Origin of the sequence: Microbacterium sp. KSW4-4, assembly GCF_023091185.1 — a bacterium.
Lineage (GTDB): Bacteria > Actinomycetota > Actinomycetes > Actinomycetales > Microbacteriaceae > Microbacterium > Microbacterium paraoxydans.
This window is the reverse complement of record NZ_JAHWXJ010000001.1, coordinates 785,634-1,012,236: the sequence shown is the minus strand read 5'-3', so window position 1 is coordinate 1,012,236 and position 226,603 is coordinate 785,634. Positions and strand designations below refer to the sequence as shown.

The following is a 226,603-nucleotide window of genomic DNA, read 5'->3' as shown; positions in this document are numbered from 1 at the left end:
GTGTCCTCAGCCTATCGGGTCATCCGGTACCATGGAGTCGTACCTCGGCGAGGGACGCTTCTGCGCGTGCGCGGACGTCCGTGATCGACGCGGCGAAGCAAGCCCGGTGGCTTTCCTCACGCGTCCGCGTTCGAGTCCACAATTCCAAGACCACCGCGCGGCGCCTTCGCTGCGTGCCCGAAGGAGAACCTCATGTCTGAAGACACCACGGTCCACGCCGAGCTGCGCAGCAGCTTCGGCAAGGGCTTCGCCCGTCGTCTGCGCGCCGCCGGCAAGATCCCCGCGGTCATCTACGGCCACGGCACCGAGCCTGTGCACGTCGCGCTGCCGGGTCACCAGGTCTCCCTGATCATCCGTCGCGCCAACGCGCTGCTCGACCTCGACATCGAGGGCACCTCGCAGCTCGCGCTCGTCAAGGACGTGCAGAAGGACCCGGTGCACCAGATCATCGAGCACATCGACCTCCTGGTCGTGAAGAAGGGCGAGAAGGTCGCCATCGACGTCCCCGTCGTCGTGACCGGCGAGCCGGCTCCCGGCACCATCGTCAACCTCGACGCCACGACCATCCAGGTCGAGGCCGAGGCCACGCACATCCCCGAGAACATCGAGGTCTCGGTCGAGGGTCTCGAGGAGGGCGCGCACATCACCGCCGCCGACGTGACCCTCCCGAAGGGCTCGACGCTCCTCACCGACGCCGAGGTCCTCGTGGTCGCCATCTCCGTCCCGGCCGCTCCGGTCGAGGACGAGGAGACCGAGGGCGAGTCCGCCGAGGGCGCCGCCGAGGCGTCCGAGGAGGCCGCCGCGGAGTGATCTCCGCCTGCTTCATCACGGAGGGGACGCGATCGGATCGCGTCCCCTCCGTCGTATCCTGACCGGGGTGACGGCTCCGGCGAGAGAGGACGAGGAATGGCAGCGACCTGGCTCGTGGTCGGTCTCGGCAACCCCGGACCCCGCTATGAGGCGACCCGCCACAACATCGGCCAGATGGTCGTCGACGAGCTCGCGGCCCGGCGCGGCGAGAGCTTCCGGGAGCACAAGGGCGGCGCGCGCGTCGTGGAGACCTGGCTCCGCCCCGGCGCCGACAAGCTCGTGCTCGCGAAGCCGAACACGTTCATGAACGTCTCGGGTACGCCCGTCGCGGCGCTCGCCCGCTTCTACTCCGTCCCCCTCGATCACGTGGTCGTCGTGCACGATGAGCTCGACATCCCGTTCGACACGGTCAAGCTCAAGACCGGGGGAGGCCACGGCGGGCACAACGGCGTCCGCGACATCGCGCGAGCGCTCACGAGCCCGGACTTCCCCCGGGTGCGCGTGGGCATCGGCCGGCCGGTGGGGCGTCAGGACCCCGCCGACTGGGTGCTCTCCCCGTTCGGCAAGGACGAGCGCGCGAACCTGCCCCTCCTCGTGGGCGACGCAGCCGACGCCGTCGAGCTCCTCGTCGACGAGGGGCTGCTCGCCGCGCAGCAGAAGCACCACGCCCCTCGCTGAGGACGCGGCGCGCCGCGTGTCAGGTGGTGAAGGTGGCGTACCCCGCCGCCCCGCCGACGGCGAAAGCGGTGAAGACGGCGACGAAGAAGATGATCGCGCCGAGGACGGCGACGATGAGCGCGGCGATGCCCGCTCCGCGCCCCTGCTTGCGGCGGATCGCGATGATCCCCAGCACGATCGCGGCGATGCCGAGCACCGTCCCGGCCCAGAAGGACAGCTCCGTCCACAGCACCTGGTCGCGCGCGGGGGACAGGAATCCGAGATTGCCCGTGGAGCCGCTGAAGCCCTGCGGGATGCGGCGGCCGACCTCGAACGCGCTGACGCCGCCGATGATCGGCATGACGACGGCCGCGAGGATCGAGAGGCCGAGAGCGAGCAGGCCGAGGAATCCCGAGGGCTTCGGCGCGGCGTCCGGCGCGGTGTACGTGCCGGACGGTGCCGCGTAGCCGCCCACGGGCACCTGATACGCCCCGGGAGGCGCGGCAGGGGGTGCCGGCTGGCCGTATCCGCCGGCGGGCGGGTACGTTGCCGGAGGAGCAGGCGGCGCCGACGGATACGCGGGCGGCGGGACCGCACCGGATGCCGGCTCCTGCGGGACCGAGGTCGCCGGGGGCAGGGGTGGCACGGCGCCGGGCGGAGGGGGCAGCTGCGGATCGGTCACGATGTCATCCTAGGGTCGGCTGCGGCTCACACCCGGCGCAGCAGTCCGACGCGGTCGTACACGTCGGACAGCGTGCGATCGGCGACGGCGTCGGCACGGGCGGCGTTCTCGGCGAGGATCCGGTCGAGCTCCGCCGGGTCGTCGAGGAGCTCGAGGGCACGGTCGCGCACCGGGGCGAACTCCTCCACGACGACCTCGGCGAGGCCCTTCTTGAAGTCGCCGTAGCCGCGGCCCGCGTACTCGTCCTCGATCGCCGGGATCTGACGGCCGGTCAGGGCGGCGTAGATGGTCAGCAGGTTCGAGACGCCGGGCTTGGCCTCCCGATCGAACCGCACGGTGCCCTCGTTGTCGGTCACCGCGCGCATGATCTTCTTCGCCGACTTCGCCGGGTCGTCGAGCATCCACAGCACACCGGCATCGCTCTCGGCCGACTTCGACATCTTCGCCGTCGGGTTCTGCAGGTCGTAGATCCTCGCCGTCTCCTTCTGGATGACCGGGACCGGCACCGTGAAGGTCTCGCCGAACCGCGAGTTGAAGCGCTCCGCGAGGTCGCGGGTGAGCTCTACGTGCTGCTTCTGGTCGTCGCCGACCGGCACGACGTCGGTCTGGTAGAGCAGGATGTCGGCGGCCATGAGCACCGGATAGGTGAAGAGGCCGACGCTGGTCGCATCGGCGCCGTAGCGGGCCGACTTGTCCTTGAACTGGGTCATGCGTCCGGCCTCGCCGAAGCCGGTGATCGTGCTGAGGATCCAGGCGAGCTCGGCATGCGCGCGGACGTGCGACTGCACGTACAGCGTCGACTGCGACGGCTCGATGCCCGCGGCGATGTACTGCGCGGCGGTACGGCGGGTCTTCTCGCGCAGCTCGGCCGGGTTCTGGGCGACCGTGAGGGCGTGCAGGTCGACGACGGAGAAGAACGCGTCGTACGAGGTCTGGAGCTCCCGCCACTGCAGGAGCGCGCCGATGTAGTTGCCGATCTGGAGGGAGTCGGCGGAGGGCTGCATTCCGGAGTAGAGACGAGGCTTGTTCACCCGTCAATCCTATGCGTCTGCGCGGCGAAGCCCGGCGTCGCCGCATCCCCTACGCTGACGTCATGACGGACGGCATGCCCCTGAGACGCGGACAGGTGTTCCTCGATGCCCTGGGCGCGGAAGCGGAGCGTCTCCATCCGGAGATCCTCGCGCAGTACCGCGCTCCGGGGCCGGCGGGGCACGCGGAGGGGATGTTCGCGGTCGCGGGGAGCCGGTTCGGCCGCTGGGCGGCTCTCGCGCGTCCGATCGTCGGACCGGGGCTGTTGGTGCCGACATCGGGACGAGACGTCCGGTTCGTCCTCCGCACGACGACCGGACGCGCGGAGACGGGCCGCGCGACACTGGACTCCACCCGCGAGTTCCTCTTCCCCGGGCGGACCGAACGGATCGTGGACCGGCTGACGGTGAGCGTGCGGCCGGGACTGGTCCGGAATCTCCTCGGCGCCCGCGGCCGCGTGGAGCTCATCGAGGAGTGCAGCGTGACGGCGGAGGGCTTCCTGCGGATGCGCACCGTCCGGGTCGCCCTGCGGTTGTTCGGTCGGCGGTTCGCTCTGCCCGGTCCGCTCGGCGTGCGCGTGGACCTCGTCGACGGCTGGGACGCCGAGCACCGCCGTCGCACCATCGACATGCGCGCCGTGAACCCCGTGCTCGGCACCGTTCTGGAGTATCGCGGATGGTATCGCGAGTCGCCGCCGTCGCCCTCCGAGCGGCCGGAACCGCGTCAGTAGGTGTAGTCGACGACGACCGGCGCGTGGTCGCTCCAGCGCTGGTCATACGCGGCCGCACGGGCCACGTGATACGCCTGGACGCGCTCGGCGAGAGCGGGCGTGGCCAGGTGGTAGTCGATGCGCCATCCCGAGTCGTTGTCGAAGGCCTTCCCGCGCATGGACCACCAGGTGTACGGCCCGTCCACCTCGCCATGGAAGCGGCGGCCGACGTCCACCCAGCCCAGACCGGTGCCGACCGAGCCGTCGACGCCGGTGACCGAGGCCCCGGCCTCACCGAGGAAGCGATCGAAGTAGGCGCGTTCGCGCGGCAGGAAGCCGGCCTTGGTGCGGTTGCCGCGCCAGTTCTTGATGTCGAGCTCGCGGTGCCCCACATTGAGGTCTCCGGTGACGAGCGCGAGGGCGCCGTCGGTGTTCAGACTCGCCAGTCGAGCCTCGAACGCATCGAGGAACTTCCACTTCTCGTCCTGCTTCGGGGTGTCGGCCTCGCCGGAGTGCACGTAGGCGCTGACGACGGTGAGCGGACGGTCGCCGATCAGGAAGTCGGCCTCGATCCAGCGGCCCTTGGAGTCGAAGTCCTCCGGGCCGAAGTCCACCCGGGAGGCGAGCGCGGGGAGGCGGCTGGCGATCGCGACGCCCGCTCGCCCCTTGGCCGTGGCCTCATCGTGAACGAAGGTCCAGCCGGGGAGGGCAGCCTCGATGTGCTCGTCCTGCCCGCGCACCTCCTGAAGGGTGAGGATGTCGATGTCCGCGGCGTCCAGCCACGTGCTCATCCCGTTGCGGGCGGCCGCCCGGATCCCGTTGACATTGACCGAGGCGATACGCAGGTGAGGCATTCCTCCAGCCTAACGAGCACCGCCGACATCGCGGTTCTGACGGTGGTCGAGCTCGGAGAGCAGGCGCTGCGCGAGAGGGGAGGTCGGGGGTGCGGGCGGGGGAGCGGAGGCCTCCAGTCGCGCGACCTCGTCCTCCGCCGCGCGGACGGCGTGCCCGGCGGCCCAGCTCCGGTACCACGGGGCCTCGTCGCGCGCGGCCCGGGCGTCGCGCAAGCGGATCCGTGCCGCGGAGAGCAGCGTGGCGTGTTCGGCCACCCGCCGCTCGGCCTCCGTCGGCAGCAAGAGCGGGAGGTCGCGGTCCTGGGCGGCGACGGCGATCCACGAGGCGGCGACGAGCATGACCACCCCGTTCACCCGGAACCACAGCAGCAGTCCGACGAAGATCGCGAAGGTCGCCAGCAGCGGGTTCGACGGCGTGTAGCTCAACAGGAACCCGACCCCGAACTGCAGCACCGTCATGGCCGCGCCGCCGAGGAGGGCGCCGGGCCAGATGGTGCCCCAGTGCAGCGAGGTGCCGGTGAGGAAGCGCACCATCGCCGCCAGCGCTCCCGTCAGCAGGACGAACGACACCAGGACGGTGCCGATCCGGATGCTGATGTTGAGGCCGTCGGAGCCGGCATCCCAGCCCAGCAGCGACAGCACCCAGCTGAGGACCGCGGCGCTGGCCGAGCTCAGTGCGGAGCCGACGATGAGAGCGACTCCGAAGATGAGAGCGGCGAGCAGGTCGCGCGCCTTGAGGAGGAGGTAGCTGCGCCGGTCGGGCTCGAGGCCGAAGATGTCCCGCACGGCCCGCCGGGAGAAGGTCACCCACCCGATCGCGGTCCAGATCACCGTGCCGAGGGCGATGAGACCGGTGATGCCGAGGAACCCGCTGGTGTTCGAGGCGATCTCCTGCACCTGCGCGGGGGTGAAGACGCCGCCCTCGTCGAGGATGAGGTTCGGGATGTAGTTGTTGATGATGTCGATGAGCCCGTTCACCGCCTCCTCGCTGCCGCCGAGCCAGAGACCCGCGATGGCGAACGCGAGGTAGATCGCGGCGAAGATGGCGAACAGCGCCTGGTAGCTCACCCCGGCGGCGAGCAGGAAGCCGTTGTGCTGCAGGAAGTGCCGCCACACCCGCACCGGGAAGAGGCCGAGGGTACGCCGGGTCAGCGCGGTCGCGCGCTCGACCGCGGCATCGAGGCGACCGTCGGTCGCCGAACCGGGCTCGGACACGCCCCCACCCTACCCAAGCGCGGGCCCCGCCTTCGCGCGCCCTGCCTGCCTCCGCGAGAACAGGCGCAGACACGAGAACAGGCGGCCCCGTCCGGGACCGCCTGTTCTCGCGTGAATGCCTGTGTCGGCGTCAGGGACGGCCGCGGAGGACCGCCTGCTTGACCTCGGCGATGGCCTTGGTGACCTCGATGCCACGGGGGCAGGCCTCGGAGCAGTTGAAGGTCGTGCGGCAGCGCCAGACGCCCTCCTTGTCGTTGAGGATGTCGAGACGCACCGCGGCGTTGTCGTCGCGCGAGTCGAAGATGAAGCGGTGCGCGTTGACGATCGCGGCCGGGCCGAAGTACTGCCCGTCGGTCCAGAACACGGGGCACGACGAGGTGCACGCGGCGCAGAGGATGCACTTGGTGGTGTCGTCGAAGATCTCGCGGTCGGCGATGGACTGCGTGCGCTCCTTGCCCTTCTCCGGCACGGAGTTCGCGACGAGGAACGGCTGCACCTCGCGGTACGACGCGAAGAACGGCTCCATGTCGACGACGAGGTCCTTCTCCAGCGGCAGGCCCTTGATGGCCTCGACGTAGATCGGCTTCGAGATGTCGAGGTCCTTGATCAGCGTCTTGCAGGCCAGGCGGTTGCGGCCGTTGATGCGCATGGCGTCGGAGCCGCAGATGCCGTGCGCGCAGGAGCGGCGGAAGGTCAGCGAGCCGTCGACCTCCCACTTGATCTTGTGCAGGGCGTCGAGGACGCGGTCGGTGGAGTAGAGCTCCACGTCGTAGTCGACCCAGTGCGGCTCGGCGTCGACCTCGGGGTCGAACCGACGGATGTTGAAGGTGACGATGAAGGACTGGATCCCGGTGTCTTCGGTCGTCTCGGCCGGCGCTTCGGCGATGGCGTTCGACATGCTCAGTACTTCCTCTCCATCGGCGGGTAGTTCAACTCGCCCTTGTCGTTCTTGGTGAAGACGACCGGCTTCCAGTCGAGCTTGATGTGGTCGCTCGGGTCGGAGGAGTGCGGGTCGCCCGTGAGGTACGCCATGGTGTGCTTCATGTAGTTCTCGTCGTCGCGCTTCGGGAAGTCGTCGCGCATGTGGCCGCCGCGGCTCTCCTCGCGGTTCTGCGCGGCGTAGACGACGACCTCGGCGATGTCGAGCAGGAAGCCCAGTTCGACGGCCTCGAGCAGGTCGGTGTTGAACCGGTGGCCCTTGTCGTCGACGTGCACGTTCTTGTAGCGCTCGCGGAGCTCCGCGATCACGCCGAGGACGTGCTGCAGCGACTCGTGCGTGCGGAACACCTGCGCGCCCTTGTCCATCTCGTCCTGCAGCGTCTTGCGGAGGACCGCGATCCGCTCGGTGCCCTGGTTGTTGCGCAGGCCCTCGAGCATGTCGGAGACGAAGGCGGCGGGGTTCTCCGGCAGCGGGACGAACTCGGCCGTCTTGACGTACTCGACGGCGTTGCGGCCGGACCGCTTGCCGAACACGTTGATGTCGAGCAGCGAGTTCGTGCCGAGGCGGTTGGCGCCGTGCACCGAGACGCAGGCGCACTCGCCGGCGGCGTAGAGGCCGGGGACGACGGTGTCGTTGTCCGCGAGCACCTCTCCGTTGTTGTTCGTGGGGATGCCGCCCATGGCGTAGTGCGCGGTCGGCATGACGGGCACCGGCTCGACGACCGGGTCGACGCCCAGGTAGGTGCGGGCGAACTCGGTGATGTCGGGGAGCTTGGTCTCCAGCACCTCGGCGCCGAGGTGCGTGCAGTCCAGCAGCACGTAGTCCTTGTGGGGACCGGCGCCGCGGCCCTCCGCGACCTCCTGGACCATGCAGCGCGCGACGATGTCTCGGGGCGCCAGGTCCTTGATGGTGGGGGCGTACCGCTCCATGAAGCGCTCACCCGAGGCGTTGCGCAGGATCGCACCCTCGCCGCGGGCGCCCTCGGTGAGGAGGATTCCGAGGCCGGCGAGGCCGGTCGGGTGGAACTGGAAGAACTCGAGGTCCTCGAGGGGGAGGCCCTTGCGCCAGACGATGCCGACGCCGTCGCCCGTGAGGGTGTGCGCGTTGGAGGTCGTCTTGAAGATCTTGCCGAAACCGCCGGTCGCGAAGATCACGGCCTTGGACTGGAAGACGTGCAGCTCGCCCGTGGCGAGGTCGTAGGCCACCACGCCGGCGATCTGGGTCGCGCCCGCCGCGTCCTTCACGGTGATGAGGTCGAGCACGTAGAACTCGTTGAAGAAGTTGATGCCGAGCTTGACGCAGTTCTGGAACAGCGTCTGCAGGATCATGTGACCGGTGCGGTCGGCGGCGTAGCAGGCGCGGCGGACCGGGGTCTTGCCGTGCTCGGCCGTGTGACCGCCGAAGCGACGCTGGTCGATCTTGCCCTCGGGGGTGCGGTTGAAGGGGAGACCCATGTTCTCGAGGTCGATGACCGCGTCGATGGCCTCCTTCGCGAGGATCTCCGCCGCGTCCTGGTCGACGAGGTAGTCGCCGCCCTTCACGGTGTCGAAGGTGTGCCACTCCCAGGAGTCCTCCTCGACGTTCGCGAGGGCCGCCGCCATACCGCCCTGCGCGGCACCGGTGTGCGAGCGCGTCGGGTACAGCTTGGAGATCACGGCCGTCTTCGCGCCGGGGCCGGCCTCGATGGCCGCCCGCATGCCGGCGCCGCCGGCGCCCACGATGACGATGTCGAACTGGTGGTAGTGCACGCCGTCACGGACGACGGAATCCTGCGTCTGGGTAGTCACTTCTCGTTTGCCTCTTCTTCTAGCCCTGCGCCTGGCAGGTCTCCCACAGCGTGCTCGACTCGGTCACACCCAGGCACGGGTCGAACGTGAAGACGACCAGGGTGCCGAGGAGGATGAGCAGGCCCGCGGCCAGGCCGAGGGCCCAGACGAGCGCCTTGCGGGCGGTGGGGTTGGTCACGTAGTCGTTCACGATCGTCCGCATGCCGTTGGCACCGTGGATGAGCGCGAGCCAGAGCATCAGCACGTCCCACCACTGCCAGAACGGCGTGGCGAACTTGCCGGCGATGAAGGCGAAGTCGAGGGCGTGGATGCCTTCGCCGACCATGAGGTTGACGAAGAGGTGGCCGAAGATCAGCACGACGAGCACGACGCCCGAGACGCGCATGAAGACCCAGCCCCACTTCTCGAGGTTGATCCCGCGCTGGCGGCGGGCCGGGGCGGCGACGGTCTGGGCGGTCATCAGTGTCCTCCTCCGAAGCCGGCGAACGCGAGCATCAGGTGGCGCGGCACGAAGCCGGCCATGATGATGCCCCACACGAGCAGCACGCCCCAGAAGAGCTGGCGCTGGTACTTGGCGCCCTTCGACCAGAAGTCGACGGCGATGATGCGCAGGCCGTTCATGGCGTGGAACACGATGCCCGCCACGAGCACGACCTCACCGATCGCCATGACCGGGTTCTTGTATGTGCCGATGACCGCGTCGTACGCCTCCGGCGACACCCTGATCAGCGCCGTGTCGAGCACGTGCACCAACAGGAAGAAGAAGATGGCGACTCCGGTGATGCGGTGAAGCACCCACGACCACATGCCTTCGCGACCCCGGTAGAGGGTGCCGCGGGGGGTCTTGGACGTGGTTTCCGAAATCGACGGTGTCAAGCGAGCGCTTGTGGACACGGTCGTCCTCCCTGGATCGATGTGTTTCGGTCGCGTGCGCTGCTTCGTCCACATCTGGCCTGGAGGAGGGTCAGGCACGCCCGATCGGTGTCCATCCTATTCCCGCGCGGACGCCCCGGGCGACGAAGGGGAGCCTAAGTCGGACCCGCCGCTACGCTGGCCTGCATGAGCGAGCCGATCGAAGACTTCTACGCGGTCATCCCTGCCGGCGGCATCGGCAGTCGGCTGTGGCCGCTGTCCCGTGCGGACGCCCCGAAGTTCCTGCACGACCTCACCGGGTCCGGGCATTCGCTGCTGCGCGACACGTGGGACCGTCTGGAGCCGCTCGCCGGTCCGGACCGGATCGCCGTGGTCACCGGGCGTGCGCACCGAGCGGCGGTGGAGGCGGAGCTGCCGGGCATCGCCGACCTCAACGTCTTCCTGGAATCCGAGCCCCGCGAGTCCGCGGCGGCGATCGGGCTGGCGGCGGCCGTGCTGCACCGGCGCAACCCGGACGTGATCATCGGCTCGTTCAGTGCCGACCACGTCATCCGGGGCACGCGGGTCTTCGAGTTCGCCGTCCGCGACGCGGTCGAGGTGGCGAGGGAGGGCTACATCTGCACGATCGGCATCGCGCCGACCGAGCCGGCGGTCGGCTTCGGCTACATCAAGAAGGGGCCGGAGCTGGTCGTCGAGCGCGCCAGGGAGGCGGCCCTCGTCGAGAGCTTCGTCGAGAAGCCGGATCTGGAGACGGCCAAGGCCTACCTCGCCGAGCGCACCTACCTGTGGAACGCGGGCATGTTCATCGCGAAGGCGAGCGTCCTGCTGGACGAGCTCGCCGCCAATGAGCCCGCGCTGCACGCCGGTCTGCTCGAACTCGCCGAGGCCTGGGACGACCGGGAGCTCCGCGGGCCCGCCGTCGACCGCATCTGGCCGCGGCTGAAGAAGATCGCGATCGACTACGCCGTCGCGGAGCCGGCGGCGCGGCGGGGGCGCCTCGCCGTGGTCCCCGGGCACTTCGACTGGGACGACGTGGGGGACTTCGCGTCGCTGACGAAGCTCATCACGAACGGCCGCAAGAACGACCTCGCCGTCCTCGGGCCCCGTGCCCGGGTACTCACCGACGCGGCCAGCGGCATCCTCGTCAGCCAGACCACGCGCGTGATCAGCCTCGTCGGCGTGCAGGACATCGTCGTGGTCGACACCCCCGACGCTCTCCTGGTCACGACGGTCGAGAACGCGCAGCGGGTGAAGGGCGTGGTGGAGTCGTTGAAACTCAACGGACAGGGCGATGTGCTCTGATGAGCACCGGCGCGTGCTCATCGGCAGGGTTGATTTCAGCTTTGTAACCATTGGCCCGGCCGCCCGGGGCCGACGTGCACGAACGTCGAAACACTAGGTAACTTTGATCGATCCGCGATGGCCGCGGGTTCGTTGAGGGAGGCATCCGTGACCATCTCCACCACCAAGAAGCTGCTCGGCGCGACGGTCGCCGCCGGTGTCGTCTTCGCTCTTGCCGGCTGCGGTCAGGCGCCGACCGACGAGTCCGAGGGCGGATCCGCCCCCGTCGACTCCGACTTCAAGCCCTGCCTCATTTCCGACGCCGGCGGCTGGAACGACAAGTCGTTCAACCAGTCGGCCAAGGAGGGCATGGACAGCGCCGCCGAAGAGCTCGGCATCAAGCCGCTGGAGTTCGAGTCCGCGAACGACAACGACTACGCGCCGAACCTCGAGACCGCCGTCTCCGAGGGCTGCTCGCTCATCGTCTCGGTCGGCTTCAAGCTGTCCGCCGCCACGGTCGAGTCCGCGCTCGCGAACCCCGACATCGACTACGCGATCATCGACGACTGGGCCGACAACGACTTCGACGGCACCACCGACGCGCCGAACATCAAGCCCCTCGTCTTCGACACCGCCCAGGCCGCCTACCTCGGTGGCTACGCGGCGGCCGCCTGGTCCGCTGAGGCCGGCGTGAACAAGGTCGGCACCTTCGGCGGCATGCAGATCCCGTCGGTCGCGGTCTTCATGGACGGCTACCAGCTCGGCGTCGAGAAGTACAACGAGGACAAGTCGGCCGACGTCCAGGTCTTCGGTTGGGACGCCGCCACCCAGAAGGGCTCCTTCACGGGCGGCTTCGACGCCAACGACACCGCCAAGCAGACCGCCCAGGGCGTGCTCGACCAGGGTGTCGACGTCATCCTCCCCGTCGGCGGCCCGGTCTACCAGAGCGCCGCAGCGGCGATCAACGACAGCGGCAAGGACACGCTGATGCTCGGTGTCGACAGCGACCTCGCCGTCGCCGACCCCAGCGTCGCCGACATCACGCTCGTCTCGATCATGAAGGCCATCGACGTGGCCGTCCGCGACGCGACGCTCGCGGCCGCCGCCGGCGAGTTCGACCCGGAGCCCTACATCGGCACGCTCGAGAACGAGGGCGTCAAGCTGTCCGGCTTCGGCGACTTCGAGGCGGACCTGCCCGAGGGCCTGACGGACGAGCTGTCCGCTCTGCAGGAGCAGATCATCTCCGGTGACATCACGGTGGAGTCCGAGAACTCTCCCACCCGCTGAGTCGGAGCCGTACCCAGCACGGGGCGAGTGGCGCAGGCTGCCACTCGCCCCGCACTGTGGGCGGCGACGATTCTCCTCCGTGACTCTTCTGGATAAGGTGCAGATATGAAGCTCGAACTTCGCGGCATCACCAAGCGATTCGGCAGCCTCGTGGCGAACGACCACATCGATCTCGTGGTCGAACCCGGTCAGATCCACGCTCTCCTCGGCGAGAACGGCGCAGGCAAGTCGACGCTGATGAACGTGCTCTACGGCCTGTATCAGGCCGACGAGGGCGAGATCCTCCTCGACGACGTCGTGCAGCACTTCCGCGGCCCGGGCGACGCGATGGCCGCCGGCATCGGCATGGTGCACCAGCACTTCATGCTCGTGCCGGTGTTCACGGTGGCCGAGAACGTCATGCTCGGTCACGAGCAGACCAAGGGCCTCGGCACGCTGGACATCGCGAAGGCCCGCGAGCACGTGCGCGCGGTCGCCGCACGGTTCGGGTTCGACATCGATCCGGACGCCGTCGTCGGCGACCTGCCGGTGGGTGTGCAGCAGCGCGTCGAGATCATCAAGGCGCTGTCCCGCGACGCCAAGGTCCTCGTCTTCGACGAGCCGACCGCCGTGCTGACGCCGCAGGAGACCGACGAGCTCATGGCGATCATGCGCCAGCTCCGGGACGAGGGCACCGCGATCGTCTTCATCACGCACAAGCTGCGCGAGGTGCGCGAGGTCGCCGACCGCATCACGATCGTCCGGCTCGGTCGGGTGGTGGGGGAGGCCTCGCCGACCGCCACCAACGCCGAACTGGCATCGCTGATGGTCGGCCGCGCGGTCGAGCTGACCGTGCACAAGGAGGCTCCGCGGCTGGGCGAGGGCGGCCTGGAGGTCCGCAACCTCCGCGTGCTCACCGCCACCGGAGCCATCGTCGTCGACGACGTCGACTTCACCGTGCGACCCGGCGAGGTCCTCGCCGTCGCCGGTGTGCAGGGCAACGGCCAGACCGAGCTCGTCGAGGCCATCGTCGGCCTCGCCGCACGCGTCGAGGGGAACATCATCCTCGACGGCACCGAGCTCGTGGGCAAGAGCGTCCGCGGCATCCTCGACGCCGGTGTCGGGTTCGTCCCGGAGGACCGCACCGAGGACGGCCTCGTCGCCGGATTCTCGGTCGCCGAGAACCTCATCCTCGACCGCTCAGACGATCCCGCGTTCAGCCGGGCCGGGACGCTGCGCCGCGGCGCCCTGGAGGACTTCGCCAAGGAGCGCATCGCAGAGTACGACATCCGCACGCAGGGCCCGGACACCCCCGCGGGCACCCTCTCCGGAGGCAACCAGCAGAAGGTCGTGATCGCGCGCGAGATGAGCCGCGAACTGCGGCTCTTCGTCGCCGCGCAGCCGACCCGCGGGGTGGACGTGGGCTCGATCGAGTTCATCCACAAGCGCATCATCGAGACGCGGGACGCGGGCATCCCCGTGATCGTCGTCTCGACCGAGCTCGACGAGGTCGCCGCCCTCGCCGACCGGATCGCGGTCATGTACCGCGGCACCATCGTCGGCATCGTCCCCGGTGACACGCCCCGGGAGACACTCGGACTCATGATGGCCGGAGCGGCCGATGCGGAGGTGACCGCGTGAGCGGCGCGACACCCGGTGCAGGAGACGTCACGAAGGGTCTGCCTCCCGAGCAGCTCCCGCCCAGCACGGGCCTCGCGGAGGAGGTGCCCCCGCCCCCGCGCGGCAACGTCGTCCTCAAGGAGATCCTCCGCGGCAGCGCCGTCACGACGATCCTGGCGATCGTCCTCGCGCTCATCGTCGGCGGCATCCTCATCGCGTTCACCAACGAAGACGTGCAGAAGGCCTCCGGGTACTTCTTCGCCAAGCCGAGCGACACGTTCGTCGCGGCCTGGAACGCGGTCTACAACGGCTACGAGGCGCTGTTCCGCGGAGCGATCTTCAACGCCCGCGGCGCCGACTTCGCCGCGCAGATCCGTCCGCTGACGAACACGCTGGGCTTCGCGGCTCCGCTGATCGCCGCCGGTCTGGGCGTCGCGCTCGCGTTCCGCGTCGGTCTGTTCAACATCGGCGCCCGGGGTCAGATGCTTGTCGGTGTCGCGGTCGCGGCCCTGCTGACCTTCAACCTCGACCTGCCGATCTGGTTCCACCTCCCCGTCACGCTGCTGGCCGGTATCGCCGGCGGGGCGCTCTGGGGCGGCATCGCGGGTCTCATCAAGGCTCGCACGGGCGCGCACGAGGTGATCCTCACGATCATGCTCAACTACATCGCGTACTACCTGCTGCTGTGGATGATCCGCACGCCCGGGCTCCTGCAGAAGCCGGGGACCAACCAGGCGCTCGGCTCGGCCACGCCGGAGAGCGCGCAGTTCCCGACCCTGCTCGGCCCGCAGTTCCCGCTGCTCGACCTCGGCTTCGTCATCGTGGTCATCGCGACGGTGTTCGTGTGGTGGCTCATCGAGCGCTCCTCGCTGGGTATGCGCATGCGCGCGGTGGGGGAGAACCCGCACGCCGCTCGCGCCGCGGGCATCAGCGTCAAGCGCGTCTACGTCTACGCGATGCTCTTCGCGGGTGCCCTCGCCGGCCTCGCCGGGATGAACCAGCTCCAGGGCGCCGTCACCACCGGCGTCACCGAGACCATCGACGCCGGCATCGGCTTCGACGCCATCACGGTCGCCCTCCTCGGGCGCAGCCGCGCGTGGGGGACCTTCGCAGCCGGAATCCTGTTCGGCGCCCTCAAGGCGGGCTCGTTCTCCATGCAGGCGCAGGACATCCCCGTCGACATCGTGCTCGTCGTGCAGTCGCTCGTCGTGCTGTTCATCGCCGCGCCGCCGCTGCTGCGCACGGTGTTCTTCCTCCCCAAGTCCGACGCAGAGAAGGCGGCCAAGGCGAGAGCCAAGGCCGCGAAGAAGGCGGTGACGGCATGATGTCGCTCGTGCAGACCGAAGCCGCCGACGGCACGGTGCAGCTCGCCACCGTCCGGGAGCGCCACCTCAAGGCGCCGATCAGCCTCGCGGTCGTCACCGCGCTGCTGGCGGTGCTCTTCCTCGCCGTGCCGCGCAGCGGTATCAGCACCTTCCGGCTCGGCGACCGCACGTCGGCCTTCGAGCTCCCCGACGTGGAGCTTCCCACCGCGCCGACCTTCTGGGTGGTCTTCGCCGTGCTCGTCGTCCTCACGGTCGGGGCCTTCCTCCGGGCATGGACGTACCGTCCGCCGTCGATCTGGCTCATCGTGGCGTACGGCGTGCTCGCGGTGTTCGCGTTCCTCGTCTGGGCCGCGGCCGGGGGCCTCGTCCCCGTCACGAGCCTCCTCTTCGGTGCCGTGTCGCTGTCGGTGCCGCTCGTGTTCGGCGCGCTCGGCGGTGTCATCGGCGAGCGGGCCGGTGTCGTCAATGTGGCCATCGAGGGACAGCTGCTCCTCGGCGCCTTCTCGGCGGCGCTGCTGTCCAGCATCACCGGCAACGCCTTCGTGGGCCTCATCGGCGCCATGATCGGCGGTGTGCTCGTCGCGAGCGTGCTGGCGGCGTTCGCGATCAAGTACCTCGTCGAGCAGGTCATCGTCGGTGTCGTGCTCAACGTCCTCGTCACGGGCCTCACCGGATTCCTCTACGGCGCGCTCCTGGCCCCGAACGAGGCCGAGCTGAACACCCCGGTGCGCTTCTCCCGCATCGAGATCCCGGTGCTGAGCGACATCCCGATCATCGGTCCGGTGCTGTTCAACCAGACCTTCATCGTGTACCTCATGTTCATCACCGTGGCCGTCGTCGCGTGGGGCCTGTACCGCACCAAGTGGGGCCTGCGCCTCCGCGCAGTGGGCGAGCACCCGCAGGCGGCCGACACGGTCGGCATCCGGGTGAACCCGACGCGGTTCTGGAACGTGCTGCTCGCAGGCGCGATCGCCGGCATCGGCGGCGCGTACTTCACCCTCGTCTCGGTCCCGCAGTTCGGCAAAGAGATGACGGCCGGGCTCGGCTTCATCGCCCTCGCCGCGGTGATCTTCGGACGCTGGGACCCGATCCGCGCGACGCTCGCGGCCCTGCTCTTCGGCTTCGCGACGAACCTGCAGAACCTGCTCTCGATCCTGAAGACGCCCATCCCCGGCGAGTTCATGCTCATGCTGCCGTACGTGGTCACGCTTCTCGCGGTCGCCGGGTTCGCCGGACAGATCCGGGGTCCTGCCGCCAGCGGCAAGCCGTACATCAAGTCGTAGAACCCGCAGGGAAGAAGGAACCATCACCATGACGGACATCGACTGGGACGAGCTGCGCCAGGTCGCCGCGGAAGCCATGACCAAGGCGTACGCGCCGTACTCGCGTTACCGCGTGGGGGCGGCGGCTCTCGTCAGCGACGGGCGGATCGTTGCCGGCTGCAATGTCGAGAACGCCTCGTACGGCGTCACGCTGTGCGCGGAGTGTGCGCTCGTGGGCGACCTGTTCATGTCCGGCGGCGGGCAGCTCGTCGCCTTCGTGTGTGTGAACAACGACGGCGAGACGATCATGCCCTGCGGCCGGTGCCGGCAGCTGCTGTTCGAGCACGCCGTACCCGGCATGCTGCTGGAGACGGTCTCCGGCATCCGCACGATCGACGAGGTGCTACCCGATGCGTTCGGGCCGCGCGACCTGGAGGAAGCACGATGACCGCTGGACAGGCTCAGGGAGCCATCGAGCAGTTCGACGCGATCGACGTGATCCGCGCCAAGCGGGACGGCGGGGCGGTGCCGGAGCCGGCGCTGCGCTGGATGGTGGACGCCTACACGCGCGGCTACGTGTCCGACGCGCAGATGGCGTCCTTCGCGATGGCGATCTTCCAGCGCGGCATGGAGCGCGACGAGATCCGCGTGCTCACCGACGCGATGATCGCCTCCGGCGAGCGGATGAGCTTCGCGACGCTCGGCAAGAGGACCGTGGACAAGCACTCCACCGGCGGTGTCGGCGACAAGATCACCCTGCCGCTGGCCCCGCTGGTCGCCTCGTTCGGCGTGGCGGTCCCGCAGCTCAGCGGTCGCGGCCTCGGCCACACCGGTGGCACGCTCGACAAGCTGGAGTCGATCCCCGGCTGGCGCGCGGCGCTCAGCAACGAGGAGATGTTCGCGCAGATGCAGGGCGACGTCGGGGCCGTGATCTGCGCCGCGGGCTCCGGTCTCGCTCCCGCCGACAAGAAGCTCTACGCGCTCCGCGATGTGACCGGCACCGTGGAGGCCATCCCGCTGATCGCCTCCAGCATCATGTCGAAGAAGATCGCCGAAGGGACCGACGCTCTCGTCCTGGACGTGAAGTTCGGCTCCGGCGCCTTCATGCAGGACATCGACCGCGCCCGCGAGCTCGCCCGCACGATGGTCGCGCTCGGCACCGACTCCGGCGTCGCCACCACTGCACTTCTGACCGACATGAACGTCCCTCTGGGACGCGCGATCGGCAACGCGAACGAGGTCCGCGAGTCGGTCGAGATCCTCGCCGGCGGAGGACCCGCCGACGTACGGGAGCTGACCGTCGCGCTCGCCAGGGAGATGCTCGCCCTCGCCGGGCAGCCCGACGCGGACGTGGAGGCAGCGCTGGACGACGGCCGCGCCATGGACGCCTGGAAGGCGATGATCCGCGCCCAGGACGGCGACCCCGATGCGGCCCTCCCGGTCGCGCGGGAGACGCACGTCGTCACGGCGCCCGCGGACGGCATCGTCACCCGGATGGACGCGCTCCCCTTCGGCATCGCCGCCTGGCGTCTCGGCGCCGGCCGTGCGCGGGCCGAGGACCCGGTGATCTTCGAGGCGGGCATCGACCTGCATGCGAAGCCCGGTGACCGGGTGGCCGCCGGGCAGCCGCTGTTCACGCTGTCGGCGGCGGACGAGGCGCGCTTCCCGCGAGCCATCGAGGCGCTCGAAGGGGCCTGGGAGCTCGGCGACGAAGCGCCGACCGTGGGGCCGATCGTCCGCGAGCGCATCACGGCGTGAGGCCCGGGCGCTAGCCTGGACGAACACCCCGCGACCGAGAGGATCCCCATGTCGATCGATGCGAGCGGCGACGTCGCCATCCAGGGCGTCTCCTTGCGGAGCCTGCCGAAGGTGTCGCTGCACGACCACCTGGACGGCGCCGTGCGCCCGGCCACGATCATCGAGCTCGCCGACGCGATCGGTCTCGACCTCCCCGCCTCCGACCCGGCGGCGCTCGGCTCCTGGTTCGCGAAGAAGAGCGACTCCGGATCGCTGGTGGAGTACCTGAAGACCTTCGAGCTCACCACCGCGGTCATGCAGACCCGGGAGGGGCTGACCCGTGTCGCGCGCGAGTTCGTCCAGGACCTCGCGGCCGACGGCGTCATCTACGGCGAGGTGCGCTGGGCACCGGAACAGCACCAGGCCGGCGGTCTCTCGCTGGAGGATGCCGTCGAGGCCGTGCAGCAGGGGATCGAGGAGGGCGAGGACGCGGCGGACCGGGACGGTCGCAGCATCCGCGTCGGACAGCTCCTCACCGCCATGCGGCACACCGACCGCGCCAGGGAGATCGCCGAGCTCGCGGTGGACTTCCGCGGACGCGGCGCCGTCGGCTTCGACATCGCCGGTCCCGAGGACGGTTTCCCGCCGTCGGACCACCGCGCGGCTTTCGACTACCTCGCCGAGAACTTCTTCCCGGTGACCGTGCATGCGGGGGAGGCGGCCGGGCTCGCCTCGATCCGCTCGGCCCTGCTGGACGGTCGTGCGCTCCGCCTCGGACACGGCGTCCGGATCGCCGAGGACCTCGAGGTCGTCACGCAGGAGGGCGACGAGGTGCAGGTGCGCTTCGGCGACCTCGCGCGCTGGGTGCGCGACCGGGAGATCCCGCTGGAGCTCTCCCCGTCGTCGAACCTGCAGACGGGTGCCGTCGCCGCGTGGGGCAAGACGCTCGCCGATCACCCGTTCGACCTGCTCTACCAGCTCGGCTTCGCGGTGACCGTGAACGTGGACAACCGCACCATGAGCGCCACCTCGCTCACCAGGGAACTTGCCCTGCTCGTGCAGACCTTCGAGTACGACCTCGACGACCTCGAGGCCTTCCAGTTCAACGCCGCCGCAGCCGCCTTCCTCCCCGTCGAGGAGAGGGAAGAGCTCGTCGAGATGATCGCCGAGGGCTTCGACGCCTGAGCCCGGGTCGACACGACCGGTCCGCGCGCCGGAACGGGAGGCGGCGCGCGAGGATGGACACATGCCCGCCTCCGTCTTCCTCGCCGGTCCCGCGTCCTGGAACCGCATGGTCCTTCTCGACCGGCTCCCCGAGCCGGTGCCGCACATGCAGTTCGCGCAGGCGAGCTGGGAGACGATCGGCGGCACGAGTGCGGGCAAGGCGCTGAGCCTGACGGCGCTCGGCCGATCCGTCGTGCTGCATGCCATCGCCGGGGACGACGAGGATGGGCTCCGGGTGCGTGCGGCGCTGGAGGAGGCCGGGGTGGTCGCGCAGTGGACGGACGGAACCACGGAGCGGCACCTCAACCTGATGACTTCGCAGGGTGACCGGGTGTCGCTGTACCTCTCCACACCGGCGGAGACGACGGGGACGGAGGACGCCGCGTACGCCACGGCGATGACCGCCGCCGACGCCGTCGTGCTCGATCTGGCCGCGGAGCCACGGCGGTTGCTCCCGCTCGCGGCGGCCAGCGGCACGCCGCTCTGGGTCGACGTGCACGACTACGACGGCATCGACGCGTACCACCGGCCGTTCCTGGAGGCGGCCGCGGCGGTGTTCTGCAACGCGGATCGGCTGGCCGCGCCGGTGGAGTTCCTCCGCGCCGCCGTCGCGGACGGAGCGGAGTTCGCCGTGTGCACCCTCGGCGCCGAGGGAGCGGTCGCGGTGGGGGAGGACGGGGCCGAGCTGCGGGTGCCCGCGCTGCCGACCACCGTCGTCGACACCAACGGCGCGGGCGACGCGTTCCTGGCCGGAGTCCTCGACGCGCGGCTGGCCGGTGCGGACCTGGCGTCGGCGCTCTCGGCGGGTGCGCGCTCGGCCGCCGGCGTGCTGACCACCCGGCACCTGCATCCGCTGCTCGATCCCATCCTCGGGGATCCGCGGGCGGCTTAGGGCGCGACCTGCTCCAGGAAGTCGCCGACGACCTCGGTGATCTCGGCGTGCATCTCGTCGTCGTCGATGTTCGGGGTGCCGTCACCGGTCTGGGGTCCGTAGTCGCCGAAGGAGGCGTGGGAGGCGCCGTCGATCTCGACGAACTCGGCGTCAGCGGGGAGTTCGGAGCGCGCGTCCGCGATCTTCTCCGGCGTGGAGAGGCCGTCCTCGCTGCCGGAGACGCTCAGTACAGGGAGGTCGGTTCCGGCGAGGTCGGTCGCGCAGTAGGAGGCGAAGAGGACGAGGGCGTCGGCGTCCGTCGCGAGCTGACAGGCGCGCACCCCGCCGAGGGAGTGGCCGCCCACGGCCCAGGTGTCCACGTCGGGCGCGGCGCTCGTGAACGAGTCGAGGCCACGCGGATCGAAGAAGGCGAGATTGAGCCAGGGCCGGGTGATGACGACCGTGGTGCCCTCCTCCGCGAGTCCCTGCAGGATCGACGCATAGGCCCAGGGGTCGACCTTCGCTCCCGGGATGAAGACCAGTCCGCGGTCTGACGCGCCGTCCGCGGGCTCCAGGACGATCCCCTCCTCGGCATCGGTCACCGTGATCGCGGGGTTCTCACGGACGGCGGCGAGCGGTTCGGGCTCCGCGGCCATGACGCCGACCTGGCTCCAGACGAGGATGCCGCCGACGGCGAGGAGGAGGACGATCGCCCCACCCCACAGGATTCTCTTCAGGACGCGGCGCCCGGGCTTGTTGTGCACAGCAGCAACGCTACTCCCGCCCGGACGCCGCGTCCTCTCAGCCGGCGAGGGCCGCCTGCCGGAGCGCCACCGCGTCGCGGACGGCAGGGAAGAGCGGGTGCTCCGGATCGAGGCCCGTGGTGCGGACGGTGAATCCGCCGGCATCCTCGGTGCGCAGCAGGGCCTGCAGCTCGACCGCCTGCTCGTCGGCGGGGTCGTCGAACTCCAGCGCGGCGGCGACGGCCGCCACCAGGGCGTCCGTCGACAGTCCGTGCTCGGCCGCCATCGCCGCGGGACCGATGAAGCGCTCGTGCCGGGAGATCTTCCGCAGCGGCTGACGGCCGACGCGCTGCACGGTGTCCACGAGTGCGGGATTGCGGAACCGCTCGAGGATGGTCGCGCGGTACTGCGCCAGCTCCGCGGGGTCGAGACCGTGTTCGACGACCAGCACCGCCGAGGTCTCCTCCAGCGCCGCGGAGACCTGCGCGGCGATCGCCTCGTCCGCGAGGGCGTCCGAGATCCGCTCGACGCCCGCCCGCGCACCGAAGTACGCGGTGGCGGCATGACCGGTGTTCACCGTGAAGAGCTTGCGCTCGATGTACGGCGCGAGGTCGTCGACGAAATGGGCGCCGGGAATGCGCGGCCGGGTGTCGCCGAACGGCCGGGCCTCGATCGCCCACTCGAAGTACGGCTCCACCGTGACGTCGATGCCGCCGCCCTCCGGCTGCGCGGGCACGATCCGGTCGACGGCGGTGTTCGCGAACACGGCGCGGCCGAGCAGCGTATCGGCGTCCGGCCCCGCCGCGGCGATGATCTCCTGCCGCAGCTGATCGGTGGCGCCGATGGCGTTCTCGCAGGCCATCACCTGCAGCGGCGCGGCCTCGGGGGAGCGCAGCGCGAGCCCGGCGACGATCGACGGGGCGACGAACCGCAGCACCGTGGGGCCGACGGCGGTCGTGACGACGTCGGCCGTCGCCACCTCCTCCGCCACCACGGCGGGGTCCGTGCGGCTGTTCACCGCACGGAACCCGGAGACGACGTGGTCGGTCCCTCCGGGGCCGGCTTCGTGCACGGTGTACGAGTCCGCCTGGTCGATCGCCTCCACGAGCGCGTCGGCGACGTCGCTGAACACGACCTCGTAGCCGCCCTCGTGCAGGAGCAGGCCGACGAAACCGCGCCCGATGTTGCCCGCCCCGAAGTGGACCGCCTTCATCCCTCGTTCACCTCCGAGAGGAGAGCGAACAGCTCGTCCGGCGTTGCCGCCGCTTCCAGCCGCGCGACGTCGTCCTCCTCGGAGAAGAGGATCGCGATGCGCGACAGGATGTCGAGGTGCTCGTCGCCGACGCCGGAGATGCCGATCACGAACCGCGCCTGCTCGCCGTCCCAGTCGACGCCGCCGTCGTAGCGGACGACGGAGAGGGCGGAGGCGAGGATGGCGTCCTTCGCCTCGTTCGTGCCGTGCGGGATGGCCAGCCCGTTGCCCATGTACGTCGACACGGTCTCCTCGCGCTGGCGCATCGCGTCGACGTACGCCGGGGTCACCGCGCCGGCGGCGACGAGGATGTCCGTCGCCTCCTGGAGCGCGTCGTCGCGCGACGCGCCTCCCGGGTGGATGCGGACCTGCTCGGCAGTGAGAACGCTCATTCTTCGTCCTTTCGCTGTTCCTTGACCATCTCGACGACCTCGTCGTACTTCGGCGAGTTCATGAAGTTGTCCACCGAGACGTGCAGGGAGTCGGGCGACTTCGCCGTGGCCCGGTCGGTGAGCTGCTGCTGCGTGATGACCACGTCGGCGGCGCCGTCGAGGTTGGCGATGGCGGCGTTCGTGACGGTGACGCCCTCGATGCCGGCCTTCTTCAGCTTGTTGCGGAGCACGCTGGCACCCATGGCGGACGAGCCCATGCCGGCATCGCACGCGAACACGATGGTCTCGATGGGGGCCGCCGAGACCGCGGTGGTGGCGGGAGCCGGCGTGGTCTCCGGAGCCGTCGTCGCGGTCGAGGTGCGCAGGGCGTCCATCGCCGCGGACGACTTGCCCTTGTTCGCCTCGGTCTGCGCGATGGCCGCGCCGAACGCGTCGCCCTCGGCAGAGAGGTCGCGCTTGCGCGAGGCCCGCAGGATGACGCCGGTGATGAGGAACGTCACGGTCGCCGCGATGATGACCGACAGGTAGACGACGAGGAGGTTGGCGACGCCAGGGCCGATGGCTGCGGCGGTCACGGCGATGATGCTGCCCGGGGCCGCCGGGAAGGCGAGTCCGCCGCCGAGGACCATGTTGGTCGTCACACCGGCCGCTCCACCCGCGATGAGCGCGAGGATCGTGGTCGGCTTGCTGAGCGCGTACGGGAAGTAGATCTCGTGGATGCCGCCGAAGAACTGGATGATGGCGGCACCGGGAGCGGAGGCCTTCGCCGCGCCGACCCCGAAGAAGGTGAACGCGAGCAGCAGACCGAGGCCGGGGCCGGGGTTCGCCTCGATGAGGAAGAGGATCGACTTGCCCGTCTCGGCGGCCTGCTCGATCCCCAGCGGCGTGAACACGCCGTGGTTGATGGCGTTGTTGAGGAACAGCACCTTGGCCGGCTCGACGATGATCGACACGAGCGGCAGCAGGTTGAGCGAGACGAGCCAGTCGACGGCAGCCCCCAGCGCGGCGCTGATGCCGAGCATGACCGGGCCGAAGGCGAAGAACCCGACGATGGCGAGGATCATGCCCAGGATGCCGGCGGAGAAGTTGTTGACGAGCATCTCGAAGCCGGGGCGGATCTTGCCGTCCCACAGCTTGTCGACCTGCTTCATGATCCACGCGGCGATCGGGCCCATGATCATGGCGCCGAGGAACATCGGGATGTTCGTCCCGACGATCACCCCGACGGTCGCGATCGTCGCGACCACGCCACCGCGCTCGCCGTAGACCATGCGTCCGGCCGTGTTCGCGATCAGGAGGGGCAGCAGGTAGGTGACCATCGGGCCGACCAGGCCGACGTAGGCCAGGATGTTGCCGTCCGCGCCCTCAGCGACCGCGGTCATCGCGCCCTGCCAGCCGAGGACGGCGGAGTCGCCGCCGCCGCCGATGATCTCGGCGACGCCGGCCCAGTGCCAGCCGAACGGGCTCTCGGCCCCGAAGAAGCCCTTCGGGATGAAGAGCATTGTGATGAAGCCCCAGGCGATGAAGGCCGCGATGTTCGGCATGATCATGCCGGAGAGGAACGTGCCGAAACGCTGCACGCCCACGCGGAGGCCACCGGGGGCGGTGGCGGCGGGTGACGTCGTCGTCATGATGTGGTCTCTTTCTGATGAGGGGGGAGTGCCGCGGCGAGGGTCGCCGCAGCGGTGCGGGCGGAGGGGGCGTCGTCCGCGCCGAGCGCGGCTTCCGCAAGGCGGACGGCATCGTCGCGAGTCCGGGCGGCGAGCGCCTGGCGGACGTCCGCGAGGGCCGACGGCGCCATGGAGAGGCTCGTCGCGCCGAGGCCCACGAGGACGACGGCGAGCAGCGGATCGGCCGCGGCCTCGCCGCAGATGCCGACCGGCTTGCCGAGACGGGCGCCGGCCGCGCCGACCTCGCGCACCAGGCGCAGCACCGCGGGGTGCCAGGGGTCCTGGAACGACGCGACGGAACCGAGCAGCCGGTCCGCGGCCATCGTGTACTGGGTGAGGTCGTTGGTGCCGATCGACGCGAAGTCGGCGTGCGCGAGCACCCGGTCGGCGAGCAGGGCGCTGGCGGGCACCTCGACCATGACGCCTGCCGTCTTCAGCCCGTACTCGCGGGCGAGGCCGGTGAAGTACACGGTCTCCTCGACGGTGGCCACCATGGGTGCCATGACCCACAGGTCGGCGTCGGTCGCCGCGTCGGCCTCGGCCAGCGCGGTCAGCTGTTCGCGGAGGATGTCCTCGCTCGCGCGGAGTGCCCGCAGGCCGCGCAGTCCCAGGGCCGGATTCTCCTCGTGTGCGTCGTTGAGGAAGGCCAGCGGCTTGTCGGCCCCCGCGTCGAGCATCCGCACGACGACCTTCTTGCCGGGGAACGCCTCCAGCAGCTCGCGATAGGCGTCCCGCTGCTGGGCGACCGTCGGCGCCTGCGACGCCGAGAGGAACAGGAACTCCGTCCGGAACAGGCCGACACCCTCGGCCCCCCGAGCGACCGCGTCGGCGGCATCGGCAGGCTTCCCCAGGTTCGCGAGCAGCGCGACCGGTGTGCCGTCGGCGAGCGCACCGGGGGTGAGCGGGGCGTCGTCGGCGGCGCGGCGGGCGGCGGCGCGCTCGGCGGCGCGGGCGCGCTCGTCGTCGGTCGGCTCGCGGGTGATGACACCCGCGGCCGCGTCGACGATCACGGTCTCCCCGGTCGTCAGGGCGTGCCCGTCGCCGACGCCGACCACGGCCACGATGCCCTTCTCCCTGGCGAGGATCGCCGTGTGGGAGGTCGGGCCGCCGTCGGTGGTGACGAGGGCGAGCACCTGGTCGAGGTTCAGCAGCGCAGTGTCGGCGGGCGCGAGGTCACGCGCCACGAGGACGAACGGGTGCCCAGGATCGGGGACGCCGGGGGCCTCCACGCCGCGCAGCCGGGCGAGCACCCGCTGCGCGATGTCGTCGAGATCGGCGGCGCGCTCGCCGAGGTAGCCGCCGACGGCTTCGAGCGTGGCCCGGAAGCCGGCGAAGGCGTCGTGCACGGCCCACTCCGCGGTGGCGCCGGCGTCGATCCTGCTGTCGACCTCGTCCTGCAGGGTGGGGTCCTCGGCGATCATCGCCTGCGCCTCGAGCACCTCCTGCGCCGCACCACCGGCGGCCTCGCCGCGCTGGGTCAGCTCCTGCGCCACGACGGCGACGGCCTCGCGGACCCGCGCGCGCTCGGCATCCGCCCCCGCGGTGCTCGGTGTGTTCTCGGGCGCGGGCAGCGCCTCGGTCATGCGGACGACCGGTCCCTGCGCGACGCCGAGACCGATCCCCACCCCTCGCAGCGCGCTCATCCGGCGGCGTCCTGGTCGTGGTCGGTGGTCAGCAGCTCGGTGAGCGTGTCCAGGACGCCCTCCGCGCCGTCGCCCTCGGCCGTGAGCGTCACGTAGTCGCCGTGCTCGATGGCCAGGGCGATCACCCCGAGGATGCTCGCGGCGTTGACCGGCTTGCCGGAATCCTTGGCGATCGTGACCGCGAGGCCGGAGTCCTTCGCGGCCTGCGCGAAGATCTTGGCGGGCCGGGCGTGCAGTCCGTGCGAAGAGCCGATGCGGACGGTGCGGGTGGCGGTCATGGTGTTCCTTTCGGGGCCCCGCCGGCGGCGGCGAGGGTCGACTGGGCGAGGAGAAGCGTGCGGCCGCCGTCGCGATCGGCGAACACGTCGTCCGGCAGGACCGCGACGGGCGCGCGGGTCAGGTCGCGGATGGCGCCGAGGCGCTCACGGAGGTGCGGACCCACGAGGACGAGGTCGTGCCCGCCGACGGGGACGGTGCTCTCGACCCCGGCGTCCGCGTCCCAGTCCAGTCCCGCCGCGGCGGCGGCGGTGCGCAGGCGCTGTGCGACGAACGTGCTCGACGCGCCGGCGCCGCAGACCACGAGAATCCTCATCGATGTCACCTTCCTGAGAACAGTCTGGGAAATCGGGCCGCGGTGGCACCAACACGTTCTCTTCCGCCCCTGCGGAACCCTGCTCGCCGCGCCCGTGTCGCCGGAGGCTGTCATCATGGAGAGCAGTCGGACAGTGCCGTCAGCACGGGAACTCGGAGGGATCATGTCGCGCCAGCGTCAGGACCAGCTCCTCGCCGCCCTGCTGCGCGAGGAGGGCTGGGCGACCGCGGGCACGCTGGCCGACCTCCTCGGCGTGACGCCCCGGAGCATCCGTTCCTACGTCGCGGCCCTGAACGCCCGCACGCCCGGCGCCGCGGTCGTCGAGTCCGGCCCGGCGGGCTATCGGGCGGGCCCCGGCGCCCGCGGTGCGCTCCGGGTGCGGCAGGGCGGCGACTCCGCGCCCCGCGAACGGCTGCACGCCCTGGTCCGGCTGCTGCTGGACGAGGAGGAGGGGATCGACGTCTTCGACACGGCGGACGCCCTGCACGTGAGCGAGGCGACGCTGGAGGCGGACCTCGTGCGCGTCCGCGGGCTCCTCGACGGCACCGACCTGACGCTCGAACGTGCACGGGAGCGGGTGCGGCTCCGCGGAGACGAGGCTGCTCAGCGCCGGCTGCTCAGCCGCCTCGCGCACGACGAGATGGACGACGCCTCGTTCCACCCCGAGATCTTCCGGCGAGCCCTCTCCGGGACCGCGGTCGATGCGCAGGCAGTCGGACCCTTCAAGTCCGCCCTGGTGGGAGAGCTCGGCGAGCTCGGCTACTACGTCAACGAGCTCGCGATCGCCGACGTCCTGCTGCATATCGCGATCGCCGCCGAGCGAGTGGCCGCCGGGCGCGCCCTCGACGCGCCGCCGGTGGGAGCCCGACCGGAGATCCCGCGGGTGGGAGCGGTGATCGCCCGCCTCGCGGCCGAGCACTTCGCCGTGGTCCTTGGCGAGGGGGACAGCGGTCACCTCGCCTCCCTGGTCCTCACCCGGATCGTCGCCCCCGGTGGCGAGGCGGCGCAGGAGCTCGCCCGCAGCGGCGTCGCCCCGGACGTGGAGGCGGCGGTCCGAGCGGAGATCGCGCGGGCCGCGGAGGACTACCGCGTCGACCTCGTCGACGAGACCTTCGTGCTCCGTCTCGCGCTGCACGTGCAGAACCTCCTGCGTCGTGCCGAGGAGAGTGCGCTCACCCGGAATCCGCTCACCCGCTCGCTGAAGACGACGTACCCGATGATCTTCGAGGTCGCGGTGTCGATCGCGAGCGGTCTGCACGACCGGCTCGGCACGCCCATCCACGATGACGAGATCGCCTACATCGCCATGCACGTCGGTGGCCGGCTGGAACGGAGCCGCAAGGCGGAGTCCATCCTCACCGCGACCATCGTCTGCCCGGGCTACTACGAGCTCCACGAACTCCTGCGCTCGAGCGTGGACCGCTCGCTGGGCTCCGCGATCGAGGTCACCAGCGTCGTCACGAACGTCGACCCGGACTGGGCGTCGTTCGACACCGACCTCGTGCTGAGCACGATCGAGCCCGGGGCCGCGGGCGACCGCTTCGTGCGCATCCAGCCGTTCCTCACCGACGCGGACGTCGACCGCATCCAGCAGGCCGCGGGGCGCCTGCGCCGGGGGCGACGGCTCGCCCGGCTCCGGGAGGAGCTCGCGCGTTACTTCCACCCCGACGCCTTCGTGCATCCCCTCCCGGACGACGGCGAGGAGGCCATCATCCGGCGGCTCGGCGCGCCGCTCGTGCGGGCCGGCCTGATCGGTGACGACTACGTGGAGAACACGATCGTCCGGGAGCGTATGTCCTCCACGGCGTTCACCGACGCGCTGGCCGTGCCGCACGCGCTGCAGATGACCGCGGCTCGGACGGCGATCGCGCTCGGTGTCGCGGAGGGGTCGGCGGCCTGGGGCGACGGAAGGGTGCAGGTCGTCGCGCTGGCCGCCTTCAGCGAGAGCGACCGCGCCGCCTTCCAGACCGTCTTCGAGCAGCTCGTGGAGGTGTTCAGCGAGCGTGAGAGCGTGCAGCGGATCGTCCGGCGCAGCGCGACCTTCGAGGGTTTCCTCGACGAACTCGTCGCCGTGATCGACGGCTGAGGCTCAGGCGTCGGGGGCGAGCACGAGGGCGAGCTGGTCGAGGACGCTCTCCGAGGCCGGGCCGGCCGGCGTCTCCAGGGTCACGGCGTCGCCGGATGCGAGGGCGAGGTCCATCACCGCGAGGACGCTGCGCAGATCCACGGACGTGCCGTCCGCGGTGCGCAGCGTGACGGGGAGCTCGTGCGCCTGTGCGAGGCGCACGAGCTCCGCGACCGGTCGTGCGTGCACGCCGTTGTGGGCGCTGACGACGACATGGCGGACGGGCATGGTCAGGAGCGCTCGTCCAGGAGGACCCGGACGCCCGCCTCCAGCTCGGCGACGGCCGCCGCGGCCGCCTCGGCGGAATCACCCGTGGCGTCGATGTACACCTTGAGCTTCGGCTCCGTGCCGCTCGGCCGGACGATCACCCGGGAGCCGTCCGAGAGCCGATACCGCAGCACGTCGCCGGAGGGCTGCCCGGGAGCGCTCTGCAGCAGGTCCTCGGCCGACGCGATTGAACGCCCCGCGATCTGCGTGGGCGGAAGCGAGCGCAGCGACAGCATCACCGTGCCGATGAGCGACAGGTCCGCCACCCGCACCGACACCTGCGCGCTCGCGAAGTGCCCGTACGTGTCGCCGACCTCGCGGACGAGATCGGCGAGGGTGAGCCCGCGCTCCTGGGCTTCGGCGGCCAGCCCGAGCACGGCGACCGCGGCGGAGATGCCGTCCTTGTCGCGCACGGTCTCGGGGTTGACGAGGTAGCCCAGAGCCTCCTCGAACCCGAAGACGATGCCAGGGGCCCGGGAGATCCACTTGAAGCCGGTGAGCGTCTCGTGGAAGTCCAGCCCGTGGTGGGCGGCGATGGCGCCGAGCCCGGGGGAGGAGACGAGCGAGCAGGCGAGCGAGGCGCCCGGGGTGCCGTCCGCGGCGCGCGCGGCGCGGGCGCCGAGCAGCAGGCCGACCTCGTTGCCCGTGAGACGGCGCCAGCCGTCCGCGGCGGTCTCGTCCGGGATGGCCACGGCGAGGCGGTCGGCGTCCGGGTCATTGGCGAGGATGAAGTCCGCCTTCGCCCTCCTGGCCGTGGCGAACGCGAGATCCATGGCCCCCGGCTCCTCCGGGTTCGGGAAGGACACCGTGCGGAACGTCGCGTCCGGATGCAGCTGCTCGTCGACCACGACGGGCCGCGGGTAGCCGGCGGCGTCGAGGATGCGGGCGACCGTCTCCCAGCCGACGCCGTGCATCGCGGTGTAGACCCAGCGCAGGCGGCGGGCCCCCGCGGGCGCCGGGGCGACGGCGGCGGTGGCGGCGACGTAGGCCTCGATGAGGTCCTCGCCCGCGGTCTCGTAGGCGGTGGACCGCGGCAGAGCCCGCACGTCGCCGCTGTCCGCGATCCGCTGGATGTGGGCGGCGATCTCGGCGTCGGCGGGAGCGACGATCTGCGAGCCGGCATCCGCGCCGCCGAGGTACACCTTGTAGCCGTTGTCGTCGGGCGGGTTGTGGCTTGCGGTCACCATCACGCCGGCATCGGCGCCGAGGTGACGCACGGCGAAGGCCAGCACGGGCGTCGGCAGCAGGCGGGGGAGCAGGATCGCGCGCAGGCCGGCCCCGGCGAACAGCTCCGCGGAGTCCTGGGCGAACACCCGGGAGTTCCGGCGTCCGTCGTAGCCGATCACGACCGTCGGCGTCGCCCCGGCGGCCCGCTCGCGCAGGTACGCCGCGAAGCCCGCCGCGGCCTGGGAGACGAGCACCCGGTTCATCCGGTTGCTCCCAGCCCCGAGGGCGCCGCGCAGTCCCGCCGTCCCGAACGCGAGACGGCTGCCGAAGCGGTCGTCGAGCTCCGCCACGGCGGCCTCGTCCCCGGAGGCGGCCCGGGTGACGATGCCGGCGAGCTCGTCGCGGGTCTGCGGGTCGGGGTCCTGGCGCAGCCAGGCGCGGGCCTGGGCGAGCCGCTCCTCGCTCACAGGGCCTCGACCACCCGGGCCAGCAGGGCGGAGATCACCGGCTCTGCCTCGCGACCGGCTTCGATGACCTCGGCGTGGCTGAGCGGCGTCTGCTGGATGCCGGCGGCGAGGTTCGTGATGAGCGAGAACCCGAGGATCTCCATGCCGGCCTCGCGCGCGGCGATCGCCTCGAGCGCGGTGGACATGCCGACGATGTGGCCGCCGATGTGCTTCGCCATCTGCACCTCAGCCGGGGTCTCGTAGTGCGGGCCGCGGAACTGCGTGTAGACGCCCTCGTCGAGCGCGGGGTCGACCGTCCGGGCGATGTCGCGCAGGCGCTTCGCGTACAGGTCGGTGAGGTCGATGAACGTCGCGCCCTCCAGGGGCGAGTCGGCGGTGAGGTTGATGTGGTCGCTGATCAGCACCGGCTGACCGGGCTTCCACGTCTCGCGGATGCCACCCGCGCCGTTGGTGAGGACCATGATCTTCGCGCCGGCAGCTGCGGCGGTGCGGACGCTGTGCACGACCCGGCGCACGCCGTGGTTCTCGTAGTAGTGCGTGCGGGCGCCGATGACGAGGACGTTCTTCCCGCCCGGGGTCCGGATGCTGCGCAGCGTGCCGACGTGGCCCTCGAGAGCGGGCTTCGAGAATCCGGTGACCTCGGTCGCGGGGATCGTCGCCACGGTCTCGCCGATGAGGTCGGCCGCCTTGCCCCAGCCGCTGCCGAGCGTGAGGGCGATGTCGTGCTTCTCGACGCCGGTCAGCCGCGCGATGTCGGCGGCGGCTTCGGCTGCGACCTCGAACGGGTTCGCAGCGGGGTCATCGAGGGGGTTGCTGTGGGTTTCAGGCATGGATCCACTCTAGGAAGTGGCAGGCTCCGGTGCCAGGATTGCGGAAGAATGGAGAGCATGTCTTCCACCACTTTCGAGCGCACTCAGCGCGTCGCCGTCCTCGGCGGCGGACCCGGCGGTTACGAGGCGGCCCTGGCAGCCGCCCAGCTCGGAGCGGAGGTCACCCTCGTCGAGCGCGTCGGTGTCGGCGGTTCGGCCGTGCTCACCGACGTCGTGCCGTCGAAGAGCCTCATCGCCACGGCGGACGCCGCGGTCGCCATCTCCGAGGCCAGCGACCTCGGCGTGAACTTCTACGCCAAGGGCGAGAACGGCAAGCCGCTCAAGCCGGAGATCGCCATCAACCTCGCCGCCGTGAACAAGCGCCTCGTGGCGCTGGCCGGTCAGCAGTCCGAGGACATGCGCACCACCCTCCTCGATGCGGGCGTGCGGATCCTCTCCGGTCACGGCCGGCTGGAGGGTCCGAACGCCATCGTCGTCTCCACCGGCGAGCGCGGCACGGACTTCGACCGCGTCGAGGCCGACACCATCGTCGTCGCGGTCGGCGCCTCGCCGCGCGAGCTCGACTCCGCCAAGCCCGACGGCAAGCGCATCCTCACGTGGACCCAGCTCTACGACATGAAGGCGCTGCCCGAGCACCTCATCGTCGTCGGCTCCGGCGTGACCGGTGCGGAGTTCGCCTCCGCCTACATGAACCTCGGTGCGAAGGTCACGCTCGTCTCCAGCCGCGAGCAGGTGCTCCCAGGCGAGGACCAGGATGCGGCGCGCGTGCTGGAGAAGGTGTTCAAGCGCGGCGGCATGCAGGTGCTGTCCAAGTCGCGGGCCGAGAAGGTCGAGGTCGTCGGGGACGGCGTCACCGTGACCCTGTCGGACGGCCGCACGGTCGAGGGCAGCCACTGCCTCATGGCGGTCGGCTCCATCCCGAACACCGCGGGCATCGGCCTGGAGGAGGCCGGCGTCGAGCTCGACGACTCCGGTCACGTCCGGGTGAACCGCGTCGCGCGCACCTCGGTGCCGAACGTGTACGCGGTCGGGGACTGCACGAACTTCTTCCCGCTGGCCTCGGTGGCCTCGATGCAGGGGCGGACGGCGGTGTTCCACGCGCTGGGCGACATCGTCATCCCGCTCGAGCTCATCAAGATCACCTCCAACATCTTCACGGCGCCGGAGATCGCGACCGTCGGCTACGGCGTCAAGGACGTGGAGGACGGCCTCGCCGACGGCATGGTCTACAAGCTCCCGCTCGCCGCCAACCCGCGCGCGAAGATGATGGGCATCAAGGACGGCTTCGTCAAGCTCATCGCCCGCAAGGGGTCCGGCACCGTCATCGGCGGCGTGATCGTGGCCCCGAAGGCGTCGGAGCTCATCTACCCCATCGCGATCGCGGTCGAGCGCCGTCTCACCGTCGACCAGGTCTCCCGCGTGTTCGCCGCGTACCCCTCGCTCTCGAGCAGCATCACCGACGCGAGCCGCGCGATGCACCTCGTGAACATCTCCTGACCCGAGACCCCCCGCAATCGCCGAGACCCCGGGCTGCAGACATCTGCAGCCCGGGGTCTCGGCGTGAAAGCGGGGTCTCGTGTCAGGAGATCGTGAGGAGCTGGTGACCGGCGGAGACCGTGGTGCCCGCGGCGGCGTCGATGTTGCCGACGACGCCGTCCTTGTGCGCCTGCAGCGGCTGCTCCATCTTCATCGCCTCGAGGACGACGACGAGGTCGCCCTTGACGACCTGCTGCCCCTCCTCGACCGCGACCTTGACGACCGTGGCCTGCATCGGCGACTTCACCGCGTCGCCGGAGGCCCCGGCGTTGGCGACCGTGGCGTGGCTGCGGCGCGACGGCGGGACGGCCGCCGGGCGGCCGGTGGTGCCGGGCGCGACCGCGACGCGATCGGGCAGGCTGACCTCCAGGCGCTTGCCGCCGACCTCGACGACCACGGTGTGCCGGGCGTTCGTCGGAGCCGGAGCCTCCAGCTCGCCGTCCCACGCGGGGATGTCGTTGTCGAACTCGGTCTCGATCCAGCGCGTGTAGACCCCGAACCTCCCGTCCTCCGCCGTGAAGGCGGGGTCGCGGACGACCTTGCGGTGGAACGGGATGACGGTGGGCAGACCCGCGACCTCGAACTCGTCCAGAGCCCGCCGCGCGCGCTCCAGGGCCTCGGCGCGGTCCTTGCCGGTGACGATGATCTTGGCGAGCAGCGAGTCGAACGCGCCGGACACCGCGTCCCCGGCGGTGACGCCGGAGTCGAGGCGGATGCCGGGGCCGCCGAAGGTCTTGAAGACGTGGATGGGGCCGGGCTGGGGGAGGAATCCGCGACCCGGGTCCTCGCCGTTGATGCGGAACTCGATGGAGTGACCCTGCGGCTGGGGGTCGTCGTAGTCGATCGTGCCGCCGGCTGCGATGCGGAACTGCTCGCGGACGAGGTCGATCCCGGTGACCTCCTCGGACACGGGGTGCTCGACCTGAAGGCGGGTGTTCACCTCGAGGAAGGAGACCGTGCCGTCGGCGCCGATGAGGAACTCGCACGTACCCGCGCCGACGTAGCCGACCGCCTTGAGGATGGCCTTGGACGCCGAGTAGAGCTTCTCGTTCTGCTCGGGCGTGAGGAACGGGGCCGGCGCCTCCTCCACGAGCTTCTGGTGCCGGCGCTGCAGCGAGCAGTCGCGGGTCGAGATGATGACGACGTTGCCCTCGGCGTCGGCGAGGCACTGGGTCTCGACGTGGCGGGGCTTGTCGAGGTACTTCTCCACGAAGCACTCGCCGCGGCCGAAGGCGGCGACGGCCTCGCGGGTGGCGGATTCGAACAGCTCCTCGACCTCGTCGAGCTCGCGGGCGACCTTGAGGCCGCGTCCGCCGCCGCCGTAGGCCGCCTTGATGGCGATCGGCAGGCCGAACTCCTGCGCGAAGGCGACGACCTCGTCGGCACCGGAGACGGGGCCGGGGGTGCCGGGCGCGAGGGGCGCGCCGACCTTCTCGGCCACGTGGCGGGCGGTGACCTTGTCGCCGAGCGCCTCGATCGCCTCCGGGGAGGGGCCGATCCAGATCATCCCGGCGTCGATCACCGCGCGCGCGAACTCGGCGTTCTCCGCGAGGAAGCCGTAGCCGGGGTGCACGGCGTCGGCACCGGCGCGGCGGGCGACGGAGAGGATCTTCTCGATCTGGAGGTACGTCTCGGCGCTGGTCGCGCCACCGAGCGCGTACGCCTCGTCGGCCAGGCGCACATGCAGTGCGTCCCTGTCCTGGTCGGCGTAGACGGCGACCGAGGCGATCCCGGAGTCACGAGCGGCACGGACGATGCGGACGGCGATCTCGCCGCGGTTGGCGACGAGCACCTTCGCGATTTCAGGCATGGTTGCCAGCCTAGCGAGTAGCATCCCGATACTTTTGACGACTCTCGACAAGAAAGAGGGAAAAACGTGGAGGGGAGTCTACGACCACAGATCCGTCCACCGGACCCCGAGGTCGGCAGCGAGGCCGCGCACGGTGGACAGCGACATGCCCACCACGGTGGAGGGATCGCCCTCGACCCGGGTGATGAAGGCGCCGCCGAGGCTGTCCACGGTGAAGGCTCCCGCGACGTGCAGCGGCTCCCCTGATGCCACGTACGCGGCGATCTCCTCATCGCTGATGTCATCGGCGAACGTCACGGCGGCCTCCGCGACGGCCGTCGCCTCGACGAGAGCCGCGCCGGGGGAGACGCGGAACACGGAGTGCCCGGAGTGCAGCACTCCGGTCGCGCCGCGCATCTCCTGCCACCGGCGCGTGGCCTCCTCCGGCGTGTAGGGCTTGCCGTACACCCGGTCCCCGAGGGCGAACATCGAGTCCCCGCCGATGACGATGCCGTCGAACACGCCCTCGGCGGCCAGCCGTTCGGCGACGGCGGCGGCCTTGGCGCGGGCGAGCAGCAGCACGAGGTCGGCGGGTGCGAGGGGACCCATGCGCTCCTCTGCGGCGGCGGCCAGGGCGTCCTCGTCCACCTCCGGCGACAGCGTGAGCGGTTCGACGCCGGCCTGACGCAGCAGCATGAGCCGGGCGGGGGAGGTGGAGGCGAGGCAGACGCGCATGGAGACCACCGTATCCTCGAAGGATGACTTCCTCCGCAGCCGACGTGCTCGATCTCGACATCACCGGCATCGCCCACGGAGGCACCTTCATCGCCCGTCACGAGGGACGCGTGGTCTTCGTCTCGGACGCGATCCCGGGCGAGCGCGTCCGTGCCCGCCTGCTGGATCCGTCCCCCGCCGCCGGGGAGCCGGACATACGGAGCTTCTGGCGCGCCGAGACGCTCGAGGTCCTCGACGCCTCCCCGCATCGCCGGCCGCACATCTGGCCGGAGGCGGACGTCGCGCACGACCCCGCCCAGCGACCCGGCGGCGCGGACCTCGGGCACATCGAGCTCGACCACCAGCGCGCGCTCAAGCGACAGGTGCTGGCAGAGGCGTTCGACCGCTTCGCCGGTCCCGGGCTCGAGGCCCCGGAGATCGAGGCCGTGGAGTCCGGCGACGGGACGGGGTGGCGCACGCGGGTGACCCTGCACGTCGACGATGCCGGGAGGATCGGTCCCTTCGCCGCCCGCAGCCACCGCGTCGTGCCTGTCTCGACCTACCCGCTCGCCCGCCCCGCGATCGCCGAGGCCGCCCTGGCCCTGCGGGGCGAGAAGCCCGGGCGCATCGAGCTCGTGGAGCCCGCGGACGGCCGCGTGCGCGTCCTCCGGCATCCCGAGGCCGAGCGCCGGGATCCCAGGGACCGCCGCCCCCGGCCGAAGCCCGAGGTGGTGCAGGAGCGCGTCGGCGACCGCACGTTCGACGTCGACGCCGGCGGATTCTGGCAGGTGCACCCCCGCGCCGCCTCCGTCCTCGACGGCGCCGTGTACGGGCTGCTCGACGGACACGTGGAGCCGGACGCGACGCACTACGACCTGTACGGCGGTGTGGGTCTGTTCGCGCGGACTCTCGCGGATCTCGGCGGCACCGACGTCGTGACCGTCGAATCCAGCCGCCGCGCGACGCAGCACGCCGCCGCGAACCTGGCCCCGCTCGAGGTGACCGCCGTCACCGCCCGGGTCGACCGCTTCCTGCAGCAGCCGCGACGCGGGGGCTCGACGGGGGCGGTGGTGCTCGACCCGCCCCGGTCCGGCGCCGGACGCGCGGTCGTGGAGGGCGTGCATGCGCTTGCTCCGTCCGCGATCGCCTACGTCGCCTGCGACCCCGTCGCCCTCGCGCGCGACCTCGGTACCTTCCGGGGCCTGGGGTGGCGGATCGACGCGCTCCGCGGGTTCGACCTGTTCCCGCACTCGCACCACTTCGAGGTCGTCGCCCTGCTCACCCGGTGAGCGCATTCCCGGTCCCCGGTCCGCGACTCACTAGGCTGTGGGCATGAGCACCGTCGCCCTCATCGACGACCACGAGTCCGTCCGCCTCGGCCTCGAGGCCGCGTGCGCCAGGGACGGGCAGACCGTCGTGTTCACCGGGAGCACGGTCGGCTCCTACCTCGTGTGGCGGTCCTCCACGGGCGCCCCGCCGGCCGACGTCGTCGTGCTCGACCTGACGCTGGGGGACGGGACGACGGTGACGGAGAACGTCGTGTCCCTCGTCGCCGACGGCGCCAGCGTCGTGATCCACAGTGTCGCCGACCGGCCCGCAGCAGTGCGAGAGGCCCTGGCGGCGGGGGCGGCCGGTGTCGTCAGCAAGTCGTCGGCCCTCGACGACGTGCTGGACGCGATCCGCACCGTGGCGCAGGGCGAGGCGCTGAACAACGTCGAATGGGCGAGTGCGGTCGACGGCGACCGCGCGTTCGCCGACGCGCAGCTGTCCAGCCGCGAGCGGGAGGTGCTGCGTCTGTACGCGACGGGCCTGCCGCTGAAGGCCGTGGCCGAACGTCTCGGCGTCGCATACTCCACGGCGAAGGAGAACATCACCCGGATCCGGGTGAAGTACGTCGAGGTCGGTCGGCCGGCGCCCACCAAGGTCGATCTGCTGCGGCGCGCGATGGAGGACGGCATCGTGACGGCCGACGGGGCGCCGAGTGCCCGCTGAGCCGCTGAGCGTCCGCGACGCCTGGAGCAAGATCCCTTCTCCCGGCAGCGCGGAGAACGGCTTCGAGCGGTTCACCGGCAAGCGGATGGAACGCATCCTCGCGATCGTCGTCGCCCTGGGGTCGGCCGTGCTCGGGGCGCAGGCCCTGATCGCGGCCGTGCAGACGATGTCCCGCGCAGACGCGCCGCACATCTCGATGCTCGTTGGCGTCTTCGTACCGCTGACGGCGATGCTCGTCGCCTGTCTGATCGGACGCGGCGTGCGCCTGGCCGCGGGGGTGTTCGCCGTCGTGTATCTGCTCGCGCTCGCAGCGTGGCCCATCGTCGTCGACCCCACGGACAAGGTGGCGGGCGACCAGCCGTGGATCTTCTTCCTCGTGAACGTGGGCGTGGTGGCGGCGATGCTCGCCTTCCCCGTGCGGCTGCAGTTCGCGTGGGCCGTCGGCGTGCCCTTCGTGTACGGATACGTGCGTCTGGTGCAGGGGGAGTTCTCCCGGGAGTTCTGGGTGACGACGGCGTTCGACGTCTCCTTCACCCTGATCCTCGGTGTCGTGATCGTCTCGCTCGGCTGGATGTTCCGCTCGGTCGCCGCGGGCGTCGACGAGGCGCGGGGGACCGCCGTGGCCTCGTACGCGACGGCGGCCGCGACCGCGGCTGCGGAGGAGGAGAGGGTCGCCATGTCGGCGCTCATGCACGACAGCGTCCTGGCCGCTCTCATCGCCGCCGAGCGCGCGGAGGGCGAGCGCGCACGGGAGCTCGCCGTGGCGATGGCCAGGGAGGCCCTCACGCGGCTCGCGAACACCGAGGCCGCGGTCGCGGAGGAGGGCAGCGACGAGCCGGTGGGGGCCGCGCAGATCGTCGTGGAGCTGCGACGAGCGCTCTCCGAACTGGGCGCGGACGCCATCGTGGAGGAGCGCGGCGGCAGCGGCCTCATCCCGGGGCGTGCCGCGCGAGCGCTCGTGCTCGCCGCCCGCCAGGCGATCGGGAACGCGGTCGCGCACGCCCACGGTCGAGGTCTGCACATCCTCGTCGTCGGTCACGGTGACGAGGGCATCGCCGTGACGATCTCGGACACGGGCGGCGGCTTCGACGTCGACGCCATCGGTCCCGACCGGCTCGGCATCCGCGCCTCGATCCTCGCCCGCATGGCCGGTGTGGCCGGGACCGCGCACATCTCCTCGGATGCGGAAGGCACCGTCGTGACCCTGGGGTGGGAGCGCTCATGAACCGGACCGTCCGCAGCGTCGCCACCACGCTCGCCGTCGGCTTCGCGCTGTACTTCGTCGCACGCGGGATCTGGTGGATCGAGCAGCCGACGGCTCCGCTGCTCATGGTCCTCGCCATCGCCGTGTACCTCGTGGTGGTGAACATCGCGATCCTCGGGAGTCCGGCCACGGTGCGCATGCCGCTGTGGTCGGCGCTCCTCGCCCTCGGAGCGAGCACGATCATCCCGGTGCTGGTCACCCTCTCGTTGGACCCCGACGATCGGACGGCGCCCTTCGCCACCTGGTACATCGGCGCCCTCGGTCTGCTCGGCATCGTCTGCGTGGTCCGTCGCCGCGCGTGGGCGGGCTGGGCGGCGCTCGCTGTGCTCGTGGTCGCGGCATCCCTCGCCCTGGGCCTGGGGGTGGCGATGAATCTCGGAGTGGTGGGGTCGATCATGTGGGTCGCGGTCGCCCAGCTCCTGGTGATGTTCTGGGACCGCGCCGTGAGCGACACGGAGCGCCTGTCGGAGATCCAGCAGGCGGTCTCGGCCTGGCACGCGACGCAACGGGTGCGCCAGCGAGAGCGTCGCCTCCGCACCCAGTTCGCCCTCGCCGTCGCGGGCCCCGTGCTCAGCCGGGTGGTGGCGTCACGCGGCCAGCTCGACGACGATGAGCGGCTGGAGGCCCGGCTCGCGGAGGGGCGTCTTCGCGACGAGCTGCGTGGTGCGGACCTCCTGAACGACGACGTCCGCAACGCGATCGACGCCGCGCGCCGCCACGGCGCCTCCGTGACGGTGTTCGACGAGGGGGGTCTCGACGGCGTCGACGAGGGCCGACGCATGGAGATCCGCGACGAGCTCGCGTCGGTGCTCCGTAGCGCCGGGACCGGGCGCATCATCATCCGCTCCGCACGAGACCCGCTCGTCGCCGTCACCGTCGTCGGTCGCGCGGGTCTGCGGGCATCGGACGACGATTCCGTGGACCTGTGGCACGAGATCACGAGGGAGCGGCGCGGGACGGCGTCCGACGCGCGGAGCTGAGAGTGGGCGAGGGGCGGCGAATCCGCCTGCCCCTCGCCGTGCGGACAGTTACCCGAAAACCGTCCGCTGGTGGCCGATCAGCGTCTGTCTACCCTGGGACAGAGAGACCAGCCGAACGCGAAGCGTCTCCTCTAGTCTGCGGTCCCGTGCAACGGTTGTCTGTAGGTATTTTGGGGGACAAAGTCCGCCACCGGCCTCAGCCGGCGAAACGTCCCCAGGGGATGTCCCGGCGCAGCGGCCGACGCAGCGGACGCTGCGTGCGGGTCCACGCGGAGACCCGCGGCTCCTCGACCGTCGCCTCCGCCTGCTCGTTCGCATAGGCGTCCCCCAGAACCGCGATGAGGGCAGCGAGCTCCTCCTCGGTCGCGGTGCCGCGGGTGACCTCCAGCATCACGGGCGCGGGCGCCGCCCCGTCGACGGCGGGTTCCTGGCCGCTCACAGCGGGATGTTCCCGTGCTTCTTCGGGGGCAGTTCGGCACGCTTGCCCCGCAACGCCCGCAGGGCCTTCGCGATGGCCACCCGCGTGTTCGCCGGCTCGATGATCCCGTCGAGCTCGCCGCGCTCGGCCGCGAGGAAGGGCGAGGCCACGTTGTAGGTGTACTCGTTCGCGAGGCGCGTGCGGACCGCCGCCACGTCTTCGCCCGCTTCCTCCGCCTTGCGGATCTCCCCGCGGTAGAGGATGTTGACGGCGCCCTGGCCGCCCATCACGGCGATCTCCGCGGTGGGCCAGGCGAGGTTCACGTCGGCGCCGAGCTGCTTCGAGCCCATGACGATGTACGCGCCGCCGTAGGCCTTGCGCAGGATCACCGTCACGAGCGGCACGGTGGCCTCGGCATAGGCGTACAGGAGCTTGGCACCGCGGCGGATGACGCCGGTCCACTCCTGGTCGGTTCCCGGCAGGTAGCCGGGGACGTCGACGAGGGTCACGATCGGCAGCGAGAACGCGTCGCAGAAGCGCACGAACCGACTCGCCTTCTCGCCCGCCTCGATGTTGAGCGTGCCCGCCATCTGCGAGGGCTGGTTGGCGATGATGCCGACCGAGCGGCCCTCGATGCGTCCGAAGCCGATGACGATGTTCGGCGCGAACAGCGGCTGCACCTCGAGGAAGTCGCCGTCGTCCACGACATGCTCGATCACGGTGTGGATGTCGTACGGCTGGTTCGGGGAGTCCGGGATGAGCGTGTTGAGCGTGCGGTCCGCGTCCGTGGTCTCGAACTCGAACGCGCTCTCGTAGGAGGGCAGCTCCGCCATGTTGTTGTCGGGCAGGAAGCCGAGGAGCGTGCGCGCGTAGTCGATCGCGTCGTCCTCGTCCTCGGCGAGGTAGTGCGCGACGCCGGAGCGGGTGTTGTGCGTGTAGGCGCCGCCGAGCTCCTCCATGCCGACGTCCTCGCCGGTGACGGTCTTGATCACGTCGGGTCCGGTGACGAACATCTGGCTGGTCTTGTCGACCATGATGACGAAGTCGGTGAGGGCGGGGGAGTACACCGCGCCACCGGCCGCCGGGCCCATGATGATCGAGATCTGCGGGATCACGCCGGAGGCACGGGTGTTCAGGCGGAAGATCTCGCCGTACTTGCCGAGCGCGACGACACCCTCCTGGATGCGGGCGCCGCCGGAGTCGAGGATGCCGATGCACGGCATCCCGCCGGCCAGGGCGAACTCCATGATCTTCACGATCTTCTCGCCGGCGACCTCGCCCAGCGACCCGCCGAAGGTGGAGAAGTCCTGCGAGTACACGGCGACGGTGCGGCCGTGGATGGTGCCGACGCCGGTCACCACGGAGTCGCCGTACGGACGCGAGCGGTCCATGCCGAACGCGGTGGTGCGGTGGCGCACGTACTCGTCGAACTCGACGAAGCTGCCGGGGTCGACGAGGAGCTCGATGCGCTCGCGGGCGGTCATCTTGCCCTTGGCGTGCTGCTTCTCCTTCGCCTTCGCCTCGGCGTCGACGACGGCCTCGGTGTAGCGAGCGCGCAGGTCCGCGATCTTTCCGGCGGTGGTAAAGGGGTCGGGCTTGTCCGTCACGGATTCCACCCTAGCGTCGGCTTCGCGCCGTCCGTTGGATGATCGGCACAACGGGGCGGCGGATCCTTTGGCGAGGTGCGCGCTCGCTCACCCCGCGGTCGTGTCCGAACCCGGTCGCGGCGGCAACCCATGATCGCCATCGGCGGGACCGGCGTCGAGTTCCTCCGCAGGGTGCTCGCGTCGGCGACCGGCGATCTCGCCGACGCGGTGCCCGACCCAGCCTGCGCCGCGTGCCACGGTGCCCGCGGCTCCCGCGACCGCGTTGCCGGCGTAGCGCGCTCCGCGCAGCATCCGCAGCTCCACCTTCTCGGCGCCCGGCACGGGTTCCAGCTCCGCGGGGAGGGTGAGCGGTGCGGCTCCGAAGGCCCGGTGGGAAGTGGTGAGCACGCGGCGTCCGAGGATGTGGTTGCCCGCGCCGCCGATCGCCGCGCCGATCCCGAACGGCATCGCCTTGCCGATGAAGGAAGCCCCGCCCTTGGCCGCGAACTGCTTCACGAACATCCCCTTGAGCTGGTCCACGAGCGGCCCCACGGCGGCGCGCGGCAGCGACTTCGTCACCAGCTCGCCCCAGTACGCGGACCGGCTGCTGCCGCGACCGGTGACCTGCCGCGCGAGCTGCCCGACGAGGTCGACGCCCTCCTTGCCGAGCATGAGGGTCATGACCAGTGCGCGAGCGCGGTCGGGGTTTCCCACCGCGATGCCGTGCACCTCGGCGACCGACTGCGCGAAGAGGGCCGTGGATTCCACGAATCCCACCGTCTCGACCCCGGAGAGGGCGAGCGTGATGCCTGTGCCGATACCGGGGACCACCGCGGTCGCCCCCACCGCGGCCCCGCCCGTCGTGACGGCTGCGAGATAGCGGCGCTCCAGGATCCGGATGATCTCGTCGGGGGTCGCGTGCGGGTTGCGGAGCCGGATGCTGCGGATGTGGGCGAGCACCAGCGGGCGCTGGATCGACAGCACCCGATCGAGCCCGCGGACCATCATCGGGTGTTCGGGGGAGCCGACCGGCGGCACGCCCTTGTCCCACGGGGCGTCGTCCGGCAGGGAGTGGATCTTGTGCACCTTGGGGGCCATGTGCCGATCCTATGAAGCGCGACCGCGAAAACACCGAGAGCCCCGGTCCGTGGCGGAACGGGGCTCTCGGAGGGGATCGTCACACGAAGAGGTTCGCGCGCTCCAGGTCTTCCGCGAAGTCGACTTCGACCGCGTACAGGTCGGAGACATCCATCGGCTCGAGCAGCAGGCCGTCCTCGGCGATCGCCAGCTCGAGACCCCGCTCGAAGTAGTCCTGATCCTCAACCCGCTGCAGCTGGCGCATGAACGCCTTCTTGAAGCCGGAGGAGATGTAGTTGATGCCGACGGCCTCGCCGAGACCGCCCTTGACGGACTTCGACAGCTCCTTGATGAAGCCTTCCGCGGTGACGGTGTACTTCACCTCTTCATCGCTGACCTTGGCGGTGTTGACGGTGACGAACGACTGGTCACGCTCGATGTACGCGGCGGCGCGACCGAGGATCATCGGGTCGAAGACGACGTCGCCGTTCATCCACAGCACGCCGCTCTTGCCGGTGGCGCTCAGGGCGCGCAGCAGGCTCTTCGAGGTGTTGGTCTCGTCGTAGCGGTCGTTGTGGACGTAGTTCACGGAGGGGAAGGCCTCGATGATGGTCTCCGCGCGGTAGCCCACGACCGTCGTGATGCGCGCGTCGGATCCGAAAGCGGCCCGGATGTTGTCGTGCTGCTGGCCCATGATCGTGCGGCCGTCGTTGAGCTCGGTGAGCGGCTTGGGCAGCGCACGGCCGAGGCGGGAGCCCATTCCGGCTGCGAGGATGACGGTCTGAAGAGTCACGAATACTCCTAAGGAAGTTGTGTTCACGGTCGGTTCACCGACCAGACACTTCGTCGTGCCGGGAATCATGCTAGCGATTCCCCCTGGGAACCCCGGGGCCAGGCAGGCCCCGTTGCCATTTCGTGACCGAGTACACACGCAACGCACAGGCACGACAACCCCCTTGCAAATTCCGCGGAGAAGGGGTTCTGATGTCGGAATGTCGCGTGGGGCCTTGGCTCTCAGCCACCCGTTGATACCGTAGGACGGTGACTTCCTCCCCTGATGACCCCACCCCCCAGGCAGAGGGAGCCGAGACTCCGACAGAAGCCTCCGCGCCCGCTCGGAAACCGGCCGCCAAGAAAACTGCCTCGTCCTCCGCCGGCGCGAAGAAAGCGACCGGAGCGAAGTCCTCCGCGCCGAAGTCGGCGGCGGCGAAGACCGCAGCCTCGAAGACCACCACTGCGAAGTCCACGTCGGCGAAGACTGCCGGCACGAAGTCCACGAGCCAGAAGACCGCGGCGGCGAAGGCCGCGGACGCGAAGGCCGCTCCGGCGAAGTCCACCGCAGCGAAGTCCTCGACGGCGACGAAGGCGGCCACGGCGAAGACTCCCGCGGCGAAGAGGCCCGCGGCGAAGACTCCCGCGGTGAAGAAGCCGACCGCTGCGCGGCCCGCACCGACCAAGGCCGCAGCCGAGAAGGCGGCCCCCACCTCCGAGGTCGTGGTCGAGCCCACGCCCGCAGCGAGTGTGGATCCCGCGGCCGCTCGCACCGCGTCGGCCGCCCGAGCGGCCGCGGTGAAGAACACCGCCGCGCGGACCACGAGCCCGAAGCGCCCGTCCGCGACGACCACAAAGCCGAGCACTGCTGCCGCCAAGACGACGGCTGCCAAGACGGCTGCGGCCAAGGCCGCCGCGGCGAAGACGGCCGCCGCGAAGGCATCGGCGGCCAGGACGACGGCCAAGACCACCGCCGCCAAGACCGCTGCGGCGAAGGCGGCTGCGGCCAAGGCGGCTGCCGCGAAGGCCGCGGAAGCCGAGGCCGCGGAGGCGCAGGCGGCGGAAGCCGCGGCTGCGGACGCACAGGCCTCGGAAGCACTGGCCGCTGCGGAGACGCAGCCCGAGGAGTCCGCCGCGGTGGTGGCGTCGGACGACGGCGCCTCCGAGTCGGCGACGCGCGTCGAGGACGCGGCCGCCATCGAGGAGTCCGCCGCGGAGCCCGCGGTCGAGGTGTCGGACACCGCTCTGCCGGTGACGAAGGAGCCCGCGCTCGAGGAAAGCCGCGTCGCGGACGTCGAGGTCGTCGAAGTGGTCGAAGCCGTGATCGCCGAGGAGCCGCCGGCCGAGGTCGACGAGGAGGAGGCGGCGGAGCCCGCCACCGAGGCCATCCGGATCCGCGGTCTCGTGAAGCAGTTCGGCGAGAACCGCGCTGTCGACGGCATCGATCTCACCGTGCCCGCCGCCTCGTTCTATGGCATCGTCGGCCCCAACGGTGCCGGCAAGACGACGACCCTGTCGATCGTCGCCGGCCTCCTGCGTGCGGACGAGGGCAGTGTCCTCATCTGCGGCATCGACCAGGCGAGCGAGCCGCTCGCGGCGAAGCGCGTGATGGGCGTCCTGCCGGACCGCCTGCGCACGTTCGACCGCCTCACCGGCCGGCAGCTGCTGTATTACTACGGGCTGCTCCGCGGCCTCGCCGCCGACGTCATCGAGAAGCGCACCGGCGACCTCGCCCGGGCCTTCGATCTCGGCGACGCCCTGAACCGGGTGGTGTCCGACTATTCGGCGGGTATGACCAAGAAGATCATGCTCGCGGGCGCGATGATCCACTCGCCGCGCGTCCTGGTGCTCGACGAGCCGTTCGAGTCCGTCGACCCGGTCTCTTCCGCCGTGATCCTCGACATCCTGCGCGCCTACGTCTCGCACGGGGGCACCGTGATCCTGTCGAGCCACGGAATGGACCTCGTCGAGCGCGTGTGCTCCCGGGTGGCCATCATCGTCAACGGCGAGGTGCTCGCCGAGGGCACGATCGACGAGGTACGCGCGGGCCAGACGCTCGAGTCCCGATTCGTGGAGCTCGCGGGCTCAAGCGGCGAGGTGGAGGGGCTCGAGTGGCTGCACACGTTCTCCGACTGAGGTTCGCGCTCCTCCTGGGCGCCCTGCGCGGGGAACACCGGGTGCGCACCCTGCTCTCCTTCGGCGCGGTGATCGCGGTCACGGTGGTCGTCTGCGTGGCGGTGTTCAGTCTCGGCGACGCGCCCGTTCCGGTCTCCCAGGCGGTGACAGTGCTCGGCGGTGCGGCCGTCCTGCTCGGCTTCCTCGTGGGACCCCTGCTCGTGGGGGCCGTCGATCAGCTCGATCCCCGGCGTTTCGCGGTGTTCGGCGTCGACGAGCGGAAGATGCCCGGAGTCCTTGCGATCGCCTCACTGGTCAGCGTGCCGAGTCTCGCGCTCCTCGCGGTCTACGTCAGCGTGACGATCGTCGCCGTCCGCGCCGGTGCGCCGTGGGTGCCGGCCGTCCTCCTGGCGCTGACGGGGCTGCTGTCGACGATCCTCCTCTCCCGGGTCGGGATGGCGCTCAACGCGCTGCTGCTGCCGGAGCGTCGATCCCGCGAGCTGACCGCGCTGTTCGCCCTCGCCTTGATCGTCATCGCCTTCCCTGTCGCGGTGTTCCTCGGCTCGCTCCGCTGGGATGGCGAGGTTCCGGCATCGTTGGCGACCCTGACCTCGGTGATCGGTTTCACCCCGCTCGCCGCGTCGCCGGCGGCGATGTTCGCGGCGGCCGCCGGTGAGACGGCTGTGGCCTGGGTCAGCGGACTGATCGCCGTGGCCACCCTGGCGTTGCTGTGGCTCGCCTGGACCTGGTTCGTGCGCCGCCTGCTGACGACGACGGAGCGTCCGGTGGCGGCACGCGAGCGCACCGGACTCGGCTGGTTCGCCCTGCTGCCCTCGAACGCCTTCGGCGCCATCGCCTCGCGAAGCCTCGTGTACTGGCTCCGCGACCGTCGGTACATCATGAACATCATCGTGGTGCCCGTGGCGGGCGTGCTGACCGTGTTCCCACTGATCGTCGCGGGCGTGCCGGTCGAGATCGCCGCGCTCGTCCCCGTGCCCGTCATGGCACTGTTCTTCGGCTGGCTGCCCCACAACGACGTCGCCTACGATTCCACGGCCCTGTGGACCCACGTCGCGAGCGGCGTCCGCGGTCTTCCCGACCGTCTCGGGCGCCTCGTGCCCGTGCTGCTCGTCGCCGTCCCCGTGCTGGCGATCGCGGTGCCGCTCTCGCTGCTCCTCGCCGGTCGGTGGAGCCTGCTCCTGCCGCTCGTCGGTGTCGGAGCGAGCCTGCTGTTCAGCGCCCTCGGGATCTCCAGCGTGGTGTCGGTGGTGGCGCCGTACGCGGTCTCCCGCCCCGGGGACAGCCCGTTCCAGCAGCCGCAGCGACCGACCTCCAGGGGGATCTACGGCCCGGCGGCGGCATTCCTCGGTGCGATCCTCCTGAGCGTGCCGACCATGTGGCTGTTCGGCGCGAGCATCGTCGCCGATCCCGGATTCGCGCCTGCGGCGTTCTGGGTCGGCATCGTCACCGGGGCGGCCGCGTTCATCGGAGGAGCCGTGATCGGCGGACGCATCTTCGAGCACAGCGGCGAGCGTCTGATGGAGTTCGTCGAGACGGCCTGAGACCCGCCCCGCCGAGGCTCGGACGCGGCTAGAATCACGGGATGAGTACTCCGCTGGACAGCCCCGATCAGGGCGGCGTGGCAACGCTTGATCGCGAACTGGAAGAGCTCCTCCGCGAGGAGAACATCGAACCGGGCGACCACGAGCGCTTCTCGCACTACGTCAAGAAGGACAAGATCCTCGAGTCGGCGATCACGGGCAAGCCCGTCCGCGCGCTCTGCGGCAAGAAATGGACGCCCGGTCGTGATCCGGAGAAGTTCCCGATCTGCCCGACCTGCAAGGAGATCTACGAGTCGATGGTCGGCTGACCGCCGACCGCGCGTCAGTCCGCCTCGACGTAGACCGTCGGGATCGCCGGATCCGACTTGCTGAGTGCGAGCGCGCGCACCGGCAGCTCTTCGCGCACACGCAGGTGATGCGCGCGGGCGGCAGCCGTCCCCGTCGCGCCCTCAGCTGCGGTGTCGATCTCGCCGCCCTCGACGAGGGTGACCTGGAGCGGGCGTCCGTCCGGGTGCTCGGCAGGCGTGTCCAGCGCTTCGAAGCCGTCGGAGACGACGACCGTCTCTGCTGCGGCGACGCCGTCGTCGAGGGTGCGGAACGCCGCCTTGCGCCCGCCGAAAGACGCCTTGTCGGCCGAGGCCTTGGCGACGCCGATCCACGCCCCGTCGGCGTCCTGCCGGGCGACGAGCTTGTAGACCATGCTCGCGGTCGGATACCCGGAGCCGGTGACGACCGAGGTGCCGACCCCGTAGGCGTTCACGGGGGAGGCGGCGAGGGCTGCGATCGCGTATTCGTCCAGGTCGCTGGTGACCGTGATGCGGGTATCGGTGGCGCCGAGCTCGTCGAGTTGTGCGCGGACCTCCGCGGCGACGATCGGGAGGTCGCCGGAGTCGATGCGGACACCGCCCAGCCCGGTCCCGGCCACGCGGATCGCGGTCTCGACGCCGGTGCGGATGTCGTAGGTGTCCACGAGGAGCGTGGTGTCCACGCCCATGCTCTCGACCTGCGCGCGGAAGGCGTCCTCCTCGCTGTCGTGCAGCAGCGTCCAGGAATGGGCGGCAGTGCCCATGGTCGGGATGCCCCAGGCGCGCCCGGCCTCGAGGTTGCTCGTGGCGCCGAAGCCGGCGATGTAGGCGGCTCGCGCGGCAGCGACCGCCGAGCGCTCCGCGGCGCGGCGGGAGCCCATCTCGGCGAGGGGCCGCTCTCCGGCGGCGATGCTCATGCGCGCGGCGGCCGTGGCGACGGCGGAGTCGTGGTTGAGCACACTTAGCGCCAAGGTCTCCAGGACCACCGCGTCCGCGAACGAGCCCTCCACCGTGAGGATGGGCGACCCGGGGAAGTAGAGCTCACCCTCACGGTATCCGCGGATGGTCCCGGTGAAGCGGTAGCGCTCGAGGTAGGCGAGGGTCTCGGCGTCGACGACGCGCTCGTCGCGGAGGAAGCGCAACTCGTCGTCACCGAAGCGGAAATCGCGCAGCAGCTCGAGCAATCGCCCGGTGCCGGCCACGACGCCGAAGCGACGTCCGCCGGACAGCCGACGGGAGAACAGCTCGAAGACACTCGGACGGGAGGCGGTGCCGTCCCGGAGCGAGGCGGCGAGCATCGTGAGCTCGTAACGGTCGGTGAGCAGCGCCGTCGACGTGGTCATGCGCTCAGCTTAGTGAGGCCAGGATGCACGAGGCGCCGCGCACGCGGGTAGGCTGGGGAGTCATGAACGACGCGCCCATCGGGATCTTCGACTCCGGTGTCGGCGGGCTCACGGTGGCCAGGGCCATCCGGGCCCAGCTGCCCCGCGAATCGTTCGTCTACATCGGCGACACCGCCCACTCGCCGTACGGCCCCAAGCCCATCGCCGACGTGCGCCGCTACGCGCTCGAAGTGCTCGACACGCTCGTGGACCAGGGCGTGAAGATGCTCGTGATCGCCTGCAACACGGCGTCCGCGGCCATGCTGCGCGATGCGCGCGAGCGCTACGACGTGCCCGTCGTCGAGGTGATCGGTCCGGCCGTGCGACGCGCGGTGTCCACGACGAGGAACGGACGGGTCGGTGTGATCGGTACGGTCGGCACCATCGGCTCCCGGGCGTACCAGGACATGCTCGAGGTGAACGAGCGCCTGCAGGTGTTCACGGCGGCCTGCCCCCGGTTCGTCGAGTTCGTCGAGGCCGGGGTGACCGGAACTCCCGAGGTGCTCGCCGTGGCCGAGGAGTACCTCGCGCCGCTGCGGGAGGCCGACGTGGACACGCTCGTCCTCGGCTGCACGCACTACCCGTTCCTCCGTGGTGCCATCAGCTACGTCATGGGGGAGGGCGTGACTCTGGTCTCCAGCGACGACGAGACCGCGGGCGACGTGTACCGCCAGCTCGTGCGCGGCGATCTGCTGGCGCCGCCCGACGCCACCGCGACCTATGTCTACGAGGCCACGGGCGACTCCGCCGATGACTTCACGGCGCTCGCGAACCGGCTCATGGGCCGCGAGGTGCGCGACGTGCAGCTCGTCCAGACCGGCGTCATCACGCTTCCCGATTCCGCCCTCGACGCGCGCTGAGCCCGTCGCTCCATCCCCGACCGAGAGAAGCACATGACCGACATCGTCCGCGCCGACGGCCGTTCCACCTCGCAGCTCCGCGAGATCACCATCGAGCGCGGCTGGAGCGCGCAGGCCGAGGGCTCGGCTCTCATCAGCTTCGGCGGGACGAAGGTGCTGTGCACCGCCTCGTTCACGAACGGTGTGCCGCGCTGGCTCACCGGCAAGGGCAAAGGCTGGGTCACGGCGGAGTACGCGATGCTCCCGCGCGCGACGAACAGCCGCAACGACCGGGAGAGCGTGAAGGGGCGCATCGGCGGCCGGACGCACGAGATCTCCCGGCTCATCGGACGCGCTCTCCGCGCCGTCGTCGACACCAAGGCGCTGGGCGAGAACACCATCGTCATCGACTGCGACGTCCTCCAGGCTGACGGTGGCACCCGCACAGCGGCGATCACCGGCGCCTACGTCGCCCTGGCCGACGCGATCGAGTGGGGGCGGGACAAGAAGTTCATCGGCAAGAACTCGACGCCGCTGCTCGACTCCGTCTCCGCGGTGTCGGTCGGCATCGTCGACGGGGAGCCGATGCTCGACCTCGCCTACGTCGAGGACGTGCGGGCCGAGACCGACATGAACGTCGTGGTGACCGGCCGCGGCCTGTTCGTCGAGGTGCAGGGCACGGCCGAGGGGGCGCCGTTCGACAAGCGCGAGCTCGACGCGCTCCTCGACCTCGGCGTCGCCGGCTGCGCGGAGCTGAAGGACCGGCAGCTCGCCGCCCTGGCGGGAGCCTGAGCATGCGCGTCGTCCTCGCGACCCACAACCCGCACAAGGTGGCGGAGTTCCAGCAGATCGTGCAGCAGACGCGGCCCGACCTGGAGGTCGTCGGCTACGACGGTCCCGAGCCGGTCGAGGACGGCGTGACGTTCGCCGAGAACGCGCTCCTCAAGGCGCGTGCGGCTGCCGCGCACACCGGCCTCGCGGCGCTCGCCGACGACTCCGGCATCTGCGTGGACGTGCTCGGCGGTTCACCCGGGGTGTTCTCGGCGTACTGGGCAGGGCAGAAGAAGGACGCCACGGCGAACCTGGAGCTGCTGCTCGACCAGCTGCGCGACATCGCCGACCCGCACCGCGCCGCGCACTTCACGTCGACCATCGCGCTCGTCCTCCCGGACGGTCGCGAGCACGTCGTGGAGGGAATCTGGCCCGGACGCCTCGCCCACGAAGCCTCCGGGAGCGGCGGCTTCGGCTACGACCCGATCTTTATCCCGGACGGTCAGCCGGACGGTGCGGAGCGCACCGTGGGGGAGCTCACGGCGGAGGAGAAGCAGTCGCAGTCGCATCGCGCCCGCGCCTTCACGGCGCTCGTGCCGCTGCTCGCCGCGCTCTGAGCGTCGAAGAGAAGAACCCCTGCTGACGGTGAGAATCGTTACTGTTCCCGACTAGGGGGAAACGGCCTCGGGGCACCCGCCCCCGGGCTAGCCTGGGGGCATGCACGATCACGCGCCCGCGCCCGGCGGTCTCCGTTCGGCGAGCAGCCGTCGCCTGCTCGCGATCTCCCTGACCCTCACGGCCACCGTGATGATCGTGCAGGTCGTCGGAGCCCTCCTCACGGGCTCGCTGGCGCTGCTCGCGGACGCCGCGCACATGTTCACGGACGCCTCGGCGCTCGTGATCGCCCTCATCGCCGCGACCGTGGCGGCGCGTCCTGCGGACGACCGGCGGACGTTCGGTTATCAGCGCGCGGAGGTCTTCGGCGCGCTCATCAACGCGGTCATCCTCATCGCCCTCGCCACGGTCGTCGCCGTGCAGGGGGTGCAGCGGCTGCTGAACCCCTCCGAGATCGAGGTCGCCGGTGGGCTCATGCTCGTCGTCGCGGTCGTCGGCCTGCTCGCGAACGCGGTGTCGATGTGGCTGCTCAGCCGTGCCCAGCGCACGAACCTGAACGTGCGGGGCGCCTACCTCGAAGTGATGGGCGACCTGCTCGGCTCGTTCATGGTCATCATCGCGGCGGGCGTGATCCTCGTGACGGGCTGGATGCCGGCCGACGCCCTCGCCTCGCTGTTCATCGCGGCGATGATCATCCCGCGGGCGTTCGTCCTCCTCAAGGAGGTGTTCTCCGTGCTCGCCGAGTCGGCGCCGAAGGGCATGGCCGTCGGCGAGATCCGCACCCACCTGCTCGGCTACGACGGCGTCGTCGGGGTCCATGACGTGCACGTGTGGCAGCTCACCCGCGGTGCTCCGGTCTTCACCGCCCACGTCAGCGTGCGGCCGGATCTGCTGGCGAACGGCCGCTCGGCGGCGCTGCTCTCGGAGATGCAGGCGTGCCTCGCGGACCACTTCGACGTCGCGCACTCCACGTTCCAGATCGAGCCGGCCGAGCAGAGCGACTGCGAACCGCACCACGCCTGAGCGGCGTGTGCCTCACGCCTCGACGGTGATCTCGTCGACGGTCTTATCGGGACGCAGACCACGCCAGCGGGCGTGACGGAGGATGCCGTCCGGCGTCCAGTTCGCGAACTCCACCTCGCCCACGAGTTCTGGACGCACCCACAGGGCGTCGGAGGCATCGGGTCGGGGGACGCCGTCGAGCGGTGCGCGCGGCACCCGCAGCGGCTCCAGGCGGGCGAGAAGGTCGCGGAGGATCCGGTCGGTGAATCCGGTGCCCACGCGGCCGATGTAGCGGAGGTCGCCGCCCTCCGGGACCGCGAGGAGGAGAGAGCCGAGAGTGCCCTCCCGCTCGCCCTTCCCCGGGCGGATGCCGACGATCACCGCCTCCTGCATGCGGGTGTTCTTGAGCTTGAGCCAGGAGGGCGAGCGCTGGCCGGCGCGATACCGTGACGCCGGATCCTTCACGACGACGCCTTCCAGACCGAACTCCTCGCTCGCGGCCAGCGCCGCGTCCACGTCGTCGAAGACGGGTGGGACCTGGATGGGCGCGTCGACCCCCGCCACGATGTCGCCCAGGAGCGTGCGGCGCTCGCGGAGCGGCATCCCGGTGAGATCATGCCCGTCGAGGCGGAGCAGGTCGAACAGCATGTACACGACCGGTGTGCGCACCACCTCGCGCTCGATCTCCCGGGGCCGGGTGAGGTGCATGCGGTTCTGCAGCAGGGAGAAGCTCGGCCGGGCTGCGCTGTCGAAGGCGACGATCTCCCCGTCGACGATCGCCTCGTCGACCGGGAGGAACGGGGCGCCGTCGGCCGTCAGCTCGGGATAGCGCGCGGTGATGTCGGTGCCGCGACGGGCGTGCAGCGACATGTGCCCGTCGCGCCAGGTGCCGATCGCACGGATGCCGTCCCACTTCACCTCCACCCAGGACGGGGTGCTGAGGTTTCGAGCGATCGCGGGGGTGCCGTTCTCGGCGAGCATCGGGGCGAGGGAGGGGAGGGTGGTCCCGGCGGGGGACGGTGCGGGTGCGGCGAGCGGCCGTCCGCGGCGGGCGGGGGCGGGGGCCGCCGCCCGGATCGCGTGAGCCGGGGTCGAGGCGGGCGCGTTCGCGGCCAGTGCCGGAGCGTCGGGGCGGAGCGACGAGAGGGGGTCGAATCCGGCAGCCGCGCGTGCGAGCACGTCGTCCAGCTCGAGGTGTGCGAGCCCCGGGTCGTCGAGTTCCTCCCACGTGCGCGGCGCCGCGACGCCGGGGCGGGCGCGCCCCCGCAGGGAGTACGGGGAGATCGTCGTCTTCTTGCCGTTGTTCTGGCTCCAGTCGAGGAACACCTTGCCTCCGCGCACGGCCTTGGACATGACGCTCGTCGCGAGGTCCGGGTGGTCGTTCTCGACGATGCGCGCCAGCTCTTTGACGACGGCGGAGACCTCGGCGCTGGTCTGCTCGCCGGGCAGGGACGCGTAGAGATGGATGCCCTTGCTGCCGCTCGTCACGGGCAGGGGGTCGAGGCCCATGCCGGTGAGGAGCGTCCTGGCGATCCGGGCGACCTCGGCGCACTGCGCGAGGTCGGCGCCGGGTCCGGGGTCCAGGTCGAGCACGAGACGGTCGGGGCGACCGGGCAGACCCTCCGGGGTGAACCGCCACTGCGGCACGTGCAGCTCGATCGCCGCGACCTGCGCGAGCCAGACCAATGTGGGCACGTCCTCCACCAGCGGATACGCCTTGGGGCCGTCGGAGTGCTGGATGTCCTGCCGCGGGATCCAGTCCGGAGCCCCGGGCTCGAGCTGCTTCGTGAAGAAGGAGTCTTCGGGAGCCGCGGCGGTGCCGACGCCCTCGACCCAGCGCTTGCGGGTGACCGGGCGGCCGTCGAGGAGTGGCAGGAGCAGGGGCGCGATGGCGGTGTAGTAGGCGATGACCTCGCCCTTGGTCGTGCCCGTCTCCGGATAGACGACCTTGTCGAGGTTGGTCACGCGCAGTCGTCGGCCGTCGACCTGTACGACCTGCGCCTCTCCCACCATGGAGCCAGCGTAGTCAAGGGGTGGTCGTGACGGGTGGGGCTGGTGTCTACTGGTGTGATGAGGACGATCTGGAAGGGCGCCCTGACGTTCGGGCTGGTGAACGTGCCGGTCAAGGTGTACTCCGCGACCGAGGATCACGACGTGCCGCTGCATCAGGTGCACGACAAGGACGGCGGCCGCATCCGCTACCAGCGGACGTGCGAGGTGTGCGGCGAGACGGTCGCGTACTCCGACATCGACCGCGCCTACGTCGACGACGGCCAGACGGTCGTGCTCACCAAGGACGACCTCGCCGCGCTGCCGGCGGAGAAGAGCCGCGAGATCGACGTCGTGGAGTTCGTGCCCTCCGACCAGGTCGATCCGCTCACCCTCGACAAGCCGTACTACCTGGAGCCCGACTCGAAGTCGCCCAAGGCGTACGTGCTGCTGCGCAAGACCCTGGAGCAGACCGATCGCACCGCGATCGTGCGGTTCACGCTGCGCCAGAAGACCCGGCTCGCCGCGCTGCGTGTGCGGGGCAAGGTGCTCGTGCTCCAGACGCTGCTGTGGTCGGACGAGGTCCGGGAGGCGGAGTTCCCGTCCCTCGACGAGGACGTGCGGATCTCGAAGAAGGAGCTGGAGCTGTCGTCCTCCCTCGTGGACAGCTACTCGGCCGACTTCGATCCCGAGGAGTTCGTCGACGAGTACCAGAAGGAGCTCCGCACCCTCATCGACGCGAAGATCGAGGCCGGCGAGACCTTCGATGTGGCCGAGACGTTCGGTGGCGACGCCGAGAAGGCGGCCGACGGCGGCGAGGTCATCGACCTGATGGAGGCGCTGCGCGCGAGCGTGGCCCGCTCCAAGGAGAAGCGCTCGAAGAACGCGGGCTGATCCGCGACGAGGTCAGTGCTTTCCGTCGCCGTCGAGGTCGGGGGCCCGGTCGAACACGTCGGCGTCGAGGACGAGCTCCTCCGCCTCCGCATGGTCGGTCACGACGTCTTCGCCCGCGGCCGCGGCCTTCTTCGCCTTGTGACGCTCGGTGAGGTAGTGCCACAGGGTGACGATCGCCGTACCGCCGACGGCGATGAGCAGGATGATGTCGATGTACTCGACGACGAGGTGCCGGATCCAGGGGATGTAGGCGATGAGGTACCCGACCATCGTGAGCCCGACGCCCCAGATCATCGCTCCGATGAAGTTGTAGAGCGAGTAGCGCCGCCACGGCATGTGGCCCACCCCGGCCGCGACCGGAGCGAACGTGCGCACGATCGGCACGAAGCGGGCCAGGATCACGGTGAGGCCGCCGAAGCGCTCGAAGAACGCGTTGGTGCGCTCGACGTTCTTCTTGCTGAACAGGCCGGATTCCTTGCGTTCGAACACCGCGGGACCGCCCTTGTGTCCGATGACGTAGCCGACCTCGCCGCCGATGAACGCCGAGAGCGCGATGAGCAGCGAGACGACCCAGATGTTCACGCCGAAGACGTTGCTCGTGTGGGTCAGCAGGCCCGCGATGATGAGCAGCGTGTCACCGGGCAGGAGGAAGCCGACCAGCAGACCGGTCTCGGCGAAGATTATGAAGCAGACCACGAGGAGCGCCCACGGACCCGCCGCCCCGATGATCGTCTGCGGATCGAGCCACGGGATGAGCGCGGTGGGGGCGTGCAGCATGCTTTCGAGCACTGGCGGGATTCCCGTCGGTCGTGAGGTGTCGGCGGTGAAGCGATGCGGGCGCCGAAGCACCCGTCGTGCGGAAGGTGGGACTTGAACCCACACGCCCTGGGGCACAGGAACCTAAATCCTGCGTGTCTGCCAATTCCACCACTCCCGCGCGGTGGCTTCAGTCTACTGACCCGCGCGCTGTTCGACCCTGGGGATCGTCCCGCAGTTCCGCGCCGTCACGCGGGGCGATGACGCTCCAGCCGGACGACGGCGACGAGGACTCCCGCCGCGAGCGCACCGAGGCCGCCCATCGCCATGTCGCCGATCGTGTCCTCGTAGGTGACGAAGATCTCGTCGGTGACGAAGGTGCGTCCCGCCCACTCGATCATCTCCCACACAGCGCTGGCAGCGAGCCCGATCACGGTGCAGAGGATGATCGGGATGCGGGGGCGGAACGCCGGCGACTCCTGCGCGGTGACGATGCCGAGGCGGGAGAGCACGAGGTAGCCGGTGGCGGCGAGGGCGCCTGTGCAGACGAAGTGCACGACGAGGTCCCACCCGGTGAGCGTGCGGTACAGGTCGAACACGTTGCTCGCGGCGGCGATGAGCACGATCAGGCCGATCGCGAGGTCGATGCCGCCGCGCATCCCGAGGACACGGGGGAGCATGAGGGCGGGGAGGGCGAGCGCGAGGATGCCGGCGTCGGTCGGGGTGGACCAGATCGCCGCGACGAGGACGCTGAGGATGCCGATCACGCGGACGGCGTCGGCGCCGTACTCCGCCACGGACTGCGGTGGGCGGAGGAAGTCCTCCTTCATGCGGGCTCCTCGGGTGCGACGGCGGGGGCGAGATCGAACAGGGCGTGCACGGGGAGATGATCGGACGGCCAGCCCCCTCCATACTGGCGGGCGTCGATGCCCACCCGGCGCACGGGTAGCGCGGGGGAGGCGAGGACGCCGTCGATGCGGCGTCCGCGGCGCGGCGACCGGTAGCCGGCGAACGTGCTCCAGGCGGGTGTGCGGCGGGTCACGGCGGCCGTCCACGAATCGCGGAGGACGTCGTCGGTCTCCAGGGCACGCCACGGTGCCGAGCCCGCGGCGGCGTTGAAGTCGCCGAGGAGGATGACGGGTGTCAACGCTGCGGCAGCGACGTCGTGCACTGCCTGCGCCTGGCGGAGCCGCGCCCAGGGTGAGAACGCGTCGAGGTGGGTGTTGAGCACGGTGACCGTGGCCCCCGTGCGGTGATCGCGGAAGGACGCCTCCACCGCCACCCGCGGCACGACACTCGACCAGGAGCGCGAACCGGGGCGATCGGGGGTGCGGGAGAGCGCGACCTGTCGCCAGGTGCGCAGCTCCAGCCGGTCGGCGTCGTAGAAGAGCGGACAGCCCTCGCCGCGGGGTCCCGGGAGGCGGCCGTGGCCGATACGGCGGAACGACGGGCCGAGCGCGGCGGAGACGGCGGCAGCCTGCTCGGGGAGGGCTTCCTGCACACCGAGGACGTCCGGCCGCTCCGTGCGCAGGAGCGCGGTGAGCCGGGGACGTCGAACCGACCAGCGGTCGGCGGGTGGCCAGGCGAGCGCGCCGAGATCGCGGCGGATGTTGAGGGTCATGACGTGCAGCTCGGTGGCAGACGCTGTTCCGAGGAGCGGGGCGGTCATCGGCGGGCTCCGGGCGCGGGGACGCCGAGCCGGTGCAGTACCCGGCGCAGGGCGAGCCGCACCCAGCGCACGGGCGGGAAGTCCTCCGGCCAGTGCACGAGGACGGTGCGGGCGCCGATCCAGGCCCGGCGCGCGAACGAGCGGCCGCTGCCGAACGGGCGCATGGAGATGCCCATGTCGGTGTGCAGGAGCCAGCGGATGCGGTGGCGCTCGCCGACGTGGAAGGCGAGGTCGAGGTCGTCGTGGAGGTCGGCGTCGTCGCGGTGCACGCGGTCTCGGACCGCAAGCCAGGCCGAGCGGCGGAGGGCGAGATTCGACCCGAACAGCGGCGCGTGGCCCAGGGCGGAGCCGCATACGACGACGTAGGACAGCAGGTAGGCCACCGCGAGGGGCCGCCGCAGGAACCGGGGGCCGTCGACGAAATTCGCACCCCCGGTCCAGGCGCCGACCCGCGGATCCCGCATGCACGCGGTCGCCATCGTCTCGATCCATCGGGGCCCCGGCACGCCGTCCGCGTCGAGTCGCAGGATCACGTCGCCTGTCGCCGCGTCGTACCCGGTCGCGCTCGCCGCGGGGATGCCCGGGGTGTCGCACCGCACGACCCGTGCACCGTGCCGGACGGCCACGGCGGCCGACTCATCGGTCGAGGCGTTGTCCACGACGATGATCTCGTCCGGCGGAAGCGTCTGTCGGGCGAGGGCGCGGAGACACCGCTGCAGTTCCGTCGCGTCGTCCTTGACCGGGATGACCACGCTCAGGGTCGGTTCGGGGGCGGCTGGTGTGGCGCGGTGCACGTCGTCTCCTCGCAGGTCTGCTCCTCAGCCTAGGGAGCGCGACGACGGGGGACGTACCGGTTGACACCGGGGCGGGCGGGTCGATACGGAGGCGTCAGGAGGAGCCTTGGATGCAGACGGCCTGCCCCTCGACGAACGTATCGATCGCGGTCCGGCGGAGTTCCTGTTCGCGGTCGGGGTCCGCGTCGTCGCCGTTCTGGACGCCGACGCGGTAGTCGTGGAGCGCGCGCAGATCGTCGCTCACTGCGGTCGCAGCCTCCTGCACCTCGCCGTCGACGTCGAGATCGGCGTACTCGTCCGCGAGCTCCTTCAGGCGCTCGGTCTGCTCCGGGCTCGGCGTGCCGCCGACCGTGTCCTGGGCGAAGAAGGCCTCGAGCTCCGTGTCGACGGCGGCCACGCTCTGGCACTGCAGGAGATCGGCGCCACTGGTGCAGCCGGACAGGAGGAGAACCCCGAGGAGGCCGCACGAGACAGTGAACCGCTTCATGCCTGCACGCTACCCGGTGCCAGAGCGTTCCCGTTCGGAGGCCGCGCACGGGGTGTGGATAACTCCGCGGGCCGGGAGCGGATCGTTGCGAGGATGCAGGGATGGAGCAGCCCGCGTCGATCATCGCCGACCTTGTGCGGCGTCGGCTGCGGTCCGAGGGGGTGGATCCGGCGACCGACCCGGAGCGGGCGCGGGAGGTCGCCCGGGCGGAGGTGCGGCGTCACGATGATCGGGCGCTCGCGCGGGGCGGCGTGCTGGTCGAGGACGAGGCGGCGTGCGTGCGGGACGTGCTGGCGGCGGTGAGCGGCTTCGGTGCTCTGCAGCCGCTGCTCGACGACCCCGGCATCGAGGAGGTGTGGGTCAACGGCGACGGGGCCGTGCACACGGCGCGGGGTGGGGTGGCGGAGCGGACGGCGCTGTGGTTGGACGAGGCGACGGTGCGGGACCTGGTGGAGAGGATGCTGCAGGCGACGGGACGGCGCGTGGACATCGGGCAGCCCTTCGTCGATGCCTCGCTGCCGGACGGCTCGCGGCTGCATGTCGCGATCGCCGATACTGGTAGCGCCGACTGTTGTTGAGTTGCGTATTCAGCGGCTTCCGACTCTTCTCCCAATGAATGGTGGGGAACTGATCACCAATGATTGATCAGCGCTTGCTGTATAGTTCAGTACATGCTGACTATTGCTTCGCGCCTCGACGTCATGAACCGGCTCGGCCGGGCCATGGCGGACCCGACGCGCTCCCGGATCTTGATGACTCTGCTGAACGCCCCGAGCTATCCAGCCGTGCTCTCGCGCGAGCTGGAGCTGACCCGCTCGAACGTCTCGAACCACCTGACGTGCCTGCGTGACTGCGGGATCGTGGTCGCCGAGCCTGAGGGTCGCCAGACGCGCTACGAGATCGCTGACCCGCATCTTGCGGCTGCGCTCGTCGCGCTCGTGGATGTGACGCTGGCGGTCGATGAGCACGCGCCGTGTGTGGACTCGTCGTGCACGGTGCCGGGCTGCTGCGGTACAGGGGCGGACGGGTGAGCGCGGCGTGTAGCTGCGAGCACGAGCCTGCCACTGCGGCGGAGGATGAGACCGAAGAGGTGGAGCGGCCCTGGTGGAGGGACCGTGGGATCATGGTGCCGGTCTTCTCCGGTGTCGCGTTCCTGGCTGGTCTGATCCTTGAATGGTCCGGGCTCGAGATCCCGGCGCTCGTACTGTTCTGGATCGGCCTGCTGCTGGGCGCGTCGACGTTCACTCCTGGCGCGATTCGGAAGCTGTTCAAGGGCAAGCTCGGGATCGGGCTGCTGATGACGATCAGCGCGATCGGCGCGGTCATCCTCGGCTATGTGGAGGAGGCCGCTGCTCTGGCGTTCTTGTACTCGATTGCTGAGGCGCTTGAGGACAAGGCGATGGACCGTGCCCGTGGCGGCCTGCGGGCGCTGCTGAAGCTCGTGCCGGAGACGGCGACCGTGCTGCAGAGCGGCGTCTCTGCGCAGGTGCCGGCGAGGGAGTTGACGGTCGGCCAGGTCATGGTGGTCCGCCCGGGCGAACGGATCGCAACCGACGGGATCGTCCGCTCTGGCCGCTCAAGCCTGGACACCTCGGCGATCACCGGGGAGTCGATCCCCGTCGAGATCGAGCCCGGGGACGCGGTGTCGGCCGGCGCGATTAACAGCTCCGGCGTGCTGGAGGTCGAGGCGACCGCGGCCGGTACCGATAACTCGCTTACGACGATCGTGGAGTTGGTCGAGAAAGCGCAGACGGAGAAGGGCGAGCGTGCGCGTCTCGCGGACCGGATCGCCCGCCCGCTCGTACCCGGTGTGCTGATTCTCGCAGCGCTCGTCGCGATCATTGGGTCACTGCTGGGCGACCCGGAGGTATGGATCACTCGTGCGCTCGTCGTGCTGGTAGCGGCCTCTCCGTGCGCGCTGGCGATCTCGGTGCCGTTGACGGTCGTTGCCGCGATCGGCGCGGCGAGCAAGTTCGGCGTGATCATCAAGTCCGGCGCGGTCTTCGAGCGCTTCGGCACGGTCCGGCACGTCGCGGTCGACAAGACCGGCACCCTGACCCGTAACGAGCCCGCGGTCACCGCGGTCCTCACTGCGAACGGCATTGCCGAGGAGCAGGCGCTGGCTTGGGCGGCGGCTCTGGAGCAGCACAGCACGCATCCCCTTGCGGCGGCGATCACCGCTGCAGCCCCGGGTGTTCCCGTGGCCGCGGATGTGACCGAGCAGGCCGGGCACGGCATCGACGGCACCGTCGATGGCGCTCGTATCACGGTCGGCAGCCCCCGCTGGCTCGACGCCGGCGAGCTCGGCGACCGGGTTGCAGGGCTTGAGGAGCAGGGCATGACTGTCGTGATCGTGCACCGCGACGAGGCACCGGTCGCGGCGATCGGGGTCCGCGACGAGCTGCGTCCGGAAGTCCCCGAGGTGGTCCGCACGCTTGCGGATCAGGGCGTCGGCATGACGATGCTCACCGGGGACAACGCCCGCACCGCTCGTGCGCTGGCTGCGCAGGCCGGGATCGCTGATGTGCGCGCGGAGCTGCGCCCTGAGGACAAGGCGACCGCGATCGGCGAGTTGTCGAAGGCGGGATCGGTCGCGATGATCGGTGACGGCATCAACGACGCCCCGGCCCTGGCGTCCGCGGACATCGGCATCGCGATGGGAGCGACCGGCTCCGATGCGGCGATCGAGTCTGCGGACGTGGCCTTCACGGGTCATGATCTGCGGCTCATCCCGCGGGCGTTCGATCACGCGCGGCGGGGCCGGCGGATCATCAACCAGAACATCATCCTGTCCCTGCTGATCATCACCGCACTGCTCCCGCTCGCGCTCTTCGGGGTCCTGGGGCTCGCGGCTGTCGTCCTGGTCCACGAGGTCGCGGAGGTCATCGTGATCCTCAACGGCCTGCGCGCCGCACGCACCCGCACACCACGAATGGAAAGCTGATGCTCGCAACCATCGGGTCGGCGATCGGCCTGTTCGCGGCGACCAACATCGACGACATCGTCGTGCTCACCGTGCTGTTCCTCGCCTCCAGCCGGGGAAAGCCGCGACCGTGGCAGATCGTCGCAGGCCAGTACCTCGGGTTCATCACACTCGTCGTGATCAGCGTGATCGCCGCGCTCGGTCTCACGATCGTCCCGGACGAATGGGTCGGCTTCCTGGGTCTGATCCCGCTCGGCATCGGCATCTGGACGCTCATTCGCGGCCTGCGCCGTAACGGCGACGACGATGATGACGACTCCAAGATCACCGCGGTCGGACTATGGGGGGTCGCCGGGATCACGATCGCCAACGGGGCCGACAACATCTCCCTCTACACGCCGATCTTCCGCACCAGCTCGCCCGGCGACGTCGCGGTCATGATCGTCGTGTTCCTGATCCTCGTCGCCGTCTGGTGCGCTGCCGGGCGACTGATCGGCACCCACAAGGCCGTCACCGAAACGCTCGAACGTGTCGAGCACTGGCTCGTCCCCGTCGTGTTCATCGGCCTGGGCCTGTTCATCCTCATTGAATCCGGCGTTATCGTCCGTCTCTTCGAGGCCCTCGCATGACCCCGGACACGAATACCGACGTTGAGTCGGCATCGGCGTCGGGAGAGCGTCCGCAGAGAGGACGCTGGCGGCTCACTGCCTGGGCGCTTCTGATCGCCGTGGTCGTCGTCGTGATCGATCAGGGAACGAAAGTGTGGGCCGAGGCCACCCTGTCGGAGCACGAGCGCATCCCGCTGATCGGCGACCTGTTGGGCCTGCAGCTCGCGTACAACCCCGGCGCGGCGTTCTCCTTCGGGGAGAGCTTCACCTGGGTGTTCGCTCTCATCGCCGTCGCGGCCACGGCCACCGCGATCGTGTTCGCGTTCCGGGTCCGACGCCCCGGGTGGGCGATCGTGATCGGTGCGCTCGGCGGGGCCGCTGCTTCGCACGCCGGCGACCGGCTTTTCCGCCAACCAGGATTCGCCCGGGGGCACGTCGTCGACTTCCTCGCCTACGGCAACTGGTTCATCGGGAACCTCGCCGACATCGTGATCGTCACCGCTACGATTGCCGGAGCGCTCCTGATGCTCCGCGGCACCGAGAACTGAGAGGGCCAACCATGGAGATCACCCTGCAGTACTTCGACGGCTGCCCGAACTGGGAAGTACTCGACCGCCGGCTTGCTGAGCTGCTCGACGGTCGATCAGATATCCGCGTCACACGACAGTTGGTCGAGACCGCCGAGGACGCCGAGCGCCTCGGATTCCACGGGTCACCGACCGTCCTCGTCGACGGCGTCGATCCCTTCGCCGACGAGCACACGCCGGTCGGGCTCGCCTGCCGGGTGTTCCGTACCCCTGCCGGGCTGGGAGGCTCTCCGACCGTCGAGCAACTGCGCGAAGCGATTTCCGGCCCGGCTCTGACGGGTGATGCTTGATCAGGGGTGGGTGGAGCGGAGAGCCGGGTAATCGGACCACTCGCCACCGGCGAGACGCGACCATGAGGCAGCGGATGCCGTCGTGATGCCGAGGAGATCCGAGACGATCCGGGGATGCAGTTGCCGGGTGAGCTCGATGAGCGCTGTCGTGCGGGCGCTCCCGGCAAGCAGGCCTTCGGCGCGAAGGCGACGGCTGAGCGGCCCCGGGGTGAGGTGACGGCCCGGGTTCCGGCCGGGGAACAACCACCCTTCAGGATGGCCCTTTGTGGCATCGACGAGCTCGACGATGGCGTCGCCGAGGATCGCGGGGACCTCGATCGGCTCGGCCCCGACGGTGAGCGTCACGGGCCGCGAGCTCGTGTCGACCTGTGCCCGGGTGATCGTGACGATGCGGGTCAGCTGGATCCCGTAGAGCAGCACGAGGAGACCCGCGGCCCGGGTCTTCGGGTCCATGTCGGCATCGGACAGGAACCTGCGGGCCATCTGCCATCGGTGATCAGAGGCGTAGTCTCGCCCCTCGAGGCGATGGGCTCGAAACTCGACCCGAAGGGTGCTCAGCCGGTGTTTTCGCAGCCAGCGAGTGAACGGTGCCAGCGCGTCGCGTTGGCTAGGCGAATCGGTCAGATACGCGTCGAGTAGGCGCTGCGGGAACGTCGCCAGCGTCTCCTGCTGCGCCCGGATCTCCCCGAGGAACGCGGCGCAGTACTTCAGTGCAGCCCTCTGCCTCTGGAAGCCGGAAGCAGGGCTGGACGCGCTGCGCAGTGTCCGAGTGGATCGGAGGAGCTCCCAGGTGCAGTAGCGGCGCAGGATCAGCCGGTCCTCGGGATGGTCGATGCCACCGAGCCAGTCGTTGAGCCAGTGGTCGAAGCGCGTGCCCTCGACGTCGAGCTCCGGCAGCACGCCGGAACGGACCAGCAGTGAGAGGAGGAACGCGACCGACTGTCCCGACCGGGCTCGGGTGATGATCGCCTCGGCGGTGAGCGGCAGGGTCCCGTCCGCGAGCTCGCGGAGCACCATCGCGCACTTGCTCTTGTGCAGCCAGCGTTCGAGCGACGCCGCTTTGCCATGGTGCGTGAGCAGATAGTCAGCAAGCGGGTGGAGATCCTCACGGATCTCTCCCGCATCGTCGGCGAGCAGCTGTTGGATCGCGACGGGCCGGCGGCACTCGACGCAGAGGTGATGTTTGCGGATTTCCTCGATCGAGCCGCATCCAGGGCAGGCCATCGTGATCGGAGTGCCCGCGCAGTCGGCGCAGACCTTCTGGCCATTCATGAACCCGGTGAGGAACACTCTGCGCGCGCACTCGGGACAAGGTTGGGGTCTGCGCATCGCGTAGTAGCAGCGCGCGCATACTCGTCGTCCGTCGAGGTGCGAGGCGACGCGGCCAGGTTCTCCGCAAAGACCACAGGTCTTGATCGGTGCGGTGTAGCAGGCCAGGCAGACGAGTTCCGGGCGACGGACGACGATGGTCGCGTGCTGACCGCACCGCGAGCAGTCGCCGAACGATCGAGGGTCGGCTCGCCAACAGTCACGGCAGAAACGCTGTCCGTCGATGGTGCGCTGCACGGGCCGGACCCGGCCACAGGACGCGCAGGAGACGGACCGGGCCTTCCGCTCGCATCGGGAGCAGTGCCGACCACCGCCCGGCGTCTTGTGGGGCATTCTCACCGCGCGTCCGCAGGACTCACACGTCGGCAACACCACCCGGCTCGCCCCTTCTTTGACCAGCGCATGGGCCAGATTCTGAACGGTCGCTGGCACGTTCGCATGCTGCCCCTCCAGGACTCCGGGCTGCTTGATCAGCGCGAGCTCAAGAAGCCGCTGCGTGAGGGGTACTGGCGCGACCGTATGCACGATCTCAGTGAGTCGCTCGGGAGAGATCTCGGGAACGAGAGGGCGGACGAGAGCGACGACTTCAGCGACTCGCGGCAGCTGCGGAGGCTTGGCCACCGCGGCTACTTCGTACGCGGCCGACGGATCGCCGCGCGAACAGGACGGAGATCACCGATCGCCCCCCGTGTCGCCTCCTCACCCACCGCCACCGGGGTCGAGGCCTCCCGGCGAGTGATCGTCACGAGATCGTCGAGCGAGCACTCCAGCGCATCGCACAACGCCGCCAACACGTCGAGACGCACCCGCTGGGGCGGCTGAGTCACCAGCCGATACACCTGCTCCCGGGACAGGTCGATGCCGCGCTCTTCGAGTAGGGGTTTCAGTTTGGAGGTCTGGAAGATCCCGCGCGACGCCATCACGCTGCGCAGATTCCAGCCGGTGTCGAGCTCAACGGTCATCAGCTTCTCCTTCGATGAGGGCCTTCAGCGCTTCGGCGAGCACACGGTTCTTGTAGTCCGAGCTGACGGAGGCGTAGATCGAGGTCGTCGAGGCATGCATATGCCCGACCTGCTCTTGGACGAATCGATCGGCGTACCCGAACTCCAGAAGGTGTGTGACATAGGAGTGCCGGAGGCTGTGCAACGTCAGGTCCTTCGACAGGCCGGCTTCATCACGCAACTCTGCGAACCTCCGATCGAGATACCCAGCAGACAGACGCGTGCGGCGCTCGGTCACCCAGAGCGCGTCGAGGTCGTCTCCGGGCGCGAAACGGGCCCGGGCCTGCTCGAGCCATTGCTGCATGCCGGGGACCCACCAGTCGAATTCCGGCACCAGCAGCACCGTGCGACGTCGTGGCGCGCCACCGCCCGCCGCCTTCGCCCATCGCACGTGGACCGCGCCGTAGCGGCCCCACTGGCGCATCTTCGCGTTGTGGTGCAAATCGACGGTATCGAGCATCACCGCCTCAGTGCGGCGCAGACCGAACGCGTAGACCGTCTTCAGCAACTGGGCATCCCGCAACGCGCCGAGCGCACCCTTTCGCCCGGAACTCACGAGCAGCTCGACGCGGGCGTCGGCCGTATCGAACAGGCGCTCGATCTCGTCGTACGTGAACGGGCGACGCTTCCCATGGCCTTCGAACTCGAACCGGTGCGCCACGGTGTTCCACGGCAGGCACACCTGCGAAGGGACCTCCCCAAACTCGCGATCGCAGATCTCCATCCAGTCGTACAACGGGTTCGTGAGGTAGTCACAGAACCCACGGATAGACCCATGGTTGGCGCGCATCGTCGACAACGTCCGAGTGCGACCGCCAGACTGAGCAGTGAACTCATCCACATCCGCGACAGTCCACCTCCAAGGCGGTTTGTCCACGAAATCACGGAACCGTGTCACCGTCGCCGTCCGGTTCCGGATCGTCTGCTCACGGAGCCCGCGCGACAGCTGCTGGTTCCGCCAACCATCGATCATCGCACTGAAAACCTGCGCTTCCGGGTTCGCCAGTGCGACGTTCGATGCTGACGTGATCAGCCGAAGCGCCGCTGGAGAAGCCTCAAAATCTTGCATTAGATGCAACAAAGTATGGGACAGTGCATCACTGTGTCAACCCAGATCTCCGCATCCGCGAGATCACGCTGTTATGGTCGGAACACTTCGACACCGAAGGAGCCGAATAGGTATCGATTGCAAGCACGGACAGTTGCATTCACTGCAACATGCGAGGGTTTGTCGTGCGCGGGTCGTGGGCGGTCAACATCCGCAAGTTCCTTCCCGGGTACCGCTCGCTCGATGCGCTCGTGATGCAGGGCGCGCTGACCCCCGAGGCCGCGCGGGCTCTCGGTGAGGCGATGCGGACGGGCGCGTCCGTGATCGTGTCGGGGGCGACCCACGCGGGGAAGACGACGATGCTCGGGGCGCTGCTCGCTGCCTGCGCGGCGGACCAGCGGATCATCACGGTGGAGGAGACTTTCGAGCTCGCGGTGGACGGCCCGGATGTGGTCGCGCTGCAGGGGCGTCAGCCGAGCCTCGAGGGCACCGGCGAGATCACGCTGAGGCGATTGGTGAAGGAGGCCTTGCGGATGCGCCCGGACCGGCTCGTGGTGGGGGAGGTGCGCGATGCGGAGGCCCTCGACCTCGTGCTCGCGCTGAACACGGGCGTACCCGGGGCCTGCACGGTGCACGCCAACTCCGCCGCGGAGGCGCTCGACAAGCTGTGCCTGCTGCCCCTGCTCGCCGGCCGGAACATCGACCGCGACTTCGTCGCTCCGGCGCTCGCGTCGTCCGTCGATCTCGTCGTGCACTGCGCGCGCGATGCGGCCGGGCGTCGATACGTCGAGGAGATCGTCGCCTTGACGGGTGAGGTGATGCAGGGGCGGGTGCTCAGCACGCCGGTATTCGGAGCCGCGCGCCCCCGCGGCCGATCGGCACCGGTCGGGACGGGGGTTCTCGCATGACGATCCTCCTCGGCGCGACGCTCGCGGCCGGCGTGCTCCTGATCCTGGCACCGTGGCTGTGGCCGGCAGGGGAGCGCTCCGCGACTGCTCCGCATCGCGGTCGTCTGGCTCGTCTCGCGGGCGAGGCGGGGTTCCCGGCGGTGCAGACCCGCTCTCTCGTGATCGGCATCGCCGGTGCCGCGCTCGGCGCCGCCTCCCTCGCCTGGCTCGTCACGGGAAGCGCCGCGCTCGCGATTCTCGCCGGGCTGGCCGGGGGCGCGGCGCCGATCGCCTACCTGCGTGGCCGACGTCTGCGGCTGCGGCGTCTGCGGCGCCAGCTCTGGCCCGACGTCTGCGACCTGCTTATCGCCGCGATCCGCGTCGGCCTGTCGCTTCCCGATGCGGTGGCCACCCTCGCGGAATCGGCTCCACCGCCGCTCCGGCCCGCGTTCGAGGTATTCGCCCGAGACCTGCGGAGCAGCGGACGGTTCGACTCCAGTCTGGACCGGCTGAAGGCCGTCCTCGCCGATCCACTCGGCGACCGGATCATCGAGACCCTGCGGATGGCGCGGCAGGTCGGTGGCACCGAGCTCATCGGCGTGCTGCGGGCGCTCTCCTCGTCGGTGCGTGCCGACGCGGCGCTGCGTGGCGAGGTCGAGGCGCGGCAGTCGTGGATCCGCGGAGCGGCCGTCCTCGGAGCCGTGGCGCCGTGGGTGATCCTCACCCTCCTGATCCTGCGCCCGGAGGGGGCCAAGGCCTATGGCACGCCGGAAGGGATCGTCGTGATCGTCGTGGGCGCGGTCGTGTCCGTCGTCGCATTCCGCCTCATGATCCGGATCGGTCGGCTGCCCGAGCCGCGTCGGTGGTTCGGGTGAGCGGGCTCTCCGCGCTCGCCGTGGCCGTGCTGCTCGGCGGTGGATTCGCCGCGGGTGTCCTCGCGCTTCTGGCGGGCCTCCCGCGGTGGCGGGCGGCGTCGCTCGCGTCGCGGATCGCGCCGTACGTGCGGGACGTCGTGGACGACGAGGTGTTGCCGCGCGATGCCTTCCCCCGGCCCGGCACCCTGCCTGCCGGAGGGTTCCGCCTCGGTGCGCGCGGTGCGAAGACGCTCGACCGTCTGCTCGGCGGGACGGAAGCTCTCCGACGGCGGCTCGCTCAGGCAGGGTCGGCATTCAATCCCGTCGCCTTCCGCGGTCGTCAGCTCGCGGTGATTGTGGGCGGAATCGCTGCCGGAGCGCTCGCCGTCATCGTTCTCGTCGTGATCGGTCGGTGGTCGCTTCCGGTCGGGTCGATCCCGCTCCTCGCGGGAGCGGCGGCCGGTGTGGGGTACGACATGCGGCTGTCGGCGCGGGTGCGTGCGCGAAAGGTGCGTCTGACCGAGGAGCTGCCGACGACGCTGGAGTTCCTGGCGCTCTGTCTCTCGGCGGGCGAGGGGTTCCTCGATGCCGTGAAGCGCGTGGCCGGTGTGGGGTCAGGGGAGCTCACGGTCGAGCTGCGCCGCGCGGTACTGGAGGTCGGGACGGGGTCGCCGCTGGCGGACGCACTGACGGCGATGGCAGCGCGGCTGGAGCTGCCGGGGCTCACGCGGGCCGTGGATCAGATCGTCGCCGCGCTCGAACATGGAGCGCCGCTCGCCGCCGTCCTGCGCGCGCAGGCCGACGACACGAGGGAGGAGGCCAAGCGCACGCTCATCGAGCAGGCCGGACGGAAGGAGATCTTCATGCTCCTGCCGCTGGTGTTCCTCATCCTGCCGCTGTCCGTCGTGTTCGCGATCTACCCTGGTCTGTTCATCCTGCGCCTCGGCATCGGGTGAGTGGTCGGCCGAGGGCGTCCCGGGGGCTTACCTTTTGACTATGGGAAGTCTTGAGTACAACAGCTCTCGTCCACCGATCGACGTCGAGGACACCCTGCTGGCGCATCTGAAGATCGTGATCTCCACCAAGCTCCGTCGCCAGGAGAGCTTCATGATGACGTGGCCCTCGGGGAAGAAGAGCCCGGGCCGGCTCTCGGCGTGGATGCACCCGGCCATCCCGCTGGTCCTCGAGTTCGACGCCGACCCGGTCCCGGCGATCGACCCTGCCCGGGTCAGCCACATGATGGAGCGCGTGAACGCGCGCGGCGAGCTCCTCATCGACGAGTTCACCTCCTGACGCTGCGGCGGCTTCCCGCGGCGCTCAGACGTCCCAGTCCGGCAGCCCCCCGAGGTCGGCAGCAAGGCTCCCGTCGTTCGACGCCTTGACCTGGAAGAGGAACACCCGCGACGTCGGGTGGACGAGGACGCTCGCGAGGCCGTCCGACGTGGCGAACGAGACGAATGTGGGCTCGGCGCGCGCGGCGGCTTCGATCCGCTCCCGGAGGGCGACGACATCCGTGCCGCGAGGCAGGGGATAGGTGAGCCCGTCGATCTCGACCCGCGCCCGCATCTCATCGTCAGGTCCGGGGCGCATGCGTGACAGGCTATCCCTCGTCGTGGTGTCCGGACCCGGGGTTGTGCGATTCGCGCGACGGGGGTACAGAACCCCGCCGCTTCGCTCTCCGGGCACCGATGACGGAGACGAGGATCACCACGCCGACGACGATCGCGATCAGCACCGGAATCGACGGCAGCAGAGGGTTGGGTTCAATGAGGCAGGAGCCTATTGCGCCCGGGTCGGCTCCGGGGAGACCCGCGGACCTCCTTGACGGTGCTCCCGCGCGGAACGTCGCCAGCACACGAACGCGACGGCGGCCGCCGCCAGCATGGTGAAGGCGGCGGGAAGCCCACCCTCGGTCCCGAAATCGCCACCGGTGAGCAACGGTGCCGAGGAATCGGAAGGGGCGAGGAACAGGAGCGACGTGGAGTGCGGGTCCAACCCGCTCACCGGGATGCCGTAGACGTTGCCCATGCCGAAGTTCCAGCCGGCATGAATACCGCAGATGAGCCACAGCGACCGCTGCCAGAGTGTGACGAAGGTGGCGAAGATCGCGTACAGGAAGATGGTGGCGAAGGCCACCGGATGGCCGCCGACGCCATGCACCACCGTGAACAGCAGCGAGGGGACGAGGACTGCGAGCCACGTCGGGAATCGCTGCCCCACGCTCTGGAGGAGGAACCCTCGTGTCACGACTTCCTCGTTGCCGCCCTGGACGATCACGGTGACGGCGAGAGCCAGGATCAGAGGTAGGGCGGGAAACCCGGAGGTGCCGCCCGCGGGGCCGGCGACCGCCTCGTACTGGCCCGTCAGCAGAAGGAACAGTATGGGTACGGAGATCAAGACGAGCCCGACGACGACGCCGAGCAGGAGAGTGAGCACGCCCCGCCCGGGTTGCCGGAAGCCGAGAGTGCGCACGTGTCGCCGCTCATAGAGGCCGACCCAGGCGAAGACGAGGCCGATGACGACGAGGTTGGCGAACGCCTCCTGGAACTGCGACGCGACGGAGCCCGCAGGAACGGGGGCCGCGATCGTGAGAGCCGCGAGCAGGCCGATCTGGACGATCCAGAGCGCGAGGAAGAGGATGATCGCCAGCCACCAGCTCGTGACTCTGACACCTGACCGCGCGTCCGCGATGAAGGGGGACTCGTGAAGGGAGGCTCGTGCGGGGGGACTCGTGGAGGTCATGGGGTCCTGTCACGTCGCAAGGGGGCTAGTTCGTCGAACGTAGCAACGGTGTCGACGCGGCGTCCATCGTTCTCACCCGGATGAACCGTCGGGAGGATCCGGCGATGCCCGGAACACCGAGCTCCTGTGGATAACGTCCGCGCCGTGGCAGGTCTCCCATGCACACTGGCGGCATGATCTCTCGTGCGCGCTCGATGCTCTGTGCCTTCTACGACGACGAACGGGGAGACGTGCCTCGAGGTTCTCTGGAAAAACTACGTGTTGTCATCGTCCGTGTGTTCGATGACCCCTTACGCTCAACGCCATGACAGCAACCCATCCGTGGCTCGTGGCCAGTGCCGGGGGTGACGTTCCGCCAAGACTCGCCCCGGTCGCACGCGAGTGGGCGGACATCGCAGAGCGCGAGCGGTCGGTCGGCATCCCTCCGGGCCAGCCGATTCTGATGTCACCAACCCAGATCGACTACCGACTTGGCGACTATTTCCGCGAGGCTTTCGCTTTAGACAAGATGAGCACGGCGATGACGTACGCCAAGGAGCTGCGAGTGTGGATGCAGTTTCTGCGCGGGCGCGGGCTCACGTGGGTCGAGGCTGAGCGGGCGGATCTGCGCGCATTCCAGGTTTGGCGGGTCTACGACGAGCGCAACCCGAGTCCGATCTCTCCCGCGACCTGGAATAAAGGATTCGCCGCGCTTTTGCACTTCTATGGATGGGCTCAATCTCGCGGCTGGGTGGACCGCTTACCGCTCGGGAAGTATGACCGACTGTCCGACGGTGCTGGTCGGAGTGCCCATCGGGAGAAGCATGCGCGGTCGTCGAGGGACCGATGGATCACTCCTGGTGATTACAACCTTTGGGTCAAGGTAGGTCTCTCGGGGTACGAAGCGCGCGATGCGGGAAATAGGCGCCTGGAACCGTCTGTACCGGACGATGCGTCGAGGGCCAGATGTATCGACCGAAACCGTGCGTTCGCTGATCTCTTGCTCGTCACGGGGCTGCGTCGCAGTGAAGCAGGCACCATGATGGTGGCAGAAGTTCCAACATCGGTGGGGGAAGAAATGCCGATCGTTGGCAAGGGTGACGTGTTCCGTCACTATCGCGTCATGCACGCAAGTGGAATCGAGTCCGTCCGTGATTACGTCCGAAACGGAAGAGCTCGCGCGATCCGAAGAGCTCGCAAAGCGGGGCGATACGCTGGGATTCGCGACCGAGACATCATAGAGGCCGTCGAGTCGGGTCGGAGGTCGCAAAGGCTGCGGATGCGTGATGGTTCCACGCACGAGGCAGTGTTTCTCTCTCGGCAGCGCCGGGAGCGCATGTTCGTGGCGAATGAAGACGGTATCGAGCCAGCATCGCTGTGGTTGACCGAGAACGGATCGCCCTTGTCGCCTGACTCGTGGGCCAAAGTCTTCCAAGCCGCCAACGATCGCTTGTCGAGAGAACGACGACGTGTGCTTAGGGAAGGCAGACCCGTGCGGGTGACCCCCCATTCTTTACGGTTCACCTTCGCGCTTTTCAGCCTCCTTGCGGGAGTGCGCGCAATGGATCATCGATTGGGCTTGGCGCCAGGAGACGCGTTCTTCGCTTCCACCTACGCTCAGGTCTTCGATGATGTCCGGGATCTTCTCGGGCACGCAAACTCCGACATCACTAGAAACACGTATCTTGAGCCGGTGAAGGGCCTCCGACGTACAGATCTATTGCGCGAGGCAAGCATCGAACAGTTCTGGGACTACGTGACGTCCGTCAGTCCGCTCATTGGCTTGGAGCGCTCGTGAGCGGCCGTCGGGCGAGCCTGCCGCCCGATGGCTGGGACTCTGACACGCCGGGAAACGGCGAAGGGGCGCTAAGCGTGGTGCTCGAGCTAGAGGATGACCCCAAGTACCTGTTCGATCTTCGTTCCTACGAGGGACCGATATTGCTACGTCAAGAGATGTGTCAAGCCGTGGCGGTTTGGTCAGCTTCTTCCGATGGAGTCCGACGCGTGAGCTCCGTAGAGAACGTCCGCCGCAGCTGTTCTCTTCTCCTGCGATGGATTTGCACTCTCGTCGGCGCGGACGGAGAGTACCCGCTCGCTTCGTCGAAGGATCTGACACCGTTCCATCTCGTCCAGTTCCAGCGGTTCGCTGAGCAGCGGCTCGCTGAAACGAGCTTGATGAGCTACTACGGCAGGGTCTGTATGTTGATGGATTTTCTTCCCACGTCCCCAGCCGTGCGCTTGCAGTCCCGCAAGCGCCGCGCCTCGAAGACTCGAAACCCCGTGAGACCGGTGGAAAGGTACGAGCAGTCCGAGTTCCTCGCGATCCAGCGCGCTGCTCGGAACGTCGTTCGTGCTGCCCATCGCCGAGTCACGGATGCCTACCGCGAGGCACTTCAGGGAGATCAAGAATCGGCCACAGCGAAGCAGCGTGCGCTTTGGGAGATCGTCCAGTTCGGTGAACCACAATCGTTAGCCCACTGGCAGGCGATCGGCGCCTGGAAGAGCAAGTACCGCAACAGAGCGATCGCTCGATCGTCGTTGTTTATCGACAGCTCCGAAAGCCTTGCCGCGGCAGTATTGATCGCGTGCCGAAGCGGCATGAATCTCTCGGCTGTGTCATCGATGACCGTTCCCACTCTGATGGCGCACTCGATCTCGCAAAGCGACGTCGACAAGCCTCGACGGGGTCCGGCGAACCGATTCTGGGGCGACATCACAGATGATCGCGGCGAGGATAAGGGCGCGTCCTCGGCTGTGCAGATGATCGCCGAGATGACCGCGCCTCTTCGCGACCACCTCCGAATCGCCGGCAGTCCAACCGAGCGGCTCCTCGTCTGGTGGGGAACTGCGGTGGGTCCCCGATTTGGGGCGGCCTACAGGCACAATCCGACGTGGGCCCCAACTGCTTCGGGCACGATCAGCTTCAATAGGATTCGTCGGAGCGCGCAGAGTGGCGGCGTGGGCCGCGCGCCGACTCATCATGCTCCGTCGGTTCACCTCCGCTATGTGCGTAGTGATCCGGCGTCGCTCGAGGACCAGCAGGTCGCTGCTGCGGCGGGAGTTCAAGCCGCTCTAGATCGGGCCCGCTCGCAACTGACGATGGTGCGAGGCGACGAGCAGGCTACCCCGCGGGACAATGATGCGTTGATCGCTCACTGCGCGGACCCCGATCGGAGCCCGATTACGGGACTGCCATGCACGGCGGGGTACTTCTCCTTCTTGGATTGTTTGGACTGTGACAACGCCCTCACAGTGGATCGGCTACTTCCGCGCCAGATGGCGGCACTGCAGGTCATTGAGCAGATGCGGGATGCGGTAGGGGACCAGTGGGATGAGCGGTATCGACATCGTGCCCTTCTATTGAGAGCTCTTGTCGAGCGCAGTACGCCAGCCGAGCGGGAGAGAGCGGCGCCCCATGTCGCGTCGTTTTCACCCTTGATCATCGCTGCTTTGCGGCACGAGGTTCCGGAGAGTTATGAGCACTTCAGCAACACAGTCCTTTGATTCGGGGACCGTGCGTCCGCGGTTGTCGGACGCTGATCCGGCGATCGAGGCGCACCGGATCGCGGATGCTACTTGGCCTGTCGCACGATTCGGCGATATGCGCTGGTCTCTCCGACCGATGGAGGATGACCCCGGCCGTCCGCCACATGTGCTCAACTTCGCTATTGTTCCGGAGGGTTTTCGATCCTTCGCGAAGGCGTATGCGTACGAACTCATCAACTACGGGAACCCTGAGTCCCTGATCGCCGAGGCTCACGGTCCGTATACGAAATGGCCGAGCGCAGGCACGATCAAGTCTGCGATGGCGGATCTTGGGCGCGGGATGAAGTGGCTCACCGGTGAGTGGTCGGTGCAACACCCCGAGACGCCAGTCATTGCCCCGCGGGACCTGGACTCAGGCCATCTCGACGATCTTCGAACCTGGGTTCATGCGAGCAAGCTTGGGCGAAAGACAAAGGTGAATACGCTGCTCGCTGTGCGCCGCGCGTGGCACTTCTCTGAACGGCTACAGATGGAGCATCGGTGGCCCGAACCGAGTTGGCTTCTGGAACGCTCACTCTCGCGTGGAGCGGAGGAGAACAGATCGATCAGAATTCGGCAGGAGATCATGGCTCCCCTGATCACGTGGGCCTGCGCGTTCGTCGACGAGTTCGCAGAAGACATTTTCGCTGCGCACACGGACTATGCTGCCGCGATCGCGGACACACCCGCTGCCAAGTCGTTTCGCAGGGACCAGTGCCTGAAGGTTCTTGCCGCGTACTCCGACTATCGGTTGCCTGGACAGACTCTCGGCAACGAGGTTGGAACAGACCAGGTCGCCTGGCACGTCGTCGCCTATCAGCACCGTGCTCCGCGTTCTCGTATGGCCAAAGCGCTCTGGCGCTTGTCAGACCGGGAGCGATACCAGTACGTGACGGACCCCGATCTTCACCATCTGCGGTACTCGCCGACTGCACTGTTCCGCGATCGGGTCTGGATTGACGGAATCAGAGTCCTCGATGTCGTTCCTCGGGGCCAGGCCAGAGGACGCGACAATTTCAGCCCGCTCATGAGCCATCTGATGGCAGCGTGCGTGATCGTCATCGCGTACCTCACGGGTGCGCGCCCGGAAGAAGTCGCCGGCCTCGAGTTCGGTGCCGCAGTAGATCCGATTCAGCGCGAGGACGGCGGCAGATTGTATCTGATCCGCGGAAAGGTGTGGAAAGGCCTTCGCCGCGACGACGACGGCAAGCCTGTTCCACCGACACTGGTCAGCTGGGCCACTACACGCAGCGCCTGGAACGCTGCGCGAGTTGCCGAGCGGATTCGCCGCTTCTATGGGAGCGAAAGCGGTGCGATCCTCTCCAGCACCGGCACCGCGCAACGGAGTTCGCTCATCACGGATTGGATTCAGCACTTCATCGCCTTCGTCAATGACAGGCTCGTTCCCGTGCATGAGGATCCCGAAGTGATGCGGATCCAAGCCGACCCCGACGGCAAGATCACATTGCGCCGATTCCGACGGACGTTGGCGTGGTTCTTGAGCAACCGCCCCGGTGGAGACATCACGCTCGCGTTGCAGTACCAACACCTTCGTACGGTTATGGGCAGCGGATACGCCGGAACGAAAGAATCGGGGCTCAACAGTTTGCTGAGCGCGGGGGACTGGGAGCATCGCAAAGCTACTATCCAAGAACTGGGTCACCTCCTAGCGGCGGGGGAGTCCGTCTACGGGCCAGGGGCCGAGAGAGCTGTCACGGCCGTACGACGACTACCATCGAGCATGACGCCCGCAGAGGAGCGCCGACTCCGGCGAGACCCGGACCTCGTTCTCTACGACAACCCCGCCGCTGTCGCGCTCTGCGCGTATCGCGCGGCGACAGCCCGGTGCACCAACCAATCTGCGAAAGGCAAGGCGCGGCCGGACTTAGGGCGCTGTGACGCCCGATGCGCGAACCTGGTGCGGACAGAAGCGCAGCTGATGACAATCTCTTCGCGTGCAGAGGTGCTTCGAGCAAACGCCGCCTTGAGTCCCACCCCGCTCGCCCGGTCGATGGTCGCCGGTGCCGACGAGCTCGACGAACTTGTGACGACGGCCCGGATGTCTGCGAGAGCGGCTCATTGTGATTAGCGGTGGCCTCCCCAGCCCGGCAGAGATTCGGGCCGAGGAGAACGCGATGCGGCGGGAGATTATGTCTGCGATGAGACGTATGTTGAGCGGTAGCCCAACCAGGGTTCCCGCGGGCGCACTGACGGTACGCCATCTTGCAGTCGAAGCTGAAGTGGGGCGTCATCACCTATATCAGTCCTGTGACGACCTTCGAGAGCGCTTCCAGTTGCTCAGCGAGGGCCACCGAGGCGATGATGTCGATGCTGCTCGTGAGAAGGCCAAACGCGCGGTCGCGGAACTGGTTCGAGTGAGGGCCCTTCAGAAACGCACATCCCAGGAGAAGCGGATGTGGAAAGACACGTGCGACGTCTTGCAGCGCGCGATTAATGTTCTGCAAGAGGAGTTGCGTCAGGAGCAGCTTAAGTCCGGGCGTCTGGCGCGAAGGTTGGCCGAGGGCGCTGGCTCCGGAGGTCCCGTTGTTCCCATTCGTCCGCGCTAGATCGAAACTCATGCACGGCGTATCCGGCCTGGTGGTGCGAGCGTGGGAGATCGGTATCCAGGAGAGCAGCATTGCAGTCGTGGTCCCGCTCGTGCGGCTGTTGGCTGCCGTTCCCGGGGGCTGCACCACAAAGACCCATCAGCGAGAACTGATCATCAGAGCGGAGCCGCGCGTAGCACGCGTGCGGCCTCTTTGGTCGAACCCCGCTCCTGCCGGTTCGCTTGACCGCGGCGTCACCGGGCCGCGTTAGACGGACGGCACACCGCAAACGGGGGCCATCAATCTGTACTGGCAGAACCTTCGCGCACGCATTAGGTGGGGGCAGCGGCGACATCGATCGGTGGGAGGTCGTACTGACCAGGTCTCGGCGATCTAACCCAGAAACGCCGATTCCCCCACATCACAACACGGGTTTGGTACTGCCGAAAACCACGTCGGGCGTGGCGCGTTCGATCTCGATCGATACGCTGGGGGTTATCTTCTCTCGGCCGGGCATCAACCCCGGAACCACTCGATAGGCAACGCATCACGATGCTGGATCTCAAACGCTTTGACGCGACGGCATTCCAAGACCTTGCCGCGACTCTAGCCGTCGCTGAATTCGGCGCAGGTGTGCGGTCGATGGGCTCGGGGAGGGACGGCGGCCGCGATCTCATTTGCGAAGACGAGATGGTTTGGAGCACGCCGGGCATGCCGGGTCAGCAGCGTTCCAGTGGCTACACGGTGCTACAGGTCAAGCACATGCAGACTCCATCCGATGATCATGGGAAGAACGTCTCTTGGCTGTGGGGGGAGATCCGGGACGAGCTCGACGCTTGGTCGCGAAAGGCGGATCGGCAGCGCACGCCCAATACGCTCGTCTTCGTCACGAATGTGCGACTCACTCCCTTCCCCGGGTCCGGAGGTTTTGACATCCTCCAACAACAAATTCGAACCTACGTCGGGCGCGTCCGCCGCGACGCAGAAGACGAGGCGGACGACGAGCGCCGGATGATCGGCCGAGCACGCGCAGATCGACTAGAGCGAATCTCGCGGTTCCACTTCTGGGATTACTACCAAATCGAAGCTCTCGTGCACGCCCACCCCGGCGTCCGCCATGCGCACACCGCATTCCTCACGCCAGGAGACGTCCTGGCGACGATTCCCTCCCTGCTGAACCTGGTCCGCGAAGAAAACCTGGAGGACGCTCTGCGCTCACACGCGAGAACAACCCTCATGACGGGTGGACGAATCTACTTCGACGAAGCCGGAGCGATTGGCGACGCCGGGATGCCTGTACATGAAGTCATGGTGGATCTGCCAACCATGGTGCCATCGGATTCGCCGTCGGGCAGACGGCTCACCACGATCCTTCCGTACGTACTCGAACGCAGCGGCCGGGTTCTGAAACCCCAAACCACCCGGGTCGCAAAGCCGCGGCACATCATCGTTTCCGGAGCTCCCGGCAACGGGAAAACGACTCTGTCCAAGATGATCGTTCAGGCTCATCGCGCGGCCTTCTTGCGAGAAAGCACCGCCCTGAGTGACGAGCAGCGCGCAACGATCGCTGCGACCGACGAGGCGCTTCGCCAACTCGGCGTGAACCCTCCGACGTACCCCCGGTGGCCCATGCAGATCAACCTGGCCGAGTTCGCCCAGGACGAAGCACTCGACTTCAATTCGACACTCATCCGCAGGATCTCCAACGAGGTGAGCGCCAAGTCGGACACAGGCGATATCGCGCCGAACCTCCTGAATCGCTGGAGAACTCAGTGGCCGTGGCTCGTCGTCCTCGACGGGTTTGACGAAGTCGTCGACCCCGCATTGCGGAAACGAATCATCGAGCAGATCACCGAGTTTGCTAACGATTGCGAAGCAGACAATTCTGACACCCTCATCCTGTTGACCACTCGCCCCCTGGGCTTCACTGAACAGATAGGAACTGGGCTCTTCGAACGCGTCGACCTCACCGACCTCTCGCCACGCACCGCTCTCGATTACGGCGAGAAGGTCACCTCGGTCCGCTTGTCCACAGGACCCGAGCGGCGAGATCGCGTGATTCGCCGACTTCGGGCGGCTGCGGAGGACGATGCCTTTGAGAATCTTCTGAAGACGCCGCTTCAAGTCCTAATCCTCAGCATCATCGTGGAGCAGGCAGGGGAGCTCGAGCCTGATCGCTTCAGCCTCTTCCACGGCTACTTCCATACAGTGATGTCCCGAGAGAAAGGTAAACCAGGAGGGTTCAGCTCTCTGATCCGCGACTACTCCGCGCTCATCGAGCACATCCATCAGCGCGTTGGTATTGAGCTTCAGACACGCTCTGAGCGCGGGGAGACCACTCTCTCACTCATCACCGCTCAGGAGCTGCACGACATCATATGGACGGCGCTCAAGCAGGAGGAGTTCGACCCAGATAGCCGCGATCGCCAGCTGCTCGCCGACATCAAGAATGCCGCCACACAGCGACTGGTATTGATTGCGCCACACGGAGAAGACGGGTACGGATTCGACGTCCGACTCCTTCAGGAATACATGGCCGGGCAGTACATCGGTGCTGCGACCGAAAAGGTGGTCGGCGATCGACTTCGCCTCGCCGCACCCAACCCGCACTGGCGTCAAACCTGGTTGTTCACAGCGGGACGGATGTTCACTCAACCCACCAAACACCTGCAGGAACTGGTCGTCGGGATCACCGAGAACATCGACGATGACGCGCCCCAACGCCTGGGAGGTATCTACCCCGTTGGTCCGCAGCTAGCGATGGACATCCTCATGGACGGTATGTCCCGCGCTCGCCCGATCTGGCTGAAGCGACTCGTCGCTCGAGCGCTCGATCTCCTCGACGACCCCGCCGGCGACCCAAGAGCACAGGCGCTAGCGCTGGTCAAGATTGCGTCCATCAATGAGCACACCAGATCCATGGTCGCGGATGGGCTGCGAGAGCGTCTCAGGCCGTCCGCGAAACAGTCTGCTCGCGTCGTTCTGCGTCACTGGCTCGCCGCCTGCGAGGTCGCGGAGGCGTCAACGCCGGTGCGCGGGATTTCGCACATCAAACCGCCCCCCGGAGGCTCGGCACCGACGCCGAGTCAGACGCCAGACCGGGGAATGGTCCTGAATCCTGAGCAGCAGGCCCTCTTCGACTCCGTGATGCCTTCGCCGGACACGACGCGCGGCCAGATTCGCTTGCTGCGCTCAGGTCTGAAAGATGAGACGGTCGCGCGGGAGATTGAGCGCGCGCTGCCGGCCGCACTCTTGAAGTCGAATCGGCTGCACCGAATTATCGAGAACGATGTAATCTCTCGGGTGGTGCGGCGTCCGATCGGGCAGATGTTGATTGATGAGGATCACAAAATTGATGCGTAGCTCGAGCGCTGACCTCCGAGTGCGGTGATGTGCCGGATCACGTTCGCAATGGGTTCGATGGAGGGCAGCTAGTTAGCTCGGATCGGCTCCACTTCGTTCGAAAACCTCGACAACGCTGCAGAGAGACTTCTACTCATCGTCGTCGCCGATCGCGATGAAGCGGAAGTCCGGGTGTCTACGACGCGCGGACGACAGGAGAGCATCCATCTCGCTTGTCGTCGAATGTGCGAGAACGGTGAGCTTCTCGCCATAGAGTCGGTAGGTCGCCAGGGCCATGTCCAGCAGCCGCGTAGCCACGCCCTTACCGCGCCAGGCCTCAGCTACCTCGACATGCTCCAGATAGAGATCTCCATCGTCAACCCACCGCATTGTCAGTGTTCCATGCGTAACGCCGCCGGCATCCTCTTCCCAGCACGCCACCCGCGAAGGTTCTTTTCTGGCCTGCATTACCACGTACTCATCCAAGGGGACCTCCAATCCTGTGCGATCGACCCGTTGAAAGTAACGGCCACCGATTGTGTCGCGTGAATTGTACCCGTGACGTGCCGACGCCGTCGCCTAGGCTGTCGGACCTTCGAACCACTGGCTCGGCGCGTCGATCGCCCATTTTTCGAGGGCGTCCATCGGGAATCCGTAGTAGCCCAGGATCATCTGCGCCGACTTATACGCGGTAAGGCAGCCCAATCTGACCTGGAAGTTGATGACTCTGGGGATCGCCGGGTAGGTCATCGACGTGACACCTTCGACGTCCGAACGGGAGGACTGGAAGGCAAGCGAGACGACCGAGGGGTGCGAGTTGTCGGAGAAGACGTCGTACAACGCGTCGCCGTTGAGCAGGTGGTCGAGGAAAAGACTCACGGACTGCCCGAGAGGCAGCATCTTCTCGGCGCCGATCTGCCACTCATCGATCTGCTGCGGCTTTTCCAACGGGGTGCGAACCTCGTCGAACAACCCGCGGATGCGCTTGAGAAGCTCCTCGCGTTTGGTTTTGAACTGCTTCGCTCTTTGCCCGTTCCATTTGCCCGCTGTGAACCGCTGCCGCTGGATGGCGGCCAGATGCTCGAGCATTCCTCGCGCGACCCTGAGGCGGCCAACATCCACACCCGGGAACGGCTCCAACAACCAGGCGACACGACCGGCATACTCTATCTCCGAGCGCACGAGGGGCCACAAACCTAGGGGGATCATCGGGTCTGCACGCAACAGTGTGACGACCGATTGTAGCTGGAGCATAATCGCATCGACCATCTGACCGGCCATCTGGCCATGCGCGTACTCGAGGTTGTCCGGCAGGCCTTGTGGGAATGCCGATCGAACAGAGGCCGCGTCCAAATCGGACGCAGACCTCGGCGCTGCACCGTGGCGAGATCGCGAAGCATCCTCATGCCACGCGGCGAGAAGCGCCTCGCAGACTTTGGCGAGCTCCGTCGCACTCAGGTCGCCCTCGTCGCTAGCGGTTGCTCGCTCGAATCGTGTCATCGACTCATTATGTACGCGTGGGCGTGCGCCACAGACGAGTAGTCGGCCCGACCCGCGAGACTGGGGGACTATTGGACTTCGCTGGACGTGGTTACCGCATCCCCCAGACCCAACAGCGGAATACGACATCGCTAGCTCTAAACCGCGATCCCGCGGCGAGCGGCGTGGATCGCGCCAGTTTGGCATCCACGCGAATCGCCTCGTGACCAAACCGAACCACGCGCGCACCCGCTGACGCGAATGTGGGTAGATGGTGAGGGGCTGCTCCGTAAGAGCGAGTTCGCGATTGCTGAGGGACTGCAAGGAGCCGTGACGTGCCGCGGCGAGTCTTGCCTGATGCTGGGCCTGCATGTCGTGATAGGAGCGAGCCTCTTGTTTGTCCTGCTCCTGCCCGCCTCCGCCGCAACAAGGCTTCGAACATTTGTTCTAGCTCGGTCGCGTGTTTACAAGTGTGCGGCATCCCTCTGCCGAGCACCGCTAGCGACCCGGGGCGGAAGATCTGAGCCCGTCTCCGCCTAACACTCGAACGGCGATGTCATGTCGTCGGAAACCGTGAGCGTTTGTGGAGTCCTGTGTGCTTTGTGAGCTCCCGTGTACGTTGTGAACGCCTGCATGCAGAGCGAGTTCGTTCGACCGGTCCAGTCCGGCGCCTGTGATCCATCTGAAGGGTGTGTGAGTTGACGGTTGACTCGAGTTACGATCATCACAGCTCTGACAGGGGAGGTGGAGCCACAACGTGAGTACCTCTGGTCAAGTTGAACTCGTTCGTCGATTGATTGCTGTGTTGGGCTCGACGCTGGTATCGACGCTTGCTGGCGCCAATGACACGCGAGCAGCCAGGGCGTGGGGGGAAGACAGCGGTTCTCATCCGGATGCCGAGGCGATTAAACGTCTTGAGTGTGCTGCGACGATATGGCGCACCGTCAGCGATGCTGAAGGCGACCACGTGGCGCGACTGTGGTTCGTCGGGTCGAACCCGTTCCTTCGTAACGGAGACACTGCGATCACTGCGATCCGGGAGGGGCGGTTTGACGAGGTCGCTGGCGCCGCTCAGGCGCTCGCTGATGGTACCTTCACGGGGTAACTATCAGGCACGTTCGGCGTCGACGACGGCTTGGAGTGCTGCGTTCATCTCCCAACGCGCCGCTTCCGGGGTGAGCTCTCCAGCGAGGATGCGCCGAGCCCGATCAAGCTCTTCGTCGCTCAGCTCTTGCCCCTCAAGTTCATGACCCTTCTCAATCGCGGCGAGTGCTCTGCGCACTTCTGGCAGCTCTAGCGGCTCAGCGTTCATGCTGGCTTCCTTCCATGTGGTCTAGTGGTTATCGGGGAACGATCAGCCGATCGCGTCGCTTCGTCCGTCGAGCTTCCCTCTGGAGTCGCTGTCGTCGATGCGAATACTCCTTCTTGAGGCTGGAGCGCCAACTCGATCGTCGTTCGCAGAAGCGCGTCGACAAGCTTCCAGTCGCGCCCAGTGTGGGCTGCGGCTTGCACGAGACGCCTGAACGCATCGAGGACTGACTCGATTCCCTCGTGCATGTCCCCGGCGTCGTCGTGCTGCGGTGTCGATGTTCCTGTTGGCTGACGGGCGGGCTCCGGATCGTGCGGCTTGCTATTCATGTGTCGACTTCACCGTCTCGACAATGTTGGCGACCTGGTGCGGATCGCCTCCCCGTATCAACCAATCGATGGGGGAGTGCGTGCAGCCCTGAGCCCCGAGTGCGCTCAGCGGGCGTAGGCGAGTTCCGTGCGCGCGATCTTTCGCGAAAGCGCGGACCGACTCGAAGGCTTCGTGTCACGCGTGGCTCGAAGCCGATGTAGCCTCGCCGGCGCCACTCGATTGCCGCGTGTTTACGGAAGTCGTTGCGCCTGCGGCGGCGTACCGTCGCGTCCCATTCCGGAGGGAGGGGTGTCGGGGCGCCGTCGGTGTCTGGTAAGAGATGCTCAAACAGCTCCCGGAAGGTTGGGCCTTGCGAATGGCGGCGACGGTATTGGGCAATGAAGATCGCCGCCGCTAGACCCCATTCGTCGGCTGTCTCGTCGTTCGTGAACTCTTCGAAGGTGTACTTCCACGCCGTGGGTGGGGGATGCTCGACTCCGCGCCACCATGCTGTCCACGTTCCAATTGGCAAGATCGCCCTCGCAATCGCGGTCGCACGCGTTGGGCCCTGCCCTGCGGTGCGACCGCGGCGTCCGAAGGGCGGGCAGCACACGTGCAGAGTGGAGGGGATCCGGCGGGAGTCGATTGTTTCGTATGGCCAACGAAATTATGGCATACACGTAAGCCCATACTGGTAAGCGTTCCTCGAAACGCTGGATGAGTGAGCAAGCAGCCGGAGGCATATGACGACGAGTGGCGCCGCTTCGCTCAGGAACTAGCTGTGCAACTTCGGCGACACCGCCAAGCGACGGGGCTCAGCCAAGAGGAAGTCGCATCACGAGCCAATCTCAGTCGCTTCATCTATCGCCAGTATGAGAACGCCGAGTCACGGCGGGGCGAGCCTTCGAACCCTGCATTGCGAGCGATGATTGCGATCTCGCAGGTGTTGGGCGTCTCGCTCAGCGAGCTTCTCCCTGAAAACCTTCCGGACCTGCGGAACCGATAGCGACTGAGCCAGAGGTCGACCCTGCCGAAAACGGAGTGTGGGTTGCGGGCTGTTCAGTGCGGAAGGCTTGCTATTCGGCGATCGAGATCGGATTTGGCTCACCGGGCCGGAGCCTGAAAGTGGGCACATACGCTGCTGGGTGCCCATCCGTGGGCCGTTGCCACTCGTACACGACAACATCCACAGTATTGAGAAGAGATCCCACGAAGAGAGCGATCGGTAGTGGCGCATAGACCAACAGGTGGACCTGTGCGTTCCGGTTTCGGCCGCTCGCTTCCCGGATCGTTGTTGCGATCTCGTGCGCAAGCTGACTCGCGTCCTCGCTGCGGATGGGCTGACTCCTGTGGGGTCGTTGGATTCGTACGCTCTCGGTCCATTGCCCGCTTAAGACGAGCGAGTCGTACGCTGCCGCGCTCTCTGGGGGGAGGAGATCTACGAAGACAAGCACAGGGCCCGACGTGTTCCGGGAGTGAATAGCAGCACGCGTAAGCGGTGTGGCGGTGGCGTCGCTGTACCGGTCGATCACCCACAGCCCGTCTTCGTTTGCGAACTCGATAGCCGGACCGAGCGTGAGTGAAGCCCCGATCGCCGTGCCGAAACTAAGGTGCGCCTGCCCGTGAAATCTCAGCCGGCCTGTCGTGTGTTGTCGTATCGATGCTGCAGCGACGTGGAAGTGTTGGTGAAGGGATCGCTCAGCGGTGTGTTCACCGTCCGTGCGTCCGCTTCGGTCCCAGCGGAAGCTCAGATCGGCGCTTTCTGCATGCTCAGCGGTCGGGTCAGCACGAGTCGCGAGATCGATATGCACGTAGCCTCGCGCTGCAATGGAGTCAGCTAGGTGATGGAGCCTCTGCCTCAGCATGTCGGCTGCCAATTCAGAGATCTGGTCCTGCTCGGTCGAAAGCCGGTACTGCTTCAGGCCGCGAAGGTGATGAGTGTATCGGCCAAGCAATCGATCAGACCATCGCCGCAACAGACGGTCCGGAGCAGCGTAGACGTTGCCGTTTGCGTCCTTGACAGCATTGAGGACGCCGAGTGTGAACTCCCCTTCTTCATTGAGCTCACGGATCTTCGGCCACTCCACCTTCTTCACCACGGAACTATTGACGATGTCGTCAGTGACGACGAGAACCGCTCCGGAGAGCCCGCTATTCAGCGCCTGGCCGATCACCCGGATGGTGTCGCCTGGCGGAAGGTCGGTCTCGTCGTGCCACACGGGGATTCCGACCGCTCGCAGCGCCCATGCAACACGTGCTGTTACGTCCTTCCCATCCCACTGCCTGTAGGACACGAAAACTGCGCCGCGCGGTCGTGGTCTTGGAACTCGAGTGAGGTTCATCGTTCCTCCATCATCAATTGCGTCCCCCGGCCATCGGTACACATCCAAGCTGTGAGGCTCCAGCCAACAGCACTGGGAGCCACGATCAGCGACAAGACACCACGTGCCAAAACGCCACCAGGCACATCTTGGAGACGCTGATACGTCTTCAGATCCGTCATGCTCGGGTGCGCCGGACCGACAGGGTGAGTGTGCCACTCGCCAACCCAAATCGCGCCAGAGTCAGCGGCTTCTCGCGCGGCGAGACCCTGCGAGAACTGAAGGTCGCGAAGAAAGAAGTTCTTCGTGCGGACCGCTCCCGGACCTGGAGCTCCTGCAACCGTGACGCGTAGCGGGTCGATTTCGCCTAAGAGGATTCCGCCTGTCTCACGCCCGTCGTGAGCCATCTGCACCTCACGGCGGATTAGGGAGAGAGCAGCGTCGGAGATAGCGAGCTTCACGTGGCTACTGAGCACGTCGGACATCCATCGATGGGTGGGTCGGCGGGGAGCCACCGGATCTCGCCGGCGCGTGAGATGTCGTACGGCGTCGGCGCAGCGCCCGTGGGTCGCAGTCCGATGATTGCTGTTTCGCCGGGAAGTCGTTGATCGGCCATGCCCGTTGATTCGAGGATGGTGCACACAGATGCCTTTGCCAGGACGTGCCCGACGAGCGCAAGATCGGTTCCGATCGCAGTCATCGGCAGGTGGCTACTTCCTGATCCATAGGGGGCTTCTGCAGAAGAATCGAGGGTGAAGAGATCCTGTCGGGTTCGTCGCCTGCATTCCAGACACCCGTGTTGTGCAGCCGGGCGAAAGCGGAGCACCTCGCCGATCGCACCGTTGAGGAGAACGCAGCCGAGAAGCGATGGTTTGCTGAGTCGGCGCGCGATGTGCACGATGGTGCGCCGCGGAAGAATCCCGTCGGTCGCGCCGACGATGACATCTGCATCAGCGATCGATGCGCGGATCGCGTCCGTGTCCCAGAGCACATCCTTCGGGAGGCCTACTGCTTCAAGGCCTGCATGGGACCGCTGGAGAGCCTCGGCGACCGCGATCGCTTTGTTGCGGCCCACTTCCGATCGAGGGAGAGTGTGACGCACCAGGTTGTGGAACTCAAGCCGATCTGGATCGATCAGCGTCATTCGACCGACGCCGAATCCGGCTAGAACATCAGCTGTAACTGATCCGATACTGCCGACTCCGATGACAGCTACGTGCTTGGCACCCATTAGTTCGGTCGGCCAATGCTCGCCGAGCGTGCTCAGGCCTTCATCGTCTCTTTCGACATCCACCTTTATCGGCAATGCTGCGTCCCCGTTAACGGCCCACGCGGTCCAGATCGGAGAGTCACCCTCCGTCGTCGAAACGACAAGTACGAAGTAGCCCACCCCACTTCCCACTCGCCATAGACCAGGCAGGCGCTCTCGTAGAACGTCGAGTGTCACTGCACCGCCACGTCCGGCGTACTCACGCCAGATCGTGGAGTGTTGTTCATCTCCTGCGTGCCACGTCCCGACTGGCCCGACATCGGCAAACTCGAGGAAGTGGTCTCGAACAGGAAATGGGTTGAGGGCTGCTGAGCCGACACCGACTGCAATGACGACCCCGCACCGCTCCGGCTCGGACCAGCGCAAGGTAAACGCGCCGGAGTGATCTGGTGTGGCCTCGATAGCTCGACGCACCTCACTGGGCACGAGAAGCACCGGAATCGTGGTCATGTCGTGGCCCCGAACAGGGCTGCGATCTCGGTATCGCGCGACGAGTCAGAGACGATGCCGTTCTCGGACATGTACTCAAACACGCCAGCGCGCACGAGCCCGTACTCCAGCCGCCAGGCCGCTGCCTTCAAGAGAAGATCGACCACGGAACCTCGACCGGTCCATGTTCGCTGTTCCTGAATGAGACAGAGGGAACCGTCACCATTGACGTGCCAACGATGTTGCGTCCGCTCGTGGAACTCTGGCTCTGGATCGAGCGGGTGCAAGTGGGGCATCGTCATCGGGTACGACTGCGGGAACAGCATTAAAAGGTCGAGTCCTCTCACGCCCGACTCGAACTGACAGGGCGCGGCTCGCGCGAAGGGCCATATGGGCAAACGCCCATGCCAACCGATTCCTGCGCCACCGGCGGCCGGACTGAGGCCGGGGAACACGGTGGTGATCTCTCTCGAATCGGAGATCAGCCGGGCGTTGTCGTACCGCCGCCATGGCGTCTCAGCAGTCACCCTGAGGCGCATCCCGAATCGGCGGCGCAACGACTGCGGGAGCACCTGTCGTACCAGCTGGGGCAGGAAAGTCGGTTCCGAAGACGTTCCGCCAATGATGCTGAGCGTCGGCCTCATCGTTGCGTCCTGCTGCCTCCATCGCGAGCGTCGCTTCGTCGCCGGCGGCGGACAGCGCATCGTGGAGCGCCTGGAGGTCGAGGCCCGGCTGAATCGGGCCACAGTATCCGGCCGGATCGGTCACACCCTCCAGCACGTTGTATGCGGCGGCGACGAAAAACTGACGCAGCGCATTGGGCCGATTCGTGCCCAGAGGAAGGTAGTCAAGCGCCAGCGTCTCCATGACGAGCGACTTCACCTCGGTCCCGCAAGAACGCCGCCAATACTTCAGTACGCGGACCATCGGCCTGAAGTCAGCCCACGACTCGTCGCGGCTCTCCACCTCGGCGATGAGGAACTCGGGATCGGCTGTGCTCCAACGTCGATCCCGTTTGCTGGGAATGAGAAGTGTCCCATCGTCATTCCGGAGGGCGGGCATCACATCGACGGTGAACGGATGATCTGCATCGGGATCATCAACGAAGCACTTCACGGCCCGGTTCTTCGGCATAGCGAGCCGCACTAGTTCATTGTGAGAGCCCCCAGGGTTAGCAAGAGTGCTGCGCACAAGGTCGTGGACCACACCGAGAGCCGCCTCGGATGAGTCGCCGTCATTTCCCCAATCCGGGAACGCTGCCCCGTCGAAGACAGCGATCAGGTCGACGTCATGAATCGGATCCAGCTGTGTCCTTCGCTCAAGCGACCCCGACTTCACGATCTCCAGTACGTCTTCGGACGATCGAATTGCGTCGATGAACGCGGCCTGTCGGTTGCGCGCCTCAGCAACGTGAGATGGATCGGCATCCACTTTCTCTTGGAACTCGTCGAACGCTGAAAAAATCCCCATAGTGACCCCCAGTCGTGGCTGTGCAGTGCAGTATAAGGGCACCTACGGACACCACGAGTGAGCTCACGCGCAACCGGTTCCGTGTCGGCCTTTCCGTCCCTCACCCGAGGAAGAAGAAGCCCGAGTGCCCTCTCAGGACGGGTCGCTGATCGAGGAGATCATCAGGTCCAAGGTGTTGGTCTCATGACTCAAGGGCACCCGAACGAGTTGTTCGAAGTTCGAACGAGTCGTTACGAGGGGGCCTAGGTCGACGTCACTGACCAGGAGCTCCTTTGGGTTCACTTCGGGCAGCGTTGCCAGGTCTACGCACGCGGGGTGCGGCCATAGCCGGACCGCTCGCTTCTCATTGACCTGAGCGTGATCAATCTCCCAGCCCGGATGCCAGACGATCGTGACATCGATGCCTCGGAATCCGAACCGTCGAACCATGTATCGCAGGTCGTCGCCGTCGACGATGATGTGGGGGAGCCAGATCGTTCGCGCGGGACCGTCGAGGGGTGGGTCACCCGCCGGCGCATCGATAGATCTTCGAGTGGCGAACACCGAGAAGCCTGCGGGCGGATCATCCCCGTTAGCCATCCAGGATGTCCACTCGTCGAGGAACGGGTCAAGACGCGGGTAGGAAGGGTCTCGGTCGACCTGGGGGAGATCGTGTACGGCGGCAGGATGGGCAGACAACAGTCCGACTTTGAGAAGCCACTGGGCAAGATCCGCTATCTCGTTTTGGGTGAGCGTTGGCCATTCTTGCGGCTCTTCAAAAGTAACCAGCTTTTCCACGATCAACTTGGCTGGCTTCTCGAATCGTCGATCTAGCTCGCTGTTGCAAACTTCGCACATGGGCACGTGCACACCGGGCAATCCGTTCACGGACAGGGGAGCTGTTTTATGTTTCGCGGTGAATGGCACGCCGTTCTTTGACGTCTCGAAGGGACCCTGGCCGCGGAAGTCTCGAAGAAACCATCCGGGCCATATGTGTTCCCCGACTCGTGTCGACGGCGCACCGCAGAGCACGCACGGCTTGCCTTTCAAGCTGCTCATGAGACGAGAGTACCGCCGCCCAGCCAGGCCATGGGAGGATCCATTGGGGCTACTCGCGCAGAGGACTCAATGCCCGTGGAGTTCGCATCCGACATCGGCGGTGTGGATGTCGGCGCGGGAGGGAAACTAGTCAGCTTCAAAGGATCAGCATGGCACTGTCAGCGAGCGAGCACGTGTATCGCTATGCAGACCTGCGCGCTTATTGCCGGCGCTTCGATCGCGATGCCTCGCTGCGTCTCCTCAGCGTAGTTTCTCGGGGTTGGGATGGCCGTGCGAACGACGGGTATGGCCGAGTGAAGTCCTTCCTTCCATGGGACGTAGCCGGCGTGGCCGCCCTGGTCCTACGGTGGGGCACGAGGGGCGGCCCTGCGCCGACGCTGGGTGACATAGAACGCATGTGCTGGGCGTTCTTCAATGTCGAGCACCCTGACGCCGATGAGTCGGAATCGGCTCTCGCCGCGATCCTGCGAACCATCTACTCGCAGTCTCCGTTTCAGTTTCCAGATGCGAAAATGAACTGGGCCCGGGCAGTTGCCCTGTTCCGTGACACGGCATTCCGCAGGGACTATCAGCCGGAGGTCATGAAACCCGGGTGGCAGGAAGAGCTGCTGGGCTGCTCGATTGAACAGTGGGTATCAGCAGGGTTTGCGCTCTACTCAGCCTCGCTTAGCGGGATCGTGTATCCGTTCGAGTGGACGAACGAGCTACGCGACGTGCTCGCGGGGTTGGGAGGCGCGGATGGATTCGATCGCATCGTCCGGCGAGGCTTTTCTACGACTGTGGCGGAGTATCGCGATGAGCGGCGAGCTCATATTGAGCGATTCGGCGGCACTCCGGAGCAACAGCTCCGCCGCGAACCGTTCTCGTTCAATCCGCTGTTCGTCTCGCCCTTCATCTCGGATGTCGCGGAGCACTTCGTCGCTCCATGCTTCCCTGCCATCGAAGTGCGGGCTTCCGCGCTAGGAGTGCTTCATGAAGGCACCGGTAGGTGGGGTGACGCATTCAGACGAGATGCTGGCCAGCTATTCGAGCAGTATGTCGGCCGACAACTCCGCGAGATCGAGGGTGCGCAAGTACTTCCCGAGAAAAACTTCGGTCCTAAGAAAGAGCGAGCGAAGAGTATCGACTGGTTTGTGGTGCTGCCGGATGTCGTGTTGCTAATCGAGTGCAAGGTTATGGCCCCAGACCGCTTTCTGCAGGAGGGCTTCGGCTCTGTCGAGCGGGCTCACGGACGATTAAACAAACCCATCCTTCAGATCAATCGGACCGCGCAAGCTCTGGCCCGCGGCGATGTTGATCTCGCCGCGATACCCAGAGACCGTCCGGTGGTGGCGCTGATCGTCACCTTCGGGAACTTCGTAATCGCCAACAGCCGGGACGTGCGAGAGAGACTGACCACTGCCGTTGTCCCCACTGCTTTCGTTGGCGTCGACTTCTTGGAGACGCTTGTGACCACAGATCCACTCGCGATGAGTGAGTACCTGTCCCGGGCCAAATCGCCGACCAACCGTCCCGGGGTTCTTCCTCTGGAGAGTGCGGAGCTGATTGCTGGGAGAAACCGGCTCCTCGACGATGCGTTCGAGGCCTTGCCGATTCTGTCGCTCGGTTCATTGCGCGGCTGAGGCTGTGCTCGTCGGCGGGGTCCCGGGTGGATTGCGCGCGAGGTGCGTTATCGGACGGGGCTTCCCGGGTATTGATACTCCTCCGCGTGCCCAAGCGGACTCGACCAATGCACGCGCCAGGGATCTGCCGTCAGGATCATCAGCTCTACGATGCTCCTTTGCGTCTCGTCGTCAGTCAGGACCACTTGCGCGCTACCACCTGCCCCTACGTTGCCGAGGGTGAAGAGCGTTTCGCGGCGGCCCGGAGTCGCTAGCAGGAGGGAAACCGAGTGTGCGTCGGTATGCCCGACATTGGTCAGTCGGAACACAGGTCGTTCCCGATCGTCTAGGTCGTACCCCGCTTCCCAACGCACCTCGCGGAATTCTCGTTCACGCGCATCGGCACGGGCCTGAAGATCGAGCGCCTTCTCCGCAGTTCTGTTGGCTTCGTCCGCCCGACTGTTCGCACCGCGGGCGTACAAGACGGATGCGCCGGCTGCGACTACTGCGAGCACGGCGACGACGAAGCCGGCTATCTCCATGCGAGTGATCGTAGCTCCTATGGCGGCAGCGCAGGGGCGAATCGGCTCCGAAGTCGAGCATCTGTTCGGCCTCTGAGACTTGGCTATTGCGAGCCCGCGGCGGAGTGGCTCCGGAGTCGCGTTCCCTTGTTCGGAGTACTGATGCACGTACTCCTTATCAGGCCCGGTGTTCATGCCGTCAAGGTCGAAGGTTGCGTGGGCGCTGCGCTGGCAGTTGCAGCATCGCCACTAGATTTAAACGATGGTGTGTCCGGTGTGCAGTATGGTCCTTCCCGATGTTGAACCGGGGACCATTGACTATAGGACCTGCCACCAGGCCACTTCTAAGTGGGCGAGCAGGTCTTGGGTCGGATGGTCGTTCGCGATTCCGTGCGGCGCGTTGGCGACTTTCGTCGGTTCGCAGGTGCCTTATGCTCCCTCGGCACCTTTCTCTCAGATCGGCACTGGGCTGCTTGCCTTTGTCGCCTTCATGCTGCTTCCTTTGAACTTCGCTCGTCTTGAGATGAAGCAAAAGGTCCTTGCAACGATCTACGGGGTGGCGCTGGTGTTCCTTCCTTTAGTCGTCAACGCGGGCCTTCCGACCGGTGAGTACGAGTCGGTGGGAGCTGCGGCAGCGGTGCTCTGGATGGGGCTTTCAGCTATGTGGCCGCTCGGTTTGATCGTCTTGATCATCACCTTCACTTCAAGCGTCTTTTGGGCCTGGAGACGCGCAGATCGACGGCGCTTCGGAGCGAGGCCGCATGTGTTGATAGATGAACCGAACGCTCCGCTACCCTGGGGGCTTGGCGCCCCGCTGGACGAGTCGATTGCTGATACCGCGAGAAACGAAGCTCGTGGGAGCGAGCAGCAACTAGCGCCGGGGATACCCAGCGGGCCTCGAGTTCCTTTTCGCTGATACCCAGTCGAACCGATGCTGCAGACGGCTAGCCCACGGCTTCGGGGGGGGGGTATCGACGAATACACCGATCGGCAGCGGTGTTCGCTCGCACACAGCTGCGACATCCTCGGGTGGTTCGTCATGCGACGTTCGCCCCATCGTTCATCGTGCGAATGTGCCTGGTGCACGCTGCAACACGCGTGAACACTCCAAAGAACGGTTGGGTGCTCGTCACCCTAATGACCGCGGGGCTCGTCGTACTCATCTGGGCGGTCGCCGGGCCCGCACTCACCTCCCTGTTCGAGCAGGCCATCCAGCGGGTCTCGGGGCTCTGACATGCGCGCGCCTGCGGGGGTGACCGACGACCGTGGATCGAACCCGGTGGAGTTCGTGCTCGTCGGCACCCTGCTCACCGCACTCACCCTCGCGGTGCTGCAGCTCGCGTTCGCGATCTACGTGCGCAATGTCGTCCACGACGCCGCTGTGGAGGGGGCGTACTACGCGGCTCTCGCCGACACGACAGCCGCGGAGGGGGAAGAGCGGGCGCGTGAGGTTATCCGTCGCGCGGTGGGCCCCTCCTACGCAGACGACATCACGGTGACCTCGGCGCGGCGAGCGGGACAGGAGACCGTCGAGGTCCGGATCCGGACGACGCTCCCGGTGTTCGGCCTGGTCGGCGTCCCGGCGGCCTTGCAGGTGGAGGCCCACGCACCGGCGGAGTCATTCGATGCGCGATGACGCGGGGTCGAGCTCGCTGGAGTTCATCGCCGTCGGCGTGATCATGCTCGTGCCGCTGCTGTACCTCGTGATCGCCGTGGGCTCGGTGCAGGAGCAGACGCTGGGCGTCGAGGCCGCGGCGCGGCAGGCCGCACGTGCCGTCGCCTCGGCACCCGACATCGCGGCGGCGGCCGACCGAGGGGAGGAGGTGCTGGACGGGGTCGTCGCGGAGTACGGCATCGATCCCGGTGCGGTCGACGTCGCGGTGTCGTGCCGCCCCCGGGCATCGGCCTGTCCGGCGGCGGGAGCGACGGTGGTCGTCACGGTCTCGACGCGCGTGCCGCTGCCGCTTGTGCCGGGCGTGCTCGGACTCGACCAGGCGACGTCCGTCCCTGTGGAAGCCGTGTCGGTGCAGAAGGTGTCGCGGCGATGGGGCGGGGGATGAGGGGGCGCGTGCCGGCCCTGAAGCAGCACGGAGAGGGCGACGACGACGGGAGCGTACTGCTGCTCGTGCTCGGCTACCTCCTCCTCGCGCTCGCGGTGCTGTTCGTGTGCGTCTGCGCCACCGACCTCTACATCGCCCAGAAGCGGCTGGACGGGCTCGCGGACGCGGCGGCGCTCGCCGGAGCGGACGGCTTCACGCTGCAGGTGGAGGGTGACAGCCCCCGAGCGACGCTCACCGACGCGGGGGTGGCCGAGCAGGCGGCGCCGCTCGTCCTCGGAGCGGGGTTCGAGGCGACCGTCGTCGACGCGGGCACCCCGGACGGCGTGAGCGCGCGCGTCACCGTTGCAGCGACCTGGCACCCGCCGCTGCTCTCGCCGTTCGTGCCGGACGGAGTGCCGTTGCAGGCGACGGCCACGAGCCGGACGGCGCTGCGCTGAGCGACCGGGCGCTCAGCCGTCGGCCGGGTCCGGCGTGGGCGGGGGCGTCCGGGGGACGAACCGCGGGATCCAGCGCAGGAACCCCGCGGCGCCGACGAGTCCGATCAGGCCCATGGCTCCCGCCGCGAACGAGAGGGAGGCGACCGCGGTGATGCCCGAGACGAGGAGCGGAGCGACCGCGCCGCCGGCATCGGTCAGCGTGCGCCACGACCCGAGGAACGCGGCGGGGTCGCGCTTCGGGGCGACGTCCGCGCCGAGAGTGAGGAGGATGCCGCTCGACAGACCATTGCCGACGCCGAGGACCGCGGCGAACATGCCGAACCAGAGCACCGCGGAGTCGAGGTCGTGCGTGACCGACAGGGCGAGGAACCCGGCGCCCATCAGCACCATCGCGGGCATCGCCGCCCAGAGCCGGCCGAAGCGGTCCATCACCTGGCCGCTGGCGTAGAACAGGGCGAAGTCGATGGCGCCGGAGACCCCGACGACGAGCGCGATGGTCGATGCGTCGAGGCCCAGGGAGAGCCCCCACAGCGGGAGGACGACCTGCCGTGCCGACCGCACCGCGGACAGCGAGGCCGCAGCGAGTCCGAGCCGACCGAGCACTCCGCGCTGCCGCCACATGGTCTGGAAGATCCCGGCCCGCTCGACGATGGGGATCGACCCGGTCACCGCCTCTCCGCTGTCCTCCACGAATCGATCGGTCGTCCGCAGCGGGGCGACGGTCTTCTCCGGATCCGGTCCGAAGAGCACGAGCACGACCATGACCACGAGGCAGGCGAGGAAGAACCAGATCGCCGCGGCCTCGGTACCGAAGAGCTGCAGCAGACCGGCGGAGACGAACGGGCCGATGAAGATGCCCAGACGGAAGCTGCCGCCGAGCAGGGAGAGCGAGCGGGCGCGGAACGCCAGCGGCACCCGCGTGGTCATGAACGCGTGCCGGGCGAGCCCGAACGCCGCGGCGCACAGGCCGAGAAGGAACACCGATGCCGCGAGGACCCCGAGCGACGGCGCGAACACCATGCCGACGGCAGCGAGGATGGCGATGACGCCGGCGATCACCATCGTGAACCGCTCGCCGAGGCGGCCCACGGCCCACCCGGCCGGGAGGTTGCCGCACAGCTGACCGACCACGAGCGCCGAGGCGACGAGGGCCGCGAAGGCGACGTCGGCCCCCATGGACGCGGCGATGACCGGGATGAGCGGGATGACCGCGCCCTCGCCGAGGGAGAAGAGGACGGTCGGCAAGTACACCATCGGCCCGAACTGGCGGAGGACCGTGGATGCACTGCTCACGCCCTTCACGCTACTCCCGTCGGCGCACGGCCCTGGACATGCCCGTCCCCGCGCGCGCGGGCGGCACGTTAGGCTGAGGTGTCATGCTCGAACTAGATCTCTCCGCCGAAATCCAGGCGCTCAGGCACACCTTCGGCGACATCAGCGAGGTCGTCGATGTCAACCGTCTCCGCGAGGACATCGCGCGTCTCAGCGAGGAGGCCGGCGCGCCCGACCTCTGGGACGACACCGAGAACGCCCAGAAGGTCACCAGTGCCCTGAGCCACCGCCAGTCGGAGCTCGCCCGCATCACCGGCATCGCCCAGCGCCTCGACGACCTCGAGGTCCTCGTCGACCTCGCGAACGAGATGGGAGACGAGGAGTCGGCGATCGAGGCGCGCAAGGAGCTGCAGACGCTCACCGACCTCATCAACCAGCTCGAGGTGCAGACGCTGCTCGATGGCGAGTACGACGAGCGCAGCGCCATCGTCACCATCCGCTCCGGCGCCGGCGGCGACGACGCCACCGACTTCGCCGAGATGCTCATGCGCATGTACCTGCGCTGGGCGGAGCGTCACAAGTACCCCGTGAAGGTCATGGACACCTCATACGCGGAGGGCGCGGGCATCAAGTCGGCGACCTTCGAGATCGACGCGCCCTACGCCTTCGGCACGATCTCCGTCGAGGCCGGCACGCACCGCCTCGCCCGCATCAGCCCGTTCGGCTCCGCGGACAAGCGCCAGACGTCGTTCGCCGCCGTCGAGGTCATCCCGCTCATGGAGGAGGCGACCGAGGTCGACATCCCCGAGAGCGACATCCGGGTCGACGTGTTCCGCTCCTCCGGCCCCGGTGGGCAGTCCGTCAACACGACCGACTCCGCCGTGCGCATCACGCACCTCCCGACCGGCATCGTCGTGTCGATGCAGAACGAGAAGTCGCAGATCCAGAACCGCGCTGCGGCCATGCGGGTGCTGCAGAACCGCCTCCTCCTGCTGCAGAAGGAGCAGGAGGCCGCCAAGAAGAAGGAACTCGCCGGCAACATCACCGCGAGCTGGGGCGATCAGATGCGTTCCTACTTCCTCTACGGTCAGCAGCTCGTGAAAGACCTCCGTACGGGCCAGGAGTCCGGCAACCCCGCCGCCGTGTTCGACGGCGATCTCGACGACTTCATCTCGGCGGGCATCCGCTGGCGCAAGCGCAAAGACGAGGACTGACCCCTACGACGAAGGCCCCGGGAGATCCCGGGGCCTTCGTCGTGCGGTGCGGACGGATCAGCGAGCCGACGGCTCCACGGTCACGCGCGCGACCTCCTGCAGCATCTCGTCCGTGATGACGATCACGTAGGACGAGCTCTCGGCCACGTCGAACGAGACCGTGCCCTCCGCCGTGGAACCGGCGTCCTGCTCGCTGGACTCCAGCGTCGCCTCGCCGAAGATGTCGTAGTCACCCTCGGTGCCGTCTGCGGTCTCGACGGAGAAGTAGAGCGGGTTGACGTAGGTCGTCCCGTCGAGCGTCTCCCAGGCGACGTCGATCAACAGATATCCGCCGTTCGCGGGCTCGAAGTCCGTGCCGTTGGTCGGGCCGAACGTGGCGGAACGGATGGTGACCTCGGCCGTGCCCTCGAGCTGCGGCACGGTGACCGGCTCTCCCAGCGTGCCCTCGGCGACCTCACCCGTACCCGCGTCGCCGGTGTCGTCGGTCTCCGGCGCCGGGCTCTGAGTCGTGCCCTCGTCGTAGTCGGGAAGCGTGACCGGACGCACGGTGTTCGCGACGGCCAGCACGAAGAAGATGCTCACGACGATCGCGACGATACCGCCGAGCACCGACACCCCGAGCCCGGTGATCCCCGGCCACTTGGTGCCCTTCAGGAACAGGGAGATGAGCGAGACGATGAATCCGGCCGCCAGGAGGAACCAGGCGAACGGCAGCGTCACGGGGATGAACGCGAGGAGGAGGCCCAGCGCGGCGAGCCCGAGGCCGACGAGTCCGAGCACCGAGACCTTCTTCGGCGCCGCGGGAGCCGGCGCCTGACCGGGGTACGTCCCCTGACCGGGGTACGCGCCCCGACCGGGGTACGCGCCGGGGCCGGGATACGCGCCCTGACCACCCGGCGCCTGGCCCGGGTATCCGCCCGCGCCCTGTGCACCCGGGTACGCGCCCGGTGTCGGGTATCCGCCCTGGCCCTGGTATGCGTTCTGATCGGGAGTGGCCGGCGGGACCATCGGCGCCGCACCGGGGAGGCCGTGCGCGCCGCTGGTCGGTGCGGTCCAGTCCTGTGCCGGCTCTGGCGCGACGATGAACTCGGTCGCGGGCTCGTCCGGAGCGATCTCGCGCTCAGCGGCGACGGGCTCGGGAGCGACGGTCTCCGCCGTCGCCGTCGGCTCCTGTCCCAGGGGAGCGCCGTCGTCGGTCGCCGCGGGGGTGCTCTCCGCGCCCCCGTCGTCGGTCGCCGTCGCGGTGGTGTCGTCGGTCGTCGCCGTCGCCGTCGTCGCCGTCGTCTCCGGCGCGAAGTGCTCCGTCCACTGCTGGCCGTCCCACCAGCGCAGGCGCCCGGAACCGTCGTCGTACCAGCCGGCAGGTGTCGTCATGGGGGTCCCCTCCGTGTGTGCGCTCGCGCGCGGTGGACGCGAATCGACACTCCATGTATAGCAGCGGGCGACGACCTCGGTGGGCCTGCGAGCACAGCCGAGAAGCGGAGCGGCGTCCTGCGCGGCGGGGTGTCGTGCCGGGGCCGGGCCCGTGGCGCGCTTAGGCTCGAATCGCCATGATTCGGTTCGAGAACGTCACGAAACGCTACCGCGGGACGTCGAAGCCCGCCCTGTCCGGTGTCGACTTCGAGGTGCAGCGCGGGGAGTTCGTCTTCCTGGTCGGTGCCTCCGGCTCCGGCAAATCCTCCTGTCTGCGCCTCATCCTGCGCGAGGATGTGCCCACGACCGGTCGCGTCGCCGTCCTCGGCCGCGATCTGCGGGCTCTGGCGAACCGGAAGGTGCCGTACTTCCGCCGCCACATCGGCTCGGTGTTCCAGGACTTCCGGCTGCTGCCGTCCAAGACGGTCTACCAGAACGTCGCCTTCACGCTGCAGGTCACCGGATCGTCCCGCGGCTTCATCCAGCAGGCCGTTCCCGAGGCGCTCGCGCTCGTCGGGCTCGACGGCAAGGAGAAGCGCATGCCGCACGAGCTCTCCGGCGGGGAGCAGCAGCGCGTCGCGATCGCCAGGGCGCTCGTCAACCGTCCGCAGGTGCTGCTCGCCGACGAGCCCACCGGAAACCTCGACCCCGCGACCTCCGTCGACATCATGCAGTTGCTCGCCCGGATCAACGCGGGCGGCACGACGGTGCTCATGGCCACGCACGAGGCCGGCTTCGTCGACCAGATGCGCCGCCGCGTGATCGAGCTCCGCGACGGCGAGATGGTCCGCGACGAGGTGCACGGCGGATACGGCGACACCTCGAACATCCCGCGTCTGGTGCCGGAGGAGGTCCGCGGTGCCGCGGCCGCCGCCGCTCTCACCGCCGTCCAGGAGGTGCAGCGCCAGACCGCCGACCTCTCCGTGGTCCGTGCCGCACTGGCCGAGGAGCTGGACGCCCAGCGCCGGGCCGCGGCCGCGTCTCCGGCGGTCACCAAGCCCGCCGCCGACCCGGCCCCGCAGGTGGTCGAGCCGCCGGAGCCCGCACGGGAGCCGGGCGTGGTCGAACCGCCGGATGTCGTGCCGCCGCAGCCCGCCGCCGAGCGCCCCGCGCCCGCGGGTCCGCGCACGCACCCGATCGTGATCCCGGAGGTGGACGTCGCCGAGCTCGGCGTCGCGGACCGCCTCGGGCTGTCCGACCAGGACGATGAGGAAGTGGGCCCGACCTCATGAGAATCGGCCTGATCCTGACCGAGGCCCTCGTCGGCCTGCGGCGCAACATCTCGATGGTGATCTCCGTCGTGCTCGTCACCTTCGTGTCGCTGACGTTCGTCGGCGCGGCGATCCTCATGCAGTCGCAGATCGGCGTGATGCGCGGCTACTGGGCCGAGCGCGCCCAGGTGGCGGTGTACATGTGCTCCGCGGTGTCGGAGTCGGACACCTGCGTGGACGGCGCGGCGAGCGAGGAGCAGGTCGCCGCCGTGCGCGCCCAGCTCGAGGGCGACGCGCTGTCGCCGCTCATCAGCTCCATGACCTTCGACACGAAGGAGGAGACGTACGCCAAGCTCGTCGAGCAGGTGGGGGAGGAGCAGGCCAGCGTGCTCTCGCCCGACCAGGCGTTCGAGGTCTTCTTCGTCACGATGAAGGACCCGGGCCAGTCGCAGGTGCTCGCCGAGGCGTTCAGCGGGCAGGCCGGAGTGGAACAGGTGCAGGACCAGCTCCAATACCTCGAACCGCTCTTCTCCGCGCTGACGGTGGCGACGTACATCGCCGTCGGCATCGCGGTCCTCATGCTCATCGCCGCGACGCTGCTGATCGCCACGACCATCCGCCTGTCCGCCTATGCGCGACGCAAGGAGATCGGCATCATGCGCCTCGTCGGCGCCTCGAACCGCTTCATCCAGACGCCGTTCGTCCTGGAGGGCGTGTTCGCCGCGCTCCTGGGCTCGGCCCTCGCGAGCGCGGCGGTCGTCGCCGGCATGCACTTCGGTGTGAACGGCTACCTGCGCGGGCGCGTACCGTTCATCACGACGTGGGTGACCATGCAGGACGCGATCCTCGTGGTCCCGGTCCTCGTCGGGATCGGTGTCGTGCTCGCGGCGCTGTCGGCCGGCTTCGCGATCCGACGGTGGTTGCGCACCTGATACCCTGAAAGGCTGCTCGGCCGATCCGCTGCCGAGCCGTCCACGGCACTACAGCACAGGAGATCATCATGCCCAGGGAACGCGGGGAGAAGGTCATCGCGACCAATCGTCGCGCGCGTCACGACTACAACATCGAGAAGTCGTACGAGGCGGGCATGGTGCTCACGGGCACTGAGGTGAAGTCGCTCCGTCAGGGACGCGCGAACCTCAGCGACGGGTATGCGTTCGTGAAGGGCAACGAGGTCTTCCTCGACGCCGTGCACATCCCGGAGTACTCGCAGGGGCACTGGACGAACCACTCGGCCAAGCGCATCCGCAAGCTCCTCCTGCACCGGGAGGAGATCGCGAAGCTCGCCCACGCCGTCTCCGCAGGCGGATACACGCTGATCCCGCTCAAGCTGTACTTCTCGGACGGCCGCGCCAAGGTCGAGATCGCCCTCGCGAAGGGCAAGCGCGAGTACGACAAGCGCCAGACCCTCCGCGAACGCCAGGACACCCGCGAGGCCGAGCGCGCGATGCGGCTGCGCAACCGGGTGGGGGAGTAGCCCGCCGAGGTCAGAGGCTCGGCGTGAAGCCGAACACCCGGCCGAGGAACGCGAGCTCGCGTTCCAGCGCGTCGACGATCGTCTCCGCACTGCGGAATCCATGCCCCTCGCCCGGGTACAGCACGTACTCGTGGTCGATGCCGTTCGCCGCCAGGGCGTCGCGGATGGCCTCGGACTGGGACGGCGGCACGACGCGGTCCTCCCCGCCCTGCAGCAGCAGCACCGGCACGTCGATGCGGTCGGCGTGCGTCAGCGGTGAGCGCTCGATGTACACGTGCTCGGCAGCGGGGAGCGGACCGACGAGGCCGTCGAGGTACGAGGCTTCGAAGTCATGGGTCTCGGCGGCGAGCATCCGCAGATCCGCGACGCCGTAGCGGCTGATGCCGGCGGCGAACGTCCCGCCGCGCACGAGCGCCGAGAGCACCGTCCAGCCGCCGGCCGAGCCGCCGCGGATGGCGATGCGCGCGGGGTCGGCGAGCCCGGCGTCGGCGAGCCCGCGGCCGGCAGCGATCACGTCGTCCACGTCGACGACGCCCCACTGCCCCTGCAGGCGGTCGCGGTACGCCCGGCCGTAACCGGTGGACCCGCCGTAGTTCACGTCGAGCACCCCGATTCCCCGGCTCGTGAAGAACGCGACCGAGGCGGAGGCCGCTCCCGTGACGTGGGCGGTCGGCCCGCCGTGCACGAGCACGATGTAGGGCGGGAGCTCGCCGTCGGTGCCGCGGGGCTCTCCGGGCGCGGCGGGCGGATAGGCGAAAGCGTGCACGGGGCCGTGCGCACCTTCCACGACGAGCTGCTGGGCCGCCGGCATCCACTCCTCATCGACCGGAGCGCCGCCGGTGACGGTCTCGACGGCCCCGCTGTCCACGTCGACGCACCAGATGCCGGAGGTCACGCGCGAGCCGTCGCCGCTGAGCAGGACGCGCGAGCCCGAGACGTCATCCACACTGAGATGCCCGTCGCCCGGGACCGTGATCGCGCGCGTCTCGCCGTCCGGGGACACGAGCTGCACCTCGTCGCGGCCGTCGGTGCGCACGGCCACGACGCGGCCGTCCGCCAGCGGCTGGAACCAGCGGTTGCCGAGCACCCACAGGCCGTAGCCGGTGTCCGCGTCGGACGAGGTCAGCGGGTGGGAGGCGCCGGGCTGCAGGCCGTCGAGCGCGAGATGCTGGAGCTGCCAGCGTCCCGAGGCGTCATCGGCGAACACGAGGGCGTCGTCGCCGGTCCATTCCGGCTGCAGGGCGGCGGAGGTGGGGACCCGGGTGATCGTCCCGCCGGCCGCCGATCCGATCGCGAGCGTGGCGCTCTCCCAGGGCATGCTGTCCGCCTGCCACTCGACCCAGGCGACGCGGCTGCCGTCGGGCGAGAGCGCGGGGTGGGCGAAGAAGCCGGGACCCTCGACGACCACCCGGATCGCGGAGGCGTCCTCGGCGGCTGAGCCGTCCACGGGGATCTCCACGATCGCGCGGCGGTGCGGGTCGGCCGAGAGGTCTTCCCTGACCGCCAACAGCCGGCCGCTCTGCACGCGCAGTCCGCCGTACGAAGGGCCGGCGGCGGTGAGGGGACTCGGCTCGGCATCTCGATCCATCCGGTGCACGCGCTGGTCGGCGCCGGAGACGAAGTACAGGGTGTCGCCATCGACGGTCCAGGCGCCGCCCCCGTACTCGTGCACGCGGGAGCGGGCGTTCCAGGGGGCCGGGAGGATCTCCGTGCCCGTCGAGCTGCGGATCGTCACCCTTCCGCCTTCCGCGGGCACGGACTCGGCCCACCACACCTCGTCGCCGACGAAGCGGGCCCCGTCGATGCGCGGCGCCGCTCCTGCGACGGCTGCGGCGGTGAAGGGGGAGGACCAGGAACCGAACGGTGAGGACATGCCTCGAGCCTATGGGCGGTGACACACGACGTCACACTCGTGCGGCGGGCCGAGGCCGTGTTCTAGGTTTCTGGAAACGCCCGGTCCATCCCGGGCGTGGAGCGACAGCCGAGCCCGGCACCCGCCCGCGAACGACGTGCTCTTCGTCGTGCGCGGACCCCGGCCCCTGTCCCCTGGAGAGAAGATGTCTTCCACGTTCGACACCGCTCGCGCCTCCCGCGTGCCGTTCTCGTTCGAGCTCTACCCGCCGCGCTCGGAGTCGAGCCAGGAGGCCCTGCACGAGACGGTCCGTCGCCTCGCCGCGGCCGGCCCGGAGTTCCTGTCGGTGACCTACGGCGCCGGCGGCTCGACCGGTGGCCGCTCGCTCGATGTGCTGCGCTTCATCCGCGAGCACACCGACGTCGAACCCCTCGCTCATCTCACGTGCGTCGGCAACACCTACGCCGGAGCCACCGCGCTCATCCGGGAGTTCCTCGACGCCGGGATCCTCCGCTTCCTCGCCCTGCGCGGAGATCCGCCCGCGGGACAGAGCGAGCCCTTCCTGGGCGACCTGGAGAGCGCCGCCCAGCTCGTGCAGCTCATCGATCGCGTCCAGGCCGAACGCGCGCCGTATCAGGAGTCTCCGGTCCCCGGTCTCCCCGGAGCCGCGCTCGTGGCCCCCCGGCAGAAGGTCGACATCGCGGTCGCCGCCTTCCCGAAGGGGCACCCCCGGGCCACGCACCGCACGCAGGATGTCGAGGCGCTGCTCGCCAAGCAGGCCGCGGGCGCGACCTTCGCCATCACGCAGCTCTTCTTCCACCCCGATGACTACCTCGCCTTCGTGGAGCGCGCCCGCGCCGGAGGTGTCACCATCCCGATCCTCCCCGGCATCATGCCGATCACGTCGCCGACCCGGCTGGCCCGGGTGCTGGAGCTGACCGGGGAGGACCTGCCCAGCGAGCTCTCGATCGCCCTCGATGTCGAGCCGACCGCCGAAGGGCGCCGGGAGATCGGGATCTCCTGGGCCGCGCGCCTCGCCGCCGACGTCGTCGCGGGCGGGGCCCCCGGCGTGCATCTGTACGCGTTCAACCAGCACGAGACCGTCCTGACCGTCCTCGCCGAAGCCGGCATCGTCCCGGCGCTCCGGCATTAGTCCCCGCCGAAAGGAAACACCATGACCGCATTCCCCGAGGGCACCATCCTCGGCTACCCCCGCATCGGCCGTCGCCGCGAGCTCAAGAAGGCCGTCGAGGCGTTCTGGGCCGGGCGCATCGACGAGCAGGAGCTGGAGCGGACGGCCGCGGAGTTGCGCGCGACGACCCGCGAGCGCCTGGCGGGGCTCGGCCTCGGCCGCGCGGACTCGTCCATCCCCGAGTCCTTCTCCTTCTACGACCAGGTCCTCGACGCCGCCGTCACGGTCGGCGCGATCCCCGCCCGCTTCGACGACCTCCGCGAGGCCGACGGGTCGATCGGCCTCTCCGCCCTGTTCACCGTCGCCCGCGGTGAGGGCGAGCGGGCGCCGCTGGAGATGACGAAGTGGTTCGACTCGAACTACCACTACCTCGTTCCGGAGATCGGTCCGGAGACGGTGTTCTCCCTCGCCAGCGACCGCCTGGTGCGCGAGGTCGCCGAGGCGGTCGCCGCCGGCTTCGTCACGCGTCCCGTGGTCGTCGGGCCGGTCACGCTGCTGGCGCTCGCGAAGGCCTCCGACGACGCGCCGGAGGGCTTCGAGCCGCTCTCGCGGCTGGATGACGTCCTGCCGGTCTATGTCGACCTGCTCGCCCGTCTGCGCGCCGCGGGCGCCGAGTGGGTGCAGCTCGACGAGCCCGCCCTCGTGAGCGAGTCCCTGCCGGCCACCACCGCGCAGCTCGCCTCCGCCGCGGAGCGCGCGCTCGCGGTGCTCGGGAACGCCGAAGAGCGTCCCTCGATCCTCGTCGCGGCCCCGTACGCGAGCCTCGGCGCGACGTTCGCGACCGTGGCCGCCGCCCCCGTCGAGGCCATCGCCGTGGATCTCGTGCGCGGCACCGTGCCCGACGCGGTGCCGGGCCTCGAGGGCAAGACCCTCGTCGGCGGTGTGATCGACGGTCACAACATCTGGCGTGGCGACCTCTCCGCAGCGTTCGACTCTCTGCAGGCGCTCCGCGCGCTCGGGGTCCCGGTGTCGGCCTCGACTTCGACCTCGCTGCTGCACGTGCCGCACGACGTGGAGGACGAGACGGCGCTGGACGCGCGCCTGGTGTCCTGGCTCGCCTTCGCGGATCAGAAGGTGCAGCAGGTCGTCACCCTCGCCCGCGGCCTGTCCGAAGGGCGCACGGCGATCGCGGCCGAGCTGGACGCGGCGACCGCTGCGCTGCAGGACCGCCTGACCGCTCCCGGTGTGCGCGACGGTGCGGTGCGTTCTCGCGCGCTGAGCGACGCCGACTTCGCCCGGGCCCCGTACCAGGAGCGGGAGGAGGCGCAGAACGCCCTCGGCCTGCCGGCGCTGCCCCTGACGACGATCGGCTCCTTCCCGCAGACCGGCGACATCCGCCGCGCCCGCGCGCAGTTCCTCCGCGGCGAGATCCCCGAGGACGACTACGAGGAGTTCCTGCGCCGTGAGGTCGCCGCGGTCGTCTCCCTGCAGGAGGACCTCGGTCTCGACGTCCTCGTGCACGGCGAGCCGGAGCGCAACGACATGGTGCAGTACTTCGCTGAGCACCTCGACGGCTTCGCGGTCACGCAGCACGGCTGGGTGCAGTCGTACGGCTCGCGAGCGACGCGTCCATCGATCCTCTGGGGCGATGTCTCGCGTCCCGCGCCCATCACGGTCGCTTGGTCGGCGTACGCCCAGTCGCTCACGGCGAAGCACATGAAGGGGATGCTCACGGGCCCCGTCACGATCCTCGCGTGGTCCTTCGTCCGCGACGACCAGCCGCTGAGGGAGACGGCGAACCAGGTGGCGCTGGCGCTGCGCGATGAGATCGCCGATCTGGAGGCCGCGGGCATCCAGGTGATCCAGGTCGACGAGCCGGCGCTCCGGGAGCTGCTCCCGTTGAAGCAGGCCGACCAGCCGGCGTACCTCGACTGGTCTGTCGCCTCGTTCCGTCTGGCCACGGGCGGGGCTGCGGCGGCGACCCAGGTGCACACCCACCTCTGTTACTCGGAGTTCGGCGTGGTGATCGACGCGATCCGTGCGCTCGACGCGGACGTCACGTCCATCGAGGCGGCCCGGAGCCGCATGGAGGTCGTCGCGGACATCGCCGAGGTGGGCTTCGACCACGGCATCGGCCCCGGCGTGTACGACATCCACTCGCCGCGCGTGCCCACCGTGGAGGAGGTCGAGTCCCTGCTGCGGCGTGCGGTGGAGGAGATCCCTCTCCGTCAGCTCTGGGTGAACCCGGACTGCGGTCTGAAGACCCGCGGCTACGCCGAGACCACGGCGTCGCTGCGGAACATCGTCGAGGCCACGCGGCGCGTGCGCGAAGACGTGGTGGTCACCGCCTGACGCGGTCGTCCCCGGACACACGAAGGCCCTCCCGGTGCGACCGGGAGGGCCATCGTTCTCGTCTCACCGACGATGCGGTGCCTCAGACGGCGCGCATGACCGCGACGACCTTGCCGAGCACGACCGCCTCGTCGCCCAGGATCGGCTCGAACGCGGAGTTGCGGGGGAGCAGCCACGTGTGGCCGTCGCGACGCCGGAGCACCTTGACGGTCGCCTCGCCGTCGAGCATGGCGGCCACGATCTCGCCGTTCTCCGCCGTGTTCTGCGAGCGCACGACGACCCAGTCGCCGTCGCAGATGGCGGCGTCGATCATCGACTCCCCGGACACCTTGAGCATGAAGAGGTCGCCCTTGCCGACGAGCTGCCGGGGGAGCGGGAAGATCTCTTCGACCTGCTGGTCCGCCGTGATCGGCACGCCCGCGGCGATCCGCCCGACCAGCGGCACGAGTGCAGCATCGCCGACAGGAGTCACCACATCCGCCGGGTTCTCCGCGCCGGTACCGGGGAGGTCGATGAGGACCTCCATCGCGCGAGTCTTGCCCGGGTCGCGCCGCAGGTAGCCGCTGAGCTCGAGCTGGCCGAGCTGGTGGGTGACGCTGGACAGCGACTTGAGCCCGACGGCGTCGCCGATCTCGCGCATGCTCGGCGGATAGCCGTTCTGTGCGATCGAGGCCTGGATGACCTCGAGGATCGCCATCTGCTTCGGGCTGAGGTTCTTGCGACGACGGGTGCGCGGCGCCTCGGACTCGAGGGCTGAGGTGTCGCTCATGGTGCTCCTTCACTGCGTGATCCGACGTGCCGCTTCGAATGTCGGTGGCCCGTGGTGGGGTGTCCTTATCGAAACCGTATCCGAGAAACGTGCCGATCTGGAAGATCTGTTCGAGCGTGTCGGGCGATTCGCGGGGCATGGTTTCGAAGAAAGCTTGACAGATGTTCGAACTCGAAGATATCTTCGGAACGTAGCTTCGCATCCACGGCTCCCGGCCGAGGCGCGGATGCGAAAGCTACGCCAACCTCCCCGGGCTCCGGCGCCGGGACAGTAAGGAGCAGACATGAGCAGCATGAGCCTCAGCACCGCGACCGCCCTTCCGGCATCGGCCCGTCCGGCCACCCGGCTGCGGATCACGGCCCGCGGCCGCCGCACCCTGCTCGCGCTCGCCTCCGTCCCGCTCGCTGCGGGTATCGCCTTCGCCGCCATCGGTGGGGGCAGCGCGATCGCCTCCGGTGTAGACGCACCGGCCGTCTCCGTCGAGACCGTCACGGTCATGCCCGGTGACACGCTCTGGTCGATCGCGAGCAGCATCGCTCCCGCCGCCGACCCGCGGGATGTCATCGGCGAGATCAGCCGGATGAACCTCCTGCGCGGCGGTGAGCTCCAGGTCGGCCAGGAGCTCGCGCTCCCGGCACGGTACACCGACTGACGCGGAGTCCGAGGTCCTGCCTCCGATCCCTGACGATCCGATCGTCACGATGACCTCGGCCCTCCGTGCTCCTCTTAAGATGGGAAGGGTGACCTTCTCCCTCAACGATCTCCCGCTCCGCGACGATCTGCGCGGACTCACCCCGTACGGCGCACCTCAGGCCCCGCTGCCGGTCGCCCTCAACGTCAACGAGAACACGCATCCTGTTCCCGACGAGGTCGCCAGCGACATCCTCGACGACATCGCGGTGGCGATCCGAGACGTGAACCGGTACCCGGACCGTGAGTTCACCACGCTGCGGGAGGCGTTCGCCGACTACCTGGGGCACGGCCTCACGTCGGAGCAGATCTGGGCGGGCAACGGATCCAACGAGGTGCTGCAGCACATCTTCCAGGCCTTCGGCGGACCGGGGCGCACGGCCTTCGGCTTCGGCCCCACGTACTCGATGTACCCGCTCATCGCGAAGGGGACCGGTGCGTCCTGGATCGCCGGCACCCGTCAGCCCGACTACACGGTCACCCCGGAGGAGGCGGCGGAGCAGGTGCGCGCGGCCGACCCCGACATCGTGATCCTCTGCTCGCCGAACAACCCGACCGGCACCCCGCTGGGGCTCGACGTGGTGGAGGCCGTCTACGAGGCGGCCCGCGGCGTCGTGATCGTCGACGAGGCTTACCAGGAGTTCGCGCCACGGGATGCGGCGTCGGCCCTCACCCTCCTGGAAGGACGGCCGCGGCTCGCCGTCTCCCGCACCATGAGCAAGGCCTTTGCCTTCGCCGGTGCCCGCGTCGGCTACCTCGCGGCCGATCCGGCGTTCATCGACGCGCTCCGGCTCGTGCGACTGCCGTACCACCTGAGCGCTCTGACGCAGGCCGCCGCGGTCGCCGCCCTCCGCAACGCCGACGTCATGCTCGGCATGGTGCAGGAGATCGTGGAGCAGCGTGACCGCATCACGGCGACGCTCGAAGCCCTCGGATACACCCCGCACCTCTCGTGGTCCAACTTCGTGCTGTTCGGCGGCGTCGCGGATCCGCGGGCGACGTGGCAGCAGCTGTACGACCGCGGGGTGCTCGTCCGCGACGTCGGCATCCCCGGCCACCTGCGCGTCAGCGCCGGCACCGAGGCGGAGACGACGGCGTTCCTGGACGCCCTGGCCTCGATAGGATCGGCATCATGACCATCCCCGCGCCCACCGCACGCACCGCGAGCCGCGTGCGCAGCACGTCGGAGTCCACCGTCGAGGTCGAGCTGAACCTCGACGGCACCGGTGCGAGCCGCATCGACACCTCGGTGCCGTTCTTCGACCACATGCTCACGGCGTTCGCCAAGCACTCGCTGACGGATCTCACCGTGCGGGCCTCCGGGGACACCCACATCGACGCCCACCACACCGTGGAGGACGTCTCGATCGTGCTCGGCCAGGCGATCCTGGCAGCCCTCGGAGACAAGTCCGGCATCTCCCGGTACGGCGACGCCCTCGTCCCGCTGGACGAGGCCCTGGCGCAGGCCGTCGTCGACATCTCCGGTCGCCCCTACCTCGTGCACGAGGGGGAGCCGGCCGGCTTCGAGCACCACCTGATCGGCGGGCACTTCACGGGATCACTCGTGCGGCACGTCTTCGAGGCCATCACCTTCAACGCCGCGCTGACCGTGCACGTCCGGGTGCTGGGCGGGCGCGACCCGCACCACATCGCCGAGGCCGAGTTCAAGGCATTCGCGCGGGCGTTCCGTCAGGCGAAGGCGCTGGATCCCCTCGTCGACGGCATCCCGTCCACCAAGGGAGCCTTGTGAGCGCCGCGCCCCGGGTCGCCGTCTTCGACTACGAGTCCGGCAACGTCCACTCCGCGGTCAAGGCCCTCGTCGCCGCGGGAGCCGACGCCGTCCTCACGCGCGACCGCGCCGAGGCGCTCGAGGCGGACGGGTTCGTCGTGCCCGGTGTCGGGGCCTTCCAGGCGGTGCGGGACGCTCTGCACGCCCACGGCGGCGACGAGATCATCGGCCGTCGTCTCGCGGGCGGCCGACCGGTGCTCGGCATCTGCGTCGGCATGCAGGTGCTCTTCGAGCACGGCGTCGAGCGGGGGCACGACACCGCGGGCCTCGGCGAGTGGCCGGGCGCCGTGACGGAACTCAACGCGCCCGTGCTGCCGCACATGGGCTGGAACACCGTCGAGCCGGGGAAGGACACCGTCCTGTTCCGCGGGATCGAGCAGGAGCGCTTCTACTTCGTGCACTCCTATGCGGCGCAGTCCTGGGAGCTCGACGTGATCCCGCCGTTCCCGCAGCCCGTGCTGACCTGGGCGGAGTACGGCGGCCCCTTCCTCGCGGCCGTCGAGAACGGCCCGCTCTCGGCGACGCAGTTCCACCCGGAGAAGTCCGGGGACGCCGGCATCCGGCTGCTCCGGAACTGGGTGCAGAGCCTCTGACCCCGAGCCGCGTCGGCGCCCGGCGTCACGCGGTTTGTCCCGCGCCCCGCGGCGGACTACCCTCGTCTCTCGTGCCCGCTCGGGCCGCAGACCCACCCGAACCAAGGACCCCATGAACGACTTCGCGCAGTCCCCCTCGCTCACGCTCCTTCCCGCGGTCGACGTCGCCGGCGGCAAGGCGGTCCGTCTCACCCAGGGGGAGGCCGGGACCGAGACGAGCTACGGCGACCCGCTCGACGCGGCAGGGGAGTGGGTCTCGCAGGGAGCCTCCTGGATCCACCTCGTCGATCTGGACGCGGCGTTCGGTCGCGGGAGCAACGCGCCGATCCTGCGCAAGGTCATCAAGCAGTTCAAGAACGTCAATGTCGAGCTCTCCGGCGGCATCCGGGACGACGCGAGCCTGGAAGCCGCGCTGGAGAGCGGTGCCGCGCGCATCAACCTCGGCACCGCCGCGCTGGAGAACCCGGAGTGGGCGGCCGACGTGATCAGCCGGTTCGGGGAGGCGATCGCCGTCGGCCTCGACGTCCGTGGCACGACGCTCGCCGCGCGGGGCTGGACGAAGGAGGGCGGCGACCTCTGGGAGGTGCTCGAGCGCCTCGAGGACGCCGGCTGCAGCCGCTACGTCGTCACCGATGTGACCAAGGACGGCACGCTGCGCGGTCCGAACCTCGAGCTCCTGCGCGAGGTGACCTCGCGCACGCCGAAGCCGGTCGTCGCGTCCGGCGGCATCTCGAACCTCGACGACATCGCCGCGCTGCGCGACCTCGTGCCCCTGGGCGTCGAGGGGGCCATCGTCGGCAAGGCTCTGTACGCGGGCGCCTTCACGCTCGCGGAGGCCCTGGATGTCGCCGGAGACTGACCCCCACGCCTGCGGCCCCGAGTCGCACAACCGGGCCGATTCCGCCGGCGTCCCCTGGGAGGGCCGCAGCTTCGAGTCGAACCCGCATGCGGCGGACGACGGCTCGGCGGACCCGGCTCTCCTCGCGGCGCTGCACCGCTTCCGTGCGGGCGAGGGGAGCCAGGCCGAGGTCGTCGACGCGTTCCGCTCCGCCCGGGTCCTCGTGCCCCTGATCGCGGAGAAGGGCGAGGAGGGGGTGGCGCCCAGCGGTCTCGCGGTGGACAAGACGCAGGAGCTCTCGATCGTCACCGTGGCCGCCCCGGACGGGCGCCGCGTCCAGCCAGTGTTCTCGTCGGTCGAGACGATGCAGCGCTGGGATCCGTCGGCACGCCCCATCCCGGTCGAGGCCGTCCGCGCGGCCCTGGCCGCGTCGTCGGAGGACACCGATCTCATCGTGCTGGACCCCACGTCCGACACCGAGTTCGTGATCCGCCGCCCCGCCGTCTGGGCCGTGGCGCAGGGACACGCGTGGGAGCCGAGCTTCCTCTCTCCCGAGGTCGTCACCGCCCTTCGGGAGAGCATCGCCCACGAGCTCGCCGTGATCGACGTCGCGGTCGCGCCGGGAGACCCGGACGCCCGGCTCCGCGGACCCGAGCTCATCGTCGTGCTGGAGCTCGTCGACGGCTTGGAGCGCGAGGTCCTGGATGCCGTGCTCGGACGACTCGCTCAGCGCTGGGCCGCGGACGACCGCATCGCCGTCCTCGCCGACTCGCTGACGGTCAAGCTCCGCCGCAGCATCTGAGGCGGAGCTTCGGCCGGATCAGGTGACGGGACCGGTCCACTTCTCGCCCGGGCCCTTGCCGATCGGGTCGGGGATGGTCGAGGCCTCGCGGAAGGCGAGCTGCAGCGACCGGAGGCCGTCGCGCAACGAGCGGGCGTGCATGTCGCTGATCTCAGGGGCGCCGGCGGTGATGAGCCCTGCCAGGGCGTTGATGAGCTTCCGTGCCTCATCGAGGTCGAGCTGGGCCGCGGCTTCGGGGTCGTCCGCCAGGCCGAGCTTCACGGCCGCGGCGCTCATGAGGTGCACGGCGGCGGTCGTGATCACCTCGACGGCGGGGACGTCGGCGATGTCACGGACGGCCGAGGAGGCTGCCTCCTCCTGCCGAGCCCATCGCTCCTCGCGCTCGCGGGCCGCCTCGTCCGATGCCTGGTTCGTCACTTCGCCTTGCTTTCTGTTAGACTTTGGCGGGCTCCGGAGCGTCATGCTCCGGAACGAAAGAGGATTCACTTCCCACCCGCGCTTGCCGTTCCAGGCTACCGGGTCTTGCGCTCCGCCGGCTCCGCTCGTCACGAGAGGGCCGGTAGACAGGGTGCGAAGCCGGTATCTGAACGCCGGCGGGTGGGGGGACGACTTCGATTTCGCCCGGGATGCAGACCGCATCACGGTGGCCGAATCACATCGTCTAAGGAGCTCCGCATCAGCGATCCCCGTACCAATGAGCGCATCCGCGTCCCCGAGGTCCGCCTCGTCGGCCCCGCGGGTGAGCAGATCGGCGTTGTCCGCATCGAGGCAGCGCTGCGTCTCGCCCAGGAAGCCGATCTCGACCTCGTCGAGGTCGCCCCGAACTCGAAGCCGCCCGTCGTCAAGATCATGGACTACGGCAAGTTCAAGTACGAGGCCGCGCAGAAGGAAAAGGAAGCGCGTCGCAACCAGGCGAACACGATCCTCAAGGAAGTCCGCTTCCGTCTGAAGATCGAGGCGCACGACTACACGACGAAGCTCAAGCGCGCCGAGGGCTTCCTCAAGGCCGGCGACAAGGTCAAGGCCATGATCCTCTTCCGCGGTCGAGAGCAGTCTCGCCCGGAGCAGGGTGTCCGTCTGCTGCGCAAGTTCGCCGAGGACGTCGCCGAGTTCGGCACGGTCGAGTCCAACCCGACCATCGACGGCCGCAACATGGTGATGGTCGTCGCGCCGCACAAGAGCAAGTCCGAGGCGAAGCAGGAGCAGAACGCCGTGCGCGCCGCGAACAAGCAGGCCGCGCGCGAGGCGAAGAACGACGCGGACGCCTCCGCGGACGCCAAGGCGGAGTAGGTCCGCCCCCAGAACTCCCGCACCGCGGGTTGACACCGTCGCCTGAGAAGGCGCCATACGAAGGAAGAGAAGATGCCGAAGCAGAAGACCCACTCGGGTGCTAAGAAGCGCTTCAAGATCACCGGCAGCGGCAAGCTGAAGAAGCAGCAGGCCGGGATGCGCCACAACCTCGAGCACAAGTCGAGCCGTCGCACCCGTCGTCTGAACCAGGACCAGGTGCTCGCGAAGGCGGACTTCAAGGTCGCGAAGAAGCTTCTCGGTCGCTGACGCGCCCGATCGCAGGATAGGAACACAGGAAAATGGCAAGAGTCAAGCGGGCGGTCAACGCCCACAAGAAGCGTCGGGTCATCCTCGAGCGCGCCTCCGGCTACCGCGGTCAGCGTTCGCGCCTCTACCGGAAGGCCAAGGAGCAGGTCATCCACTCCCTGGTCTACTCGTACCGGGACCGTCGCAAGCGCAAGGGCGACTTCCGTCGTCTGTGGATCCAGCGCATCAACGCTGCGGCCCGCCAGAACGGCATGACGTACAACCGCTTCATCCAGGGTCTGGGCCTCGCGGGTGTCACGGTCGACCGTCGCATGCTCGCCGACCTCGCGGTGAACGACGCCGCGACGTTCACGACGCTGGTCGAGACGGCGAAGAAGGCTCTGCCCTCCGACGTCAACGCGCCGAAGTCCGCGGCGTAAGCATCTCGCTTCCGAACGGGCGTCTTCCTCCGGGAAGGCGCCCGTTCCGCGTATCCGGGCGGTGTCGGGCTGACCGTAGACTGAGTTCGTGCTGGAGAACCCCCGTTCCCCCCGAGTCCGTGCCGTCGCCAAGCTGACCAAGCGCAGCGCCCGCACCGAGACCGGTCTTTTCCTGCTGGAAGGTCCGCAGTCCGTCCGCGAGGCCCTGACGTACCGCCCCGAAGCGATCGTCGAGCTCTTCGCGACCCCGCACGGCTGGGAGAAGCACGCGGACATCCGCGCCGCCGCCGCGGAGGCGGACGTCGACGTCGAGTACGTGAGCGAGGACGTCCTCCACGCGATGGCCGACACGGTGACCCCGCAGGGGCTCGTCGCGGTCGTCCGTCAGACGCCGACCTCGGTGCGGGACATCTTCGATGCGGCACCGCGTCTCGTCGCGATCTGCGAGGAGGTGCGCGACCCTGGCAACCTCGGCACCATCATCCGGGCCGCCGACGCCGCCGGCGCCGATGCCGTCGTGCTCACCGGTCGCACGGTCGATCCGTACAACCCCAAGGTGGTGCGGGCGACGACCGGCTCGCTCTTCCACCTTCCGGTCTCGGTGGGCGGTGAGCTCGACGAGGTCGTCCGACGGGCACACGGTGCGGGCCTGCAGATCCTCGCGGCGGACGTGAAGGGGGACGACCTCCTCGCGGCACGCGCCGACGGCGTGCTGGGCGAGCCGACCGCCTGGCTGTTCGGCAACGAGGCGCGTGGGCTCGAGGATGAGGCGCTGACGCAGGCCGACCGTGTCCTCCGGTTGCCGATCTTCGGGCGCGCCGAATCGCTCAACCTGGCCACCGCGGCGAGTGTCTGCCTGTATGAGAGCGCGTTCGCCCAACGCGCGGCCTCCACCGGCTGACCCGGCGAAGAACGGGACGCGGGATGCGGATACTGATCGTCGAGGACGACGAGCGGGTGGCGGGGGCCTTGCAGGCCTTCCTCGCGCGCTCGGGCTATGCCACCTTGCATGCGGCCGACGGGGCCGCGGCGCTGGAGCACCTCGATGCCGACACCGAGGTGGTGCTGCTCGACCTCGGGCTGCCGGATGTCGACGGCATCGACCTCTGCCGCCGCATCCGCGGGCGCTCCGACGTGCCGATCGTCATCGTCACCGCGCGTAACCAGGTCGCCGAGCGCATCAAGGGACTGCGCGCCGGTGCCGACGACTTCGTGGTGAAGCCCTACGACGTGCACGAGCTCCTGGCGCGGATCGAGGCGGTCACCCGACGATCGCGGCCGCTGCGGACGGAGCCGGACACCCGCGTGCTGCTGCAAGGCGGCGCGGTGCAGATCGACCTCGTCGCGCGGGAGGTGCAGGTCGGCGGGGTGCCGCTGGCGCTCACCCGCAAGGAGTTCGACATCGTGGGCGTGCTCGCGCGGTATCCGGGTGTCGCGGTGCCGAAGGAGCGCCTCATCCGCGAGGTCTGGAACACCGATTGGCGTGGCTTCGGCCACTCCCTCGAGGTGCACGTGGCGGCCATCCGGAAGAAGAGCGGCGATCGCGCGTTCATCGAGACCGTGCGCGGCGTCGGCTACCGGCTCGCGGGGGCCTGACGCGTGCGCCGCCGCCTGACCGTCGTCTTCCTCGTGCCGTTGATCATCGTGCTCGTCGCACTCGGCGGCGTGACCGGGTGGAGCGCGGCACGCAGCGTCCAGCAGTCGTTCTATGCCGAGCAGCTCGGCGACCTCGGGTACTTCGCGACGAGCGCCCGACAGGCGCTGCGCTCCGGGAGTCCGGCGGTGATGGACGCCGAGGTCCGTCGATTCCAGGAGGTCTACGGAATCGAGGTGACCGTGTTCGATCTCACCGGCAGCCCCTGGGCGGCCGGTGACCACGGAGACGCGGTGCTGGCGGAGGAGGATGCGCAGCGGGTGCGGCTGGCGCTCTCCGGTCGCCGCGCCGAGCAACCGACGTCCTCCCCGTGGGTCGTGTCCGATGCGGCGCTGGTGGAACCCGTGTTCGACGACGGCGATGTGATCGGTGCGGTGCTCGTCAGGGGCGGCACGGACACCCCGCAGACCGTCATCCTGCGGCAGACGCTCGTGCTCGCACTCATCGTCGTGCTGCTCAGCGCGCTCGGCATCCTCTTGGTCGCGGGGCTCGCGCGCTGGGTGCTCTCGCCGGTGCGCCGTCTCGACGAGGCGATGGCGGCGATCGAGCGGGGGGAGATGGACGCCCGGGTGGCCGAAGGCACCGGCCCGCCCGAGCTGCGGCGAATGACGCGGGTGTTCAACGGCATGGCCGATGAGATCGAGCGCGTCATGACGAGACAGCAGGAGTTCGCGCTGAACGCCTCGCACGAGCTGCGGAATCCGCTCAACGCGCTGTTGCTGCGCGTCGAGCACCTCGCGACGGGGTTGGGACGCGAGTGGGACCACGACGTGGAGGAGACCAGGGAAGAGGGCCGGCGGATGACCCGCATCTTGGAGACCCTCCTCGGACTCGCCCGCGGCGGTCGCACCGACTCCACGATGTCGGCGGTCGATCTCGCCGCCGTCGCCGGCCGCCGGGTCGAGGCCTGGCAGGAGGTGGCGGCGCAGCGGGCCATCGTGCTGCGCCGGACGGGGGAGTCGTCGGTCATGACGATCACCGACCGCACCATCGTGGAGAGCGCGCTCGACGCCGCGATCGACAACGCGGTGAAGTACTCGCCGGAGGGCTCGTCCATCGAGGTCGGTGCGCAGCGCGCGGGCGACGAATGCCAGCTCACCGTGCGCGACCACGGTCCCGGGCTGTCACCGGAGGATGCGTCGTCGGCGGCGGACCGCTTCTGGCGGAGCGCGGACAGCGGCGACATGCCGGGAACCGGTCTGGGGCTGGCGATCGCGACCGACCTCCTGGCGACGGTCGGGGGCGAGCTGCGGGTGCGCGGCGCCGACGGCGGCGGGCTCCTCGTAGCCCTCGTCCTCCCCGCGGAGGCGGCAGCGTGAGCGGGCGGGGGCGGCGTGTCGTCGCCGGGATGCTCGCGCTCGTGGCGGCGGTCGCGTTGAGCGCGTGCAGTCCGCGTTCCGAGGACTGGACGCAGACCGTCGCCGTGCTCGCCGCGGGCAGCCCCACCGGTGTGTACCACGACTACGGCAGCCACCTCGCGACAGAGCTGTCGCGTGAGCTCGACGTCGACCTCACGGCGGAGGTGACGGCGGGATCGGTGGACAACCTGTTGCGCGTGAGCGCGGGGGAGGCCCTCCTCGGCTTCGCGCAGGGCGATGCGGCCGCCGATGCCGTGGCGGGGACGGGCGCCTTCGCCGAGCCGCTGGATGTGCAGGCGGTCGCCCGCCTCTACGACGAGTACCTGCAGATCGTCGTGCGGGACGACTCGGCCGTCGAAGACCTCGCGGACCTCGCCGGACGGACGATCTCCCTCGGCGCGGAGAACTCGGGCGTGAACGTGATCGCCACGCGCGTGCTCCACGCGGCCGGCGTCGCGGCCGAGGCGGTCGACGACCCGCAGCTCGACCTCGGCGGGTCGATCGCCGCGATGGAGCGGGGCGAGATCGACGGCTTCTTCTGGGTGGGCGGGCTGCCGACACCTGGCATCGCGGACCTCGCGGGCACCATCGACGTGCGCCTGCTCCCGGTCGAGCAGGACTGGGTGAACGCGGTCAACGAGCGGTACTCCCACGCGTATCGGCCCGCCGACGTGCCTGCAGGCACCTACGGCCTCGATGCCTCGGTGACGACGTTGGCGGTGCCGAACTACCTCGTCACCGCCGGCAGCACCCCGCCCGGCGTGGTGCACGATCTCGTCGCGGGCCTGTTCGCGGCGCGTACCGCGCTCGCGGCCGACGTGCCGGCGGCGGCGCTGCTGGACCGCCGGTCGGCGATCTTCACCGGGCCGGTGCCCCTGCACCCCGGCGCGGAGCAGTACTACCGCGATCTGCGCCGGTGACCGGCGCCCCCTCAAGAAATCCTCAAGATCCCTGACAGCCGTGCGCGGGCTCTGCCAGGGTGAGGTCGATCGCACACGATCGGACACCTGCTGCCTGCTGTCGCTGGGAGCGTGGCAGCAGGGCGATCCCGCGGCCCGAGGGGGCGGGCCGTGGGGTGCCCCTGCGAGGATGCATTGGCGCCGCGATCAGGTGATTACGAACGTGTAAACCTCACCGTGGTGCCTGGAACCGCGCGCATCGCGTGGCTAGTTTGGAGAAATGATGACCTCTGAAACCCCGCTCGTCGTCGTCGAGAACGTCCAGAAGCACTACGGCGAGTTCCAGGCGCTCAGCGACATCGACCTCACCGTCAACGCGGGGGAGGTCGTCGTCGTGATCGGCCCCTCCGGCTCGGGCAAGTCGACGCTCTGCCGCACGATCAACCGCCTGGAGACCATCACCAGCGGCTCGATCCGCATCGACGGCAAGGAGCTGCCCGCGGAGGGCAAGGCTCTCGCGCACCTGCGGGCCGACGTCGGCATGGTCTTCCAGTCTTTCAACCTCTTCGCGCACCTCACGATCCTCGAGAACGTGACGCTCGGCCCGATCAAGGTCCGCGGACTCAAGAAGTCCGACGCCGAGGCGGAGGCCATGATGCTCCTCAAGCGCGTCGGCGTCGCGCAGCAGGCGAACAAGCTCCCCGCGCAGCTCTCCGGCGGCCAGCAGCAGCGCGTCGCGATCGCGCGGGCCCTGGCCATGCAGCCGAAGGTCATGCTCTTCGACGAGCCGACGAGCGCGCTCGACCCGGAGATGATCAACGAGGTCCTTGACGTCATGGTCGAGCTCGCCCAGGAGGGCATGACGATGATCGTCGTCACCCACGAGATGGGCTTCGCGCGCAAGGCGGCCGACCGGGTCGTCTTCATGGCGGACGGCCGCATCGTCGAGGAGGCCACGCCCGAGGAGTTCTTCACGAACCCGAAGAGCGACCGCGCGAAGGACTTCCTCTCGAAGCTCCTCACGCACTGACTTCCCCAGACCCCGCACCCACAGCACAGCACATGAAGGAGACGCACATGCGACGTACACGGACACTGGCCGGATTCGGGATCGCCACGGTGGCGCTGCTCGCGCTCACGGCCTGCAACAGCGGCACGCCGTCGAGCACCGGCACCTCGGGCAGCGACGAGGGCGACGCCTCGAGCAGCACGCCCTGGACCGTCGAGGAGGACGTCACGATCGAGGGGAGCCCCACGTTCGACCGCATCTCCTCGTCGGGCACCGTCAAGGTGGGCGTCAAGGAGGACCAGCCCGGTCTCGGCTACCTCGACCCCGTGACGAACGAGCGCACCGGCTTCGACGTCGACATCGCCCGCTGGATGGCGGCATCCCTCGGTGTCGACCCCGAGAAGATCGAGTTCCAGGCGATCGCCTCCGCGAACCGCGAGCAGGCCATCGTCAACGGTGACATCGACTACTACGTCGGCACCTACTCGATCACGGACAAGCGCAAGGAGCAGATCGCCTTCGCCGGTCCCTACTTCGTCACCGGCCAGGGCCTCCTCGTCGCCGCCGACAGTGACATCGCGAGCGTCGACGACCTGGACTCCTCGACGACGGTCTGCTCGGCGACGGGTTCGACGCCGATTCAGAACATCAAGGAGAACTACCCCGAGGTGAAGACGAAGGAGTACGACACGTACTCCAAGTGCGTCGAGGACCTCAAGAACGGTCAGGTCGACGCGGTCACCACTGACGAGGCCATCCTCATCGGCTACGCGGCGCAGGACCCCGACAACCTCAAGGTCGTCGGCGAGCCGTTCAGCGAGGAGCGCTACGGCATCGGTGTGGCGAAGGGCGACGACGCACTCGTCGAGTACTTCAACACGCAGCTCACCGACGGCGGCGACATCTGGCAGCAGATCTTCGACAACAACCTCGGCGCCTCCGGTGTGAAGGCCGAGCAGCCCGAGGTCGACCCGGTCGGTTGATCTCTCCGGGGGCGGTCGGTCCGACCGGCCGCCCCCGTCCTCCTCGGCGTCGATCTGACGCGGAAACGAACCGAAAGGCACAGCAGTGGGAGTGATCTCGGACCACCTCGACCTCTGGGGTGAAGCGCTGTGGGGAACCATCGCGCTGTTCCTCGGCGGTGGCCTCATCGCCGTGGTGCTCGGACTCATCGTCGGAGCGGCCCGCGTGTCCCCGGTCCCGATCGCGCGCGGCGTGGGCGCCGTGTACGTGAACTGGATCCGAAACACCCCGCTCACGCTGGTGATGTTCTTCTTCGCGTTCTGCCTTCCGATCCTGCTGGGGGAGCGGGTCAACTCCCTGCTGCTGGCCACGATCGCCCTCGGCATCTACACCGCCACGTACGTCGCGGAGGCGATCCGCGCCGGCATCAACACGGTGCCGGTCGGACAGGCGGAGGCGGCACGCGCCATCGGCCTCAACTTCGGCCAGGTCATGCGCTTCGTCGTGCTACCCCAGGCCACGCGGTCCGTGGTCCCGCCGCTCATGAGCGTGCTGATCGCCCTCATGAAGAACACCACGGTGGCCGCCGGCTTCTCGGTGGTCAACCTCGGCACGATCCGGGCGGCACTCAGCGAGCGGGGCGAGAACGCCCTCGTCGTGCTGCTCTGGGTGATGGTCATCTTCGTCGTGCTCGTGCTGCTCCTGAGCTGGGTGCAGCGCGTGCTCGAGAACAAGTGGAGGATCGCGCGATGAGTTCCGTCCTGTTTGACGTCCCGGGCCCCCGCGCGGTCGCCCGCAACCGGATCATCGGTGCCGTCACGATCCTCGTCGTCCTCGCCGTGCTCGGCTGGGTGGTCTGGCGCCTGTACGCCACCGGCCAGTTCTCCGCGGAGAAGTGGAACATCTTCACCTACTCGGCGGTCTGGGTGCGGTTCGGGGAGGGCCTGCTCAGCACGCTCTCCGCCTTCGCCGTCGCCGGTGTCGGCTCGCTGGTCCTCGGTTTCGTCCTCGGCATCGGCCGCCTCTCCGAGCACGCCTGGGTGCGCGAACCGGTGCGGTGGATCATCGAGATCATGCGGGCGATCCCCGTCCTGATCCTCATGATGCTGCTGTACTACGGCCTCCCGGTCATCGGCATCCGGATGCCCCCGTACTACGCGGTGGTCATCGCGCTCATCGTCTACAACGGCTCCGTGCTCGCGGAGGTACTCCGTGCCGGGATCGAGTCGCTGCCGCGCGGACAGAAGGAGGCTGGCTACGCGATCGGCCTGCGCAAGACCGGGGTCATGTACTTCATCCTCATCCCGCAGGCCGTCCGGGCGATGATGCCCGTGATCATCGCGCAGCTCGTGGTGGCGCTGAAGGACACCGCGCTCGGCTTCATCATCACGTACCAGGAGCTGCTGTACGTCATCAACCAGATCGGCAATCAGGCGCCCTACGGGTCGCCGTTGATCCCCGCCGCGATCGTCGGCGGCTCGATGTACGTCGCCGTCTGTCTGGTGCTCTCCTACATCGCCTACCGCCTGCAGCGGCGGGCGAAGCGCTCGGCGAAGGCCGGGCCGGACGAGGCGGACCCTCGCCAGCACGACGGCGAGACGAACACGTCGCTCATCGTGGCGCAGCGCGGGCTGGGCAAGTTCGACGCCAACAGCTCTGGCGCTCCCGGCCTCTGAGCCGCTACCGGCGCGGGACGCCCGTCCCGCGCCGGTAGACTCGACTCCCGTGTCAGAGTCTCCGGAAATCACCCCCGAAGCGGTCGAAGCCGCTGTCGCCGACGCCCTCGCGGCGATCGAGGCGGCCGCCGACACCGCCGCGCTGAAAGCCGCCCGTGCGGCGCACGTCGCGGAGGGATCGCCGCTCGCGGTCCTGAACGCCTCGATGCGCCAGGTCGCCCCCGAGAACAAGGCCGCGTTCGGCAAGCTCGTCGGTCAGGGCCGCGGTCGTGTGAACCAGGCGCTCGCGGCGAAGGAGGCCGAGCTGGCCGCCGCCGAGGTCGCCGCGCGCCTCGAGGCCGAGCGCGTCGACATCACCGCCGTCCCGTCGCGGACGCGCGTGGGCGCCCGGCACCCGCTCGCTCTCCTGCAGGACCACGTCGAGGACATCTTCGTCGGCATGGGGTGGGAGATCGCGGAGGGGCCGGAGCTCGAGCACGAGTGGTTCAACTTCGACGCCCTGAACTTCGACGTCGATCACCCCGCCCGTCAGGAGCAGGACACCTTCTACGTCGACCCGACCTCGCGCCACCTCGTCATGCGCACGCACACGAGCCCGGTGCAGGTGCGGTCGATGCTGAACCGCGAGGTCCCCATCTACGTGCTGTGCCCGGGCCGCGTGTACCGCACCGACGAGTTCGACGCGACGCACCTCCCGGTCTTCACGCAGTTCGAGGGACTGGTCGTCGACAAGGGCATCACGATGGCGCACCTCAAGGGCACGCTCGACCACTTCGCGAAGCAGCTCTTCGGCCCGGAGGCCAAGACCCGCTTCCGCACGAACTACTTCCCCTTCACCGAGCCCTCCGCCGAGCTCGACCTGTGGCACCCGACCTTCAAGGGCGGCGCGCGCTGGATCGAGTGGGGCGGCTGCGGCATGGTCAACCCGAACGTGCTGCGCGCGGCCGGGATCGACCCCGAGGTGTACAGCGGCTTCGCGTTCGGCATGGGCATCGAGCGGGGCCTGATGTTCCGCAGCGATGTGCAGGACATGCGCGACATGGCCGAGGGCGATGTCCGTTTCAGCGAGCAGTACGGGATGGTGGTGTGATGCGCGTCCCGCTTTCGTGGCTGCGTGAGTACGTCGATCTGGCAGCGGATGCCACGCCCGAGGACGTCCTCGCGGCGCTGGTGACCGTCGGCTTCGAAGAGGAGGACGTGCACCGCTTCGACATCACGGGTCCCGTGGTCGTCGGCGAGGTCGTCTCGCTCGAGCCGGAGCCCCAGTCCAACGGCAAGACCATCAACTGGTGCCAGGTCGACGTCGGTCCCGAGCACGGCGGCGTCCGTGGGATCGTCTGCGGCGCGCACAACTTCGGCGTCGGAGACAAGGTCGTCGTGACCCTGCCCGGCGCCGTCCTTCCCGGGCCGTTCCCCATCGCCGCCCGCAAGACCTACGGTCACGTGTCGGACGGCATGATCGCCTCCGCTCGCGAGCTGGGTCTCGGCGACGAGCACAACGGCATCGTCGTGCTGAGCGACCTCGGGATCGATGCACCGGTGGGCACCGACGCGATCGCGCTCCTCGGCCTCGACGACGTCGCGGTGGAGATCAACGTCACACCGGACCGCGGCTACGCGTTCTCGGTGCGCGGCGTCGCCCGTGAGTACGCCCACGCCACGGGGGCGGCCTTCCGCGACCCCGCCGAGCGCGACTTCGCCGAGCTGCAGCCCGGTTCCGGACACACGGCCGTGGTGGACGATCAGGCGCCGGTGCGCGGCAAGGTCGGCGCGAGCGAGTTCGTCACCCGGGTCGTGCGCGACGTCGATCCGTCGCGGCCCACCCCGCCGTGGATGATCGCGCGCCTGAGCCTCGCCGGCATGCGGTCGCTGGGCGTGCTCATCGACATCACGAACTACGTCATGCTCGAGCTCGGCCAGCCGCTGCACGGCTACGACCTCGACAAGCTCACGGGCGGCATCACCGTCCGGCGCGCGACGCCGGGGGAGAAGATGACGACGCTCGACGGCGTGGAGCGGAAGCTGCACGTCGAAGACCTCCTCATCACCGACGATTCCGGTCCGATCGGCCTCGCCGGTGTCATGGGCGGCGGCACCACCGAGATGAGCGACACCACGCGGAACGTGCTCATCGAGGCGGCGACCTTCGACGCGACGACCATCGCCCGCACGGCCCGCCGGCACAAGCTCCCGAGCGAGGCGTCCAAGCGCTTCGAGCGCGGCGTCGACCCGCTGATCCCCTTCGTCGCAGCCCGACGCGCGGCCGACCTCATGGTCGAGCTCGCCGGTGGCACGCTCACGGAGGAGGGTGGCGCGCTCTTCGCCGAGGTCTTCGTCGCCGAGATCGAGCTCCCGCGCGGTTTCGTGCAGGGACTGATCGGCGTCGACTACACCGACGACGAGATCACCGGGGCGCTCACGACGATCGGGGCGGAGGTCAGCCCTTCGACAGGCTCAGGGACCCAGGCGGACGGCGAAGGGACCCAGGGTGACTCCGGGTGGACGGTCATCCCGCCGACCTGGCGCCCCGACCTCACCGACAAGTGGACGCTCGCCGAGGAGGTCGCCCGCATCCACGGGCTCGACCGCATCCCCGCGGTGCTGCCGACGCCGCCGTCCGGCCGCGGCCTCACGGCCCACCAGCAGGGGCGTCGCCGCGTGGTGAACGCTCTCGCCGCCGCAGGATTCGTCGAGACCCCGGCGTTCCCGTTCACGACCGAGGCGCAGAACGATCTGCACGGCTCCGCGTCCGGTGAGCACCTGCCCGGCATCCGCCTCGCGAACCCGCTCGACGGGCAGGTGCCGTTCCTGCGGCGCTCGCTCATCCCCGGTCTGCTGCAGACCGCGCACCGCAACATCTCGCGCGGGCTCACCGATCTGGCGCTGTTCGAGACGGGCGCCGTGTTCGTCCCTGAGCCCGGCGTGCAGTACGGCACCGCCGAGGTCCCGCCGCTGGGTGTCCGGCCGTCTGATGAGGTGCTCGCCGCGCTCGACGCCTCCATCCCCCCGCAGGAGCGCCACGTCGCGGTGCTGCTGACCGGCAACGTGTCGCCGCGTCAGCCGGGGCGTGCGGCCGAGGCCGCCGGACTCGTCGAGGCGCTCGACGCGGTCCGCGTGATCGGGGCCGCCGCGGGCATCGAGATCGACGTCGTGCAGACGCAGCGCGCCGCGCTCCACCCCGGACGTACCGGTGCGCTGGTCGCCGGCGGCGAGGAGATCGGCTACGTCGGCGAGCTGCATCCCGCCGTCGCCGAGGAGGCCGACCTGCCGGGTCGCGCCACCGTGCTGGAGCTGGACCTCGACCGGCTGCTCACGCTCGCCGGAGGACGCATCGTGGCGGCATCGCTCTCCACGTTCCCGGCCGCGACGCAGGACGTCTCGCTCACGCTCCCGGCCGAGGTACCGGCAGGCGAGGTCCGCGCTGCTCTCGCCGAGGGCGCGGGTGCCCTGCTGGAGTCCGTCCGGCTGGTGGACGACTACCGCGGCGAGGGTGTGCCCGAGGGATCGAAGTCGCTGACGTTCGCGCTACGCTTCCGCGCCGACGACCGCACGCTCACGGCCGCGGAGGCCTCCGAGGCGAAGATGGCGGGCGTCGCCGTCGCCGCGGACCGCTTCGGCGCCGCCCTCCGCGACTGATCACGATGCCGCGCGGCTTCCTGGAGGCCGCGCGGCATCAGGCGCTCGCGCGGCATCAGGCGACAGCAGTGCCGGTGGCCTGTACTCGCGTGATGGCCTGGGTTCGCGTGGTCGGCTGCGCTCGCGTGAGGGCCTGTGATCGCGTGAGGGCCTGTGATCGCGTGAGGGCCTGTGATCGCGTGAGGGCCTGTCCTGCTCCGCTCTGAGCGGAGGCCCTTCCCCCGAGTCGTCGATCCTGATGACATGGGCACATGACGGATGTGCTGATCCTCGGGGGAACCGGATGGCTGTCGGGGCGCATCGCCGCGCACGCGTTGGGAGCGGGAGCGTCCGTGACCTGCCTCGCCCGCGGCGGACGCCCGGCGCCGCCGGGAGCGACCCTCGTGCTGGCGGACCGGGATGAGGAGGCCGCCTACGACGTCGTCTCGCGCACCGATTGGGATCACGTCGTCGACGTCTCCTCCCGCGCCGCTCATGTCTCCGGGGCGGTCCGTGCGCTCGGCGACCGGGCCGCCCGGTGGACGTACATCTCGTCGATGTCGGTCTACCGCGACGACGAGACGGTCGGGACGGACGAGTCGGCCCCGCGGCACCCGGCCGCGCAGGCCGGTGAAGATGACGACTACGCGCGGCAGAAGGTCGCGGCGGAGGACGCCGTGCAGGCGAGCCTCGGCGACCGCGCGCTCCTCGTCCGTCCCGGCCTCATCGTCGGCGCCGGCGACCCCAGCGATCGCTTCGGCTACTGGGCGGCGGCGTTCCTCCGGGCGCTGGACGAGCCGGTGCTGCTCCCGCCCCTCGACGGGCGCACGGCGCAGGTCATCGACGTCGAGGATGTCGCCGCCTTCGTCGTGTCCGCCACCGTCACCGGTACCGTGAACGCGATCGGCGACGTGCGCGAGCTGGACGACGTGCTGCGGACCGTGCGCGCGGCCACCGGACACACCGGGCCGCTCGTCGTCGGCACGGAGGACCGTCTCGTCGCGGAGGGTGTCGCGTACTGGGCGGGGCTGCGCTCGCTGCCGCTGTGGCTGCCACCCGAGATGAGCGGATTCATGACCCGCTCGAACGCGCGGTATCGCCGCAGCGGAGGCACCCTCCGCCCCCTCGACGAGACGGCGGAAAGCGTCGTGGCGGACGAGCGCGATCGGGGAGTGGACAGGGAGCGCCGCGCCGGACTCACGCGGACGGAGGAGCGGGCGCTGCTCGATGCGTTCGCTCGCTAGACTGCGAGGCAGTGACACGGGGTGCCGCATCCGCGGCTGAGATCACACCCGTCGAACCTGATCTAGTTCGTACTAGCGAAGGGATGTCGCAATGAGCGATCCTGTGCGTCCGCAATCCGTCCTCGACCTCGCCGCCACGGCGGGAAGGCTGCGGGAGGAGGTCCGGGCTGCGCCGCCGTTGACGCACTGCGTCACGAACGCCGTCGTGACGGGCTTCACCGCCAACGTGCTGCTGGCGCTCGGGGCGGCGCCGGCCATGGTCGACATCGTCGGCGAGGCCGAGCCGTTCGCCGCTGCCGCCTCGGGGCTCCTCGTCAATCTCGGGACGCCGACCCCGGAGCAGCGGGAGGCGAGCAGGGAGGCCGTGGCCGGAGCGCGCGCCGCCGGCACGCCGTGGGTGCTCGATCCCGTCGCGATCGGCACCCTCCCGGTGCGGACGGCGCTGGCCCACGAGCTGGTCGCGCTGCGCCCGACCGCCATCCGCGGCAACGCGTCGGAGATCCTCGCGCTGGCCGGACACAGCAGCGGAGGCCGCGGTGTCGACGCGACGGACGGGACCGAGGCGGCGGCCGCGGCGGCGCGGGAGCTCGCCGTCCGGCACGGTTCCGTGGTCGCCGTCTCCGGCCCGGTCGATCTCCTCACCGACGGGGAGCGCGTGATCCGCATCGCGAATGGGCACGAGCTGCTCACGCGGGTGACCGGCGGCGGCTGCGCGTTGGGCGCGGTGATGGCGGCCTTCCTCGGGGCGGCCCGCGGTACCGAGACCGACGCGCGGACGGCGGTGGCCGCGGCGACCCTCGTCTACACGGTCGCGGCCGAGCAGGCGGCGGAGACCTCCCGCGGACCGGGCAGCTTCGCCGTCGGACTGCTCGACGCCCTGTCCGCCGTGACCCCGGCGGATCTCCAGGCCCGCGCCCGCGTTGAGGAGGAGGCCCGATGACCGTCGACCTGTCCCTCTACCTCGTCACCGATCGGTCGCTGTGCGGTGCTCGTGGGGTGGTCGAGACCGTCCGCGAGGCCGTGGCGGGTGGGGTCCGCATCGTGCAGCTCCGCGACAAGGAGGCGACGGACGAGGAGACGGTCGACCAGCTCCTCGCCCTGTCCGTGGCCATCGACGGTCGCGCGCTGCTCGTCGTGAACGATCGCCTCGACGCCGCCGTCGAGGCCCGTCGCCGCGGTGCCAGGGTGGACGGGGTGCACCTCGGCCAGGCGGATGCCTCGGTGCTCCGCGCGCGCGAACTTCTCGGCCCGGAGGCGCTGATCGGGCTCACGGCGAACACCGCTGCCCATCTCGATGCCGTGAACGCGCTTCCGCCGGGGACGGTCGACTACCTCGGCGTCGGCGTGGTCCGGCCCACGCGCACGAAGCCCGACCATCCGGACCCGCTCGGCATCGACGGCTTCGCCGCGTTCGCCGCGCGCAGTGCGCTGCCGTGCGTCGCCATCGGCGGGGTGGACCTCGACGACACGGCGGCGCTGCGCGCGGCCGGTGCGGCCGGGATCGCGGTGGTCTCGGCGCTGTGCGCGGCAGAGGATCCCCGGGCCGCCGCCGCGGCCTTCCGTCGGCGGTGGCTCGGGCGGGCGGTGCCGCACGTGCTCAGCATCGCCGGCAGCGATCCGTCCGGCGGCGCGGGCATCCAGGCCGACCTCAAGGCGATCGCCGCGCACGGGGGCTACGGCATGGCCGCCCTCACGGCCCTGACCGCCCAGAACACGCAGGGCGTCCGCGCCGTGCACGTTCCGCCCGCGGACTTCCTGCGGGCGCAGCTCGACGCCGTCGGCGACGACATCCGCATCGACGCCGTGAAGATCGGCATGCTCGCGGACGTCGAGGTGATCCGGACGGTCGCCGCGTGGCTCCGGGCGACGCAGCCCCCGATCGTCGTGCTCGACCCGGTCATGATCGCCACCTCGGGGGACCGGCTGCTCCAGCCCGACGCGGAGCTGGAGCTCCGGGATCTGCTGTCCCTGGCGACCGTGGTCACCCCGAACCTCGCGGAGCTGGCGGTGCTCGTCGGTCGCGAGGTGGCGGACTGGGCGGACGCGCTCGCCGCGGCGCGAGAGCTGTCGGCCGATACGGGGACCGCGGTGCTGGTGAAGGGCGGGCATCTGCCCGGGGACGAGGCGCCGGACGCCCTGATCGACACGGCAGCCGGTACGCACGCGGAGTTCCCCGGGCCGCGCATCCGGACGGAGAACACCCACGGCACCGGCTGCTCGCTGTCCGCGGCTCTGGCCACACGACTGGCGAGGGGCGACGATCCGGCGACGGCGGTCCGCGCCGCGCGCGCCTGGTTGCGGGAGTCCCTCCGGGCGGCGGACGACCTGGACGTCGGGCGAGGACACGGCCCGATCCATCATCTGGCGGGACTCTGGGCCCGCGGCGGGGCCGAGACCCGGCCGACACCGGAGGAGGTCGCCGCGGCCTGGTGGCATGAGACCGCCGCGATCCGCCGCGACATCGACGCGCTGCCCTTCGTGCGCGCGCTCGCCGAGGGGACTCTCGACCGCGACGCCTTCGTCTTCTACCTCGCGCAGGATGCCCTCTACCTCCGCGAGTACGCGCGGGTGCTCGCGGAGGCGTCGCGTCTCGCTCCGACCCCCGACGAGCAGGCGTTCTGGGCGGAGGCCGCGCACGGCGCGATCCGCGGCGAGCTGGAGCTGCACGCGGCATGGCTGACCCCGGAGACCGGGGTGAGCGCCGCGACCTTCGCCACCGAACCCGCCCCGGCCACGGTCGCCTACCTCGACCACCTGCGCGCCGTCGCCTTCGGTGGGGACTACGCCACGGTGATCGCGGCCGTGCTGCCGTGCTTCTGGCTCTACACCGACCTGGGCGAGCGGCTCCATGCCGGAGCGTTCGGCGCGGCGCCCCGTGACCCCCGGCATCCCTACGCATCGTGGCTGGCGACCTATGCGGATCCGGCTTTCGCGGCGGCCACCCGGCAGGCCGTCGCGCATGTCGCCGCCGCGGCTGCGAGGGCCGACGACACCGGCCGGGAGCGGATGCGGCGCGCTTTCCTCACGTCGAGCGCGCACGAACGCGCCTTCTTCGCCGCGCCGTCTGCTCCCGCCGTCGTGTGACGCCCCGGATTTGCGGTGCCGAACGCGCCCGCGCTATCGTCGCCGCATGCCTTCGGTCGCCACCGCTCCTTCGACGCTCGTCCCGAGCGTCATCGCCGTGCGCCGACGTCGCGGCCGCCGATTCTAGGCGACCCCGCCCTTCTGCCTGCGTCCGCGCGGCGGTCGAGTGCCGGTGTCGCCGCCTCCGGCCCCGCCCCCGGTCCCGAGATCGTCGAGGACCCGACCGTTAAGGTAGAAGCATGACGTATTCCGTCGCCGTCTCCGGCGCCTCCGGCTACGCAGGCGGCGAGATCCTGCGCCTCCTGGCCGCTCACCCCGACGTCGAGATCCGCACCGTCACGGCGCACTCGAACGCCGGACAGCCTCTCGTCGCCCATCAGCCGCACCTCCGCTCGCTCGCCCACCTCACGCTGCAGGACACCACGCCGGAAGTCCTCGCCGGACACGACATCGTGTTCCTGGCCCTTCCGCACGGCCAGTCCGGGCAGTACACGGACGCCCTCGGCGACACCCCGCTGGTGATCGACGCGGGAGCCGACCACCGGCTCACGTCGTCCGCGGAGTGGGACGCGTTCTACGGCGGGGCGTTCCACGAGCCGTGGACCTACGGCGTGCCCGAGCTCCTCGTCGGAGGGGGCAAGCAACGGGACGCGCTCCGCAGCGCGACCCGGGTCGCCGCGCCTGGGTGCAACGCCTCCACGGTGAGCCTGAGCCTCGCCCCCGGTGTCGCGGCCGGCGTGATCGACCCGGGCGACATCGTCTCCGTCCTGGCCGTCGGCCCGTCCGGGGCGGGCAAGAGCCTGAAGACGAACCTCCTCGCCAGCGAGATCCTCGGCTCCGCGAACCCCTATGCCGTCGGCGGCACGCACCGCCACATCCCGGAGATCCGACAGGCGCTCGCTGCCGCCAGCCCTTCGACAGGCTCAGGGACCCAGGGAGCACGGACCCAGGGAGCAGGGACCCAGGGAGCAGGGACCCAGGGAGCAGGGACCCAGGACATCCGGATCTCGTTCACTCCGGTGCTCGTGCCGATGTCGCGCGGCATCCTCGCCACGTCCACGGCGCCGATCGTCGAGGGTGTGAGCGACGCCGAGATCCGTCAGGCGTGGGAGAGCGCCTACGGCGACGAGACCTTCGTCCAGCTGCTGCCGGAGGGGACCTTCCCGCGCACCGCCGACGTGCTCGGAGCGAACACGGCCCTCCTCGGCCTCGCGATCGACCGCGCCGCGAACCGCGTGACCGTGGTCACCGCCGTCGACAACCTCGTCAAGGGCACCGCCGGAGCTGCCGTCCAGTCCATGAACATCGCGCTGGGGCTTCCCGAGACCCGCGCCCTCTCAGTGAACGGAGTCGCCCCGTGAGCGTCACCGCCCCCGCAGGATTCGAGGCGGCCGGGGTCGCCGCCGGACTCAAGTCCACCGGCAAGCCCGATGTCGCCGTCGTGGTCAACCGCGGCCCCCGCAAGGTCGGCGCCGCCGTCTTCACGAGCAACCGCGCCAAGGCCAACCCCATCATCTGGTCGCAGCAGGCCGTCGCGGACCGCGTGGTCGAGGCCGTCGTCCTCAACTCCGGCGGTGCGAACTGCTTCACCGGCAGCTTCGGGTTCCAGACCACGCATCAGACCGCGGAGAAGGCGGCCGAGCTGCTCGGCATCAGTGCGGGTGACGTGCTCGTCTGCTCCACGGGACTCATCGGGACGGGGGATGCGGTCTTCCGCGAGAAGGTCCTCGCGGGCACCGCGCAGGCGATCACCGAGCTGACCGCGGACGGAGGGGAGAGCGCCGCGCACGCCATCATGACCACGGACACCGTCGCGAAGACCGCTGTGGTGACCCGCGACGGCTGGACGATCGGCGGCATGGCGAAGGGCGCGGGCATGCTCGCCCCTGGTCTGGCGACGATGCTCGTGGTGCTCACCACCGACGCCGTGCTCGAACCGCTCCAGGCCGACGAGGCGCTGCGTCGGGCGACGGGACGCACGTTCGACCGCCTCGACTCCGACGGCTGCATGTCGACCAACGACCAGGTGACGCTGCTCGCCAACGGCGCCTCCGAGGTCGTCCCCGACCTCGACGACTTCGCCGAGGCGCTCACCGCGCTCTGCCAGGAGCTCGCGGTCAAGCTGCAGGGCGACGCGGAGGGCGCGAGCCACGACATCACGATCGAGGTGCAGCACGCCGTCTCCGAGCAGGACGCCGTCGAGGTCGGCCGCTCGGTCGCCCGCAACAACCTGTTCAAGGCCGCCATCTTCGGCAACGACCCGAACTGGGGCCGCGTCCTCGCGGCGATCGGCACGACGGCCGCGCAGTTCGACCCCTACGACGTCGACGTGTGGATGAACGGCGTCCGCGTCTGCACCGCCGGCGGGCCGGACCGCCCCCGCGAGGAGGTCGACCTGACCCCGCGGGCCACGCACCTGATGATCGACCTCAAGGTCGGAGAGGCCACCGCCACGGTGCTGACGAACGACCTCACCCACGACTACGTGCACGAGAACAGCGCCTACGCCTCATGACCGACATCCAGGACACCACGCCGGACATCGCGGCGCAGAAGGCGACCACCCTCATCGAGTCGCTGCCGTGGCTGAAGAAGTTCCGCGACCAGATCGTCGTCGTCAAGTACGGCGGGAACGCCATGGTCTCGGACGAGCTGCAGGAGGCCTTCGCCCAGGACATCGCGTACCTCCGCTACGTCGGTGTGCAGCCCGTGGTCGTGCACGGCGGCGGGCCGCAGATCTCCGACATGCTGCAGCGGCTGGAGATCCCCAGCGAGTTCAAGGGCGGGTACCGCGTCACCAACACCGAGGCCATCGGCGTCGTGCGGATGGTCCTCACCGGCCAGGTGAACCCGCAGCTCGTCTCGAAGATCAACTCGCACGGCCCCATCGCCACCGGGCTCAGCGGCGAGGATGCCGGGCTCTTCGGCGGCCGCCGTCGCGGTGTGATGATCGACGGCGAGGAGGTGGACCTCGGCCGCGTGGGCGACGTGGTCCAGGTCGACCCGACGCCGGTGCTCGACCATCTCGCCGCAGGGCGGATCCCGGTCGTGTCGAGCATCGCGCCCGACCTCGACCACCCGGGGCAGTCGCTCAACGTCAACGCGGATGCCGCGGCCGCCGCGCTCGCCGTGGCCCTCGGCGCGCGCAAGCTCGTCATCCTCACCGACGTGCCGGGGCTGTACGCCGACTGGCCCAACCGGGACTCGCTCGTGTCGCACCTGACGTCGGACGCGCTCGTCGAGATGCTTCCGCGCCTCGAGTCGGGGATGATCCCGAAGATGCGCGCATGCCTCGATGCGGTCGAGGGCGGCGTCGACGCGGCGGCGATCATCGACGGACGGGTGCCGCACTCGGTGCTCGTCGAACTGTTCACCAGCAAGGGAATCGGGACCGAAGTGGTCCTGGGAGAGAAAGGGGCGACGGCATGACCGTCTGGCAGGACGACGCGGCACGTGATCTCGTGCTCAACGCGGGGGAGCGCCTCGCGCTGCTGACCCGCGGTGAGGGCTCGTACCTGTGGGACGCCGAAGACCGACGCTATCTCGACTTCCTCGCCGGCATCGCGGTGACCTCCCTCGGGCACGCGCACCCGGTGTTCGTCGAGGCGGTGTCCCGGCAGGCCGCCACCCTCGCGCACGTCTCCAACTACTTCGCGACTCCGCCGCAGCTCGCGCTCGCCGCCCGGCTCAAGCGCCTCGCCGGCGCGGGGATCGACGGTCGCGTGTTCTTCTCGAACTCCGGAGCCGAGGCCAACGAGGCCGCGTTCAAGCTCGCCCGGCTGCACGGCGGCGCGGAGCGCCCGCGCATCCTCGCACTGGAGAACGGCTTCCACGGCCGGACGATGGGCTCGCTCGCGCTCACGGCCAAGGAGTCGATGCGCGCGCCGTTCGCTCCGATGCCCGGAGGCGTGGAGCACATCCCGTCCACGATCGAAGCGCTGGAGGCCGCGATGGACGACCGGGTCGCCGCCGTCATCGTGGAGCCGATCCAGGGTGAAGCCGGCGTCGTCGAGCTGCCCGAGGGCTACCTCGCCGCGGCACGCTCGCTGACCCTCGCGCACGGCGCCCTGCTCATCGTCGACGAGATCCAGACGGGCGCGGGCCGGACCGGCGCCTGGTTCGGATTCAGCCACGAGGGCATCACGCCCGACGCCATCACGCTCGCGAAGGGCATCGGCGGCGGATTCCCGATCGGCGCCCTCGTCACCTACGGGCCCGCGAGCGCCCTGTTCACACCCGGTTCGCACGGCTCTACGTTCGGCGGCAACCCGCTCGCGACGGCCGTGGCGGACGCGGTGCTGGCCGAGATCGAGCGCGCCGACCTCGTCGACAACGCCGCGCGCCGTGGCGCCGAGCTGCGGGACATCATCCTCGGCATCGACTCCCCGCTGGTCGGCGGCGTCCGCGGCCGTGGACTCCTCGTGGGCGTCGCGCTCACGCAGCCCGTGGCGGGTGCGGTGGTCGCCGCCGCGCAGGACCGCGGTCTCATCGTCAACGCCGCCAACCCCGAGACCGTGCGCGTCGCGCCGGCTCTCACCATCGGCGACACGGAGCTGGCGGAGTTCCGCGAGCTGTTCGCCGCCGCTCTCTCCGACGTCCACACCTCCGCCACCGGAAAGGTCCCCGCATGACCCGCCACCTGCTGCGCGACGACGATCTGACGCCCGCCGAGCAGGCGGAGATCCTCGATCTCGCGCTCGAGCTCAAGAAGGATCGCTGGGCCGACAAGAGCCTCGCCGGCCCGCAGACCGTCGCCGTGATCTTCGACAAGTCGTCCACCCGGACGCGCGTCTCGTTCGCCGTCGGTATCGCCGACCTCGGCGGCACGCCGCTCATCATCTCCACGGCGAGCAGCCAGCTCGGCGGGAAGGAGACGCCGTCCGACACGGCCCGCGTGCTCGAGCGCCAGGTCGCCGCGATCGTGTGGCGGACCTACGCGCAGTCGGGCCTGGAGGAGATGGCCGCCGGCACCCGGGTCCCCGTGATCAATGCGCTGTCCGACGACTTCCACCCCTGCCAGCTCCTCGCCGACCTGCTCACGATCCGTGAGCACAAGGGCGACCTCAAGGGCCTCACGCTGACGTTCTTCGGCGACGGCCAGAGCAACATGGCGCACTCCTACGCGCTCGCGGGCGTCACGGCCGGCATGCACGTGCGCATCGCCTCGCCGGAGGACTACGCGCCGCGCGCCGACGTGATCGAAGCGGCCGACCGCCGCGCCGGGGAGACCGGCGGATCGATCACGCTCTTCACCGACCCGGTCGAGGCGGCCGCCGGTGCCGACGTCGTCGTCACCGACACCTGGGTGTCGATGGGCAAGGAGGAGGAGAAGCTCGCGCGGATCCGCGACCTCGGCGGCTACAAGGTCACACCGGAGACGATGGAGCTCGCGCACGACGACGCGATCTTCATCCACTGCCTCCCCGCCGACCGCGGCTACGAGGTGGACTCCGCGGTCATCGACGGTCCGCAGAGCGTGGTCTGGGACGAGGCGGAGAACCGCCTGCACGCCCAGAAGGCCCTGCTGGTCTGGCTCCTCGGGAAGAAGGACGCGTGATGGCCGGCTCGCACGAAGGCACCAACGAGGGCGCGCTCTGGGGCGCGCGGTTCGCCACCGGTCCGTCGCCGGAGCTCGTCGAGCTGAGCCGGTCGACACACTTCGACTGGATCCTGGCGCCGTACGACATCGCGGGTTCCCACGCCCATGCCACGGCGCTGGCCGCCGCGGGGTACCTGGAGCCGGATGAGGCCGCCCGGATGCACGAGGGCCTCGACGCCGTCGCGCGCAAGGTCGCCGACGGCTCCCTGCAGCCGCTGCCCACCGACGAGGACGTGCACGGCGCGCTCGAGCAGGCGCTGATCGCCGAGCTGGGTCCGGAGCTGGGCGGACGCCTCCGCGCCGGCCGCAGCCGGAACGACCAGATCGCCACGCTCGTGCGGATGTACCTGATCGACCACGCCCGGGTGATCGCGCGCGACCTGCTGCGCGTGATCGATGCGCTCGTGGCGCAGGCGGAGGCGCATCCCGACGCGATCCTGCCCGGCCGCACGCACCTGCAGCACGCACAGCCGGTGCTGCTCGCCCATCACCTCCAGGCCCACGCCTGGCCGCTGGTGCGCGAGCTCGAACGCCTCGTCGACTGGCGTCGTCGCGCCGGTGTCTCGCCGTACGGCGGGGGAGCGCTCGCGGGGTCGACCCTGGGCCTGGATCCCGCGCTCGTCGCGACCGAACTGGGTCTCGACCGCCCCGCGGAGAACTCCCTCGACGGCACCGCCGCGCGGGACGTCGTGGCGGAGTTCGCGTTCATCGCGGCGATGACGGGGGTCGACCTCTCCCGCCTGTCCGAGGAGATCATCCTCTGGAACACGCGGGAGTTCGGCTTCGTCACCCTCGACGACGGCTACTCCACGGGATCCAGCATCATGCCGCAGAAGAAGAACCCGGACATCGCCGAGCTCGCGCGCGGCAAGTCCGGGCGTCTCATCGGCAACTTGTCCGGTCTCCTGGCAACGCTCAAGGGCCTGCCCCTCGCGTACAACCGCGATCTGCAGGAGGACAAGGAGCCGGTGTTCGACTCGGTGCAGACGCTCGAGGTCGTGCTGCCGGCGTTCGCCGGGATGATCGCGACGCTGCGTTTCCACACGGAGCGGATGGCCGAGCTCGCTCCCCAGGGGTTCTCCCTGGCGACGGATGTCGCCGAGTGGCTGGTGAAGCGGCGCGTGCCGTTCCGCGATGCCCATGAGATCTCCGGCGCGCTCGTCCGTGCCTGCGAGGAGCAGGGGATCGGGCTGGAGGACGCCTCCGATGAGCTGCTGCTGTCGGTGTCTCCGCACCTCGTCCCCGAGGTCCGGGAGGTGCTCACGATCGAGGGCTCCGTCGCGTCGCGCACGGGCGTCGGCGGCACCGCTCCGGAGCGGGTGGCCGAGCAGCGCGCGGAGCTCGTCGCGCGCGCGCAGGCCGCCGCGCACGCGCTCGGCCTGTAGCCGGTCCGGCGGCGGCCGCGCCTCAGTGCAGGTCGCCGTCGGCGGCCGACCGCTCCCACCGGGTGAACCGGACGGTCAGACCCGCCCGGGTCGGGGCGGCGAGGAACGGTCCGGCGGAGACGGCCGCGTCGCCGGCGAAGGGGGCCACCCTCACCAATCGCCACGGTCCGTCGTCCGCGCGGGCGCGAACGATCATCGCGTCCTCCCAACGACTGACCCGGACTGTGATCTCGCTCTCGCGCCAGTCGTCGACGTAGCCGACCGACCAGTCCGACCGCCCGGCGGTCACGACGGCGCCGAGACCGAGGTGGCCGTCCGCGAACTCGACTCCCGCTTTGATCCAGTGCTCGTCGTCAGCACGCACGAAGAGACCCGCTTGATCGAACTGGCCCTCCCAGGGGGCTGTGAAGGCGACCTCGATCGCCTCCCCGACGGCGAGCGGGGCGAGCAGCGCGTGTTCTGAGTCATGGACGAATCCGTAGGCGGTGTGACGCCAGGCGTCGCTGCCCTCGATCGCGGTGGCGTCGAGATGCCCGTCGATCCGGGTCAGCGCGGGGGAGTGCGTCCAGGTGCCATCGCTCCATTCGATGATGCGTGAATCAGGCATATTTCCCATCTATAGCCCTATAAGGCATAAACTCTGAATATTCGTGTTACGGTTATGGCATGGTCATCGCCGTGATCGCCGACATCGTGGGTTCCCGAGAACTCGGAGACCGGAGCGCCGCACAGCGCGCGCTGGACGAGACCATCGCTCAGGTCGAGCGGGACCGCCCGCTGGCGGTCCAGCCGCTCACGCCCACGGTAGGGGACGAGCAGCAAGGCGTCTACCGTGCACTGCCCGACGCGCTCCTGTCCCTTCTCATGATCCAGCTCCGGCTTCCGGAGGGGCTCGCCTTCCGCTTCGGGATCGGCGTCGGCGAGGTCCGATCCGTCGCCTCGGTGCATCGCGACCTGGCCGACGGCCCCGGCTGGTATGCCGCGCGCGCCGCGATCGAGATCGTGCATGCCCGCGAGCAGCGCGCCGTGCCGAGGACGCGCACCTGGATTGTCGGCGCCCCGGGTCAGGATGAGGTCATGGAGAACGTGATCGCCGCGTCCAACGCCTACGTCCTCGCGCGCGACGAGCTCGTGGGGGCGATGAGCGAGCGCGAGCGTCACCTCACATACGGGCGTCTGGTCGGCCGGTCCCAGCAGGAGCTCGCCGCGCAGGAGGGCATCTCGCAGCCCAGCGTGTCCAAGTCGCTGCGGAGTGCGGGAGCCGCCGCTCTCATCGAAGGAGTGGCCGCGCTCCGGGGGGAGTCCGCATGATCCTCGCGGGCTTCGTCCTCCTCGCCGTCGGCGCGACCGACCTCGTCCGGCAGTTCGTGCCGCGACGGTGGGTCGGGTACGTCGTCGCCGCGGCCGTGATCCTCCTCCTCGGCATCGGCGGAGACGCGCTGCTGCCCGCGCTCCTGGGGCTCGGCGCCGGAGCGCTGTGGATCTGGAGCATGCCGGACGCGGGGTCCACGCGCGCCGGGTTCTGGCCCGCGGTCGCGCTGGCCGCGCTCAGCATCGGCACCGTGGTCTGGGGCGGAGCCCGGGACACCGCGGGCCTCATCGGCGAGATGTGGACTCTCCGCTCACCCTTCGGCGAGGTCCCGTTCGACCTCGTCGTGCTCGCGCTCGGGGCCGGGGTCTTCCTGCTCGAATCCGCCAACCTCGTCGTCCGCGCTGCTCTCGACGGCGAGCACACCTGGCGCCCGGCCGAGGTCTCGGTTCCGGTGCCTCCGTCCGACGCGTCGTCGGCCCCCGTCTCCGCCGCGGCGCACGTCGGCGAGACCCCCGCGGTGTCCGCTGTCATCCCGGCCGATCCCCGCCACGGTTTCAAGGGCGGACGACTCATCGGCCCGCTGGAGCGTGTGCTCGTGATGATCCTCACGCTCGCCGCGGCGTACCCGGTGCTCGCGGCCATGCTCGCCGCCAAGGGCATCGTGCGCTTCCCGGAGATCTCCCGCGACGGGGAGACCGGCGCGCGTGCCGAGTACTTCCTCGTCGGCAGCCTCGTGAGCTGGGTCATCGGCCTCGGCGCCGCGTTCCTCGTCTGGTGGGCGGCGCACAGCTGACACCCCCGCCGGCGACGCAGCGGGACGGTCGCGCGCTGCTAGCCTGGAGCGCGTGTCAACTCCCGCTCTGACGACCGCGCCGCAGGCGATCGACCCCACGTTCGAGAACGTGTGGGACGAGATCGTATGGCGTGGCCTCGTCCACGTGTCCACCGACCAGGAGGCGCTGCGCGCCCTGCTCGCGGGAGCCCCCGTCACGTATTACTGCGGCTTCGACCCGACGGCGCCCAGCCTGCACCTCGGCCACCTCGTCCAGCTGCTCCTGCTCCGCCGTCTTCAGCTCGCCGGGCACAAGCCGCTCGGCCTCGTCGGCGGCTCCACCGGCCTGATCGGCGACCCGCGACCCACCGCGGAGCGCACGCTCAACACCCGGGAGACGGTGGCGGAATGGGTCGATCGCCTGCGCGGACAGGTCGAGCGGTACCTCAGCTTCGAGGGCGACAACGCCGCCCGCATGGTGAACAACCTCGACTGGACGGCGCCGCTCTCCGCGATCGACTTCCTGCGGGAGATCGGCAAGCACTACCGCGTCGGCACGATGCTGAAGAAGGACGCGGTGGCTGCGCGCCTGAACTCCGACGCCGGGATCAGCTACACCGAGTTCAGCTACCAGATCCTCCAAGGCCTGGACTTCCTCGAGCTCTACCGCCAATACGACTGTGTCCTGCAGACGGGCGGGTCCGATCAGTGGGGCAACCTCACCAGCGGCACCGACCTCATCCACCGGGTCGAAGGGGTGTCCGTCCACGCGATCGGCACGCCGCTGATCACCAACAGCGACGGCACGAAGTTCGGCAAGAGCGAGGGCAACGCGATCTGGATCGACGCGGACCTCACGAGCCCCTACGCGTTCTACCAGTTCTGGCTCAGCACGGCCGATGCCGATGTGATCGAACGCCTCAAGGTGTTCACGTTCCTGACCAGGGCCGAGATCGAGGAGTACGCCGAGCTCGTCGCCACGGAGCCGTTCCGCCGCGCCGCCCAGAAGCGCCTCGCGCTCGAGGTCGTCGCGACGGTGCACGGCGTGGAGGCGACGGCGGCCGTGATCGCGGCGTCCGAGGCGCTGTTCGGTCAGGGCGACCTGACCACTCTCGACGCGGCGACCCTGCGCACGGCCTTGGACGAGCTCCCGCACGCGACGGTCGCCGCCGGTACCCCGGTCGTCGACGCGCTCGTCGCGACCGGGCTGGTGTCGAGTCTGTCGGAGGCGCGTCGCGCCATCGCACAGGGTGGCGTCTCCCTCGACGGCGAGCGGGTGGAGGACGACACCGCGATCGTGCAGGGCACACTTCCCGGCGGCGTCTCGGTGCTCCGTCGCGGGAAGAAGACGCTCGCCGGCGTCTTCCTCGGCTGACCCCGGCCGCGTATGCCGTTCACCCCGAGTCACGCGATCGTCGCGCTGCCGTTCGTGCGCACGCCGCTCATCCCCGCGGCGATCGCGATCGGAGCGATGACGCCGGACATCTCGCTGTTCCTGCGGAACGTCGGGCTCAACTACGGGTTCCTGCACGATCCCGTCAACGTCGTGTGGACGTCGTTGCTCGCGCTGGTGCTGTTCCTGCTGTGGCGAGTCCTGCTGCGCCCGGCGACCCTCGAACTGCTTCCGGGATGGGTGACCGTGCGGTTGCCCGCCGGGTGGGGCGCGAGCGGACTCCGGGCGGCGGTGGAAGCCCTGAGCCGTGACGACCGCTCGCGGTACCGTGCCGCGCGACCGCTGTATCCGTTCCTGCTCGTGCTCTCGGCGATGCTGGGGGTGCTCTCGCACATCCTCTGGGATGCGTTCACGCACGAGTCGCGGTGGGGTGTCGATCTGGTGCCCGCGCTCGCGAACTCCTGGGGTCCGTTCGACGGCTACAAGTGGCTGCAGTACGCCTCGAGCGTCCTCGGTCTGCTCGGTCTCGCGATCTGGGCCGCGCTGTGGCTGCGGCGTGCGACCCCGCGAGAGGATGCGCCGCGGGTACTTCCGCCGTTCGTGCGGGTCGCGTGGTGGCTCTCGCTTCCGGTGATCCTCGTGGTCGCGTGGGTCGGTGGACTGCTGGCGTTCGGTCCGCTCTCCGCCGACTTCACCGTGCAGCATCTCGCGTATCGGGTGCTGCCGCCCGCCTGTGCGGTGTGGGGCCTGCTCACCCTGGTCCTCTGCGTGGTCCTCGCCGTGCGACGGCCGCGCCACACCGTCTGATCCCGCTTCCCGGAGGCCTCCCGCACCAGGGAGTCCCCCTCACCAGCGCGGTGCGTCCGAACCCCAGGCATGCGGGGCGGCGAAGGTCAGCCCAGGGAGCGCCGGTGCCGCCGTCACGACCGGCGTCCCGTCCACGTCGAATCGCGAGAGATGCGCCGAGGCATCGATCTCCGGCGCGCGCACGACGTCGGTCGTGCGCGGCATCCCCAGCAGTTCGGCGGCGACGCGGCGCAGCGAGGTGCGCACGATGCGCGAGCGCCCGTCGCGCGAACGGAGCAGCCGGGTGAGTGCGGCGGCGAGGAGATACCCGGTGCTGTGATCCAGCGCCTGGGCGGGGAGGGCGCCCGGCCGTCCGTCCTCGCCCTCGATCATCGCGATGCCGCTCTCCGCCTGGACGAGGCTGTCGAAACCGGCGCGCTCGGGGTGATCAGTGCCCCAGGCGCTCAGTTGCGCGACGAGGAGACCCGGGTGCTGCTCGACCAGAGCGTCGGGGGAGAGGCCGAGCCGGTCCAGCGAGGCGGGCCGATATCCGAGCACGACCGCATCCGCCGACTGCAGGAGGCCGTGCAGCTCGGAGGATCGGGCGTCGAGACGAGCCGTGCGCTTGCCATGGCCGGTGTCGAGGTGCTGCCACGGGAGCTCGGGGAGGTGCGGTGGGTCGAGACGCAGCACATCGGCGCCGAGGAGAGCGAGCGTCCGTGTGCACACCGGCCCCGCGATCACTCGCGTGAGGTCCAGGACACGGAGGCCGGCGAGGGGCAGGTGCGCCGAGGGGCCGGGGGACGGGCTCCGTCGCTCACTCCGCCGTCCGTCCGCCGCGTCGATGGATGCTACGTCGAGGAGGGGAGTGCTCCGCAGGGCATGATCGACGTCCGGGTCCTCACGGCGCACGGCGACGGCGAGACCACCGGCTTCGGAGATCCGGTCGACGGCCGCGTCGCTCGACAGAGCCGCCACCCTGCGGGCGACCGCCTTCGGACCCGCCGCGTCGGTCAGGCCGAGCGCGCGGCGAAGCGCGCGCGCATGGTGCGGGTAGTTGCCGTGCGTTCGGATCCAGCCGTCTGCGCTCTCCCAGAATCCGGAGAGGGGCGCCCACACCGGCGGCGGAGCACCGTCGACCAGCAGATACCGATCGCTCCGATAGGCGACGGCGACTCGACGGGGATCGATGGCCGCCGGGTCGAGTCCTGCGGCGAGCACGACCGACGCCACGCTGGCGAGAGCGAGCTCCGCGGTCGCGGTGCGGGACGGGAGCGGCACGGCATCCAGGGCGCTGACCGCGGCGAGCAGATGCGCAGGCAGGGAGTCTGCGCCCAGCTCCCGCTGGACACGGCCCAGCAGGTCGGCAGCGTGAGGAGAAGCGTGCGGGGGCATGGGCGCGATGCTACTCCCCACCGATGCGGTCGGAAACGACGGCTGACCCGGGCGAATCCGCTCGAGCAGCAGACGCGACACGCCCGGGGTGGTGCGCCCGATTTGCCAGACCCCCGGAATCCACGTAACTTATTACTTGTTCGCCCCACAGGGAAGCGGAGAAGCCCAGAGCTTCACCCCCCTCAAGCGGAGAACCACTCCCGATCCACTCTCACTTGAGAGATCCGGCGCTTGCGCCTAGGATGGGAGATCCACCCCTTCTGCGGCTGTCACCGGCTGCGCAGCGGATCCAAGATCCGCGCGGCGCGCCGATTTGACAAGCGGGTCGGGATGGCTAAGATAGAGAAGTTGCCCTGCGGGCCTGGTCGTGATGGCTGAGTCGTGGGAGCATCCGATCCTTGAGAACTCAACAGCGTGCACTTGTCAAATGCCAAATTATCCTCGTCTAGCTTCGGCTGGGTGAGAATTCCTTTGGATCAAAGACCAACCTCCTTGTGGGGTTGGCAACGGATGAAGTCAGCAATGAATTCGTCTCTTTGGTCAGCATCAAACTCGCTGCGTTCCGGTTTTTCCCCGGTTCGTATGCAATTTCTTTTTACGGAGAGTTTGATCCTGGCTCAGGATGAACGCTGGCGGCGTGCTTAACACATGCAAGTCGAACGGTGAACACGGAGCTTGCTCTGTGGGATCAGTGGCGAACGGGTGAGTAACACGTGAGCAACCTGCCCCTGACTCTGGGATAAGCGCTGGAAACGGCGTCTAATACTGGATATGTGACGTGACCGCATGGTCTGCGTTTGGAAAGATTTTTCGGTTGGGGATGGGCTCGCGGCCTATCAGCTTGTTGGTGAGGTAATGGCTCACCAAGGCGTCGACGGGTAGCCGGCCTGAGAGGGTGACCGGCCACACTGGGACTGAGACACGGCCCAGACTCCTACGGGAGGCAGCAGTGGGGAATATTGCACAATGGGCGAAAGCCTGATGCAGCAACGCCGCGTGAGGGATGACGGCCTTCGGGTTGTAAACCTCTTTTAGCAGGGAAGAAGCGAAAGTGACGGTACCTGCAGAAAAAGCGCCGGCTAACTACGTGCCAGCAGCCGCGGTAATACGTAGGGCGCAAGCGTTATCCGGAATTATTGGGCGTAAAGAGCTCGTAGGCGGTTTGTCGCGTCTGCTGTGAAATCCCGAGGCTCAACCTCGGGCCTGCAGTGGGTACGGGCAGACTAGAGTGCGGTAGGGGAGATTGGAATTCCTGGTGTAGCGGTGGAATGCGCAGATATCAGGAGGAACACCGATGGCGAAGGCAGATCTCTGGGCCGTAACTGACGCTGAGGAGCGAAAGGGTGGGGAGCAAACAGGCTTAGATACCCTGGTAGTCCACCCCGTAAACGTTGGGAACTAGTTGTGGGGTCCATTCCACGGATTCCGTGACGCAGCTAACGCATTAAGTTCCCCGCCTGGGGAGTACGGCCGCAAGGCTAAAACTCAAAGGAATTGACGGGGACCCGCACAAGCGGCGGAGCATGCGGATTAATTCGATGCAACGCGAAGAACCTTACCAAGGCTTGACATATACGAGAACGGGCCAGAAATGGTCAACTCTTTGGACACTCGTAAACAGGTGGTGCATGGTTGTCGTCAGCTCGTGTCGTGAGATGTTGGGTTAAGTCCCGCAACGAGCGCAACCCTCGTTCTATGTTGCCAGCACGTAATGGTGGGAACTCATGGGATACTGCCGGGGTCAACTCGGAGGAAGGTGGGGATGACGTCAAATCATCATGCCCCTTATGTCTTGGGCTTCACGCATGCTACAATGGCCGGTACAAAGGGCTGCAATACCGTGAGGTGGAGCGAATCCCAAAAAGCCGGTCCCAGTTCGGATTGAGGTCTGCAACTCGACCTCATGAAGTCGGAGTCGCTAGTAATCGCAGATCAGCAACGCTGCGGTGAATACGTTCCCGGGTCTTGTACACACCGCCCGTCAAGTCATGAAAGTCGGTAACACCTGAAGCCGGTGGCCTAACCCTTGTGGAGGGAGCTGTCGAAGGTGGGATCGGTAATTAGGACTAAGTCGTAACAAGGTAGCCGTACCGGAAGGTGCGGCTGGATCACCTCCTTTCTAAGGAGCATCTGACGCTTCGGCGTCCAGAACCCGGTTCGAAGGCACACGTTCTTCGCTGGGAGCTCATGGGTGGAACATTTGACATGGCATCGAGATCTGATCTCGGGACTAGTACGCCGCTTCGGTGGTTGGAACGTTCTGGGTGAGGGGACCGGTGCCTGCACGCTGTTGGGTCCTGAGGGACCGGATGCGGATCTTTCGGGATCTGGTCTGAACCTCTGGACCTCTTTCTGTTTGTCCCTGTGGGGGCAGGTGGATGGGGGTTCCGCCCGTACTTTGAGAACTACACAGTGGACGCGAGCATCTTGCAACTGGTCTTTGATCAGTTGCGCAAGATGATCTTAAAGATCATTAGTCAATTTCTGATTCAGTCTTCGGACTGGTCGGGTTTTTGATTCAAACTCATGTGATTTCAAGTCTTTAAGAGCAAACGGTGGATGCCTTGGCATCTGGAGCCGAAGAAGGACGTAGCAATCTGCGATAAGCCTCGGGGAACTGATAAGCAAGTTTTGATCCGAGGGTGTCCGAATGGGGAAACCCCGCTGGGCGGCGTGCCGACCTAGTGACTCCCGCCTGAATATATAGGGCGGGTAGAGGGAACGTGGGGAAGTGAAACATCTCAGTACCCACAGGAAGAGAAAGCAACCGCGATTCCGTTAGTAGTGGCGAGCGAAACCGGATCAGGCTAAACCGAGTGTGTGTGATATCCGGCAGGAGTTGCATATTCGGGGTTGTGGGACTCACCAGTCAGTTCTGCCGAGCTGGCGACGTTACAGAAGCGTATAGACGAACGGTCTTGAAAGGCCGGTCATAGAGGGTGCCAACCCCGTAGTCGAAATGCGTGTTCTGGCGTGGAGAGTATCCCAAGTAGCACGGGGCCCGTGAAATCCCGTGTGAATCTGTCAGGACCACCTGATAAGCCTAAATACTCCCAGATGACCGATAGCGGACAAGTACCGTGAGGGAAAGGTGAAAAGTACCCCGGGAGGGGAGTGAAATAGTACCTGAAACCGTTTGCTTACAAACCGTTGGAGCACCCCTGGTAGGTGTGACAGCGTGCCTTTTGAAGAATGAGCCTGCGAGTTAGCGATATGTGGCGAGGTTAACCCGTGTGGGGTAGCCGTAGCGAAAGCGAGTCTGAATAGGGCGATTCAGTCGCATGTCCTAGACCCGAAGCGAAGTGATCTATCCATGGCCAGGTTGAAGCGACGGTAAGACGTCGTGGAGGACCGAACCCACTTAGGTTGAAAACTGAGGGGATGAGCTGTGGATAGGGGTGAAAGGCCAATCAAACTTCGTGATAGCTGGTTCTCTCCGAAATGCATTTAGGTGCAGCGTTGCGTGTTTCTTGCCGGAGGTAGAGCTACTGGATGGCCGATGGGCCCTACAAGGTTACTGACGTCAGCCAAACTCCGAATGCCGGTAAGTGAGAGCGCAGCAGTGAGACTGTGGGGGATAAGCTTCATAGTCGAGAGGGAAACAACCCAGACCACCAACTAAGGTCCCAAAGCGCGTGCTAAGTGGGAAAGGATGTGGAGTTGCTCTGACAACCAGGAGGTTGGCTTAGAAGCAGCCACCCTTGAAAGAGTGCGTAATAGCTCACTGGTCAAGTGATTCCGCGCCGACAATGTAACGGGGCTCAAGCACGCCACCGAAGTTGTGGCATTGACATTATTGGTAGGCCTTCGTGGTCCAGCCGTGTTGATGGGTAGGAGAGCGTCGTGTGGCCAGCGAAGCGGCGGTGGAAACCAGCCGTGGAGGCTACACGAGTGAGAATGCAGGCATGAGTAGCGAATGACGTGTGAGAAACACGTCCTCCGAAAGACCAAGGGTTCCAGGGTCAAGCTAATCTTCCCTGGGTAAGTCGGGACCTAAGGCGAGGCCGACAGGCGTAGTCGATGGACAACGGGTTGATATTCCCGTACCGGCGAAGAACCGCCCAAGCTAATCCAGTGGTGCTAAACGTCCGAGCCTTCACATCGTCGCCTTCGGGTGACACCGTGGAGGGGAGCACGTGACCCCATGCTGGTGCGGTTAGCGTATTAACAGGTGTGACGCAGGAAGGTAGTCCAAGCCAGGCGATGGTTGTCCTGGTGCAAGTGCGTAGGCCGAGTCGTAGGCAAATCCGCGACTCATACAGGCTGAGACACGATGCGGATAAAAAGTGGATGATCCTATGCTGCCGAGAAAAGCATCGACGCGAGGTTCTAGCCGCCCGTACCCCAAACCGACTCAGGTGGTCAGGTAGAGAATACCAAGGAGATCGAGAGAATCGTGGTTAAGGAACTCGGCAAAATGCCCCCGTAACTTCGGGAGAAGGGGGGCCTTCGACGTATTAGGACTTGCTCCGAAAGCGTTTGGAGGCCGCAGAGACTAGTGGGTAGCGACTGTTTACTAAAAACACAGGTCCGTGCCAAGTCGCAAGACGATGTATACGGACTGACGCCTGCCCGGTGCTGGAAGGTTAAGAGGACCGGTTAGCCGCAAGGCGAAGCTGAGAATTTAAGCCCCAGTAAACGGCGGTGGTAACTATAACCATCCTAAGGTAGCGAAATTCCTTGTCGGGTAAGTTCCGACCTGCACGAATGGCGTAACGACTTCCCAACTGTCTCAACCGCGAACTCGGCGAAATTGCATTACGAGTAAAGATGCTCGTTACGCGCAGCAGGACGGAAAGACCCCGTGACCTTTACTACAGCTTGGTATTGGTGTTCGGTGTGGCTTGTGTAGGATAGGTGGGAGACTTTGAAGCGGTGACGCCAGTTACCGTGGAGTCATTGTTGAAATACCACTCTGGTCACTCTGGATATCTAACTTCGAACCGTAATCCGGTTCAGGGACAGTGCCTGGTGGGTAGTTTAACTGGGGCGGTTGCCTCCCAAAAAGTAACGGAGGCGCCCAAAGGTTCCCTCAACCTGGTTGGCAATCAGGTGGCGAGTGTAAGTGCACAAGGGAGCTTGACTGTGAGACTGACAGGTCGAGCAGGGACGAAAGTCGGGACTAGTGATCCGGCAGTGGCTTGTGGAAGCGCTGTCGCTCAACGGATAAAAGGTACCTCGGGGATAACAGGCTGATCTTGCCCAAGAGTCCATATCGACGGCATGGTTTGGCACCTCGATGTCGGCTCGTCGCATCCTGGGGCTGGAGTAGGTCCCAAGGGTTGGGCTGTTCGCCCATTAAAGCGGTACGCGAGCTGGGTTTAGAACGTCGTGAGACAGTTCGGTCCCTATCCGCTGCGCGCGTAGGAAGTTTGAGAGGATCTGACCCTAGTACGAGAGGACCGGGTTGGACGAACCTCTGGTGTGTCAGTTGTTCCGCCAGGAGCACCGCTGATTAGCTACGTTCGGGATGGATAACCGCTGAAAGCATCTAAGCGGGAAGCCGGCCTCAAGATGAGACTTCCATACCTTCGGGTGAGAGGCTCCCAGCCAGACTACTGGGTTGATAGGCCAGATGTGGAAGCACGGTAACGTGTGCAGCTGACTGGTACTAATAAGCCGATGACTTGATAACACACCGTTTGTTGGTGCTTGCGTCCACTGAGTGGTTCTCGATGTACGGTCGAGAACTACCTTCAACAATGATTCATCATTGCTTTAGGTTTGATTGAAACATCAATAGTGTTTCGGCGGCCATAGCGTGAGGGAAACGCCCGGTCACATTCCGAACCCGGAAGCTAAGCCTCACAGCGCCGATGGTACTGCAGGGGGGACCCTGTGGGAGAGTAGGACACCGCCGGACTCCTTTTAGTCGAAATGGCCACCCATCGTTGGGTGGCCATTTTGCGTTTACAGCACGAAGAGAACAGGGAGCACCATGCCGGAAGAGGAAGAGCGCCGTCCGCGTCGCAACGACGACAGGAACCAGCGCAACGAACGTCCTTCCGGAGGTCGCCCCGTCTACCGCGACGGCGCATCTCGTGCCGGCTCGGGTGACCGCGCCCCGCGTCGCGAGGGCGGCTACAACCGTGATGGTGCCCCTCGTCGTGAGGGTGGCTACAACCGCGACGGTGGTGCCCCGCGTCGTGAGGGCGGCTACAACCGCGACGGTGGTGCCCCCCGTCGCGAGGGCGGCTACAACAACCGCGATGGTGCCGCTCGTCGCGAGGGTGGTTACAACCGTGACGGTGGTGCCCCTCGTCGTGAGGGTGGCTACAACAACCGCGACAGCGCTCCGCGTCGCGAGGGTGGTTACAACCGTGACTCCGGCCCGCGTCGTGAGGGCGGCTACAACCGCGATGGTGGTGCCCCCCGTCGCGACGGTGGCTACAACAACCGTGATGATGCCCCTCGTCGTGAGGGTGGCTATAACCGCGACGGTGGTGCCACGCGTCGTGAGGGCGGCTACAACCGCGATGGTGGTGCCCCTCGTCGTGAGGGTGGCTACAACAACCGCGACAGCGCTCCGCGTCGCGAGGGTGGTTACAACCGCGACAGCGCTCCGCGTCGCGAAGGTGGTTACAACCGTGACTCGGGCCCGCGTCGTGAGGGTGGCTACAACCGTGATGGTGGTGCCCCGCGTCGCGAGGGTGGTTACAACCGCGACTCCGGCCCGCGTCGCGAAGGTGGTTACAACCGCGACTCCGGCCCGCGTCGTGAGGGTGGTCACAACCGCGACAGCGCTCCGCGTCGCGAAGGCGGCTACAACCGGGACTCCGGCCCCCGCCGTGAGGGTGGTTACAACCGTGACTCCGCTCCGCGTCGCGAGGGCGGGTTCGAGCGTGAGCGGGGGAGTGACCGGTCGCGGTCCTTCCCGCAGCGCGGCGGGGCTGGGCGGGAGCGTCCGGCCAACGCAGCGAACGAGCGTCCGCGCTTCGACGAGCCCCGCGTCCCGGACGAGGTCACCGCGCGCGACCTGCATCCGTCCGCGCGCAACGAGCTGAAGACGCTGAGCAAGGAGAACGCCGAGTTCGTCGCTCGTCACCTGGCGATGGCCTCCCGGCTGATCGACGAGGACCCCGCTCTGGCGCACGAGCATGCGCTGGCGGCGTCGCGTCGTGCCGGCCGGATCGCGATCGTCCGCGAGACCCTGGGCATCACCGCCTATGCGACGGGCGACTTCGCCTTGGCGCTGCGCGAGCTGCGTACCTACCGCCGGATCTCCGGCAAGGATGACCAGATCGCCCTCATGGTCGACAGCGAGCGCGGTATCGGTCGTCCCGACCGCGCCCTCGAGACGGGTCGGGCCGTGGATCGGTCAGCTCTGACCACGCCCGTGCGAGTCGCGCTGGCGATCGCGATGTCGGGTGCCCGGCTCGACCAGGGCGATCTGGAGCTCGCCCTCGGAGAGCTCGAGATCCCGGAGCTGGACCCGGACCGCGCGTTCGAGTGGAGCCCCGCGCTCTTCGCCGCACGGGCCGCCGTGCTGGAGGACCTCGGGCGCACCGACGAAGCGGAGTTCTGGGCGCATCGCGCCGAGGTCGCTGCGGAAGCTCTCGGTGTGGATGAGGCCGGCGACGAGGAACTCTACGTCGAGGACGGCCTCGTCGAGGACGAGTTCTCCGACGACGAGCTCTCCGTCGAGGACGTTGCTTCTGTCGAGGACGTCGCCGGCGACGCAACGGAAGCCGACGTCGCTACGGACGCCACCGACGCGGTCGACACCCCCGAGCCGTCGATCGAGGACGAGGTGCGCGAGCTGCTCGGCGAGGACGACGAGACGGATGACGACGAGACGGAGGACGACTCGCCCTCCGCGCCTGAGAAGCCGGAGGCGTAGGTGGGACTCTTCACACCGAAGGCGCGGAAGCAACCCGCGGGACACACGCCCCTCGAGGGCGTCGACACCGTCCTCGCTGATCTCGACGGCGTGGTCTACGCGGGTCCCGGCGCTCTGCCGCATGCGGTGGAGAGCCTGAACGCGGCGGCGCACACGGTGCGCCTCGGCTACATCACCAACAACGCCTCGCGCACCGACGCCTCCGTGGCGGCGCACCTCACGAGTCTCGGACTCGACGTCGCTCCGCAGGACGTCGTGACGAGCCCGCAGGCGGCGATGCGTCTGCTGTCCGGGATCGTGCCGGCGCCGGCGACCATCCTCGTGGTGGGCGGCGACGGCCTCGTCGACGAGGTGCAGAAGGCCGGGTACACGGTCACGCGCAGCGCCGAGGACGCGCCGCAGGCCGTGGTCCAGGGCTTCGCGCCCGAGGTGGCTTGGACGGATCTCGCCGAGGCGGCGTTCGCTCTCAAGGTCCCCGAGGACGAGGGCGGCATCCCGTGGATCGCCACGAACACCGACTGGACGATCCCGCGCGAGCGGGGTGTCGCCCCGGGGAACGGCACCCTCGTCTCCGCCGTGCACACCGCGATCGGTCGCCTGGCGACGGTGGCGGGCAAGCCGGAGACCCCGATCTTCGAGGAGGCGCTCGCCCGTTTCGGCGCGGCGAAGGCGCTCTTCATCGGTGACCGCCTCGACACCGACATCATGGGTGCCAGCCGTGCGGGCATCGAGTCCGCCCTGGTGCTCACCGGCATCGACCGCCCCAAGCACGTCCTCGCCGCGCCCGAAGGATCGCGCCCGACCTACATCCTCGGCGACCTGCGCGGACTGCACGAGCCGTACCCCGAGCCCACCGTGACCGACGGCGTGTTCGACGTGAACGGCGCCGCCGTCCGCGTCCGGGGCGCAGACGTCGAGATCGTCGCCGAGTCCGGCGACCAGCTCGACCTGCTCCGTGCGGGTGCCGCCGCGATCTGGGCGTCCGGGACGCCGGTGTTCGTCCTCCGGGTTCCGGAACGGCTGTACGCGGACCCGTTCCACCGCCCCTGAGCCACGCGTGGCGCCGCCGCCCGTCGGTGGCGCCGCGTACAGTGGAAGCGTGAGCGATGAGACGACGACCAGCGCGCCGACGGACGGCCTGTGGAGTCGTCTGCGCCTGATCGAAGGGCAGCCGCTCGCCGCACGCGCCGACGCGTACTCGGCCCTGCACGACGAACTCTCGCGACGACTCGAGAGCGGATCCCGGCACGACCTGCGGGAGACCCCGGGACCACGATGACGCGACTCGACGCCGCCCTCGCCGCCCGAGGACTCGCCCGTTCGCGCACGCATGCCGCCACCCTCATCGCCGACGGCCTCGTGAGCGTCGACGGCCGCCCGGTCGTGAAGGCCTCGACCCCGGTCAGCGACGACGACACCATCACGGTCGCCGGCGCCGACCACTACGTCAGCCGCGGGGCGCACAAGCTCGTCGCCGGGCTCGACGGCTTCGGCATCCCGGTTCAGGGGCGCTTGGCCCTCGACATGGGGGCCTCGACCGGCGGATTCACGCAGGTGCTGCGGGAACGCGGCGCGCGCCGTGTCCTTGCCGTGGACGTCGGGCATGGCCAGCTCGCCCCCGCGGTCGCTGCCGACCCCGGCGTCATCGCCGTCGAGGGCTTCAACGTGCGGCACATGACGCGTGACAGCCTCGCCGCGGCGACGGGGGAGTCTGCGCCCCCCGACCTGGTGGTGGGCGACCTCTCCTTCATCTCGCTTGAGCTCGTGCTTCCCGCGGTGGTCTCCGTCGCCGCACCGGGCGCCGACGTGCTGCTGCTGGTCAAACCGCAGTTCGAGGTCGGGAGGACCGCGGTGCGCGGCGGCCTCGTCACCGACCCCGCCACCCGTGCGGACGCCGTCGCCCGCGTGGTGTGGAGCGCGTGGGACGCGGGGCTGGGGATGGCGGGGATCGTCTCCTCCCCGATCCTCGGGACTCACGGCAATGCGGAGTATCTCGTGCACCTCGTGCCGGGCGGCGGAAGCAATCCGACAGAATGGATGGACACCATCAACCGGCTGGCAGGGGGACGATGAACGAGCGCAGGATCCTGGTCGTCGCCCATGCGGGCCGCGTCGACACCGTCGCGGCCGCCCGTCGGGTGATCGGCGCCCTCCGCGGTGCGGGGGTCCGTCCCGTCCTGGCAGCTGACGACCATGCCGAGCTCGCCGCGGTCGATGCGTTCTTCGCGGACGTCGAGGTGCTGGACGCCTCCGGGCCGTCGACCCTCGAACTCGCGATCGTGCTCGGCGGCGACGGCACCATCCTCCGCGCGGCGGAGCTCGTCCGCGACAGCGGCGCCCCGGTGCTCGGCATCAACATGGGACACGTCGGCTTCCTCGCGGAGATCGACCGGGACGACATGGACGACGCGATGCGCCGCGTCATCGCCCGCGACTACGAGGTCGAGGAGCGCCTGGCGTTGTCGGTGCGCGTCAAGGACAGGTCCGGCGACGTCGTCTTCGAGACCTGGGCCCTGAACGAGGCGACCGTCGAGAAGGCGAGCCGCGAGCGCATGATCGAGGTGGTGCTCGAGATCGATGGGCGCCCCCTGTCGAGCTTCGGCTGCGACGGCATGGTCATCTCCACCCCGACCGGCTCGACCGCCTACAACTTCTCCGCCGGCGGACCCGTCATCTGGCCGACGGTCGAGGCCATCGCGGTGGTCCCGCTGTCGGCACACGCCCTGTTCGCGAAGCCGCTCGTGGTGAGCCCCGATGCGGCCGTGGCCATCGAGATGCTGGAGCGGACGGACGGCTCCGGCATCCTCTGGTGCGACGGCCGTCGTTCCCACGATCTCCCGCCGGGTGCCCGCGTCGTGGTGCGTCGCTCGTCGCGCCCGGTCCGCCTCGCGCGTCTGCACCCGACCGCGTTCACGAACCGTCTCGTCCGCAAGTTCCAGCTGCCCGTCGAAGGGTGGCGCGGACAGGAGCGGAGGAGCGACGCATGATCGAGGAGATGCGCATGCAGGGGCTCGGCGTGATCGCCGACGCCGTCCTGCCGCTCGGCCCGGGCTTCACGGCGATCACCGGAGAGACGGGCGCGGGCAAGACCATGGTCGTCACCGGCCTCGGGTTGCTCCTCGGCCAGCGCGCCGACTCGGGCGCCGTGCGCAAGGGCGCGGCCCAGGCGTCGGTGGCCGGGGTGTGGATCGTGCCCGAAAAGGGCGAAGTCGCCGACATCGTGGCCGAGGCCGGGGGAGAGCTGGAGCCGGCCGGTGCCGGCACCGCCGAGCTGTATGTGTCGCGCACCCTCAGCGCCGAGGGCCGCAGCCGTGCGAGCGTCGGCGGCCGCGCCGCTCCGGCGGGGGTGCTCTCCTCGCTCGCGGACGAGCTCATCGTCGTGCACGGACAGTCCGAGCAGCTCCGGTTGCGGTCGGCCGCCGCGCAGCGCGACGCCCTCGACCGCTTCGGCGGCGAACCGATCGCCCGGGCGCTGGAGGACTACCAGGCCGCGTTCGAGCGCTGGCGGACCCTCGACGCCGAGATCATCGACATCACCGCGAACCGCGACCGGCGTGCCGAGGAGGCCGCTCGGCTACGGGAGGACCTCGCCCTGATCGAGGCGACCGCCCCCGAGGAGGGCGAGGACGAGGAGCTGACGGCCCGTGCCGAGCGCCTCGCGAACGCGGAGGAACTCCGCGTCGCCGCCGCCCTGGCCCACGGGGCCCTCTCGAACGAGGAGGGCGAGCCCGATGCGTCGGCGCTGGTCGCGGAAGCACGCCGAGCGATCGAGCGCGTGTCGGACCCGAAGCTCGCGGAGGTCGCGGAGACCCTGGCCGACATCGGCTACCGGATCGCCGACGCCGCCGGTGTGCTCTCCGGCTTCCTCGCCGACCTCGACGAATCCGGACCCCATGAGCTCGCCGCCGTCGAGGAGCGCCGGGCCGCACTCGGCGTCCTCATCCGTCAGCACGGCTCGCTGGCGGAGGCGATGGCGCTGTGGCAGACCGGATCCGCGCGGCTGGCCGAACTCGACGACGACGGAGAGCGCCTGGAACGCCTCACCGCCGAGCGCGACGCGGCCAGGGCGGAGCTCGACGCCCGGGCCGACGCTCTCACCGCGGCCCGGAACGAGGCGGCCGGCCGACTCGGCGAGGCCGTGACGGCCGAGCTGCACGCGCTGGCGATGCCGGACGCGCGCCTGGAGGTCTCTGTGACCCCGGGGTCCGAGAGCACCCACGGCCGCGACGACGTCGCCATCCTGCTCGCCCCGCATCCCGGCGCCGAACCCCGCTCGGTCGCCAAGGGCGCCTCCGGCGGCGAGCTGTCGCGGGTGATGCTCGCGATCGAGGTCGTCATCGCGGCGACCGACCCGGTGCCCACCTTCGTGTTCGACGAGGTCGACGCGGGCATCGGCGGCGCGGCGGCCATCGAGGTGGGTCGGCGACTCGCCCGACTCGCCGAGAAGTCGCAGGTGATCGCCGTCACCCATCTCGCGCAGGTCGCCGCCTTCGCGAACAACCACCTCACCGTCGTGAAATCGCACGACGGCGCCGTCACCGCCTCCAGCGTGCGGCGGCTCGACGGGGAGGAGCGCGAGGCCGAGATGGCCCGTCTGCTCTCCGGCCTCGCGGATTCCGATGCCGCACTCACCCACGCCCGCGAGCTTCTCAGCCTCGGCGTCTGAATGAACTGTTAGGATAGAAGCCCGTGATGAACTCTTCTTCTGCGGGGCCCAAGAACGACACGACCAAGCACATCTTCGTGACCGGTGGTGTCGTTTCGTCTTTGGGCAAGGGGCTCACCGCGGCCAGCCTGGGCAACCTCCTGACCGCTCGCGGACTCCGCGTGGTCATGCAGAAGCTCGACCCGTATCTCAACGTCGATCCGGGCACCATGAACCCGTTCCAGCACGGCGAGGTGTTCGTCACCGACGACGGTGCGGAGACCGACCTCGACATCGGCCACTACGAGCGCTTCCTCGACATCAACCTGTCCGAGGCGGCCAACGTCACGACCGGTCAGATCTATTCGCAGGTGATCGCCCGCGAGCGTCGCGGCGAGTACCTCGGCGACACCGTGCAGGTCATCCCGCACATCACCGACGAGATCAAGCGCCGCATGCGGCTGCAGGCCACCGAGGACCCGCGTCCCGACGTGATCATCACCGAGGTCGGCGGCACGGTCGGCGACATCGAGTCGCAGCCCTTCCTCGAGTCGGCGCGCCAGCTGCGTCACGAGCTCGGCCGCGACAGCGTGTTCTTCGTGCACGTCTCGCTCGTGCCGTTCATGGGCGCGTCCGGCGAGCAGAAGACCAAGCCGACCCAGCACTCGGTCGCAGCCCTCCGCCAGGTCGGCATCCAGCCCGATGCCCTCGTGCTCCGCAGCGACCGCCCGGTGAGCGCGAGCAACCGCAACAAGATCGCCCTGATGTGCGACGTCGACGTCGAAGGCGTCATCAACACCGTCGACCTGCCGAGCATCTACGACATCCCGTCGACCCTCAACGAGCAGGGCCTCGACTCCTACATCGTGCGCCGCCTCGGCCTCGACCAGAAGGCGGACGACGTCGACTGGACGCGCTGGAACAAGGTGCTGCACGCGGTGCACAACCCGAAGCACGAGGTCACGATCGGCCTCGTCGGCAAGTACATCGACCTTCCCGACGCCTACCTGTCCGTGACGGAGGCCCTCAAGGCGGGCGGCTTCGCGCAGGAGACCAAGGTCAACATCCGCTGGATCCCGTCCGACCTCTGCGAGACGCCGGAGGGCGCGCAGGAGCAGCTGGCGGAGCTGGACGGCATCTGCGTGCCCGGAGGCTTCGGCATCCGCGGCATCGAGGGCAAGCTGGGTGCGCTGAAGTTCGCCCGCGAGCAGGGCATCCCGACCCTCGGCCTCTGCCTGGGGCTGCAGTGCATGGTCATCGAGTACGCCCGCGACGTCGCCGGAATCGCCGGAGCCTCGTCCAGCGAGTTCGATCCGGACACCGCGGAGCCCGTCATCGCGACCATGGCCGAGCAGATCGAGATCCTCGACGGCGGCGACCTGGGCGGCACCATGCGCCTGGGCCTGTACAAGGCGGCTCTCGCGGAGGGTTCGCTGGCGCGTGAGGTCTACGGCGCCGCCGAGGTGTCCGAGCGTCATCGCCACCGCTACGAGGTCAACAACGCCTACCGCGATCGCCTGTCGGAGGCCGGTCTGGTGTTCTCGGGTCTGAACCCCGAGCTGGACCTCGTCGAGTACGTCGAGCTGCCGCGCGACGTGCACCCGTACTACATCGCCACGCAGGCCCACCCGGAGCTCCGCTCGCGTCCGACCGACCCGCACCCGCTGTTCCGCGGTCTCGTCGGTGCCGCCATCGCGCGTCACCGCGCGAGCGAGCTGTTCGACGTGCCCGTCGATGAGTGAGTCGAAGGCGGGCGTGCCGGAACCGCTGCGGGACGAGCCCTTCGAGCCGGAGGTCCTGAGCAGCGACCTCGTCTACGAGGGGTACGTCTGGGACGTCCGCTCCGACCGGGTCCGCTACGGCGACGGCGAGATCGTGCGACAGTACGTCGCCCACCCCGGGGCCGTCGCGATCCTCGCGCTGGACGACGAAGAGCGGGTCCTGCTCATCCAGCAGTACCGTCACCCGATCCGTCACCGCGACTGGGAGTTGCCAGCCGGCCTCCTCGACATCGCGGGGGAGGAGCCGCTGGCGGCCGCCCGTCGCGAGCTCGCGGAGGAAGCCGACCTCGTCGCGGCCCACTGGGAGCCCCTGGTGTCGTCGTGGACGACGCCGGGAGGCAACGACGAGCTCATCCAGGTGTTCCTCGCGACGGGGCTCACCGCCGCCGCGGCCGCGCACGCCCGCGAAGACGAGGAGGCGGACATCCGTCTCGCCTGGCTTCCTCTCGAGGAGGCGGTCGCCGGAGTCCTGGCGGGACGCCTGCGCAACGGCATCCTCGCGCTCGGCGTGCTGGCGACCGCGCAGAGGCTGCGCGACCGGAGCTGAGCATGCAGCTCGATCGTGCCCTCGACGCGTATCTGCGTCACGTCACGATCGAGCGCGGGCTCAGCGCGCACACGGTCGGCGCCTACCGCCGCGACCTCGAGGGCTACCGGGACTGGCTCGCTGCGGACGGGATCGACGACACCGCGCACATCACGCCCGCCGTCGTCGACCGCTTCATCGCCGCCCGCGCGTCCGCGGAGCCGCCGCCGGCCGCGACGAGCCTGGCGCGCCTGCAGTCCTCGGTGCGCGGCTGGCACCGGTTCCTCGCCCGCGAGGGCATCGAGGCGGACGATCCGACCGGACGACTCCGCCCACCGAAGACCCCGCGCCGGCTGCCGAAAGCCCTCACGATCGACCAGGTGGAGCGCCTGCTCGCCGCGCCGTCGGCCGAGGAACCGCTCGGCATCAGGGACAGGGCGCTGCTGGAGCTCCTCTACGCCACGGGTGCCAGGGTGTCGGAGGCGGTCGGTCTCGACGTCGACGACATGGCGCACGGCGAGGTGCTGCGCCTGCGGGGCAAGGGCTCGAAGGAGCGCATCGTCCCGGTGGGGTCGTACGCCCGTGCCGCCGTCGACGCCTACCTCACCCGGGTCCGCCCGGAGCTCGCCGCGAAGGGCCGCGCATCGGCCCGGCTCTTCCTCGGCGCACGCGGTGCCCCGCTCTCGCGACAGAGCGCGTGGCTGGTGATCCGTTCCGCCGCGGAGCGCGCACAGCTCACGACCGAGGTCTCCCCGCACACGCTGCGCCACTCGTTCGCGACGCACCTCCTGCAGGGCGGCGCCGACGTGCGGGTGGTGCAGGAGCTGCTGGGGCACTCCTCGGTCGCGACGACGCAGATCTACACGCATGTGTCGGTGGATGCTCTCCGTGACATCTACGCGACCTCTCATCCCCGGGCGCGCTGACCGCGCAGGCCGCGGCCGGTACCGGGCCGCCCGCCGCGCGCCGAGACGGCTGGGGAACGCTGGGCGGCTACAATCGAGCAAGCACGAAGGAGCAGGAGAACCGGTGGCTGAGAAAGTGGCGAAGTCCAGGGCGAAGGCGCAGAAGGCCGACGACACTCCCATGGGACCCACCGGCCGTCCGTACCAGGGCTTCCCGATCCCGGCGCCGCTGAAGTCGCACGGCCCGGCCCGCATCATCGCGCTCTGCAACCAGAAGGGCGGCGTCGGCAAGACGACCACCTCCATCAACCTCGCCGCCGCGCTCGCGGAGTACGGCCGCAAGGTGCTCGCGGTGGACTTCGACCCGCAGGGCGCGCTGTCCGCCGGTCTCGGCATTCAGACGCACGACGTGCCGACGGTCTACGACCTCCTGCTCGACACGAAGCGCGACGCGCACGACGCGATCGTGCACTCGAACGTGCGCGGTCTCGACGTCCTCCCCGCGAACATCGACCTCTCCGCCGCGGAGGTGCACCTCGTCAACGAGGTCGCCCGCGAGACGATCCTCGCCCGCGTGCTCCGGCAGGTGGCGGGGGAGTACGACGTCATCCTCATCGACTGCCAGCCGTCGCTCGGTCTGCTGACCGTGAACGCGCTGACGGCTGCGCACGGCGTCATCATCCCGCTCGAGTGCGAGTTCTTCGCGCTCCGCGGTGTCGCGCTCCTCATCGAGACCATCGACAAGGTCCGCGATCGCCTGAACCCCTCCATCGAGATGGACGGGCTGCTGGCGACCATGTACGACCCTCGCACGCTGCACTCGCGCGAGGTGCTCGAGCGGGTCGTGGAGGCGTTCGGCGACGACGTGCTGGAGACCGTGATCGGCCGCACCGTGAAGTTCCCGGATGCGTCGGTCTCGGGGGTCCCGATCACCGAGTTCGCTCCGGAGCACGCGGCCGCACAGGCATACCTGCGGCTGGCCAGGGAGCTGGTCGCCCGTGGCGCCGTCGCCTGACGAGCTCGGAACGGCTGAGGTCACGGCATCCGCCGACGCCGTCGACGCGGCGGAGTCTTCGTCAGCCGACGACGCCGCGGGGTTCCGCGTCTCGCTGTCGAACTTCGACGGCCCCTTCGACCTCCTGCTGAACCTCATCTCGAAGCACGAGATGGACATCACCGAGGTGTCGCTGAGCGCCGTCACCAACGAGTTCATCGCGTACCTCGCCGACCTGGAGGACGAGGAGGAGCTGGATCAGGCCTCGGAGTTCCTCGTCGTCGCCGCGACCCTGCTGGATATGAAGGTCGCGGGACTGCTGCCGCAGGGCGAGCTCGTCGACGCCGAGGCCGTCGCCCTGCTCGAAGCGCGCGACCTGCTCTTCGCCCGCCTCCTGCAATACCGCGCGTTCAAAGAGGTCTCCGCCTGGTTCTCGCGGTGCCTGCAGCGGGAGGACCGCCGTCATGTGCGTGCGGTGCCTCTGGAGGAGAAGCACCGGAAGCAGACGCCCGAGCTCGTCTGGTCGCTCACCCCCGACGACTTCGCGGCGCTGGCGCTTCTGGCCTTCGCGCCGAAGGAGATCCCGCACGTCGGCCTCGACCATCTGCATGCACCCCTGGTCAGCATCCGCGAGCAGGCCGCCATCGTCGTCACTCTGCTGCGGGGCACCGAATCGCTGAGCTTCCGCGAGCTCGTCGCCGGCGTCACCGAGCCGGGTATCGTCGTGGCCCGCTTCATCTCGGTGCTGGAGCTGTACCGGCACGCTGCGCTCTCCTTCGAACAATTGGAACCGCTCGGGGAGCTCACGCTCCGCTGGGCCGCCGACTCCTGGTCGGACGAAACACTCGCGACCCTGGGGGCCGACTATGACCGATGACGTGACTGCGCCCGAAACCGCGCTCCGCGAGGAGCCCGAGGCTGTGACGGGGGCCGAGCTGCCGCTCAGCGAGCGTGTGGAGGCGATCCTCTTCATCGTCGACGAGCCGATCGGCCTGGTGGCTCTCGCCGCAGCGGTCGGCGCGCCGGTGCCCGCCGTCCGGCAGACGGTCGAGTCGCTGGTCGAGGACTACGACGGTCGAGGCGCGGGTCCGCGGCGCGGCTTCGAGCTGCGGGAGGTCGGCGGTGGATGGCGGCTCTACGTCCGCGAAGACCTCGATCCGGTCGTGGCGGAGTTCGTCGGTGGTCAGGCGCCGGCCCGGCTCTCCCAGGCGGCGCTGGAGACGCTCGCGGTGATCGCGTACAAGCAGCCGGTGACCCGGAGCCAGGTGGCCTCGATCCGCGCGGTCAACGTCGACTCCGTGGTCCGCACCCTGCTCGCGCGGGGGCTGATCACCGAACTGTTCGCCGATTCCGAGACCGGCGCGATCAACTACGGCACGACCGATGCGCTCCTCCAGCATCTCGGCATCAACTCTCTGGATGAGCTTCCGCCGATCTCGCCGCTCCTCGACGACGGCGCCGACGGCTTCGACGAAGGGACGGTCCGATGACCACCGACGCCCACGATTCCGCCGCTCCCGAAGGCGTGCGACTGCAGAAGGTGCTGGCGGCCGCCGGTGTGGCGTCCCGTCGGGTCGTCGAGCAGTACATCGTCGAGGGGCGCATCCGCGTGAACGGCCAGGTGGTGACCGAGCTCGGCCGCCGCATCGACCCGGAGCGGGACCTCGTGGACGTGGACGGCACCGCGGTGCAGCTCGACGTGTCCAAGCGCTACGTGATGCTGAACAAGCCGACGGGTGTGGTCAGCAGCATGCGCGACGAGAGCGGACGCCCGGATCTCCGGCGCTTCACGAAGGACTACGAGGAGCGGCTGTACAACGTCGGGCGTCTGGACGCCGAGACCAGCGGACTGCTGCTGCTCACCAACGACGGCGAGCTCGCGCACGTGCTCGCGCACCCCTCCTTCGGTGTCACCAAGGTCTACATCGCGAAGGTCGAGGGGGCGGTCACGGCGCAGACCATCTCGAAGCTCACGAAGGGCATCGAGCTGGAGGACGGGCCCATCGCCGCCGACAAGGCCCGCCTGCTGGACACGTCGCGCGGCTCGAGCCTCGTGGAGCTCACGCTGCACTCCGGCCGCAATAGGATCGTGCGCCGGATGATGGCCGCGGTCGGCCATCCGGTCACGGAACTCGTGCGGAGGCAGTTCGGTCCGCTGCACCTGGGAACCCTCCCGGCCGGTCGGACGCGGGAACTGAGTAAAATCGAACTCGGCGCGCTGCTGACTCTCGCGCGCCGGGAATCCGGTGTCGCCGAGGCGCCAGGCGAGCAGGAGAGCGAATGACCCAGACGACGAGTGCGCCCGCGGCGCGGAAGACCGGTGCCGTGGCGCCGCGTCTGTCCGGCACCGTGCGCATAGTCGGCGCCGGGCTGCTCGGTGCCAGCGTCGGCCACGCTCTCCGAGCGAAGGGCATCGACGTCGTCCTCACCGACGCGTCCCCTGCGCAGCTGCGCCTCGCCGTCGACTACGGTGCCGGGCGGCTTCCGCAGGACGACGACGCGCCGGTGCTCATCGTCGTGGCCGTGCCGCCGGACGTGACCGCCGACGTGATCCAGGCCGAGCTCGAGCGGTACCCCGACGCCGTCGTGACCGATGTCGCGAGTGTCAAGCTGGAGCCGTTCCGCACGCTGCGGGAGCGCGGCGTCAACCTCGCCCGCTACATCGGCTCGCACCCGCTCGCCGGTCGGGAGCGCGGCGGGGCGATCTCGGCGAGAGCCGATCTCTTCATCGGGCGGCCGTGGGTCGTGTGCCGCGACGAGGACACCACCGCGCGGGACCTCGCGCTGGTCGAGGCACTGGCCCTCGACGTCGGCGCGATGCCGCTGGAGATGACCCCGGAGGAGCACGACCGCTCCGTCGCCCTCACCTCGCATGTGCCGCAGGTCGTCGCGAGTCTCCTCGCCGGTCGGCTCGCCGGGGCCGAGGAGGGCGCCCTCCGTCTGGCCGGGCAGGGCGTGCGGGACACCACGCGCATCGCCGCGTCCGCTCCCGAACTGTGGGTGCAGATCCTCGGCGCCAACGCCGGTCCCGTCGTCGAGATCCTCGACGCGCTCGCGACCGACCTGAGCGAGGTCGCCGATGCGCTGCGCGCTCCCGCGGCCCCCGGTGCCCGACGCGTGCTCGCGGAGACCATCCGCCAGGGCAACGACGGCGTCGAGCGCCTCCCCGGCAAGCACGGACAGAACCGACGCTTCGAGACACTGGTCGTCATGGTCGACGACACCGCCGGTCAGCTGGGGCGCCTGTTCGGCGAGCTCGGCGAGCTGGGCGTCAACGTCGAGGACCTGCGCCTTGAGCACTCTCCGGGCGCGCAGTTCGGCCTCGCCGAGATCAGTGTCGACCCCGCGGCGCTGCACGGCGCGATCACCGGGCTCCAGGAACGCGGCTGGCGCATCGCAGGGAACACCAATGACTGACACCTCCACCATCTCCGCCACGAAGTTCATCGCCATCGACGGCCCCGCCGGGTCCGGCAAGTCGAGCGTCTCCAAGGCGATCGCGCGTCGCGAGGGCTTCGGCTACCTCGACACCGGGTCGGCCTACCGGGCTCTCGCCTGGCATGTGCTCGATCGCGGTGCAGACACCGACGACGCCGAGGCCGTGCGCGCCGCGGCCGCCGACTTCCCCGTCCGTCTCGGTCTCGACCCCGACGACCGCACGGTGCGCGTCGGCGAAGTCGACGTGACGGACGCGATCCGCGAACCGCGTGTGTCCGGTGCCGTGAGCGGCGTGGCCCGCGTGCCGGAGGTGCGCACCCAGGTCAACGAGCTCTTCCGGGCGCTGGTCGCCGAGGCGCCGTACCCGGCCGTCGTCGTCGAAGGACGCGACATCACGACCGTCGTGGCACCGGATGCGCCCGTGCGCATCCTGCTGACCGCGGCGCCCGAGGTGCGGGCCGCACGCCGCGCGGGCGAGCTCGCCGGCGAGAACGCCGCCGCCGTCGCGGACGCGCTGCACAAGCGCGACGCCTCCGACAGTGCCGTCGTCGACTTCCTCAACGCCGCGGAAGGCGTGGAGGTCGTCGACTCGACCGCACTCGATTTCCCCCAGACCATCGACGCCGTCCTCTCGGTGATCGAACGACTCCGAGGAGCAGACCGTGGCTGACGACGAATACGAAGGCGGTCCCGACCAGCTCGCCGAGAAGCTCGAGCAGATCGATGACCAGCTGGCCGAGCAGCGCGCGGAGACCCTGCGCGCCGGCCTGGCCGACTACGAGCTCGACGACGAGGACGCCGCGCTCCTCGCCGGCGTGGCGCTGGGCGAGGACGGCATCGAGTTCCTTCCTGCGCTGCCCGTGGTGGCGATCGTCGGGCGGCCGAACGTGGGCAAGTCCGCGCTCGTGAACCGGATCCTGGGCCGTCGCGAGGCCGTCGTGGAGGACACCCCCGGCGTCACCCGCGACCGCGTCACGTACAAGGCCGAGTGGAACGACCGCCGCTTCACGGTCGTCGACACCGGCGGCTGGGAGCCCGACGCCCGCGGCATCGACCGTTCGGTCGCGGCTCAGGCCGAGGTCGCGATCGACCTCTCCGATGTCGTGCTGTTCGTCGTGGACGCCATGGTGGGCGCCACGTCGACCGACGAGCACGTCGTGAAGCTGCTGCGCAAGAGCGGCAAGCCGGTCTTCCTCGTCGCCAACAAGATCGACGACGCTCGTCAGGAGCCGGAGGCCGCCGCCCTGTGGAACCTGGGTCTCGGGGAGCCGCACCCGGTCTCCGCGATCCACGGTCGTGGTGTCGCCGACCTCCTCGACGCTGTGCTGAAGAAGCTGCCGGAGATCTCCGCGGTGGCGAAGCAGGAGATCGGCGGTCCGCGCCGCGTCGCGATCCTGGGGCGCCCGAACGTCGGCAAGTCCTCGCTGCTGAACAAGGCCGCGGGCGAGGAGCGCGTCGTCGTCAACGACCTCGCCGGCACCACTCGCGACCCCGTGGACGAGGTCGTGGAGCTGGGCGGCAAGATGTGGCGCCTCGTCGACACGGCCGGTATCCGTCGCCGCGTGCATATGGCGCAGGGCGCCGACTTCTACGCGTCGCTGCGCACGTCCGCCGCGCTGGAAAAGGCAGAGGTCGCGATCGTCGTCCTCGACGTGTCGGAGTCGATCAGCGAGCAGGACGTGCGGATCATCGACCTCGTGCTCGAGTCCGGTCGCGCGCTCGTCCTGGCGTTCAACAAGTGGGATCGCCTCAACGACGACGACCTGGAGAACGCCGACCGCCGCCGTTACCTGGAGCGCGAGATCGAGCAGGACCTCGCCCACGTGGCCTGGGCCCCGCGGGTGAACATCTCGGCGAAGACCGGTCGTCACCTCGACAAGCTCGTCCCCGCGCTCGAGATGGCGCTGGAGAACTGGGACCGCCGCATCCCGACCGGCAAGTTCAACGCGTTCCTCGCCGAACTCGTCGCCGAGCACCCGCACCCGGTGCGCGGCGGGAAGCAGCCGCGCATCCTCTTCGGGACGCAGGCCTCGACCCGTCCGCCGACGTTCGTGCTGTTCACGACCGGTTTCCTCGACCCGGGCTACCGCCGGTTCATCCAGCGCCGCCTGCGCGAGCTCTACCCGTTCGAGGGCACGCCGATCGTCATCAACATGCGCGTGCGGGAGCGTCGCCAGCGCTGACTCGTTGCCGCGCATGTCGCGGCGGTGGCGCCGGAGCCCCGATGCTGTGAAAAGCTGAGGGGGTGACTGTCGTACCTCCCGCCGCCGGTGAACCGCGTCGCCCCGAGGGGCCTCGCGATCCCGGCGATGCCTGGGTGGTCGCCGACACCGGTGAGCGGTACTGGGGGCGCTTCGGTGCAGCCGGCCTCCTCGCCGTCGACCCGGAGCGCGGCATCCTGCTGCAGCATCGGGTCGCGTGGAGCCACTTCGGCGGCACCTGGGGCCTTCCCGGCGGCGCGCTGCACGAGGGCGAGGCGGCCATCGTGGGCGCCGTGCGGGAGGCGCAGGAGGAGGCGGGAGTGCCGGATGGTGCGGTGCGGCCGCGCTTCACGAGCGTGCTCGACCTCGGCATCTGGTCGTACACCACCGTCGTCGCCGATGTGCGGACGCCGTTCGACCCCGTGATCAGCGACCCGGAGAGCGTCGCGCTGTCGTGGGTGCCCGTCGAGGACGTGGACGGGCTGCCCCTGCACCCCGGCTTCGGTGCGGCGTGGCCGATGCTGCGGGCTCAGCTCTCGGCGCACCCGGTGGTCGTGGTGGACGCCGCCAATGTCGTGGGCTCGGTGCCGGACGGCTGGTGGAAGGATCGCGCCGGAGCCGCCGCACGACTGCGCGATCGTCTGACCGGGCTGGCCGTGCCCGCGGACGACCTCGGCCTCGCGGGGGACGCCTGGTTCCCGGAGGTCTCGCTCGTCGTGGAAGGTCGCGCGCGGGACATCGCGGAGACCGCTGCGGCGGGATCACCCGCGGACGCCGCGGCCGCAGAAGCCGGAGTCGCGAGCTCGGCCCTGGACGTCGTGCGCGCCGAAGGCGCCGGTGACGATGCGATCGTCGCCGAGGTCGAATGCCGGGTCGCGAGCGCGTCGCCGGTTCTCGCGGTGACCAGTGACCGCGAGCTGCAGTCCCGCGTTGAGGCCGCCGGGGCGCAGGTGCGCTCGAGCGGCTGGCTCCTCCGTCTTCTCGACGCCTAGCGCGAGACGCGGGCGCCTCGCTCCGCGGATCCAGGTACTCATACAGCGGCGTGGCATGGCATGGTCTGAGGTCGCGCGGATCGACGTGGTCTGAGGTGGCGCGGCACGACGTGGTCTGACGCGGCGCAGATCGACATGGTCTGAGGTGGCGCTAATCGACGTGCCTGCGTCACCGCGCGCGAATGACCCGCCGCCGAGATGATCCGCGAGCTCAGACGAACGCGACCCGACGTGGGGCGTGATCGGTATGGACGGCGCCGAGGGGACTTCGCCATTCGAGAACCCCACCGGGTCGCTGTCGTACCGTCCAGCGCTGAGGCTCCGGGATATCGGGGTGTTTCAGCACGTGGTGTCCGCGGCAGAGGTGCGCGAGGTTGTCGACGCGGGTCGGGCCGCCCTTCGCGTGATCCCAGGTGTGGTCGACGTCGCAGCGGTGTACCGGCTGGCGACACCCCGGGAACCGGCAGTGCTGATCGCGGGCCCGAAGCAACCGGCGCATGCTCTCGGTCGGGCTGTAGGCGTCCGTTTCGATGACCTGCCCGTGCGGATCGAGGAACAACCGCGTCCAGCCCCCGTCGCGACCGGCCAGAGCTCGCGCGATGTCCGGGTGCAGAGCGCCGTGTCCGTCCAGTTCGGCCGGACGGTCGTCGAGTCCCGCGAGGGTCGTTGCCGCCACGGTCACCTGCAGGCGGCCGCGCACGCCGGCGAGGCCCTCGCCCTCGACGGCGCTCGGATCGGCGGTCAGGAGCAGATCGGTCAGCAGGTCGGCCTGTACCTGGCTCCAGGTGCGGGTGTCTGTGGGGGCCGATTCCGCCTCGGGGTCGAGGGCGAAGGTGCCGCCATCGACGCTGGAGATCGTGGCGTCCGACCGAGGAGCGCCGCACGACTGATCCGTCGCGATGTTCTGACCAGTCAGCAGATCGTCGTGCGTCGGAGTCAGGGGAGGCGTCGCTCCGCCCGCATCGCGGGCCTGGATCACCGTGCGGGTGAGCTGGCTCAGCCGATCGGCGATCGCCACCGCCGCCCATTCCGGGAGGACCGCCGTCAGGACCGCGAGGCCGTCGTCGACCGATCGCACCGTGACGCAGCGCTCGTCCGCGGCGCGGCGGTGTCGTTCCGTGATCGTCTCGCCGACAAGCGCGGAGGCGACGCGGCGGGCATGCACCCGCGTGCGCGCCGCGGTCTCGGCTTCGGCGACGACGAGCACCGCCGTCTCGAACAGCGCCATCGTCTCGGGCGCGACGACGCGGTTGCGGATGGCCTCGGCCACGACGGCGCTCGCCCGCGCGATCTCCCGCACGTGCCCGGAGCTCAGAGACCCCGTGTGGAAGGCCTCTCGCACGCGGGGGAGAGCGGTGCTCAGGGCGAGAGCGTCGGCGAACGCGAACTCCATGGTGCCGGTGGAAAGATGCGCCGCTGTCGCGAACTCGGCGACCATCGAGCTGTGGATGGCATCACGGTGGTGCGGGGCCGCGGCCACGTCTTCGTCATGGAAGGCGATCTGCGCCACCAGGAGCTCCGCAGCCTCTGCCTCCAGTGCTGCGATGCGTCGACGGGTCTCCGTCCAGGCGTCTCGCACGCGCCTCCGCTCCTCGAGGTCGAGGGGTGCGGTCGGCGGGTTCGTCATACCTCGATTTTAGAACGTATGTTCGAATCCAGGAAGGGCTCAGTCGTGTTGTATATCGCCTCGTCCGCGGAGGCGGTCGATGTCCCGACGCTCCCGCTTCGTCGGTCGTCCGGCGCCGCGGTCTCGGACGCCGAGGGCTGCCTGCGGCTCGCGTTCCGGCGTCCGATCTTCGTAGGCGAGGGCGGCCAGCGGCGCTCCGACGCGCTTGACGAGGATCTGGCGCACGATCAGGATCCGGTCGAAACCCGCGATACGGATCCGGAGCTCATCGCCCACGCGGACCGCCTGTGCAGCCTTCGCCTTGTCGCCGTTGACGCGCACATGCCCCGCACGGCATGCGGTGGTCGCCGCCGACCGGGTCTTGTAGACGCGCACCGCCCAGAGCCAGCTGTCCACCCGTGCGCTGTCGACCATCAGGGTTCCTTCCGCTGCAGGGAGACGAGGGCGCCGGCGACGATCAGCCCCTGGCCGAGTGTGTACGTGAGCATCACGGCGGGGCTGCTCCAGGCCGGGAGCGCGTCGGGCAGGAAGAGTCGGAAAGCGAGGATCGTGTCACTCGCCAGGAAGAGCGCCCCGCCCGTCGCGACGAGCGGATGGCATCGCGCAGCGAACGCCGCGGTGCCCGCGAGGAGCAGGCCATACAGCGCGACGCCGACGAGGAGCGGTCCCGTGTGCGGGCCGAGGACGAGGATCATCGCGAGCCACCAGACGGCGTAGATCGCGCTCCACCACGGCAGGCGGCGGCGCGCGAGGTGGCGGGCGAAGAGGACGATGTAGGCGATGTGCGCGAGGCCGAAGAAGGCGAGCATGAGCGGAAGCTCGGGTGCCGCGGGGAACAGCGCGCCCGCGCCGTCCCCCAGCCAGGAGAAGAGCACGGCGACGAGGAGCAGAGCCACCGTCACGGGTGGGTGGATCCGTCGCGCCGCCACCAGCACCGGTACCGCGAGCAGCGGCATGAGCAGCAGCTTCGTCGGACCCGCGAGATCGTGGCCGAGCGCCAGAAGCACGACGTGCAAGGCGGAGACCACGGCGTAGGGGACGAACGCCCACACGATCGCGGGAGGACGGGTGCGGCGCTGCATCCCTCCATCGTATGACCGGAGGGGCATGTCGTCCCGAAGGTGGTCGATCGGACCGGGCCGACTCAGGACTCGACGGTGACCGTGGCCACGGCGCCCTCGGCATCGAGGTGCACGGCCGGCCAGTAGCCCTCCGGGAAGTGCTCGCCGCAGGAGTCTGTGAAGTGGAGGACGACGGTGCCGTCGCCGGAGGCCTCGATGGTCTCGAGGTCCAGGTCGTCCGCCGCCTCGTCGAGCTCGCTGGGGTCGGGGGCGCCGGTGCTGAAGGTCGTAACCACAGCATCCGATGCGACGCGGCGGAGGCCCGGGAGGCCGGCGATGACCGCACGCAGCCGGGGGAGCAGTGGAGCGACCTCGTCCGGCGACGCGCCCTCGACCATCAGCTCGTAGGTGCTGCCGTCGACCTCGACGCTGCCGACGAACCAGTCGTGGGTGAGGACGGAGCCGTCGTCGAGCTCGGAGGTCGCCCGGTGGAGCGGTCCGAGGTCGGGATCGTCGAGGGAGGAGTTCGCGTCGCTCATCCCTTCACGCTATCGGTCCCGCTCGGCGCGATGTCCAGGGCGACGAGCACGCGCCCCGGCTTCATCACCGCCTTCTCCGTGAAACCCGCGCGCAGGAACGTTCCGAGCGTGCCGTGGTACAGATCGTTCGCGCGCTGCTTCTCGCCACGGGTGTCGACGGGATACCCCTCGATGAGGCGGGCGCCCGACTCTCGCGCGAAGGCGATCGCGGCGTCGAGCAGCTCGGCGTTGATTCCGGTGCCCCGATGCTCCCTGCGGACGACGAAGCAGGTGACGGCCCACACGGACTCGTCACCGAATGGCTCGGTGCTCGACGCAGCGATCATGCGGGTACGGGGGATCCGGGCCTGACGGGTGCGCGGTCCGATCCGGATCCAGCCCGCGGCCTCGCCGTCGACGTACGCGACCAGCCCGGGAGGGGGACCCTCGTCGATCTCGGCGCGGAACATCTCCGTGCGCTGAGGTGTGGTCGTCTGATTCCAGTCCTTGTTCGGCAGCACCGGCCAGATGCACTGGCAGCTCGCCCCATCGCCCCCGCCGGTGATTGCGTGCTGCACGTCATCCCAGCGGGCGGTCGTCGCCAGCGCGGTCGTGATCGTCGACATGCAGGCGACGGTACAAGCAGCGTCCGACACCCCGCAACGCCTCGGTTCGCGAGAGTGCCTCCGGTGCGGCTAAGATAGGGGAGTTGCCTGCGCGAGAGTGCAGAACAACGGGCTGTGGCGCAGCTTGGTAGCGCACTTGACTGGGGGTCAAGGGGTCGCAGGTTCAAATCCTGTCAGCCCGACCATTCCGGGGCCGGAATCTCGCACGAGGTTCCGGCCCTTCTGCCTTCCCGGGATCGCCGAGGGCATGAGGAGGCCACGCCCTCCGCGACCGTCAGCGCGTGGGAAGGTGCTCCGCGATCTTCCCCGGGGCCGCGCCGACCAGCGTCTCGCAGGCCTGTGCCAACCGAGCGGCGAACAGCGCGGCGTCGGTGCGGCGGGTCAGCGCATGTGCTGCGATGCCGTCGATCATGGCGAGGATCTGCCAGGCCACGGCATCCGTGTCGTCGGTGCGGAACACGCCGGAGCGCCGGCCATCTTCGATGAGCTGCGCGATGAACGACTGCCAGGCGCCCATCTGTTCGTCGATGGCCGCCGACAGCCCTGCACTGCCGCGGCCGAGGGACCAGGCGTCCACCCACACGAGCGTGATGTCGTCGTGGTCGCTGCTGAGTACCGTGGAGATCATCCGCGCCATCCGTGCCGCCGGCTCGCTCTCGGTCTCGGCCTGGGTGCGGACGTCGTCCAGTTCGGATGCCGTCAGCTCGCGGAAGGTGCGCGCGACCAACTCGTCCATGCTGGATGCATAGTGCGAGACGAGCCCCGGCGCCACCCCTGCCCTGCTGGCGACCGCCCGCAGCGTCAGCGCGGACAGTCCCTTCTCCCTGGCGATCGCGATCGCGGCGTCGTAGATCTCGCCGGCGCGCTGCTCCGGCGTCTTCCTGGTTCGTGGACGCGTATCGGATGTTGACATGGTGCCTCCAGTGTAGGAACATTCCTGTATTGGTCATGTGACCAACAAGCCGTTGTCGGCAAAGGAGATGACATGGGCTGGCGGATGCCGCACGAGGGCGAACGGCACGAACGCACCTGGATGGCGTTTCCGCGCGTGGGCGTCACCTTGGGCGACGGTGCTGCCTGGCGCGACACGGCGTACCGCGCGTGGACCGACGTCGCCCTGGCGATCGCCGAGTTCGAACCGATCACGATGGTCGTGGACCCGACCGAGATGGGGCGGGCGCGGGACATGCTCGGCTCGGCCGTCGAGATCGTCGAGTCGCCGCTGGACGAGTTCTGGATGCGCGACTTCGGCCCGACCTTCGTCCTCGACGACGATCGGCCGGGCGTCCTCGGCGCGGTCGACTGGATCTTCAACGGCTGGGGTGCGCCCGCGTGGGCCGAGTGGCAGGTGTCGGCCGGCGTCGCGCGCATCGTCGCTGCACACGTCGGAGCCGAGCACATCAGTTCGGTGCTCGTGAACGAGGGCGGCGGCATCCATGTCGACGGCGAGGGCACGGTGCTGCTCACCGAGACCGTGCAGCTCGACCCGAACCGCAATCCCTACGCCGACAGGGGCCGCGTCGAAGCCGAACTCGCACGCACGATCGGCGCGACCACAGCCATCTGGCTGCCGCGAGGCCTCACGCGCGACTACGACGAGTTCGGCACCAACGGGCACGTCGACATCGTCGCCGCGTTCGCCGCTCCGGGCCGGGTGCTGCTGCACCGCCAGGACGACGCGGGACACCCCGACCACGTCGTCACTCGGGAGCTGAAGGCGTTCCTGCAAGACCAGACGGATGCCGCGGGCCGCCCGCTCGAGATCATCGACGTCCCGGCCCCCGAGACCCTCCGCGACGACGAGGGGTACGTGGACTGGAGCTACATCAACCACCTCGTGGTGAACGACGCGGTGATCGCGTGCGGGTTCGGTGAGGACGCCGCCGATGCCCGCGCGCGGGACATCCTCGGATCCGCGTACCCCGGGCGACAGATCGTGACCGTCGACGCGCGCCCGATCTTCGCGCGCGGCGGCGGCATCCACTGCATCACCCAGCAGCAGCCGGCACCGATCGAGGCACCCGCATGATCGACGTCGTCGAAGCATCCATCGCGGACCTGCGGCGAGCACTCGAGACCGGTGCGGCTACGAGCGTCGCGCTGGTGCAGGCCTATCTCGCCCGCATCGACGCGTACGACGCCCCCGGCACCGATACCGCGCTCAACGCGGTCGTCGTCCGCAACCCCGACGCCCTCGCCGAAGCCGCGGCGTCCGATGCCCGCAGGGCGGCCCGGCACTCGCTCGGCCCGCTGGACGGCATCCCGTACACAGCGAAGGACAGCTACCTCGTCGCCGGGCTCACCGCGGCATGCGGATCCCCGGCGTTCGCGGATCTGGTCGCGCAGCGGGACGCGTTCACGATCGAACGGCTCAGGGCCGGCGGGGCGATCTGCCTCGGCCTGACCAACATGCCGCCGATGGCGAACGGCGGGATGCAGCGCGGTGTGTACGGACGAGCGGAGAGCCCGTACAGCGCCGACTGGCTGACCAGTGCGTTCGGATCCGGCTCCAACGGATCGGGCACCGCGACCGCCGCGAGCTTCGCTGCCTTCGGACTCGGCGAGGAGACCTGGTCGAGCGGTCGGGCACCGGCGTCGAACAACGCCCTCTGCGCATACACGCCCAGCCGTGGCGTCATCTCCGTGCGCGGCAACTGGCCGCTGGTGCCCACGATGGACGTCGTGGTGCCGCATACCCGCACGATGGCCGATCTCTTCGAGGTGCTCGACGTGATCGTCGCTGATGACGCCGACGTCCGCGGCGACTTCTGGCGCGCCCAGCCGTGGGTGCGTATTCCTGCGGCATCCGAGGTGCGTCCGTCGTCGTACCGCGACCTCGCCGCGGCCGACCCTCGTTCCGCTCTCGCCGGCCGGCGCTTCGGCGTGCCGCGCATGTACATCAATGCCGATCCGGATGCCGGCACCGGCACCACCATCGGAGGCGCGTCCGGGCAGCGCATCGTGACCCGGGCGTCCGTCATCGATCTCTGGGAGCAGGCGCGCCGAGACCTCGAAGACGCCGGCGCCCACGTGGTCGAGGTCGACTTCCCGGTCGTCACCAACTACGAGGGTGACCGCGCCGGGGCGCCGACCGTGCGCACCAGGGGACTGGTGTCCGAGCGGTTCCTGCGCTCCGAGATCGAGGATCTCTCGGCCTGGGCGTGGGACGACTTCCTGCGCGCGAACGGCGACCCCGCGCTCGACCGGCTCGAACTCGTCGACGGCGCGAGCATCTTCCCGCATCCGAGAGGTGCCCTCCCGGATCGCTACACCGGCTTCGATGACGAGATCGCCGGGTATCCGGCCCTCGTCCGCGAGCGCCCGTACGCGTCATTCACCGACATCCCGCATCTCGAGGAGGGCGTGCGCGGGCTCGAGGAGACCCGCCGCGTCGACCTCGAGGAGTGGATGGACGCGCTCGGCCTCGACGCCGTGATCTTCCCCGCCGTCGCCGACGTCGGCCCCGCCGACATGGACGTGAACCCGGCATCCGCCGACGCGGGTTGGCGCAACGGTGTGTGGGTCGCGAACGGGAATCTCGTGATCCGACATCTCGGCATCCCGACCGTCACGGTGCCGATGGGCACGACGGCAGACATCGGGATGCCGGTGGGGCTGACCATCGCGGGCCGCGGCTGGGACGACTCCGCCCTGCTGCGCCTCGCCGCCGCGTTCGAGGCGACCGGCGAGCGCCGTACTGCACCGCCGCGCACTCCCGCTCTTCCCGGACAGGAACTCTCGTGACGTCGCCCTTTCCGCGCCCGGAGCAGCGCCTGCAGATCACGGCCGACGCCTCGGATCCGCTCCAGCGCGGCGTCGAGCGCGGCAGGCAGCTGCGTGAGACTCTGCCCGGCGCGATCGACGCGTATGACCGGCTCTTCCGCCTCGGCGCCGTCGACGAGAAGACCGTGCGCGACGACGCCGAGCGGCTGCTCGACGTGATCGATGCCCACCGTCCGGCGCTGCGCGCGCAGATCGAGGGCGTCGCCGCCGGTGCGGATGCCGAGATCTGGCGCGTCGCAGCATTGAACGGCCGCACGGAGATCCTGTCCCGCAGCATCGCCGTACCGCCGGGGGAGTGCTCGACAATCGTGCGCTCGATCCGCGATGCGGACGGCCGCGCGCGCACCCTCGGGGTGCAGACGTGGGACTGGCACATGGAGATCGCGCCGTACTGGCACACGATCATCTCGCGCGGCGGCGTCCACGACTACGCCGGACTCACCGAATGCGGCATCCTCGGCAAGATCGGTGTGAACAGCGCCGGCGTCGCGCTGCACTTCAACATCCTGGGGCACCGGTCCGACCGGCCAGAGGGCATCCCGATGCACGTGCTCGCCGCTCTCGTGCTCGAGGAGGCCTCCAGCGTCGCGCACGCCGTCGAACTGGTGCGCGAGGCGCCGGTCACGAGCTCCGGCTCGTTCGCGCTCTTCGACGCCGCGGGCGACGCCGTGCTGCTGGACATCTGCCCCGAAGGCGTGTTCTCCGCGCCCGCGATCACCGAGGGCACCTGGCTGCGCACGAATCACTTCCTCACCGAAGCACCGGCGGCGCACGAGAAGACCTGGCTGTACCAGCCCGACTCCGGTCAGCGCTGGGACTTCCTCCGGGGTCGACTGCTGTCGGCGGGCGCAGCGACGGATGCCGAGCAGCTGCGCGCGATGCTCGTGACCGGCGACGGCGAGCCTCCGGTGACCTGCATACCCGACCTCGCGCTTCCGCTGGGACAGCGGTGGGCCAGCCTGGCCACCGTCGTGCTCGACCCCGCCGGTCGTCGCGCCGACGTGCTCGACGGCACTCCGGCCGAAAACGCCACCCGCCCGCATCTGGCGCTCGCGCTCTGACCCGATCGAAGGGACCACCATGACCGACACCGCCACCGTCTATCGCAACGCCATCGTCTTCGATGGGCTCGCAGATGCTCCGGTGCAGTCCGCGTTCGCCGTGCGCGGCGATCGCATCCTCGCCGTCGGCACGGAGGCGGAGGTCCACGCCGCGGCAGGTGAGGGTGCCGCCGTCGTGGACCTCGGCGGGGCGTTCGTGATGCCGGGCGTCATCGAGGCGCACGCGCACCTAACGATGTTCGGCCACGCGCAGGGCAAGGTGCAACTCCGCGACTGCACCTCGGTGGCACAGATCCAGCAGCGGCTGCTCGATGCACGGGCGATGAACCCGGACGCGACGGTCATCGAGGGGGTCAGCTGGCTGTTCGACGCTCTGCCTGACGGCGTCACCCAGCCGACCGCGGCGATGATCGACGAGGTGATCGACGACATCCCGGTCTTCCTCGACGCGAACGACCTGCACAGCACCTGGGTGAACACAGCCGCGCTGCGCGCCGCCGGCATAGACCGCGACACCGTCGACCCGATCGGCGGCCAGGTCGTGCGGGACGACGACGGAGAGGCGACCGGGTTCCTGCTCGAGACCGCGGCGATGGATCTGCTCGCGGACTATCTCGACGGCATCCGGACCGAGGAGGAGGTCGACGGCCACCTCGAGCTCGCCTTCGGCGCGTATCTGGCGGCCGGCGTCACCGGTGCCGCCGACATGGGGATGACAGAGCAGTCGATGGCGGCGCTGCGGCGTCGGCTCGACCGCGACGGTCGGCTGCCGTTCCCGGTCACCGCGCACTGGTGGCTGAGCTCCACCGGCGATCCGGCAGCCGATCTCGCCCAGGTCGAGCGTGCGGTGCAGCTGCGTGACGAACTCGATGCCACGGGCACGCCGTGGCTGAAGGTCGTCGGGGTGAAGTTCATCCTCGACGGCGTGATCGACGCGTGCACCGCCGCGATGGTGCGCCCGTATGCCGACGGCTCGAACGCCGACCCGATCTGGAGCCGCGAGGCCGCGACGCCGGTCGCGATCGCCGCCGACCGCGCCGGCCTGCAGCTCGCGATGCACGCGATCGGAGACGCGGCGAGCGCACTGGCCGTCGACCTCGTCGAGGCCTGCGAGCGGGCGAACAGCACCGACATCGCCCGCCGCCCGCGCATCGAGCATCTGGAGTCGGTCGCGCCCGAGACGGTCGCACGGATGCGCGCGCACGGCATCGCGGCATCCATGCAGCCGGTGCACTGCGACCCCGCCATCCTGGACAACTGGATGGCGATGCTCGGCGATCAGCGCGCTGAGGACGGCTTCCCGTGGAACTGGTTCCGCGACGTCGACGTTCCCGTCGCGCTGGGTACCGACGCCCCCACCGCACCCCACGAGGCTCTGCACAACCTGTTCATCGCGATGACCGGGCGATCCTCGATCGACCGCGCGCTGCCGCCGTACCACCCCGAGCGTGCGTTCACCGCCGCGCAGGCACTCGCTGCGGCGACGTCCGGCGCGGCCCACGTCGGCGCGATCGACGACGCCTACGGCCGGATCGCGCCCGGCTTCTTCGCGAACGTCGCCGTGCTGGACATCGACCCGCTGTCCGCGCCGACCGACGACCTGCTCACCGGAGCCGTGCTGCTCACCCTCGTACACGGCGAGGTCGCCTACCGGCGACCATGAGCTCCCGCTCCTGAATCCCGAACGCCCCCTGCACCGACGCAGGAGGGTGCCCTTCTGGAAGGACCGTCATGTCCGACACATCCGCCACCCCCGCTCCCGGTGCCGTCGCGCCCGGATCCGAGTCCGATTTCGTCGACTCCGCCAGCACCCCCGAGACCCGGGGCATCGAACTCATCGACGACGCCCAACGGCACGGGAGAGCGCGCGATCTGTTCTTCGTCTGGAGCGCTCCGGGCGTCAGCGTGCTGAACATCACGGTCGGCGCCTCGATGACGCTCGTGCTCGGCCTGGAGATCTGGCAGGCGCTGCTCGTGATCCTGGCATCGAGCGCGCTCGCTCTGCTGCCCGGTATCGTCGCCATCTCCGGACCGGCCGCCGGCACCTCCGGCTCCGTGGTCCAGCGAGCGATCTACGGCATCCACGGCAACAAGATCGTCATCGCGTTCTACGGCTGGTTCATCTCGGGCGTCTTCCTCGCGCTGAACTGGGTGGCGGCGTCATTCATCGGCGGCGAACTGCTCGTGCGGTGGGGCTTCCCCGATCCGATCGCGGCATCGATCCTGGTGGCGGTCGTGGTCTCGACGATCACCGTGATCGTCGCCGTGTACGGTCACGCCCTCATCCTGAAGGCCTACCTGGCGATCTCGATCGGGCTGTTCGTGATCTTCGCACTCGTCATCGGCTTCCTCGCGCCCGCGCTGGATTGGGGGTTCGCGCAGCCCGAGCCGCTCAGCGGGCTGCCGCTGTGGGTGAGCGTCACGATCGCGTTCGCGCTGATGGCATCGTCGCCGCTGTCGTTCAGCAACAGCGCCGATATGGCCCGCTATCTGCCACGCGACACCAAAGCGTCCGGCATCATCGGCGCGACGGCGCTGGGACAGCTCTTCCCCGCGGTGCTCATCACCGCCTTCGGCGTCGTGCTGGGCGGCTCCATCGGGCCTGACAGTCTCGCGAACGGCATCGAGTACTCCCTGCTCGAGAAGCTGCCGGTGTGGCTCGCCCCGCTGTTCGTGCTCGGCGTCCTGGTGAACTGCATCTCGCTCAACGGCATGACGACCTACACGGCGAGCATGGCGCTGCAGTCGATCGGCGTGCCGATCCGCCGCATCCCCTCCGCGATCCTCATCGGTGCGCTCGGCTGCGCGTTCACGATCGTGCTCGTCGTGGCATCCGACCTGATCAGCGCCGTCAACCTGATGCTGCAGTTCCTGCTGATCATCTCCGTGCCCACGATGGGTGTCTACGTCGCCGACATCGTCCTGCGCCGCAACCGGTACTCCGGGACCGACCTGTTCGACGAGCGGCCCGGCGGCAGGTTCTGGTACACCGGCGGCTTCGGCATCCCAGGTCTCGTCTCCGTGGTCGCCGGTGGCTTCGCCACCGCGATGTTCCTGTCGACGACCGTGTGGACCGGCCCGCTCGGCGCGGCGCTGGGCGGGCTCGACCTCTCGGTGCCGGTCGGGCTCCTGGTCTCGATGGGCCTGTACGCCGTGCTCGCAGGACGGACGGTGCGCACGCAGATCGGGGGCTGAGCCCGGCGGCCTCCGCGATTGCTCTCTTCGGGCTCGGGCGTCAAGGGGGGCGCGGTGCCGTCGTCCCCCGTCCTACCGTTCCCCCATGGCTATCGAACTGAACCGACCGGCGCTGAAGCTCGCGCGCTCCCTCGTCCGCGACGGCAAGGTCGTGCGGGACGAACGCGACGACTGGTCCGAGGCGGCGCCCAGCGCGGAGGACGAGAACCGCTTCATCGACGAGCACGGATGGACGGAGTTCGCCCACTGGCACCTCGGCATCGACAAGAGCGAGAACCCCGAGACGAAGAAGGCGTACAGCTTTCCGTTCGGCGACCTCCGGAAGGTGCGCCGCTCCGGAGTGATCTCAGGGGAGAGCCGCGCCGGACAGTATGACCACGAGGAGATCCGCGACGAGTTGCGGAAGCTCCTCGAGCTCATCGACTCCGAGGATTGACGCCGCGCGTCCGTATGCTCGTCCCAAGGCTGTTTCGATGACGACGGGGTGGGGCATGGTCGATGACACCGGCAGGGACGACACGGACGCGAGCGGCGAGACGGAGGACGACCTCCCGTACTACACACCGCCGTTCGGCAGGGAAGAGGTCCCCGGGTTCCTCGACCGACTCGTCGCCCACCTGCTCGCGGGAGAGACGCGCGAGGCCTTCACGTTCGAGGGGGTGGAGGTCGAGGAGTCGCAGGGCGTCTGGCTGCTCCCGCTCGGCGGCTACGACCCCGACGCCGACGAGTCGCTGCAGCCGAACCCACCCGCCGACCTCGTGGTCCCCGAGGGCGGATTCGCCGCCTACGCGGAGGAGTGGACGGAGGGCGTGCGCCGGACGCTGCACGAAGCGTGGGGTGCGCCGATGGTCCGGAAGCCGTCGCTCGTGGGGGAGAACCAGGATCCGGAGGGCATCCTCGACGTGGTCCTCGTCTCGGTCGGCATCCCGGAGGCGGAGATGTGGGACCGCGGCGATCTGTACTGCGTGCTGGTCACGAACTGGGACGCCGAACCGCGGGAGAGCATGCTGCGCCAGGCGATGGTCGTGCTGCCGCGGGAGTACGCCGTCGGCAGCCTCAGCGCGCTCCTTCCCGAGGAGGACATGCACAACGACCTCCTCATGAACGGCGAGCATCCGCTCGAGCTCCGACGCCGCGCCTGGCTGCTGAGCACACTGTTCGGCGCCGGGGAGGTGCGGCTGCGCGACGTCGACACCCCGGCGTCCCGCTTCAGCCTGCAGTCGCGCAGCGGGGTGACGACGGTCTGGACGTTCACGGACGACGGCCGCATCCTCGTCCTCATCCAGGACCCGACGTCGACGTTCGCGGACGAAGCGCCGGCGCAGTTCCTCGCGGAGGTGGCGCAGCAGCACGGTGGCGATGCGGCGGATGCCGCGGATCCGTCCGAACGGGAGGCGGACCTGGCGGAGGCCTGGCTGATCCTGGCCGCGCGCATGCTCGACAGGGTTCCGGACGACCTCCGCGCCCTCATCGCCGCCCGAGGCGAGGACGCCCGCGGCGAGGTCGCGGAGCACGATCTGGAGTTCCGCATGCTCGGCGACGAACCCGTGCCGGTCATCACCGGCGCGGTGTGGTTCGACGGGGAGCACTGGTGCGTCTCGCCCTCGCTCATGGAGATCGGCCGCCGCAACGACTTCGGCATGGACGACTTCGGCTTCGGCGCCGCGGTGCGGCAGCCGTATCGCCTCGGCGGCGCCCTCACCGTCGACGAGATGTCGCGGGAAGGGGACGAACGACGCACCTGGTTCGAGCGGGTCTTCGCCGCGTGCCCGTACCCGGAGCAGGACCGCCCGTCCGACACGGACCGCCTCGGCTACGCGGTGCCGACGAGCGGCGACTATCACGACCTCGTGGCGGACATCGAGCGCGTCACCAGAGCGTGGTGGGAGCGCTCGCCGGAGGACGCCGACTGGGCGGATCGGACGTTCGAGATCGGCGGACGCGGGCTCCGCGACGACCACGGTCGGGCGCTCCGCGTCGTGCTCGCGTCAGGGGAGGTGTGGACGGTCGATGCGCTGCAGGCCTGGGCGGACGACCTCATCGGCGTCATGAGCGAAAGGTGGGGAACGGCCGGGGAGATCCATGCTCGCAACGAGAAGACCGGGATCGATCGCCGCAGTCCGCTCACCCGCGTCATGCGCGCCACGGGCCTCCTCACCGCGCCGCTCTGGTGGGTGAACGGCCATGCGGTCGCTGTGGTCGCCGGAACGCCCGACCCCTCGTACGGCGACGACCCCGAGGTCATCATCGTCATCGCGCGACCGGACGCCGTGCTCGACCTCGCGCGCGGGAGCAACCCATGGGAGCTCCGCATCCGCGCCCGGATCATCTCCGACGTCTCCGTCCTCGTGGGCGGCGCGCCCGCGTCCGGACCCTTGCCGTGGAACGGCCCGCCGCTCGCCGGCTCCTCCCTCGTCCCCGATGCGATGCGCGGCGGCTTCCGCACCGGAGACCACTTCTGGACCTGGTACTTCACCCACGACGGGCGCGGCCTCCTCCTGTCCCATCCGACGGGTCCCGACGCCGCCGCCCGACCCGAGCCCTCCTTCGAGGAACAGGTCGCCCTGTTCTGCGGCGTGCCCGACGACCTGCTGTCGCTCGTGGTCGACCGAGACCCGGGAGGGTTCTTCCCGGTCGTGCATCGCGGGGCCTCGGCCCCTGGCTCCGCTGGGACCGAGAACCTCCTCGCCGGCGCGGCGACCCTGCCCGCCGTGCACGCGGTGTTCTGGCGGGACGACGTCGACTGGCGCGCCTCGGAGGGGATGCTGCAGCGGGTCCGTGACGCCATCGACCCGGACGATGTGGACACGACGAACCCCCTGGAGACCATCTACTCCGAGGCCCTCGGGGTGCCGCAGCTCCAGTGGGCTCTGCGGATGGGGGAGCGCATGGGGCCGCCGACTCTCCTCGATGCGTCGTACGCGAGCTTCGTCTTCGATCGGGTGCCCGAGCGGGAGGAGATCGAGCACGTCTACGCGGGCCTCGGGGTGTTCCCCGATCTCGCACTCACCGGCACGCTCAACGACCTCCTCGACGTCGTCGTCGATGCTCCGGGGTACCGGTTCCTCCTCGAGGCCGCGCTCAGCAACCCGCACCCCCAGCGCCGCCGCGAGCTCGCGCTCTGGCTCTTGGACCAGCGCCTCGACGCCTCATCCTCCCTGTCGTTCCTGAGCCCGGTCAACGTCCTCTTCGCCAACCCCACGCTGGGCGCGGAGGATGAGCCGGTGCTGCGACGCCTGCTCGAGCGGGGCGCGATCCCGGGCCCGACACCCGTCGCGACGCTCCCGGAGGGGCATCCGTTCGTGCAGCTGCTGCATCGCGACATCGAGGAGACCGCGCTGGCGCCGCTGGTGCGGACCCTCCTCGTGCACGGTGACGTCGATCCCGCGACGCCCGCTCTCCCCGACGGTCGCAGCTTGCTGGACTTCGCATCCGGCGCCTTCCCGCACGGGCGGTCCCGAGATGCGCTCGCGTCGGCGATCCGAGAGCTCGTCGCGGGCGGCGCCGTGGACACCGACGCCGAGCCGGAGCGATGAGCGCTCCGGAGCCCGGAGCGCGCGTGGACGACGCCGAGCCCTACGCCCGCGCCCTGCGAGCCGTGCTCGACGGGGAGAGCGAGCGCGTCGCCGCCGCGCTGGGGGACCTGCATCGGGCCGCCGTCGAAGCGGAGAGCGGTGTGGAAGCGATCCTCATCGACGTCTTCGTCGACCAGGACGGCGAGGGCCCCTTCGACGTCTGGGCGCGGTTCGACGGGGCCGACGCCTTCGACCTGGACCGGCGGTTCGACGACCAGCGCCACCTGTTCGGTGTGGAGTGGACCGCGGACGGCTGGGAGCCCGCGGTGCCCTCGCGCCCGCGCGGATGGACGCGGGATCGCCTGGAGGAAGCCGTCCTCGTGGTCGTCGCCGAATGGATAGAGGGCCTGCTCCCGACCGGCGCGAGGGAGGGCCTCTTTTGGGTCGGCGCTCCCGACCTCGGCTACGCCTGACGGAGCGCGGACTGCCCCGAGCGGCCCGGCCAGCCGTCGTCCGGTGATAACGTCGGGCTATGAGCGACCGCGTGAGCCTCGAAGCCTTCCGCTATGCCCAGGCCGTCTCGGAGACCCACTCCTTCGGCGCCGCCGCGCGTGCCTACGGCGTGACGCAGCCGGCCCTCTCGACCGGGATCTCCAAGCTGGAGGACCGCCTGGGGGAGCGCCTGTTCGAGCGCTCGCCCCGCGGGGTCGTCCCGACAGCCTTCGGCGCGCATCTCCTCCCGGTCATCGACCGCGCGCTCCTCGCCGTGGACCAGGTCGCTGCCGAGGCCGCGCGCTGGAACCGGTCGGCCGATGCGCGGGTGCGGGTCGGGGTCTCGCCGCTCATGAATCCGGCCATCGTCGCGCGCGCCTACACGGCCGTGTGCGCGCTTCCCGCCTCGCCGGCGCCGCGGCAGCTCGTCCTCCGCGAGGCGAACGTCGCCGACCTGCGGCGTGAGCTCTCCGCCGGGGAGCTGGATCTCATCCTCGTCCCCTCCGTCGCACCGATGCCCCGCTTCCGGCACCGCATCGTCGATGCGGAGCCGGTGGTCGTCGTGGACCACGAGCCGTCACAGGGCGGCGCGGTCGAGCTCAGCGACCTCACCGACACGCCCCTCATCCTGATGCCGGACACGTGCGGGCTGACAACCTTCACCACCGATCTCTTCGACGCGAACGACGTGCCGTTGAGCGCCTACGACGGCGAGGCCGCGACCTATCGGGTGCTCGAGGAATGGGCGAAGCTGGGCCTCGGCACGGCGGTCATCCCACGCTCGAAGCTCGCCTCCCCGGACGCGCCGCATCGCCCGCTGCGTGAACGCGGCATGGACGTGGAGATCTTCTACGAGGCGGTCTGGGACCCTTCCTCCCCGCTCGCCGACGACTTGGCCGACCTCACCGCCGCGCTCTCGCTGGACGCGGCGACTGCCGACTCATAAACAGGGGTTATCACTCGATCACGTGCGCTCGTCTACTCCCGACGGCTGCCGCTTCGTAGCGTGGAGACGAGACGGCACCCGCCGTCCAGGACGGAGAGGAGCCGCACCATGGCCGAGCTCGACAGGGAATTCACCGGACGCACCGCGATCGTGATCGGGGGCACGAGCGGGATGGGCCTCGCCATCGCCGAGCGGATCGGACGCGAGGGGGCCGCGGTCGTCGTGGTCGGACGGCGCGAGGAGAAGCTGGGGGCTGCGCGGACGTCTCTCGTCGGCCAGGGCATCGATGTGACCGTACTACAGGCCGATCTGACGGACCCCGCGAGCGTGGAAGCACTCCGTGCCCGGCTCGCCGCCGAGCACGCCGATGCCGACCTCCTCGTGAACGCCGCGGGCGTGTTCGCGCCGAAGCCGTTCCTCGAGCACACCGAAGCGGACTACGACGCGTATCTCGACCTCAACCGGGCGACCTTCTTCGTCACCCAGACGGTGGCCTCCGGCATGGTCGCGAAGGGCCAGGGCGGAGCCGTCGTCAACCTCGGCTCGATGTGGGCGCACCAGGCTGTGGCTGCGACGCCGTCCTCGGCGTACTCGATGGCCAAGGCCGGCCTGCACTCGCTCACCCAGCACCTGGGGATGGAGCTCGCGTCGCACGGCATCCGCGTGAACGCGATCGCCCCCGCCGTCGTACGGACGCCCATCTACGAGGGCTTCATCCCGAAGGACGAGGTCGACGGAGTCGTGTCGAGCTTCGACGCCTTCCACCCGCTCGGCCGTGTGGGAACCCCCGAGGACATCGCCGAGGTCGCCGCGTTCCTGCTCTCCGACCGCGCGAGCTGGGTGACCGGTGCGGTCTGGGACGCCGACGGCGGCGTCATGGCCGGTCGCAACTGACGCCGCCTCCTCGCGGAGTTCCGGAACCTAGCTGCTCGGCGAGGTCTCCTCAAGCCCCTCGGCGACTCCGGTTCCAGCCGGGAGACTGGGGCCAGCCCGATCGAAGGAGGAGACATGGAATCGACACCCGACGACGTCGGCGGTCAGCCGTTGCGCGACGGCGACGCCACCACCGAGGCTGACCCGAGCAACGATCCCGCGCAGGCGGAATGGGAGCGCACGGAAGCCCTCGACGACGGTGCGGCACCGGAGGATCTGGAGGAGTCGACCGCCACCGGCCGCGATCCCGACGAGATCCCCGATCCCGACGATGAGGTGCCGGCGGCGGACCTGCCGGGTTCCGCGCCGCAGCCGGAGAGCCAAGGGGAGGATCCGGTCCTCGCCGATCTCGGCGAAGAAGGCCAGGGTGACCTGGGGCCGGGGGACGTCTGATGGCCATCACGTCGATCGTCACCCGCTCGAAGAACGGCCAGTGGGTCAACGAGGTGGAGGGCGCGCCGGAGCTCTCCCGCAGCTACACCAGCCGCGATGAGGCGATCGAGGAGGGGGAAGCGCTCGCCTCCGAGCACGGCGCCCGCCATGAGGTCGAGGAGAGCGAGCCGACCGGCACGATCACCGACGGCGGCGACCCGCACGACGTCTGAAGCCCGGCGGCTGCTCAGCGCAAGATGACGAGTTCGCGCGTCGTGCGGGTCATCGCCACATAGCGGTCGACCGCCCCCGTGCGCCCGGAGCCGAATGCCTCCGGGCGCACGAGGACCACGAGGTCGAACTCCAGTCCTTTGGCCTCCTCCGGCGTCAGTGCCCGGACCCGGGGCCGCGGCACTAAGGTGGGGTCGCCGATGACGGCGGCGACTCCCTCCGGGTTCGTCGCGAGCCACGCCTCCAGCACCGCGTCTCGCTCGGGCACCGCGCCGTGCCGGATCGGGATGCCGCTCTCCCGCACGGACGTCGGGACGTTGGCGTCGGGGAATGCCTCGCGGATCGTCGGTGCGGCCAACGCCATGACCTCGGCCGGAGTGCGGTAGTTCACCCGGAGCGAGGAGACGCGCGCGTTCCGCAGGCCGAGGCGTTCGAGGCGCGCGGGCCACGACTCCGTGAACTCCCGCCGCGCTTGGGCCCTGTCGCCCACGACCGTGAAGCTGCGGGAGGGGCACCGCGCGATCAGCATGCGCCACTGCGCATCGGTGAGCTCCTGCGCCTCGTCGACGACGATGTGACCGAAGGGGCCGGCGAGCTCGTCGGGCGGAAGCGGGGGAGGCACGTCCGCTCCGGCGAGAACGTTCTGCGCATCCTGACCTCGCAGGATCGACATCACTTTCATCTCGCTGTCGTCGCTCGCGACGAGATGGTCGACCACCGCCGACATCTGCTCCTGCGCCGCGGCCGCCGCGCCCTGCCGGCGGTGCTGCTCGCGGACGGCCTCGGGGTCGCCGATCCGGCGGTGCGCGGCATCGAGGAGGGGAAGGTCCGGGTCCGTCCAGGGCGCCCCCTCGGCACGGTGCAGCAGGGCGAGCTCCTCGGGCGCGAGGTCGGGGGCGCACCGCGCGAGCAGCGTCGGGGACGCCCAGAGCGCGGCGACCACGGCGTCCGGCGTCAGCAGCGGCCACGCCCGTACAAAGGTCCCGGTGAGTTCGTCGTCGTGCCGCAGCCACCGGCGGATCGAGGACTCCGGGACATCCTCGTCGCGCATCTGGTCGACGAGCAGTTCCAGCAGCTCCTCCCAGACCTCGTCGCGGGCCTCGTTGTGCGGGGAAGTCGGATCCGCCGAGGCGAACAGCTCGGCCCAGTCCTCTCGGCCGATCCAGAGATCGGCCCACGGCGTCTCGATGCGGAGCGCATGCCGCGGTGGCCGGGTCAGGACGGCGACGGCCGCCCCGATCACCTGGTCCGGGTCGAGACTCTGCTTCAGCTCGGCCACGCGGTGGTCCGGCTCCGTGACCGCGCCCGCGCCCTCGGGAGTGAGGTCGCGCAGGGTGCACAACCTCACCGTGTCCTCGCCGAGACTCGGCAGCACGTCCTCCACATAGCCGAGGTACTGCGGGTTCGGACCCACGAGGAGCATGCCGCCGCCGCCGTTCGTCAGTCGCGGTTCGGCGTACAGGAGGTGTGCCGCCCGGTGCAGGGCCACCACCGTCTTCCCGGTGCCTGGGCCGCCGTCCACCACGAGAGTGCCGGGGGAGGGGGCTCGAACGATGGCGTCCTGATCCGCCTGGATCGTCGCCAGCACATCCCGCATCCGTCCGGTGCGATGCGCGTCCAGGCTCGCGAGGAACGTGGACTGGTCGTCGAGGGAGGCGGCGCCGTCGAGGCCCTCCGGCGACAGCGCCTCGTCCCAGTAGTCCGTGATCCTGCCTCGGTTCCAGCGGTACCGTCGCCGGGAGAGGAGGCCCCGGGGGTCTTCCCAGGTCGCGGCGAAGTACGGTTCCGCTGCCGGAGCCCGCCAGTCGACCAGCAGGCGGGTGCCGTCCGCATCGGACACCCCGGCGCGACCGATGTACACCGGCGGTCCGGCCGCGGGGGTCATCCGGCCCAGGCACATGTCGATGCCGTAGCGCTCCCGCAGGCGCAGCGTCGCGCTGAGGCGGCGGATCTCCAGGTCGCGATCGACCGCCGTGACGCCCGCGTCCGCGGCCTGCCGGCGCACGAGGGCGAGACGAGCGGTCAGGGCGTCGCGTTCCCGGGAGAGGGCGACGCCGAGCCGTCGGAGGTGGACGCGGTCGGCGGCGATGAGGTCGTCTGCGGACTTCGCCGCATGGTCGGCGGACAGGTCAAAGGGGTCGAGCACCGGAGGTCTCCTTCGCGAGGGCATGCGGGGGCACGCGAGCCGTCGATTCTGCCTCTCGAGGGGGGCCTTGTGGCAAGCCCCCACTCCGGCGATATCCTGGAGATGCAGGGAGACGAGGGGACCTCACCATGACCCATCGGATCGGCTACCTCATCGGCAGCCTCGCATCGGACTCCATCAACCGCGTCCTGGCCACGGCGCTCGTGCGGCTCGCCCCGCCGGACCTCGAACTCGTGGAGATCCCGATCCGCGACCTCCCCCTCTACAACCGCGACGACGAACTCGAACCGGTCGCTGCGGTCACCGCGTTCAAGAGTGCGGTCGAGCAGGCGGACGGGCTGCTGCTCGTGTCGCCGGAGTACAACCGCTCCATCCCCGGGGCGTTGAAGAACGCCATCGACTGGGGCTCGCGACCCTGGGGGCACAACTCGTTCGCACGAAAGCCCACGGGCATCATCGGCGCCTCGACCGGAGCGATCGGCACCGCGGTCATGCAGTCGTCGATGCGGAGCGTGCTGAGCTTCCTCAATGCGCCGCAGCTGAACGCCCCGGAGGCGTACATCACGTTCCGGCCCGAGGTGTTCGGCCCCGACGGGCAGGTGCACGACGCCGACACCGAGAAGTTCCTCGCGCACTACATGGAGGAGTACGCGGCGTTCGTCGAGCGGGTGCTGTCGCTCACCGCTCCGGGTCACGTCGGCGACCGGTAACCGCCGCGCTCGCCGCGTCAGGAGGGCGTGTCCGTCACGAGGTCCGTCACGAGGGCGCTCAACGCCAGGGCGTCGTGGGGTGCGTGCCCGCGGGCGTCGTTGTCGAAGTACACGAAGACGTCGCGCGGCTTCCCGTCGTCGGCCCCGGTCCCGTCGGCCCACCCGCGGATGAGCCTCGCCCACTCCTGCAGCTCCTCCTCGGTGTAGGCGCTGTGGTAGAGCATCTGCGCGCCGTGGAGACGGATGTAGACGAAGTCCGCGGTGAGGGCGTCGAACCGCGGCCACTTCCCGGCGGTGTCGGCGATGACGAGGGAGGTTCCGTGCTCCTGCAGGAGGCCAAGGCTCGACGGGTCGGCGAAGGAATCGGAACGCGGTTCGAGGGCGTAGCGGAGCGGGCGGTCGGCATCGATCTCCAGCCACGTCCGGTCCTGCAGCCGCTCGTCATGCCGCCGGGCGAGGGAGAGAGCCTCCGCCGCCGTCTGCGGGAGGGTGTCGAGGAACGCCTCCACGATCTCGGCGTCGAAATGCTGCCGCGCGGGGAGCTGCCAGAGGATCGGGCCGAGCCGGGGACCGAGGGCGAGGACGCCCGAGGCGAAGAAGTTGGCCAGCGCCTGTTCGACGTTGCGCAGCCGCAGCATGTGGCTGACGTAGCGGGAGCCCTTGACCGCGAACACGAAGTCGTCGGGAACGCTCGCCGCCCACCGGCGGTAGCTCTCGGGCCGCTGCAGCGAGTAGAACGAGCCGTTGAGCTCGACGGTGGGGAAGTGCGATCCGATGTGCTCGAGTTCTCGACGCTGCGGCAGGCCGCGCGGGTAGAAGTCGCCGCGCCACCGGGCGTACCGCCACCCGGAGACGCCGATGCGTACCCGGCCCTGCCCGCTCTTCCTCGTCACGGCCGGCTCCGTCGGGTCAAGCCCCTTGCCGCTGTCGTGCGGCCTCGGCAGGCTGGAGATACCCACACCGAAGGAGGAGAAGCCATGTCTCTCAATGACCATCCGATCGACGATGTGAAGCCCGAGGCCGACCTGCAGGAGCAGGAGCGCCTTGCGGAGGAGGTTCCCGAGGATCCGGAAGCGCCGACCCCCTCGGCACCGGAGCCGCACCCCATCGAGGCGGACCCGACGGACGCTGCGGAGCAGCGCATCGAAGTGCCGCTGGATGAGGACGGCGTCGACGAACCCGCCGACGACTGACGTCCTCCGGCGGCAGGTGAGCCGGCGCGGCGTTCGAGACAGGGGAGAGACGTCATGACGAACGACCGTAGTCCGAGCGGTGCGTGCCCTCGCCGGGGTTGACGCCCAGCAGGACGATGGCTAGCCGCGGGGTATGCCCTCTCGACGGGACCGCCCCAACCCGGTGCTGCCGAGAGGGCTCACCGTCCTACCCGGACGGTTGGGGAGGCGGCGAAGTCTCGCTGTCTCTACGGCCGATCCCCCAGAGATTCAGCCGGTAGCCCCCGCTACGAAGAGCAGAATATCCCTTAATCCTCTTGTCCGCCATTTGGGGGACAAAAGTTTCTTCGAAAAATTCTGCGCGGCTCTCGGCTCTGTCGCCGATACGGGCCGTTCCGTAGGGTGGGGACATGGACAGGATGCTCGTCTTCGCCGGTCAGGTGGCCCTCCCGGTCGGGCACCGGGTCGAGGTCTCCGAACTCGTCGACCCGCAGACGGATGGACCCGTCGTCCTCTCGCTGCTCGATCTGGACACCGGCATCCGCTACCGCCGCGCCGAGGAGCCGCGAGCCGAGGTGACGCACTGGATCGGTCGTGTCCTCGACTGCACGGTGGCCGTGGGCGTCGCTCCGCGGACGTCGCTGCTCATCGACCCCATCGGGCCGTCGGCCAGCGGCGCGGGCATCGCTCTGCGCGGCGCGGATGCGGCGGTCAACGCGGCCAAGGCGGAGGCGGATCGCTGGGGTGGATCGGACCGGCCCCCGCCGGAAGAGCCCGAACGCTTCTGGTGACCGCCGGAAGCCGGGCCGTCGCGCACCGGACTCCTCGGGCACCGGACTCATCGGAAGTCCCGCGAGCGGTGCATGACCCCCGTGCGGAGGTCTTCGAAGGCGTCGGCGAGCACATTGACGACCCCCTCCGGTGAGCGCTCGAGGATGCCGCGGATGATGAGCGCTGGGGACTCTCGGGCGATACGACCGAACCGACCCCAGACCCCCGTCGAGCAGATCACGTTCACCAACCCGCTCTCATCCTCGAGGTTGACGAAGGTGACGCCGGCGGCCGTGGCGGGTCGTTGTCGATGGGTGACGAGACCGGCCACCTCGACGCGTCGTCCGGTCTCATGCCGCTGCAGGTCCGCGGCCGTCAGGACGCCGCGAGCCCGGAGGTCGTCGCGGAAGTGCGTCATCGGGTGGTCGTCGGTCGAGATGCCGGTCGCCCAGAGGTCGGCCGAGAGGCGCTCGTAGCTGGTCTGGTCGGCGAACAGCGGCGGCTGCACCGCCACCGTGGTCCCCGGGAGGAAACGGGCGCGGTCTTCCGCGGCGGCCCCGGCGAGCCAGATGGCCTCCCGGCGCTCCAACCCGAGGCACGCGAAGGCTCCGGCGGTGGCGAGGGCCTCCAACTGAGCGGCCGTCGCGTCGGTCCGGCGCACGAGGTCGTGCAGATCGCGGTAGGGACCGTGTGCCTCCCGCTCGGCGACGATGCGCTCCGCCATCGGCACGCCGATCCCGCGGATGCCGCTGAGTCCCAGGCGCACCGCGAACCGTCCGTCCCGCCGGTGCGCCGCGGACTCGTCCGGTGCGCTCCGGTCGAAGCGGTGCACGGGCGGCTGCGGGTCGGCCAGGCAGTCGTCTCTCCCGGTCGTCCCTGCGGCGTCCGGCGTGAGGCGTTCGAGGGTCTCGGTGGCGGAGGAGAGATGGAGATCCGGGCGACGGACCTCCACGCCGTGCCGACGGGCATCCGCCGTGAGGGTCGCGGGGGAGTAGAAGCCCATCGGCTGCGACCGCAGCAGGCCCGCGAGGAAGGCGGCCGGATAGTGCAGCTTCAACCACGAGCTCGCGTAGACGAGCAGGGCGAAGGACAGGGAATGGGACTCGGCGAAGCCGAAGTTCGAGAACGCCTGGATCTGCGCGTAGATCCGGTCGGCGGCCTCGTCGACGAGCCCGCGGCGGGCCATCCCGGCGTACAGCTTGTCCCTGACCTTCTCGATCTTCTCCAGACCCCGCTTCGATCCCATCGCCCGGCGCAGCAGATCGGCCTCGTCGGCCGTGCAGTCGCCGACGGCCGTGGCCATCTGGATGAGTTGCTCCTGGAAGATGGGGATGCCGAGTGTCCGCGCGAGGATGTCCTCGAGGTCGCTGTGCGGGTAGGGGATGGGGAACTCCTCCGAGGGCTCGCCCCTGGCCTCCCGTTCCCGGTTCGCCTCGTCCACCTTGTCCTTCGCCATCTTCCGACGGACGAACGGGTGCACGGCGCCGCCCTGGATGGGGCCGGGGCGGATGAGGGCGATCTGGATGGCGAGGTCGTAGAAGCGTCGCGGCTGCAGCCGGGGGAGCAGCCCGATCTGCGCGCGGGACTCCACCTGGAAGACGCCGATCGAGTCGGCCCGGCAGAGCATGTCGTAGACGCCGGCCTCCTCCTTCGGCAGGGTCTCCAGCGTCCACTCCTCGCCCGTCGCCTCCCGGACCAGGTCGAAGCAGTGCTGCAGCGCCGCGAGCATGCCCAGACCGAGCAGATCGAACTTCACCAGTCCCATGAAGGCGGCGTCGTCCTTGTCCCACTGGATGACGGTGCGGTCCTCCATGCGGGCGTGCTCGACCGGCACCACCTCTCCGACCGGCCGGGCTGTGAGCACCATGCCGCCTGAGTGGATCCCCAGATGCCGTGGAGCCTTCAGCAGCTCGGCCGCGTAGTCGAGCACGGTGTCGGGGATGTCGTGGCCCTCCACGGGTTCGAGCCCTGATCCCCAGCCGTCCACCTGCCGTGACCAGGAGTCCTGCTGTCCTGGAGAGTGCCCCAGGGCTCTGGCCATGTCGCGGACGGCGTTCTTCGGCCGGTACTGGATGACGTTCGCCACCTGGGCCGCCCGCTCCCTGCCGTACTCCCGGTAGACCCACTGGATGATCTCCTCCCGTCGCCGTGAGTCGAAGTCCACGTCGATGTCCGGCTCCTCCGTGCGGGTGGTGGCGAGGAAGCGCTCGAAGGGGAGACGGTAGAGGATCGGGTCGACCGCGGTGATGCCCAGCAGATAGCAGACCGCGCTCGCCGCCGCCGAACCCCGGCCCTGGCAGAGGATGCCGCGTCGCCGGGCCTCCGTCACGATGCCGTGCACGATGAGGAAGTACCCGGGGAAGTCCTTCTCCTCGATCACGTCGAGCTCGCGGGCGATGCGTCGGCGGCCGTCCGCGTCCAGCCGCGGGTACTTCGACGGGACCGCCTCCCAGACCAGGTGCCGCAGCCAGCTCATCGGCGTGTGCCCCGGCGGGACGTCCTGACGGGGGAGGGCGGGGCGGGCCATCCGAAGTGGGAAGGCCGAGGCCGCGGCCAGCTCCAGGCCGTGCGAGATCGCACCAGGGTACCGCCGGAAGCGCGCCGTCATCTCCGCCCCGCTGCGCAGGTGCGCGCCGCCATGGGCCGGCAGCCAGCCGTCGAGCTCGTCCATGCTCCGGACCGCGCGGACCGCGGCCACCGCCTCGGCGAGAGGGGCCTGGTCCGGGCGGGCGTAGTGCACGTTGTTGGTCGCTACGACGGGCAGCCGCATCCGGCGGGCGAGGTCGGCGAGGGCGTCGTTGCGCCGGGTGTCCAGCGGATCGCCGTGGTCGAAGAGCTCGACGGAGACATTGTCGTGTCCGAAAAGTCCGACGAGATGGTGCAGCGGCGCGGCCGCGTCTCCGGCCTCCAGCCCCTGTCGTACCGCCCCCTTGCGGCAGCCGGTGAGGATCGTCCAGTGCCCGTCGGCGGTCGCCGCGAGCTCGTCGAGGTCGTAGACCGGGCGCCCCTTCTCCCCGCCGCGGAGCTGGGCCGCGGTGATCGCCCCCGACAGGCGGTGGTACCCCTCGAGGCCCCGGGCGAGCACGAGCAGATGCGTGCCCGGCGGATCGGCGGCCCCCTGCGGAGCGGAGGGCAGGTCGAGGGAGAGCTCGGCGCCGTAGACGGTCTGCAGCCGCAGCTCCATGAGCTCCGCCAGCTCGGCGAAGCGCGCGGCGCCGTAGAACCCGTCGTGGTCGGTGAGGGCGAGCGCGCTCAGGCCGAGACGCTCGGCCTCCGCGAGGAGGTCTTCGGGGGAGGACGCCCCGTCGAGGAAGGAGTAGGACGAGTGCGCGTGCAGCTCGGCATAGGGCACCGCCTCCTCCGGACGCTCCGGGAGGGCCGGGGGGACGCGCTTCCGCGGACGACTCACCGGTCCGGGATCCGGGCGGAGCCCCCGCGGTGCGGAGGTCGCTTCGGGAGTGGGCTCTCCGCTGAGGGTGCGTTCGAGCTGATCCCAGGTCAACGGCGGATTGTGCCAGCCCATCAGCGGTACCTCCCCTCAGCCCACCAGCGCTCGCCGGCCAGGAAGACCAGCCAGGCGCGATCGCGGTCGTCGATGATCTGGAGCCGGTGTCCTCGTTTGCCGCCGCCCGTGCTCCACCGCCGTTCATGCACGGGCCACGGGCCGGCCCAGGCCTGCACGGCCGCCCCGTCGATGCGGGCGGGGTCGTGCGTGAGGGCGCCACGATCGTCGACGTCGATCGTGCTCCCGTCCGCGGCGACGACGCCGATGGGGCGCGGTGGGCGGAACACCTCGGAGGGGAGAGGGTCGGGAAGGCTCCCCGGCCAGGGGGACCGCGGATCACGAGGCGGGACCGGGCGCTCGCCCCACGGCGTGAGCACCTGACGATCGGCGAGCCAGCGCCCTCCGGAGAGGGCGGCGGTGACCACGCCCTGATGCCCCAGCATGGTCTGCACCCGTGAGACCGCGTGATGCAGTCGCTCATCGGTGCCCGAGCCGAAGAGTCCAGGTTGATGGTGGGCCGCATCATCCACTGCGACGGGGAGGAGGCGGGCGGCCACGATGCCCCCGAATGCCCTCGCCTCGTCGACGGGCGCGCTCGCGGTCAGGGCGGCGACCGCCTCCAGCTGCCAGCGCACACGGTCCACGAGGTCGGCGGCGTCGAAGCTCGTCGGGTGCAGCCAGGTGCGGGAGTGGACGGCGCCGTCGTCGTCGGTCAGGTCGATCCGCACCTCGGTGCACACGAGCGACGCGTCCGCCAGAGCGAGCATCACGGCATCGGCGGTCTGCCGCACGGCGAAGGCCACCTGGTCGGTGCCTCCGAGAGGGGACTCGAACTCGATGGTCCTGGCCAGTTCGGGGTCGGGCGGTCGGGGAGCCAGTGGCCGGGAGTCGGCGCCGGCGGCGAGGGCCTGCAGGCGGGCACCGTGCTCGCCGAAGCGGTCGCGGACGTCGAGAGGGGCGAGCGCGGTGAACTCGCCGAGAGTGCGCACGCCGAGGCGGAGGAGGAGATCGCTGATCTGCTCGTCGCGGAGCACCTGCACGGGGTAGGGGGCCAGGAACTCGCGGGAGCCGCCCGGGGGCACGACCGTGCAGGACGCCGTTCCTCGGGCCGCGATCTCGGCGGTGAAGGGTCCGTCGGCGACGCCGACACGCACTTCGGGGAAGCCGGCAGCGGCGAGGATCGCGGACAGGGCTGTCGCCGCCTCGGCCTCTCCGCCGTGATAGCGGGCGATCCCGCGAGCGCGCAGGATCGCGAGGCCGGGGCGCAGCAGCGTCACGCCAGGGGCGTGCTTCTCGATGAGCTGCAGCACCGGGACGAAGGCACGCTCGTCCTTCTCGGCGTCGTGGGGGAGGACCTGCAGCGAGGAGAGGAGTCCCTGGGCGACGCGGCGACGCTGCCCGATGCGGACGCCGTGCGCGCGAGCGGATGCGGTGCAGGCGACGACCGTGTTGGCCTGCACCAGGGCCGTGGGCGGATGCGGCCCTCCGCCCAGCACCGCTCGCAGCGGCCAGTCGGGGAACCAGAGGACGAGGACACGGAGAGGGGTGCTCATCCCGCCTCCGCCCAGAAGAGGAGGTCGGACGACCCGGCCTCAGCGCCGTCCGTCGCAGAGGGAGCGAGCGGCGGCAGGGCGGTCAGCTCTGCGACCACGGTTTCCACGGCTCCGTGCCCGCCGGGCAGTCGGACACGCACGCTCGAGGCGCGAGGGCTGTGCCTGGTCCGCGCCGTGACCGTCACCGTGCAGTCCGAGAGCAGCCCCCACCCCTCGCCGAGCCCATGCCAGTCCGGGTCGTGCAGCCGGATGGTCCCCTCGCTCTGCGCCCAGCGCCCCGCGCCCGGTTCCTCCGCCACGAGCAGCGTGGACCCGCGGTCGCGCAGACGGGCGCTGAGTCGGGACACATCGGCGTCCTGTGCCCTCGTCGTGGGCTGCACGACGATCAGGGGCACCACCTCGGCCAGCGCGGATGCGACGGCGAGCCAGCGGTCCCCCGGGTCGGGGACGAGGATCAGTCGGCTCAGGTCGATGCCGTAGGCGGCAGCGGCCTCGACCCCCAGGGTGGGCATGCCGATCACCGCGCACCAGTGCCCGCGGTCGGAGGAGGCGCTGAGCAGCGCGAGCACGAGGGCGGGCGAGGGGGAGACGGTGTACGAGGTGCCCGTCTGCAGCCCCTCCTCCGGCAGCAGTGCGGCGAAGGCGGGATCGAGGGGGAGGAGCGTGTGCTCGCTGCGCCGTCGCTGCATCCGGCTGATCTCGCGGCGCAGCCGCAGGACCTCTCCGGCGCGGGTGTCGCTGGTCGGAGAGAGCGCGGTCATCGCATCGAGCCCGATCCCCATGTGTCCATCCTCGAAGATATGTACGAATAAAGCAAGTGACACGACTGACGCTAGTTCGTACATCCGACATCGCCTGGCGGGTTGTCCACAAGGCCCTCCGCGCCCTCCCGGATCTCCCTACCCTGCCGGGATGGACATCCGTCTCGCCCTCGTCGGTCTCGTGCACGGCGGCCTCCTCGCGGTCGGCATCCTGCTGGCCGTGATCGATGCGCGCACCCACCGGCTCCCGAACCGCATCGTGCTGCCGACCCTGTTCCTGCTGCTCCTGGCGGCGGCCGCCGACGCCGTCGCCACCGCCGACGCGGCCGCGCTGGGGCGGGGCCTGCTCGGGGCCCTCGTGCTCGGCGGCTTCTATGCGGCCCTGCGGCTGCTCAGCCGGGCGGGCATGGGCGGAGGCGATGTGAAGCTCGCCCTCGTGATCGGACTCGTCCTCGCCTGGCACGGCTGGGGCGCGTTCCTCCTCGGCGCCACGTCCGCCTTCGCGCTCGGAGCCGTCTACGCGCTCGTGCTCCTCGCCGCGGGACGGGCCGATCGGAGGACCCGCATCGCCTTCGGCCCGTGGATGATCGCGGGGGCGGTCCTCGGCGTCCTCGGCGGCTGACCGGGCGGGTCGCCCCGAATGAGGGAGGGCGGCGCTACCCTGGGCACATGGCACTCGCACGACTTCACGGCGGCCCGCTGGACGGGCAGATCATCCCCCTCGACGACGACGCGGACGACAAGCTGATCGTCCCCTACAGCGAGACGCAGGTGGTCTACAACCGCCGCGGCGAGCCGCAGAACACGGGCGAGGGCGACGGCCCCACCGAGATCGACTACTGGTTCGAGGAAGCCCTCGAGGACCTCACGCTCGAGGATGACTGAGCCCTCTCGCACCGTCGAGGTCGAGCGCAAGTACGACGTCGACGAGGGGACGCCCCTGCCCGACTGGACGGCGATCCCCGGAGTCGATGCGGTCTCGCCCGGTGAGCACCGCGCTCTCGACGCCCGCTATCTGGACACCGCGGATGGAACGCTGGCCCGTGCCGGCGTCGCGGTGCGCCGTCGCTCCGGCGGACCGGACGAGGGCTGGCACATCAAGGGCCCGCGGCAGGGCGACGGCCGGGTCGAACAGGGCTGGCCCCTCGGTGGCGAGGAGGTGCCGACGGCGGTGCGCGCAGCGATCGCCGCCTGGACGACCGCGCCGCTGGAGCCGCTCGCACGCATCGAGAACGACCGGACGGCCTACCTCCTCACCGGACCGGACGGCGTCGTGGCGGAGTTCGTCGACGACCGTGTGCGCGCGACCGATCTGCGCGGCGGAACACGTCGGGCGTGGCGGGAATGGGAGGTCGAACTCGGACCGGCGGCTCCGTCCGACGATGCCGGTCGCGCGGCGTTCTTCGCGGCGATCGAGCGCGCCGTGCGGGCGGCGGGCGGTCGCGAGGCCGGCTCCGATTCGAAGCTCGCCCGGGCTCTCGGCTTCTAGGCCGCCGACTCCTCGGATGCAACCCCTTTCCGCGTCCGGTTGCGGGGTGGTTGAGTGACCACATGAGTCGACCGCCTGTGCTCCGATCGCTGCAGACGATCGTCCCCGAGACCGTCCTCGTGCAGGAGCAGGTGCGCGACGTCTTCGCCGCGCAGCCCGGGCTGGGACGGCTGGCGCAGCGCATCGTGGCGACGTCGTTCAACGTCTCCGGCATCGACACACGGCACACCGTGATCGCGGAGCTGGCCGAAGACGCCGCCCCGGACGAACCGCTGTTCTATGACCGCGGCTCGGGACGGCTGTTGGCGCCGGGCACGAAGGCGCGCAATGACGTCTACACGCGTGAGGCGTCCCGTCTCTTCGTCGAGGCAGCGCGCCGCGCCCTCGAGGCGGACCCCGACCTGGACCCGGCGGACGTGACGCACGTCATCACGGTCTCCTGTACGGGCTTCCACGCCCCGGGACCCGAATACGAGATCGTGCGCGGGCTCGGCCTGTCCGACGCCGTCCAGCGGTACCACCTGGGCTTCATGGGCTGCTACGCCTCGATGCCGGCTCTCCGCGCGGCCGCACAGTTCTGCGCGGCCGATGAGAACGCGGTCGTCCTCGTCGTCAGTGTCGAACTGTGCACGCTGCACCTGCGTTCCTCCGAGGATCCGGACACCATCGTGGCCTCCTCCCTGTTCGCCGACGGGGCTGCCGCAGGGATCGTGACGGCACGGGACCTGCCCACGGCCGTCCCCGCGCTCCGGCTCGACGGCTTCCACACCGCGATCGTGCCGGAGGGTGTCGACGACATGGCCTGGACGATCGGCGACTCCGGTTTCGAGATGATCCTGTCGACCGCCGTCCCGCAGATCATCGGCGAGTCGATCATCGGGGCACTCGCGCCGCTCTACGGGCGGGAGGAGGGGCTGGCGGAGGCCTTCGCCGCCGGGCGGGTGGGCGACCGGGTGCGCCACTGGGCGATCCACCCGGGAGGGCGGAGCATCCTCGACCGCGTGCAGGAGCGGATGGCCCTGAGCGACGGGCAGCTGCGACCCGCGCGCGAGACGCTCCGCGAGTTCGGGAACATGTCGAGCGCGACCGTGCTGTTCGTGCTGAAGCGCATCCTCGAACAGGAGGGCGCGGAGGCAGGCGACCGCGTGGCGGCGATGGCCTTCGGACCTGGCCTCACCGCCGAGAGCGCGCTGCTGACCGTCGTCGCTCCCGCACCGTGAGCGTGGATCTGTCGGCGCGCGCCGCCGACCTCGTCGAGCTCATGGACGACCCCGACGCGGACGAGGAGGCGCTCGGCCGCACGTACCGGCGCTTCAGCGCCGTCAACGCGGTCGTCTCACGCCCCGGGCGGCTGTATCGACGTGACATCCGCCCCCGGGCGGCGGCAGGGCGTCCGCTGCGCATCCTCGACATCGGCGCCGGCGGGGGAGACCTGTGTCGCGACCTCGTCCGGAGACTGCGACGCGATGGCCTCCGGGCCGACATCACTGCTCTGGACGCCGACGAGCGCGCGATCCGCTGGGCCTCGGCACACGACGACGGTGCGGGGATCCGCTATCGTCACGCATTCTCCAGCGACCTCGTGGCGGCGGGCGAGACCTATGACATCGTCCTCTCCAACCACGTCCTCCATCACCTCGACGCCGCAGCGTTGCACGCGGTGCTCGCCGACTCGCGTGCGCTGGTGGGCGACCGCGGACTCGTCTCCCACCACGACATCGCCCGCAGCCGTCTGGCGTATGGGGCGTTCGCGGCCGGGACCTGGCCGTTCGCGCGAAACCTCCTCGCCGGGACCTTCATCCGGGTCGACGGTCTCCTGAGCATCCGCCGCTCGTACACTCCCCAGGAACTCGCGGCCGTCGCCCCGTCGGACTGGGAGGTGCGGTCGCACCTGCCCGCACGACTCGAGCTGCGCTGGGAGGGCGCAGATGGTCGACCATGACGTCCTCGTGGTCGGGGGCGGTCCGGTCGGGCTGCTCCTCGCCTGCCTCGTGGCGCAGGACGGTCGCCGGGTGCGGGTGTACGAGCGTCGCACGGACCAGGGCGCGCAGACGCGCGCGATCGGGATCCACCGTCCGGGGCTCGATGCCCTCGATGCCGCCGGGGTGGGGACCGAGGTGCGCTCCGAGGCGCTCCGGCTGTTCGGCGGGGAGGTCCGCAGTCGCGGGCGGCGGCTCGCCGCCTTGACCTTCCCGTCCGAACGTCCGATCCTCACGCTCGCGCAGCCGCGCACCGAGGAACTGCTGCGAGGCCGCCTCCGGGCGCTGCAACCGGATGCGCTGCAGTCCGGTCGCACCGTCAGGTCTCTCCGTGACGAGGGTCCGTTCGTGCGGGTCGGGATCGACGACGAGCACGGGTGCCGCCAAGAGACGGCGTCGATCGTGGTCGTCGCCGACGGCGTGCGGAGTCCTTTCCGGACGGCGTTCGGTGCCGGCTGGGACCCGCGGGCGGGGAGCGCGGACTACGCGATGCTCGACGTCGATGCCCCGCAGGCCGACGATCGCGCCGTGCTGTACTTCGAGCCGGACGGCCTCGTCGAGTCCTTCCCCTTGCCGGGCGGGCGGCACCGCTGGGTGGTGCGCGAAGACCGTGGCAGGACGGTGGCATCGGCTGCTGAGCTGGCAGGCCTCGTCGAGCAGCGGACGGGGCACGCTCTCGACGTGGACCCCGCCGCGCCCGTGTCGTCGTTCCGCGCGGCCCAGCATGCCGCGCGGCGGCTGCATCGCGGACGGATCGTCCTGCTCGGGGACGCCGCGCACGAGGTGAGCCCGATCGGCGGTCAGGGCATGAACCTGGGCTGGGCGGATGCGCTCCGGCTGCGGGACGCGTTGCGCCGGACCGACCGGGGCGCCGTCCCCGTCCTGGACGGCTTCGCCCGGGAGGTATGGCGGACCACGCGGAAGGCGCATCGTCGTTCCGCGTTCTTCATGGCGATGGGGGCTCCGGCTATCGCGCCGGTCGTCGTCGTCCGGGAGGGGCTGGTCGGCGTGCTCGGCTCCTCAGCACTGCGCGGGTGGACGACCGGCCTCATCACGATGCGCGGCCTGTGACGCGAGAAGGCCCGGTCCGCGTTGCGCGGACCGGGCCTTCGTCGAGGCGTCGGATCAGAAGTTGATCATGTGGCCGGCCAGGCCGTGGAAGCCCTCCTGCAGCGCCTCAGACAGCGTCGGGTGCGTGTGCACGTTGCGGGCCAGCTCGAGAGCCGTGAGGTCCCACTTCTGCGCGAGGGTCAGCTCGGGCAGCAGCTCCGACACGTCGGGGCCGATCATGTGCGCGCCGATGAGCTCGAGGTGCTCGGCGTCGGCGATGAGCTTGACGAAGCCGACCGGCTCGCCGAGGCCGTGCGCCTTGCCGTTGGCCATGAACGGGAAGGTCGCGACCTTGATCTCACGCCCCTCGTCCTTGGCCTGCTGCTCGGTGAGCCCGAACGAGGCGACCTGCGGCGAGCAGAACGTCGCGCGCGGCATCATGCGGTAGTCGCCCAGCGTCATGGTCTCGGCGCCGCCGATGGTCTCGGCCGCGACGACACCCTGCGCCTCGGCGACGTGCGCGAGCTGCAGCTTGGCGGTGACGTCGCCGATGGCGTAGATGCCCTCGACGTTCGTGCGCATGTGGTCGTCGATGTCGATCGCACCGCGCTCCGTCAGCTTCACACCCGTCTTGTCGAGTCCGAAACCCTCGACGTTCGGGGCGAACCCGACCGACATGAGCACCTTGTCGGCCTCGATCGACGCCTGCTGGCCGTCCTTGCCCGTGTACGAGACGGTGACGGAGGAACCGTTGTCGACGACCGACTCGACCTTGGTGGAGGTGAGGATGTCGACGCCGTAGTTCTTGTACTGCTTCGTGATCTCCTTCGACACGTCGGCGTCCTCGTTGGGAAGGGCCCGGTCGAGGAACTCGATGATCGTGACCTTCACGCCGTAGTTCGTCATCACGTAGGCGAACTCCATGCCGATGGCGCCGGCGCCGACGATCACGATGGACTTCGGCAGCTCACGGGAGAGGATCTGCTCCTCATAGGTCACGACGTTGTCGCTGAGCTGCACACCGGGGAGCAGGCGGACCTTCGATCCCGTCGCGATGATCGCGTTGTCGAACGTGACCTCCTCGGTGGAGCCGTCCGCCTTCGCGACCGAGATGGCCTTCGGGCCGGTGAAGGTGCCGCGGCCGTCGTACTCGGTCACCTTGTTCTTCTTCATGAGGAAGTGGATGCCCTTGACCCGGCCGTCCGCGACGACGCGGCTGCGGTCGAACGCCTTGCCGTAGTCGATCGTGAACTCTCCGGAGATCCCGAAGAAGTCGGCCTTGTGGTTCAGGGTGTGCGCGATCTCCGCGTTCTTCAGGAGCGCCTTGGAAGGGATGCAGCCGACGTTGAGGCAGACACCACCCCAGTACTTCTCCTCGATGATCGCGGTGGACAGGCCGAGCTGTGCGCTGCGAACCGCAGCGACGTATCCGCCAGGACCTGCACCAAGGATGACGACGTCGTAATGTGGCATGCCTTAAGCCTATCGCTCCGAGGGGGCGTCGGAATCGGTGGGAGCCGGTCCCCGAGGACGGCGCACGATGAGCCAGACGACCACACTCAGCGCGGCGAGCACGCCGAGGATCACCAGGACCCAGATCCATGTCGAAGCGGCTCCGGCGTCGTCTCCCGTGTCCGGTGCCGTCGTCGCGGTCGCCTCGGGCGTGGTGGTCTGCTCCGTCGTCGGCGCCGCGGTCGGGGGAGCGGTGGTGGGCTCGCCCGTCGCGGCACCCTCGTCACCGACGGTGACGGTGAAGGAGAACTCACCGGACGTGGGGTGGCCGTCGCTCGAGACGACCTTCCAGACGACGCGATACTCGCCGGCGGGCCCCGAGCCGGTCAGGGGCTGGGTCACGATCGCCCCGTCGACCGTCGGGGCGCCGTCGATCACGGATTCGCCGGCCGGATCGGTGACGGTGAGCTCCGTCGCTCCTTCGCCGTCGATGAGCTTGGCGCTGAAGGTGAGGGTCAGCTCCGTGGGCAGCGTCTCCACGCTGCTGTCCGCCGCGGGCGACGACGACACGAGGGCGTCGTGGGCCGAAGCCGACAGCGGGGAGAGGAGGACGAGGAACGCGGCGAGGAGGGTGGCCGCGAGGGCGATCGGGGCCGCCGGGCGGCGCAGAGCTGTGGTCTTCACGAGTCCAGCCTATGAATCCCCGGTATGGGACCGCTGAGTGCGAAAGCGGCCTCCCGCGCACCCCTCTGGATCGGATAGTCTGGACAGCCAGGAGGGCACAGTGACAGACAGCGACAGCCGACCGGCCGGTGAAGCCGCCATCCATCGCTCCGGCGAGCCGAGACACGATGTGACGCAGACGTTCGGACACGATTCCGATCTGTCGTTCGTCCCGTTCGGCGTGGAGTTGACCGATGTCGAGCAGTCGGCCATCGCGGCGCTGCCCTCGGGCTCGGCTCTGCTGCTCGTCCGTTCCGGAGCGCTCGCCGGTGCGCGGTATCTCCTCGACACCGACGTGACCACCGTCGGCCGCCACCCGGAGGCCGACATCTTCTTCGATGACGTCACGGTGTCCCGTCGTCACGCGGAGATCACCCGGACCGGGACGACGTTCGAGATCATCGACCAGCGCTCCCTCAACGGCACCTATGTGAACGGGGAGCGCGTGGACCGCAGCCCCCTGGCGGACGGCTCCGAGCTGCGCGTCGGCAAGTTCCGTCTGAACTTCTTCGCGTCCCCGCTCGACCGCGCGGCGAACGCCTGATGGCGGCAACTCCCGCCCGCGAACGCTCGGCGTCCGCGGGCCTGCTGAGTATCGGTCAGGTGCTCGCACGCCTCACTCCGGAGTTCCCCGACCTGACCTCCAGCAAGCTGCGGTTCCTCGAGGTGCAGGGCATCGTCCGGCCCTCCCGCACCGAGTCCGGCTACCGGAAGTTCTCCTCCGCCGATATCGAACGGCTCCGTCTGGGACTGACGCTGCAGCGGGATCACTACCTTCCGCTCAGCGTCATCCGCGAGCAGCTCGACGAGGCGGAGGCCTCGGGGGAGACGGCGGCGCTCGCGCCGCCGCCCTCGATCGCCCCGGCGCCGCGTCGTTATCGCCGTGACGAGCTGCTGGCTGCAGCAGGCGCGGGCCCGCAGCTGCTCAACGACGCCATCAGCACCGGCGTCATCACCGCGCAGGAGACCTACTCGGATTCCACCGTCGCGCTGCTCCGTGGGCTCGTCGCCCTCGACCGGCACGGCATCGAGCCGCGTCATCTCCGCTCCCTGCGACAGGGTGCGGAGCGTGAGGTCTCGCTCATCGAGTCGGCGCTCTCCACGCTGCTGCGCCGAACCGATGCCGCCTCGCGGGCGCGCGCCAACGAGCTCGCGCCGGAACTGGCCACACGGATCGACGACGTCCGGACCTTGTTCGTGAAGGACGCACTCACGCGGATCCTTTCGTAACGAACTGATTGCGACACACCTTCGGCGTCGCGCGGATGTCGTTGCCGGTGCCGGGACCCTGCTCTACCGTGGAGATAACCGTTCCAGGGAGGATTTCAGATGAATGCGGATGAGCTCGCAGGCGACCCGCGGTTCGTGACCGAACTCCTCTTCACCGACGGTCTGCCCGCGATGGACGACGAGGTCGGCTACCGCGGCGCCGTGGCGGCACGTGCGGCCGGCATCACGTACCGTCAGCTCGACTACTGGGCACGCACCGAGCTCGTCGAGCCCACGGTGCGCGGCGCGAACGGCTCCGGTTCGCAGCGCCTCTACGGGTTCCGCGACATCCTCGTCCTGAAGCTCGTGAAGAGCCTGCTCGACACCGGGATCTCCCTGCAGCAGATCCGCACCGCGGTGGACGAGCTCCGCCGCGCCGGTATCCGCGACCTCGCGGGGACGACCCTCATGAGCGACGGGGCTTCGGTCTACCTCTGCACGTCGAACGACGAGGTCATCGACCTGGTCAGTCGCGGTCAGGGTGTCTTCGGTATCGCGGTCGGCAAGGTCCTGCGCGAGGTGGAGTCGACGCTCGTCGCCTTCGACGCCTCCGCTCCCGACCCCGTCGACGAGCTCTCCGCCCGTCGCGCCAAGCGCTCCGCCTGACGGCCCCCGCTCCACGAAGAACGGCCACCCTCGAAGAGGATGGCCGTTTCGTCGTTCCGGGGTCTCAGCTCTGCGGTCCGGTCTCCGGGACGGGGATCCGACCCGTGCGGATGATGCGGTCGAGGAGCTGGTCGAAGTCTGCGGCGAGTTCCTGCGCCGAGTCGCCGGGCCAGATGTGCAGCGGCTTCGCGGCGCCCTGCGCCTGCTGGAGAGAGGTGCGCTCCGGCAGTTGCGGCGAGAGGACGAGAGGGCCGAACATGTCCCGCAGCTCCTTGATACGGAACTGGTGCTCGATCGACTGCGGGCGCACGCGGTTGACCACGATGCCCAGCGGCTGGAGGCGCGGGGAGAGGCCGCGGCGGATCTCCTCGATCGCACGGAGGGCACGGTCTGCTGCCGCTACGGAGAAGAGGCCGGGCTCGGTGACGACCATGACGCGGTCGCTCGCCGCCCACGCGGTACGGGTGAGGGCGTTCAGCGAGGGCGCGCAGTCGATGAGCACGAGGTCGTAGTCCGCCTCGACCGCTGCGAGCGCCTCCTCGAGCTTCCATACATCGCGGACGCTCGGGTGCGGGCCGTCGAAGTTGATGGCGGACGGACTGCCGATCAGCACGTCGATCGTGCCGGGGTGGACCTTGGCCCAGCCGCTGGAGGTGATCGCCTGACGGACGGTCTTCTCCTTCGGGTTCGCCAGCACATCGGCGATGTTGAGTCGTCCCGCGACCTGGATGTCCATCCCGGTGGAGACGTCGGACTGCGGGTCGAGGTCGACGACGAGCGTCCGGACACCCCGGGCGAAAGCCGCGGAGGCCAGCCCGAGTGTCACGGTCGTCTTGCCGACGCCCCCCTTGAGAGAGCTGACGCTGAGTACGTGCACGGAGACCACGTTACCTTCCCCTAGGCTGGGGGAACACTCAGCCCCGCCCCATGTGCGTGCCTCGGCCGTGCATCGAGCTCTCAGAGGTGTGCATGTTCCAGAAGATCCTTGTGGCGAATCGTGGCGAGATCGCGATCCGGGCATTCCGGGCAGCGGTCGAGGTGGGGGCGCGCACCGTCGCCGTCTTCCCGCACGAGGACCGCGGCTCGGTCCATCGGCTCAAGGCCGACGAGGCGTACGAGATCGGCGAGCGCGGGCACCCGGTCCGCGCCTACCTGGATGTCGACGAGATCATCCGCGTGGCCACCGAGGCCGGTGCCGACGCCATCTACCCCGGCTACGGCTTCCTCTCGGAGAACCCCGAGCTGGCGGAGAAGGCCGCGGCGAACGGCATCGTGTTCATCGGGCCGCCGGCGAAGGTCCTCGAGATGGCAGGCAACAAGGTGGAGGCGAAGCGCCACGCCGTCGAAGCGGGCGTCCCCGTGCTCCGGTCCACCGAGGCCTCGGACGACGTCGACGCCCTGGTCGCCCAGGCGGAGGAGATCGGGTTCCCCCTCTTTGCGAAGGCGGTGGCCGGGGGAGGCGGCCGTGGCATGCGGCGCGTCGAGACGCTCGGCGATCTCGGACCGGCCCTCGCCGAGGCCATGCGGGAAGCCGGCAGCGCCTTCGGCGACCCCCGGATGTTCCTCGAGCAGGCCGTCGTCCGGCCGCGGCACATCGAGGTGCAGATCCTCGCGGACAAGACCGGCGAGACGGTGCACCTGTTCGAGCGGGACTGCTCCGTGCAGCGGCGGCATCAGAAGGTCGTCGAGATCGCTCCCGCCCCCAACCTCGACGACGACGTGCGCCAGGCTCTGCACGGCTACGCCGTGGCCTTCGCCCGCTCCATCGGCTACGAGAACGCGGGGACCGTCGAGTTCCTGCTGGAGACGGCGGGGGAGCGTGCCGGCGAAGTCGTGTTCATCGAGATGAACCCGCGCATCCAGGTCGAGCACACGGTCACCGAGGAGGTGACCGACGTCGACCTCGTGCAGAGCCAGATGCGCATCGCCGCGGGGCAGACCCTCGCCGAGCTGGGACTGCAGCAGGAGAATCTGCACCTGCGCGGTGCCGCACTGCAGTGCCGCATCACCACGGAGGACCCGACGCAGGGCTTCCGTCCCGACACCGGGAAGATCACGACCTACCGCTCGCCCGGCGGCGCGGGCATCCGTCTCGATGGCGGCACCGTGCACCAGGGCGCCCAGATCAGCCCGCACTTCGACTCGATGCTGGCGAAGCTCACGTGCCGAGGACGCGACTTCCCGGCCGCCGTCGCCCGCGCGCGCCGTGCCCTCGCCGAGTTCCGCATCCGCGGTGTCTCCACGAACATCCCCTTCCTCCAGGCTCTGCTCGACGACGAGGCGTTCATCCGGGGCGACGTCAGCACGTCCTTCATCGACGAGCGCCCGGAGCTGCTCCGCGGACGCGCCTCGAAGGACCGCGGGACGAAGATCCTCAACTGGCTCGTCGACGTGACGGTGAACAAGCCGCACGGCGCGCACCCCGGCGTCATCGACCCCGCGACCAAGCTGCCGCCGATCGACCTGGCGGTCGAACCGGTGCCCGGATCCCGGCAGCGGCTGCTCGAGGTCGGTCCCGAGGAGTTCGCTCGCGGCCTGCGTGCGCAGAGCGCCCTCGCGATCACCGACACGACCTTCCGCGACGCGCACCAGTCGCTGCTCGCGACCCGGGTCCGCACGAAGGACCTCGTCGCCGCCGCTCCGTACCTCGCCCGGCTGACACCGGAGCTGCTGTCGGTCGAGGCCTGGGGCGGCGCCACCTACGACGTCGCGCTCCGCTTCCTGGGCGAGGACCCGTGGGAGCGACTGGACAAGCTGCGGGCGGCCCTGCCGAACGTCGCGATCCAGATGCTGCTGCGTGGCCGGAACACGGTCGGCTACACGCCGTACCCGACGGCGGTGACCGAGGCCTTCGTCGCGGAGGCGGCAGCGAGCGGCGTCGACATCTTCCGCATCTTCGACGCGCTCAACGACGTGGAGCAGATGCGCCCGGCGATCGAGGCGGTCCGCGCCACGGGGACCGCGGTCGCGGAGGTCGCGCTCTGCTACACCGGCGACCTGCTGGATCCGGCGGAGGGGCTCTACACCCTCGACTACTACCTCGGACTCGCGGATCAGATCGTCGCCGCGGGCGCGCACATCCTCGCGATCAAGGACATGGCGGGCCTGCTCCGTCCCGCCGCCGCCGCGAAGCTCGTCTCGGCGCTCCGTGAGCGCTTCGACCTGCCCGTGCACCTGCACACCCACGACACTCCGGGTGGACAGCTCGCGACCCTGCTCGCGGCCAGCGCCGCCGGCGTCGATGCGGTGGATGCCGCGTCGGCCCCGCTGTCCGGCACGACCAGTCAGCCGTCGCTGTCTTCGCTCGTCGCCGCGCTCGCCCACACGGAGCGGGACAGCGGGATCTCCCTCGCCGCGGTCTCCGACCTGGAACCGTACTGGGAGGCGGTGCGTCGCCAGTACGCGCCGTTCGAGTCCGGGCTGCCGGGACCCACCGGACGTGTGTACCACCACGAGATCCCCGGTGGACAGCTGTCGAACCTCCGGCAGCAGGCGAAGGCTCTCGGCCTCGCGGACGACTTCGAACTCATCGAGGACATGTACGCCGCAGCCGACCGCATCCTCGGACGCGTCCCGAAGGTCACCCCGTCGTCGAAGGTCGTGGGGGACCTCGCCCTGCACCTCGCCGCGGTGAAGGCCGATCCCGCAGACTTCGAGGCGAACCCCGAGAAGTACGATGTGCCGGACTCCGTGGTCGGGTTCATGGCCGGAGAGCTCGGCGACCTCCCCGGTGGCTGGCCCGAGCCCTTCCGCTCCAAGGTGCTCGCCGGCCGTTCCGTGCGAACCGGCCTCACGGCGCTGACGGACCAGGACGAGGCGGAGCTGGCGGGGACGAGCGCGCAGCGGCGCTCCCGCCTGAACACGCTGCTGTTCCCCGCGCCCACGGCCGAGTTCACGGAGCGGCGCGAGCAGTACGGCGATCTGTCCGTGCTCGACACGAGCGACTACCTCTACGGGCTGGTCCCCGGCCAGGAGCACCTCATCGAGATCGACCGTGGGGTGCAGCTCTACGTGGGTCTCGAAGCCATCGGCGAGGCGGACGACAAGGGCATGCGGACCGTCATGACGACCCTGAACGGTCAACTCCGGCCCGTGTTCGTGCGGGATCGTTCCATCTCCGTGGATGCACACGAGGTGGAGAAGGCGGACACGTCCGTTCCCGGCCAGGTGGCGGCGCCGTTCTCCGGAGTGGTCACCCTCAAGGCCGAGGTGGGGGCGGCGGTGCGGGCCGGTGAGCCGGTCGCGTCGATCGAGGCGATGAAGATGGAGGCTGCCATCACCGCCCCCGTGGACGGGGTCGTCGAGCGGCACGCCATCGCCGAGACGCAGCAGGTGGACGCGGGTGATCTTTTGGTCGTGATCCGACCGGCGCACTAATCTTGTCCGGGCGAGGCCGCGCACCCTGGGCGCATCCCGAGGCCCGCACAGGTTGGAGTGACACGTGACCGCGAAGAACAACGCCGATCCCGAGGACAGTCCGCTGGGGGTGCTCGACGACGCTGCGTCCGTCGACACCGCCGGCATCGGCATCCTCGGCGGGACCGCGCAGGTGCGGGTGACCCTGCCGGCGGAGGAGGACGACGACCTCGCCGACGACGGCGTGGTGGAGGGAGAGGTCGGCATCGACCTCGTCGTCGACGACCTCACGCTGCCCGCCGCGCCGAAGCCCGTCCTGGATCCGCCGCGCACCGACGACGTGATCGATGCGGTCGTGGTGGAGGAGCCCGCGCCGATGGCAGATGCCGCCGCGGATCGGGTCGCCGAGGAGGAGGCTGCGGCTCTCTTCCTTGCGAAGGCCGGTGCCGACCGTGCGGAGAGCCCGGCGGCGAAGCCGGCGCGCGCCCCGCAGCCACCTGTGCAGAAGGAGACCACGATGCCCGCATCCGACGACAAGCCCGTCGCCTCCGCGCCCACGCGTCCGGGCCCGCGCACCGACGTGACGCTCACCGCGAAGCGCCTCGACGAGTTGGGGGAGTCCGCCCGCGAATCCGCGGACCTCCTCACCACCGATCGCCTCCTCGACCCGCATCGTGCGGCCAAGCCGGAACCCGAGGGCGGGTGGAGCCATCTGCTCTACACGCTGTCCGGTCGGCGGCTGAACATCGGCGACGGGCGCCGTGCGCGCGAGCGCAAGGAGCTGACCGCGCGCATCGCGGCCCCGCTCGCTGGCGGCGCCCGCTTCGTGCCGGTGCTCTCCCGCAAGGGCGGCGTGGGCAAGACCACCGTCACGGCGCTCCTGGGCATGGCCCTCGCGGACGCGCGGGAGGACCGTGTCATCGCCGTGGACGCGAACCCCGATCGGGGAACTCTCGCCGACCGGGTGCAGCGCGCCGCGCACGGCAAGTCCGTGCGAGACCTGGTGCGCATCCGCGACGACGTGCGGGGCTACCACGACGTCTCCGCCATCGTCGCTCGGGATGCGACGCGCCTCGACGTGCTCGCGTCGGACGCCGATCCCCGCGTCGCCGAGGCCTTCAGCGACGACGACTACCGCGATGTCGCCGATGTGGCCGCGCACTACTACTCGCTCGTGCTCACCGACACCGGCACCGGAATCGTCCACTCCGTGATGTCGGCCACCCTCGACCTCGCCGACCAGATCGTCATCGTCTCCGGCCTCAGCGTCGACGAGGCGCGACTGGCCTCCGAGACGCTCACGTGGCTGGAGACCAACGGGTACGCGCAGCAGGCGCGGGATGCGATCGTGGTGCTCAACCAGTCGACGCCCGGCACGCCGCTCGTGCGTCTCGGAGAGCTCCAGGCGCACTTCGCGTCGCGGGCCCGCAGCGTCGTGCGTGTGCCGTACGACCCGCAGATCGCCGCGGGCGGGACGATCGTCTTCGCGAACCTCCTCCCCGAGACGCGGAAGGCGGCACGCGAACTCGCGGCGCTCCTCGTCGAGGGTCTCCGGGCGAAGGCCGCATGATGACGGTCCGAGAGATCCGCATCTTCGGCGACCCGGTCCTGCGGACCGTCTGCGCGCCCATCGAGGAGATCGACGACGGCGTGCGCGCCCTGGTCACCGATCTCCTGGAGACCGTCGAGCTCCCCGGTCGCGCCGGCGTTGCGGCCCCGCAGATCGGCGTCGCGCTCCGTGCCTTCAGCTACAACGTCGACGGCGAGATCGGGTACGTCCTCAACCCCGTGCTCACGGAGGTGCGCGGCGAGCCCGAGCCGACGGGGGAGGGCTGCCTCTCGGTGCCGGGACTCTGGCACGACGCGCAGCGCCACCCCTGGGCCCGGGTCGAGGGGATCGACCTCGACGGGCAGCCGGTGGTGCTCGAGGGGGACGGCTTGCTCGCGCAGGCCCTCCAGCACGAGACCGACCACCTCGACGGCAAGCTCTTCCTCTCCCGGCTCGACCCCGAGACCCGGAAGATCGCGATGCGCGAGGTTCGAGAGAGCTCCTGGTTCTAGCCCCGACCCACCCCTTCTCGTACGAACCGGCCCCTTACGCGCGAGCGCAAGGGGCCGGTTCGGTCAGAAGGGGGTGGGTCGACCTGTGGGTCAGCCGCCGATCGCGACGTTGGTCGTAGCGACCGGCTCGTCGTAGATCGCGGAGATCTCATCGGCGAAGTCGTTCATGATGATGTTCCGCTTGATCGACAGCTTCGGGGTGAGGTGGCCCGAGGCCTCCGTCCACTCCGAGTCCAGGATCGTGAACTTGCGGATGGACTCCGCGCGCGACACCCGCTCGTTCGCCGCGTCGACCGCGCGCTGCACCTCGGCGCGGACCTGCGGGTTTGTCGAGGCCTCCGCCAACGTCATCTTCTCGTCGAGACCGTTGTTCGCGAGCCAGGTCGGCAGCATCTCCGGGTCGAGGGTGACGAGTGCCGAGATGAACGGACGCTGGTCGCCGACGACGACGACCTGCCCCACGATCGGGTTCGCGCGGATCGGGTCCTCGAGGGCGGCCGGGGCGACGTTCTTGCCGCCCGCCGTGACGATGATCTCCTTCTTGCGCCCGGTGATCGTGAGGAATCCGTCGGCGTCGAAGCTGCCGATGTCGCCGGTGTGGAACCAGCCGCCGTCGCTGAACGCCTCGGCGGTGGCCTCCGGGTTGTTCCAGTACTCCTTGAACACGTTGATGCCCCGCACCTCGATCTCGCCGTCGTCGGCGAGACGCACCCCGACGCCGGGGAGGGCGGGGCCGACCGTGCCGATCTTCGACTTCGAGGCGAGGTTCACCGTCGCGGGCGCCGTCGTCTCGGTCAGACCGTAACCCTCGAGGATCACCACGCCGAGGCTGTGGAAGAAGTGGCCGAGGCGCGCGCCCAGGGGAGCGGAGCCCGACACCGCGTAGACGACGTTGCCGCCCATGGCCTCACGGAGCTTGGAGTAGACGAGCTTGTTGAAGAGCGCGAACTTCAGCTTCGTGCCGAACGGGATCTTCTTGCCCTCCTCCAGCAGCCGGGAGTGCTCGATCGCGACGTCGGCCGCGGCGCGGAAGATCTTGCCCTTGCCACCCGCCTCGGCCTTCTGCTCGGCGGAGTTGTAGACCTTCTCGAACACGCGGGGGACCGCGAGGAGGAAGGTGGGCTTGAACGAGCCGAGGGCCGGCAGCAGCTGACGCGTGTCGGGCTGGTGGCCGGTGCGCACCCCGGCGTGCACGTTGAGGATGGAGATGAAGCGCGCGAAGACGTGCGCCGTCGTGATGAAGAGCAGGGTGGAGGAGCCGGGGGTCTGCACGACCTCGTCGAGGGCCTTCGCGGAGTTGCGGGACAGCTCGACGAAGTTGCTGTGCGTGAGCACGCATCCCTTGGGTCGTCCGGTGGAGCCCGAGGTGTAGATGAGGGTCGCGATGTCCGAGCCGACGGCGAGGTTCCGGCGACGCTGGATCTCGTCATCGGAGACCGAGGCTCCCTGCGCGGTGAGCGTGTCGATGGCGCCCAGATGCAGCTGCCAGACCTCCCGGAGCAGCGGCAGGTCGCCGCGCACCTCGTCGACGCGGGCGAAGTGCTCCGGTGACTCGACGAGGAGCGCGATCGCGCCGGAGTCCTCGAGGATCCACTGGATCTGCGACGGCGAGCTCGTCTCGTAGATCGGCACCATCACCGCACCGGCGTAGAAGAGGGCGAAGTCGACGAGGCTCCACTCGTAGGTGGTGCGGGCGAGGAAGCCCACTTTCTCGCCCGGCTGGATGCCCGCGGCGGCGAAGCCCTTCGCGAGCGCGATCACGGCGGTCTCGAAGTCGGCGGCGGAGATGTCGCGCCACCCGTCGCCCTGCGGGACGGAGAACAACGCCCGGTCGGGAGTCGCCTCGACGCGCTTCGCAAGCAGGTCGGCGACGTTCGCGTCGGGATCGGCGGGGACGATCGCGGGGACTTCAAACTGGACCACGGCAGCTCCTTCGGTACCGGTCGGGCACGGGCGTTGGTCCGAGTCTAGGGCATGGCACCGGGTCGCGGTCAGGGTGAAACTCAGTCGCTTCCCGGGTCGAGAGACGAGAAACGTGAGGCGATGTGCATCGCGGCGCTAGACTTCACCTCGATGTTCTACTGGCTGATGAAGTACGTCGTGATCGGCCCCGTGGTCAAGGCCGTGTTCCGCCCCTGGATCGTGGGGCGGAAGAACGTGCCCGCGACCGGGGCGGCGATCCTCGCCAGCAACCATCTCTCCTTCGCGGACTCGATCTTCCTGCCCCTCGTGATCGATCGGTCGATGTCGTTCCTCGCGAAGAGCGACTACTTCACCGGACGCGGCCTCAAGGGGTGGTCCACCCGCTTCTTCATGAAGGCGACGGGCCAGATCCCCATCGACCGCTCCGGTGGCAAGGCCTCGGAGGCCTCCCTGAACACCGGCCTCCAGGTCCTCGGCGGGGGCGACCTGCTCGGCATCTATCCGGAGGGCACCCGCAGCCCCGACGGCAAGCTCTACCGCGGCCGCACCGGCATCGCCCGGATGGCGCTCGAAGCGAAGGTCCCCGTCATCCCGGTCATCATGGTCGACACCGAAACGGCGATGCCCATCGGCCGCCGGATCCCGCGCGTCATGCGGGTCGGGATCGTCATCGGCGAGCCGCTCGACTTCTCTCGCTACGCCGGCATGGAGAACGACCGCTACATCCTCCGCTCCGTCACGGATGAGATCATGGTGGCGCTCCAGCGGCTCGGTCAGCAGGAGTACGAGGACGTCTACGCATCGACCGTCAAGGACCGCCTCCCGGCGCGCGTCACATAGCCTCCGGAGCGCGTCTCGGCGGTGTCGCCGCCCACTAGGCTGGACGCATGCTCCCGCACCACATCGAAGCCCTTGATGCCTGGCGCTCGCTTCCCATCAAGCAGCAGCCGCAGTGGCCAGACGCCGACCGCGTCGCCGACGTCTCCCGGCAGATCTCGAGCCTTCCGCCGCTGGTCTTCGCGGGTGAGGTCGACAACCTTCGCGACCGTCTCGCCAGGGCGGCCTCCGGGCAGGCCTTCCTCCTCCAGGGCGGCGACTGCGCCGAGACCTTCGCCGGGGCGACGGCCGAGCAGATCCGCAACCGCATCAAGACGGTGCTGCAGATGGCCGTGGTGCTCACGTATGGCGCCTCCATGCCGGTCGTCAAGATGGGGCGCATGGCCGGGCAGTTCGCCAAGCCGCGCTCCAGTGACACCGAGACCCGCGGCGAGGTGACGCTGCCCGCGTACCGTGGCGACATCGTCAACGGCTACGACTTCACCGAGGGCTCGCGTCAGGCCGATCCCGGTCGTCTGCTGCAGGGCTACCACACCGCGGCATCGACGCTGAACCTCATCCGGGCCTTCACCCAGGGTGGATTCGCCGACCTCCGGGAGGTGCACTCCTGGAACAAGGGCTTCGCCCAGAACCCCGCCAACCAGCGCTACGAGCGCATGGCCGCCGAGATCGATCGTGCGATCAAGTTCATGGAGGCCGCCGGCGCGGACTTCGACGAGCTGAAGCGGGTCGAGTTCTTCACCGGCCACGAGGGTCTGCTCATGGACTACGAGCGCCCGATGACGCGGATCGACTCCCGGACGGACACGCCGTACAACACCTCGGCCCACTTCCTGTGGATCGGGGAGCGCACGCGCGAGCTCGACGGCGCGCACGTCGACTACTTCTCGAAGATCCGGAACCCGATCGGCGTGAAGCTGGGCCCCACCACGACGCCGGAGACGGCGCTGGCGCTCATCGACAAGCTCGACCCGGAGCGCGAGCCCGGCCGCCTGACGTTCATCACGCGCATGGGTGCCGGCCGCATCCGCGACGCGCTGCCCCCTCTGCTGGAGGCGGTCCGCGAGTCGGGTGCGCAGCCGCTGTGGGTCACCGACCCGATGCACGGCAACGGCATCACCACGCCCACCGGATACAAGACGCGCCGTTTCGACGACGTCGTCGACGAGGTCCGCGGCTTCTTCGAGGCCCACCGCGCCGTGGGTACGTTCCCCGGCGGCATCCACGTCGAGCTGACCGGCGACGACGTCACCGAGTGCCTGGGCGGATCGGAGCAGATCGACGAGGCGGCCCTCGCGACTCGCTACGAGAGCCTGTGCGACCCGCGTTTGAACCACATGCAGTCCCTGGAGCTGGCCTTCCTCGTGGCCGAGGAGCTCGAGAAGCGCTGATCCGCGGGCGGAATGCACGAAGGGGCCGGAACGATGTTCCGGCCCCTTCGTCGTATCGCCGTCAGCCGGCGAAGCTCATGGTGAGCGTGATGCTCGTGCCCTTCCGCTGCGGGTCGGACGGGCTGTACGACTCCACGCGCGTGTTCTCGTTCGCGAGGAGATCCCACACCGAGTCGGGCAGACCGGTGCTGCTCGTGTAGCTCCAGGTGAAACCGGCGTCGCGCAGCGCGCCGGTTGCCTCATCCCGCGTCATCCCGGAGACATCGGGCACGTCGAACAGCGGCGGCCCCTGGGAGACGATCAGCTGGATCGTCTCGCCCGGGCGCCACGATCCTCTCTCGGCGCGGTCCGCGTAGCCGATGACGCGGTCCTTGCCGATGGAGTCGCTCGGGCGGTAGATGTTCTCCTCCGCCACCTTCAGGCCCTTGCCGGTGAGCGTCTCGGTGGCCTGCTTGACCGTCATGTCCGTGACGTCCGGCACCGGGCCGCGTGACACCTGGATGGTCGCCGTGTCCTTCTCGTGGACCGTGCATCCCTGGTCGCAGGCGAAGGCATCTCCGCCGTCCCGAGGGGTGATGCGGACATTGATGACCGATCCGTCCGTGGTGTCGGTGAAGTACTCCTCGTCGTCGGTGATCTCCAGATTCGCCGCCTGCAGCGCGGCCCGCACATCGTCGGCCGACTGCCCCGCGACCGGGGCGAGGTCGTGCGAGGCCGGGCCGGCGGATACGACCACGGCGACGGTGGCGCCCTTGTCGATCCTGGTGCCCGAGCCGGGGTCCGTCTCGATGACGATCCCCTTCTCGACATCGACGGAGAACTCGTCGCGCTGGGCGGGTTCGAAGCCGGCTTCGGTGAGGTCGGCGGCGGCCTCGTCGTAGGTCTGGCCCGCCACATCGGGCACCGCGATCAGCGAACCGGGACCGGAGCCGAACCACCATCCGACGCCGCCGGCGAGGACGGCGAGCAGCAGCACGAGGGAGAGGAGGAAGGTACCGCGGGCGCGGCGCTTGGCGGCTCGCCGGCGGAGGATCGTGGCGTTGTCGATCCCCGGGGACGTGGCCGTCGCCGGTTCGGGGAGGACCATGGTGCCCGGCATGACCTTGGTGAGGTCTCCGGAATCCGCCTGGTCGCGGGAAGCGCCGGTGGTCCGGGTCACGGCGGGGGCGACGCCGATCTCGCGCTCGATCTCGCGCAGGCGCTCGAGCATCTGCTGGGCATCGTCCGGACGCTCGTCCGGAGACTTCTCGGTCGCCCACAGCACGAGCTCGTCGAGCTGCTCCGGCACTGCGGGATTGCGGACGCTGGGCCGGGGAACCGACTCCGTGGCGTGCTGGAACGCGATCTGCATCGGCTGCTCGCCCTTGTAGGGCTGCTCGCCGACGAGCATCTCGTAGAGCATGATGCCGAGCGCGTAGATGTCGCTGCGGGCGTCGGCGGTGCCGCGGGTGACGAGCTCGGGCGCGAGGTACGCGATCGTCCCGAGGAGCTGCTGCCCGGTCGCGGTGTTCGCGGTCGTCGCTCTGGCGAGTCCGAAGTCGCCGATCTTGATGCGCCCGTCCTCCGCGAGCAGGACGTTCTCCGGCTTCACGTCGCGATGGACGATGCCCGCCCGATGCGCGGCGGAGAGCCCGGCGAGAACGGCGTCCATGATGGTGATCGTCTGAGCGACGGTGAGGCGCTTCTGCTCGCGGAGCAGCTCCCGCAGGGTGATGCCTGGCAGATACTCCATGACGAGGTAGGCGAGCTCGCCGTCCTGGCCCTGATCGAAGACGTTGACGACGTGCGGGTCGGCGAGCCGCGCCGCGGCGCGCGCCTCCTGGATGAACCGGCTCTGGAACGCGGAGTCGTCGCTGAGGTGGGCGTGCATGACCTTCAGGGCGATGCGACGCTCCAGTCGGAGGTCGGTGGCGACATAGACCGTGGCCATTCCGCCGCGGGCGATCCGCGCACGCACCCGGTACCGACCGTCGACAAGCCGCCCGATGAGGGGGTCGGCTTGATGATTGGTCGTCACGACAGAAGTCTATGGACGATTGGCTGAAAGCCCCGGGAACGCCTCACCCCTCGAGGCATCCGGATTTCCGCAGGCGTCACCCGTGCTGGGCGAGCCATGCGTATGCCTGGGCCTCCCACTGCCCGTAGCGATCCGGGTAGGCGGAGATCTGCACGGCCTGCGCCGCATCGGTGAAGGCCAGCGACTCCCAGCCGGGAATGTCGAGCAGGCCGCGGGTGAGATGCCCGTTCGGGTCGCCGGCGCCCCCGTAGAAGACGCGCGTGCTCCGCTCCGCATCCATGATCTGCGCCGGGGTGCCCCAGCCGGTGCTCGGGCGCTGCTGGAAGATCCCGAGCGAGTCGCGGTCCCCCCAGTCCAGGTTGCGGAGATCCGACTCCACCATCCCGGTGGCGAGGGCGATGGCGATCCCGCGGTCGGAGACTCCGAGCTCGCGGCCCACGCGGATGATGAGCGCGGCGTTGGCCGCCTGCTCGGCTGTCAGGGTGGCACTGCGCTGTCCGGTGGGTGCGGCGGCGGGCTTCGGAGCAGGTGCCTGCACGGCGAGGCGCTGACCCGGGTAGATGATCGACGACGCGCCGAGGCCGTTCCAGGCGAAGAGGGACTGCGTGGTGGTCCCGTACCGCTGGGCGATCGAGAACAGCGTCTCGCCTGCCGCCACGGTGTGTGTCGCGCCGCTCGGCTGCGCGTGCGGTGCCGGTGCCGCCGCGGGCGCGGCGGCGGGCGAGGCTGCGGGCGCAGCAGCCCCGGACACGACGAGCTTCTGCCCGGGGTAGATGATGGCGCCGGCGGGAAGGCAGTTGGCGGCGAGGATCGCGCTCACCGAGGTGGCGTATCTCCGGGCGATGCCGAAGACGGTGTCGCCCGCCACGACCGTGTGGGTCTTCGTCGTCGCGGGGGCCGGCGCGGGAGCCCCGGCGGGGGCGTGCAACTGCAGACTCTGCCCCGGATAGATCACCGATCTCCAGGACAGACCGTTCCAGCCGAGGACGTCGGTCGTTCGGATTCCGTAGCGACCGGCGATGCCGGCGACCGTGTCGCCCGGTTGCACGACATGCGAGGGCGGGATGTTCTGCGTCGGTGCGACGCGCACCGGAGCGATGCGATGCCGTTCGTGCGGCGCGACCGGCGGTGCAGGCGCGGCGGCGGCGGGCGCCGCCGTCAGAGTGGCGGCGAGAGCGCCGGCCACGGCTGTCTGGAAGATCACGTCAGCCCCCTTTTTCGAGCACTTCACGCTGACACGGATGTATAGAGATGTCAACAGAAGTGACGGGTGTGACGAATGTGACGGAAGTGCTGAACATGCGCTCCGGCTGCCGAGGTGAGATAGTGGCAACGTGTCTGAGAACGTCGCTGCAACCCGTGATTCCGCCTTCGAATGGCTGACCATGCCCGACCTCGTCGAGGTTCTCGGCGAGCCGCTCGGGCGCGTGCGTCGTCTGATCGACGAGCACTACCTCGTCGGCTCGCGGCGCAGCGGCGTCTTCGCGGTGCCGTCGGTGTTCATCGTGGACGGGCAGCCGCTGAGCTCCCTGCGCGGGACGATCATCGTCCTGCAGGATGCCGGCTTCTCGGACGACGAACTGATCGACTGGCTGCTCGCCGAGGAGGAGACCCTCGGGCGTTCCCCGATCGCCTCCCTGCTCGCCGGACACAAGAGCGAGGTCCGTCGGCTCGCGCGCACGCTCGCCTGAGCGATCCGCTCAGGAGGAGCGCACGGTCGCTGCTCTGCCGAGGTCGCGGAGCTCTCCGACAGCGGCGTCGTCGAGCCGGGCTCCGGAAAGCGCGCGATCGGCCTCTCTGGCGTAGTCCGCGATCATCGTCTCGACCCGTTCGAGGGCCCCGGTTCCGGCGATCGTCTCCTGCAGGAACGACACCTGCGCTGCTGTCAGATCGGGATCGCCGAGCATCTCGTCGAGCAGCCGCCGCGCAGGGGTGTCCAGCTTCTCCCTGGTGAGGGCGATGAGCACGGTGCGCTTGCCCTCGCGCAGGTCATCGCCCGCGGGCTTGCCGGTGACGGCGGCATCGCCGAAGACGCCGAGCACGTCGTCACGCAACTGGAAGGCGAGGCCGAGCGGGTGCCCGAAGCGCCGCAGCGCCGAGGTCTGCTCCGCGTCCGCGCCGGCGAGGCTCGCACCCAGGATGAGGGGCTGCTCGATGCTGTACCGCGCGGACTTCAGCGAGGCCACACGGAGCGCCCGTTCTGCATGCTCGCGGTCGTCGCTGACGCTCCACGCCGACTCCTCGGCGATGTCGAGGAACTGTCCGATCGTGACGTCGCGCCGCATGCGCGCGTACTCGGCGCGCACGGTCCGTGCCTCTCCGTGCCCATCGAGCGCAGACTCGAGGAGGTCATCGCTCCACGCGACGAGGAGATCGCCGAGCAGCACGGAGCCGGCGCGGCCGAAGGCGGCGGCGTCTCCCCACCAGCCGGCGGAGCGGTGGGACGCCTCGAGAGCTCGGTGAGCGGCGGGGCGGCCTCGGCGTGTATCGGAGTTGTCGATCAGGTCGTCGTGCACGAGTGCGGCGGACTGGAAGATCTCCAGCGCCGCGCAGAGGTCCCACAGGGCGTCGTCCTCGGTGGCGAGACGGTCGCGGAAGCGGGAGACGGCGCGCCATCCTGCGTGGCAGAAGCGGGCGCGCAGCCTCTTGCCTCCGGAGAGGGTGTCGGACGCCGCGTCGAGGAAGGCGGCGGCGTCGTCGCCGTAGTCCGCCGACTCCGTTCGCATGCGGTCGAGGAAGAGGTCCAGTCGCGCGGCCACGGCGTCGGGGACGGAGGGGGAGGGGGACGGCACGACTCCCAGCATACGTAAAGGATGAGACGCCTGAACTGCTAGCCCCGGACGCCGCTCGCGCGTAGACTGGAGGGCACGATACCCGAGGGGGATGAGATGCCACTCTCCGAACAGGAGCAACGTCTGCTCGACGAGATGGAACGCCATCTCCTGCACAATGACGCCGACGTCGTGAGCGCGCCGTCGGGTGATCGCACGCTCAGCTATCGCAACCTCGTCTACGGGGCCCTCCTCCTGCTCGCCGGCATCGGCGGACTCGTCGTCGGCGTCATCCTCGGGGACGTCTGGGGCATCGTCGTCGGGGTGATCGGATTCGCGGCCATGCTCGGCGGAGTGATGCTGGCCGTCACCCCGGTCCGGCGCAGCGGTCCGGCAGAGGCCCGCACGCGCACCGCCCCGAAGCGGCAGGACTCCTCTTCCTTCATGGATCGCATGAACGACCGATGGGATCGGCGGCAGGACGGCCACTGACCCCTCCCTTTCTCTCCACCACGAAGCCCGGATGCTGAGCATCCGGGCTTTTTCGTGCGTGCTGCGCCGTCTACCCTCCACCAGCCCTCCACTGTCCTCCACCGGCCCTCCACCTCCCTGTGCCGCGGAATTCCAGGGCATGAGCGAACATCCTCCCGGGAATGGGCGGCGATAGCCTGGATTCGTCGTAGGAATGTGGAGGAAAGTGGAGTAAAGTGGGGCGCACCTCGAGTTGGCCGGACGGAGAGGGGGTGATGGCCGATGCTGCTGGGCACGCACTCACCGAAGCTGGACGACAAGGGACGGGTCATCCTTCCCGCGAAGTTCCGCGAGGACCTGGGCGGCGGCATCGTCGTCACCCGGGGCCAGGAGCGCTGCCTCTACGTCTTCAGCACGGCCGAGTTCGAGGCGATGCACGAGCGGATCCGTCAGGCGCCGCTCGCCAACAAGCAGGCGCGTGACTTCATGCGCATGTTCCTCTCCGGCGCCAGCGCGGAGATGCCCGACAGCCAGAACCGCATCACCATCCCCGCCCACCTGCGTCAGTACGCAGGTCTTCAGAAGGAACTCATCGTGACCGGAGTCGGCGCCCACGCCGAGATCTGGGACGCGGAGAGCTGGAACGCTTACCTCGCCGCCGGCGAGGAGTCCTACGCCGAGCTGGAGCAGGAGGTGATTCCCGGACTGTTCTGACCACGGCTGTGATGCCCCGCCGCTCCCGCCCCGACACACTTCCCCGGTGCCGGGTCGAGATGCGGAGGGGGATCAGAGCCGAAGGTCGGACCCGAGAGAGATCATGAACCTCCGCGACATCCACACTCCTGTCCTGCTCGACCGCTGCGTCGAGCTCCTCGCGCCCGCCCTCCAGGAGGACGGCGCCGTGCTCGTCGACGCCACCCTCGGCATGGGCGGCCATTCCGAGGCGCTGCTCGAGCGATTCCCCGGCATCCGTCTCATCGGGCTGGACCGGGACACCGACGCGCTGAAGATCGCGGGGGAGCGGCTCGCCCGGTTCCGGGATCGGGTCACGCTCGTCCACACCGTCTACGACGAGATCGGGCTGCACGCTCAGGGCGCCGCCGGGATCCTGTTCGACCTGGGTGTCTCGTCGCTGCAGCTGGACGAGGCCGAACGCGGCTTCGCGTATTCCAAGGACGCTCCGCTCGACATGCGGATGGATCAGACGAAGGGCATCACCGCCGCCGAGGTCATCGCCAGCTACAGCGAGGGGAACCTGCGGCGCATCTTCGAGCGGTACGGGGAGGAGAAGCTCGCCGGCCGGTATGCGCGCTTCATCATCGACGCCCGTCAGAAGCAGCCGATCACGCGATCGGGTGAGCTCGTCGACATCCTCGTGGCCGCAACCCCCGCGGCAGCGCAGCGATCAGGGCACCCGGCGAAGCGCGTGTTCCAGGCCCTTCGGATCGAGGTCAACGCCGAGCTGAACGTCCTCGCTGACGCGATCCCCGCCGCGATGGACGCCCTCGCGGTCGGAGGACGCATCGTGGTGATGTCGTACCAGTCCCTCGAGGACCGGCTGGTCAAGCAGGCCTTCGCCGCCGCCTCCTCCTCGACGGCGCCCGCCGGGTTGCCTGTCGAACTGCCCGAGCACGCCCCCCGATTCCGCATCCTGACCAAGGGGGCGGAACTCGCCGACGACGAAGAGCGCGCACGCAATCCGCGTGCGATACCGGTGCGCCTGCGCGCCGCCGAGAAGGTGCGGGAGAGCGCATGAGCATGAACGCAGTCCGCAAGCCAGCCCTGCCACTGCAGCCGGCCGCCCCGGAGACGACGCCGGAGCGGCGCCTGCGGCCGGTGACGGCCCCGGCACGACGCCGCAAGCCGAAGCTCGCCTACGCGCTCGTCGCGCTGGGCGGCGCCCTGGCCATCGGCGCGGGTCAGGTCGGGCTCTCGCTCGCCATCACCCAGGATTCGTTCACCCTCGCGGGGCTCACGTCCCAGCAGCGTGAACTCGACCTCCGGACCGATGCGCTGCAGGAAGAGCTCACGGGACTGAGCTCCCCGCAGGTGCTCGCCAGCAGCGCCGCCGACCTCGGCATGGTCGTGGCGGGCGCCCCGTCCTATCTCCGCCTCAGCGACGGTGCCGTCTTCGGCGCGGGTACCGGGGCGGAGGGGGTGTCCACGATCGATCCCAACGGGAAGGCGGCCGTCGGCAACGTCCTCGTCACGGAGGAGACGCCGCCGGCGACGGACACGGCGAACGAGGAGACGGGCGGCACATCGCCGGCGCAAGACCTGCCACCGGCCATCACCGACGGCCTGCCCAGCCCCACGACGCACTGACCATCCCGAGCGACGGAGAGATCCCATGACGACACGAGCCACGCGCGGACCGCGGCGACGCACCGTCGTCGCCCTGGCGGTCATCCTTTCCATCCTGGTGGCGTTCGTCGTCCGCCTCATCGACATCCAGGTGGTGAGCGCCGACGAGCACGTCAGCCAATCCCTCGAGCACATCGGCGACGGCTCGAAGATCCCCGGCCAGCGGGGATCCATCGTCGACTCCGAGGGCACGGTCCTCGCGTCGAGCGTCATGGTCTACGACGCGCAGCTCAGCCCGCAGGTCATCAGGCTCACGGAGGAGAAGGATCCGGCTCTGCCGTGGGCCGAGGCCTCCGAGAAGATCGCCGCGATCACGGGGGTGCCGGGAGACGAGATCCGCAAGCGTGTCTCCGACGCCCTCGCCGAGAACCCGAACAGCCAGTACGCGCCCTTGAAAACCGGGTTGAACACCGAGCAGTACATCGCGCTCCGCGACCTCGGCCTCGGGTCTTACCTGGCGCTGAAGCCGCGCGAGACCCGGGTCTACCCCAACGGGGCCGTCGCCGGCAACGTGCTGGGCTTCCTCGACAACACGGGCGAGGCCAAAGCCGGTGTCGAGCAGCTCGAGCAGGCATGCCTGGCGCCCGTGGACGGTGAGAAGACCTATCGCAAGGGCAAGGACGGGGTCGTGATCCCGGGCAGCGAATCCGTCACCGACGCCGTCGACGGCGGCACGGTGCAGCTCACCATCAACAGCGACCTGCAGTGGTACCTCCAGCAGATGATCGGCGAAGAGGCCCAGAAGCAGGGCGCCAAGGGCGGGACCGTGACGGTCGTCGAGGTGGGCACCGGGAAGATCCGCGCCGCCGCCGAGTGGCCGGCCATGGACCCGAACGACCTGGACTCCTCCACGCCGGAGACGCGTTACAGCCAGATCTTCCACCGCGACTTCGAGCCGGGCTCCACCTTCAAGGCGATCACCGCGGCCGCGGCGATGGAGGGTGCCGGTCTCACTCCGCTCAGCACGGTCACGGCGTCATCGCGCGAGACGTTCCCCAACGGCGCCGTGGTCAACGACGCGTTCAGCCACCCCGCCTACAACTACACGCTGGCCGGTGGACTGATCGACTCGTCCAACACCGCGCTGTCGAAGTTCGGCACGATGGTCGCCCCCGAGGTCCGCTACGACTACCTGCAGCGCTTCGGCGTCGGGCAGAAGACGCTGGACTTCCCCTCCGAGGTGGGCGGCATCCTCCACCCGGTGAGCGACTGGGACAGTCAGTCGCTCTACACGACGACGTTCGGCCAGTACTTCACGGTGACGGCCCCCCAGCTCGCCGGCGCGTACCAGGCCATCGCCAACGGCGGGGAGAAGATCGACCTGTCGATGGTCGAGTCCTGCACGGCCCCCGACGGGACCGTCACGGAGACCCCGAAGCCGAAGCACGAGCAGATCGTGAAGGAGCAGACCGCGGCCGACCTGACCCGGATGCTGGAGAACGTCGCAGTGCAGGGCGGCAACGCCGATCGCATCCAGGTCCCCGGCTACCGGGTGACCAGCAAGACCGGTACCGCGCAGGTGTCGGACGGCAAGGGCGGCTACAAGGCCGGCGTGTACTACACCAGCATGGTGGGCTTCGCTCCCGTCGACGACCCCCAGTACGTCGTCGTGGTGACCCTCGACGAGCCGACTAAGGTTGTATCGTCCGCGGCCACCGCTTCCGCCTTCCAGAAGGCGATGACGCAGGTGATGAAGACCTATCGCGTGATGCCGTCCTCTGTCCCGATGGACGCGCTCCTCCCCAAGTTCGGATAGCCGGCGAGAGCCGCGCATGGAGATGACATGATCGCCCTGACGCTCGCTGAGATCGCTGCCGCCATCGGTGGTGAACTGCGCGTGGCCGGAGAGCACACGCCGGAGACGGTGGTCGACGGCATCGTCGACACCGATTCCCGCACCATGGAGGCGGGTTCGATCTTCGTCGCCAAGCCCGGTGCCGAGACGGACGGGCACCGTTTCGTCGGCGCCGCCGTCGAAGCCGGTGCCGTGCTGGCGATCGTCGAGCACCCGGTCGACGTCGATGTCTCGCAGATCGTCGTGCCCGATGCCGTCGCCGCGCTCGGCGACCTCGCCCGCGAGGTCGTGGCGCGCGTGCGCGCCGGCGGGAACCTCCGCATCGTCGGCATCACCGGCTCCAACGGCAAGACGACGACCAAGAACTTCCTCGCCCGCATCCTCGAGGACGAGGGTGAGACCGTCGCTCCGGTGAAGTCCTTCAACAATGAGGTCGGCGCCCCGGTGACGATGCTCCGCGTCACGCATGACACCCGCTTCCTCGTGAGCGAGTTCGGCGCCGCCGCCCCAGGCAGCATCGCGCGGCTCGCCGGCCTCGTCGAGCCCGACCTCGTCGTCGTGCTCATGGTCGGCATGGCGCACGCCGGGGGCTTCGGCGGCATCGAGGCCACCGCGAAGGCCAAGTCCGAGCTCGTCGCCGCGGCCCGCGTGCCCGGCACCGCCGTGCTCAACGCCGACGACCCCCGCGTCTGGGCGATGCGGGAGCTCGCGGAGAGCCGCGGCCTCCGGGTCGTCGGCTTCGGCCAGTCCGCCGCGGCCGCCGTGCACGCGCGGGACATCGAGGTGTCGGCCTCCGGAACGCAGTGCGTGATCGAGGCCGCGGGAGAGGAGCTGCCGCTGCGGCTGCGCGTCCTCGGGGCCCACCACGTCACGAACGCCCTCGCCGCGATCACCGCCGCCGTGGAGCTCGGCGTGGCTCCATCGGAGGCCGTGTCCCGGTTGGAGACCGTCGAGATCGCCGAGCGCTGGCGCATGCAGCCGCTGGGCAACGACCGCGTCCGCATCATCAACGACGCGTACAACGCCAGCCCCGATTCGATGGCGGCCGCGCTGCGGACGCTCGCGCAGATCACCGGACCGGACGAGCGCACCGTCGCCGTGCTCGGTGCCATGAGCGAGCTCGGCGAGAGCGCCGGGGAAGAGCACGACCGCATCGGTCTGCTCGCCGTGCGCCTCAACATCCGGCGCATCGTCGTCGTCGGGCCTGAGGCCCGTCGGCTCTACCTCGCCGCCGTCGGCGAGGGGTCGTGGGACAGCGAGGCCGTGCATCTGCCGGACCAGGACGCCGCGTTCGAGTACCTCCGCACCGAGCTGCGCGACGGTGACCGGGTCCTCGTGAAGTCGTCCAACTCCGTGGGCCTCCGGCATCTCGGCGATCGTCTGGGAGAATTGTTCTCGTGAGGTCCCTCATCATGGCGGCGGCCATCTCGCTCGCCTTCACTCTCTTCCTGACTCCCGTCTTCCTCCGGCTCTTCCGGAAGTGGGGCTGGGGGCAGGTCATCCGCACCCCGGAAGCCGCCGGCAACCCCAGCCACGAGGCCAAGCGCGGCACGCCCACGATGGGCGGGGTCATCTTCATCCTCGGCTCGATCGTGGGCTACTTCACCGGCGTCCTCGTCAGCGGGGAGACGCCGGCGCTGTCCGCGATCCTCGTCATCTGGCTCATGGTGGGCTTCGGCGTGGTCGGGTTCATCGACGACTACATGAAGGTGCGCAGCCAGCGCAGCCTCGGGCTGTCGGGGTGGCGCAAGGTGATCGGTCAGCTCATCGTCGTGATCCCCTTCGGCATCGTGGCGCTGAACTTCCCGAACAAGTGGGGGCAGACGCCGGCCAGCGCGTCGATCTCCCTCTTCCGGGACATCACCTGGCTGAACCTCTTCGCGTTCGGCGTCATCCTGGGCTGGATCCTCTACCTCGCCTGGATCTCGATCATCGGGGTCGCGACCTCCAACAGCGTCAACCTCACCGACGGCCTCGACGGCCTCGCCGCCGGCGCGGGCGTGATCGTCGTCGGCGCCTACAGCCTCATCGCGTTCTGGCAGTTTAAGCAGCCCTGCATCGGGGGAGACCCCGGTTCCCTCGGCGGTTGCTACGAGGTGCGCGACCCGTTCAACCTCGCGATCATCTCGGCCTCGTTCGCCGCCAGCCTCATCGGGTTCCTGTGGTGGAACGCCCCGAAGGCGAAGGTCTTCATGGGCGACGTGGGCTCGATGGCCATCGGCGGCGTCATCACCGCGATGGCGGTCATGACCCGCACCGAACTGCTGCTCCTCATCATCGCCGGCGTCTTCGTGCTCGCCTCCGGATCCGTGATCCTGCAGCGCGCCTACTTCAAGATCACCCGCGGCAAGCGGCTGTTCCTCATGAGCCCGTTCCACCACCACCTCGAGATGCGGGGCTGGTCGGAGGTCACCATCGTGGTGCGCATGTGGATCATCGCGGGTCTTCTCGCTGTGTCGGCCGTCGGGCTCTTCTACGTCGAATGGCTGACCCGTGTCGGCTGAGCGTCTGGCCGGGCTGACGAGCTGGCACGCCGACTGGAGCGGCCTGCGCGTCGCCGTCCTCGGCCTCTCCATGACCGGCTTCTCCGTGGCCGACACCCTCGCGGAGCTCGGTGCCGACGTCCTCGTGCTCAGCGAGTCCGCGGAGGAGGAGTACGCCCGCCTTCTGCCCGTCATCGGCGCACGGCTGGAGCTCGGACCGCTCGACGCCGTGCCCGAGGCGCTGACGGCGTTCGCACCCGAGGTCGTCATCGCGTCCCCGGGGTTCGCTCCGGCGCACCCGGTCATCCGCTGGGCCCAGGACGAGGGCATCGCCCTGTGGGGTGACGTCGAGCTCGCCTGGCGGGTGCGCGACAAGGTCCTCCGCGCGGACGGCACGCCGGCGGACTGGGTGCTCATCACCGGCACCAACGGCAAGACGACCACGACCCAGCTCACGGCGACGCTGCTCGTCGCCGGCGGGCTCCGGGCCGCACCATGCGGCAACATCGGCGTCCCCGTGCTCGACGCGGTGCGGGACCCCGCCGGCTTCGACGTGCTCGTCGTCGAACTCTCCAGTCACCAGCTCTGGTATCTCGGCCTGTCGCGCCCGGAGGGCGAGCTCTTCCCGCACGCCGCGGTCTGCCTGAACCTCGCCGACGATCATCTGGTCTGGCATGGCAGCGCCCAGGCCTACCGCGACGCGAAGGCCCTGGTCTATCGGAACACCCGCGTCGCCTGCGTCTACAACAAGGCCGACGAGGCCACGCGTCGGATGGTGGAGGAGGCCGAGGTCGTCGAGGGTGCTCGTGCCATCGGCTTCGACCTCGGCATCCCCGGGCCGAGCGACCTCGGCGTCGTGGAGGGGCTGCTCGTCGATCGGGCCTTCCTCGACGACCGCGCGCGCAGCGCCCTGGAGCTGACGACGGTCGCCGACCTGGAGGCCGCAGGACTGTCGGCCCCGCACATCGTGCAGAACATCCTCGCCGCCAGTGCTCTCGCCCGCTCCCTCGGAGTCGAGCCCGAGGCGATCCACGGCGCACTGCAGACCTTCCGCCTGGACGCGCACCGCATCGAGGTGGTCGCCCGGCATGCCGGCATCACCTGGGTCGACGACTCCAAGGCGACGAACCCGCACGCGGCGGCGTCGTCGCTGCGCGCGTACCCCGGAGCGGTGTGGGTCGTGGGCGGCGATCTCAAGGGCGTCGACATCGGCGATCTCGTCGCCGACGCGGGCGCGACC

211 protein-coding genes, 2 tRNA genes, 3 rRNA genes and 1 riboswitch (1 of these 217 running past the window's edge) are annotated in these 226,603 nt (G+C 69.4%); of the genes, 144 read left to right on the top strand and 72 right to left on the bottom strand.

The annotated features are described in order from the left end of the window. Positions 1 to 192: 192 nt before the first annotated feature. The gene (locus KZC57_RS05010) at positions 193 to 810 is read left to right on the top strand and encodes a 50S ribosomal protein L25/general stress protein Ctc (protein WP_025105648.1); all 618 of its coding nucleotides are present in this window, start codon (positions 193 to 195) and stop codon (positions 808 to 810) included. A gap of 96 nt (positions 811 to 906) precedes the next feature. Next, positions 907 to 1,488 carry an aminoacyl-tRNA hydrolase gene (gene pth, locus KZC57_RS05005; protein WP_025105649.1) on the top strand — a complete coding sequence of 194 codons (582 nt, stop codon included), beginning with the start codon at positions 907 to 909 and terminating at the stop codon, positions 1,486 to 1,488. A 19-nt stretch (positions 1,489 to 1,507) separates the two neighbouring features. Here the strand turns inward: pth and KZC57_RS05000 are convergent, their stop codons facing one another. Then, entirely contained in the window at positions 1,508 to 2,149 is a 642-nt protein-coding gene (locus KZC57_RS05000) for a hypothetical protein (protein WP_217584134.1), read from the bottom strand. Positions 2,150 to 2,175: 26 nt separating this feature from the next. Continuing rightward, on the bottom strand, positions 2,176 to 3,180 hold the full coding sequence (gene trpS / locus KZC57_RS04995) for a tryptophan--tRNA ligase (RefSeq protein ID WP_082749972.1): 1,005 nt from the start codon (positions 3,178 to 3,180) through the stop codon (positions 2,176 to 2,178). A gap of 62 nt (positions 3,181 to 3,242) precedes the next feature. Between trpS and KZC57_RS04990 the strand changes: the two genes are divergently transcribed. Further along, positions 3,243 to 3,908, top strand: coding sequence for a DUF4166 domain-containing protein (locus tag KZC57_RS04990; RefSeq protein WP_247641181.1), 666 nt, complete (start codon positions 3,243 to 3,245; stop codon positions 3,906 to 3,908). Here KZC57_RS04990 and KZC57_RS04985 read toward each other — a convergent pair. The 6 genes from KZC57_RS04985 to sdhC all read right to left on the bottom strand — a co-directional run bounded on the left by KZC57_RS04985 (position 3,902) and on the right by sdhC (position 9,577). Then, on the bottom strand, positions 3,902 to 4,741 hold the full coding sequence (locus tag KZC57_RS04985; protein WP_060921487.1) for an exodeoxyribonuclease III: 840 nt from the start codon (positions 4,739 to 4,741) through the stop codon (positions 3,902 to 3,904). The two genes, KZC57_RS04990 and KZC57_RS04985, sit on opposite strands and share 7 nt — an antisense overlap. 9 nt (positions 4,742 to 4,750) lie before the next feature. Next, positions 4,751 to 5,956, bottom strand: a complete 1,206-nt coding sequence (locus KZC57_RS04980) for a YihY/virulence factor BrkB family protein (protein ID WP_105950180.1) — start codon at positions 5,954 to 5,956, stop codon at positions 4,751 to 4,753. 130 nt (positions 5,957 to 6,086) lie between these two features. Next, a complete protein-coding gene (locus tag KZC57_RS04975) occupies positions 6,087 to 6,854 on the bottom strand; it encodes a succinate dehydrogenase iron-sulfur subunit (RefSeq protein WP_025105655.1) in 768 nt (255 codons plus the stop codon). 2 nt (positions 6,855 to 6,856) lie between these two features. After that, positions 6,857 to 8,683, bottom strand: coding sequence for a succinate dehydrogenase flavoprotein subunit (sdhA, locus tag KZC57_RS04970; protein ID WP_060921489.1), 1,827 nt, complete (start codon positions 8,681 to 8,683; stop codon positions 6,857 to 6,859). Positions 8,684 to 8,702: 19 nt separating this feature from the next. After that, the gene (locus tag KZC57_RS04965; protein WP_060921490.1) at positions 8,703 to 9,143 is read right to left on the bottom strand and encodes a succinate dehydrogenase hydrophobic membrane anchor subunit; all 441 of its coding nucleotides are present in this window, start codon (positions 9,141 to 9,143) and stop codon (positions 8,703 to 8,705) included. Beyond that, on the bottom strand, positions 9,143 to 9,577 hold the full coding sequence (sdhC, locus tag KZC57_RS04960) for a succinate dehydrogenase, cytochrome b556 subunit (protein ID WP_082758508.1): 435 nt from the start codon (positions 9,575 to 9,577) through the stop codon (positions 9,143 to 9,145). The genes KZC57_RS04965 and sdhC overlap by 1 nt, the downstream gene beginning before the upstream one ends. 165 nt (positions 9,578 to 9,742) lie before the next feature. Here sdhC and KZC57_RS04955 point away from each other — a divergent pair, with 165 nt between their 5' ends. The 9 genes from KZC57_RS04955 (at position 9,743) to KZC57_RS04915 (ending at position 20,163) form a co-directional block, all read left to right on the top strand. Next, positions 9,743 to 10,858: a mannose-1-phosphate guanylyltransferase gene (locus KZC57_RS04955; RefSeq protein WP_060921492.1), complete on the top strand. Its 1,116-nt coding sequence runs from the start codon at positions 9,743 to 9,745 to the stop codon at positions 10,856 to 10,858. 147 nt (positions 10,859 to 11,005) lie between these two features. Continuing rightward, complete coding sequence (locus KZC57_RS04950) at positions 11,006 to 12,124, top strand: BMP family ABC transporter substrate-binding protein (RefSeq protein ID WP_217584132.1); 1,119 nt, start codon at positions 11,006 to 11,008, stop codon at positions 12,122 to 12,124. A 105-nt stretch (positions 12,125 to 12,229) separates the two neighbouring features. Then, entirely contained in the window at positions 12,230 to 13,744 is a 1,515-nt protein-coding gene (locus KZC57_RS04945) for an ABC transporter ATP-binding protein (RefSeq protein WP_025105661.1), read from the top strand. Beyond that, positions 13,741 to 15,048, top strand: coding sequence for an ABC transporter permease (locus KZC57_RS04940; protein ID WP_060921495.1), 1,308 nt, complete (start codon positions 13,741 to 13,743; stop codon positions 15,046 to 15,048). Before KZC57_RS04945 ends, KZC57_RS04940 begins: the two co-directional genes overlap by 4 nt. Then, positions 15,048 to 16,331 carry an ABC transporter permease gene (locus tag KZC57_RS04935; RefSeq protein ID WP_374206608.1) on the top strand — a complete coding sequence of 428 codons (1,284 nt, stop codon included), beginning with the start codon at positions 15,048 to 15,050 and terminating at the stop codon, positions 16,329 to 16,331. Before KZC57_RS04940 ends, KZC57_RS04935 begins: the two co-directional genes overlap by 1 nt. A gap of 28 nt (positions 16,332 to 16,359) precedes the next feature. Further along, entirely contained in the window at positions 16,360 to 16,758 is a 399-nt protein-coding gene (locus KZC57_RS04930; protein ID WP_025105664.1) for a cytidine deaminase, read from the top strand. Continuing rightward, entirely contained in the window at positions 16,755 to 18,068 is a 1,314-nt protein-coding gene (locus tag KZC57_RS04925) for a thymidine phosphorylase (RefSeq protein WP_247641179.1), read from the top strand. Before KZC57_RS04930 ends, KZC57_RS04925 begins: the two co-directional genes overlap by 4 nt. 48 nt (positions 18,069 to 18,116) lie before the next feature. Further along, positions 18,117 to 19,232 carry an adenosine deaminase gene (locus KZC57_RS04920; protein WP_060921498.1) on the top strand — a complete coding sequence of 372 codons (1,116 nt, stop codon included), beginning with the start codon at positions 18,117 to 18,119 and terminating at the stop codon, positions 19,230 to 19,232. A gap of 61 nt (positions 19,233 to 19,293) precedes the next feature. Further along, complete coding sequence (locus tag KZC57_RS04915) at positions 19,294 to 20,163, top strand: carbohydrate kinase family protein (RefSeq protein WP_083370895.1); 870 nt, start codon at positions 19,294 to 19,296, stop codon at positions 20,161 to 20,163. Here the strand turns inward: KZC57_RS04915 and KZC57_RS04910 are convergent. Genes KZC57_RS04910 through KZC57_RS04880 form a run of 7 tightly spaced genes read right to left on the bottom strand, consistent with a single transcriptional unit; the run spans position 20,160 to position 26,434 of the window. After that, complete coding sequence (locus tag KZC57_RS04910) at positions 20,160 to 20,906, bottom strand: alpha/beta hydrolase (RefSeq protein WP_247641178.1); 747 nt, start codon at positions 20,904 to 20,906, stop codon at positions 20,160 to 20,162. The two genes, KZC57_RS04915 and KZC57_RS04910, sit on opposite strands and share 4 nt — an antisense overlap. A 37-nt stretch (positions 20,907 to 20,943) precedes the next feature. Further along, positions 20,944 to 22,098 carry a mannitol-1-phosphate 5-dehydrogenase gene (locus KZC57_RS04905; RefSeq protein ID WP_247641177.1) on the bottom strand — a complete coding sequence of 385 codons (1,155 nt, stop codon included), beginning with the start codon at positions 22,096 to 22,098 and terminating at the stop codon, positions 20,944 to 20,946. Further along, positions 22,095 to 22,529, bottom strand: coding sequence for a PTS sugar transporter subunit IIA (locus tag KZC57_RS04900; RefSeq protein ID WP_247641176.1), 435 nt, complete (start codon positions 22,527 to 22,529; stop codon positions 22,095 to 22,097). Before KZC57_RS04900 ends, KZC57_RS04905 begins: the two co-directional genes overlap by 4 nt. Further along, complete coding sequence (locus KZC57_RS04895; protein ID WP_247641175.1) at positions 22,526 to 24,160, bottom strand: PTS mannitol transporter subunit IICB; 1,635 nt, start codon at positions 24,158 to 24,160, stop codon at positions 22,526 to 22,528. Before KZC57_RS04895 ends, KZC57_RS04900 begins: the two co-directional genes overlap by 4 nt. Further along, on the bottom strand, positions 24,157 to 25,842 hold the full coding sequence (ptsP, locus tag KZC57_RS04890) for a phosphoenolpyruvate--protein phosphotransferase (RefSeq protein ID WP_247641174.1): 1,686 nt from the start codon (positions 25,840 to 25,842) through the stop codon (positions 24,157 to 24,159). Before ptsP ends, KZC57_RS04895 begins: the two co-directional genes overlap by 4 nt. Beyond that, the gene (locus KZC57_RS04885) at positions 25,839 to 26,120 is read right to left on the bottom strand and encodes an HPr family phosphocarrier protein (protein WP_071329668.1); all 282 of its coding nucleotides are present in this window, start codon (positions 26,118 to 26,120) and stop codon (positions 25,839 to 25,841) included. Before KZC57_RS04885 ends, ptsP begins: the two co-directional genes overlap by 4 nt. Beyond that, positions 26,117 to 26,434: a PTS sugar transporter subunit IIB gene (locus KZC57_RS04880; protein WP_060923562.1), complete on the bottom strand. Its 318-nt coding sequence runs from the start codon at positions 26,432 to 26,434 to the stop codon at positions 26,117 to 26,119. The genes KZC57_RS04885 and KZC57_RS04880 overlap by 4 nt, the downstream gene beginning before the upstream one ends. Before the next feature lie 163 nt (positions 26,435 to 26,597). Here KZC57_RS04880 and KZC57_RS04875 point away from each other — a divergent pair, with 163 nt between their 5' ends. Beyond that, complete coding sequence (locus tag KZC57_RS04875; protein ID WP_144882502.1) at positions 26,598 to 28,520, top strand: PRD domain-containing protein; 1,923 nt, start codon at positions 26,598 to 26,600, stop codon at positions 28,518 to 28,520. Positions 28,521 to 28,523: 3 nt separating this feature from the next. Here the strand turns inward: KZC57_RS04875 and KZC57_RS04870 are convergent, their stop codons facing one another. Genes KZC57_RS04870 through KZC57_RS04860 form a run of 3 tightly spaced genes read right to left on the bottom strand, consistent with a single transcriptional unit; the run spans position 28,524 to position 31,290 of the window. After that, positions 28,524 to 28,787: an HPr family phosphocarrier protein gene (locus KZC57_RS04870; protein WP_105950168.1), complete on the bottom strand. Its 264-nt coding sequence runs from the start codon at positions 28,785 to 28,787 to the stop codon at positions 28,524 to 28,526. A gap of 2 nt (positions 28,788 to 28,789) precedes the next feature. Further along, on the bottom strand, positions 28,790 to 30,460 hold the full coding sequence (locus tag KZC57_RS04865) for a phospho-sugar mutase (protein ID WP_247641173.1): 1,671 nt from the start codon (positions 30,458 to 30,460) through the stop codon (positions 28,790 to 28,792). Then, the gene (locus KZC57_RS04860) at positions 30,457 to 31,290 is read right to left on the bottom strand and encodes a purine-nucleoside phosphorylase (RefSeq protein WP_247641172.1); all 834 of its coding nucleotides are present in this window, start codon (positions 31,288 to 31,290) and stop codon (positions 30,457 to 30,459) included. The genes KZC57_RS04865 and KZC57_RS04860 overlap by 4 nt, the downstream gene beginning before the upstream one ends. A gap of 48 nt (positions 31,291 to 31,338) precedes the next feature. On the opposite strand from KZC57_RS04860, the gene KZC57_RS04855 reads away from it, so the two are divergent. After that, complete coding sequence (locus KZC57_RS04855) at positions 31,339 to 32,787, top strand: NAD(P)H-quinone dehydrogenase (RefSeq protein ID WP_060923621.1); 1,449 nt, start codon at positions 31,339 to 31,341, stop codon at positions 32,785 to 32,787. An 82-nt stretch (positions 32,788 to 32,869) separates the two neighbouring features. Here KZC57_RS04855 and KZC57_RS04850 read toward each other — a convergent pair whose 3' ends face one another. Both KZC57_RS04850 and KZC57_RS04845 read right to left on the bottom strand, forming a co-directional pair. Beyond that, a complete protein-coding gene (locus KZC57_RS04850) occupies positions 32,870 to 34,636 on the bottom strand; it encodes a biotin carboxylase N-terminal domain-containing protein (protein WP_247641171.1) in 1,767 nt (588 codons plus the stop codon). 78 nt (positions 34,637 to 34,714) lie between these two features. After that, entirely contained in the window at positions 34,715 to 35,350 is a 636-nt protein-coding gene (locus KZC57_RS04845; protein WP_247641170.1) for a nucleoside triphosphate pyrophosphatase, read from the bottom strand. Between the two features lie 23 nt (positions 35,351 to 35,373). Between KZC57_RS04845 and KZC57_RS04840 the strand changes: the two genes are divergently transcribed. The 4 genes from KZC57_RS04840 to KZC57_RS04825 are packed head-to-tail and all read left to right on the top strand — an operon-like array spanning position 35,374 to position 39,565. Next, on the top strand, positions 35,374 to 36,618 hold the full coding sequence (locus tag KZC57_RS04840; RefSeq protein WP_247641169.1) for a class I SAM-dependent RNA methyltransferase: 1,245 nt from the start codon (positions 35,374 to 35,376) through the stop codon (positions 36,616 to 36,618). A 43-nt stretch (positions 36,619 to 36,661) separates the two neighbouring features. Then, complete coding sequence (locus tag KZC57_RS04835; protein ID WP_060923517.1) at positions 36,662 to 37,321, top strand: response regulator transcription factor; 660 nt, start codon at positions 36,662 to 36,664, stop codon at positions 37,319 to 37,321. Then, a complete protein-coding gene (locus KZC57_RS04830; RefSeq protein ID WP_083370891.1) occupies positions 37,311 to 38,546 on the top strand; it encodes a hypothetical protein in 1,236 nt (411 codons plus the stop codon). Before KZC57_RS04835 ends, KZC57_RS04830 begins: the two co-directional genes overlap by 11 nt. Beyond that, positions 38,543 to 39,565, top strand: a complete 1,023-nt coding sequence (locus KZC57_RS04825; protein ID WP_247641168.1) for a hypothetical protein — start codon at positions 38,543 to 38,545, stop codon at positions 39,563 to 39,565. The genes KZC57_RS04830 and KZC57_RS04825 overlap by 4 nt, the downstream gene beginning before the upstream one ends. A gap of 196 nt (positions 39,566 to 39,761) precedes the next feature. Here the strand turns inward: KZC57_RS04825 and KZC57_RS04820 are convergent, their stop codons facing one another. From KZC57_RS04820 to KZC57_RS04805, 4 genes are all read right to left on the bottom strand, one after another. Next, positions 39,762 to 40,004, bottom strand: coding sequence for an acyl-CoA carboxylase subunit epsilon (locus KZC57_RS04820; protein WP_306304915.1), 243 nt, complete (start codon positions 40,002 to 40,004; stop codon positions 39,762 to 39,764). After that, positions 40,001 to 41,590 (bottom strand): acyl-CoA carboxylase subunit beta, encoded by a 1,590-nt coding sequence (locus KZC57_RS04815; protein ID WP_370670667.1) that lies wholly within the window; start codon positions 41,588 to 41,590, stop codon positions 40,001 to 40,003. The genes KZC57_RS04820 and KZC57_RS04815 overlap by 4 nt, the downstream gene beginning before the upstream one ends. A gap of 87 nt (positions 41,591 to 41,677) precedes the next feature. Beyond that, positions 41,678 to 42,667 carry a hypothetical protein gene (locus KZC57_RS04810; protein ID WP_060923419.1) on the bottom strand — a complete coding sequence of 330 codons (990 nt, stop codon included), beginning with the start codon at positions 42,665 to 42,667 and terminating at the stop codon, positions 41,678 to 41,680. Positions 42,668 to 42,746: 79 nt separating this feature from the next. Then, on the bottom strand, positions 42,747 to 43,439 hold the full coding sequence (locus tag KZC57_RS04805) for an NTP transferase domain-containing protein (protein WP_060923420.1): 693 nt from the start codon (positions 43,437 to 43,439) through the stop codon (positions 42,747 to 42,749). A gap of 248 nt (positions 43,440 to 43,687) precedes the next feature. Here KZC57_RS04805 and KZC57_RS16505 point away from each other — a divergent pair, with 248 nt between their 5' ends. Genes KZC57_RS16505 through KZC57_RS04790 form a run of 3 tightly spaced genes read left to right on the top strand, consistent with a single transcriptional unit; the run spans position 43,688 to position 47,402 of the window. Continuing rightward, positions 43,688 to 45,553 (top strand): ABC transporter ATP-binding protein, encoded by a 1,866-nt coding sequence (locus KZC57_RS16505; RefSeq protein ID WP_247641167.1) that lies wholly within the window; start codon positions 43,688 to 43,690, stop codon positions 45,551 to 45,553. Continuing rightward, positions 45,529 to 47,094, top strand: a complete 1,566-nt coding sequence (locus KZC57_RS04795) for a hypothetical protein (protein WP_105950164.1) — start codon at positions 45,529 to 45,531, stop codon at positions 47,092 to 47,094. The genes KZC57_RS16505 and KZC57_RS04795 overlap by 25 nt, the downstream gene beginning before the upstream one ends. A 41-nt stretch (positions 47,095 to 47,135) precedes the next feature. Further along, positions 47,136 to 47,402, top strand: coding sequence for a DUF3039 domain-containing protein (locus KZC57_RS04790; protein WP_060923586.1), 267 nt, complete (start codon positions 47,136 to 47,138; stop codon positions 47,400 to 47,402). 14 nt (positions 47,403 to 47,416) lie between these two features. Here the strand turns inward: KZC57_RS04790 and KZC57_RS04785 are convergent, their stop codons facing one another. After that, positions 47,417 to 48,742: a nicotinate phosphoribosyltransferase gene (locus KZC57_RS04785; protein ID WP_247641166.1), complete on the bottom strand. Its 1,326-nt coding sequence runs from the start codon at positions 48,740 to 48,742 to the stop codon at positions 47,417 to 47,419. Between the two features lie 62 nt (positions 48,743 to 48,804). Here KZC57_RS04785 and murI point away from each other — a divergent pair, with 62 nt between their 5' ends. From murI to KZC57_RS04765, 4 genes are all read left to right on the top strand, one after another. Further along, on the top strand, positions 48,805 to 49,641 hold the full coding sequence (gene murI / locus KZC57_RS04780) for a glutamate racemase (protein ID WP_060923537.1): 837 nt from the start codon (positions 48,805 to 48,807) through the stop codon (positions 49,639 to 49,641). Positions 49,642 to 49,674: 33 nt separating this feature from the next. Next, a complete protein-coding gene (gene rph / locus KZC57_RS04775) occupies positions 49,675 to 50,412 on the top strand; it encodes a ribonuclease PH (RefSeq protein ID WP_025105317.1) in 738 nt (245 codons plus the stop codon). 2 nt (positions 50,413 to 50,414) lie between these two features. Then, the gene (gene rdgB, locus KZC57_RS04770; RefSeq protein ID WP_247641165.1) at positions 50,415 to 51,008 is read left to right on the top strand and encodes an RdgB/HAM1 family non-canonical purine NTP pyrophosphatase; all 594 of its coding nucleotides are present in this window, start codon (positions 50,415 to 50,417) and stop codon (positions 51,006 to 51,008) included. A 100-nt stretch (positions 51,009 to 51,108) separates the two neighbouring features. Beyond that, positions 51,109 to 52,029, top strand: a complete 921-nt coding sequence (locus KZC57_RS04765; protein ID WP_247641164.1) for a cation diffusion facilitator family transporter — start codon at positions 51,109 to 51,111, stop codon at positions 52,027 to 52,029. 12 nt (positions 52,030 to 52,041) lie between these two features. On the opposite strand, the gene ligD is transcribed toward KZC57_RS04765, so the two are convergent. After that, positions 52,042 to 54,021 carry a non-homologous end-joining DNA ligase gene (ligD, locus tag KZC57_RS04760; protein WP_247641163.1) on the bottom strand — a complete coding sequence of 660 codons (1,980 nt, stop codon included), beginning with the start codon at positions 54,019 to 54,021 and terminating at the stop codon, positions 52,042 to 52,044. A 57-nt stretch (positions 54,022 to 54,078) separates the two neighbouring features. On the opposite strand from ligD, the gene KZC57_RS04755 reads away from it, so the two are divergent. After that, on the top strand, positions 54,079 to 54,891 hold the full coding sequence (locus KZC57_RS04755) for a Ku protein (RefSeq protein ID WP_060923079.1): 813 nt from the start codon (positions 54,079 to 54,081) through the stop codon (positions 54,889 to 54,891). 12 nt (positions 54,892 to 54,903) lie between these two features. On the opposite strand, the gene KZC57_RS04750 is transcribed toward KZC57_RS04755, so the two are convergent. The 6 genes from KZC57_RS04750 to KZC57_RS04725 form a co-directional block, all read right to left on the bottom strand. Then, a complete protein-coding gene (locus tag KZC57_RS04750) occupies positions 54,904 to 55,668 on the bottom strand; it encodes a DedA family protein (RefSeq protein ID WP_247641608.1) in 765 nt (254 codons plus the stop codon). A 78-nt stretch (positions 55,669 to 55,746) separates the two neighbouring features. After that, a tRNA-Leu gene (locus KZC57_RS04745) sits at positions 55,747 to 55,828 on the bottom strand. 67 nt (positions 55,829 to 55,895) lie between these two features. After that, positions 55,896 to 56,477: a hypothetical protein gene (locus KZC57_RS04740; RefSeq protein WP_247641162.1), complete on the bottom strand. Its 582-nt coding sequence runs from the start codon at positions 56,475 to 56,477 to the stop codon at positions 55,896 to 55,898. Continuing rightward, positions 56,474 to 57,316, bottom strand: a complete 843-nt coding sequence (locus tag KZC57_RS04735; protein ID WP_060923082.1) for an endonuclease/exonuclease/phosphatase family protein — start codon at positions 57,314 to 57,316, stop codon at positions 56,474 to 56,476. Before KZC57_RS04735 ends, KZC57_RS04740 begins: the two co-directional genes overlap by 4 nt. Further along, positions 57,313 to 58,110: a glycosyltransferase family 2 protein gene (locus KZC57_RS04730; RefSeq protein ID WP_247641161.1), complete on the bottom strand. Its 798-nt coding sequence runs from the start codon at positions 58,108 to 58,110 to the stop codon at positions 57,313 to 57,315. Before KZC57_RS04730 ends, KZC57_RS04735 begins: the two co-directional genes overlap by 4 nt. Positions 58,111 to 58,204: 94 nt before the next feature. After that, positions 58,205 to 58,597: a hypothetical protein gene (locus tag KZC57_RS04725; RefSeq protein ID WP_060923084.1), complete on the bottom strand. Its 393-nt coding sequence runs from the start codon at positions 58,595 to 58,597 to the stop codon at positions 58,205 to 58,207. Between the two features lie 101 nt (positions 58,598 to 58,698). Here KZC57_RS04725 and KZC57_RS04720 point away from each other — a divergent pair, with 101 nt between their 5' ends. From KZC57_RS04720 to KZC57_RS04695, 6 genes are all read left to right on the top strand, one after another. Continuing rightward, entirely contained in the window at positions 58,699 to 59,175 is a 477-nt protein-coding gene (locus KZC57_RS04720; RefSeq protein WP_247641160.1) for a hypothetical protein, read from the top strand. A 93-nt stretch (positions 59,176 to 59,268) separates the two neighbouring features. Beyond that, positions 59,269 to 59,628 carry a helix-turn-helix transcriptional regulator gene (locus KZC57_RS04715; protein WP_247641159.1) on the top strand — a complete coding sequence of 120 codons (360 nt, stop codon included), beginning with the start codon at positions 59,269 to 59,271 and terminating at the stop codon, positions 59,626 to 59,628. After that, positions 59,625 to 61,541: a heavy metal translocating P-type ATPase gene (locus KZC57_RS04710; RefSeq protein WP_374206603.1), complete on the top strand. Its 1,917-nt coding sequence runs from the start codon at positions 59,625 to 59,627 to the stop codon at positions 61,539 to 61,541. The genes KZC57_RS04715 and KZC57_RS04710 overlap by 4 nt, the downstream gene beginning before the upstream one ends. Then, a complete protein-coding gene (locus KZC57_RS04705) occupies positions 61,541 to 62,149 on the top strand; it encodes a cadmium resistance transporter (protein WP_036297875.1) in 609 nt (202 codons plus the stop codon). The genes KZC57_RS04710 and KZC57_RS04705 overlap by 1 nt, the downstream gene beginning before the upstream one ends. Beyond that, a complete protein-coding gene (locus KZC57_RS04700) occupies positions 62,146 to 62,676 on the top strand; it encodes a signal peptidase II (protein WP_036297873.1) in 531 nt (176 codons plus the stop codon). The genes KZC57_RS04705 and KZC57_RS04700 overlap by 4 nt, the downstream gene beginning before the upstream one ends. 11 nt (positions 62,677 to 62,687) lie before the next feature. After that, entirely contained in the window at positions 62,688 to 63,005 is a 318-nt protein-coding gene (locus KZC57_RS04695; protein ID WP_058631820.1) for a hypothetical protein, read from the top strand. Here the strand turns inward: KZC57_RS04695 and KZC57_RS04690 are convergent, their stop codons facing one another. From KZC57_RS04690 to KZC57_RS04680, 3 genes are all read right to left on the bottom strand, one after another. Continuing rightward, positions 63,006 to 64,295, bottom strand: a complete 1,290-nt coding sequence (locus tag KZC57_RS04690; protein WP_058631821.1) for a hypothetical protein — start codon at positions 64,293 to 64,295, stop codon at positions 63,006 to 63,008. It abuts the gene before it with no gap. Positions 64,296 to 64,960: 665 nt separating this feature from the next. Continuing rightward, positions 64,961 to 65,296, bottom strand: a complete 336-nt coding sequence (locus KZC57_RS04685) for a helix-turn-helix transcriptional regulator (protein WP_058631822.1) — start codon at positions 65,294 to 65,296, stop codon at positions 64,961 to 64,963. After that, positions 65,286 to 66,404: a tyrosine-type recombinase/integrase gene (locus tag KZC57_RS04680; protein WP_247641157.1), complete on the bottom strand. Its 1,119-nt coding sequence runs from the start codon at positions 66,402 to 66,404 to the stop codon at positions 65,286 to 65,288. The genes KZC57_RS04685 and KZC57_RS04680 overlap by 11 nt, the downstream gene beginning before the upstream one ends. Before the next feature lie 164 nt (positions 66,405 to 66,568). On the opposite strand from KZC57_RS04680, the gene KZC57_RS04675 reads away from it, so the two are divergent. From KZC57_RS04675 to KZC57_RS04660, 4 genes are read left to right on the top strand one after another with little or no spacing between them, the layout of a single operon-like run. After that, positions 66,569 to 67,291: an ATPase, T2SS/T4P/T4SS family gene (locus tag KZC57_RS04675; RefSeq protein WP_374206602.1), complete on the top strand. Its 723-nt coding sequence runs from the start codon at positions 66,569 to 66,571 to the stop codon at positions 67,289 to 67,291. Next, entirely contained in the window at positions 67,288 to 68,145 is an 858-nt protein-coding gene (locus tag KZC57_RS04670; RefSeq protein ID WP_060923086.1) for a type II secretion system F family protein, read from the top strand. The genes KZC57_RS04675 and KZC57_RS04670 overlap by 4 nt, the downstream gene beginning before the upstream one ends. Further along, the gene (locus tag KZC57_RS04665; protein WP_247641156.1) at positions 68,142 to 69,080 is read left to right on the top strand and encodes a type II secretion system F family protein; all 939 of its coding nucleotides are present in this window, start codon (positions 68,142 to 68,144) and stop codon (positions 69,078 to 69,080) included. The genes KZC57_RS04670 and KZC57_RS04665 overlap by 4 nt, the downstream gene beginning before the upstream one ends. 40 nt (positions 69,081 to 69,120) lie before the next feature. Next, positions 69,121 to 69,417 carry a hypothetical protein gene (locus tag KZC57_RS04660; RefSeq protein ID WP_247641155.1) on the top strand — a complete coding sequence of 99 codons (297 nt, stop codon included), beginning with the start codon at positions 69,121 to 69,123 and terminating at the stop codon, positions 69,415 to 69,417. A 24-nt stretch (positions 69,418 to 69,441) separates the two neighbouring features. Here the strand turns inward: KZC57_RS04660 and KZC57_RS04655 are convergent, their stop codons facing one another. Continuing rightward, the gene (locus KZC57_RS04655) at positions 69,442 to 69,714 is read right to left on the bottom strand and encodes a hypothetical protein (RefSeq protein WP_144882538.1); all 273 of its coding nucleotides are present in this window, start codon (positions 69,712 to 69,714) and stop codon (positions 69,442 to 69,444) included. A 189-nt stretch (positions 69,715 to 69,903) separates the two neighbouring features. Further along, positions 69,904 to 70,866: a CPBP family intramembrane glutamic endopeptidase gene (locus KZC57_RS04650; RefSeq protein ID WP_247641154.1), complete on the bottom strand. Its 963-nt coding sequence runs from the start codon at positions 70,864 to 70,866 to the stop codon at positions 69,904 to 69,906. Between the two features lie 304 nt (positions 70,867 to 71,170). On the opposite strand from KZC57_RS04650, the gene KZC57_RS04645 reads away from it, so the two are divergent. From KZC57_RS04645 to KZC57_RS04630, 4 genes are all read left to right on the top strand, one after another. Beyond that, positions 71,171 to 72,643 carry a site-specific integrase gene (locus KZC57_RS04645; protein ID WP_247641153.1) on the top strand — a complete coding sequence of 491 codons (1,473 nt, stop codon included), beginning with the start codon at positions 71,171 to 71,173 and terminating at the stop codon, positions 72,641 to 72,643. 206 nt (positions 72,644 to 72,849) lie between these two features. After that, complete coding sequence (locus tag KZC57_RS04640) at positions 72,850 to 74,349, top strand: hypothetical protein (protein WP_247641152.1); 1,500 nt, start codon at positions 72,850 to 72,852, stop codon at positions 74,347 to 74,349. 118 nt (positions 74,350 to 74,467) lie between these two features. Continuing rightward, positions 74,468 to 76,459 (top strand): hypothetical protein, encoded by a 1,992-nt coding sequence (locus tag KZC57_RS04635; RefSeq protein WP_247641151.1) that lies wholly within the window; start codon positions 74,468 to 74,470, stop codon positions 76,457 to 76,459. A 1,009-nt stretch (positions 76,460 to 77,468) separates the two neighbouring features. Beyond that, positions 77,469 to 80,279 carry an NACHT domain-containing NTPase gene (locus KZC57_RS04630; RefSeq protein WP_247641150.1) on the top strand — a complete coding sequence of 937 codons (2,811 nt, stop codon included), beginning with the start codon at positions 77,469 to 77,471 and terminating at the stop codon, positions 80,277 to 80,279. A gap of 129 nt (positions 80,280 to 80,408) precedes the next feature. Here KZC57_RS04630 and KZC57_RS04625 read toward each other — a convergent pair whose 3' ends face one another. From KZC57_RS04625 to KZC57_RS04615, 3 genes are all read right to left on the bottom strand, one after another. After that, complete coding sequence (locus KZC57_RS04625) at positions 80,409 to 80,744, bottom strand: GNAT family N-acetyltransferase (RefSeq protein WP_247641149.1); 336 nt, start codon at positions 80,742 to 80,744, stop codon at positions 80,409 to 80,411. A 93-nt stretch (positions 80,745 to 80,837) separates the two neighbouring features. Continuing rightward, positions 80,838 to 81,758, bottom strand: a complete 921-nt coding sequence (locus KZC57_RS04620) for a hypothetical protein (protein WP_247641148.1) — start codon at positions 81,756 to 81,758, stop codon at positions 80,838 to 80,840. Positions 81,759 to 82,845: 1,087 nt separating this feature from the next. Next, entirely contained in the window at positions 82,846 to 83,049 is a 204-nt protein-coding gene (locus KZC57_RS04615) for an antitoxin VbhA family protein (protein ID WP_247641147.1), read from the bottom strand. A gap of 1,027 nt (positions 83,050 to 84,076) precedes the next feature. Between KZC57_RS04615 and KZC57_RS16575 the strand changes: the two genes are divergently transcribed. Then, on the top strand, positions 84,077 to 84,361 hold the full coding sequence (locus KZC57_RS16575; protein WP_374206601.1) for a helix-turn-helix domain-containing protein: 285 nt from the start codon (positions 84,077 to 84,079) through the stop codon (positions 84,359 to 84,361). Between the two features lie 70 nt (positions 84,362 to 84,431). Here KZC57_RS16575 and KZC57_RS04610 read toward each other — a convergent pair whose 3' ends face one another. The 6 genes from KZC57_RS04610 to KZC57_RS04590 form a co-directional block, all read right to left on the bottom strand. Beyond that, positions 84,432 to 85,697, bottom strand: coding sequence for an SAVED domain-containing protein (locus tag KZC57_RS04610; RefSeq protein ID WP_247641146.1), 1,266 nt, complete (start codon positions 85,695 to 85,697; stop codon positions 84,432 to 84,434). Further along, positions 85,694 to 86,161 (bottom strand): Mov34/MPN/PAD-1 family protein, encoded by a 468-nt coding sequence (locus KZC57_RS16570; protein ID WP_374206600.1) that lies wholly within the window; start codon positions 86,159 to 86,161, stop codon positions 85,694 to 85,696. Before KZC57_RS16570 ends, KZC57_RS04610 begins: the two co-directional genes overlap by 4 nt. Then, on the bottom strand, positions 86,134 to 87,396 hold the full coding sequence (locus KZC57_RS04605; RefSeq protein WP_247641145.1) for a ThiF family adenylyltransferase: 1,263 nt from the start codon (positions 87,394 to 87,396) through the stop codon (positions 86,134 to 86,136). The genes KZC57_RS16570 and KZC57_RS04605 overlap by 28 nt, the downstream gene beginning before the upstream one ends. Continuing rightward, positions 87,393 to 87,902 (bottom strand): hypothetical protein, encoded by a 510-nt coding sequence (locus KZC57_RS04600; protein ID WP_247641144.1) that lies wholly within the window; start codon positions 87,900 to 87,902, stop codon positions 87,393 to 87,395. Before KZC57_RS04600 ends, KZC57_RS04605 begins: the two co-directional genes overlap by 4 nt. After that, positions 87,892 to 88,845 carry a nucleotidyltransferase gene (locus KZC57_RS04595; RefSeq protein WP_247641143.1) on the bottom strand — a complete coding sequence of 318 codons (954 nt, stop codon included), beginning with the start codon at positions 88,843 to 88,845 and terminating at the stop codon, positions 87,892 to 87,894. Before KZC57_RS04595 ends, KZC57_RS04600 begins: the two co-directional genes overlap by 11 nt. A 132-nt stretch (positions 88,846 to 88,977) precedes the next feature. Beyond that, complete coding sequence (locus KZC57_RS04590) at positions 88,978 to 89,883, bottom strand: hypothetical protein (protein WP_247641142.1); 906 nt, start codon at positions 89,881 to 89,883, stop codon at positions 88,978 to 88,980. Between the two features lie 149 nt (positions 89,884 to 90,032). Between KZC57_RS04590 and KZC57_RS04585 the strand changes: the two genes are divergently transcribed. Then, positions 90,033 to 91,505 (top strand): nuclease-related domain-containing protein, encoded by a 1,473-nt coding sequence (locus KZC57_RS04585; RefSeq protein WP_247641141.1) that lies wholly within the window; start codon positions 90,033 to 90,035, stop codon positions 91,503 to 91,505. 47 nt (positions 91,506 to 91,552) lie between these two features. On the opposite strand, the gene KZC57_RS04580 is transcribed toward KZC57_RS04585, so the two are convergent. Next, positions 91,553 to 92,026, bottom strand: a complete 474-nt coding sequence (locus KZC57_RS04580) for a hypothetical protein (protein ID WP_247641140.1) — start codon at positions 92,024 to 92,026, stop codon at positions 91,553 to 91,555. 379 nt (positions 92,027 to 92,405) lie between these two features. On the opposite strand from KZC57_RS04580, the gene KZC57_RS04575 reads away from it, so the two are divergent. The 5 genes from KZC57_RS04575 to KZC57_RS04560 all read left to right on the top strand — a co-directional run bounded on the left by KZC57_RS04575 (position 92,406) and on the right by KZC57_RS04560 (position 94,502). Further along, entirely contained in the window at positions 92,406 to 92,921 is a 516-nt protein-coding gene (locus tag KZC57_RS04575; protein ID WP_247641139.1) for a hypothetical protein, read from the top strand. A 182-nt stretch (positions 92,922 to 93,103) separates the two neighbouring features. After that, on the top strand, positions 93,104 to 93,238 hold the full coding sequence (locus KZC57_RS16350) for a hypothetical protein (RefSeq protein WP_281732474.1): 135 nt from the start codon (positions 93,104 to 93,106) through the stop codon (positions 93,236 to 93,238). A gap of 1 nt (position 93,239) precedes the next feature. Continuing rightward, the gene (locus KZC57_RS04570) at positions 93,240 to 93,641 is read left to right on the top strand and encodes a TadE/TadG family type IV pilus assembly protein (protein ID WP_060923092.1); all 402 of its coding nucleotides are present in this window, start codon (positions 93,240 to 93,242) and stop codon (positions 93,639 to 93,641) included. After that, the gene (locus KZC57_RS04565) at positions 93,631 to 94,065 is read left to right on the top strand and encodes a TadE family protein (RefSeq protein ID WP_247641138.1); all 435 of its coding nucleotides are present in this window, start codon (positions 93,631 to 93,633) and stop codon (positions 94,063 to 94,065) included. Before KZC57_RS04570 ends, KZC57_RS04565 begins: the two co-directional genes overlap by 11 nt. An 8-nt stretch (positions 94,066 to 94,073) precedes the next feature. Then, the gene (locus KZC57_RS04560; RefSeq protein WP_247641137.1) at positions 94,074 to 94,502 is read left to right on the top strand and encodes a pilus assembly protein TadG-related protein; all 429 of its coding nucleotides are present in this window, start codon (positions 94,074 to 94,076) and stop codon (positions 94,500 to 94,502) included. Between the two features lie 12 nt (positions 94,503 to 94,514). Here the strand turns inward: KZC57_RS04560 and KZC57_RS04555 are convergent, their stop codons facing one another. After that, positions 94,515 to 95,756 carry an MFS transporter gene (locus KZC57_RS04555; protein ID WP_144882585.1) on the bottom strand — a complete coding sequence of 414 codons (1,242 nt, stop codon included), beginning with the start codon at positions 95,754 to 95,756 and terminating at the stop codon, positions 94,515 to 94,517. A gap of 122 nt (positions 95,757 to 95,878) precedes the next feature. Between KZC57_RS04555 and prfB the strand changes: the two genes are divergently transcribed. After that, complete coding sequence (gene prfB, locus KZC57_RS04550) at positions 95,879 to 96,988, top strand: peptide chain release factor 2 (RefSeq protein ID WP_025105296.1); 1,110 nt, start codon at positions 95,879 to 95,881, stop codon at positions 96,986 to 96,988. 57 nt (positions 96,989 to 97,045) lie between these two features. Here prfB and KZC57_RS04545 read toward each other — a convergent pair whose 3' ends face one another. Further along, positions 97,046 to 98,362 (bottom strand): DUF2510 domain-containing protein, encoded by a 1,317-nt coding sequence (locus tag KZC57_RS04545; RefSeq protein WP_247641136.1) that lies wholly within the window; start codon positions 98,360 to 98,362, stop codon positions 97,046 to 97,048. 176 nt (positions 98,363 to 98,538) lie between these two features. Here KZC57_RS04545 and ftsE point away from each other — a divergent pair, with 176 nt between their 5' ends. From ftsE to smpB, 3 genes are all read left to right on the top strand, one after another. Beyond that, entirely contained in the window at positions 98,539 to 99,633 is a 1,095-nt protein-coding gene (gene ftsE / locus KZC57_RS04540; protein ID WP_083370887.1) for a cell division ATP-binding protein FtsE, read from the top strand. Then, positions 99,630 to 100,544: a permease-like cell division protein FtsX gene (gene ftsX / locus KZC57_RS04535; RefSeq protein WP_060923645.1), complete on the top strand. Its 915-nt coding sequence runs from the start codon at positions 99,630 to 99,632 to the stop codon at positions 100,542 to 100,544. Before ftsE ends, ftsX begins: the two co-directional genes overlap by 4 nt. 68 nt (positions 100,545 to 100,612) lie before the next feature. Then, a complete protein-coding gene (smpB, locus tag KZC57_RS04530) occupies positions 100,613 to 101,089 on the top strand; it encodes an SsrA-binding protein SmpB (protein WP_050722832.1) in 477 nt (158 codons plus the stop codon). Positions 101,090 to 101,099: 10 nt separating this feature from the next. Here smpB and KZC57_RS04525 read toward each other — a convergent pair whose 3' ends face one another. Further along, positions 101,100 to 102,962 carry a prolyl oligopeptidase family serine peptidase gene (locus KZC57_RS04525; protein WP_247641135.1) on the bottom strand — a complete coding sequence of 621 codons (1,863 nt, stop codon included), beginning with the start codon at positions 102,960 to 102,962 and terminating at the stop codon, positions 101,100 to 101,102. Between the two features lie 184 nt (positions 102,963 to 103,146). Here KZC57_RS04525 and KZC57_RS04520 point away from each other — a divergent pair, with 184 nt between their 5' ends. After that, positions 103,147 to 104,094 (top strand): methylenetetrahydrofolate reductase, encoded by a 948-nt coding sequence (locus tag KZC57_RS04520; protein ID WP_105950152.1) that lies wholly within the window; start codon positions 103,147 to 103,149, stop codon positions 104,092 to 104,094. A gap of 21 nt (positions 104,095 to 104,115) precedes the next feature. Continuing rightward, entirely contained in the window at positions 104,116 to 106,425 is a 2,310-nt protein-coding gene (metE, locus tag KZC57_RS04515) for a 5-methyltetrahydropteroyltriglutamate--homocysteine S-methyltransferase (RefSeq protein ID WP_247641134.1), read from the top strand. 82 nt (positions 106,426 to 106,507) lie between these two features. Here the strand turns inward: metE and lexA are convergent, their stop codons facing one another. Then, positions 106,508 to 107,194: a transcriptional repressor LexA gene (gene lexA, locus KZC57_RS04510; RefSeq protein ID WP_060922521.1), complete on the bottom strand. Its 687-nt coding sequence runs from the start codon at positions 107,192 to 107,194 to the stop codon at positions 106,508 to 106,510. Positions 107,195 to 107,477: 283 nt separating this feature from the next. On the opposite strand from lexA, the gene KZC57_RS04505 reads away from it, so the two are divergent. The 6 genes from KZC57_RS04505 to KZC57_RS04480 all read left to right on the top strand — a co-directional run bounded on the left by KZC57_RS04505 (position 107,478) and on the right by KZC57_RS04480 (position 111,906). After that, positions 107,478 to 107,846 carry a LysM peptidoglycan-binding domain-containing protein gene (locus KZC57_RS04505; protein ID WP_082750078.1) on the top strand — a complete coding sequence of 123 codons (369 nt, stop codon included), beginning with the start codon at positions 107,478 to 107,480 and terminating at the stop codon, positions 107,844 to 107,846. A 79-nt stretch (positions 107,847 to 107,925) separates the two neighbouring features. Further along, complete coding sequence (locus KZC57_RS04500; protein WP_276550883.1) at positions 107,926 to 109,020, top strand: histidinol-phosphate transaminase; 1,095 nt, start codon at positions 107,926 to 107,928, stop codon at positions 109,018 to 109,020. Further along, positions 109,017 to 109,634: an imidazoleglycerol-phosphate dehydratase HisB gene (hisB, locus tag KZC57_RS04495; RefSeq protein WP_060922523.1), complete on the top strand. Its 618-nt coding sequence runs from the start codon at positions 109,017 to 109,019 to the stop codon at positions 109,632 to 109,634. Before KZC57_RS04500 ends, hisB begins: the two co-directional genes overlap by 4 nt. Further along, positions 109,631 to 110,266 (top strand): imidazole glycerol phosphate synthase subunit HisH, encoded by a 636-nt coding sequence (gene hisH / locus KZC57_RS04490; RefSeq protein WP_060922524.1) that lies wholly within the window; start codon positions 109,631 to 109,633, stop codon positions 110,264 to 110,266. The genes hisB and hisH overlap by 4 nt, the downstream gene beginning before the upstream one ends. Before the next feature lie 112 nt (positions 110,267 to 110,378). Further along, entirely contained in the window at positions 110,379 to 111,125 is a 747-nt protein-coding gene (gene priA, locus KZC57_RS04485) for a bifunctional 1-(5-phosphoribosyl)-5-((5-phosphoribosylamino)methylideneamino)imidazole-4-carboxamide isomerase/phosphoribosylanthranilate isomerase PriA (protein WP_025105284.1), read from the top strand. After that, positions 111,109 to 111,906 (top strand): SseB family protein, encoded by a 798-nt coding sequence (locus KZC57_RS04480; protein ID WP_060922525.1) that lies wholly within the window; start codon positions 111,109 to 111,111, stop codon positions 111,904 to 111,906. The genes priA and KZC57_RS04480 overlap by 17 nt, the downstream gene beginning before the upstream one ends. A gap of 18 nt (positions 111,907 to 111,924) precedes the next feature. Here KZC57_RS04480 and KZC57_RS04475 read toward each other — a convergent pair whose 3' ends face one another. Continuing rightward, complete coding sequence (locus KZC57_RS04475; protein ID WP_060922526.1) at positions 111,925 to 112,323, bottom strand: DUF1844 domain-containing protein; 399 nt, start codon at positions 112,321 to 112,323, stop codon at positions 111,925 to 111,927. 258 nt (positions 112,324 to 112,581) lie between these two features. Here KZC57_RS04475 and infC point away from each other — a divergent pair, with 258 nt between their 5' ends. From infC to argH, 22 genes are all read left to right on the top strand, one after another. Beyond that, positions 112,582 to 113,196: a translation initiation factor IF-3 gene (gene infC / locus KZC57_RS04470; RefSeq protein WP_105950149.1), complete on the top strand. Its 615-nt coding sequence runs from the start codon at positions 112,582 to 112,584 to the stop codon at positions 113,194 to 113,196. A 72-nt stretch (positions 113,197 to 113,268) separates the two neighbouring features. After that, the gene (gene rpmI, locus KZC57_RS04465; RefSeq protein WP_025105280.1) at positions 113,269 to 113,463 is read left to right on the top strand and encodes a 50S ribosomal protein L35; all 195 of its coding nucleotides are present in this window, start codon (positions 113,269 to 113,271) and stop codon (positions 113,461 to 113,463) included. A gap of 32 nt (positions 113,464 to 113,495) precedes the next feature. After that, positions 113,496 to 113,882, top strand: coding sequence for a 50S ribosomal protein L20 (rplT, locus tag KZC57_RS04460; protein ID WP_017202428.1), 387 nt, complete (start codon positions 113,496 to 113,498; stop codon positions 113,880 to 113,882). Positions 113,883 to 113,970: 88 nt separating this feature from the next. Further along, positions 113,971 to 114,783 (top strand): RNA methyltransferase, encoded by an 813-nt coding sequence (locus KZC57_RS04455; RefSeq protein WP_247641132.1) that lies wholly within the window; start codon positions 113,971 to 113,973, stop codon positions 114,781 to 114,783. A 23-nt stretch (positions 114,784 to 114,806) separates the two neighbouring features. After that, positions 114,807 to 115,478, top strand: coding sequence for a response regulator transcription factor (locus tag KZC57_RS04450; protein WP_247641131.1), 672 nt, complete (start codon positions 114,807 to 114,809; stop codon positions 115,476 to 115,478). A 3-nt stretch (positions 115,479 to 115,481) separates the two neighbouring features. Then, positions 115,482 to 116,855, top strand: a complete 1,374-nt coding sequence (locus tag KZC57_RS04445) for a HAMP domain-containing sensor histidine kinase (RefSeq protein WP_247641130.1) — start codon at positions 115,482 to 115,484, stop codon at positions 116,853 to 116,855. Beyond that, positions 116,852 to 117,814 carry a TAXI family TRAP transporter solute-binding subunit gene (locus tag KZC57_RS04440; RefSeq protein ID WP_247641129.1) on the top strand — a complete coding sequence of 321 codons (963 nt, stop codon included), beginning with the start codon at positions 116,852 to 116,854 and terminating at the stop codon, positions 117,812 to 117,814. Before KZC57_RS04445 ends, KZC57_RS04440 begins: the two co-directional genes overlap by 4 nt. A gap of 262 nt (positions 117,815 to 118,076) precedes the next feature. Next, a complete protein-coding gene (locus KZC57_RS04435; protein WP_060922536.1) occupies positions 118,077 to 118,823 on the top strand; it encodes an amino acid ABC transporter ATP-binding protein in 747 nt (248 codons plus the stop codon). 47 nt (positions 118,824 to 118,870) lie between these two features. Next, positions 118,871 to 119,785, top strand: a complete 915-nt coding sequence (locus tag KZC57_RS04430) for a glutamate ABC transporter substrate-binding protein (RefSeq protein ID WP_085603544.1) — start codon at positions 118,871 to 118,873, stop codon at positions 119,783 to 119,785. An 85-nt stretch (positions 119,786 to 119,870) separates the two neighbouring features. Further along, entirely contained in the window at positions 119,871 to 120,518 is a 648-nt protein-coding gene (locus tag KZC57_RS04425; RefSeq protein ID WP_062636670.1) for an amino acid ABC transporter permease, read from the top strand. Next, entirely contained in the window at positions 120,515 to 121,441 is a 927-nt protein-coding gene (locus KZC57_RS04420) for an amino acid ABC transporter permease (RefSeq protein ID WP_247641128.1), read from the top strand. Before KZC57_RS04425 ends, KZC57_RS04420 begins: the two co-directional genes overlap by 4 nt. 49 nt (positions 121,442 to 121,490) lie before the next feature. Beyond that, positions 121,491 to 122,531, top strand: a complete 1,041-nt coding sequence (pheS, locus tag KZC57_RS04415; RefSeq protein WP_083370885.1) for a phenylalanine--tRNA ligase subunit alpha — start codon at positions 121,491 to 121,493, stop codon at positions 122,529 to 122,531. Then, positions 122,531 to 125,077, top strand: a complete 2,547-nt coding sequence (gene pheT / locus KZC57_RS04410; protein WP_247641127.1) for a phenylalanine--tRNA ligase subunit beta — start codon at positions 122,531 to 122,533, stop codon at positions 125,075 to 125,077. Before pheS ends, pheT begins: the two co-directional genes overlap by 1 nt. Before the next feature lie 251 nt (positions 125,078 to 125,328). After that, complete coding sequence (locus KZC57_RS04405; RefSeq protein ID WP_247641126.1) at positions 125,329 to 126,300, top strand: NAD-dependent epimerase/dehydratase family protein; 972 nt, start codon at positions 125,329 to 125,331, stop codon at positions 126,298 to 126,300. Between the two features lie 7 nt (positions 126,301 to 126,307). After that, positions 126,308 to 126,401: riboswitch (TPP riboswitch) on the top strand. After that, positions 126,392 to 127,240: a hydroxyethylthiazole kinase gene (gene thiM, locus KZC57_RS04400; RefSeq protein WP_247641125.1), complete on the top strand. Its 849-nt coding sequence runs from the start codon at positions 126,392 to 126,394 to the stop codon at positions 127,238 to 127,240. Its footprint overlaps the riboswitch before it by 10 nt. Beyond that, a complete protein-coding gene (locus KZC57_RS04395; protein ID WP_247641124.1) occupies positions 127,237 to 129,384 on the top strand; it encodes a bifunctional hydroxymethylpyrimidine kinase/phosphomethylpyrimidine kinase in 2,148 nt (715 codons plus the stop codon). Before thiM ends, KZC57_RS04395 begins: the two co-directional genes overlap by 4 nt. A gap of 239 nt (positions 129,385 to 129,623) precedes the next feature. Next, the gene (locus KZC57_RS04390) at positions 129,624 to 130,745 is read left to right on the top strand and encodes an N-acetyl-gamma-glutamyl-phosphate reductase (protein WP_247641123.1); all 1,122 of its coding nucleotides are present in this window, start codon (positions 129,624 to 129,626) and stop codon (positions 130,743 to 130,745) included. Beyond that, entirely contained in the window at positions 130,742 to 131,899 is a 1,158-nt protein-coding gene (gene argJ, locus KZC57_RS04385; protein ID WP_105950140.1) for a bifunctional glutamate N-acetyltransferase/amino-acid acetyltransferase ArgJ, read from the top strand. Before KZC57_RS04390 ends, argJ begins: the two co-directional genes overlap by 4 nt. Beyond that, complete coding sequence (argB, locus tag KZC57_RS04380; protein ID WP_025105262.1) at positions 131,896 to 132,813, top strand: acetylglutamate kinase; 918 nt, start codon at positions 131,896 to 131,898, stop codon at positions 132,811 to 132,813. Before argJ ends, argB begins: the two co-directional genes overlap by 4 nt. Beyond that, the gene (locus KZC57_RS04375) at positions 132,810 to 134,015 is read left to right on the top strand and encodes an acetylornithine transaminase (protein WP_247641122.1); all 1,206 of its coding nucleotides are present in this window, start codon (positions 132,810 to 132,812) and stop codon (positions 134,013 to 134,015) included. The genes argB and KZC57_RS04375 overlap by 4 nt, the downstream gene beginning before the upstream one ends. After that, the gene (gene argF / locus KZC57_RS04370) at positions 134,012 to 134,941 is read left to right on the top strand and encodes an ornithine carbamoyltransferase (protein ID WP_025105260.1); all 930 of its coding nucleotides are present in this window, start codon (positions 134,012 to 134,014) and stop codon (positions 134,939 to 134,941) included. Before KZC57_RS04375 ends, argF begins: the two co-directional genes overlap by 4 nt. After that, positions 134,941 to 136,368 (top strand): argininosuccinate lyase, encoded by a 1,428-nt coding sequence (gene argH / locus KZC57_RS04365; RefSeq protein ID WP_083370882.1) that lies wholly within the window; start codon positions 134,941 to 134,943, stop codon positions 136,366 to 136,368. Before argF ends, argH begins: the two co-directional genes overlap by 1 nt. A 22-nt stretch (positions 136,369 to 136,390) precedes the next feature. Here the strand turns inward: argH and KZC57_RS04360 are convergent, their stop codons facing one another. Further along, on the bottom strand, positions 136,391 to 136,975 hold the full coding sequence (locus KZC57_RS04360) for a DUF1349 domain-containing protein (protein ID WP_247641121.1): 585 nt from the start codon (positions 136,973 to 136,975) through the stop codon (positions 136,391 to 136,393). A gap of 59 nt (positions 136,976 to 137,034) precedes the next feature. On the opposite strand from KZC57_RS04360, the gene KZC57_RS04355 reads away from it, so the two are divergent. Genes KZC57_RS04355 through KZC57_RS04340 form a run of 4 tightly spaced genes read left to right on the top strand, consistent with a single transcriptional unit; the run spans position 137,035 to position 140,652 of the window. Continuing rightward, a complete protein-coding gene (locus KZC57_RS04355; RefSeq protein WP_060923434.1) occupies positions 137,035 to 137,679 on the top strand; it encodes a SatD family protein in 645 nt (214 codons plus the stop codon). Beyond that, entirely contained in the window at positions 137,676 to 138,473 is a 798-nt protein-coding gene (locus tag KZC57_RS04350; protein WP_247641120.1) for a hypothetical protein, read from the top strand. Before KZC57_RS04355 ends, KZC57_RS04350 begins: the two co-directional genes overlap by 4 nt. A 52-nt stretch (positions 138,474 to 138,525) precedes the next feature. Beyond that, positions 138,526 to 139,827 carry a tyrosine--tRNA ligase gene (gene tyrS, locus KZC57_RS04345; protein WP_105950136.1) on the top strand — a complete coding sequence of 434 codons (1,302 nt, stop codon included), beginning with the start codon at positions 138,526 to 138,528 and terminating at the stop codon, positions 139,825 to 139,827. A 12-nt stretch (positions 139,828 to 139,839) separates the two neighbouring features. Continuing rightward, positions 139,840 to 140,652, top strand: a complete 813-nt coding sequence (locus KZC57_RS04340; RefSeq protein ID WP_247641119.1) for a DUF4184 family protein — start codon at positions 139,840 to 139,842, stop codon at positions 140,650 to 140,652. A gap of 39 nt (positions 140,653 to 140,691) precedes the next feature. On the opposite strand, the gene KZC57_RS04335 is transcribed toward KZC57_RS04340, so the two are convergent. Next, a complete protein-coding gene (locus KZC57_RS04335) occupies positions 140,692 to 142,026 on the bottom strand; it encodes a CoA transferase (protein ID WP_247641118.1) in 1,335 nt (444 codons plus the stop codon). A 594-nt stretch (positions 142,027 to 142,620) separates the two neighbouring features. Between KZC57_RS04335 and KZC57_RS04330 the strand changes: the two genes are divergently transcribed. From KZC57_RS04330 to KZC57_RS04235, 20 genes are all read left to right on the top strand, one after another. Further along, positions 142,621 to 144,145 (top strand): 16S ribosomal RNA (locus tag KZC57_RS04330). 413 nt (positions 144,146 to 144,558) lie between these two features. Further along, positions 144,559 to 147,661, top strand: a 23S ribosomal RNA gene (locus tag KZC57_RS04325). 111 nt (positions 147,662 to 147,772) lie between these two features. Then, a 5S ribosomal RNA gene (gene rrf, locus KZC57_RS04320) occupies positions 147,773 to 147,889 on the top strand. The 16S, 23S and 5S rRNA genes sit together here, the layout of an rRNA operon. A gap of 75 nt (positions 147,890 to 147,964) precedes the next feature. Further along, complete coding sequence (locus tag KZC57_RS04315) at positions 147,965 to 149,866, top strand: primosomal protein (protein WP_247641117.1); 1,902 nt, start codon at positions 147,965 to 147,967, stop codon at positions 149,864 to 149,866. Beyond that, positions 149,867 to 150,916 (top strand): HAD-IIA family hydrolase, encoded by a 1,050-nt coding sequence (locus KZC57_RS04310; protein ID WP_217585081.1) that lies wholly within the window; start codon positions 149,867 to 149,869, stop codon positions 150,914 to 150,916. A gap of 49 nt (positions 150,917 to 150,965) precedes the next feature. Next, entirely contained in the window at positions 150,966 to 151,145 is a 180-nt protein-coding gene (locus KZC57_RS04305) for a hypothetical protein (protein ID WP_025105152.1), read from the top strand. Next, positions 151,142 to 151,939: a TlyA family RNA methyltransferase gene (locus KZC57_RS04300; protein ID WP_247641116.1), complete on the top strand. Its 798-nt coding sequence runs from the start codon at positions 151,142 to 151,144 to the stop codon at positions 151,937 to 151,939. The genes KZC57_RS04305 and KZC57_RS04300 overlap by 4 nt, the downstream gene beginning before the upstream one ends. Continuing rightward, complete coding sequence (locus tag KZC57_RS04295) at positions 151,936 to 152,853, top strand: NAD kinase (protein WP_060923487.1); 918 nt, start codon at positions 151,936 to 151,938, stop codon at positions 152,851 to 152,853. The genes KZC57_RS04300 and KZC57_RS04295 overlap by 4 nt, the downstream gene beginning before the upstream one ends. After that, positions 152,850 to 154,532, top strand: a complete 1,683-nt coding sequence (gene recN / locus KZC57_RS04290; protein WP_247641115.1) for a DNA repair protein RecN — start codon at positions 152,850 to 152,852, stop codon at positions 154,530 to 154,532. The genes KZC57_RS04295 and recN overlap by 4 nt, the downstream gene beginning before the upstream one ends. Before the next feature lie 26 nt (positions 154,533 to 154,558). Further along, entirely contained in the window at positions 154,559 to 156,253 is a 1,695-nt protein-coding gene (locus KZC57_RS04285; RefSeq protein ID WP_060921094.1) for a CTP synthase, read from the top strand. Further along, the gene (locus KZC57_RS04280) at positions 156,246 to 156,839 is read left to right on the top strand and encodes an NUDIX hydrolase (RefSeq protein ID WP_247641114.1); all 594 of its coding nucleotides are present in this window, start codon (positions 156,246 to 156,248) and stop codon (positions 156,837 to 156,839) included. Before KZC57_RS04285 ends, KZC57_RS04280 begins: the two co-directional genes overlap by 8 nt. A gap of 2 nt (positions 156,840 to 156,841) precedes the next feature. After that, positions 156,842 to 157,744 carry a site-specific tyrosine recombinase XerD gene (gene xerD / locus KZC57_RS04275; RefSeq protein WP_247641113.1) on the top strand — a complete coding sequence of 301 codons (903 nt, stop codon included), beginning with the start codon at positions 156,842 to 156,844 and terminating at the stop codon, positions 157,742 to 157,744. A 160-nt stretch (positions 157,745 to 157,904) separates the two neighbouring features. After that, entirely contained in the window at positions 157,905 to 158,738 is an 834-nt protein-coding gene (locus KZC57_RS04270; RefSeq protein ID WP_247641607.1) for a ParA family protein, read from the top strand. Further along, the gene (locus tag KZC57_RS04265; protein ID WP_105950126.1) at positions 158,722 to 159,594 is read left to right on the top strand and encodes a ScpA family protein; all 873 of its coding nucleotides are present in this window, start codon (positions 158,722 to 158,724) and stop codon (positions 159,592 to 159,594) included. Before KZC57_RS04270 ends, KZC57_RS04265 begins: the two co-directional genes overlap by 17 nt. Then, positions 159,584 to 160,207, top strand: coding sequence for an SMC-Scp complex subunit ScpB (gene scpB, locus KZC57_RS04260; RefSeq protein ID WP_374206598.1), 624 nt, complete (start codon positions 159,584 to 159,586; stop codon positions 160,205 to 160,207). Before KZC57_RS04265 ends, scpB begins: the two co-directional genes overlap by 11 nt. Next, positions 160,204 to 161,001, top strand: coding sequence for a pseudouridine synthase (locus tag KZC57_RS04255; RefSeq protein ID WP_060921099.1), 798 nt, complete (start codon positions 160,204 to 160,206; stop codon positions 160,999 to 161,001). Before scpB ends, KZC57_RS04255 begins: the two co-directional genes overlap by 4 nt. Next, a complete protein-coding gene (locus KZC57_RS04250; RefSeq protein ID WP_144881345.1) occupies positions 160,998 to 162,134 on the top strand; it encodes a prephenate dehydrogenase in 1,137 nt (378 codons plus the stop codon). Before KZC57_RS04255 ends, KZC57_RS04250 begins: the two co-directional genes overlap by 4 nt. Then, on the top strand, positions 162,127 to 162,825 hold the full coding sequence (gene cmk / locus KZC57_RS04245; RefSeq protein WP_247641112.1) for a (d)CMP kinase: 699 nt from the start codon (positions 162,127 to 162,129) through the stop codon (positions 162,823 to 162,825). The genes KZC57_RS04250 and cmk overlap by 8 nt, the downstream gene beginning before the upstream one ends. Continuing rightward, positions 162,818 to 164,338, top strand: a complete 1,521-nt coding sequence (der, locus tag KZC57_RS04240) for a ribosome biogenesis GTPase Der (RefSeq protein WP_105950124.1) — start codon at positions 162,818 to 162,820, stop codon at positions 164,336 to 164,338. The genes cmk and der overlap by 8 nt, the downstream gene beginning before the upstream one ends. Before the next feature lie 62 nt (positions 164,339 to 164,400). Then, positions 164,401 to 165,348, top strand: coding sequence for an NUDIX hydrolase (locus KZC57_RS04235; RefSeq protein WP_247641111.1), 948 nt, complete (start codon positions 164,401 to 164,403; stop codon positions 165,346 to 165,348). A gap of 211 nt (positions 165,349 to 165,559) precedes the next feature. Here KZC57_RS04235 and KZC57_RS04230 read toward each other — a convergent pair whose 3' ends face one another. The 5 genes from KZC57_RS04230 to KZC57_RS04210 form a co-directional block, all read right to left on the bottom strand. Further along, entirely contained in the window at positions 165,560 to 166,975 is a 1,416-nt protein-coding gene (locus KZC57_RS04230) for an HNH endonuclease signature motif containing protein (protein ID WP_247641110.1), read from the bottom strand. Positions 166,976 to 167,014: 39 nt separating this feature from the next. Beyond that, positions 167,015 to 167,389 (bottom strand): RNA-binding S4 domain-containing protein, encoded by a 375-nt coding sequence (locus tag KZC57_RS04225; protein WP_025105136.1) that lies wholly within the window; start codon positions 167,387 to 167,389, stop codon positions 167,015 to 167,017. Further along, on the bottom strand, positions 167,389 to 168,057 hold the full coding sequence (locus KZC57_RS04220) for a lysoplasmalogenase (RefSeq protein WP_247641109.1): 669 nt from the start codon (positions 168,055 to 168,057) through the stop codon (positions 167,389 to 167,391). The genes KZC57_RS04225 and KZC57_RS04220 overlap by 1 nt, the downstream gene beginning before the upstream one ends. 62 nt (positions 168,058 to 168,119) lie before the next feature. Next, positions 168,120 to 168,575 carry a hypothetical protein gene (locus KZC57_RS04215; protein ID WP_247641108.1) on the bottom strand — a complete coding sequence of 152 codons (456 nt, stop codon included), beginning with the start codon at positions 168,573 to 168,575 and terminating at the stop codon, positions 168,120 to 168,122. Continuing rightward, positions 168,572 to 169,180 carry a GNAT family N-acetyltransferase gene (locus tag KZC57_RS04210; RefSeq protein WP_247641107.1) on the bottom strand — a complete coding sequence of 203 codons (609 nt, stop codon included), beginning with the start codon at positions 169,178 to 169,180 and terminating at the stop codon, positions 168,572 to 168,574. Before KZC57_RS04210 ends, KZC57_RS04215 begins: the two co-directional genes overlap by 4 nt. Before the next feature lie 108 nt (positions 169,181 to 169,288). On the opposite strand from KZC57_RS04210, the gene KZC57_RS04205 reads away from it, so the two are divergent. Then, positions 169,289 to 169,365 (top strand) — tRNA-Pro (locus tag KZC57_RS04205). A gap of 89 nt (positions 169,366 to 169,454) precedes the next feature. Here the strand turns inward: KZC57_RS04205 and KZC57_RS04200 are convergent. After that, positions 169,455 to 170,093 (bottom strand): TetR/AcrR family transcriptional regulator, encoded by a 639-nt coding sequence (locus KZC57_RS04200; protein WP_247641106.1) that lies wholly within the window; start codon positions 170,091 to 170,093, stop codon positions 169,455 to 169,457. A gap of 72 nt (positions 170,094 to 170,165) precedes the next feature. On the opposite strand from KZC57_RS04200, the gene KZC57_RS04195 reads away from it, so the two are divergent. The 12 genes from KZC57_RS04195 (at position 170,166) to KZC57_RS04140 (ending at position 183,710) form a co-directional block, all read left to right on the top strand. Further along, complete coding sequence (locus KZC57_RS04195; RefSeq protein WP_247641105.1) at positions 170,166 to 171,209, top strand: agmatine/peptidylarginine deiminase; 1,044 nt, start codon at positions 170,166 to 170,168, stop codon at positions 171,207 to 171,209. Further along, positions 171,206 to 172,924: an amidase gene (locus tag KZC57_RS04190; protein ID WP_247641104.1), complete on the top strand. Its 1,719-nt coding sequence runs from the start codon at positions 171,206 to 171,208 to the stop codon at positions 172,922 to 172,924. The genes KZC57_RS04195 and KZC57_RS04190 overlap by 4 nt, the downstream gene beginning before the upstream one ends. Continuing rightward, positions 172,921 to 174,024: a C45 family peptidase gene (locus tag KZC57_RS04185; RefSeq protein WP_247641103.1), complete on the top strand. Its 1,104-nt coding sequence runs from the start codon at positions 172,921 to 172,923 to the stop codon at positions 174,022 to 174,024. The genes KZC57_RS04190 and KZC57_RS04185 overlap by 4 nt, the downstream gene beginning before the upstream one ends. 19 nt (positions 174,025 to 174,043) lie before the next feature. Next, complete coding sequence (locus tag KZC57_RS04180) at positions 174,044 to 175,687, top strand: amidohydrolase (protein ID WP_247641102.1); 1,644 nt, start codon at positions 174,044 to 174,046, stop codon at positions 175,685 to 175,687. A gap of 68 nt (positions 175,688 to 175,755) precedes the next feature. Further along, positions 175,756 to 177,219, top strand: coding sequence for a cytosine permease (locus KZC57_RS04175; RefSeq protein ID WP_247641101.1), 1,464 nt, complete (start codon positions 175,756 to 175,758; stop codon positions 177,217 to 177,219). A gap of 85 nt (positions 177,220 to 177,304) precedes the next feature. Next, positions 177,305 to 177,655, top strand: a complete 351-nt coding sequence (locus tag KZC57_RS04170; RefSeq protein ID WP_247641100.1) for a hypothetical protein — start codon at positions 177,305 to 177,307, stop codon at positions 177,653 to 177,655. Positions 177,656 to 177,692: 37 nt separating this feature from the next. Next, positions 177,693 to 180,755 carry a hypothetical protein gene (locus KZC57_RS04165; RefSeq protein ID WP_247641099.1) on the top strand — a complete coding sequence of 1,021 codons (3,063 nt, stop codon included), beginning with the start codon at positions 177,693 to 177,695 and terminating at the stop codon, positions 180,753 to 180,755. Further along, the gene (locus tag KZC57_RS04160) at positions 180,752 to 181,207 is read left to right on the top strand and encodes a DUF6389 family protein (protein WP_060921133.1); all 456 of its coding nucleotides are present in this window, start codon (positions 180,752 to 180,754) and stop codon (positions 181,205 to 181,207) included. Before KZC57_RS04165 ends, KZC57_RS04160 begins: the two co-directional genes overlap by 4 nt. Positions 181,208 to 181,266: 59 nt before the next feature. Continuing rightward, positions 181,267 to 182,172, top strand: a complete 906-nt coding sequence (locus KZC57_RS04155) for a LysR family transcriptional regulator (RefSeq protein WP_247641098.1) — start codon at positions 181,267 to 181,269, stop codon at positions 182,170 to 182,172. Between the two features lie 108 nt (positions 182,173 to 182,280). Then, the gene (locus KZC57_RS04150) at positions 182,281 to 183,066 is read left to right on the top strand and encodes an SDR family NAD(P)-dependent oxidoreductase (RefSeq protein WP_060921135.1); all 786 of its coding nucleotides are present in this window, start codon (positions 182,281 to 182,283) and stop codon (positions 183,064 to 183,066) included. Between the two features lie 114 nt (positions 183,067 to 183,180). Continuing rightward, positions 183,181 to 183,498: a hypothetical protein gene (locus KZC57_RS04145; RefSeq protein WP_060921136.1), complete on the top strand. Its 318-nt coding sequence runs from the start codon at positions 183,181 to 183,183 to the stop codon at positions 183,496 to 183,498. Then, the gene (locus KZC57_RS04140; protein ID WP_060921137.1) at positions 183,498 to 183,710 is read left to right on the top strand and encodes a DUF2188 domain-containing protein; all 213 of its coding nucleotides are present in this window, start codon (positions 183,498 to 183,500) and stop codon (positions 183,708 to 183,710) included. The genes KZC57_RS04145 and KZC57_RS04140 overlap by 1 nt, the downstream gene beginning before the upstream one ends. A 14-nt stretch (positions 183,711 to 183,724) precedes the next feature. On the opposite strand, the gene helR is transcribed toward KZC57_RS04140, so the two are convergent. Next, entirely contained in the window at positions 183,725 to 185,854 is a 2,130-nt protein-coding gene (gene helR, locus KZC57_RS04135; protein WP_247641097.1) for an RNA polymerase recycling motor ATPase HelR, read from the bottom strand. A 128-nt stretch (positions 185,855 to 185,982) separates the two neighbouring features. Between helR and KZC57_RS04130 the strand changes: the two genes are divergently transcribed. After that, on the top strand, positions 185,983 to 186,564 hold the full coding sequence (locus tag KZC57_RS04130) for an NADPH-dependent FMN reductase (protein ID WP_144881329.1): 582 nt from the start codon (positions 185,983 to 185,985) through the stop codon (positions 186,562 to 186,564). Positions 186,565 to 186,581: 17 nt separating this feature from the next. Here the strand turns inward: KZC57_RS04130 and KZC57_RS04125 are convergent, their stop codons facing one another. After that, positions 186,582 to 187,457 carry a DUF72 domain-containing protein gene (locus KZC57_RS04125; RefSeq protein ID WP_247641096.1) on the bottom strand — a complete coding sequence of 292 codons (876 nt, stop codon included), beginning with the start codon at positions 187,455 to 187,457 and terminating at the stop codon, positions 186,582 to 186,584. Positions 187,458 to 187,541: 84 nt separating this feature from the next. On the opposite strand from KZC57_RS04125, the gene KZC57_RS04120 reads away from it, so the two are divergent. Next, positions 187,542 to 187,757, top strand: a complete 216-nt coding sequence (locus tag KZC57_RS04120) for a hypothetical protein (protein ID WP_247641095.1) — start codon at positions 187,542 to 187,544, stop codon at positions 187,755 to 187,757. 389 nt (positions 187,758 to 188,146) lie between these two features. Continuing rightward, entirely contained in the window at positions 188,147 to 188,527 is a 381-nt protein-coding gene (locus KZC57_RS04115; protein ID WP_105950055.1) for a hypothetical protein, read from the top strand. A gap of 47 nt (positions 188,528 to 188,574) precedes the next feature. Here the strand turns inward: KZC57_RS04115 and KZC57_RS04110 are convergent, their stop codons facing one another. From KZC57_RS04110 to KZC57_RS04100, 3 genes are read right to left on the bottom strand one after another with little or no spacing between them, the layout of a single operon-like run. Further along, positions 188,575 to 192,030 carry an error-prone DNA polymerase gene (locus KZC57_RS04110; RefSeq protein ID WP_247641094.1) on the bottom strand — a complete coding sequence of 1,152 codons (3,456 nt, stop codon included), beginning with the start codon at positions 192,028 to 192,030 and terminating at the stop codon, positions 188,575 to 188,577. After that, on the bottom strand, positions 192,030 to 193,565 hold the full coding sequence (locus tag KZC57_RS04105; protein ID WP_144881326.1) for a DNA polymerase Y family protein: 1,536 nt from the start codon (positions 193,563 to 193,565) through the stop codon (positions 192,030 to 192,032). Before KZC57_RS04105 ends, KZC57_RS04110 begins: the two co-directional genes overlap by 1 nt. Beyond that, complete coding sequence (locus KZC57_RS04100) at positions 193,562 to 194,347, bottom strand: hypothetical protein (RefSeq protein WP_144881325.1); 786 nt, start codon at positions 194,345 to 194,347, stop codon at positions 193,562 to 193,564. Before KZC57_RS04100 ends, KZC57_RS04105 begins: the two co-directional genes overlap by 4 nt. A 130-nt stretch (positions 194,348 to 194,477) precedes the next feature. Here KZC57_RS04100 and KZC57_RS04095 point away from each other — a divergent pair, with 130 nt between their 5' ends. The 6 genes from KZC57_RS04095 to KZC57_RS04070 all read left to right on the top strand — a co-directional run bounded on the left by KZC57_RS04095 (position 194,478) and on the right by KZC57_RS04070 (position 198,865). After that, positions 194,478 to 194,948 (top strand): A24 family peptidase, encoded by a 471-nt coding sequence (locus KZC57_RS04095; protein WP_217584377.1) that lies wholly within the window; start codon positions 194,478 to 194,480, stop codon positions 194,946 to 194,948. Positions 194,949 to 194,995: 47 nt separating this feature from the next. Next, positions 194,996 to 195,211 carry a hypothetical protein gene (locus tag KZC57_RS04090; RefSeq protein ID WP_025105115.1) on the top strand — a complete coding sequence of 72 codons (216 nt, stop codon included), beginning with the start codon at positions 194,996 to 194,998 and terminating at the stop codon, positions 195,209 to 195,211. After that, entirely contained in the window at positions 195,204 to 195,815 is a 612-nt protein-coding gene (locus KZC57_RS04085; protein ID WP_060921147.1) for a CYTH domain-containing protein, read from the top strand. Before KZC57_RS04090 ends, KZC57_RS04085 begins: the two co-directional genes overlap by 8 nt. 62 nt (positions 195,816 to 195,877) lie before the next feature. Further along, the gene (locus KZC57_RS04080; RefSeq protein ID WP_231919635.1) at positions 195,878 to 197,035 is read left to right on the top strand and encodes a type III polyketide synthase; all 1,158 of its coding nucleotides are present in this window, start codon (positions 195,878 to 195,880) and stop codon (positions 197,033 to 197,035) included. Continuing rightward, on the top strand, positions 197,032 to 197,757 hold the full coding sequence (locus KZC57_RS04075; protein ID WP_247641093.1) for a methyltransferase domain-containing protein: 726 nt from the start codon (positions 197,032 to 197,034) through the stop codon (positions 197,755 to 197,757). The genes KZC57_RS04080 and KZC57_RS04075 overlap by 4 nt, the downstream gene beginning before the upstream one ends. Further along, the gene (locus KZC57_RS04070; protein ID WP_247641092.1) at positions 197,744 to 198,865 is read left to right on the top strand and encodes an NAD(P)/FAD-dependent oxidoreductase; all 1,122 of its coding nucleotides are present in this window, start codon (positions 197,744 to 197,746) and stop codon (positions 198,863 to 198,865) included. Before KZC57_RS04075 ends, KZC57_RS04070 begins: the two co-directional genes overlap by 14 nt. A gap of 54 nt (positions 198,866 to 198,919) precedes the next feature. On the opposite strand, the gene lpdA is transcribed toward KZC57_RS04070, so the two are convergent. Then, positions 198,920 to 200,317 (bottom strand): dihydrolipoyl dehydrogenase, encoded by a 1,398-nt coding sequence (gene lpdA / locus KZC57_RS04065; protein WP_060921151.1) that lies wholly within the window; start codon positions 200,315 to 200,317, stop codon positions 198,920 to 198,922. A 9-nt stretch (positions 200,318 to 200,326) separates the two neighbouring features. Then, positions 200,327 to 200,980, bottom strand: a complete 654-nt coding sequence (locus KZC57_RS04060) for a copper resistance CopC family protein (RefSeq protein WP_247641091.1) — start codon at positions 200,978 to 200,980, stop codon at positions 200,327 to 200,329. A 100-nt stretch (positions 200,981 to 201,080) separates the two neighbouring features. On the opposite strand from KZC57_RS04060, the gene KZC57_RS04055 reads away from it, so the two are divergent. The 3 genes from KZC57_RS04055 (at position 201,081) to KZC57_RS04045 (ending at position 202,894) form a co-directional block, all read left to right on the top strand. Continuing rightward, positions 201,081 to 201,563, top strand: a complete 483-nt coding sequence (locus tag KZC57_RS04055; protein ID WP_060921153.1) for an FHA domain-containing protein — start codon at positions 201,081 to 201,083, stop codon at positions 201,561 to 201,563. After that, the gene (locus KZC57_RS04050; protein WP_060921154.1) at positions 201,563 to 202,249 is read left to right on the top strand and encodes a MerR family transcriptional regulator; all 687 of its coding nucleotides are present in this window, start codon (positions 201,563 to 201,565) and stop codon (positions 202,247 to 202,249) included. The genes KZC57_RS04055 and KZC57_RS04050 overlap by 1 nt, the downstream gene beginning before the upstream one ends. Before the next feature lie 99 nt (positions 202,250 to 202,348). Further along, positions 202,349 to 202,894, top strand: a complete 546-nt coding sequence (locus KZC57_RS04045; protein ID WP_060921155.1) for a MerR family transcriptional regulator — start codon at positions 202,349 to 202,351, stop codon at positions 202,892 to 202,894. Between the two features lie 64 nt (positions 202,895 to 202,958). On the opposite strand, the gene KZC57_RS04040 is transcribed toward KZC57_RS04045, so the two are convergent. Continuing rightward, positions 202,959 to 203,771 (bottom strand): ParA family protein, encoded by an 813-nt coding sequence (locus KZC57_RS04040; RefSeq protein WP_060921164.1) that lies wholly within the window; start codon positions 203,769 to 203,771, stop codon positions 202,959 to 202,961. 92 nt (positions 203,772 to 203,863) lie between these two features. On the opposite strand from KZC57_RS04040, the gene KZC57_RS04035 reads away from it, so the two are divergent. The 3 genes from KZC57_RS04035 (at position 203,864) to def (ending at position 209,311) form a co-directional block, all read left to right on the top strand. Further along, positions 203,864 to 207,271, top strand: coding sequence for a pyruvate carboxylase (locus tag KZC57_RS04035; protein WP_247641090.1), 3,408 nt, complete (start codon positions 203,864 to 203,866; stop codon positions 207,269 to 207,271). 64 nt (positions 207,272 to 207,335) lie between these two features. Then, on the top strand, positions 207,336 to 208,820 hold the full coding sequence (locus KZC57_RS04030) for a MinD/ParA family protein (protein WP_247641089.1): 1,485 nt from the start codon (positions 207,336 to 207,338) through the stop codon (positions 208,818 to 208,820). After that, complete coding sequence (gene def / locus KZC57_RS04025) at positions 208,820 to 209,311, top strand: peptide deformylase (protein ID WP_144881307.1); 492 nt, start codon at positions 208,820 to 208,822, stop codon at positions 209,309 to 209,311. The genes KZC57_RS04030 and def overlap by 1 nt, the downstream gene beginning before the upstream one ends. 90 nt (positions 209,312 to 209,401) lie before the next feature. On the opposite strand, the gene KZC57_RS04020 is transcribed toward def, so the two are convergent. Continuing rightward, positions 209,402 to 211,234 (bottom strand): long-chain fatty acid--CoA ligase, encoded by a 1,833-nt coding sequence (locus KZC57_RS04020; protein ID WP_144881305.1) that lies wholly within the window; start codon positions 211,232 to 211,234, stop codon positions 209,402 to 209,404. 150 nt (positions 211,235 to 211,384) lie between these two features. On the opposite strand from KZC57_RS04020, the gene KZC57_RS04015 reads away from it, so the two are divergent. Beyond that, positions 211,385 to 212,074: a 1-acyl-sn-glycerol-3-phosphate acyltransferase gene (locus tag KZC57_RS04015; RefSeq protein WP_247641088.1), complete on the top strand. Its 690-nt coding sequence runs from the start codon at positions 211,385 to 211,387 to the stop codon at positions 212,072 to 212,074. A gap of 47 nt (positions 212,075 to 212,121) precedes the next feature. Then, a complete protein-coding gene (locus tag KZC57_RS04010) occupies positions 212,122 to 213,462 on the top strand; it encodes a class II 3-deoxy-7-phosphoheptulonate synthase (protein WP_029989865.1) in 1,341 nt (446 codons plus the stop codon). A gap of 61 nt (positions 213,463 to 213,523) precedes the next feature. Here KZC57_RS04010 and pknB read toward each other — a convergent pair whose 3' ends face one another. Both pknB and KZC57_RS04000 read right to left on the bottom strand, forming a co-directional pair. Then, positions 213,524 to 215,479, bottom strand: a complete 1,956-nt coding sequence (gene pknB / locus KZC57_RS04005; protein WP_060921160.1) for a Stk1 family PASTA domain-containing Ser/Thr kinase — start codon at positions 215,477 to 215,479, stop codon at positions 213,524 to 213,526. Positions 215,480 to 215,555: 76 nt separating this feature from the next. Then, positions 215,556 to 216,683, bottom strand: a complete 1,128-nt coding sequence (locus KZC57_RS04000; protein ID WP_247641087.1) for a LysM peptidoglycan-binding domain-containing protein — start codon at positions 216,681 to 216,683, stop codon at positions 215,556 to 215,558. Between the two features lie 130 nt (positions 216,684 to 216,813). On the opposite strand from KZC57_RS04000, the gene KZC57_RS03995 reads away from it, so the two are divergent. Continuing rightward, positions 216,814 to 217,170, top strand: a complete 357-nt coding sequence (locus tag KZC57_RS03995) for an Rv2175c family DNA-binding protein (RefSeq protein ID WP_060922681.1) — start codon at positions 216,814 to 216,816, stop codon at positions 217,168 to 217,170. Positions 217,171 to 217,179: 9 nt separating this feature from the next. Here the strand turns inward: KZC57_RS03995 and KZC57_RS03990 are convergent, their stop codons facing one another. Further along, positions 217,180 to 218,283, bottom strand: coding sequence for a polyprenyl synthetase family protein (locus KZC57_RS03990; RefSeq protein ID WP_060922680.1), 1,104 nt, complete (start codon positions 218,281 to 218,283; stop codon positions 217,180 to 217,182). Between the two features lie 84 nt (positions 218,284 to 218,367). On the opposite strand from KZC57_RS03990, the gene KZC57_RS03985 reads away from it, so the two are divergent. The 8 genes from KZC57_RS03985 to murD form a co-directional block, all read left to right on the top strand. Further along, positions 218,368 to 218,742, top strand: a complete 375-nt coding sequence (locus tag KZC57_RS03985; RefSeq protein ID WP_060922679.1) for a DUF3040 domain-containing protein — start codon at positions 218,368 to 218,370, stop codon at positions 218,740 to 218,742. Between the two features lie 261 nt (positions 218,743 to 219,003). After that, positions 219,004 to 219,435, top strand: coding sequence for a division/cell wall cluster transcriptional repressor MraZ (mraZ, locus tag KZC57_RS03980; RefSeq protein WP_025105095.1), 432 nt, complete (start codon positions 219,004 to 219,006; stop codon positions 219,433 to 219,435). Positions 219,436 to 219,538: 103 nt separating this feature from the next. Then, a complete protein-coding gene (rsmH, locus tag KZC57_RS03975; protein ID WP_105950049.1) occupies positions 219,539 to 220,477 on the top strand; it encodes a 16S rRNA (cytosine(1402)-N(4))-methyltransferase RsmH in 939 nt (312 codons plus the stop codon). Then, positions 220,474 to 221,046: a hypothetical protein gene (locus KZC57_RS03970; RefSeq protein WP_247641086.1), complete on the top strand. Its 573-nt coding sequence runs from the start codon at positions 220,474 to 220,476 to the stop codon at positions 221,044 to 221,046. The genes rsmH and KZC57_RS03970 overlap by 4 nt, the downstream gene beginning before the upstream one ends. A gap of 25 nt (positions 221,047 to 221,071) precedes the next feature. Next, complete coding sequence (locus tag KZC57_RS03965) at positions 221,072 to 222,841, top strand: penicillin-binding protein 2 (RefSeq protein ID WP_144881299.1); 1,770 nt, start codon at positions 221,072 to 221,074, stop codon at positions 222,839 to 222,841. Between the two features lie 27 nt (positions 222,842 to 222,868). Beyond that, the gene (gene murF / locus KZC57_RS03960; protein ID WP_060922675.1) at positions 222,869 to 224,281 is read left to right on the top strand and encodes a UDP-N-acetylmuramoyl-tripeptide--D-alanyl-D-alanine ligase; all 1,413 of its coding nucleotides are present in this window, start codon (positions 222,869 to 222,871) and stop codon (positions 224,279 to 224,281) included. After that, a complete protein-coding gene (gene mraY, locus KZC57_RS03955) occupies positions 224,278 to 225,384 on the top strand; it encodes a phospho-N-acetylmuramoyl-pentapeptide-transferase (protein ID WP_025105090.1) in 1,107 nt (368 codons plus the stop codon). The genes murF and mraY overlap by 4 nt, the downstream gene beginning before the upstream one ends. Further along, on the top strand, positions 225,374 to 226,603 hold the 5' portion of the coding sequence (gene murD, locus KZC57_RS03950; RefSeq protein WP_060922674.1) for a UDP-N-acetylmuramoyl-L-alanine--D-glutamate ligase. The gene runs 306 nt beyond the window's last position; 1,230 of the gene's 1,536 nt are visible here — the first part of the coding sequence; the start codon lies at positions 225,374 to 225,376; its stop codon lies off the right edge, out of view. The genes mraY and murD overlap by 11 nt, the downstream gene beginning before the upstream one ends.

Bases quoted from the DNA above. Each gene is read 5' to 3' on its own strand.
- KZC57_RS04180 (WP_247641102.1), top strand. From the start codon at position 174,044: ATGACCGACACCGCCACCGTCTATCGCAACGCCATCGTCTTCGATGGG.
- KZC57_RS04595 (WP_247641143.1), bottom strand. From the start codon at position 88,845: ATGGGGATTTTTTCAGCGTTCGACGAGTTCCAAGAGAAAGTGGATGCC.
- ptsP (WP_247641174.1), bottom strand. From the start codon at position 25,842: ATGAGCGCGCTGCGAGGGGTGGGGATCGGTCTCGGCGTCGCGCAGGGA.
- KZC57_RS04605 (WP_247641145.1), bottom strand. From the start codon at position 87,396: ATGACCACGATTCCGGTGCTTCTCGTGCCCAGTGAGGTGCGTCGAGCT.
- KZC57_RS04925 (WP_247641179.1), top strand. From the start codon at position 16,755: ATGACCGCTGGACAGGCTCAGGGAGCCATCGAGCAGTTCGACGCGATC.
- rdgB (WP_247641165.1), top strand. From the start codon at position 50,415: ATGCGCGTCGTCCTCGCGACCCACAACCCGCACAAGGTGGCGGAGTTC.
- KZC57_RS04945 (WP_025105661.1), top strand. From the start codon at position 12,230: ATGAAGCTCGAACTTCGCGGCATCACCAAGCGATTCGGCAGCCTCGTG.
- KZC57_RS04375 (WP_247641122.1), top strand. From the start codon at position 132,810: ATGACCGTCTGGCAGGACGACGCGGCACGTGATCTCGTGCTCAACGCG.
- murF (WP_060922675.1), top strand. From the start codon at position 222,869: ATGATCGCCCTGACGCTCGCTGAGATCGCTGCCGCCATCGGTGGTGAA.
- KZC57_RS04520 (WP_105950152.1), top strand. From the start codon at position 103,147: ATGTCTTCCACGTTCGACACCGCTCGCGCCTCCCGCGTGCCGTTCTCG.
- KZC57_RS04355 (WP_060923434.1), top strand. From the start codon at position 137,035: ATGGTCATCGCCGTGATCGCCGACATCGTGGGTTCCCGAGAACTCGGA.
- KZC57_RS03970 (WP_247641086.1), top strand. From the start codon at position 220,474: ATGAGCATGAACGCAGTCCGCAAGCCAGCCCTGCCACTGCAGCCGGCC.
- KZC57_RS04785 (WP_247641166.1), bottom strand. From the start codon at position 48,742: ATGACCACGTCGACGGCGCTGCTCACCGACCGTTACGAGCTCACGATG.
- KZC57_RS04150 (WP_060921135.1), top strand. From the start codon at position 182,281: ATGGCCGAGCTCGACAGGGAATTCACCGGACGCACCGCGATCGTGATC.
- KZC57_RS04405 (WP_247641126.1), top strand. From the start codon at position 125,329: ATGACGGATGTGCTGATCCTCGGGGGAACCGGATGGCTGTCGGGGCGC.
- KZC57_RS04390 (WP_247641123.1), top strand. From the start codon at position 129,624: ATGACGTATTCCGTCGCCGTCTCCGGCGCCTCCGGCTACGCAGGCGGC.
- KZC57_RS04930 (WP_025105664.1), top strand. From the start codon at position 16,360: ATGACGGACATCGACTGGGACGAGCTGCGCCAGGTCGCCGCGGAAGCC.
- KZC57_RS04610 (WP_247641146.1), bottom strand. From the start codon at position 85,697: ATGAACCTCACTCGAGTTCCAAGACCACGACCGCGCGGCGCAGTTTTC.
- KZC57_RS04115 (WP_105950055.1), top strand. From the start codon at position 188,147: ATGGACAGGATGCTCGTCTTCGCCGGTCAGGTGGCCCTCCCGGTCGGG.
- KZC57_RS04350 (WP_247641120.1), top strand. From the start codon at position 137,676: ATGATCCTCGCGGGCTTCGTCCTCCTCGCCGTCGGCGCGACCGACCTC.
- KZC57_RS04750 (WP_247641608.1), bottom strand. From the start codon at position 55,668: ATGCTGCACGCCCCCACCGCGCTCATCCCGTGGCTCGATCCGCAGACG.
- KZC57_RS04835 (WP_060923517.1), top strand. From the start codon at position 36,662: ATGAGCACCGTCGCCCTCATCGACGACCACGAGTCCGTCCGCCTCGGC.
- KZC57_RS04095 (WP_217584377.1), top strand. From the start codon at position 194,478: ATGGACATCCGTCTCGCCCTCGTCGGTCTCGTGCACGGCGGCCTCCTC.
- rsmH (WP_105950049.1), top strand. From the start codon at position 219,539: ATGAACCTCCGCGACATCCACACTCCTGTCCTGCTCGACCGCTGCGTC.
- KZC57_RS04295 (WP_060923487.1), top strand. From the start codon at position 151,936: ATGAACGAGCGCAGGATCCTGGTCGTCGCCCATGCGGGCCGCGTCGAC.
- KZC57_RS04585 (WP_247641141.1), top strand. From the start codon at position 90,033: ATGGCACTGTCAGCGAGCGAGCACGTGTATCGCTATGCAGACCTGCGC.
- KZC57_RS05010 (WP_025105648.1), top strand. From the start codon at position 193: ATGTCTGAAGACACCACGGTCCACGCCGAGCTGCGCAGCAGCTTCGGC.
- KZC57_RS04340 (WP_247641119.1), top strand. From the start codon at position 139,840: ATGCCGTTCACCCCGAGTCACGCGATCGTCGCGCTGCCGTTCGTGCGC.
- KZC57_RS04130 (WP_144881329.1), top strand. From the start codon at position 185,983: ATGACCCATCGGATCGGCTACCTCATCGGCAGCCTCGCATCGGACTCC.
- KZC57_RS04915 (WP_083370895.1), top strand. From the start codon at position 19,294: ATGCCCGCCTCCGTCTTCCTCGCCGGTCCCGCGTCCTGGAACCGCATG.
- xerD (WP_247641113.1), top strand. From the start codon at position 156,842: ATGCAGCTCGATCGTGCCCTCGACGCGTATCTGCGTCACGTCACGATC.
- KZC57_RS04905 (WP_247641177.1), bottom strand. From the start codon at position 22,098: ATGAAGGCGGTCCACTTCGGGGCGGGCAACATCGGGCGCGGTTTCGTC.
- ftsE (WP_083370887.1), top strand. From the start codon at position 98,539: ATGATTCGGTTCGAGAACGTCACGAAACGCTACCGCGGGACGTCGAAG.
- KZC57_RS04705 (WP_036297875.1), top strand. From the start codon at position 61,541: ATGCTCGCAACCATCGGGTCGGCGATCGGCCTGTTCGCGGCGACCAAC.
- KZC57_RS04620 (WP_247641148.1), bottom strand. From the start codon at position 81,758: ATGACACGATTCGAGCGAGCAACCGCTAGCGACGAGGGCGACCTGAGT.
- KZC57_RS04660 (WP_247641155.1), top strand. From the start codon at position 69,121: ATGGGAAGTCTTGAGTACAACAGCTCTCGTCCACCGATCGACGTCGAG.
- KZC57_RS04715 (WP_247641159.1), top strand. From the start codon at position 59,269: ATGCTGACTATTGCTTCGCGCCTCGACGTCATGAACCGGCTCGGCCGG.
- KZC57_RS04190 (WP_247641104.1), top strand. From the start codon at position 171,206: ATGATCGACGTCGTCGAAGCATCCATCGCGGACCTGCGGCGAGCACTC.
- KZC57_RS04450 (WP_247641131.1), top strand. From the start codon at position 114,807: ATGCGGATACTGATCGTCGAGGACGACGAGCGGGTGGCGGGGGCCTTG.
- KZC57_RS04225 (WP_025105136.1), bottom strand. From the start codon at position 167,389: ATGGTCGACAGCGCACGGGTGGACAGCTGGCTCTGGGCGGTGCGCGTC.
- KZC57_RS04250 (WP_144881345.1), top strand. From the start codon at position 160,998: ATGACCCAGACGACGAGTGCGCCCGCGGCGCGGAAGACCGGTGCCGTG.
- KZC57_RS04655 (WP_144882538.1), bottom strand. From the start codon at position 69,714: ATGCGCCCCGGACCTGACGATGAGATGCGGGCGCGGGTCGAGATCGAC.
- KZC57_RS04700 (WP_036297873.1), top strand. From the start codon at position 62,146: ATGACCCCGGACACGAATACCGACGTTGAGTCGGCATCGGCGTCGGGA.
- KZC57_RS04845 (WP_247641170.1), bottom strand. From the start codon at position 35,350: ATGCGCGTCTGCCTCGCCTCCACCTCCCCCGCCCGGCTCATGCTGCTG.
- thiM (WP_247641125.1), top strand. From the start codon at position 126,392: ATGAGCGATCCTGTGCGTCCGCAATCCGTCCTCGACCTCGCCGCCACG.
- KZC57_RS04050 (WP_060921154.1), top strand. From the start codon at position 201,563: ATGGCGGCAACTCCCGCCCGCGAACGCTCGGCGTCCGCGGGCCTGCTG.
- lpdA (WP_060921151.1), bottom strand. From the start codon at position 200,317: ATGCCACATTACGACGTCGTCATCCTTGGTGCAGGTCCTGGCGGATAC.
- ftsX (WP_060923645.1), top strand. From the start codon at position 99,630: ATGAGAATCGGCCTGATCCTGACCGAGGCCCTCGTCGGCCTGCGGCGC.
- KZC57_RS04790 (WP_060923586.1), top strand. From the start codon at position 47,136: ATGAGTACTCCGCTGGACAGCCCCGATCAGGGCGGCGTGGCAACGCTT.
- KZC57_RS04615 (WP_247641147.1), bottom strand. From the start codon at position 83,049: ATGAACGCTGAGCCGCTAGAGCTGCCAGAAGTGCGCAGAGCACTCGCC.
- KZC57_RS04105 (WP_144881326.1), bottom strand. From the start codon at position 193,565: ATGAGCACCCCTCTCCGTGTCCTCGTCCTCTGGTTCCCCGACTGGCCG.
- KZC57_RS04810 (WP_060923419.1), bottom strand. From the start codon at position 42,667: ATGGCCCCCAAGGTGCACAAGATCCACTCCCTGCCGGACGACGCCCCG.
- KZC57_RS04720 (WP_247641160.1), top strand. From the start codon at position 58,699: ATGGAGCAGCCCGCGTCGATCATCGCCGACCTTGTGCGGCGTCGGCTG.
- KZC57_RS04670 (WP_060923086.1), top strand. From the start codon at position 67,288: ATGACGATCCTCCTCGGCGCGACGCTCGCGGCCGGCGTGCTCCTGATC.
- KZC57_RS04200 (WP_247641106.1), bottom strand. From the start codon at position 170,093: ATGTCAACATCCGATACGCGTCCACGAACCAGGAAGACGCCGGAGCAG.
- KZC57_RS04855 (WP_060923621.1), top strand. From the start codon at position 31,339: ATGGAGAGCATGTCTTCCACCACTTTCGAGCGCACTCAGCGCGTCGCC.
- pth (WP_025105649.1), top strand. From the start codon at position 907: ATGGCAGCGACCTGGCTCGTGGTCGGTCTCGGCAACCCCGGACCCCGC.
- KZC57_RS04525 (WP_247641135.1), bottom strand. From the start codon at position 102,962: ATGTCCTCACCGTTCGGTTCCTGGTCCTCCCCCTTCACCGCCGCAGCC.
- prfB (WP_025105296.1), top strand. From the start codon at position 95,879: ATGCTCGAACTAGATCTCTCCGCCGAAATCCAGGCGCTCAGGCACACC.
- KZC57_RS04195 (WP_247641105.1), top strand. From the start codon at position 170,166: ATGGGCTGGCGGATGCCGCACGAGGGCGAACGGCACGAACGCACCTGG.
- KZC57_RS04085 (WP_060921147.1), top strand. From the start codon at position 195,204: ATGACTGAGCCCTCTCGCACCGTCGAGGTCGAGCGCAAGTACGACGTC.
- KZC57_RS04220 (WP_247641109.1), bottom strand. From the start codon at position 168,057: ATGCAGCGCCGCACCCGTCCTCCCGCGATCGTGTGGGCGTTCGTCCCC.
- KZC57_RS04650 (WP_247641154.1), bottom strand. From the start codon at position 70,866: ATGACCTCCACGAGTCCCCCCGCACGAGCCTCCCTTCACGAGTCCCCC.
- scpB (WP_374206598.1), top strand. From the start codon at position 159,584: ATGACCGATGACGTGACTGCGCCCGAAACCGCGCTCCGCGAGGAGCCC.
- KZC57_RS03990 (WP_060922680.1), bottom strand. From the start codon at position 218,283: ATGCTGGGAGTCGTGCCGTCCCCCTCCCCCTCCGTCCCCGACGCCGTG.
- KZC57_RS04870 (WP_105950168.1), bottom strand. From the start codon at position 28,787: ATGCCCGTCCGCCATGTCGTCGTCAGCGCCCACAACGGCGTGCACGCA.
- KZC57_RS04140 (WP_060921137.1), top strand. From the start codon at position 183,498: ATGGCCATCACGTCGATCGTCACCCGCTCGAAGAACGGCCAGTGGGTC.
- KZC57_RS04315 (WP_247641117.1), top strand. From the start codon at position 147,965: ATGCCGGAAGAGGAAGAGCGCCGTCCGCGTCGCAACGACGACAGGAAC.
- rplT (WP_017202428.1), top strand. From the start codon at position 113,496: ATGGCAAGAGTCAAGCGGGCGGTCAACGCCCACAAGAAGCGTCGGGTC.
- KZC57_RS04155 (WP_247641098.1), top strand. From the start codon at position 181,267: ATGAGCGACCGCGTGAGCCTCGAAGCCTTCCGCTATGCCCAGGCCGTC.
- metE (WP_247641134.1), top strand. From the start codon at position 104,116: ATGACCGCATTCCCCGAGGGCACCATCCTCGGCTACCCCCGCATCGGC.
- KZC57_RS04070 (WP_247641092.1), top strand. From the start codon at position 197,744: ATGGTCGACCATGACGTCCTCGTGGTCGGGGGCGGTCCGGTCGGGCTG.
- KZC57_RS04590 (WP_247641142.1), bottom strand. From the start codon at position 89,883: ATGAGCAGCTTGAAAGGCAAGCCGTGCGTGCTCTGCGGTGCGCCGTCG.
- cmk (WP_247641112.1), top strand. From the start codon at position 162,127: ATGACTGACACCTCCACCATCTCCGCCACGAAGTTCATCGCCATCGAC.
- KZC57_RS04010 (WP_029989865.1), top strand. From the start codon at position 212,122: ATGCTCCCGCACCACATCGAAGCCCTTGATGCCTGGCGCTCGCTTCCC.
- KZC57_RS04555 (WP_144882585.1), bottom strand. From the start codon at position 95,756: ATGGTGTACTTGCCGACCGTCCTCTTCTCCCTCGGCGAGGGCGCGGTC.
- KZC57_RS04110 (WP_247641094.1), bottom strand. From the start codon at position 192,030: ATGGGCTGGCACAATCCGCCGTTGACCTGGGATCAGCTCGAACGCACC.
- lexA (WP_060922521.1), bottom strand. From the start codon at position 107,194: ATGAGCGACACCTCAGCCCTCGAGTCCGAGGCGCCGCGCACCCGTCGT.
- KZC57_RS04170 (WP_247641100.1), top strand. From the start codon at position 177,305: ATGGCTATCGAACTGAACCGACCGGCGCTGAAGCTCGCGCGCTCCCTC.
- KZC57_RS04145 (WP_060921136.1), top strand. From the start codon at position 183,181: ATGGAATCGACACCCGACGACGTCGGCGGTCAGCCGTTGCGCGACGGC.
- KZC57_RS16570 (WP_374206600.1), bottom strand. From the start codon at position 86,161: ATGTCCGACGTGCTCAGTAGCCACGTGAAGCTCGCTATCTCCGACGCT.
- KZC57_RS04360 (WP_247641121.1), bottom strand. From the start codon at position 136,975: ATGCCTGATTCACGCATCATCGAATGGAGCGATGGCACCTGGACGCAC.
- KZC57_RS04080 (WP_231919635.1), top strand. From the start codon at position 195,878: ATGAGTCGACCGCCTGTGCTCCGATCGCTGCAGACGATCGTCCCCGAG.
- KZC57_RS04420 (WP_247641128.1), top strand. From the start codon at position 120,515: ATGAGTTCCGTCCTGTTTGACGTCCCGGGCCCCCGCGCGGTCGCCCGC.
- KZC57_RS04895 (WP_247641175.1), bottom strand. From the start codon at position 24,160: ATGACGACGACGTCACCCGCCGCCACCGCCCCCGGTGGCCTCCGCGTG.
- KZC57_RS04210 (WP_247641107.1), bottom strand. From the start codon at position 169,180: ATGTCGACGATCACGACCGCGCTGGCGACGACCGCCCGCTGGGATGAC.
- KZC57_RS04985 (WP_060921487.1), bottom strand. From the start codon at position 4,741: ATGCCTCACCTGCGTATCGCCTCGGTCAATGTCAACGGGATCCGGGCG.
- KZC57_RS04045 (WP_060921155.1), top strand. From the start codon at position 202,349: ATGAATGCGGATGAGCTCGCAGGCGACCCGCGGTTCGTGACCGAACTC.
- murI (WP_060923537.1), top strand. From the start codon at position 48,805: ATGAACGACGCGCCCATCGGGATCTTCGACTCCGGTGTCGGCGGGCTC.
- KZC57_RS04765 (WP_247641164.1), top strand. From the start codon at position 51,109: ATGCACGATCACGCGCCCGCGCCCGGCGGTCTCCGTTCGGCGAGCAGC.
- KZC57_RS04335 (WP_247641118.1), bottom strand. From the start codon at position 142,026: ATGCCCCCGCACGCTTCTCCTCACGCTGCCGACCTGCTGGGCCGTGTC.
- argB (WP_025105262.1), top strand. From the start codon at position 131,896: ATGACCGACATCCAGGACACCACGCCGGACATCGCGGCGCAGAAGGCG.
- KZC57_RS04100 (WP_144881325.1), bottom strand. From the start codon at position 194,347: ATGGGGATCGGGCTCGATGCGATGACCGCGCTCTCTCCGACCAGCGAC.
- KZC57_RS04395 (WP_247641124.1), top strand. From the start codon at position 127,237: ATGACCGTCGACCTGTCCCTCTACCTCGTCACCGATCGGTCGCTGTGC.
- KZC57_RS04825 (WP_247641168.1), top strand. From the start codon at position 38,543: ATGAACCGGACCGTCCGCAGCGTCGCCACCACGCTCGCCGTCGGCTTC.
- KZC57_RS04570 (WP_060923092.1), top strand. From the start codon at position 93,240: ATGCGCGCGCCTGCGGGGGTGACCGACGACCGTGGATCGAACCCGGTG.
- KZC57_RS04505 (WP_082750078.1), top strand. From the start codon at position 107,478: ATGAGCAGCATGAGCCTCAGCACCGCGACCGCCCTTCCGGCATCGGCC.
- ligD (WP_247641163.1), bottom strand. From the start codon at position 54,021: ATGGTGGGAGAGGCGCAGGTCGTACAGGTCGACGGCCGACGACTGCGC.
- KZC57_RS04630 (WP_247641150.1), top strand. From the start codon at position 77,469: ATGCTGGATCTCAAACGCTTTGACGCGACGGCATTCCAAGACCTTGCC.
- KZC57_RS04740 (WP_247641162.1), bottom strand. From the start codon at position 56,477: ATGAAGGAGGACTTCCTCCGCCCACCGCAGTCCGTGGCGGAGTACGGC.
- rph (WP_025105317.1), top strand. From the start codon at position 49,675: ATGACCGACATCGTCCGCGCCGACGGCCGTTCCACCTCGCAGCTCCGC.
- KZC57_RS04165 (WP_247641099.1), top strand. From the start codon at position 177,693: ATGACGACGGGGTGGGGCATGGTCGATGACACCGGCAGGGACGACACG.
- recN (WP_247641115.1), top strand. From the start codon at position 152,850: ATGATCGAGGAGATGCGCATGCAGGGGCTCGGCGTGATCGCCGACGCC.
- KZC57_RS04280 (WP_247641114.1), top strand. From the start codon at position 156,246: ATGAGTGAGTCGAAGGCGGGCGTGCCGGAACCGCTGCGGGACGAGCCC.
- KZC57_RS04920 (WP_060921498.1), top strand. From the start codon at position 18,117: ATGTCGATCGATGCGAGCGGCGACGTCGCCATCCAGGGCGTCTCCTTG.
- KZC57_RS04900 (WP_247641176.1), bottom strand. From the start codon at position 22,529: ATGAGCGTTCTCACTGCCGAGCAGGTCCGCATCCACCCGGGAGGCGCG.
- KZC57_RS04300 (WP_247641116.1), top strand. From the start codon at position 151,142: ATGACGCGACTCGACGCCGCCCTCGCCGCCCGAGGACTCGCCCGTTCG.
- KZC57_RS04755 (WP_060923079.1), top strand. From the start codon at position 54,079: ATGAGGACGATCTGGAAGGGCGCCCTGACGTTCGGGCTGGTGAACGTG.
- priA (WP_025105284.1), top strand. From the start codon at position 110,379: ATGAACGACTTCGCGCAGTCCCCCTCGCTCACGCTCCTTCCCGCGGTC.
- KZC57_RS04645 (WP_247641153.1), top strand. From the start codon at position 71,171: ATGACAGCAACCCATCCGTGGCTCGTGGCCAGTGCCGGGGGTGACGTT.
- KZC57_RS04565 (WP_247641138.1), top strand. From the start codon at position 93,631: ATGCGCGATGACGCGGGGTCGAGCTCGCTGGAGTTCATCGCCGTCGGC.
- KZC57_RS04880 (WP_060923562.1), bottom strand. From the start codon at position 26,434: ATGAGGATTCTCGTGGTCTGCGGCGCCGGCGCGTCGAGCACGTTCGTC.
- hisB (WP_060922523.1), top strand. From the start codon at position 109,017: ATGACCATCCCCGCGCCCACCGCACGCACCGCGAGCCGCGTGCGCAGC.
- KZC57_RS04255 (WP_060921099.1), top strand. From the start codon at position 160,204: ATGACCACCGACGCCCACGATTCCGCCGCTCCCGAAGGCGTGCGACTG.
- KZC57_RS04500 (WP_276550883.1), top strand. From the start codon at position 107,926: ATGGGAAGGGTGACCTTCTCCCTCAACGATCTCCCGCTCCGCGACGAT.
- KZC57_RS03985 (WP_060922679.1), top strand. From the start codon at position 218,368: ATGCCACTCTCCGAACAGGAGCAACGTCTGCTCGACGAGATGGAACGC.
- pheT (WP_247641127.1), top strand. From the start codon at position 122,531: ATGCGCGTCCCGCTTTCGTGGCTGCGTGAGTACGTCGATCTGGCAGCG.
- KZC57_RS04120 (WP_247641095.1), top strand. From the start codon at position 187,542: ATGTCTCTCAATGACCATCCGATCGACGATGTGAAGCCCGAGGCCGAC.
- KZC57_RS04230 (WP_247641110.1), bottom strand. From the start codon at position 166,975: ATGACGAACCCGCCGACCGCACCCCTCGACCTCGAGGAGCGGAGGCGC.
- KZC57_RS04695 (WP_058631820.1), top strand. From the start codon at position 62,688: ATGGAGATCACCCTGCAGTACTTCGACGGCTGCCCGAACTGGGAAGTA.
- KZC57_RS04935 (WP_374206608.1), top strand. From the start codon at position 15,048: ATGTCGCTCGTGCAGACCGAAGCCGCCGACGGCACGGTGCAGCTCGCC.
- argH (WP_083370882.1), top strand. From the start codon at position 134,941: ATGGCCGGCTCGCACGAAGGCACCAACGAGGGCGCGCTCTGGGGCGCG.
- KZC57_RS04990 (WP_247641181.1), top strand. From the start codon at position 3,243: ATGACGGACGGCATGCCCCTGAGACGCGGACAGGTGTTCCTCGATGCC.
- KZC57_RS04840 (WP_247641169.1), top strand. From the start codon at position 35,374: ATGACTTCCTCCGCAGCCGACGTGCTCGATCTCGACATCACCGGCATC.
- KZC57_RS04725 (WP_060923084.1), bottom strand. From the start codon at position 58,597: ATGAAGCGGTTCACTGTCTCGTGCGGCCTCCTCGGGGTTCTCCTCCTG.
- mraZ (WP_025105095.1), top strand. From the start codon at position 219,004: ATGCTGCTGGGCACGCACTCACCGAAGCTGGACGACAAGGGACGGGTC.
- argF (WP_025105260.1), top strand. From the start codon at position 134,012: ATGACCCGCCACCTGCTGCGCGACGACGATCTGACGCCCGCCGAGCAG.
- KZC57_RS04860 (WP_247641172.1), bottom strand. From the start codon at position 31,290: ATGCCTGAAACCCACAGCAACCCCCTCGATGACCCCGCTGCGAACCCG.
- KZC57_RS04955 (WP_060921492.1), top strand. From the start codon at position 9,743: ATGAGCGAGCCGATCGAAGACTTCTACGCGGTCATCCCTGCCGGCGGC.
- KZC57_RS04735 (WP_060923082.1), bottom strand. From the start codon at position 57,316: ATGACCGCCCCGCTCCTCGGAACAGCGTCTGCCACCGAGCTGCACGTC.
- KZC57_RS04685 (WP_058631822.1), bottom strand. From the start codon at position 65,296: ATGACCGTTGAGCTCGACACCGGCTGGAATCTGCGCAGCGTGATGGCG.
- KZC57_RS04965 (WP_060921490.1), bottom strand. From the start codon at position 9,143: ATGACCGCCCAGACCGTCGCCGCCCCGGCCCGCCGCCAGCGCGGGATC.
- KZC57_RS04580 (WP_247641140.1), bottom strand. From the start codon at position 92,026: ATGGAGATAGCCGGCTTCGTCGTCGCCGTGCTCGCAGTAGTCGCAGCC.
- KZC57_RS04175 (WP_247641101.1), top strand. From the start codon at position 175,756: ATGTCCGACACATCCGCCACCCCCGCTCCCGGTGCCGTCGCGCCCGGA.
- KZC57_RS04480 (WP_060922525.1), top strand. From the start codon at position 111,109: ATGTCGCCGGAGACTGACCCCCACGCCTGCGGCCCCGAGTCGCACAAC.
- KZC57_RS04885 (WP_071329668.1), bottom strand. From the start codon at position 26,120: ATGACCGCCACCCGCACCGTCCGCATCGGCTCTTCGCACGGACTGCAC.
- def (WP_144881307.1), top strand. From the start codon at position 208,820: ATGACGGTCCGAGAGATCCGCATCTTCGGCGACCCGGTCCTGCGGACC.
- KZC57_RS04160 (WP_060921133.1), top strand. From the start codon at position 180,752: ATGAGCGCTCCGGAGCCCGGAGCGCGCGTGGACGACGCCGAGCCCTAC.
- KZC57_RS04090 (WP_025105115.1), top strand. From the start codon at position 194,996: ATGGCACTCGCACGACTTCACGGCGGCCCGCTGGACGGGCAGATCATC.
- KZC57_RS04435 (WP_060922536.1), top strand. From the start codon at position 118,077: ATGACCTCTGAAACCCCGCTCGTCGTCGTCGAGAACGTCCAGAAGCAC.
- KZC57_RS04015 (WP_247641088.1), top strand. From the start codon at position 211,385: ATGTTCTACTGGCTGATGAAGTACGTCGTGATCGGCCCCGTGGTCAAG.
- KZC57_RS04430 (WP_085603544.1), top strand. From the start codon at position 118,871: ATGCGACGTACACGGACACTGGCCGGATTCGGGATCGCCACGGTGGCG.
- rpmI (WP_025105280.1), top strand. From the start codon at position 113,269: ATGCCGAAGCAGAAGACCCACTCGGGTGCTAAGAAGCGCTTCAAGATC.
- KZC57_RS04285 (WP_060921094.1), top strand. From the start codon at position 154,559: ATGAACTCTTCTTCTGCGGGGCCCAAGAACGACACGACCAAGCACATC.
- KZC57_RS04875 (WP_144882502.1), top strand. From the start codon at position 26,598: ATGTCGCGCCAGCGTCAGGACCAGCTCCTCGCCGCCCTGCTGCGCGAG.
- KZC57_RS04850 (WP_247641171.1), bottom strand. From the start codon at position 34,636: ATGCCTGAAATCGCGAAGGTGCTCGTCGCCAACCGCGGCGAGATCGCC.
- KZC57_RS04035 (WP_247641090.1), top strand. From the start codon at position 203,864: ATGTTCCAGAAGATCCTTGTGGCGAATCGTGGCGAGATCGCGATCCGG.
- KZC57_RS04270 (WP_247641607.1), top strand. From the start codon at position 157,905: ATGGGACCCACCGGCCGTCCGTACCAGGGCTTCCCGATCCCGGCGCCG.
- KZC57_RS04545 (WP_247641136.1), bottom strand. From the start codon at position 98,362: ATGACGACACCTGCCGGCTGGTACGACGACGGTTCCGGGCGCCTGCGC.
- KZC57_RS04680 (WP_247641157.1), bottom strand. From the start codon at position 66,404: ATGCAAGATTTTGAGGCTTCTCCAGCGGCGCTTCGGCTGATCACGTCA.
- KZC57_RS04975 (WP_025105655.1), bottom strand. From the start codon at position 6,854: ATGTCGAACGCCATCGCCGAAGCGCCGGCCGAGACGACCGAAGACACC.
- KZC57_RS04635 (WP_247641151.1), top strand. From the start codon at position 74,468: ATGGAGGATGACCCCGGCCGTCCGCCACATGTGCTCAACTTCGCTATT.
- KZC57_RS03965 (WP_144881299.1), top strand. From the start codon at position 221,072: ATGACGACACGAGCCACGCGCGGACCGCGGCGACGCACCGTCGTCGCC.
- smpB (WP_050722832.1), top strand. From the start codon at position 100,613: ATGCCCAGGGAACGCGGGGAGAAGGTCATCGCGACCAATCGTCGCGCG.
- KZC57_RS04215 (WP_247641108.1), bottom strand. From the start codon at position 168,575: ATGAGCGACGCGAACTCCTCCCTCGACGATCCCGACCTCGGACCGCTC.